This is a genomic window from Pseudomonas guariconensis (assembly GCF_900102675.1).
In the GTDB taxonomy this organism is placed as follows: Bacteria; Pseudomonadota; Gammaproteobacteria; order Pseudomonadales; family Pseudomonadaceae; genus Aquipseudomonas; species Aquipseudomonas guariconensis.
In genome coordinates this window covers 225,170-408,345 of the sequence record NZ_FMYX01000004.1, presented here as the reverse complement: position 1 = coordinate 408,345, position 183,176 = coordinate 225,170, and the positions used below count along the sequence as shown (strand labels likewise).

The following is a 183,176-nucleotide window of genomic DNA, read 5'->3' as shown; positions in this document are numbered from 1 at the left end:
AGATGATGGTGCCGCAGACCAGGGAATGGACTGCACCTGACTGACAGTCAGGCATGCCCCGGTCATCGCATTGCTGCTTGCACTTGGCTCAGGATCTTCAGGCACTGGTCTCGTCAGCCAATGCAGCCTCCACCCGCCCACCGGTAACGGTGTTCAGGAGGCCAGATCATGAGATGCCCTTGCTCCCGGTCGTAAGGAGCCGCCAGTCCCGCGTTGGGGGCCTTCCCCACAGGTCGCAGGGGCCTTGATCCCTGATAACACTCAACATTCTTGGCGGGATGACGTGGGGCGAGGATCGGAGAGCGAACGATGAGGTGATTCGACATGGCATTGGTCGGCAAACGCAATGGCCGCAATTTCGGCTACGGCAGGCAATTGAGCTACGCAGGACCGCAGGCGCTGAAAGACATGTTTGGCGGTGGCCACTACGGCACGGTCAAAGCGCACTGTGATCGATGGCAGGCATTCGTGAAGTGGTGCCGCTCCGAACAAGGGCCAAGTATCAATGATGCGCGGCAGATTGATCGGAAGGTATTGACGGACTATGCGGCGTATCTGCGCGATGCGGTTGAGTGCGGTAGCCTCGCCATCAGCACCGCACAAAACCGCCTATCCAGCGTTAACAGGACAATGGCGGCGCTGCGCGGTGATCAGTGTGTGAAATTACCCAGTCCGAGCAAGGCGTCGGGAATGCAACGCACCGGGATTCGCCACTCAGTACCGCAGGGCCAAGACCGCGATCAGGTTAAAGAGATCGTCAATGCGCTTTGCCGAAATCATCAGCAACGGACCGCCGCGATTGTCCTGTTGGCGCGAGCCACTGGCATGCGCTTGCGTGAAGCCATATTGGCTGACCTGCCACGACTTAGCCGTCAGGCTGAAGCCTGCGGCAAAATCAACATCCAGGAAGGCACCAAAGGTGGCCGCGCCGGCGCTTCGGCGCCACGTTGGATAGCAGTGGATGATCATATTCGTGATGCTCTTGGATTCGCATCGAAAGCGTCACCTTCAGGTAGCCGAAACCTGATTGCGCCAGATGAGAGCTACCTGAATCTTCTGCAAGAAAGCATCCGCTCTGCGCGGGATATCCTGCATGCGCACAACCTCAAGGGCTTCCATGAGCTACGAGCGGCGTACGCATGTGAGCGCTACGAGCAGATCACCCAACACCCCGCGCCAATTAACGGCGGCCAATGTTGCCAGGTAGATAGGAACCTTGATCGTGAGGCCCGGTGGCAAATCAGCTGCGAGCTGGGGCACGGGCGGATCGACGTGGTCGCTGCCTACATAGGAGGTCGCAGATGAATAAGGTATTCGATATGGAGCTGTTCTTGGCTGCGGTGCTGACGGGATCGCACTCCACACAACAACGCCATTTGCGACAGGCGAAAATCATCCAGGCTGAGATTGCAAACCGCTGGCAGCGAGAAACGCCTTGGACTTGGCGGCGAAAGCATCTAATTTGGTTTCTAGAGCATTGTGTCGCTGGACGAAGTGAGGCGACGCGGTACTACTATCTTCTCACTGTTCGGCTACTGGCTAGACGCCTGAAAGCATCATGGTCCTTCCATCTGTAGATGCATCTGATCCTCACCGTCAGGATTGCAAATGACTCGATGCGACGTCCTCAGGCGAGTCGTCAGTGGCGACCAACGGTCGTCAAGGTACAGCGCAAAGGTGTAGATCTTTCGCCACGGCAGACGAAGCGAAGCCTGACGAAGCTCTGTGCGGAGCGATCGAATATATTCCTTGAAGGGAATGTCGACTGTTGGTAAGGTCCACTCCGCGTATGGAGGTTGATATGTCTCAAAAAACTAAAGTGATCGCTGCCGTATACGGCAAAGAGCATGATGCCGGAAGGGTCGTAGGCCAGTCGTTGAGAAGCCTGAGAGAGGCTGTCGGATACACTCAGCTCCAAATGGCAGAGAAGTTAGGAATTGGTCAGGCGGCCATTTCAAAAATCGAAGCACGGGGCGACGTACAAATCTCCTCCTTAAAAAAGTACGTTGAAACTCTCGGCGCATCTTTACGAATTGAGGCGGCATTCAGTGCTGACAGCGACGTATCCGCTCGCCTACGCGGAGAGCTTGATATAGAAGAACACTCTAACAGGCAGTTGATATTACCGATATTCAGCAGCGACGAGCCAACGCCAACAGCGACCAAAGATCTAATTATAAGTATCCACCCACAATACTCGGAAAAAATTTTAAAAGGCAAAAAAACCGTAGAGCTTCGTAGACGTTTCCCTCTATCCACAGCGAAAGGGACGAAAATCTATATTTACTCAACATCCCCCGTGATGGCTATTGTTGGGTGCGCAGAAATTTCCGACATCATTAAACTTCCTATTCAAAACATATGGAAGAAATACTCAAAATCCGCATTAATTAAGAAGCATGATTTTGAAGTGTACTTTGAAGGTTTGACAGAGGGTTTTGCACTCGAGCTAACAAATGCACGAACATTTCAGACCCCAATGAATCTTAAAGAACTCAGAGAGCGGTTTAACTTCACCCCTCCTCAGTCCTTTATTTATGCCAAGCAGGAAATGCGCAGGGCCCTCATGGATGAACAGACAAATATATCTAATTGATACTAATATTGTAATCGGCCTAGAAGACAACAAAACTGTTCAACCTGTATTTTCGACATTTATACAGTTAGCAACAAAAAACAAGGTTGGCGTATTCATTCATGCAGCCGCAAAGGATGATATAGCGCGCGACAAAAACATCGAACGCCGCAATATCTCGGCAAGTAAGCTTGAAAAATTCAGCCACATCGAAAGAGTTCGTGGGTTTGATGCAAGCACACTTGGCGATGAGTTCGGAAAAATCAGAAAGCCAAATGATGTAGTAGATGTCACTCTATTACATTCATTGCATATTGGCGCGGCAGACTTCCTGGTAACTCAGGATAGAGGCCTGCATGAAAGAGCGAGACGTCACTCATCAGAATTAGGCAGGCGTGTCCTTCATATTGCCGACGCCGTAGACCTCCTGCAAACTACGTTTGAGCCAAAAGAAAGCCCTGTACGCTTTGTAGAGGAAGTTTCAGCAAATACAATACCTTTAAGCGATAAAATATTTGACAGCTTGAGAGAAGACTACGCCCCTTTCGATCAATGGTGGAAAGAAAAATGTGTTCGGGAACATAGGCAATGCTGGATTGTTTCAGACTACAGCACTAAAAGCATAGCAGGCCTAGTCGTTAGGAAAGATGAAACCTCAGGCAACACGGATGCAAAATTACCTGCCAATAAAATACTAAAAATTTGTACATTCAAGGTCCGCCCCGAAAGCAGGGGTGTCAAGCTTGGGGAACTATTACTAAAAAAAGTATTTTGGTTTGCTCAGAAAAACGCCTACGACCTAGTGTACGTTACCACATACAAAACTCAAAACTCGCTTATTGATCTACTCGAATATTACGGCTTTCAAAATACTGCAACAAAACAAGATGGCGAACTCATCTACGAAAAGCGTTTTTCCCAAAACAGGCTATCTCGCGAGCCTGGGCAGGACCTTTTCACTATGGCCAAGATTAACTACCCGCGCTTCGTATCAGACGCTGGCGTGAGAGCGTTTGGCATACCTATTAAAGAGAGCTACCACGACACGTTATACCCAGATTTAAAGTATGATCCTCAAGGTGACCTATTCGAGAGTTCTGGGCTGATAGGCGGGCCAAACCGCCCCGGCAATACTATAAGAAAAGTTTATCTCTGCCGGGCCAAATCAAAGCTCGGCGAACCTGGATCACTGCTGTTTTTTTACAAAAGCAAATCAAAACACGAACCGTCTCAGTCAATTACTGCCGTTGGGATTTTTGAAGAACTTGCAAATGCAAACTCAACAAAAGAACTGATGACTTTGTCCGGCGGACGGTCTGTCTACAGCGAACAAGAGCTTGAAAGCTGGCAAGCATCCAAAGAAAATCCGATAAAAGTTATCAATTACTTGTTAGCAGGGTATATTGACCCACCTGTCAGCTTATCTGAATTACAAGAAATTGGTATTTTCAGAGAGCATCCGCCACAATCCATATTTGAAATAAAGGAAAATCTTGGAAAGCTACTGCTAAGGGCAAAGCTCGGCTTTGAAACATAGAGAAGAGGAGATGCAATGCCAACCTTAATCAGTCACCGTGAGCTAGACGTCAAAAAACTGGTGACCACTGCTGAAAACTCCAGAAAATCAGGCTGCTGCAAAACTTGGAAGGGAATGCTAAGCTCTTGACAAACTTTCCGCGCTTGCGCTCTTTCATGCTCTAGGAATACGCCAATATCAACTGCACTTTTCGCAGAATCTCTAGCTGCTAGGCGTGACTGTATAGTATTAACATCAGCCTCCAAGACCACCACACCTGTAATTTCTATATCCTGAAAAACAGAAGATTCCAACTTAACAAAATCTGAAGCAGCATTGATTAAAACAAAATGCCCATCCAAAATTAAAGGCTGCCCTCCCTTAATAATTCGCTTGACAGCAGACTTTAATGCGAGCTGATTTTCATCAACATTTTTAACTTTTTTATCTACACTCCAATCCGCGAGAGTTCGTTCTTTACGTATTAGCCCACTCGCACTCTCATACGCAACTGAAAACTCATCCGCATATCGCTGACAGAGAAAGCTCTTACCCACCCCATGAACCCCTGCCACAAATACTGTCATATACGCTCCAAAATATTTACCATCACATAATAATTGATACCGATTTTTGAAAAAACTAGAAAAACACCTAACCTAAAATGTCGACATCAGTATAGTTGCATTCATCAAATTAACAAGATTTAAGGTGTGAGCGTTAGGCTTAGTGAGAGCGAAAGGCAAAGGGCAAAAATCTCCTGGATGGTCTGAGCGTGCGACTGGCCAGAACAGCACGAAGGTGAGCCTGATTTATCCCAGCTTTCAGTATATATTCGGGTTTGGGATTGGCAAGTGGTTTGGAATTGAGCCGCACGCCGAATTTACTGCGACATCACAATAACTTTAGAACACAAATCTTCTAACTAAACAATCTTGCATACTTGAAGTCAAATCAATTCACACGCACTATGGCCTGATCACAACAATCCACAAAGGCCAACGCTCGCTACGGACTTTGATAAATTTTATAGGTTTGATTTATACTAAGATCTGTCCGTTAGCTGAAACCTTTACGGTGTTGGCTCGTAAAATCTAATTAGGCGGACATCTAAATTCTTTAAGGAGGAAAATGTCAATCTCCCTCTCGTGCATTTTCTGTAAAAGCCATGAGGCTTCGTCCTTAGCACATATCGTCCCTGAGTCGTTAGGTGGAAAGAATGCACCGACGGGTAGACCAGGCGTCACCTGCGATAGCTGCAATCAATACTTTGGACAAAAAGTTGAGTCTAAAGCACTGCAAAGCTTCCCGTTCAGCGCCTATCGTATGATGAGGGGAATACCCTCAAAGAAGGGACGTTTCGTTCGTATGGATACTGAGCTGGGACGACTAGAAGCCTCCATAACTCCTGGAGTAATTAAACTCGAGCCGCAGAATGATCAACTAAAGGCTTTTGTGGGACAAGGCCGGATTTCCCAATTCCATCTGATAGCCGAAGTCTCAGAACCACTAGCAGTGGCTCGGATGCTTCTTAAAATTGGACTTGAGCAGCTCGGTAAGAATTTTTATAACGTCGCTATCTCCGATCGTATGAGTGAGGCTCGAGATTTCGCTCGGAGGCCTGGAAGAGGTGATCACTGGTGGTTTATTCTCCGCACTGAGCCTAGAGAGATCCTTGCGAATGTTCAGGACAACACTTCCATTGAGATCATAGAACAAGAGAATGTGCTTGTTTCGGTAATGCGCCTACCTGGAATTACTACTTTCGTCCCATTAGAAAAGCGAGCTTTGCCGCCAGCGGAAAAATTCCTATCGGCTCCAGAGTTTCGAATAATTCGAGCCACATGCTGATATTACTAAATAACATTGAGCCATCAAGCGAATAATAGTCCACTGTATACTATGAGCTGTCGACTCAAACGTCGGATGCAAAGGGCTAAAGCTCATCAGCAGGGGAAGAATTTTTTGAGACAGTGATCTCAGATCACCGTCTCATCGGTTTGTGACCGGCAACCCGATAACGAAAAGCACCGAGCGGACGCGAATTCACCAGATCATCAAAAGTCCGCGTTTACCGTAAACCTCAGCGTTCCCATAAATGCAGAAATCTGATCCGGAGTTGCGTTGGGAGGACACGCTTCGACAAACTCACTGAAGGTTTTCACAATTGCGTAATTGAAGTCCTCCCATTCGCCGAATGCATAGGAGAATCGCACTAAGTCACACATGATAAACGTCTCTTTGGCTTTATGATTATTTTTGGGCCGGTGGGTGATTTTTCCGGCGACAATTATTATTTCAAAATGCTCAGAATATTTATCGTGATGAGGGTGAACTATTGTGTACGCATCGGAGTTGATCGGTAGGGAAGCACGAGGACTAAGAGCGCGATGCAGCACACTTTTATCTAGCTTAGCGATATTACACTCCTTGCATACCATCGCGAGGTTTAGAGGCTCATAGAGGAAGCGGGGGTAAACTGCCTTGGGAATTATATGCTCTACATCCCAGGTAAGCCCATGATTCTCTTTTTTCTCCATGCGGCAGTAGGCGCACCGATATTTTTGCTCTGCTAGGTAATGGGTACGTATTGTCCTCCGCAGTTCGACAATAGGACCGTCGGTCTGATTCCACTCCGTATGCGATACACCATCATAGCGGTTAACGTAGTTAAGGTTATCTCCAACGAAAACGATTGGCCGCATTTCCTACCTCAGCATCTGAACTTGATCAATGAGGTGGCGCACCGGGTCTCGTGAAGAAAGCCTTTCCCGAACCTGCAACAGCATTATGACTTGCTGCTCATCTTCATTGGTTAAGGTGGCGCGGCGGGAGATTTTTGTGAGGAGCATCAAAGCTATTCTAATCAAATACTCGTTATTGAATCCTGGGGTGTTGAACACTTGGGCCAACTGAAAGTCAGCAGAGCGATTAGCATACTCATGCGACTTGTAGATAGTTTTGTCTTCTAAGCTTAGAACGTACCCATTATCGCTGGTGAGACCAGCAACAATTTGAGGCGAATGGGTAGCGATTACGAAGTGGCAGCCTTTAAATTGCTCAAACGCTTTTTGTAGGTGGCCGATAATATCGCTTTGCCATTGTGGGTGAAGGCTAATTTCGGGCTCATCAATGCAGATGAGCGCATCATCCTGTATAGAACCAGCGATGCCCAGAATCATCACCAGCATGCACTGCTGTCCGGAGCTCGCTTGAGAAAGCTTTAGCCGACTTTTTGTAGACTTGACGCTCAAGGTGAGATCGGTAACACGGACAGCACCCTGTTCCAATGCATAAGCCAACTCACGCAGATCAAAAGCATGGTGCGTCCGACTACCATGTGTCAGATGAATCTCATAATTAATGCTTTTACGATTATTTATATACTTTAGTATTGGATATAATCGATCTATTACAGATTGATTTTTGCTGATCTTTTTGCTTAACGAATAACTATCTTCATTCAAATTAATTACTGCTTGCTCTTCGGCCTCTTGCTTCCTCCAGTATTGTTTGAACTTTGGATCAAGAGTAACATTAAACTCTAAGAGAGGTTCGAAATCTAAATACTCAAAAATATTAGCCATGCTGGAAAATTTCCAGCTATGGGCTTCAAGCCCACTGATAATAGATGCCAGGCTACGCGTCAGGGAAGATAGGTTGCCATGCTCGGAAGGAGCAATGTAATGATAGCGCTCGAAAAGCGACATGGTCTCGCGCGGTTTGGGAAAACGATCATGGCGACCTGTAGATACAGCGATTACTATACTGGGTGCTTCTTCAGAATACGGCGAGAGGATTAGCTCCTCGGAGGGTGACGACGTACTGTAATTGCTCCATGACTTAGAATTATTTTTATCCTGATAACGTTCCCTATCTGACAACTGTTCATTGTCAAATATATAATGACTCGCAATTTTCCTCAGCAGACGACTTTTGCCCGTCGCATTTTGCCCCACGACAAGGCTGAACACATTATTTCCATATGGATCGGCGCTAAGTGTTAGAGGCACCCAAGTATGATCCGTCGCGACTGCTTCAATAATAAATGCCATTCCATGCTCACTGTTGTGTAAATCGGCCGTTGAAGAAGTCCTTCCGAACCGATAGATTACAATATCACCGTTTGAGCCGTTTCTAGTGACGGTAACTCGTCTTGGGCCAAAAAGCGCGGCGCTATCAGTAGTACACGCAGCAGCCTATCAATTTACTGACTTCGGTGAAAACCTGTGAATCCTACGCCATAAGCAGCTAGCCGCACAATCGGGTGCATAGTGCTAGGTGGAGTGGTGATGGCTTCTGAAACTTTGTCGCGGATGGCATCGATCACTGATCACTAGGCCGTCTTGAAGTAAAACCACACCGACTCAGTAGAGAGAATCTTTTATTCGAGTCGTTGACCTTCTTTGGTCAATTGCAGTCTATTCATCGTAAAGGCCACTTCGGTCGGTGACTTTCGCATACCCTCATCAAAGCTACCCCTAACAGGTAAGCACGATAGACTGCCATACGTAGGACAACATCATTCATTTAGTTCTCCCATCGCCTGTGACCAACTGGGTGAATTCATAAGGATAAATTTAGAGATAGGGGACCTCAGACCTATAAATAAAATCATTTAAATTCATATGGTTATAAATATTTTCGACTCCTGGTGCCGCACCATACGCAGTATCAAAAAAGGCTCACCTTCACGGTGGGCCTTTTTTGTTTGCGTCGTTGACGCCAATCAACCTCTCCCCACGCATACCGCTTAGCCTGAAATCCCCAGGCCAGAACGGAGCATGCGCCATGGCCAAGAAATTCCCACACAACCCCAGCCACCCCGAGCGCATCTGCTGGGGCTGCGACCTGTATTGCCCGGCAAAAGCGCTGGCCTGTGGCAATGGTTCTGAACGGACCCAGCACCCGGCGGAACTGTTCGGTGAAGACTGGGAGCGCCAGCCCCAGCAGAACCAGGCGCTACTGCCGCATGCCGATGACAAACCTTGAAATGCTTTCCCTCGATGCGTTATAGCTAAAAAGGCATCCATAAAGAAAAGAGGCACTACAAGCCCCCATGCACGAGATCACACGTATCTATCGGTCCCATGGCCCGCTTGCCGCTCTGCTTGGCAAGGCCACCGGGCCCTTCCCTGCCGTTGTCCGATCTACCCTCGGCTGCTCTCCTCTCTCGACGCTGTTCCACACGCTGTCGATTCCACCTCGAGACATGCTGCTGGCGCACAAGCGCAAGCGCCCCGTGCCTCCACCTGCCTGCTGACACCTGAAGTCTTCACCCATCCACAGCCCTAGGCCTGTTGCCGTTCGGGGTTGGGGAGGTTTTGCCTTTTTTCGTGTTTACAGGACATCCTCATGACTATTCGCGTTGCCATCATCGGCGCCGGCCCGTCAGGCCTGGCGCAACTGCGTGCTTTCCAATCCGCCCATGCCAAGGGCGCACCTATGCCCGAAGTGGTCTGTTTCGAAAAACAGGCTGACTGGGGCGGCATGTGGAACTACACCTGGCGCACTGGCCTGGACCAGCATGGCGAACCGGTCCACGGCAGCATGTATCGCTACCTTTGGTCGAACGGCCCGAAGGAGTGCCTGGAGTTCGCCGACTACAGCTTCGATGAGCATTTCGGTCGGCCGATTTCTTCGTATCCTCCTCGCGAGGTGCTGTGGGACTACATCCAGGGCCGAGTGAAGAAGGCCGGTGTGCGCCAGTACATTCGCTTCAACACCGTGGTCAAGGCCGTGCGCTTCGATGACCAGAGCCGCACATTCACTGTCACTGCCCATGACTACGCTCAGGGTCAGGGCATCGAGCAGGTATTCGACTACGTGGTGGTGGCCAGCGGGCACTTCTCCACGCCGAACGTGCCGTCGTTCCCGGGCTTCGAGCGTTTTTCAGGACGCATCCTGCATGCCCACGATTTTCGCGATGCATTGGAGTTCGCCGGCAAGGACGTGCTGATCGTCGGCAGCAGCTACTCGGCCGAGGACATCGGCTCGCAGTGCTACAAGTACGGTGCCCGCTCGATCACCAGCGCCTATCGCACCCAACCGATGGGCTACCAGTGGCCCAAAGGGTGGGAAGAGCGACCGCAGCTACAGCGGGTCGAAGGCGACGTGGCGCACTTCGCCGACGGCTCCAGCAAGCAGGTCGATGCGATCATCCTGTGTACCGGCTACCAGCATCACTTCCCATTCCTGCCTGACGAGCTGACCTTGCGCACCGACAATCGTCTGTGGCCGCTGGGCCTCTACCAAGGCGTGGTCTGGGAGGCCAACCCGCAGTTGCTGTATTTGGGCATGCAAGATCTCTGGTACAGCTTCAACCTGTTCGATGCCCAGGCCTGGTTCGCCCGTGATCTGATGCTTGGCCGCATCCAACTGCCGGACCAAGCCGCCATGCAGGCCGACAGTGCGCGCTGGCGTGCCGAGGAAGAAGCCTTGGAGAGCACCGCCTCGATGTACCAATTCCAGGGGCGCTACATTCAGCACCTGATCGGACAAACCGATTACCCAAGCTTCGACATCGATGCAGTCAACCGCATCTTCCTCAAATGGAAGCACGACAAGAAGCACGACATCATGGGCTATCGGGACCGCTCCTACCGTTCGGTGATGACCGGTACCGCTGCGGTGCCGCACCATACTCGCTGGCTGCAGGCGCTGGACGATTCGCTGGAGGAATACCTGCGCGAGACGGCAGAGCCCGGTGATGTGCAGGTCCTGAGGCAGGACAAGCGCTGACGCGCGCCCGCGACCGAACACAAGCCGCGCGCAGGTAATAGTCTTTTACCGAATCCCTTGGTTTTCCGCGCGCGGCCTTTGCCTATCCTAGTGCGGGTCATCCTGTCAGCGATGGACCCATGAAAGACGCGCTCCCCACCCGCTACGCCTGTCTGGCCGCCTGCCTGTTGTTCACCTTCGCCAGCATTCCATTTCTTGCCCAACACAGCTGGCTCTGGCCGCTCACCCTGCTCACTGCCCTGCTCAGCCTGGTCGGTCTCAATGACCTGCGCCAGAGCCATCATGCCGTGCGCCGCAACTACCCGATCCTGGGCAACATCCGTTACCTGATCGAGACCATTCGGCCGGAGATCCGCCAGTACCTGATCGAGGGCGACGACGACAAGCTGCCGTTCTCCCGCTCGCAGCGCTCACTGGTCTATGCCCGCGCCAAGAACGAGAGCGCCGAGAAGGCCTTCGGCACACTCAACGATGCCTACAAGCCTGGCTTCGAATTCATCAGCCATTCGATGGTACCGGTGCAGACGCCCGACCCGGCGTCGTTTCGCATCGACATCGGTGGCCCGCACTGCCGGCAGCCGTATTCGGCGTCGATCTTCAACATCTCGGCCATGAGCTTCGGCGCGCTCAGCGCCAATGCCATCGGCGCCTTGAACAAGGGCGCGCGCCTGGGCCGCTTCGCCCACGACACCGGCGAAGGCAGCATCAGCCCTTACCACCGCGAACACGGTGGTGACCTGATCTGGGAAATCGGCAGCGGCTACTTTGGCTGCCGTACCGAAGAGGGCCGCTTCGACCCGGTGCGTTTTGCCGAACAGGCGCGCGATCCCCAGGTGAAGATGATCGAACTCAAGCTAAGCCAAGGCGCCAAGCCCGGTCATGGCGGCATCCTGCCTGGGCACAAGGTCAGTGTCGAGATTGCCGCCACCCGTGGTGTGCGGGTCGGCGAGGACTGCATTTCGCCAGCCGCGCACAGTGCCTTCCACACGCCGCTGGAGCTGCTGCATTTCATCGCCCGCCTGCGTGAGCTGTCTGGCGGCAAGCCGGTGGGCTTCAAGTTCTGCCTGGGCCATCCCTGGGAGTTCATGGCCATCGCCAAGGCCATGCTGGCCACCGGGATCACGCCCGACTTCATCGTCGTCGACGGCAAGGAAGGTGGCACCGGTGCCGCACCGCGGGAGTTCAGCGACAACATGGGCGTACCCATGCGTGAAGGGCTGATGTTCGTGCACAACACACTGGTCGGCCTGAACCTGCGTGACCGCGTGCGTATCGGTGCAGCCGGCAAGATCGTCAGTGCCTTCGATATCGCCAGTACGCTGGCCATCGGTGCTGACTGGGTCAACTCGGCACGGGGTTTCATGTTCGCCATTGGCTGCATCCAGTCGCAGAGTTGCCACACCAACAAGTGCCCTACCGGCGTGGCCACCCAGGATCCGCTGCGCCAGCGCGCCCTGGTGGTGCCGGAAAAAGCCGAACGGGTGGCGAGCTTTCATCGCAATACCCTGCATGCCTTGGCCGAGATGCTTGCGGCGGCAGGCCTGGAGCATCCTTCGCAGCTCAAACCCAAACACCTGGCAAGGCGTATCAGCCCGAGCGAGATCAGCCTGTTTTCCCAGTTGCACCAGTTCCTCAAGCCCGGCGAATTGCTCAGCGGCTCGATCGAGAACGAGTTCTATGCGCGGATGTGGCGGATGGCCCGCAGCGACAGCTTCGCGCCGCAAACCGCAGACAGCGTTGCGCCAATGGCAGCGGTACGCCGAAAAGAAACAGCCCCGGCATGAGCCAGGGCTGTTCGGGACGCGAGTACGGGATCAGAAGACGTTGATCGGGTACTCGACGAAGACGCGGACTTCGTTACCGCTGATGTTGTACTCGCTGGATTTCTGCGAGACACGCAGGATGGAGCTGCGCAGTTTGACGCTCAGGTCCTTGGCTGCACCGCTCTGTACCACGTACTTGAGCTGGTTGAAGATCTCGCGCTCGGTACCGCCGGTGCTGGTCGAAGTGGTGATGTTATCGCCACGAACGTACGCAACGTTGTAGGTCAGGCCTGGAACACCGAAGGCGGTGAAATCAAGACCGTAGCCCAGCTGCCAGCTGCGCTCGTCTTCGGCGTTGAAGTCGGACCAGTAGGAGTTGGCCAGGAAGATGGTGCTGCCGCCATCGCCTACGCGGCGTTGGTCTTTCTGGTAACCGCCGTAGGCGTAACCCAGGTTGCTGTCGCCGGTCGAGCGCTGATGGGCCAAGGTGAACGAGTGCGGACCGGTGGCGAAGGTCGCTGCCAGGCTCCAGATCTTGTTGTCGTCGCCGGTGATACCGTTTTCGCGGACATAGGAGTTGTCCAGCTTGGTGCGGTAGCCGTTGAAGTCCAGGGTCAAGGACTGATCCTTGCTGATCGGGAATACGTAGTTGGCGCCCACGTATTGCTTCTTCAGCACGTCTTCGACATCGGAGGCATACAGCGCAGCAGTGAACTGGTCGGTGAACTTGTAGCTACCGCCCAACACGTTGATCGACTTCAGGCCACCGCTGTCACGACCTTCGGCGCTTTTGCGCGATTCAGCAGTGAAGCGACCGGCATTGAGCTCAAGACCTTTGATCTCCTTGGAGGTGATCAGGGTACCGGTGTAGCTTTCCGGGAGCAGACGCGCGTTGTCGTAGTTCAGAACAGGCAGCGTAGGCATCTGGTCACCGTACTTCAGTACAGTGTTGGAGACACGGAACTTGACCGCTGCGCCACCCTTGGAGAGGTCATCGGCAGCGTTGCCGCTGTCGCCTTTCTTGAAGAAGTCGATCCCTTGCGCGCCGGAGTGGCCCTTGCCGCCATCCAGGCGCACTGCGTACAGACCGAATGCATCAACACCAACGCCCACGGTGCCTTGGGTGAAACCGGACGAGAAAGTACCGATCGCCGCCTGGCCCCACTCGGATTTGTCCTTGTTGCCGTCCTTGTAGTCGCGGTTCATGTAGGCATTGCGCAGCAAGACGTTCAGCTGGCTGTCTTCAACGAAGCCCTTGCTTTCGGCCTGGTCGTTGGCCTGGGCCTGGGTCGCGGCGATCATCGCCAGAGCGACCAGGCTGATCCTGGTTTTCAACATCTTGTTTTCCTTATTTCTGAATTTTTAAACGCTCTGCAACCTGACGCCAGGAACCAACGCCCCTTCGTAGGTTCGACGCTATGCGGATCCAAAACTGAAAAAAGCCCGTCATGTGACATGCAGCGGGCTTTGTACAACAGCATGGCCAAGTCATGGCCAGCAGGCGTTGGGCGAATCCTAGCCCCGGCTGATTCGAGATGTCAAAAAATCGTGAAAGGCAGATGCTTATAACCAGATTCACGACAACAACCCGTGAATTTCTGGAGAAATCCGCACAGCATTAGGTTTTTTCCCTATGGCGCAGGCCCGCCCTGTGTTGCCATCTTGCGCTTCCAACGCTCGCGGTAGCCCCGAAAGTGGGTTGAGTATTTTTTACAAATAGAAACACCTGTAAAGACAACACCTTACAAATTACCCAAGCGACCACTAATAGCACTCGTTATCATTCGCACTCAATTTTCATTTATTGTTTTGCGGATTCTCAATGTCGGTACCCTCCCACCTTCCCTCTTTATCCTTTGGCCTGTCGCTACTGCTTGGAGCAAGCCTGGCCAGCGCCGCCACCACCACCCTGCCGGAGCTCTCGGTCACCGCCGACCGCGAGCGCGAAGACGACAATCCTCGGGTTCACGAAGTCAGCACGGCAACCCGCACATCTACCCCGGTTCGCTACGTGCCACAGGCCATCGACACGGTGAAGACCCACAACGTCCTCGACTACGGCAGCTTCAGCCTGGGCAAGGCACTGGAGGGCATTCCCAACGTCAGCAATGGTGCCGATACCCGCTTCGACAGCTTGCGCATCCGTGGCTTCGACGCCAGCAACGACTTCTATCTGGACGGCGTACGCGATGACAGCCAATACGTGCGCGACCTGCACAACATCGAACGGGTCGAAGTACTCAAGGGGCCAGCGGCGGTTCTCTATGGCCGTGGCAGCCAGGGCGGTATCGTCAACCGGGTCAGCAAGGCCCCGGAGCACGGCCGGCGCTCGAGCATCGAGGCCCAGGGCGGTAGCGAAGACCTGCGCAGCCTGTATGCCGATCTGAGCGCTGACCCGACCGATACCCTCAGCCTGCGCCTGAACCTCGGTAATGCCGACAACAACAGTTTCCGCGACGGCATCGACGGCAGCCGCCAACTGTTCGCACCGTCCATGAGCTGGCAGCTGACCCCGCAGCTGAACTGGCTGGTGCAATACGAATACAGCCGCTACAACCGCACCCCCGACCGCGGCATTCCTGGCGATCCGCAGACCGGGCGCCCCGCCGATGTCAGCCGTCATACCACCTACGGTGATACCCAGCGCGACTTCATCGATGACCGTGCCCAGTCGCTGCGCTCGCGCCTGAACTACGAGCTCAATGACCAGTGGCAGCTGCGCCATACGTTCAGCCTTTTCAATTTGGAGAGCGACTTCGACAACACCTACCTCACCGGCTACATCCCTTCCACCGGCCTGGTGAGTCGCCAGCGCTGGCAGCAGGACCTGAGCACTCGCAATCTATTCAATACCTTCGAGACCGAAGGTCATCTGCAAACCTTCGATCTCGAGCACACCCTACTGGTGGGCCTGGAGCTGGGCGAACAGCGCCGCAATTCGTTGTTGCATCAAGGGGTCGGCGTGCCTTCCGTACCGCTGGGAGGCTCCAGTGGGCAACACCAGCACACCGGTGCGCTGAAGGTATCGAGTAACAACCACACCCGCGTGGAAAGCGCTGGCCTCTATGTGCAGGACCAGATACGCCTGAACGATCAATGGCAACTGCTGGCAGGCGTGCGCTTCGATCGCTTCGAGGTGCAGACTACGAGCAAAGTGAAGAACCTCACGGAAACCCAAGAGAGCACCAGCACCAGCCCGCGCGTGGGCGTGGTCTATTCCCCATGGCGCGAGCACTCGTTCTATGCGTCCTGGAGCAAGACCTTCTCACCGGTCGGTGGAGGCCTGATCGGCATCACACCTGGCGCTCCGGGCAATGGCAACGATGCAGGCCCTGAGCTCACTCGGCAGAAGGAGATCGGGGTCAAGAGCGATTGGTTCGACGAACGCCTGAGCACCACTCTCGCCCTCTACGAGCTGGAGCTGTACAACCGCCGTACCCGCGACCCGAACAACCCCGAGCTCATCCAGCTCAGCGGCGAGCAGCGCTCAAGAGGCATCGAATTGACTGTCATGGGCAATGTCACCGGCAACTGGTACGTGCGCGGCGGCATGGGGCTGCAGGATGCGACCATCGTCAAGGACAACAATGGCCAGCAAGGCAACCGCATCAACGATGTGGCCAAACGCAACGGCAGCCTCTTCGTCACCTGGAAACCAGAGCTCGGCTGGTACGCCGAAACCGGCCTGACGCTGGTAGGCGATCGATTCGCCGACAACCAGAACACCGTCAAGCTGCCCGGCTATGGCCGCTGGGATGCGCTGGCGGGCTACCGCACCCACGATTGGGATGTGCGCGCGGCCTTGAGCAACCTCACCGACAAGACCTACTACAGCTCGGCCACCAGTGCCAGCCAAATCCAGTTCGGTGATCCACGCAGCCTGGTGGTGACCGGTACCTACAGCTTCTGATTCAGGTATCCGATCTCGTCAGGCCAGCCAAGGCCGAAAAAAAACGCCACCGCGATAAACACGGTGGCGTTTTCGTTTGGGCGAGCGTGCACCCAATCAGTGCCAGACGGCCATCAACGCTTCCAGCTCAGCCTCGCTGATCAGGCCCTGCGGATATCGCCCATCCAGTAGACGCCGTGGATCGTCCGCCTTGAAGCGATAGCCTCCATGGCTTTTCAACCATTGGGCCAGAATCTTGAGCGATTCGTGGTCCATCACCGAGGAAGGCATAGCCGACTCACTTGCTGCATTCATGTCCACACGTACTCCAGGTGCCGTGAGCGGCTAACTTACGTTGGTTTTATTACAGAACAGCAAAGCTGCTATCTGACTGAAACACCTGAAAAACAATACAAGACATATGCCATCGCCCCCCTCCGGTAATCGGCAGCCACAAAAAAGCCCGTCAATGGACGGGCTTTTTTGTGATCGGGGGTTTAGCGCTTGACCGGCGCCGGCTGTTGCTGGGTCAGGCAGTGGATGTTGCCGCCACCCAGAAGCAGCTCACGGCCTGGAATCATGACGACTTCGTGGTCCGGGAAGACCTTGGCCAGGATCGCTCTGGCCTGGGCATCAGCGGGGTCATCGAAGCTCGGGGCGATGATGCCGCCATTGACGATCAGGAAGTTGACATAGGAGCCGGCCAGACGCACGGACGGGTCACGCTCCTGGCTGCCAGCCACATGGTCGACGCCTGCGCACTCTTGCTCAGTGGCGTACAGCGGGCCCGGGATCGGCATTTTGTGCACGACGAATTCACGGCCTTTGGCATCGCGGCTGTTTTTCAATACCTCGTATGCGGCGTGGCAACGCGCATAGTTGGGGTCGTTGGAATCATCGGTCCAGGCCAGTAACACTTCGCCTGGGCTGACGTAACAGCAGAAGTTGTCGACGTGCCCGTCGGTCTCGTCGTTGTACAGCCCGTCCGGCAGCCAGATGATGGTTTCGACGGCCAGATGCTCACGCAGAATGTCTTCGATCTGCTCGCGATTGAGGTGCGGGTTGCGGTTGCGGTTGAGCAGGCACTCTTCGGTGGTGATGAGCGTACCTTCACCGTCCACATGGATCGAACCGCCTTCGAGTACGAAGCCCTCGGTGTGGTAACGCTGGCAGCGCTCCATTTCCAGGACCTTGGCCGCCAGTTCCTCGTCACGGTTCCAGGGCGCGTACAGGCCGCCGTCGAAGCCGCCCCAGGCATTGAAGCCCCAGTCCACACCCCGCACTTCGCCATGGTCGTTGATGACGAAGGTCGGGCCGGTGTCACGCACCCAGGCGTCGTCGTTGCTGATTTCCACCACGCGGATGTTGGGGACATCGAGCTGACGACGGGCGTTCTCGTACTGGCCGGCAGAGACGGCGACGGTAACCGGCTCGAAGCGGGCGATGGCCTTGGCAAGCGTCACATGCGCAGCTTGCGCCGGCTTGCCGCCCAGGCGCCAGTTGTCCGGGCGCTCTGGCCAGACCATCCAGACCTGGGTTTGCGGCGCCCATTCGGCGGGCATATGGAAACCGTCGGCACGCGGGGTCGAGTTGAGGGTTTTCATCGGTAACCTCTGCGAGGGCCCGGCGCCGACTGCGCCAGGTCATTGATAAAGAGGGCAGCTTACTCAGAAGCGGCCGTGCTTACACCATTATATACTCGATAAAAATCGAACTTAAAAGCTGAACGACAAATTATTTGGTCATAAAAAAGCCACCTGAGCCGATAACAATCGACTCAGGTGGCTCGATGACCTCGACTTAAAGCGCTTCGGACAGAATGCGGTCCACGCTGTCGACGAAGTAATCCACGCTCGCCCGGGTGGTGCACATGGGCGGCTTGATCTTGAGGATATTCAGGTAGTCCCCGGTGGGCTGCATGAAGATGCCCAGATCGCGCAGGCGATTGCACAAGGTCATGGTCTCTTCGGTGGCAGGCTCCAGCGTCTGGCGATCGCGCACCAGTTCAAGACCCAGGTAGAACCCGGAGCCGTGGGCAGCCCCCGCAAGTGGATGTTTATCGACCAATGCCTCCAGGCGCGCCTTGAAGTAACGGCCCACCTCGCGGGTGTTCTCCCAAAGGCCTTCCTCCTGCATGACATCCAGCACTGCCATGCCGATCCGGCAACTGACTGGGCTACCACCGGCCGATGAGAAGAAGTAACCCTCAGCCTCCAGGGCCTCGGCAATCTCCCGCCGGGTAATCACCGCGCCCAGTGGCTGACCGTTACCCATGCCCTTGGCCATGGTGATGATGTCCGGCACCACGCCCTGCTCCTCGAAGCCCCAGAAGTATTCGCCGAGGCGACCATAGCCGACCTGCACCTCGTCAGCGATGCACACCCCGCCCCGGGCACGGACCTTCGCGTAGGCCTCGCGCAGGTAGCCCGCCGGCAGCGAGATCCCCCCGGCATTGCCGTATACCGGCTCGCAGATGAATCCGGCCAGCTGCCGCCCCCGGGCATCGAGATCGGCCAGCTTGGCGTCGACATCCTGCAGGTAATCAGGTGCGCTGTCCGGCCCACGGAAACGTCCGCGGAAAGTGTTCGGTGCCTCCACCGGATGCACCCAGTCCGGCCGGGTTTCCAGCGCCTGCGGGTTGTCGGCGATGGAGGTGGAAATGGCGTCGGTAGCCACCGACCAGCCGTGATAGGCCTCCAGCACACTGAGCAAATCGCGCCCACCGCTGTAGGCCCAGGCCAGGCGGATGGCCAGGTCGTTGGCCTCGGTGCCGCTGTTGACCAGGAACACCCGGTCGAAGCCTTCCGGCGCCAACGCCAGCAGTCGCTCCGAGAACTCGGCTATCGCCGCATAGTGAAAGCGCGAGTTGGTGTTGACCAGCGACCACTGGCGCGCCGACTCGGCGGCCATGCGCGGATGCCCATGGCCCAGCACTGCGACGTTATTGAGCATGTCCAGGTAGGAGCGGCCCTGCATGTCGATCAAGTAGTTGCGCCAGCCCCGCTCGATATGGGGTGGCTGCGCGTAGTAGTGCTTCTGCGAGCGGGCAAAGCTGGCGTCACGGCGAGCCAGCAGGGCCTGGGCGTCGACCAAGGGCTCGGCGTCGCAATCGAAGCCCAGCAAGGCACGGGGGGACGGGCACACCGCCAACCATGCCTGGGCATGGGATGGTTTGGCGAAGAACGGCGGCTGATGTTGGTGATCCCGGCTCAACTGGACGCTCAGGAAGCCGCAGGTCAGCCCCAGGGTCTGCCCCTTGGCCAATGCCTGGCCGTCCTGCGGCGCTTCTTCCAGCCCTGCCAGCCATAGGCTCCAGTCGGGTGTGCGCAGCCGACCACGGCCCTCGCCGGTGCGCTCCCAGACACCTGCCTGCGGTGCCTGCAACGCGGTACCGGCGGGCACGTTCAGTTCCACACCCAAAGCGCAGGTGGCGGGCTCCTCGGGACGATCGATGTGCGTCTGTGACAACCGGTACTGCCCGTGCAGGGTGCACGCCGGCCCGGCCTGCCCGGTCAGCAGCCGCTGGTCGAAACCGGGCTGCTCCCAATTACCGGCTTCGCAATGAGGGCTGAGCACGCCCAGGTCGATGCGCGCCACCGCCTCGTCGGTCAAGGTCGGCATCAGCGGCGCACAGTCCGAAAGGGTCAGCGGTGCCAGGGCGTGCCCTGCGGCCTGGAGAATCGCAGCCTCCATCAGGGCAAAAGGCACGGCGCTGGCGGTGTCGAAGATTTCCCACTCATGGGCGATGTTGTCGAGGATGTACTGGTTGCCAGGCTCTACCTGCAACTGCTGTTCGCTGCTGAGCACCAGCACGGCCGCGCGCATCAGCACCAATGGCCACAAGGCTCGCAGCTCGGCCTCCTGCAGCGGATTGATCGCCTGGTACGCCTGGATCGCCGGCAGGATACGCAGCGGGTCGCCTTCGGCGTGGTGCAGCAGGGCAGCACAGGTCACGGACAAGTCGGCGATACGCCAGGTACGCACCAGATCGCCGAAGTCGATGACGCCCTGCAATTGCCACTGGCGCCCGGCATCACGCGCCCAGACCGCATTGTCATCGGTGATGTCCAGGTGCACGGCCTGGGCCGGCAGGTCATCGGCCAACGGCTGCAAGCGTTCGGCGGCCAGCCCGGTGAGTTGCTGCACACGGGCTCGACGGGACGGGTCTTGCAGTACCGGCAGCAAATGCTCGATCAGTGCCTTAGCGTGGCGCGGGTCCCACTGCAGGGTGCGCTCGAGGCCGGGATGATCGAAATCGGCCAATGCCCGGTCGACACGCGCGCACAGCTGGCCCAGTTCAGCGATCAGGCGCGGCTCCATGTGTTTGAGACGCGTCAGTGGCTGGCCCTCGATGTAGTCGAGCAGGCGCACCCGCAAAGACTGGCCATCGATGTCCACCGCTAAAAGATCCTGGCCATCGCCTGCCCGACGCACGGCCGGCACTGGCAAGCCTTGCTCCCGCAGGTAGGCGAGTGCCGCGTGCTGCGCTTCGAGCTCCACCTGCGCATAGCTGGCGTGGCAGGCCTTGAGCACGAAGCGGCCTTGTTCGCTGTCGAGCAGCAGGTTCAGGTCCTGCTGACTGCCCAACGGCTGCAAGGGTCCGTCCAGGTCGTAGTGCGCGCGCAGCAGGGCATGGGCCTGGGCTTCGCTCAGCGAAGGGTTGGGCTGGCGGGAACGCTGGATCAGGGTGCTCAAGGGCATGGAGTGGAACCTCGGTTTTTTTGTCGCTTATATCGCCACTGCTGCTGCCGATATACAAGAGGCTGGCGATAAAAGCCTTGGTTACAGCAAGGCAGTTCCAAACTGTCCGGCTTTGCCGGACAATGCCGCCGCACGAACAAAGGGCCAGACCGCAGCGACCCGGCCGACACGCTAAGCTCCACTGGAGCTTCCTTCAGACCCAGAGGTTCTTTCAGATGCGAATTCTCGTCACCGGTGGCGCCGGTTTCATTGGCTCTGCCCTGATCCGCCACCTGATCGACAATACCGAGCACGAGGTCCTGAACCTCGACAAACTCACCTACGCCGGCAACCTGGAGTCGCTGCAACGCATCGCCAGCAATACCCGCTACGAACTCGTCCAGGCCGATATCGCCGATGCGCCCACGGTCAGCGCCGTGCTGGAGCGTTTCCAGCCCCACTCGATCATGCACCTGGCCGCCGAATCCCACGTGGACCGCTCCATCGATGGCCCGGCGGAGTTCATCCAGACCAACATCGTCGGCACCTACACCCTGCTCGAAGCCACCCGTGCCTGGTGGAGCCGCCTGCCATCGCAGGCACGCGCGGCGTTTCGCTTCCACCACATCTCTACTGATGAGGTCTACGGCGACCTGCATGGTGCACACGACCTGTTCACCGAGACCACGCCCTACGCGCCAAGCTCGCCCTATTCGGCAAGCAAGGCAGCGTCCGATCATCTGGTACGCGCCTGGCACCGGACCTACGGGCTGCCTGTGCTGGTTACCAACTGCTCGAACAACTACGGCCCGTACCACTTCCCCGAGAAGCTCATCCCACTGATGATCCTCAGCGCCCTCGCCGGCAAACCGCTGCCGGTGTACGGCGATGGCCAGCAGGTGCGCGACTGGCTGTACGTCGACGACCACGCCCGTGCCCTGCTCAAGGTGGTGACCGAAGGCCAGGTCGGCGAGACCTATAACATCGGTGGCCACAATGAGCAGAAGAACATCGATGTCGTGCACGCCATCTGCGCGCTGCTCGAGGAACTGGCGCCTGAACATCCGGCGGGCGTGGCCCGCTACACTGACCTCATCACCTTCGTCCACGACCGCCCAGGCCACGACCTGCGTTATGCCATCGACGCCAGCAAGATCGAGCGGGAGCTGGGCTGGGTGCCGGAAGAGACGTTCGAGAGCGGACTGCGCAAGACCGTACAGTGGTATCTGGACAACCTCCAGTGGTGCCGCCATGTCCAGGATGGCAGCTACCAGGGTGAGCGCCTGGGACATTCCAATTTCAAGGACCTGATCGCATGAGCAAAGGCATCGTCCTGGCGGGGGGCTCCGGCACCCGCCTGCATCCCATCACGCTTGGCGTTTCCAAGCAGCTGCTGCCCATCTACGACAAACCGATGATCTACTACCCGGTCTCGGTGCTGATGCTGGCCGGCATCCGTGACATCTTGCTGATCTCCACCCCCCGGGACCTGCCACAGTATCGTCAGTTGTTCGGCGACGGCAGCCAGTTCGGCCTGCGTATCAGCTACGCCGAGCAACCCTCCCCCGACGGTTTGGCCCAGGCCTTCCTGATTGGCGAGCAGTTCATTGGCAACGATCCGGTGTGCCTGATCCTGGGCGACAACATCTTCCACGGTCAAAGCTTCACCGAGCAGCTGACCCGTGCGGCCAGCCATCCCACGGGCGCGACGGTGTTCGGTTACTGGGTCAAGGACCCGGAGCGCTTCGGTGTGGTCGATTTCGACGAGCAAGGTCGAGCACTCTCGATCGAGGAAAAGCCTGCCGAGCCCAAGTCCAGCTATGCCGTCACCGGCTTGTATTTCTACGACAACGACGTGATCGAGATCGCCAAGGGCCTGCGCCCCTCCCCTCGTGGCGAGTTGGAGATCACCGACGTCAACAATGCCTACCTCAAACGCGGCGACCTGCGCGTGGAGCGTTTCGGTCGTGGCTTCGCCTGGCTGGACACCGGAACCCACGAGACCCTGCTGGAAGCCTCGCAGTACGTGCAGACCATCGAGAACCGCCAAGGCCTTAAAGTTGCCTGCCTGGAAGAAATCGCCTACCAGAAAGGCTGGATCACCCGCGAGCAGCTGCTGGCCAAGGCAAACGAACTGAAGAAGACTGGTTACGGTCAGTACCTGAGCAAAATCGCCGAAGAGCCCGCATGAACATCATCCACACCGACATCCCCGACGTGCTGATCATCGAACCCAAGGTGTTCGGCGACAGCCGGGGTTTTTTCCTCGAGAGCTTCAACGCCAGGGATTTCGCCGCTCACACCGGCCTGGACATCACCTTCGTCCAGGACAGCCACTCCTATTCGCGCAAAGGCGTGCTGCGCGGCCTGCATTATCAGGTCGAGAATACCCAGGGCAAACTCGTGCGCGTGGTGCGCGGCGAGGTCCTGGACGTGGCCGTCGACGTACGTCGCAGTTCCCCGACCTGCGGCCGCTGGGTCGCCGCGCGCCTGTCGGCCGAGAACTTCCGCCAGATGTGGGTGCCGCCAGGGTTCGCCCATGGATTCGTGGTACTGAGTGAAGAAACCGAGTTCCTCTACAAGACCACCGACTACTACAACCCCGCAGCCGAGCGCTGCATCCGCTGGGACGACCCGACCCTGAACATCGACTGGCAACTGCAGGCGCCGCCGCAGCTGTCGGCCAAGGACCAGCTTGGCAAGCTGTTCAGCGAGCTCGACCTGCTGCCATGAAACCATTGAAGATCCTCGTTTGTGGCCATAACGGCCAACTCGCCCAAGCCTTGCGCCCGCAGTTGACCGACCTGGGCGAGGTACTGCTGCTCGGACGCGACCAGCTCGACCTGGCCAATCCCGAGCAACTGCGTGAACCGCTGCGCCGATTGGCCCCCGACCTGATCATCAACGCCGCCGCCCACACCGCAGTGGACCAGGCCGAGAGCGAGCCGGAGCTGGCGTTCGCCATCAACGCCGAAGGCCCGCGCGTGTTGGCCGAGCAAGCAGCGCGACTTGGCGTGCCGCTGATCCACTACTCCACCGATTATGTCTTCGACGGCGACAAGCCCACTCCCTACACCGAGGCGGACACACCCAACCCGCTGGGCGTCTATGGGCGCAGCAAGCTGGCTGGCGAACAGGCCATCAGCGCGGTGGGCGGCGAGCACCTGATCCTGCGCACCAGCTGGATCTACTCGCGGCATGGGCGCAACTTCCTGCTGACCATGCAACGCCTGCTGCAAGAGCGCCCGCAGCTGCGGGTGGTCGACGACCAAGTCGGCGCGCCGACCTGGGCCGGCACCCTTGCCGTCAGCACCCGCGCACTCATCGAGCGTTGGCAGGCAGGCCAGGCCGGCGCCTGGGGCCTCTACCACCTGACAGCGCAAGGCGAGACGTCCTGGTTCGGCTTTGCCCAGGCCATTGCCGAACACCTGCGTGCCCAAGGCCTGCCCTGCGCCGAGTTGCTGCCGATCCCGTCCAGCGAGTACCCGACACCTGCGCGCCGGCCGCTGAACTCGCGCCTGGACTGCTCGCGCCTGGCCCGTGAGTGGCAGGTCCAACAACCGCACTGGCACCAAGCGCTGATCGACTGCCTCAAGTAGCGCATAATTGCGCCAGATCCTTCTGGCGCATCCCTTGATGATTTCGACCTCCACGCCTCCACGCCGTCCCCGCTGGCGCAGCCTCGCCCTGCTGGCCCTGTGCCTGGCTCCGCTGCTCTGGCCGCTGCATCACCTGGCCGAGCGTTACTACCAGGAGGAACTGGCCTCACAAAACCGCCAGACCCTCGACCTCTATGTCGCCAACCTGCTGGGCACCCTGCACCGCTACGAGACCTTGCCGCAGATCCTAGGCGACCTGCCAGCCCTGCGCGGTGCGCTCCACGACCCGTTCAAGACCGAAGCGGTGACCAACGCCAACCGCCTGCTCAAGGAGATCGTCGAGCAAACCGGCGCCGAGGTCATGTATCTCATGGACGTCAGCGGCAATACCCTGGCCGCCTCCAACTGGGACAAACACGACAGCTTCGTGGGCCGCAACTTCGCCTTCCGGCCGTACTTCCTCGAAGCCATGCAGGGGCGCCTGGGAAGATTCTTCGGCCAAGGCACCACCTCGGCCAAGCGTGGCTATTTCTTCGCCGCTGCCGTGCACGAGCGGGACAAGATCGTCGGCGTGCTGGTCGTCAAGGTTGACCTGGACCACACCGAAACCCTGTGGGGTCGCACCCCAGAGCAACTGCTGCTCACCGACCAGAATGGCGTGGTGGTGCTGACCTCGCGACCTGACTGGCGCTTTCGCGCCACCCGGGCGCTGACCGCCGCCGAGCGCGAGGCGATCATCGCCATCCAGCCCTACCCGACCCAGGCCCCGCAGCCGCTCAACCTCGACACCGCTGCCTGGCTGATCCAGACCCGCAGCATCAAGGAAACCGGCTGGCAAGTCAGCATCCTCGCCCCGCGCACGCTGGTCGACCGCTCCGTGCAGACGGTCATGGCCATCGGTGCGGCCGCCTTGCTGGTGCTGATGCTGCTGGCAGGCCTGGTGATGCAGCGCCGACGCCACTACATCGACCGTATCGACTTCGAAGCCCGCGGCCGCCAGGAGCTGGAAAAGCGCGTAATGGAGCGCACCGCCGACCTCGAAGGCCTCAACACCCGCCTGAAGAAGGAAGTACTTGAGCGAGAACAGGCCCAACAGGAGCTGGTCCGCGCTCAGGACGAGCTGGTCCAGGCCGGCAAGCTGTCGGTGCTAGGCACCATGTCGGCCAGCATCAGCCATGAGCTCAACCAGCCATTGGCCGCTATCCGCAGCTATGCCGAAAACGCCGAGATCCTGCTCGATCATCAACGCATCGAAGATGCCCGTGGCAACCTCAAGCTGATCGGTGAGCTGACCGGGCGCATGGCCTCGATCATCACCCACTTGCGTGCATTCGCCCGTCGCGACCGCCACGCCCCGGAAAGCGTCGCCCTGCAACCGGCGCTCGATGATGCCCTGGCGTTGCTGGCCAAGCGCCGCCGGGCCATGGCCGTGGAGCTGGTCCGCGACCTACCCGACGCCACACTCTGGGTCCAGGCCGGCGAAACCCGCCTGCGCCAGGTGCTCGGCAACCTGCTGGCCAACGCCCTCGACGCCCTGACCGAGAAAGCCAACCCGCGCAAGCTGTGGCTCAGTGCCGAAACCCGCGACGGCTACGTCTACCTGTACATCCGCGACAACGGCCCAGGCTTCAGCAGCCAGGCCCTGGAGCACGCCAAGGAACCCTTCTTCACCACCAAGACCCGCACCCAAGGCCTGGGCTTGGGCCTGGCGATCTGTGAAAGCCTGATGCGAGCCCTGGGTGGCGAACTGCTGCTCGGCAACCACCCGGAAGGCGGCGCACTGCTCACCCTGCAGCTGCGCGTGGCCACGCCCGGCGCGAACCTGCAACCTTCGGAGGACCCCTCGGCATGACGACCGAGACACTCATCGACAGCCGCACCCAGGTCATCCTGGTGGACGATGACCCGCACCTGCGCCAAGCCCTGGGGCAGACCCTGGACCTGGCCGGCCTGAAAGTCGTGACGCTGGCCGACGCCCAGGGCTTGGCCGAGCGCATCGCTGCGGACTGGCCTGGCGTGGTGGTCAGTGACATCCGCATGCCCGGCATCGATGGCCTGCAACTGCTGGAGCAACTGCATGGGCGTGACAGCGACCTGCCGGTGCTGCTGATCACCGGCCACGGCGATGTGCCGCTGGCCGTGCAGGCCATGCGCGCCGGGGCCTATGATTTTCTCGAAAAGCCCTTTGCCAGCGATGCCCTGCTCGACAGCGTACGTCGCGCCCTGGCCTTGCGCCGTCTGGTGCTGGACAACCGTAGCCTGCGCCTGGCCCTGAGCGACCGCCAGGAGCTGTCCACGCGTCTGGTTGGCCAGTCGCCGGCCATACAGCGCCTGCGCGAGCAGATCGGCGCCCTGGCCGCCACCCGCGCGGACGTGCTGATCCTCGGCGAGACCGGCGCCGGCAAAGAGGTGGTGGCCCGTGCGCTGCACGACCTGTCGAGCCGCCGCGAGGGGCCTTTCGTGGCGATCAACGCCGGTGCCCTGGCCGAGTCGGTGGTCGAGAGCGAGCTGTTCGGCCATGAACCCGGCGCCTTTACCGGCGCGCAGAAGCGCCGCATCGGCAAGTTCGAGTTCGCCAATGGTGGGACGTTGTTCCTCGATGAAATCGAAAGCATGAGCCTGGATGTGCAGGTCAAGCTGTTGCGCCTGTTACAGGAGCGGGTGGTGGAGCGCTTGGGTGGCAACCAGCTCATCCCATTGGACATCCGCATCATCGCCGCCACCAAGGAAGACCTGCGCCAAGCCGCCGACCAAGGGCGCTTTCGCGCCGACCTGTATTACCGCCTGAATGTGGCACCGCTGCGCATCCCGCCGCTACGCGAGCGTGGTGACGATATCCTGGTGCTGTTCCAGCACTTCGCCGATGCCGCCAGCGCACGCCATGGCCTGCCGGCCCACAGCCTGCAACCGGCCCAGCGTGCCCTGCTGCTGCGTCACGACTGGCCAGGGAACGTGCGCGAGCTGCAGAACGCTGCGGAGCGCTTCGCACTGGGTCTGGAACTGGCCCTCGACGGCCAGGCGCCCAGCACTTACACAGGCCACGAAGCTGAGCGCAGCGGCACGCTCAGCGAACAGGTCGAACAGTTCGAGCGATCATTGATCGCCGCCGAGCTGGCCCAACCCCACAACTCCCTGCGCAGCCTCGCCGAAGCCCTCGGCATCCCGCGCAAGACTCTGCACGACAAGCTGCGCAAGCATGGCCTGAATTTCGAAGGCGGCGCCAGCGGACACGACGATCAGGAGGAAACCCGCCCATGACTACCGACAGCCAGTACCTGCAGTCCGTACTGCACAGCGACATTCCCCTGACCCGGGAGATGGGCATGGAAGTCATTGGCTGGGAGGACCACTGCCTGCGCCTGCAATTGCCGTTGGCGCCCAACGTCAATCACAAGAGCACCATGTTCGGTGGCAGCCTGTATTGCGGTGCGGTGCTGGTAGGATGGGGCTGGTTGCACCTGCGCTTGCGTGAGCTGGGAATCGATGACGGGCATATCGTCATCCAGGAAGGCCAGATCAGCTACCCGCTGCCGGTAACCGACACGGCCGTGGCACGCTGCGAAGCACCGGAAGACAAGACCTGGGAGCGTTTCGTGGCGATGTACCAGCGCCGCGGACGGGCTCGCCTGACCCTCGAGACGATCGTCTGCAACGCGGGCAGCGATGAGCCCGCCGTGAAGTTCAGCGGACAATACGTGTTGCATCGCTAGGCTTGCCGCTGCCGGGGGACGCCTTGAGTCCTAAAGAACTCAGCGACCGATGGCCGCTGCCAATTGCAACAAGGCCGGACGCCACGCAGCCGCGCCAGGCAAGGCCAGGAAGAATTCATTGAGCAGGGATTCACGCGCCGGGTAGCGGAACGGCTGGCCATCCAGCCCGATGACCTCGCCCCCGGCACCTTCCAACACACCCTGGGCAGCAGCGGTATCCCACTGGGAGGTCGGCGCCAGTCGCGGATAGCAATCCGCGGCCCCTTCGGCCAACAGGCAGAATTTCAGCGAACTGCCGACATTGGCCAGTTCAAGCTCGCCAACGGCGCTGCCCAGCCCGCCCAACAGCGCTTCCTGCTGAGGGCTGGAATGTCGCTTGCTGGCGACCACCGTGAAGCGCCCGCCCTCCGGCGGTTGCCGACGCACCCGGATCGATTCGGCAGAACCATTCACCTCGGCGCGCCACGCGCCCAGTCCCCGGCCGCCGAAGTAGCAGCGGCCATTGGTCGGCATCGCCACCACACCAAACACCACTTCGCCCTCTTCAATCAAGGCGATGTTGACAGTGAACTCCTCGCTTCCGGCGATGAACTCCTTGGTGCCATCGAGCGGGTCGACCAACCACCAGCGGCGCCAGGCCTGGCGCTCGGCCAGCGGAATCTCGCAGTCCTCCTCCGACAGCACCGGGATATGCGGGGCCAGCACCTGCAAGCCGTCCGCGATGACCTGATGAGCGGCGAGGTCGGCAGCGGTCACCGGCGAGTCATCAGCCTTGGCCGTCACCGCCACATCGGCGCGCCAGAATGGCAAGATCGCCTCACCCGCCAGACGGGCCAGTTTCACGACTTCGTCCATCAATTGCTGATCGTTCATACGCTGAGCAACCCCCGCTGGATCATCAGGTCGCGGGCCAGGTACAGCGCTGCGAGCGCCCGGCCTTCGGAGAATTGCGGATGCATGGCCAGCGCCGACAGTTCACGCAAATTGACCTTGTCCACGCGCATCGGCTCGGGCTCGTCTCCTTCCAGACGTTCTTCGTAGAGATCGGTGGCGAGTACCACCTGGATCTTCTGGCTCATGTAGCCAGGCGAGAGGGACAGCTCGGTGAGATGCTCCAGTTGGCGCGCGCCGAAGCCGGCTTCTTCCTTGAGCTCACGGTTGGCTGCGGCCAGCACGTCCTCGCCAGGCTCGATCAGGCCCTTGGGCAAGGACAATTCATACTCATCGGTGCCACCACAGTATTCTTCCACCAGCACCGCGTGCTCGGCATCGAGCATGGCCACCACCATCACCGCGCCGTAGCCATTGCCGCGACCGACCAGGCGTTCGTAGGTCCGCTCGGTACCGTTGGAAAAACGCAACTGCACGGCTTCGACGCGGAACAGACGGCTGCTGGCGACGATCTCGCGGGCGAGGACGGTGGGTTTCTGGCGCATGGGGCGGCTCCTTGGCGTGAACGGGTTACTATACCGTGGCTTGCCGACCTAACGAGAGTTTCCCATGCCCGTTCTTCCTTGGTCCGCCATCGATACCGTCCTGCTGGACATGGATGGCACCCTGCTCGACCTGCACTACGACAACCAGTTCTGGCTGGAGCACCTGCCCCAGCGCTACGCCGAGCTGCACGGTGTCAGCCGGGCCATGGCCGAACTTGAGCTGCAGCCGCTGTTCGAGCGCAATGCAGGCACTCTCAATTGGTACTGCCTGGATTTCTGGAGCCGCGAGCTGAACCTGCCGATCCGCGAGCTCAAACAGGAAATCGCCGACCTGATTGCGCTGCGCCCGGACGCCGATACCTTCCTCGCCGCAATCCGCCAAGCCGGCAAACGCGTGGTGCTGATCACCAATGCCCATCGCGACTCGCTGTCACTGAAGCTCGAGCGTGTGGAGCTGGCGCCCTATTTCGAGCGGCTGATCAGTTCCCACGACTACGGATTTCCCAAGGAAAGCCCGCAGTTCTGGGACGCCCTGCAGGCGGACATCGGCTTCGATCCTGCGCGCAGCCTGTTCATCGACGACACCCTGGCGATCTTGCGCAGTGCGCGACGCTTCGGCGTGGAGCATTTGCTGGCCGTGCGCCAGCCCGACAGCAAGGCGGGACCGCGTGATACTCAGGAGTTCGCCGCGGTGGAGGATTACCGGCAACTGCTGGAAGGTCTGTGAGCATGCAGTCGCGGATGAACCCGCTCCCACGACGATCACACGGGAGCGGGCTCATCCGCGCATCGGGACAACAGGCAATCAGTCAGGAATGCGCAGCACCTGTCCCGGATAGATCTTGTCCGGATGCTTGAGCATCGGCTTGTTGGCCTCGAAGATCTTGTTGTACTTGTTGGCATCGCCATATTCGGCCTTGGCGATGGCGCTCAGGGTATCGCCTTTCTTGACCGTGACGAAGCGTGCCGCCTGGGCCACGGGCCCTGTGACGGTGATCTGGTCGTCCACTGATGCCACGCCATCGATGTTGCCCGCCGCCAGGATGATCTTTTCCTTTTCTTCCTGGCTCGCCACCTCGCCCTTGAGCACGATCGTATCGCCCTGGACGGTGGCGGAGATGTTCGGGTTACCCAAGCCGACGGATTCGACGTGCTTCTTGAGCTGCGCCTCGGCGTTGGCGTTTCCGGGCGTCAGCAAGTCGATCAGTTTTTCACCGGCTTCCTTCACGAAACTGAACAGGCTCATGTCGCTCTCCTTGATGATCAAACATGGGAAGCAGGAGTCTAGGACAGACTTGGCCAATCCGCCTCGCCAAGCCAATCGACGTCCTCTATCAGGGGATAGAACCTAGCGACTAGACGTCGCCCGCCTGCAAGCCTAGGCTTGTGCAGGTAACAAGCCGCCGGTAATCCGCTCTGATGAACAGCAAACCCCCAGTCTGTGCGGCGTCCATGCCTCTTGCCTTGCCTGCCGCCAGTAATACCTACGACTACGTACAACTCACCGACGAGGTGCGCGACAGCACGCCGCTCGCCGAAGAGGTGGCTCTGGCCATCGTCTACAACGGTCTGAACCAGGCGGTGATGCTGGTCAGCCCTACCCATCTGGAAGACTTCGCCGTCGGGTTCAGCGTCGGCAGCGGTATCGTCGCCAGCACCGACGAAATCTATGACGTGAAGCTCTCCGGCAGTGGCTCGGCGCTCTACGCCGACCTGGAAATTTCCAGCCGCGCCTTCTGGAATCTGAAGAACCAGCGCCGTCAGCTAGCCGGCACCAGCGGCTGCGGTCTGTGCGGCGTCGAAGCCCTGGAGCAGGCGCTACCCGAGCTGGCCACGCTGCCCGGTGCGCCCCTGCCTCCTGCGCACTGGTTGGCCGGGCTGCGCCAGCGCATCGATGCCTTCCAGCCCCTGGGGCAGCACTGCGGCGCGGTGCATGCGGCGCTGTTCATGGACCGTGACGGCGAGCTGCTACTAGGCCGTGAGGACATCGGGCGCCACAACGCGCTGGACAAGCTGATCGGCGCGCTGCTGCGCCAACGCATCGATACTGAGGGTGGCCTGGCCATCGTCACCAGCCGTTGCAGCCTCGAACTGATCCAGAAAGTCCTGCGTGCCGGCATCCAGACCTTGGTCAGCCTCTCGGCACCGACCGGCCTGGCCCTGCAATGGGCGCGTAAGCACAATCTCAATCTCATCCACTTGCCCAAACACAGCGCACCACGGGTATACAGCCCTGTGGCGCAGCAGTCGCAGGGATGAACGCGCCCGAGACCGCGGCCTCCCCCCTCTGTTCGAAAGCTGGCGAACAGCCATAAAAAAAGGCCCTGTGCGCAACGGCCAGGGCTTTGTCTCAAGTAGCTTCAGACAAGCAAAATTTGAGAAAGTTTCACCTAAAAAACAAGAAGTTAGAGAATTGTGTACAAGTCGTGCTACTCGTCGGATTTCCATTGCCAGCCGCCTCGCCGAGCCTCAAATTCGCCTCGTCATCCCTATGAGGCTCTCTCGATGAAGAAGTACTCCTCGATTCTGTTGTTGTCTTTCAGCTTGCTCAGCGGCGTTGCCATGGCCGGTGGCAATACCGAGGCCGGCATTGGCGGCGCATTGGGTGGGGTACTCGGCTCCGTAGTAGGTAACTCCATCGGTGGTAGCACCGGCGGCGCCATCGGTGCCGGCCTGGGCGGTGCGGCCGGCGGTGCCCTGGGTGCCGACAAGCGTCAGCGCGGTGAGGCCGCCATCGGTGGCGCACTGGGCGCGGCCGGCGGTAACGTAATCGGTCGCTCGATGGGCGGCACTACCGGTAGCCATATCGGTGCAGCCGCAGGTGGTGGTGCCGGTGGTGCCCTGGGTAACTACTTGGGCAACAAGGCCGACGATGACGATCGTCACGACCGCCGCTACCGTCGTGACTACGACGGCCGCCGTCACTGGGACCGTGGCCATCACTACGGCCATCGCAAGCACAAACGCCACTGGCGTTACGACGACTGATCATTCAGTCAAGCAAAGGCCCTGCCCTGACCGGCAGGGCCTTTTCGTTGGTGTCGACTTTGCGGCTCAGCCGTTGAACTGCAAGCCCGCCAGGGACGCCTGCAGGGCGTCGGGGAAGGTCACCGGGTTGCCGGAGGCACGCTCCACGAAGACCTGCACCACCGTCCCCGCCGCACAGGCTTGCGGCTCGCCTGGACGGAACAGCGCCAGGTGGTACTCCACCGTGCTACCTGCCAGGCGCACCACGCCCAACCCCACTTCGAGCACATCGGGAAACCCTGGCAAGGCATAGAACTGCGCCGCCGAGCTGATCACCACGCCCACCAGTTCACCCTCGCGCAAGTCCAGCTCGGCCTGCTCGACGAGAAACGCCTGGATGGCCGTCTCGAAGTAGCCATGCACCGTCGCGCCGGCAATATGACCATTGATGTCGTTGTCGTGGGGGCGGGTGAGGATAGGATGGAAGTGGTTGAAATGGCTGCGCTGAGGGGATTCGGTCATAGGTTACCCAGGCTTGGTTACGCGAGTGGAGGTTGCGGCCGTCATTAGGAGCAGTTGGGCTGCCCAGCAGCCCAATCACCGGACAAGCCCTCGATTGCTCCAGTGACCATACCATCGGCTCAGGACCAGAAACAAAAAAGCCGCCCCGAGGGGCGGCTTTTTCGTCCGTGCTCGCGTGCTTACAGCTGCGGGCCAGCGGCCTTGATGGCCTCGGAGACGTCGAACTTCTTGAAGTTCTCGATGAACAGATTGGCCAGGCCTTTGGCGGCCTCGTCGTAGGCAGCCGAGTCAGCCCAGGTGTTGCGTGGGTTGAGCAGGACGGTTTCGACGCCCGGAACGGCCTTCGGCACATCCAGGTTGATGATGTCCAGGTGCTCGGTCTCGGCACCGATCAAGGCACCGCTCTGGATCGCAGCGATCACGGCACGGGTGGTCGGGATGCTGAAACGCTTGCCAACGCCATAGCCACCACCGGTCCAGCCGGTGTTGACCAGGTAGACCTTGGAGCCGAAGCCTTTGATGCGTTTGATCAGCAGTTCAGCGTACTCACCAGCCGGACGTGGGAAGAACGGAGCGCCGAAGCAGGTGGAGAAGGTGGACTTGATGCCGCCGCCCGAACCCATCTCGGTGGAACCAACCAGCGCGGTGTAGCCGGACAGGAAGTGGTAGGCCGCCTGCTCATTGTTCAGGATCGAAACCGGAGGCAGAACGCCAGTCAGGTCGCAGGTCAGGAAGATGACCGCGTTCGGCTCGCCGCCCAGGTTCTTCTCGGAACGCTTCTCGACGTGCTCCAACGGGTAGGCGGCGCGGCTGTTCTGGGTCAGGCTGCCATCGGCGTAGTCGGCGTGCTTGGCGTCGTCGAGAACGACGTTTTCCAGCACCGCGCCATGCTTGATGGCTTTCCAGATGACCGGCTCGTTCTTCTCGGACAGGTCGATGCACTTGGCGTAGCAGCCGCCTTCGATGTTGAAGACAACGCCTTCGCCCCAACCGTGCTCGTCGTCACCGATCAGGTAACGGCTCTCGTCGGCCGACAGGGTGGTCTTGCCGGTGCCGGACAGACCGAAGAACAGGGTCACATCACCTGCTTCGCCGATGTTGGCGGCGCAGTGCATCGGAAGAACGTCGGCAGCTGGCAGCAGGAAGTTCTGCACAGAGAACATGGCTTTTTTCATTTCGCCGGCGTAACGCATGCCAGCGATCAGCACTTTCTTCTGGGCGAAGTTGATGATCACGCAACCATCGGAGTTGGTGCCGTCACGCTCTGGAACGCATTCGAAATTGGCGACGTTGAGCACTTGCCACTCTTCACGACCGGCCGGGTTGTACTGGGCCGGATTGATGAACAGGCAACGGCCGAACAGGTTCTGCCAGGCAGTCTGGGTGGTCATCTTGACCGCCAGGTAGTGCTCGGCGGCAGCGCCTACGTGAACGTGGGAAACGAAGTGCTCTTGGGCGTTGTTGAACGCCTCGACGCGAGCCCACAGAGCATCGAACTTGTCAGCCGGGAACTTGCGGTTGATCGGCCCCCAGGCAATGGCACCGGAGGTGCTGGGCTCGTCGACGATGAAACGGTCAGCCGGCGAACGGCCGGTACGATGACCGGTTTTCACAACCAGTGCGCCAGTATCGGCCAGCTCGCCTTCACCGCGGGACAGCGCTTCTTTTACCAGCTCATCGACGGTCAGGTCGGTGTACACGGTGTTGTTGGCTTGCGTCATGAGATACCCCATCCGGCCCAAGGCCGAGTGCTCCAAACGTTTTGTAGTTGTCTATTTCAAACTACTACAGCGAAAAAAGTGGCCGGATTATGCCAGAAAAGCCCAAAAAAAGTAGGCCCCTCCTGTCAGAACTGCGCTTTTGCGCAATTCGACAGGAGTTTCTCCTGTAGTGAACCGTTTCAGTGCTGAGTATCTGACGGTGCCTCGGTGCCACCACCTGCAAATAATTGCGCCACATCGCTCGCGTCGAAGAAATAGCGCTCGTTGCAGAACTGGCAATCGATCTCGACCTTGCCACCACACTCTTCCACCAATGCCTTGGCATCCTCTTCTCCAAGGCTCACCAATGCATTGCCGGAACGCTCGCGCGAGCAGCTGCAATGGAAGCGCAGGGGCTCGATGTCGAACAGACGCACGGCGTCCTCATGGTAGAGGCGGTGCAGCAGGGTTTCGTTGTCCAGAGACCACTCCTCAGGCTTGAGGGTGCCTGCCAGGGCCACGACATGCTGCCAGCTGCCCTCGCGCTCTTCTTCGTCGCGCTGGCGATCGACCGGCAGCTGCTGCAGCAGCAGGCCACGGGCCTTGCCACCCTTGGCGTCGAGCCAGAAGCGCGTGTTGAGCTGCTGGGACTGGACGAAATAATTGGTGAAGCACTCCGACAGGTTGGCGCCATCGAGGTCCACGGTGCCCTGGTAACGCTGGCCCTTGACCGGATCGATGGTCAAGGTCAGGTGACCGTCAGGCATCAGCTGGGCCAGGGTCGCGTCGGCCGGGATCTGGTCCGCCTCGTAGCGCGCCATGCCGCGGATATCGCGATCGCTGGAGCACTCGACCATCAACAGCGGAATCGGCCCCTGGGAGCGCGCCTGAAGCACCAGCAGGCCATCGAACTTGAGTGCGCCCACGAGTAACGCGGTCGCCGCCATCAGTTCACCCAGCAGCACGGCGACCGGCTGAGGGTAAGGATGACGGGCCAGCACGTCGGCATAGCTCTGCTCGAGCGCCACCCACTCGCCGCGGATATCGCGGTCGTCGAAGATGAAACGCTGGGTGAAGTCGGTATCCGGCAAATCGCTCATAGGTTTTGGCTATCTAAAAATGATGACAAAATGGTTACAGGGAATTACGACTCCCGTGGCAGAGCGTCCACGAGACGCTCTTAACCCCGTTGGTAATAGAGGTATTTTATGGACAATCGACCACTGTTCCAAGCAAGGTGGTCCTGGGGACCCCTCGTAGCCTGTACCCTGCTGCCTGTTGCTCTACTGTGTTTCTGGTTATGGCCTTTTGGCCAGATCCTATGTCTGACTTTAGACGAGTGGCTGTTCCACAGCCTCAACGCGCCGTTGGCCGACAACACCCTCTGGCGATACGTCTGGACGATCGGCAGTCTGCGTCCTTTCGATATTGTCGTCGGCTTGATCTTGCTGGCCCTGCTGATCCGGGGCAATTGGGTGTTCAAGGCGACCCAGGTGCGCGAAGCCTTCTTCGGTTTTCTGGTAACGCTGCTCCTCTTAGTGGTGGTTCGCGTACTGTTTTCCAAGTGGGTAGCGATCATGGGCTGGCAACACAACAGCCCATCGATGGTCTTCGACAACGTAGTCCATCTGAGCGACTACTACCCGAATCTGGAAGCCAAGTGGGAACTGAAGGATCGCTCCAGCCAGAGTTTCCCTGGCGATCACGCTTCGGTGCTATTGATCTGGGCGCTGTTCATGACCCTGTTCAGCCGCACCCTGCTGCAGCGGCTGGTGATCTGGGGCCTGGCATTGCTGTTCATGCTGCCGCGCCTGGTGGCAGGCGCCCATTGGGGGCAGGACGACTATATCGGCGGATTGCTGATGGCCGTGCTGGCCTTGGGCTGGAGCTGCTACACACCGCTGGCGGCAAAAGCCAGTGCGGTATTACTGCGCTGGACCGCCCCGTTGTTCAGCTGGCTGGCACGATTGCCGCTGGTGGGCAGGATGAGCGTCATTCGCACGGCCTGAATGGCCTTCGGGGCCGCGCTGCGGCCCCTACTCATTCATAACTGCCATGCAGCTGATGAATCTGGCGCCGCTGCTTCTTGGTCGGCCGCCCATCGGTGGTCACACCGAGCGCGCCAGCCTTGCGCATCTGGGCAGCCTGTTCACGACGCCGAACGCTTTCTTCGGTCTCTTCGTACAAGGCCTGCGCCTGCGGCGCTCCGCGACGTACATCCGACAAGGCCTTGACCACTACGGTACGTTCATCGAATCCGGTACGCAGCACGAATTCGTCACCTACCCGAGGCTCCTTGCCCGGCTTGCAGCGTTCTCCCCGGCAATGCACCTTGCCACTCTCAATGGCCGCCTTGGCCAGGGCCCGGGTCTTGTAGAACCGCGCCGCCCATAGCCATTTATCCAGGCGTACCTTGTCGTCTTCTTCCGCTTTGTGGGCCATCCCATTACCTCGAATTCTGTCTTTCACGGAACTGTACTACCGTAACTTGCGGATGCAAAAAGTCCGTGCCGTGCTTACAGTTCACCACCTCATTCGCAGGGCGTGTTTCGTGAAGACATTTGACCATCTGACTGTAATCGGCCTGCGCGAGTGGGTCGCCCTGCCCGACCTCGGCCTGGCGGGCCTGCGCGCCAAGATCGATACCGGCGCCAGCACCTCCAGCCTGCACGCCACGGACGTAGAACCGTTCGAGCGCGACGGCCAGTCCTGGGTGCGCTTCACCGCTCATCTGGGGTCAGTGGTGCAACTTCGCCACCGTCGCTGCGAAGCCCCGTTGGTCACGATGAAAACCATCAAGAGCTCCAACGGCCAAGCCCAGGTCCGCTATGTGATCCGTACGCCGCTGGCGTTGGGCGACCGGGTCTGGGAGGTGGAGTTCACCCTTGCCTGTCGCAAAAACATGCGCTATCGCCTGCTGCTCGGTTCCAAGGCGCTGATTCACGGCCAGCTGGTAGTCAATCCTGGCCTTAAGTACGTTCAGGACAAACCGGCCTTTCCGGCCACCCTTTCCCCTGTCACAGGTGCTGCATGAAGATCGCTGTGCTGTCGCGCAATCCGCGTCTGTATTCCACCCGCCGCCTGGTCGAAGCCGGTACCCAGCGTGGTCACGAGATGGTGGTGATCGATACCCTGCGCGCATACATGAACATCGCCAGCCACAAACCGCAGATCCACTATCGCGGCAAACCGCTGGAAGGTTTCGACGCAGTCATACCGCGCATCGGCGCGTCCGTCACCTTCTATGGCTGCGCGGTGCTGCGCCAGTTCGAGATGATGGGTGTCTACCCGCTCAACGAGTCGGTGGCCATCGCCCGCTCACGCGATAAGCTGCGCTCCCTGCAACTGCTGTCGCGTCGCGGAATCGGCCTGCCGATCACAGGTTTCGCTCATTCGCCGGATGACATCCCCGACCTGATCCAGATGGTCAACGGTGCCCCCTTGGTGATCAAGGTGCTCGAGGGCACCCAGGGCATCGGCGTGGTGCTGTGCGAAACCACCAAGGCCGCCGAATCGGTGATCGAGGCATTCATGGGCCTGAAGCAGAACATCATGGTCCAGGAATACATCAAGGAAGCGGGCGGTGCCGACATCCGCTGCTTCGTCGTCGGCGACAAGGTCATCGCGTCGATGAAGCGCCAGGCCAAGCCTGGCGAGTTCCGCTCCAACCTACACCGCGGCGGCGTCGCCAGCCTGATCAAGATCACCCCCGAAGAGCGCATGACCGCCATTCGTGCGGCCAAGGTCATGGGTTTGAGCGTGGCGGGGGTGGACATCCTGCGCTCCAATCACGGGCCACTGGTGATGGAGGTGAACTCCTCGCCGGGGCTCGAGGGGATCGAAGTCACCACCGGCAAGGACGTGGCCGGGATGATCATCGAACATCTGGAGAAGAACGGCGGGCCGAACCAGACACGAACCAAAGGCAAGGGCTGAGCCAACACAGCCGCGGAGCCATGACAGGGCATCAAACGGCGTTACGGGGCAACAGCAACCCCAATGGCAACCTTACCCGCGCTTCGATTCCGCCACCGGAACGATTGCGCAACTCGACATTGCCCCCGTGCTGGGCCGCGATCCGCTTGACGATCGCGAGCCCCAACCCGGTGCCCTTGCCGCCTCGGGCACGATCTCCGCGGATGAAGGGGTTGAAGATGGTCTCCAACTCCGACTCGTCTATCCCCGTCCCTCGGTCCAGTACGCTGAGCACCACATAGGGCGCGCTCTGGTCACCCGACACGTACGCCGCCACTTCGACCCCTTTGCCCGCATGATGCAAGGCATTACCGATCAGGTTACCCAGCATGCGCTTGAGCGACACCCGACGCAGCGGGAACGGCGGAATCGGCTCCAGGCACAGGCGCACCCGCTCCTCCGGCTGGTTGTAAGGCGCCACGACTTCGCGAACCAGTGCGCCCAGATCGGCCACTTCCACCGGCTCGTCCCGACCATCGCGGATGAAGGCCAGGAACTGGTCGAGGATCGCATCCATATCCTCGATGTCGCGGACCATGTCATCGGTCAGCTCACTGTCGTTAGCCATCAATGACAACGACAGGCGCAGGCGGGTCAGGGGGGTGCGCAAGTCATGGGACACTCCCGCCAGCATCAGTTCACGCTCGCGTCCGGCCTGCTCGACGTCTTCGGCCATCTGGTTGAAGGCCCGGTACACCTCGGTCATCTCGCTTGGTGTGTCGCTGATCGGCAACCGCACGCTGCGCCCCTGGCCCAGCTGCCGGGCAGCGAACACCAATCGCTTGAGCGGCTGGTTGAGCTGGCGCACGAAGATCCACGCCGAAGCGGTGGACAACAAACCGATAGCCAGGAACCAGCCCAGCACGTTCCAGATCTTCTGCCCCCGCAGCGGGTGCGGATACAAAGGCACCTTCAACCAGCCGGGGCCCAGGCTCGGCGCGTTGACCCACAAGGCAGGCGGCGCGTGGATGCGCAACCGCACCTCGGTGTCATCGCCAAGTTCGGCCTGCATCTGGCGTTGGTAGATCTCGCTGTAGGGCCAATGCTGCTCACCCTCCGGCACACCGGAGCCGGTGACCCGGATCAACCCTGCCGCCTCGGCGATCTTGTCGCGGTTCTCCTCGTCGGCGGCCCAATAGGCGCGCAATGTCAGGGCCACGCCATGGCTGTACTGGCGATCGACCAGCACGTCCTCGTTCATCAGCAGGTACACCAGCGTCAAGGCCTTGGAGAACAGGACGACGATCAGCACCAGCCACAGGGTGCGGGCGAAGAAGCTTTGCGGGAACCAAAGAGGCGTTTTCATCTGGACAACTACTGCGCTGCGCTCACGGGCGGGGCTCGACAGGGTGCGGGCCTGATCCAGACGCAAACAGGGCGACCCCATCGGGTCGCCCTGGTGCGTGATGGCAAGCCTGCAGGCTCATGTTCATTTGCTGGCGTTTCCGTCCGGCACGAAGACGTAGCCTACACCCCACACGGTCTGGATATAGCGCGGTTTGGAAGGGTCCGGCTCGATCATGCGGCGCAGGCGCGAGATCTGCACATCGATGGACCGCTCCAACGCATCCCACTCGCGGCCGCGAGCCAGGTTCATGAGCTTGTCGCGGGTCAGCGGCTCGCGAGCGTGCATGACCAGCGCCTTGAGCACGGCGAACTCGCCGGTGGTCAGCATGTGCACTTCATCGCCACGCTTGAGCTCGCGAGTAGCCAGTGAAAGTTCGTAGTCGCCGAACGTGACGGTCTCGTCCTCGCTGCCAGGGGCACCCGGTACGCTCGGGGCCTGGCGACGCAACACGGCCTTGACTCGCGCCATCAGCTCGTCCGGGTTGAAAGGTTTGCCCAGGTAATCGTCGGCCCCCAGCTCCAGGCCCTTGATGCGACTGAGCTCGTCGCCCTTGGCGGTGAGCATGATGATCGGGATCTGGTTGTTGGCCTTGCGCAGGCGGTTGCAGGCAGAGAGGCCGTCCTCGCCGGGCAGCATCAGGTCGAGCACCACCAGGTTGAAGACCTCACGGGCCAGCAGGCGGTCCATCTGCTCGGTGTTGGGCACCGCGCGGGCACGATAGCCCTTGCTGGTGAAGAAACGTTCCAGCAGGCTGCTCAGCCCCGGATCGTCATCGACGATGAGAATCTTCTCGCCTTCAGCGGTATTTGCGGTGCTGGTCATGAATAACTCCTTTGGTATCGCCGCGCATTATGGCGTAGCCATGACAACGCGTGCCGTGTGCATTGTTAGCAGATTTTTCCCATGGCGCCACTTCCCGCCTGGCCGAGGCTGGCCCGGCGCTATCACCGCAAGCCCGGCACGATGGGTATAATGCGCCGCTTTCACCCTGCGCCGCCGGGCCTGAATGCCCCCTTGCGGCCTCCAGCATTCATTATTTGTCAGGTGGTTCTCATGGACAGCATCAACAGCCGTATCGCCGAGGAACTGGGCGTTCGCCCGCAGCAGGTCGAAGCGGCCGTGGCCCTGTTGGACGAAGGCTCGACGGTGCCTTTCATCGCCCGTTACCGAAAGGAAGTCACCGGCAGCCTGGATGACACCCAGCTGCGTCACCTGGAGGAGCGCCTGCGCTACCTGCGCGAACTCGACGAGCGCCGCGCCAGCATCCTGGCCAGCATCGAGGAGCAGGGCAAGCTGACCCCGGAGCTGGCCCGCGAGATCAAGCTGGCCGACACCAAGACCCGCCTTGAAGACCTCTACCTGCCCTATAAGCAAAAGCGCCGCACCAAGGGCCAGATCGCCCTGGAAGCCGGCCTGGGCGAACTGGCCGACGGTCTGCTCAACGACCCGCAACTGACCCCGGAAGCCGAAGCGGCGCGTTTCGTCGATGCCGACAAGGGCGTGGCCGACGTCAAGGCCGCCCTGGAAGGGGCCAAGTACATCCTCATGGAGCGCTTCGCCGAAGACGCCGCCCTGCTCGACAAGCTGCGCGTGTTCCTCAAGCAGGAAGCGGTGCTCAGCGCCCGCGTGGTCGCCGGCAAGGAAGAAGAAGGCGCCAAGTTCCGCGACTACTTCGCCCACGACGAACTGCTGCGCAGCGTGCCCTCGCACCGCGCCCTGGCGATCTTCCGCGGGCGCAACGAAGGCGTGCTGACCGCCTCGCTGAAGGTAGGCGAGGAACTGCCAGGCACACTGCACCCCTGCGAGCTGATGATCGGCAACCACTTTGGCCTGGAAAACCGCAACCGTCCGGCCGACAAGTGGCTGGCCGAAGTGGTGCGCTGGACCTGGAAGGTCAAGCTGTACACCCACCTGGAAACCGACTTGTTCGGCGAGTTGCGCGACAACGCCGAGAGCGAGGCGATCAACGTCTTCGCCCATAACCTGCACGATTTGCTGCTCGCTGCGCCCGCCGGTCCTCGCGCCACCCTGGGCTTCGACCCGGGCCTGCGTACCGGCTGCAAGGTCGCGGTGGTCGATGCCACCGGCAAGCTGCTCGACCACACCACGGTCTACCCTCACGCACCGAAGAATGACTGGGACCGCACCCTTTCCATTCTCGCCGCGCTGTGCGCCAAGCACTCGGTGGAGCTGATCGCCATGGGCAACGGTACCGCCAGCCGCGAGAGCGACAAGCTGATCATCGAGCTGGTGAAGAAATACCCCGCCCTGAAGATCACCAAGGTCATGGTCTCGGAGGCCGGCGCGTCGGTCTACTCCGCCTCTGAGCTGGCAGCCCGCGAGTTCCCGGACCTGGACGTCTCGATCCGTGGCGCGGTCTCCATCGCCCGACGCCTGCAGGACCCGCTGGCCGAACTGGTGAAGATCGACCCCAAATCCATCGGCGTCGGCCAGTACCAGCACGACGTCTCTCAGGTGAAGCTGGCGCGCGGCCTGGACGCGGTGGTCGAGGACTGCGTGAACGCCGTGGGCGTGGACGTCAACACCGCCTCCGTGGCCCTGCTGACCCGCATCTCCGGCCTGAATGCCACCCTGGCCCAGAACATCGTCGCCCATCGCGACGCCAACGGCCCATTCACCACCCGTGCGGCGCTGAAGAAGGTCAGCCGCCTGGGCGAGAAGACCTTCGAACAAGCCGCAGGCTTCCTGCGGGTAATGAACGGCGACAACCCGCTGGACGCCTCGGCGGTGCACCCGGAAGCCTACCCGCTGGTACAGCGCATCGCCGCCGATACCGACCGCGACATCCGCTCGCTGATCGGCGACAGCGCGTTCCTCAAGCGCCTGGACCCAAAGAAGTTCACTGACGAGACCTTCGGTCTGCCAACGGTCACCGACATTCTTCAGGAACTGGACAAGCCCGGTCGCGATCCACGCCCTGAGTTCAAGACCGCGACCTTCCAGGAAGGGGTCGAGGACCTCAAGGATCTGGAGCCCGGCATGATCCTCGAAGGTGTGGTGACCAACGTCACCAACTTCGGCGCCTTCGTCGACATCGGCGTGCACCAGGACGGCCTGGTGCACATCTCGGCGCTGTCGGAAAAGTTCGTCAAGGACCCGCGCGAGGCGGTCAAGGCCGGCGACGTGGTCAAGGTCAAGGTCATGGAAGTGGACATCCCGCGCAAGCGGGTCGGCCTGTCCATGCGCATGAGCGACACACCCGGCGAGAAGGTCGAAGGCAACCGTGGTGGCAATCGTGGCAATGGCGGCAACCGCCAGCAACAGGCACCGCGCCCGCGTGAAACCGCAGCCGCACCGGCCAACAACGCCATGGCCGCGCTGTTCGCCAACGCCAAGCAGTTGAAGAAGAAGTGATGCAGATCCCGGCCGAATACGTTGAAAGCGCCTTCAGCCAACTCCTGGGCTGCCGCCTGCAACGCCTGGAGACGGGCGTAGCCGAGGTGGCCCTGACGCTGGAGCCGCACTTACGCAACCGCGGCCAGAAGCTGCACGGCGGGGCGATCTTCAGCCTGGTGGACATCGCCATGGGCCTGGCCTGCTCGGCCAGCCATGGCTTCGATCAGCAGAGCGTGACGATCGAATGCAAGATCAACTACATGCGCGCAGTCAGTGACGGTGAAGTCGTGTGCACCGCCCAGGTGCTGCACGCCGGGCGCCGCACACTGGTGGTCGACGCCGACGTATTCCAGGGCGACAAGCGCGTGGCCAAGGCACAAGGAACCTTCGCGGTTCTCTAGCTCACCAAGGCTTATCTGCGGTATTTTCGGCGTTATCGAGTATCGGGGCCGCTGCGCGCCCCATTGCAGGCCTCGCCCGCGTCCTCAGGCTAAACATCAGGTCCTGGGGGTGATGGCGAGGCCTGCGATGGGCTGCGACGCGGCCGCAGTCGGCACTGGCACTGCTGAAAACCCAGACAAACCAGGCGACAACGCCAGTTCCTTTTCCAACTACCCTTGTAGACCGTCATCCCTACCCCCATATTGGGGCGACTGACGCGTGAAGGAATACATCTTGAGCGAACTCCTCAACCGCCGCCTGAGCCTGCTCGGCGCCAATCTCCCCCTGCTCAAGCAGTGCCTGCACGGTATTGAGCGCGAATGCCTGCGTGTGACCGACGAAGGTCGCCTGGCCCAAACGCCGCACCCGGAGGCCCTGGGTTCGGCGCTGACCAACGAGCAGATCACCACTGACTATTCCGAGTCGCTGCTGGAGTTCATCACCCCCGCCCTGGCGGACCCGGCCAAGGTGCTCGAGAGCCTCGACGAGATCCACCGCTTCGTCTATGCCAAGCTCGGCGACGAGTACCTGTGGAGCCCGTCCATGCCCTGCACGCTGCCGGCCGAGGAGGACATCCCGATCGCCGAGTACGGCACCTCCAACATCGGCAAGCTCAAGCATGTCTACCGCAAGGGCCTTGCCCTGCGCTACGGCCGCACCATGCAGTGCATCGCCGGCATCCATTACAACTTCTCCCTGCCCGAGGCGCTGTGGCCGCTGCTGCGCGCAGCCGAAGGCAGCGAGGAAAACGACCGCGACTATCAGTCGGCGGCGTACATCGCCCTGATCCGTAACTTCCGCCGCTACAGCTGGCTGTTGATGTACCTGTTCGGCGCATCGCCCGCCCTGGACAAAGGCTTCTTGCGTGGCCACCCGCATCAGCTCGAAGAGCTGGATGCCGAAACCCTGTACCTACCCTACGCCACCAGCCTGCGCATGAGCGATCTGGGCTACCAGAGCAATGCCCAGGCTGGCCTGACGCCTTGCTACAACAACCTGGCCAGCTACACCGACAGCCTGCGCAAGGCGGTCGGCACGCCCTACCCGCCCTATGTCGAGATCGGCACGCACAAGGATGGCGAGTGGGTCCAGCTGAACACCAACATCCTGCAGATCGAGAACGAGTACTACTCGAACATTCGCCCCAAGCGCGTCACCTATACCGGCGAACGTCCGATCCAGGCCCTGACCTCCCGCGGCGTGCAGTACGTCGAAGTGCGTTGCCTGGATATCAACCCGTTCCTGCCAGTGGGTATCGATCTTCCCCAGGCACGTTTCCTCGATGCCTTCCTGCTGTTCTGCGCCCTGGACGACAGCCCGCTGCTCGAAAGTGGCGAATGCGGCCAGTGCACCAACAACTTCCTCACCGTGGTCAAGGAAGGCCGCCGTCCGGGCCTCGAACTTCGTCGCAACGGCCAGCCCATCGGGCTGAAGGATTGGGCCAGCGAGCTGATCGCCCGTATCGCCCCACTGGCCGAACTGCTCGACCGTGCCCAGGGCGGCGAAGAACACGCCAAGGCGTTGGCCGCACAGCAGGCCAAGGTCGACGATGCCTCCCTGACGCCGTCGGCCCAGGTGCTGGCGCGCATGGCCGAACACAACGAAACCTTTGTCCAGTTCTCCCTGCGTCAAAGCCGCCTGCATGCCGGAACCTTCCGCGAGCAACCGCTGAGCGTCGAGCGCCAGCAGGCCTTCGAGACCCTGGCGCGCGAGTCGCTGGCCGAGCAGTCGCGCCTGGAGCAGCAGGAAGTCGGTGACTTCGACCTGTTCGTGGGTGCCTATCAGGCCAGTATCCTGGCCATCAGCAACTGATGAGCCGCGCCACCAGCCCGCGCAAGCCACGCGCCAGCAGCCAGGCCAGGATCGACGCGATCCTCGCCGCGGCGCGCGGACTGTTGGCCGATCAAGGCGTGGCGGGCCTGTCGATCTACAGTGTGGCCGAGCGGGCACAGATCCCGCCGTCTTCGGTGTACCACTTCTTCGCCAGCGTACCGGCGCTGCTCGAAGCCTTGACCGCTGACGTGCATCTGGCGTTTCGCGAAGCCCTGAGCGCCCCTATCGACAGCAGCGCGTTCAGCACTTGGCACGACCTGTCACGGCTGATCGAGCAGCGCATGCTGGACATCTACAACGAAGATGCGGCCGCACGCCAACTGATCCTCGCCCAACATGGCCTGAGCGAAGTGGTGCAGGCCGACCGCCAGCACGACCTGGAGCTGGGCGAACTGATGCACAAGCTGTTCGACCAGCACTTCCAGTTACCGGCGATGCCCAGGGATGTGCATGTATTCGCCCTGGCCATGGAGCTGAGCGACCGGGTCTATGCGCGCTCGATGCAACTGCACGAACAGATCACCCCACGCATGGCCGAGGAAGGCAAGCGAGTGTTCGAGGCGTACCTGGGGCTGTACCTGCCGCCGTTCCTGCCCAAGCGCTGAACCACAGGACCGCTGCGGATCCTCTCACGACACAAGGCCACTGCTGCCGGGCATCGTGCACCCTGCAGGAGCGGCCTTGCGTCGCGCGAGGGGCGCACAGCGCCCCATCACCCTTACAACTTGGCGATGGACACTTCGGTGGATTTGACGAAGGCGATCACTTCGCTGCCCACCTGCAGTTCCAGCTCACGCACGGAACGGGTGGTGATCACCGAGGTGACGATGCCAGAGGCGGTCTGTACGTCGATTTCCGAAAGCACCGGGCCTTCGAGGATTTCCTTCACGGTGCCTTTGAACTGGTTGCGAACGTTGATGGCTTTGATGGTCATGATGTGATTCCTTCTCTAGGGCTTCTTGGGTTCAGTGCGCCCAACGCAGCTGCGTGGGCAAAGGGGCTACAGGTTCCGGCTCGGGCGGCGTGCCCGGTACGGCGAGAACACGGTTGAGGACTTCGCTTTCCAGCGCCGCCAGGCGGTGCGATCCACGCGCTCGCGGACGCGACAGGTCGACACTCAGGTCCAGGCCGACGGCGCCGTCTTCAATGAGGATCACCCGATCTGCCACGGCGACGGCTTCGTTGACGTCGTGGGTAACCAGCAACACGGTAAAACCGTGCTGGTGCCACAGCCGTTCGATCAGTTGCTGCATCTCGATCCGGGTCAAGGCATCGAGCGCACCCAGTGGCTCGTCCAACAGCAACAGGCGTGGTTTGTGAATCAGTGCCCGGGCCAGGGCCACACGTTGCTTCTGGCCGCCCGACAACGCCGCTGGCCAGTCATGGGCGCGCTCGGCCAGGCCGACCGCTTCCAAGGCTTGCAACGCATCGGCGCGCCAGTTGCCGGACAGCCCCAGGCCTACGTTGTCGATCACCTTCTTCCAGGGCAGCAGGCGCGCGTCCTGGAACATCAGCCGGGTTTCCTCGCGGGCTTGATCCAAGGGCGCGGCACCGGCGAGCAACTGGCCGGCGCTGGGCTGGTCGAGGCCCGCCAGCAGGCGCAGCAAGGTGCTCTTGCCGCAGCCACTGCGCCCCACGATAGCGACGAACTGGCCGGCCGGAATGTGCAGGTCGATGCCTCGCAGCACCTCGCGCTGGCCAAACGCCTTGCGCACGCCCTGAACAGCCAGGGGGATACCGCGCAGCAAGCGCGGCGGTTGTTCCTTGAGCACGGTCATGCGCCCTCCTTCTTCGCCGGTTGATAGGCCGGGTGCCAGCGCAGCCAGACACGCTCCAGGCCACGGGCGGCCAGGTCGGCAAGCTTGCCGAGCACGGCGTACAGGACGATGGCCAGGACCACCACATCGGTTTGCAGGAACTCACGGGCATTCATCGCCAAGTAACCGATACCGGCATTGGCCGAGATGGTCTCGGCGACGATCAGCGTCAACCACATGAAACCCAGGGCGAAGCGCACGCCCACCAAGATCGATGGCAGCGCGCCCGGCAGGATCACCTGGCGGAACAGGCCGAAGCCCGACAAGCCATAGCTGCGCGCCATCTCTACCAACGCCGGGTCGACGTTGCGGATGCCGTGGTAGGTGTTGAGGTAGATGGGGAACAGCGTCCCCAGCGCCACCAGGAAGATCTTGGCCGACTCATCGATGCCGAACCACAGGATCACCAAGGGAATCAGCGCCAGATGCGGCACGTTGCGGATCATCTGCACCGAGCTGTCGAGCAGACGCTCGCCCCAGTTCGACAGACCCGTGATGAAGCCCAGCACCAGGCCGATGCTGCCGCCGATCACAAAGCCCAAGGCCGCGCGCCAGCCGCTGATGGCCAGGTGCGTCCAGATCTCGCCGCTGCGCACCAACTCGACGCCGGCGCTGACCACCGCGCTCGGCGCCGGCAGGATGCGGGTCGACAGCCAGCCGCTTGCGACCGCCAACTGCCACACCGCCAACAGCAGCAGTGGCAAGGCCCAGGGTGCCAGGCGCTTCGACCAGGAAGAAGTTGCTCGACTCATGGCCAGGCCCTCAGCTCTGCGCCACGGACTTGGGCAGGATGTCGTTGGCGACCATCTCGCCGAACGGGCTCACGTAACCACCGCTCTTGGGCTGTTCGGGGCGCTGCACATCCAGGTGCGGGAACAGCAGCTCGGCGACCCGATACGACTCTTCCAGGTGCGGATACCCGGAGAAGATGAAGGTATCGATGCCCAGCGCGGCATATTCCTTGACCCGTGCGGCCACGGTCGGGCCATCGCCCACCAGCGCGGTACCGGCACCGCCGCGCACCAGACCGACGCCGGCCCACAGGTTGGGGCTGACCTCCAGCTTGTCGCGCTTGCCGCCGTGCAGGGCGGCCATACGCTGCTGGCCCACAGAATCGAAACGTGCCAGGGATGCCTGGGCACGGGCGATGGTGTCATCGTCCAGGTGCGAAATGAGCTTGTCGGCGGCCGCCCAGGCCTCTTCGTTGGTCTCGCGGACGATCACGTGCAGGCGGATGCCAAAGCGTACCTCGCGACCCTGCGCGGCAGCTTTCTCACGTACCTGAGCGATCTTTTCCGCCACCGCAGCCGGCGGCTCGCCCCAGGTCAGGTACAGCTCGACCTGTTCGGCAGCCAGGTCCTGGGCAGCGTCGGAGGATCCGCCGAAGTACAGCGGCGGACGCGGTTGCTGGATCGGCGGATAGAGCAGCTTGGCGCCTTTGACCTGGATGTGCTTGCCGTCGTAATCGACCACCTCACCCTCGAGCACCTTGCGCCAGATGCGGGTGAATTCCACGGAGGCTTCGTAGCGCTCCTGATGGTTCAAGTGCAGACCATCACCGGCCAGTTCTTCCGGGTCGCCGCCGGTCACCAGGTTGAACAGCGCGCGACCGTTGGACAGGCGATCCAGCGTCGCGGCCTGGCGTGCGGCCACGGTCGGCGAAATGATGCCTGGGCGCAGGGCCACCAGGAACTTCAGGCGCTGGGTCACCGGGATCAGCGAGGCGGCCACCAGCCAGGAGTCCTCGCAGGAACGCCCGGTGGGGATCAGCACGCCACCAAAGCCCAGGCGGTCAGCGGCCTGGGCGATCTGCTGCAGGTAACCATGGTCGACCGCGCGGGCGCCGTCGTTGGTGCCCAGGTACTTGCCGTCACCGTGGGTCGGGAGGAACCAGAAAATGTTAAGGCTCATTGGAGTTGTCTCCTCAAGGGTGGCTCGGGCCGGGAGCAGCCCCGGCCGCAGCGAATCGATCAAGGCGCGGTGGCGACCTTGGCGGGGGGTGTCCAAATCACGTCCTTGATGCTCAAGGGCTTGGGAATCAGCTTCAGCGCCTGGAAGGTGTCGGCGATCTTCTGCTGGGCGGCGACCACTTCAGGCGTGAGCGGCTTGGCACCGAAGCCTTGGCGCTTGACGGACGTGAGGGTGATGTCGGCAGGCAGGCCGAGCAGCGGGGCGACCTGGTCGGTGACCTCCTGCGGGTTGGCCTGCGACCACTGGCCGATGGCACGCACCTCGTCGACCAAGGTCTGGATCACCGCCGGGTGTGAAGTGGCGTACTTGCGGGTGGCCAGATAGAACTGGTGGTTGTCGACCAGGCCCTTGCCGTCACGCAGGGTACGGGCTTGCAGCTGCTGTTCGGCAGCGGCCTGGTACGGGTCCCAGATGACCCAGGCATCGACACTGCCACGCTCGAAGGCGGCGCGGGCGTCGGCCGGCGGCAGGTAGACCGGTTGGATGTCGCTGTACTTGAGGCCTGCGTCTTCCAGGGCGCGGACCAACAGGTAGTGGACGTTGGAGCCTTTGTTGAAGGCGACCTTCTTGCCTTTGAGGTCTTTCACCGACTGCACGGGCGAGCCCTTGGGCACGAGGATCGCCTCGCTGTGCGGTGCTGGCGGCTCGTAGGCCACGTAGAGCAGGTCGGCACCGGCGGCCTGGGCGAACACCGGCGGGGTCTCGCCGGTAACGCCGAAGTCGATGGAGCCGACGTTCAGCCCTTCGAGCAACTGAGGGCCGCCGGGGAATTCGGTCCACTGCACCTGGATGCCTTGCTCGGCCAAGCGCTTCTCCAGCGACCCCTTGGCCTTGAGCAGCACCAGGGTGCCGTATTTCTGATAACCGATACGCAGGCTTTCTGCCTGGGCCTGGGTGATGGCGCCGAAGGACACAGCCGCCGCAAACAGGGCGACCAGACCACGACGCAAGAAGACTGTGCGCATGGCGCTCTCCTGTGCGAGTTGGGTTCGGGTTGCACCTGCTTGCCCGTTGGCGGGCGAGTAAGGTGGGAAAACGGTGAAGCGGTGATGCCGGCTCAGATGCTCCAGCGGGCAGTGAGCAGGCGTTCGTTGAGCACGCCCGGGGCCACGGGTTTGGGCCGTCGGGCCAAGGCGCTGTGGAACAGTTCCAGTGAATCCTCAAGCCGCGCCTCGAGTGCGGCGGCCAGTTGCGCGGGCTTGCCGTGCTCGCCGTAGGCGATCTGGCTGTCGTCGGCGAAGATCCCTTGCAGGGTCTCTTGCGCCTTGAGTGCCGACAGCACCGGCTTGAGGGCGTAATCCACCGCCAGCATGTGGGCGATGCTGCCGCCAGTGGCGATCGGCAAGACCACCTTGTGCTCCAGCGCGCGCTCAGGCAGCAGGTCGAGCAGGGTTTTCAGCGCACCGGCGAAAGACGCCTTGTACACCGGCGTGGCGACTACCAGGCCGTCGGCCTGGGCGACCAGTTGCTGAAAGTGCTGGACCTGTGGGCTGTCGAAGCGGGCGTGGAGCAAGTCCTCGGCCGGGAATTCGCGCACCTGGAAGGTCACCACCTCCACGCCACGATCCTGCAGCCACTGGCGCGAGCGCTCGAGCAGCACGCCGGAGCGTGAACGGGTACTGGGGCTACCACCGAGAGAAACAACCAGCATGAAAAACGCTTCCTTCGATTCGATTGCAGGGCCGCGAGGAGTTGGCCTCGCTGGAATGGAATCGACATTAACAGGCAGTCATATATATCTAGAAATCATATTTTTTCATTTGTTTATTCCATTTTGTCTATTCAGTGATTTCGCTGGGTACGCCTGTGGATGCGATGGGGAATGCACTGACGCATTCGCGGCTAAACCCGCTTCCACAGGGTGGGCGGTGATCCTTTTAGGCACGGGATTACCCGCGAAGAGGTGCCTCGGAGCAACTAATCACAGCCCCGATTCATCCCAACTTCCATATCGTCGATCAAGGCCTTGGCCATGGCACTGAGGATCCGGGCGGCGCTGCCTGACATCTGGTCGCCTTCCATCTCCGCCTCGCAGGTCAGATGGCGGATGCACCCCAGCAACACGGAGAGTTCGTCGAAGGCTTGTTGGAAGGGGATGTCGGGTTGGATGCGGTACAAGTCCAGGCAGGTCTGGACGCCTGCGGTTTTCCAGATAATGGGCTTTTCCATGGTCAGCTCTCTGCGCGGTTACAGGATCACCACCACCAGAGCCTTTCTCACGAGGTAGGGTGGCAGCCGTACACGCGGGGTGAGAAACCGAGGCGCAAGAGGAACTCGGCCAGACCGAAGTCTGCCCGGGCACGGCTGCCATAACAGGAAGGCCAGCTCTCTACGCAGTCGGGTTCTCACACCCGGTCGCCAAACAGGACGACCCGGCGGCGTTATCCCCGGGGTGTTGCCCCAACAATGCAGCGGCTTCCGGCAGGTGCGTAGGATAGGTCGTTACCTGCAAAGGCCTGAAGCGCTTGGCTTGAGGTTCGGAAATATCCGACACATTGGAGGTCGGCACGCTCCTACAGGGGACACCACTAATCTCCGCGCATAAAAAAGGGCCGTCGAAACGGCCCAAAGATCCCTGCTATGGCTAAGAGCAATGCAACGAGGATTCCTTAACGATTCGGTTGCGGGGTCAGGCGCAGATAGGGTTTGACCGCCCGGTACCCTTTGGGGAAGCGCTGTTTGATTTCATCTTCGTCTTTCAACGAAGGCACGATCACCACCTCGTCGCCATCCTGCCAGTTCGCTGGCGTGGCCACCTTGTGGTTGTCGGTCAGTTGCAGCGAGTCGATCACCCGCAGGATTTCATTGAAGTTGCGCCCGGTGCTGGCCGGGTAGGTGATGGTCAGGCGCACCTTCTTGTTGGGGTCGATGACGAACAGCGAGCGCACCGTCAGGGTGTCGCTGGCGTTGGGGTGGATCAGGTCGTACAGGTCGGACACCTTGCGATCGGCATCGGCGAGGATCGGGAAGTTGACCACGGTGTTCTGGGTCTCGTTGATGTCATCGATCCAGCGAGTGTGGGAATCGACAGGGTCCACCGACAAGGCGATGGCCTTGACACCGCGCTTGGCGAATTCGTCCTTGAGCTTGGCGGTCAGGCCCAGCTCGGTGGTGCACACCGGGGTGAAGTCGGCCGGGTGGGAGAACAGCACACCCCAGCTGTTGCCCAGCCATTCGTGAAAGCGGATCATGCCGGCGCTGGATTCCTGTTCGAAATCGGGGGCGATGTCACCGAGTTTGAGGCTCATGGGGGTGGGCTCCTGTGCTGTGTCTGGTCGATGGATTCAATGTGCCTGCATTCGATTAAAAACAAAAAGAATAAATATTGATTTATTTATAACCATTAGGCATTTCGAGTTACAGACATAAAAAAGCCTCGCGCTAGGCGAGGCTTTTTGTGCAGCTACGACTTACAGGAAGTTGTAAGTGTAGTTCACGATGAAGCGAGTCTGATCCTGGTCCTTCGCCGATCCCGAACCGGTGCCGCGGTAGACACCTTGGCGCAGGCTGAAGCCCAGACCTTTGAGGGTACCTTCCTGCAGCACGTAATCGATCCGTGCGTCACGCTCCCATTCACTGAAGGTGCCATGGCCATCGGAGCTGCGGCCATCCTCGCCACGCAAGTAGGCCACGGAAGCCTTCAGGCCCGGCACGCCCAGCCGCGCAAAGTCATAGGAATACTGACCGAAGGTAGTGTTCTCACCAGCCTTGGCGAACTGGTTGATCATGCTGTCGGTGAACAGATAGAAGCTCGACCCACCAGCACCTTCGTCGACCAGGCTGCCTTGGTTCAGCCATACGAAACCGCCATCGTCGCTGACCTGCTGATGACCGAGCATCAGAGAGTGGGCACCGAGGGTGTAGGTGAACATGGCGGACCAGGTCTTGTTATCAACCTCGCCAGGGTTCTTGGCGTAGCCGTTGTTGTTCTTGAACTCGTAACCCGCTTCGCCGTTGCGGCCATCCTTGCTGCTGTCGAAATAGCGCAGGTCGGTCTTAAACGACTGGTCATCAGCGATCTGGAACACGTGTGTCGCGCCCAGGAAGTGCTGTTTGTAGAAGTCTTCGAGGTTGGAGTAGTAATACTGCAGGGTCAGGTCTTTGGTGACCTTCCAGTCAGCACCGGCGTAACGGAACTTGTTGCTTTCCTGGGTAGCACCCTGGACAGAGAGACCTGTACGGTTGCTGGAAGCACGGCCCATCGCATGGGTCAGTTGACCTGCGTTGATGGTCAGGTTGTCGATTTCCTTCGAGGTGATGGTGCCACCCTCGAAGGTCTGCGGCAGCAGACGGCCATCGTTGGAGACAAGGATCGGCAGGTTCGGTGCCAGGGCGCTACCGAAGTGCGCTTCGGTCTTGGAGAACCGTGCTTTCGCGTTACCCCCAATGCGTGCCCATTGGCCCACTGCGGAGCCGTCGCTGTCGCTTGGGAAGAAGCTGCTGGTATCCGGGTGATGCCCCTTGCCACCATCCAGATGGATACCCCACAGGGCCTGAACATCAACACCGAAACCAACGGTGCCTTCGGTGAAACCGGACAAGTAGTCAAGCTTGAAGCCCTGACCCGATTCACGGTTGTCGCTCCCGCCAGGTTCACGGTTATCGTTATTGAAATACATGGTGCGCGAGCTCACAGACAGCTTGCTGTCTTCAACGAAACCGGCAGCGCCTGCTTGTTGGGCGAGAACCCCCAGTGCCACGGCCAGGGCCAGGCTGGACTTGTACATGTTTTGCTCCTCTACGTTCTAATTCTTGTGTATCTCAAGCGGCAGGATCTGTTGCCCCGCTCGCCATGGATTGGGCGATTTAGCACCAAACAGTGTCTGCGAAGTCAATCGTTACCAATCGTTTCGCGACTTTGGTCTAAGACGCCACTTGCGCCACAGGATAATGACAATCCTATAAATCCAAAATGACCGTTTTATGACTTTTTAAGATTTTTAAGGAATATATTTGGAACCTTTACTCCCCTTCGTTGTATAAACCATATTTCCTTATTCCTAATGGTTATTTGCAAACGTTTGCCCATAACTGACTTCACGTCCTCGCAAAACCGAAAAAGCGTAGCTGCCATTTCTGGCTTTGCCAGTGAAGCTGACCCTCCGATCAATAAAACCAGCCATTGGCTCCTAAGCTAATTCTAAAAAGTTATTTATTTTTGATTTCTTAGATCACTTAGTCTCTCGTCAACCCAGCCCTGATTTGCCTGACGAGGAGCTCATCCATGATCCCGCACACTCCGTTGCGCCTGTTCGCCGCCCTGACCCTCGCCAGCGCCAACTGGCTTGCCCAGGCCGCCGACTTGACCGTCGCCTACCAGACCACCGTCGACCCAGCCAAGGTCGCCCAGGTCGATGGCACCTATGAAAAAGCCAGCAAGGCCAGCATCGACTGGCGCAAATTCGACAATGGCGCCGACGTGATCACCGCCGTGGCCTCGGGCGACGTACAAATCGGTTACCTGGGCTCCAGCCCTCTGGCTGCCGCGGCCACCCGCAAGCTGCCGGTGGAGACCTTCCTGATCGCCACCCAGATTGGCGCAGGCGAAGCGCTGGTCGCCCGCGACAGCATCAAGACGCCGCAGGATCTGGTCGGCAAGAAAGTCGCCGTGCCGTTCGTTTCCACCGGCCACTACAGCCTGCTGGCCGCCCTCAAGAACTGGAACATCGACCCGAGCAAGGTGCAGATCCTCAACCTCGCCCCTCCTGCGATCATCGCCGCCTGGAAGCGTGGCGACATCGATGCCACCTACGTCTGGGACCCCGCCCTGGGCGTGGCCAAGGAGAACGGCAAAGTACTGATCACCTCCGGCGAGTTGGCCAGCAAAGGCGCCCCGACCTTCGATGCGTGGATCGTGCGTAAAGACTTCGCCGCCAAGCACCCGGACATCGTCAAATCGTTCGCCAAGGTCACCCTCGACGCCTACGCCGACTACCGCAAGGACCCGAAAGCCTGGCTGGCCAATCCCGACAACGTCAGCAAGCTGGCCAAGCTGTCTGGCGCCAAGCCCACCGACATCCCGGTACTGCTGCAGGGCAACATCTACCCGTTGGCCAGCGACCAGGCCAGCGCTTTGGGTGCTCCGACCACCCAGGCACTGACCGACACGGCCAACTTCCTCAAGCAACAGGGCAAGGTCGAGGCGGTGCTGCCGGACTACTCACCGTACGTCAGCGCCCAGTACCTGCCCAACTGATCCAAATGGGGGCCGCTCTCCCACGAGAGCAGCGCACTGCATAAGGGAGCGGGTTATCCGCGAATGTGCCAGTCAGTTCGAAACAGCATTCGCGGGTAACCCCGGTCCCACAAGACCGCGCAACGCCCCACCCTCGCACGACACGTCACGACGGAGCCTGCCATGGCCTTGCTCGAACTGGAGCGTATCAGCGCACAGTACCCCGGCACCGATGCCCCGGTGCTGACCGACATCAACCTGAGCCTGGGGCCACGCCAGTTGCTGGTGGCTCTGGGCCCCTCCGGCAGCGGCAAGACTTCGCTGCTCAACCTCATCGCCGGCTTCGTCGCCCCCAGCGCCGGTCGCATCACCCTCGACGGCAAGCCGGTCGAAGGCCCGGGTGCCGAGCGCGGCGTGGTGTTCCAGGATGACGCACTGCTGCCTTGGCAGAACGTCCTGGGCAACGTCGCCTTCGGCCTTGAGCTGGCAGGCGTCGCCCGCGCAGAACGCGAAGCCAAAGCCCGCGAAATGCTCGCGCTGGTCGACCTCGCGGGATTCGGCGACCGACGTATCTGGCAACTTTCCGGCGGGCAAAAGCAGCGCGTGGGCCTGGCCCGTGCGTTGGCCGCCGACCCGCGCGTGCTGCTGATGGACGAACCCTTCGGCGCCCTCGACGCCTTCACCCGCGAGCAGATGCAGGAGCTACTGCTGCAGGTCTGGCAGCGCACCGCCAAGCCGGTGTTCCTGATCACCCATGACATCGAGGAAGCCGTGTTCCTGGCCAGCGAGCTGGTGTTGCTGGCGCCCAATCCTGGACGGGTGGTCGAACGCCTGCACCTGGATTTCGGCCAACGCTACGCCGCGGGTGAATCGGCCCGGGCGATCAAGTCCGATCCACGTTTCATCGAGACCCGCGAGCACGTCCTGGCGCGGGTGTTCTCTCAACGCGAAGCCGCCCGTCGGCAGGAGTCCGCATGAGCAGCCTGGACCTGACGGCCGCCGACAAACCTGTCGCCCGGCCAACCCCAACCGCCAAGGTACGCCGCCCGTTGCCCACCCGCTGGATCAGCGCCCTGACCCTGGCCAGCCTGCTGCTGGCCTGGTGGCTGGTGACCGCCGCCGGCTGGATCGAGCCGCTGTTTTTGCCCTCGCCCGCCGATATCCTGGCCAAGGCCTGGACCTTGCTCACGCAGGGCTACATGGACGCCAGCCTCTGGCAGCACCTGGGCGCAAGCCTCGGACGAATCGGCCTGGCCCTGGTCGCCGCCGCCCTGACGGCCATCCCGGTGGGCCTGGCCATCGGCCACAACCGCGTCGCCCGCGGCATTCTCGACCCGCTGATCGAGTTCTATCGGCCGATCCCGCCGCTGGCCTACCTGCCGCTGATCGTGATCTGGTGTGGCATCGGCGAGCTGTCGAAGGTGCTGTTGATCTACCTCGCCATCTTCGCCCCGATCGCCATCGCCACCGCCACCGGCGTGCGCACGGTCGACCCGGCCAAGCTGCGCGCCGCCCAATCCCTGGGCGCGACCAGGGCGCAGTTGATCCGTCATGTGATCCTGCCCAGTGCACTGCCCGACATCCTCACCGGCATTCGTATCGGCCTTGGGGTCGGCTGGTCGACCCTGGTGGCCGCCGAGCTGATCGCCGCCACCAGCGGCCTGGGCTTCATGGTGCAGTCGGCAGCGCAGTTTCTGGTCACCGACGTGGTGGTACTGGGGATCCTGCTGATCGCCCTGATCGCCTTCGCCCTTGAAATGGGCCTGCGCGCCCTGCAACGCAAGCTGGTGCCCTGGCACGGGCAAAGCCACTGATGAACACCTGCTCCGCACAAAACATTCAAGCGAGACCGACATGAGCCTGACCATCACCCCCCTGAGCCCAGCGCTCGGCGCCCAGATCAGTGGCGTGGACCTCTCCTGCGATATCAGCGTCGAGCAACGCGATGCCATCGAGCAGGCCTTGCTCAAACACCAGGTGCTGTTCTTCCGAGACCAGCCCATCACCCCTGAGCAACAGGCCCGCTTCGCCGCCCGCTTCGGCGACCTGCACATCCACCCGATTTACCCAAACGTGCCGGATACCCCGCAGGTGCTGGTGCTCGACACTGCGGTCACCGACGTGCGCGACAATGCGGTCTGGCACACCGACGTGACGTTCCTGCCCACACCCGCCCTGGGCGCGGTGCTCAGCGCCAAGCAGTTACCCACCTTCGGCGGCGATACCCTGTGGGCCAGCGGCATCGCGGCCTTCGAGGCGCTATCGGCGCCGCTGCGGCAGTTGCTCGACGGCCTGACCGCCACCCACGACTTCACCAAGTCCTTCCCGCTAGAGCGCTTCGGCACCACGCCCGAAGACCTGGCGCGCTGGGAGACCACCCGGCGCAACAACCCGCCGCTGTCGCATCCGGTGGTGCGTACCCACCCGGTCAGCGGGCGCAAGGCGCTGTTCGTCAACGAAGGATTCACCACGCGGATCAACGAACTGAGCGAGCAGGAGAGCGAGGCGCTGCTCAAGCTGCTGTTCGCCCATGCGACCCGGCCCGAGTTCACGATCCGCTGGCGGTGGCAAGAGAACGACGTAGCGTTTTGGGACAACCGGGTGACCCAGCACTATGCAGTGGACGACTACCGGCCGAGCCGGCGGGTGATGCATCGGGCGACCATCCTGGGGGATGCGCCGTTCTGAAAGTCGCGAGTAAACCCGCTTCCACAGGGTTTGTAACGATCCTTGTGGGAGCGGGTTTACCTGCAATGAGGCGGCTAGCGGACCAGATGCAGGAACTGCATGTGCCGCTGATACTGGTCGAGGATGTCGTTGATGATCTGCTCCTTGTTGTAGCCCACCAGGTCGTAGTTCTGGCTACCTTCGGACAGATGCACCTCGGCGCGGTAGTAACGGCGGTTCTTCAGCTCCTGGGTGCCCAACCCGGCCAAGGCGAACGACGGGGTGAAGTACCCGCGCATCTGCACTTGGTAGATGAACGGCTGCTCCTCGCCCAACCCGATCTTCAAGCTCACGTTGTCGTGGCTCGGGTCGTCCTGGGTGATCACGTTCAAGCCTTTCTGCACGAAGACTTCAGTCACCTCGCCAATGGCCGGGCGCACCACGTCGTCCATGAAGCGGTACACCTCATCGCGTGACGGGAAGTGCACCGCCTGGCTCAGGCGCTGGCGCCAGCCACCCCGGCCACGGCGCGAAACGGCGAACGGTGCGAGCGAGTGCATCTGCGCGATCTGCCGCTGGGACTCCAGGTAGAACGCTTTGTGCAGCCCCCACATCATGCACAGCAGGATCAGCGAGAACGGCAGCGACGTCAGCACCACCGCCGACTTGAGCGAGTCGATGCTACCGGCGAACAGCAGGCTGCTGGTGATCAGCGCGGTCATGGCGCCCCAGAAGATGCGCAGCCAGTTCGGGCCATCCTCGTCAGCATCGCCGCCCTTGGCCGACAGCGTGGAGAGCACGACGGTGCCGGAATCCGCCGACGTGACGAAGAACACGAAGCTGATGAACACCGTCACCGCGATGACGGTCTTGCTCCACGGGTAGGTCTCCAGCAGCAGGTACAGGCTCATGGACGGGTTTTCCAGGGCCGATTGGCCCAGGGCGGTCATGCCGTGGTCGAGCACCTGGGTCATGGCGCTGTTGCCGAAGATAGACATCCACGCCAGGGTGAAGCCCAGCGGGATCAACAGCACGCCGAAGACGAACTCGCGGATGGTCCGGCCACGGGAAATACGCGCGATGAACAACCCCACGAACGGCGCCCAGGCGATCCACCAGGCCCAGTAGAACACGGTCCAGCCGCCCAGCCAGTCGCGGTTCTCGCCGTAGGCATAGACATCGAAGCTCTTGCGCGGCAAGGCGCCGAGGTAGTCGCCCAGGTTTTGGATCAACGTGTTGAACAGGTGCTGGGTGGGGCCTGCGAACAGCACGAACAGCAGCAGCGCACAGGCCAGGAACAGGTTGATGTCGCTCATCACCCGCACGCCCTTTTCCACCCCGGCGACCGCCACAGCCACCGCGGCGCCCATCATCAGGACGATGAGCGCGACTTGTATCCACTGGCTGTGGCTGATGTCGAACAGGTAATCCAGGCCCGCGTTCAGGTGCAGCACACCAAAGCCCATGTCGGCGCCCAAGCCGAACACCGTGGCGATGATGCCGAAGCCGTCGACGGCGTAGCCGATCGGCCCGTTGATGCGTTTACCGATCAATGGATACAGCGCCGAACGCAGCGCCAATGGCAGATTGTGGCGATAGGCGAAATACGCCAGGGCCATGCCGACGAAGGCGAACACGCCCCAGCCATGCAGGCCCCAGTGCAGGAACAGCAGCTCCATTGCCTGGCGCCCGGCCTCCACCGTGCCACCCTCGCCCTGGGGCGGTTGCAGCATGTGGGTGAGCGGTTCGGAGACGCAGAAGAAGAACAAGGTGATGCTGATGCCAGCGGCGAACAGCATGCCGGCCCAGGACAGGTAGCTGAACTCGGGCTCGTCATGGTCGGCACCGAGCTTGATCTTGCCGTAGCCCGACAAGGCGGTGACCACCACGAAGACCAGGTACAGAGTCATGGCCAGCATGTAGTACCAGCCGACCGTGTTGGCCGCCCAATTCTGCGCCGCGAGCAACCAGTCGCCCGCCGCTTTGGGGTTGGCGATGACCACCAGGCCGAAGATGAGGATGAAACTTGCCGCGAAGTAGAACACCGGAGGGTTCATGCGGATCTTGCCATTGGCAAGTGAGGGGGTCGGTGCACTCATTGGGCGCGCACCTCATGAAGCGTTGAAAGACTCGGATTGAACGGGTTCAGCAAAGGGGATCCTCCTGTTGAACACCGGCAATGGACCAGCGTTTTTACTTTGAACAAGCGTTCAAGTTAAACACGGATCGGCTTTCAACGCGACCTTGCCCGACCGCTGAACCGGTCATTTGCAGTGAATTCCGACACGTTCGCGGTTGAACCCGCGCCTACAAGTCCAGCTCGGTCCTGGCGTCAGCGCCGGACCTGTAGGCGCGGTTACAACTGCGAATGGAGCGCCATAGAAGGCATCGGTTACGGGCTATTTCTGCCCTTCACACTCCAACTGCAGATTCGCCTGGGTGATGTTGCTCTCGGCCGGGACACTGCGGGTCAACCAGACATTGCCACCGATGGTCGAGCCCTTGCCGATGGTGATCCGCCCAAGGATGGTGGCTCCTGCGTAGATGACCACATCGTCCTCGACGATCGGGTGGCGCGGCTCGCCCTTGTGCAACATGCCGGTCTCGTCCGCCGGGAAGCGCTTGGCGCCCAGGGTCACGGCCTGGTAGATGCGCACCCGCTCGCCGATGATCGCGGTCTCGCCGATCACCACGCCGGTGCCATGATCGATGAAGAAACTCGGACCGATCTGGGCGCCAGGGTGAATATCGATGCCGGTGGCCGAATGCGCCAGCTCCGAACTGATCCGCGCCAGCAACGGCAGCCCGGCCCGGTACAGGTGATGAGCCAGGCGGTGATGGATGATCGCCAGGATCCCCGGATAGCACAGCAGCACCTCATCGACGCTGCGCGCCGCCGGGTCGCCCTGATAAGCGGCCAGCACGTCGGTATCGAGCAGTACACGCAGGTTTGGCAGTGCGGCGGCAAAGCCTTGGATCAGCTGCAGGGCATGGGCGTCGACGTCCTCCACCTCGGCCTTGCCATGGCGCGAGGCATAGCGCAGTTCCAGGCGCGCCTGGGCCAGCAACGCAGTGAGTGCGGCATCCAAGGTATGCCCGACATAGAAGTCTTCGCTCTCTTCACGCAGGTCCACCGGGCCCAAACGCATGGGGAACAACGCCCCGCACAGTTGCTCGAGAATCTGGCGCATCGCCTCGCGCGAAGGCAGCTCGCGCCCGCCCTGTTCGCCGCTGCTGCGGCCATTGCGGGTTCGCCATTGCTCGCGGGCGCTGCGCAGGTCGCTGACGATGGTCTGCAGTTGCCAGTGTCCGGTGGATGGATGTTCGCTCACGGTGGTCTCCTGGATCGAGGCTGTGCGGGCCTTCATGGAAGCGGGCCGCGCTATGGATTCAACTGTACGGCAAATCCAGTGCTTGGAAAAAACAACGCTTTATTCCATCCTGCGCTAAGTCGGGTATAAGCAGCGCTGACAGAGTGTGTAATCCTCGCCTACCCTCAATGCTGTCCAATTCGACAAAGCTTATAAAAAGAAATAACAAAATAAATTTTTATTATTTCCAGGCCTATAAAGGCCACCTCTATAGTCGCCACCCACTACTTCCACAACAAGCGCGGGGCCCTACATGACCAAATTCGCCAAACCCCTTCTCAATGCCAGCCTGGCCCTTGTGCTTGGTACCGGCCTGTTCAGCCATGCATTCGCAGGCGAGCAGCTCAAGACCATCCAGGAAAAAGGCAGCATCAGCGTCGGCCTGGAAGGCACCTACCCACCCTTCAGCTTCGTTGACGAAAACGGCAAGCTCGCCGGCTTCGAGGTCGAACTGTCCGAACTGCTGGCCAAAGAGCTGGGCGTGAAAGCCAAGCTGCAGCCAACCAAGTGGGACGGCATCCTCGCCGCGCTGGAGTCCAAGCGCCTGGACGTGGTGATCAACCAAGTGACCATTTCCGACGAGCGCAAGAAGAAGTATGACTTCTCCGAGCCCTACACCATCTCCGGCATCCAGGCCCTGATCCTGAAGAAGAAAGCCGACCAGCTGAACATTCACAAGGCCGCGGACCTCGCCGGCAAGAAGGTCGGCGTAGGCCTGGGCACCAACTACGAGCAGTGGGTGAAGAAGGACGTTCCTCAAGCCGACGTGCGCACCTATGAAGACGACCCGAGCAAATTCGCCGACCTGCGCAACGGCCGCATCGACGCCATCCTGATCGACCGCCTGGCCGCCCTGGAATACGCCCAGAAAGCCAAGGACACCGAACTCGCCGGTGAAGCCTTCTCGCGCCTGGAGTCGGGCGTGGCCCTGCGCAAGGGCGAGCCTGAACTGCTCGAGGCGATCAACAAGGCGCTGGACAAGCTCAAGGCCGACGGGACCCTGGCCAAGCTGTCCGAGAAATATTTCGGTGCCGACGTCACTAAATGATTTCCGAAAGCCTGCAACTTGTCATCGACTCCACGCCCTTCCTGTTGAAGGGCGCGGGTTATACGGTGCTGCTGAGTGTCGGCGGCATGTTCTTCGGCCTGGTCCTGGGCTTTGCCCTGGCCCTGATGCGCCGCTCGAAGATCCTGCCGCTGGACTGGCTGGCCCGAGTGTATGTGTCGTTCTTCCGTGGCACGCCGCTGCTGGTGCAGCTGTTCGTGATCTATTTCGGCATGCCGCAGATCGGTATCGAACTCGACCCGATCCCGGCCTCGCTGATCGGCCTTTCGCTGAACATGGCCGCGTACATCTGCGAAATCCTGCGCGCGGCGATCTCCTCGATCGACCGTGGCCAATGGGAGGCTGCCGCCAGCATCGGCATGACCCGCACCCAGGCCATGCGCCGAGCGATCCTGCCCCAGGCCATGCGCACCGCCTTGCCGCCGCTGGGCAACAGCTTCATTTCCCTGGTCAAGGACACCGCCCTGGCGGCGACCATCCAGGTGCCTGAGCTGTTCCGCCAGGCGCAGCTGATCACCGCCCGGACCTTCGAAGTCTTCACCATGTACCTGGCTGTGGCAGTGATCTACTGGATCCTGTGCACCATCCTTGCGCACTTCCAGAACCGCATGGAAGCGCGGGTCAACCAGCACGACCAGGAGCACTGAAGATGATCGTAGTAGAAGGCCTGACCAAGCAGTTCAAGGGCCAGACCGTGCTCAACGGCATCGACCTGACCGTCCAGCCCGGCGAAGTGGTGGCCATCATCGGCCCCAGTGGTTCGGGCAAGACCACCTTCCTGCGTTGCCTCAACCTGCTGGAAACGCCCGACGCCGGACGCATCCAGATCGGCGACATCAGCATCGACGCCAACCGCTCGCTGGGCAGCCAGCAAGGTGCGATCCGGCGCTTGCGCCAGCAGGCCGGCTTCGTGTTCCAGAACTTCAACCTGTTCCCCCACCGCACCGCCCTGGAGAACGTCATCGAAGGGCCGGTGATCGTCAAGAAGACGCCCCGGGACAAAGCCGTCGAACTGGGCCGGCGCCTGCTGGCCAAGGTCGGTCTGGCGGGCAAGGAAGACGCCTACCCTCGGCGGCTGTCCGGTGGCCAGCAGCAACGGGTGGCCATCGCCCGGGCCCTGGCCATGGAGCCGGAAGTGATCCTCTTCGACGAACCGACCTCTGCGCTCGATCCTGAGCTGGTCGGCGAGGTGCTGGCGACCATCCGCGGCCTGGCCGAGGAAAAGCGCACCATGATCATTGTCACCCACGAGATGAGCTTTGCCCGGGACGTGGCCAACCGGGTGATCTTCTTCGACAAGGGCGTGATCGTGGAGCAGGGTGAAGCCAAGGCGCTGTTCGCCAATCCCAAGGAAGAGCGGACGCGGCAGTTCCTGCGCAAGTTCCTGGGCACCGCAGCCGGCTGATTTTTCTCGCTGTCCCCCTTACCTATTCGCGGGTAAACCCACTCCCACAGTTCTGTAGGAGCGGGTTTGCCCGCGAATGCGTTCGCGTGCGCGACACAAAAGCATGGCTTCTATACATAGTCCAAAAAGTTAGTTCATAAAGTTTTTATAAGCGAATAGGGTATATAAACCGGACCACCGGACCAGCAAACGTCAGTCGCCGCCAGCGACGCTTTCAACTTTTGTGAGGTAAGGAATGGTCTGGTCCACAAGCGATCTCGACAGCTCACCCCCGCTACTGCCAGCCAAGGTATTGCGCAACGACGCCGAGGCCCTCCAGGCTGCTCGGGAACTGGCCGACGCGGCCCGCCAACAGGCCTCGCGCCGCGACCAGCAGCGCAAGCTGCCCTGGGCCGAGATCGAACAATTCACCCGCAGCGGCTTGGGCAGCATCAGCATTCCCAAAGCCTTTGGCGGACCCGAGGTCTCGTTCCAGACCATCGCCGAAGTCTTCCGCGTGATCAGCGCCGCCGACCCGGCCCTGGGACAGATCCCACAGAACCAATTCGGCATGATTCAACTGCTGCGCCTGACCGCCACCGAGGCCCAGCAAGCCGTGCTGTTCCGCTCCGTGCTCGACGGCTGGCGCATCGGCAATGCCGGGCCTGAACGTGGCACCAAGGACACCATCACCCTCAAGGCACGGATCGTCCGTGACGGTGAGCAATATCGCATCAGCGGCGAGAAGTTCTATTCCACCGGCGCCCTGTTCGCCCATTGGGTCGCGGTCAAAGCCCTGGATGAAGAGGGCCGCCAGCGCCTGGCCTTCGTCCGCCGGGGCAGCCCGGGCCTGCGCATCGTCGACGACTGGTCCGGCTTCGGCCAGCGCACCACCGCCAGCGGCACCGTGATGCTGGATCAAGTCCCGGTGGACGCCGAGCTGGTGGTGGACAACTGGCGCCAGCGCGAGGTGCCCAACACCCAGGGCGCGGCCTCGCAGTTGATCCAGGCCGCCATCGATGCCGGTATCGCCGAGGCGGCCATCGACGATGCCATTGCCTTCGTGCGGGAAAAATCCCGCCCCTGGATCGAAGCCAAGGTGGATCGAGCCAGCGATGACCCCTATGTGATCGCCGACATCGGCCGTCTGAAGCTGGAGCTGCATGCCGCCGAGGCCTTGCTGCGCAAGGCCGCCCAGGTACTCGACGAGGTCAATGCAGGTCCGGTGGACGAAGCGTCGGCAGCTCGCGCCTCGATCGCCGTGGCCGAGGCCAAGGTGCTGACCACCGAAGTGGCCCTGCAGGCCAGCGAGAAGCTGTTCGAGCTGGCCGGCAGCCGCGCCACCCTCGCCGAATTCAACCTCGACCGCCACTGGCGCAATGCCCGCGTGCATACGCTGCACGACCCGGTGCGCTGGAAATACCACGCTGTCGGCGCCTGGCAACTCAACGGTACCCGCCCTGCCCGTCATTCCTGGATTTGAGTGAGCCTGCGCCAGCACCTGCACTGAACCTGCGGGGCTGGCGACAGCCTGCGATGGGGCACGGAGCAGCCCCTTACGATCCGCACTGGAGAAACACATGAACGCACTGACCCACCCCACCCCCAAGGCGGCGGTCATCACCAGCGATGCCCAGGCTCTGGCCGTCGCCGAGGACCTCGCCCAGCAGCTGCAGCGCGACAGCGCCCAACGCGACCGCGAACGCCTGCTGCCCTACGCCGAACTCGAGCTGTTCACCCGCTCCGGCCTGTGGGGCATCAGCGTGCCCAAGGCCTTTGGCGGCGCTGGCGTATCCAACGTGACCCTGGCCAAGGTCGTCGCGCGTATTGCCCAGGCCGACGCCGCCCTGGGCCAAATTCCGCAGAACCATTTCTATGCCTTGGAAGTGCTGCGGGTAAACGGCACGCCCGAGCAACAACAGCGTCTCTACGCTGAAGTCCTGGCGGGCCGACGCTTCGGCAACGCATTGGCCGAGCTGGGCACCAAGACCGCCCACGACCGCACCACCCGCCTGAGCCGCGACGGCGATGGCCTGCGCATCAACGGTCGCAAGTTCTACGCCACCGGCGCCCTATATGCCCAGCGCATTCCCACCTCGGTGGTCGATGATGCCGGCGTTCAGCAGCTGGTGTTCGTACCCGCCGACAGTCCAGGCCTGCAAGTGATCGACGACTGGAGCGGCTTCGGCCAACGCACCACCGGCAGCGGTTCGGTAGTGTTCGACAACGTGCCGGTGCGCGATGAAGACGTGGTGCCGTTCCAGAGCGCCTTCGACCGCCCGACCCCCGTCGGCCCCCTGGCGCAGATCCTCCATGCCGCCATCGACACCGGCATCGCCCGCGCTGCCCTCGAGGACGCTCTGCACTTCGTGCGCACCCGCAGTCGGCCGTGGGTCGACGCGGGGATCGACAAGGCCAGTGACGACCCGCTCACACTCAAAAGCTTCGGTCATCTGGCCATCCGCCTGCACGCTGCCGAGGCCTTGCTGGAGCGGGCCGGGGAATTCCTCGACCGGGCCCGCGACGACAGCAGCGCCGACAATGTCGCCGCCGCCTCCATTGCCGTGGCAGAAGCCCGGGCGATCAGCACCGAGGTCTCCCTCGCCGCCGGCACCACCCTGTTCGAACTGGCCGGCAGCCAGGCCACCCTGGCCGAGCACAACCTCGACCGGCACTGGCGCAACGCCCGAGTGCACACCCTGCACGACCCGGTGCGCTGGAAGTACCACGCCATCGGTAACTACTACCTCAATGGGGAAAACCCGCCGCGTCGGGGGACCATCTGATGGCCAAAGAGATCCTGCTCAACGCCTTCAACATGAACTGCGTCGGGCATATCAACCATGGCCTGTGGACCCATCCACGGGACACCTCGACCCAGTACAAGACCCTGGCCTATTGGACCGATCTTGCCCGCCTGCTGGAGCGCGGCTTGTTCGATGGCCTGTTCATCGCCGATATCGTCGGCACCTACGACGTGTATGGGCAGTCGCTGGACGTGACGCTCAAGGAGTCGATCCAGCTGCCGGTCAATGACCCGTTACTGCTGGTCTCGGCCATGGCCTCGGTCACCCGCCACCTGGGCTTCGGCCTGACCGCCAACCTCACCTACGAGGCGCCCTATTTGTTCGCCCGGCGCCTTTCCACACTCGACCACCTGAGCAATGGCCGGGTCGGCTGGAACATCGTCACCGGTTACCTGGACAGCGCCGCCCGGGCCATGGGCCTGGCCCAGCAACCCGAGCACGACCGGCGTTACGACCAAGCCGATGAATACCTGCAAGTGCTGTACAAACTGCTCGAAGGCAGCTGGGATGACGACGCCGTGGTCGCTGACCGTGAGCGGCGGGTCTATGCCGAACCGGGCAAAGTGCGCAAAATCCAGCATCAGGGCGAGTTCTACAAGGTCGAGGGCTACCACCTGTGCGAGCCTTCGCCGCAACGCACACCGGTCTTGTTCCAGGCCGGCAGTTCGCCCCGGGGCCTGGCGTTCGCCGGCCAGCACGCCGAGTGCGTTTTCATCAGCGGCCAGGACCAAGCCGCCACCCGCGCACAGGTCGACAAGGTCCGTGCCGCCGCCCGCGCCGCTGGCCGCGACCCACGAGCGATCAAGGTGTTCATGGGCATCACCGTGATCGTCGCGCCCACCGAAGCCCAGGCTCGTGCCAAGCACGCCGAATACCTGCGCCATGCCAGCCCCGAAGCCGGCGTGGCGCACTTTGCCAGCTCCACGGGTATCGACTTCGCCGCCTATGGGTTGGACGAACCGATCGGCTTTGCCAAGGGCAACGCGATTCAGTCCGCCACCCGCCAGCTGCAGGACAACGTCTGGACGCGCCGCCGCCTGCTGCAACAGCACGCCCTGGGCGGGCGCTACGTGACGCTGGTCGGCGCGCCCGAGCAGGTCGCCGAGCAATTGATTGACTGGATCGACCAAACCGGCCTGGATGGTTTCAACCTGACCCGCACTGTCACCCCGGAAAGCTTCGAAGACTTCATCGACCTGGTGGTGCCGGAGCTGCAACGGCGTGGCCGCTACAAGACCGCCTACAGCGAAGGCACGCTGCGCGAAAAACTGTTCGGCGCTCGTCACGCCTACCTTCCCGCCGGCCACCCCGGCGCCACCTACCGCAACCCGATCCCTGCCCCGACTGGAGCCCTGCACCATGCTTGAGAAACTGTTCCGGCCCGTCGCGGCCGCTGTCTTGTCCCTGGGCCTGAGCGGCGTCGCCCTGGCCGCCGAGCCGCTGAAGATCGGCACCACCGCAGCTTTCGCCATCCCGCTGGAAGCGGCGGTGGAAGAAGCCCACAAGCAAGGCCTGGAGGTGAAGCTGATCGAGTTCAGCGACTGGATCGCCCCCAATGTCAGCCTCAACAGCGGCGACATCGACGTGAACTACTTCCAGCACATCCCGTTCCTGGAAAATGCCAAGGCCGCCGCCGGCTTCAACCTGGTGCCCTACGCCCCCGGCATCATCAACAACGTCGGGCTCTACTCCAAGCGTTACAAAAGCTTCGCCGAGCTGCCCGAAGGCGCCAGCGTGGCCATCGCCAACGACCCGATCAACAGTGGGCGCGGCCTGCAACTGCTGGCCAAGGCGGGGTTGATCACCCTCAAGCCAGGCGTGGGCTACAAAGCCACCGAGGACGACATCGTCGCCAACCCCAAGAAACTGAAGATCTTGCAGGTCGAGGCCGTGCAATTGGTGCGGGCCTATGACGACGCCGACCTGGTCCAGGGCTACCCGGCCTACATCCGCCTGGCCAACAGCTTCGATCCCACCTCGGCCCTGCTGTTCGACGGCCTGGAGAACAAGGAGTACGTGATCCAGTTCGTGATCCGCCCACAGAGCAAGGACGACCCGCGTCTGGCGAAGTTCGTCGACATCTACCAGCACTCGCCGACCGTGCGCGCCGCGCTGAACAAAGCCCACGGCAGCCTGTACCAGGCCGGCTGGGAGGGCTGAGATGAGCAACGCCAGCGCCCTCAAGGCGCCTGTCCCGCATACGTCGCCGCCTGCCCGCGAGCAGGCCCTGCGCCCGGAGGTCAATCAGGCCCATGTGCGCTTCATCGGCCTGGGCAAGACCTACCCCGGCCAGGCGCAACCTGCCTTGCAGGGCATAGACCTGAACATCCGTCGCGGCGAGATCTTCGGCATCATTGGCCGCAGCGGCGCCGGCAAGTCATCCCTGCTGCGCACCATCAATCGCCTAGAGCAACCCAGCCAGGGCCGGGTGCTGATCGACCAGACCGACATCGCCCCCTTTGACGAAGAGCGCTTGGTCGCCCTGCGCCGACGCATCGGCATGATCTTCCAGCACTTCAACCTGATGTCGGCCAAGACCGTGTGGCAGAACGTCGAGTTGCCCTTGAAGGTCGCCGGCGTGCCCAAGGCCGAGCGCCAGCGCAAGGTCAGCGAGCTGCTGGAGCTGGTGGGCCTGGCGCACAAGCATCACGTGTACCCGGCGCAGCTGTCGGGTGGGCAGAAACAACGCGTCGGCATCGCCCGGGCGCTGGTGCATGACCCCGAAATCCTGCTGTGCGACGAGGCCACCTCGGCACTGGACCCTGAAACCACCGCCTCGATCCTCGATCTGCTGCGTGACATCAACCAGCGCCTGGGGCTCACCGTGGTGCTGATCACCCATGAGATGGCGGTGATCCGTGATATCTGCCACCGCGTCGTAGTGCTCGAGCGCGGCGAGATCGTCGAGCAGGGCGAGGTCTGGCGGGTATTCGGCTCTCCGCGCCACGAGGTGACCCGCACCTTGCTCGCGCCCTTGCAGGCCAGGCTACCCGCTGCCCTGCAGGCCAATCTGCGCGCCAGCCCGACTGGCCCTGGGGATGCCGTGGTCCTGCGCTTGAACCTGCTGGGCGAACCGCAACTGTCGGAGGTGTTCAACGACTTGGGCGGGCGGATACGCCTGCTTCAAGGCGGCATCGAGACCATCGGTGCCCACGCCCTGGGGCAACTGGTGCTTTCCGTGCAGGGCTCGCCCCATAGCTCGCACCAATTGCTCGAGCGCGCCAGACGCTGGGCCGAGAACGCGGAGGTACTGGGTTATGTGGCTTGATCGTCTGCTCGATGGGTTGCTCGATACGCTGTTGATGGTGGGCGTGTCGTCGTTCATCGCGCTGTTGGTCGGTGTACCGATGGCGGTGCTGCTGGTCACCAGTGACAAAGGTGGGATCTTCGAAGCGCCTGTGCTGAACCGAACGCTGGGCGCGATCGTCAACCTGTTCCGCTCGATCCCGTTCCTGATCTTGATGGTCGCGCTGATTCCCTTCACCCGCCTGGTGGTCGGCACCACCTATGGCGTGTGGGCCGCCGTGGTCCCGCTGACCATCGCCGCCACGCCATTCTTCGCACGGATCGCCGAGGTGAGCCTGCGCGAAGTCGACCATGGTTTGGTCGAGGCGGCGCAGGCCATGGGGTGCCGGCGCTGGCACATCGTCTGGCATGTGCTGCTGCCCGAGGCGCTGCCAGGCATCGTAGGCGGCTTCACCATCACCTTGGTGACCTTGATCAACTCCTCAGCCATGGCGGGCGCCATCGGGGCGGGAGGATTGGGCGATATCGCCTATCGCTATGGGTACCAGCGCTTCGACAGCCAGATCATGCTGACCGTGATCGCCATGCTGGTGGCGCTGGTGGCGGTGATTCAGCTGGGCGGGGACCGCCTGGCCAAAGGGTTGAACAAACGTTAGCTTGGGGACCGCCGCGCCCCAACGCAGGCTCCGCCAGCGCCTACAGGTCTGTGGGAAGTGCGAAGCCTGCAATGGGCTGCAACGCAGCCCCAAGCATTTCAGCTCCAGCGCAAGTCCACCGCCGGCACCGGCCGCCCGTACCAGTAGCCCTGCCCCAGGTCGCACTGTTGCTCGAGCAGAAAGCGCGCCTGTTCGGCCTGTTCGATCCCTTCGGCATGCACCTGCATGCCCATGCTCCTGGCCAGGGCGATGATCACCCGGACGATGGCAATGTCGTCTTCGTCGCACGGCAGGCCCGCCACGAAGCCCTGGTCGATCTTGAGCTTCTGCACCGGCAGACGCTTGAGCCGCAGCAGCGAGGAATAACCCGTGCCGAAATCATCGATGGCCAGGCTAAGCCCCAGCTCGCGCAGCCGATGCAACTGTTCAAGTGCCACTTCCGGGTCTTCCATCACCGCGCTCTCGGTGACTTCCAGCTCCAACAGGGCGGGGTCCAGACCGGTATCGTGCAGCACCTCGGCCACCTGCAGGTACAGCTCGCGCTGACCGAACAGGCGGCTGGAGATGTTCACGGCGACGAACTGCAGACCACGCCCTTCGACCTGCCATTGCACCATCTGCCGGCACGATTGGCGCAGTACCCAGGCGTCGATTTCGGCGATCAACCCGGTGCTCTCGGCAATAGGAATGAACTCGCCCGGTGAGACCATCCCACGGGTGGGGTGCTCCCAACGCACCAGTGCCTCGACGCCCACCAACCGGTTGGTCAGCAAGTCGTGCACCGGCTGGTAGAACACCCGCAACTCCTGCTGCTCCAGCGCTCGACGCAGATCGCCAGCGGTCTGCACACGTTGCTGGGCGTGGGCGGTCAATTCTTCGGTGTACAAGGCATAGCAGGCGCGACCGTTGTTCTTGGCCTTGAACAGCGCCGCATCGGCGTTGCGCAGCAGTTGCGCGGCGCTCTGCGCATCGCTTGGGAACAGGCTGATACCAACGCTCACGCTGATGAACAGGCGATGCCCCTCGAAGACGAACGGCTCGCGCAGGCGTTCAATGATGCCTTGGGCCAAGGTTGCGGCCTGGCCTACCTGTCGGCAGTTCTCGGCCAACACGCCGAATTCGTCCCCACCCAGGCGCGCCAGAGTCACGCCACTGCCCAGCAACTCGCGCAGGCGCTCGCCCACCAGTTTGAGCAACTGGTCGCCCAACGTATGGCCCAGGCCATCGTTGATGCTTTGAAAATGGTCGAGGTCCAGCAGCAGCAACGCACACCCGCGCTTGTTGGCCTGGGCGGACGCTAAGGCCTGCTCGGCGCGGTCGTTGAACAGCAGGCGGTTGGGCAGCCCGGTCAGCGGGTCGTGGTGCGCCAGGTAGGCGAGTTCCTGCTCGGTGTGCTTGATCGCGCTGATGTCGCTGAACACCGCCACGTAATGAGTGAGCGCACCGGCATCGTCGCGAATGGCACAGATCGTCTGCCACTGCGGGTAGATTTCGCCGCTCTTGCGGCGGTTCCAGATCTCTCCGCTCCACTCGCCCTTCTCGGCCAGGGAAGCGTAGATCTGCTGGTAGAACGGCAAGCCATGGCGTCCGGACTTGAACTTGCTCGGACGCTGGCCGAGGACTTCGTCCTGGGCGTAGCCGGTGATACGCATGAAGGCGCGGTTGACGTGCACGATCAGACCATTGCTGTCGGTCACCAGCACCCCTTCGAGGGTGCTGTCGAACACCGCCGCGGCCATGCGCAGACGCTCGCGATCCTCGCTGCGCAGCTGAGCACCGATGCCGATGAAATTGAGCAGGCGGGCACGGGTGACGAAGATCAGCCCGGTGGTGAGCAGTATCCAGACGAACGCATTGACCTGCCGCGCGACCGCCAGCATCTCGGAATCATCGAAAAGCCCCTGCAACACCTGCTCGGACACCACCATCCAGAGCAACGAGAACACCAAGTACAGCGCGGCCATGCGCAAGGCGTCGCGAACGGAAACAGACATGTCGGGTGGATAAGCCCCTGAAAAAGAATGGGGCATTATAAAGGCTGAAACATGCCGTGACTTCCTATCGGAAAGGGTGACTGGTTTTATTTCCTCACCCGGCGATAATGCCCGCGCGGTTCCCCTGTTTTTTCGAGGGTCTCAACACCTATGTGGTACTCCGGTTTTCTCGATCTGTCGGCCTGGCAACTGGTCGGCGTCACCCTGCTGATGACCCACGTGACCATCATCAGCGTCACCCTCTACCTGCATCGCTATTCCGCCCATCGCGCCCTGGAGCTCAACGCCGGGCTCAAACATTTCTTCCGCTTCTGGCTGTGGCTGACCACGGCGCAGAACACCCGTGAATGGACCGCCATCCATCGCAAGCACCACGCCAAGTGCGAAACGCCGGACGACCCCCACAGCCCGGTCTACAAGGGCCTGGGCACCGTGTTGCGCAAGGGCGCCGAGCTCTATCGCGAAGAGGCACGCAACCCCGAGACACTGCGCATCTATGGCAAGAACTGCCCGGACGACTGGATCGAGCGCAACCTCTATTCGCGCTACAAGCTCGGCGGCGTGGCCATGATGGCGGTGATCGACCTGCTGCTGTTCGGCACCATCGGCATCACCATCTGGGCAGTACAGATGATGTGGATTCCCTTCTGGGCCGCGGGGGTGGTCAATGGCCTGGGCCATGCGCTGGGCTATCGCAACTTCGAGTGCCGGGACGCAGCTACCAACCTGGTGCCCTGGGGCATCGTGATCGGTGGCGAGGAGCTGCACAACAACCACCACACCTACCCCAACTCGGCCAAGCTCTCGGTCAAGCGCTGGGAGTTCGACATGGGCTGGATGTGGATTCGTCTGCTGTGCCTGCTGCGCCTGGCCAAGGTCCAGCGCGTGGCGCCGATCGCCCATCGGGTCGAGGGCAAGGCGCATCTGGACATGGACACCGCCATGGCGATCCTCAACAACCGCTTCCAGATCATGGCCCAGTACCGCAAGCTGGTCATCGCGCCACTGGTCAAGCAAGAGCTGGATCGTGTCGACACCTCGGTGCGCCACCACTTCCGCCGTGCCAAGCGCCTGCTGTCGCGTGAAACGAGCCTGCTGCAGGACCGCCATCACGTGCGCATCGAGTCCATGCTCGCCCACAGCCAGTCGCTCAAGACCATCTATGAAAAACGCCTGGCCCTGCAACAGATCTGGGCGCGCACCAGCGCCAACGGCCACGACATGCTGGCCGCCATGAAGGACTGGGTCCACGAGGCCGAGGCCAGTGGCATCCAGGCGCTGCGCGACTTCGCCGACCAGCTGAAAACCTACTCCCTGCGCCCTTCCGGCGCCTGAGCACCGTTGATCGGCACGCCTCGCCCTGGGGCGTGCCGACCGGAACTTCACTCCCCTTCCCGACTCAAATCCGGCATATCGCCCGCGTGGCGGGCCGGATCGTGGCCGCACGCTTTCACGCCGAGAATCGCTTCGTGCTCATGGCCAAAGACCTCACCTCGACCCTCTTCGGCAATCCACCGCCGGAAGCTGCACAGACCCTGCTCGCCCTCCTCCATGCCCAGGGCGAAGTCGCCCGCCTGAGCGAACGCGAGCAGCTCTACAGTTCGCTGCTCGACAGCGTCAACGCTGTGCTGTGGGCGTTCGACTGGGAAACCCGCCGGGTGCTTTATGTCAGCCCCGCCTATGAGCGGATCTTCGGTCGTCCGGCCAGTCTGGTACTGGCCGATTACAACGCCTGGCGCGACAGCATCTACCCGGACGACCTGGAATACGCCGAGCGCAGCCTGGCGCAAGTGCTGGACACAGGTTCGGTGGAAGATCGCGAATACCGCATCATCAACGCCGCCGGCCAAGTGCGCTGGCTGAGCGACAAGTGCTACGTCAACCAGCAGCGCGACAGCGACCAACGCGTGATCATCGTCGGCATCGCCGAGGACATCACCGAGAAGAAGCAGCTCGAAGGCGAGCTGCAACGTCTGGCCACCACCGATGTGCTGACCCAAAGCAGCAATCGCCGCCACTTCTTCGAGTGCGCCCGCCAGGCCCTGGAAACCGCCCGGGAGGAAGGCAAGCCCCTGGCCTTCCTGCTGCTGGACATCGATGACTTCAAACAGATCAACGACACCTATGGCCACCAGGAAGGTGACCAGGTGCTTCAGCGCATCGCCGACAGCGGCCGCGCCGTGCTACGCCGAGGCGATCTGTTCGGGCGGATCGGCGGCGAGGAGTTTGCTGCCGTGTTCCCAGGCTGCACCGCCCAGATCGCCGAACAGATCGCCGGACGGCTGCAACGGGAGATCCAGCACTTGAGCTTCAGCCATGGGCAGCAAGTGTATGGCGTCACGGTCAGCCAAGGCGTGACCGAGCTCACCGATGCGGACGACCTGATCGACACCCTCTTCGCCCGCGCCGACGCCGCCATGTACCAGGCCAAGCGCCAGGGCAAGAACCAGATCGTGCGTGGCTGAGGCTCGGCGCGACCTCACTCCTGCCTGCGCAGCCGGCTCAGTTGCGCCATTCCTAGCTTGAGCAGGCGAGCCGTCTTGCCGCTGGCGACTTTCTCGAGGCCCTGTTCCTCGGACAGGCGCGACAATTGCCCGGCCAGGTTCATGGCCAGGATTTCCCGCGAATAGACCCCGCCGCCAAGTTGATAGATCGCGGCGATCAGCTCACGCAGGCTCAGCGGCAGGCGCCATCGCGTGCGCAGCGCCGAGCCAAAAGCAGCGCCAAATTCATTGAGCGACAGTTGCACCTGGTCCTCGTCCAGCTCACCGCCCGCCAGGCACCACTCCTGCAGGCAACGCAGCACGGCCAGATCGCCCAGGCAATGCAGCAAGCCCGCGCAGTAGCAGCGTTCTTCATCGATTTCGAGCAGGCGCGCCAGGCTGCGGGCGTACTCTGCGGTGTGCAGCGAAAGGTCCCAGAAATGCGCCGCGTGCCGCGCCAGCAACGGGTCACTCAGGCGCGCACTGCGCTTGAGGGCCAGGCCCAGGATAAGGTTCATGCTTTGGGTGCTGCCGAGTTTGTTCAACGCCTGCAACAGGGTCTGCACCGGTACTTCGCTATGCAGGGCGGCACTGTTGGCAGCGGCAATCAGCACCGCCGTGATCTGCGGATCGTTGCGCACTTCTTCTTCCAGCGTCTTGAGGTTCAGCCCTTGAGGGTTGAGCGCACGCTTGATTGCCACCTGCACATCGGCCAGCAGCGGCCCGCCATCGGCGCTGGCGCGGCGTTGTTCTAAGTAGGTCGGCAGCTTGATCCCCGGCTGCAAGGCCGGAGCCGGGCAGGCGACCTGCTCCCCCACCTCCAGCAGGAGTTTCTCCAAGCGTTTGCGCAGATTGTCCAGATCCAGAGGTTTGCTCAGGTAAGCGGTGGGATGCAGCGGCAGCACCTCATGCACGCTGGCACTGTCGCTGCGCTCGCTCATGAGGATGAATGGCAAGGTAGCGGTTTGTTGCTGGGCACGCACGTTGCGCAGCAAGTCTAGGCCGTCGCCGCCGGCCAGCTCGCGGGCAGCGATGATCAGGTCGGGTTTGCTCGCCAGCGCGGCCAAAGCCTCCGGTCCGTTGGCACAGACCTGCAAACGGGCATCACAGCGGACGCTGAGCAGCATGTCGCGGAGCATGTCGCGCACCCAAGGATCGCCTTCGGCAATCAGTACGCAAGGCGGGATGGGGTTGGCAGCGCTCATCGGCGGGCTCCTGGTAATCCTTGACACGCAATCCGTTGCAGCATCCTGGGCAAATCCTCGGACAACGATAGCGTCCCGTGCCTGGCTTGGGCATAAAAAAACCCGCCGAAGCGGGTTTTTTTATGCATCGCGTCAGATTCAAGCCAGCTCAGCGAAGCACTCTTCGATGATTGCCAGGCCTTTGTCCAGCAGCGCGTCTTCGGCGGTCAGCGGAACCAGGATACGCAGGACGTTTCCGTAAGTACCGCAGGACAGCAGGATCAGACCCTTGTCACGTGCCTTGGCCACGACCTGGGCAACGGCAGCGGCGTTCGGGGTGTGGGTACCTTTCTCGAAGACTTCAACAGCGATCATCGAGCCCAGGCCACGCACGTCACCGATGATCGGGTGCTTTTCCTGGATCTTGCGCAGGCCAGTGGTCAGACGCTCACCGACAGCCTTGCTGCGGTCCAGCAGTTTCTCTTCCTCGAACACCTTGATGACGGCCAGGGCCGCAGCGCAGGCGATCGGCGAACCGGCGTAGGTGCCGCCCAGGCCGCCTGGAGCGATGGCGTCCATGTACTCGGCCTTGCCGCACACACCGGCCAGCGGGAAGCCGCCAGCGATGGACTTGGCGAAGGTGGTCAGGTCAGGCGCGACGCCCATCTGTTCCATGGCGAAGAAGGTACCGGTACGGCCAGCGCCGGTCTGGACTTCGTCGGCGATCAGCAGGATGCCGTGCTGGTCGCACAGGGCGCGCAGGCGCTTCATCAGCTCTTTCGGTGCTGGCAGGAAGCCGCCTTCGCCTTGTACCGGCTCGAGGATGATGGCAGCGATGTCGCGTGGCTCGGCGTCGTTCTTGAAGATGCGCTCGACCGAGGCGATGGCGTCGTCAACGCTGATGCCGTGCAGTTCGCTCGGGAACAGGGCGCGGAAGATGCCGCCTGGCATCAGGCCCATGCCAGCGGAGTAAGGCACGACCTTGCCGGTCAGGCCCAGGGTCATCATGGTACGACCGTGGTAGCCGCCGGTGAAGGCGATCACGCCGGCACGGCCAGTGGCGGCACGGGCGATCTTCACGGCGTTCTCGACGGCCTCGGAACCGGTGGAGACCAGCAGGGTCTTCTTGGCGAAGTCGCCAGGGACCATGGCGTTGATCTTCTCGCACAGCTCTACGTAGGGCTCGTATGCCAGAACCTGGAAGCAGGTGTGGCTGACTTTGGTCAGCTGCTCTTGAACGGCGGCAACCACTTTCGGGTGCAGGTGGCCGGTGTTCAGTACTGCGATGCCGCCGGCGAAGTCGATCAGTTCGCGGCCTTCAACGTCGATCACGGTCGAGTTCTTCGCGGTGTCGACGAAGATCGGGTGGATCTGGCCAACGCCACGTGGGACGGCGTTGACACGGCGTTGCATCAAAGATTCGTTGGTCTTGCTCATAATGCCCTCATTCGCGCCGACGATAATGGCGCTGTTATTCGGGGGTGGCTGGGGTCGTTCACGATCAGCATGCGTTGATCGACTGTCGCGAACACCCTGGTCACCAGGTACTACGGTGTCAAAAAGGCCAGCGAGACGTCGCTCTCGCGCCCCGCTGGCAGAGGGAAATTCAGTACGTGATCAGATGCTGATGCACAGGTACTTGATCTCGAGGTAGTCCTCGATGCCGTACTTGGAACCTTCGCGGCCCAGGCCCGAGGCCTTGATGCCACCGAACGGTGCCACTTCGTTGGAGATCAGGCCGGTGTTGATACCCACCATGCCGTACTCCAGGGCCTCGGCGACACGGAACACTCGGCTCATGTCACGGGCATAGAAGTACGAAGCCAGGCCGAACTCGGTGTCGTTGGACATAGCGATGACTTCGGCTTCGTCTTTGAAGCGGAACAGCGGCGCCAGCGGGCCGAAGGTTTCTTCCTTGGCCACGGCAGCGCTCTTCGGTACGTCGACCAGGATGGTCGGCTCGAAGAAGTTGCCTTCGATCAGCTTGCCGCCGGACAGCACCTTGGCGCCCTTGGAGACTGCGTCTTCGATGTGCTCTTGGACCTTGGCGACAGCCTTGCCGTCGATCAGCGGGCCAGTAGTGGTGCCTTCTTCCAGGCCGTTACCGATCTTCAGCTTGGCGACAGCGGCCTTGAGCTTCTCGGCGAACGCGTCGTAAACGCCGTCCTGAACGTAGATACGGTTGGCGCAGACGCAGGTCTGGCCGTTGTTGCGGTACTTGGAGATGATCGCGCCCTCGACCGCCTTGTCCAGGTCGGCGTCGTCGAACACGATGAACGGCGCGTTGCCGCCCAGCTCCAGGGAGACCTTCTTGATGTCCTTGGCGCATTCTTCCATCAGCTGGCGACCGATTTCGGTCGAGCCGGTGAAGGACAGCTTGCGAACCAGGGCGTTGCCGGTCAGCTCGCCGCCGACTTCGCCAGCGCTGCCGGTGACCACGCTCAGCACGCCAGCCGGGATGCCGGCACGGTTGGCCAGCTCGATCAGGGCCAGGGCGGAGTATGGGGTCTGAGAAGCAGGCTTGAGGACCATGGTGCAGCCAGCGGCCAGGGCCGGGCCGGCTTTACGGGTGATCATCGCGGCCGGGAAGTTCCACGGAGTGATGGCGGCGGTGACACCGATCGGCTGCTTGATGACGATCAGGCGTTTGTCTGGCTGATGGCCAGGAATCACGTCACCGTAGACACGCTTGCCTTCTTCGGCGAACCACTCGATGAACGAGGCAGCGTAGGCGATCTCGCCCTTGGCTTCGGCCAGTGGCTTGCCCTGCTCGGTGGTCATCAGGCGGGCCAGGTCGTCCTGGTTCTCGATCATCAGCTCGAACCAGCGACGCAGCTTGCCAGCACGCTCTTTGGCGGTCAGTGCGCGCCAGGCCGGCAGGGCCTTGTCGGCAGCTTCGATGGCGCGGCGGGTTTCGGCGGCGCCCATCTTCGGCACGGTACCGATGACTTCACCGGTAGCCGGGTTGGTCACCTTGATGGTCTGACCGTTGTCCGCGTCCAGCCACTCACCGTTGATGAAGGCTTGCTGGCGGAACAACTGAGCGTCTTTGAGCTGCATGTCGGATTCCCTTGAGAGCACCGTGCACGGACGGCGCTAATTATTGATTGTTGAAAGGCGCCCAAGGGCGCCATCAGGAATTCTTGCACCAGGGGTGTTCAACGCCTGGGCATCGAGCGTTTGAAATCTCAAACGGAATGCTAAGCGGGTGCTGGGGTGTTGGACAATAGGCTGTTCGAAAAAAAGAACGAACGGTTGAACACCGAGCCGGATTTCCGGATCGGTGCAGGGAAGAAGTTCAGGTTAGTCCAAAGGCCTGAAGGAGGGTCGATGGGAGGACCGACGGCCCTCCCGGCAGGATCAGAACGCGTTGTCGAGGTCGATCACCAGTGCGCGGTAGCCGACGCTACCCGGCTGGCGACTGTGCACTTTCAGTTCCACCAGAACCTCCTGGGTACCGCTGCGCACCTCGTTGAGCACCGAGGTGGTGAGTTTTTCCGGCGTGAGGAAACCCACCGACGCCGAGTAGATGAACTGGGTATCGGTTTCCGGACGGTAGGCCACCACCGAGGTGATCGGGCTGTACCACTCATCGCCTCGCTCCTTGCCGTAGGCCCAGACCTGCTCGACGGTGCCCTTGGCTTCGTCGATGCGGTACTCCACCGCACGGCTGTAGTTGCCCGACAGTTTGGTCGGCGCGAAGTCACGTCCCCAGCCGTTGTCGAACACGGTCAGCGTGCCGCGACCGGTCAGCCAGGCCGTGTGCTGGGTCCAGGACCAGTCGAAGTCCTCGCTCGCCACAGGTTTGAGCACTTTGTCTTGCAGGCGTGCCGGCCATCCTTGCGGCGAGGCGAGGATCCACTTCACCGTTTTGTCGCGACCGATCTTCACCACGCCCTGATGGCGGGCAGAGATGATGATGCTGTCATCGGCCGGGTCGTAGTCGATGGCGTTGACATGGGCCCAGTTGCGTCCAGTGCCGACGCCCGGAGCATCGCCGAATGGCAGGTCGCCTTCGGCCAGCTCGTTGGCCAGGGTGCTGTCCTGGCGCGCCACGTCTGCGGGCAGCTGGATCGCCGCCTTGCCCAGAGTTTCGAGCAAGTCGCCGCGGTACGGGTCGAGGATCTGGTTGAGGTCCCAGAAGTCCAGCACATCGCCCGCCTCGTTCACTTCGATGATGTGGTCACGGATCGAACGCACGCGCTTGCCGTCCGGACGTCGATAATCGCTGGTGCCCACGCGCAACAGGTAGGTGCCGTTCACGGTTTCGCGGATCTCGTGGGAGAAGTCGGCGAACTTGTCCGGCAGGCTACGCTGCCAGATGCGCCGGCCCAGCAGGTCGTACTTGGAATAGGTCTGGCCTTGGCCCCAGATCAGCTTGCCGTCGCGGGTCTGCTGGAAGCCCATGGTCCCGCCCAGGCCGTCGCGGCGGTTGGAGTCGTGGATCTGTTCGATGTCCAGGTACCAGCGCACATCGCCATTGCTGTCGGCGATCCAGTTGTTGCCCACCTGGTCCCACTCGGCGGCGCCACCCAGGCCGTTCCACTTGAAGGCGCGCGCACCGGGGATATCCCCTTGCAGATGGTTGAACAGGTACAGGCGCTTCTCGAAGCCTGGCGACACCTTGACCGGCTCCACCTCAGGCAGGGCCGCAGTCTGCTTGGCCACTACCGGCAGACGCACGGCCGGGGCGTAGATCTCGAAACGCTCGCGGATGCGCTCGCCGTCGAGCTTGTAGGTCACTTCCACTTGGTTGACGTAGTCCGGGTACAGGCCGAACACCGGGATCCCGCCGTAGGTCCACAGAGAGCGGTCAGACACCTCATAGGCGATGTCCACGCCGCGCTCGCCACGGCCCAGCACCCGAACGTGGACAGCACTGAGCGTGCGGCCACCGTCGCGGATGATCGCGGTCAGCGGCGCCAGGCGGTACGGGTTGACCACGACATCGCCAAGCAGGGCCTCGTCGTGATCCGGGACCTTGGCGGTAATGCAGGCGCCTTCGGGCAATGCGGGCGTTTCGGTCTTGGCATTCATGGCAAAGCTCCTTTTCTCAGAAGTCGTAACGGGCGGTTGCACCCACGGTGCGCGGGGTGCCGAGCACACCGGAATAGCCACCGTTGGCGGCGTTCCACAGGCTGGTGAAGTAGGTCTTGTCGCCGGCGTTCTTCACCCACAGCGACAGGTCGAGCACGCCGTCGCCCTGGTCCAGGCGCACGCCGGTAGAGAGGTTGACGATGGCGTAGCTGGGGATCTGGCCGTAGTCGGAATCGTCGATGGTGCCCACCGCGCGGGAGCGGAAGGCGTAGCTGGCGGTGACGTAGGGCTCGATGCGCTCGGCCAACTGCCACTTGTACTGGCCGTTGAGGTTGGCGATGTACTTGGAGGCGCCGACCACCTGATGGCCACTGAGGTCGCAGGTCGCGCCGGGGTTGGCCAGACCCACCTCCGGCGGGCACGGGGCGTCGTCGTACTCGGTGTAGCGCACATCGTTCCACGAGCCGTTGAAGTTGAGCGTAAGGCCGCGCACCGGCAGCGCCGTGGCCTCGAACTCCAGGCCACGGGAGCGGACATTGCCGGCGTTGGCCAGGTACTGCACGCGGTTGGCTTCGTCGTAGACGTTGGCCTGGTAGCCATGCACCTCGGCCCAGAACAGGTTGGCGTTGAGCTGCAGGCGGTTGTCCAGCAGCGTGCTCTTGACCCCCAGCTCGGCGTTGTTGACCCGCTCGGTGCCCACCAGCAACGAGTCGGTGCCCAGGCGCGGCGCCGCTCCCACGGTGAGGTTGATGCCGCCGGACTTTTCGCCATGGCTGAGGCTCGCATAGCCGAGCACCTGCTCGTTGAAGCGGTAGCTCAGGCTCAGCAGGCCGGAGGGGCTGAAGCTGTACTGGTTCAGATCGCCCGAGTCGTAGGCACCGGCCCGACCATTGCGCGCCGCAGCCGCACCGCCGGTGACCGCTGCGCCGCCGACAGGCGCATCCCGGGTGACCCAGGCGCTTTTTTCTTCATAGGTGCCGCGCACCCCGGCGGTGAAGTCCAGGCGGTCGGTCAGGTGCCAGGTACCCTGAGCGAACAACGCATAGCTGTCAGTGTCGATGTGCCCGTCACCCAGGCTGGTGACGTTGGCCAGCGCGCCTGGGGGCGTGCCGCTCCAGCTATCGGCCTGGGGGCCGTAGTAGAAGAATGATTGGTTATCCAGGTCCTGTTTGAAGTAATAGGCGCCGAGCACATAGTCGAAGAAGCCGCCGGTGGGCGATGCCAGGCGGATCTCCTGGGAATACTGCTTGTCGCGCACCGACACCCCGACGTTGCGGTAGACCGGCACGTTCAGGCCGTCGTCGTTGCGCGGGGTGAAGTCCCACCAGCGGTAAGCGGTGATGGAGGTCAGGGTGAAGTCGTTGGGCAAGGTCCAGTTGGCCTCCACCGAAGTGCCGCCCTGGAACACCGTCACCTGCTGGTCGGCGTCGAAGTTGACCTTGCGATCCTTGCCCGACACCAGGGTAGCGCCGGCTTGGGCCGCCAGGCTTTCGTAGCGATTGACACCGTTGATGGTCGGGCCGGTGCTGTAGAGCGCCAATACGCCGTTGTCGGAGTCCTCTTCGTTGTACTCACCGATCCAGCGCAAGTTGAAGGTCTCGCTCGGCTCGAACAGCAACTGGGTCCGAAAACCCTGGCGCTTGCCGCCGTTGAGGTCGTGGCCGTTGTAGACGTTCTTCACGTAGCCATCGTCCTCGGTGTGGTAAGCGCTGATGCGCCCGGCCAGGGTTTCGCTGATCGGCCCGGAAAAACTGCCCTGGGTCTGCCAGTAACCATCCTCGCCCAGTGACGACTGGACGCTGCCTTCGCGGTGGAACGTCGGTTTGCGGGTGGTGATGTTGAGCACCCCGGCGGTTGTGTTCTTGCCGAACAGCGTGCCTTGCGGGCCGCGCAGCACTTCGAGCTGCTCGACATCCAGCAGGTCGAACACGGCCATGCCAGGGCGCCCCAGATAGACGTTGTCCAGGTAGATACCCACGCTGCCTTCGAGGCCATCGCTGGCCGGGTTGTTGCCCAGGCCGCGGATCGAGATGCTCGACTGGCGAGCATGGACATAGGCGACGTTGGTGCTGGGTACCAGCTGTTGCAGATCCTGCACACGGTAAATGCGCTGGGTCTCCAGGGTCTCGCTGTCGAGCACACTGATCGGCGTGGGGACGCTCTGGGCGCTTTCCTCGCGGCGTCGAGCATTGACCGTGACAGTGCCGAGGGTGGCTTGCTGCTCGGGCACTGGCGTGGCAACGACGGTCTCTTCGGCAAGGCTAGGCAGGCTGGTGCCGGCGACAGCCAGTAGCACGCCTGCGGCCAAGGGTTGCAAGGTGAACAGCGACGCGCACGCCGGCCATCGGGGAAGTCGGGACATGCAAATGCTCCTTGAGGCATGGGCCCTGGGGCGAGCATTTCCGTTGGCGGAACCGAATCGCGGACAGTCGGGCTATATTCTTTTAAGAGATATAAATATTTTTAATTCATATTTTGTGGAATAAGTGACTCCCTTTATAAGGTTCGTAACCCTTGTCAGCAATTGCATTTCACCGAAAGTTTTCATGTAGAAAATGCATATAGATCTCCGTCAGCTTCGTCACTTCATCGCCTTGGTCGATCACCGCAGCTTCGTCGCTGCGGCGGCTGCGGTGAACCTGTCGCAATCGGCCTTCAGCCGGAGCATCCAGACGCTCGAGCACAACGTCGGCTGCCGCCTGGTCGATCGCGCCAGCAAGGATTTGTCCCCTACCCGGCAAGGCCTGCTGGTGCTGGAGCACTCGCGCCGCCTGGTGCATGGGGCCCATCACCTGGCCAATGAAATCAACCAGTTCAATGGCGCCACCACGGGTGTCGTGCGGTTCGGCTCCGGGCCGGCACCGGCAGGCGGGCTGGTTCCAAGAGCGGTGGCGCGTTTCGTGGCCGAGTACCCCGCTGCGCGCACCTGCTTTCAGGTGGATAACTGGCAGGCACTGAACCGCCGGCTGGTAGCCGAGGAGATCGAGTTTTTCGTTGCAGACACCCGTCAGTTCGAAGCCGATCCGGACTACCAAGTGCACAAGCTCAAGCCTCAGCGCTGGCACTTCTGCTGCCGCGCCGGGCACCCGTTGAGCGAGCGCGCCGAGGTCCGTGCGCGTGATCTGTTCGACTACCCGCTGGCCACGACCTTCCGCCCGCCGAACATCCGCAAGGTGCTGAGCGACCTGAGCGGCCGCCAGGATTTCTTGCCCAGCGTGGAGTGTGAACACGGCTATGCGCTGCTCAACGTGGTGCAGCAATCGGACACCATCGGCATTGCCTGCAATGCCAATCTGCGGCCCTATCAACGAGAAGGCGGGTTGGTAGCGCTCACGCTCGCCGACCTTGCGCCGGAGCATGAAGAGGCGTTCTACACCCGCTATGGCGTGGTGAGCCGCGTGGGGTATGGACTGTCGGCGTTGGCCCAGGGATTGGTGAGGCAGTTGATTGCCTGTGACAGCGAGTCATGACCGGGCAGTATGGTGCCATTGCACCGCGCCGCCTGCTTCGCGGGTGAACCCGCTCCCACAAGAAACACCGCCCCTTGTAGGAGCGGGTTTATCCGCGAATAGCGCCAGCGCAAGCAGCCCACCTAGTTGTCTCTTCGATTCCGCGATGGCGGCACAGGCCTGCAATAGATCAGCCCTTGCGAAGGGTCCGGCTCTGCTGTCCGTCCACACCCACCGGCACCTCCCCGCCCAATGTCACCCGACGCACGATGCGCGGCTGGGTGCCGTAATCGTCCACCGCGTAATGCTGGGTCGCGCGATTGTCCCAAATGGCCACGTCACCGGCCTGCCAGCGCCAGCGAACGGTATTTTCCAGGCGCGTCACATGCCCTTGCAGCAGATTGAACAGGTGCGCCGAGTCCGACTGTGAATAACCTTTGATGCGCTTGACGAAATGCCCCAGCTGCAAGGCCCTTTCGCCACTGATCGGATGCACCCGCACCACTGGATGTTCGGTCTCGTACACCGTGGAAGTGAACACCTGGCGATAGCGCTCAAGCTTGGCCGGGTCCACATCGGGCTTGGTACCGGCATAGTCGTATTCGTTGCTGTGCACCGCCCAGAGCTTGTCGGCAAGCTCGCGCAGCGGCTCGGGCAGGCTTTGGTAAGCCGCTGCGGTGTTGGCCCAGACAGTGTCGCCACCAAAGGCCGGCGCCACCACACTGCGCAAGATAGAAGCCTTGGGGTAGGCTTCGACGAAGGTCACATCGGTGTGCCAGGAATTGGCCCGTTGACCTTCGGCACCATCGAGCTGCAGCAGGTAGTTCGTGCCGTCGACCACCGGCACGGTGGGATGGGCGATCGGCTCGCCAAGACGTTTGGCGAAGGCCTCCTGGCTCTGGTCGTCCAACTGCGTCTGGTTGCGGAAGAAAATCACCTTGTATTGGACCAGGGCCGCCTGAATGGCGTCGATGGTGGCGGCGTCCAAGTCGGCGGACAATGTCACGCCGCGAATCTCGGCGCCGATGCGCCCGGCGATCGGATGGATGTCGAGTGCAGCGGTGTGTGGCGCGCGGGCCAGTGCGGCATTGCTCATGGTCATGTCCTTGCGATGGGGATGGATAGGGGTTTCAGCGGGCGGCCTGGACGGCTTGGTCCTGCTGTAGGGCGGCATCGAGAAAACGCGGTTCGATCCAGTCGCTCACCTGGAAGCCACGGCGGATCAAACGCTCCTTGGCAGCCAGGTCCACACCCTGCTGCAGCAGGCCGACAAATTCGGCGTCCAGGCGTGGGTCGAAGTAATGGGCGAGGTTCTCCTGGGCCAGGTCGCCTTCGAGGATCACCCGGGGGTAGTTGGCGGTGCTGGCGACCAGGTCCACATAAGCCTTGCGGTTGTTCTCATCGCGCAGCCACTTCACCGCCTTCTGTTGGGCCGTGACCAGGCGCGCCACCAGGTCCGGGTGCTGGTCGATGAAGGCCCCGGTGCCCAGCAGTACCGCCTGGGTGCTACCCGCCCCCTTGAGGTCGCGGGAGTTCACCGGTAGCTCCACCAACCCCCGTTCGCGCAGGGACAACAGGGTCGACAGGCCCCAAGTGGCGTCGATCTGCTTGGCCGCGATGGCAGCATTGGCGGCGTTGAAATCCAGGTTGATGATCTTCAGGTCACGCTCGGACAGCCCTTGGCTGGCCAGGGCGCTGGCGAACGACAGCTGGTTGGCGGTACCGCGGAACACAGCCACGCGCTTGCCTTTGAGATCCTGCAGGCTGTGGATACCAGAGCCTGGAACCACGGCCAGATAGCTCTTCACCCCGCGCACGCCGGCAGACAGTACCCGGGTGTCGAGGCCGTTGGCCTTGCCGATGATCGCGGCCAGGTCGCCCAGGTAGGCAAAATCGGCCTGGCCGTTGGCCAGGGCTTCGTTGATCACCGGCCCCGCGCCTTTGAAGAAGCGCCAGTCGATGTGGATGCCGTCCTTGGCAAACTCCTGCTCCAGCAATTGCTGGCTACGCAGCACATCCACCACCCCGCCCGCGCTGGGCTGGCTGCCGGCACTTAGGTCCGGCACGGCAATGCGGATGCTATGGGGTGCGTCCGCCTGGGCCGCTTGAGCGCTCAGCACGCTGGCCGCCAGCAGGCCCGCCAACAGCGGCGAGGCGAACGTACTGAACAAACGTCGGAATGGGATTTTCATGACCAGGCTCCTTGGCAGGCTGCCACCGGCGATGGCCGGCGCTTTGGCCAGAAGCTAGGCCGGGCGAGTTAAAACCCACAAAGACCAAAACTTCATTTTTTAGTAACCAAAAGTCATAACCCAAGCGTCACGGGCGCTGCCGGACGGCTTGCGGAAAACGCATGGAAAATATGAGGAAAACGCAACGGCGCAGGGCTTTCGTGGCGTCTTGAAGACATGTTCTTATCCCTTGATGAACGTACTTATGAATTTTTAATTCCATAAGCGCATAACCAAGGAATGATTCAAGAGGTGCCTGGATGAGCGAGGTTTTGAGCAAGCGTGGACAAGGCCTTCTGGGGCCGCTGCGCCCCCCTTTCGCGACACAGGGCCGCTTACAGGAACCTCTGCTGCCATGGTTGGTGCCATTGGGGGTGGCGGCGCTATGGGTCATCGCCAGCCATTGCCACTGGATGAGTGAGCAGATCCTGCCAGCCCCGTCGGTGGTCTGGCAGAGCGCGCTGGAATTCGGCTCCGGTGAGCTCTGGAGCCACCTGTGGATAAGCCTGCAACGCCTGCTGCTCGGCCTGCTCGCCGGCATCGCCAGTGGGCTGCTGCTGGGCACCTGGCTGGGCGCCTCACGCAGGGCTCAGGCCTGGGTATTGCCGACCTTCGTGGCCTTGGCACAGATCCCCACGCTGGCATGGATCCCACTGTTCATGCTGTTCTTCGGTATCGGTGAAATGCTCAAGCTGGTGGTGCTGATCAAGGCGGTGATCGTGCCGGTGGCCCTGCATACCTTGGTCGGCGTACGCGATGCCCAGCCCAAACTGCGCGAAGCCGCCGCTGCTCTACGTTTGCCGACACACCTGCTATTCCTGCGCCTGCTGCTGCCCGCCGCCCTGCCGGCCTTCCTGACCGGTATACGCCTGGCTCTGGCCACGGGCTGGACCTCGCTGCTGGCCGTGGAACTGCTGGCCTCCAGCGAAGGGATCGGCTACCTGATGGTCTGGGGTCGGCAGCTGTTCATGCTTGATCTGGTGTTCCTGTGCATCCTGGTGATCGGCTTGGTCGGCGCCTTCATGGACCGCGGTTTCTCGGCACTGGAGCGGCGCCTGCTGTATTGGCCGCAACCGGCAACCGGTGAGCAACAACGCAGCGCCCACGCATCCGCCTGGCAAGGTCTGTTGCTGCCGGTTGCGCTGCTGGCGTTATGGCAGGCCGCCAACAGCTTCGGCTGGGTCGACGGCAACATTCTCACTTCACCTTGGGAAGTCCTGCGCAGCCTGCTGGCGGGGCTGGCGGACGGCTCACTGCCCGAGGCCCTCTACCTGAGCCTGCAGCGCACCCTTGTCGGGCTGTTGTTCGGCGGCGGCGCGGGTTTTGCGCTGGGTGTCCTGCTCGGCCTGTCGCAACCGGCCGAGCGCCTGCTCGGACCAAGCCTGTCGGCGCTGCGCCAGGTGGCGCTGTTCGCCTGGGTGCCGCTGCTCACGGCTTGGTTCGGCCTGGGTGAAGAGGCCAAGGCCGTGTTCGTGGGCCTGGCGGCGTTCTTTCCGCTGTTCATCGCCACCCAGCGCGGCATCGCCAGCCTCTCGCCGCAATTGGGCGAGGCGGCTCGCGTCTTGCGCCTGAGCCTGCCACGACGCCTGCGTCTGCTGGTGCTGCCCGGGGCGGCGCCGGCGATTTTCGCCGGCCTGCGCCTGTCGCTGATCTACGCGTGGCTGGGCACCATCGGCGCCGAATACTTCATGCCCTCCGATGGCGGTATCGCCAGCCTGATGCTCGGCGCGCAGCAACTGTTTCGCATGGACCAGGTCATGGCGGCCATGGTCTTGATCGGCCTGGTCGGCGCCCTGCTGGGCACCCTTGGACAACGCCTCGAATCGCGCGCCACGCGCTGGAGAACCGCATGAACGCTTTCAACACCTCGGCCCTGCACGCGGCCAATCAACCCGACACCACGCCGCCGCTGGTCAGCTTCGACGGCGTCGGCAAAGTCTTCAGTGTCGATGGTCAGCCGTTCGAGGCCATCCGTAATTTCAACCTGGCGATCAACGAGGGCGAGTTCATCGCCATCGTCGGCGCCTCCGGCTGCGGCAAGTCCACCCTGCTGCGCCTGCTGGTGGGGGTGGACACCGACTACAGCGGCAGCATCCGCGTCGATGGCCAGCCGGTCAGCGGCATCGGTGGCGAACGCGGCATCGTATTCCAGGAGCACCGGCTGTTTCCGTGGCTGACGGTGCAGCAGAACATTGCCTTGGGCCTGGTCAACGAGCCGCTCACCCAAGGTGAGCGGGCACGTCGGGTCCATGAGTTCGTGCAACTGGTGGGGCTGGCAGGGTTCGAGTCGGCCTACCCGCACCAGCTCTCCGGCGGCATGGCCCAACGCGTGGCAATCGCCCGCGGACTGGTCGCCAGCCCACGCATCCTGCTGCTGGACGAACCCTTCGGCGCCCTCGATGCCCTGACCCGCCAGCAATTACAGGACGAGCTGCTGGCGATTCGCGAGCGCTCAGGCATCACCACTTTGCTGGTCACCCATGATGCCGAGGAGGCGACGTACCTGGCTGACCGGGTAGTGGTGCTGGAGCCGCGACCGGGGCGGATCAAGTCAGTGGTGGATATCGACCTGCCGCATCCGCGCCAACGCACCGGCGTGGCGCTGCACCATCTGCGCGAGAAGGTGTTGCATCAGATCACAGGCGATGGCGGTTATCTGAAACCAGCGGCAGCGCGCGTGGAAGGGCTGCGGCCGGAATTGATCGCGCTGTGAGTCACGGCGTGTTCGCGGGTGACCCGCTACAGCGCCCGCACGGACCAAATACGAGCGAGTTACCCGCGAACGCGCCGGCAACCTCACCCTAGGTCCCGCAGGTATGCCCAAGGGAAGATCCCGCGCTCATGCCCATCGCTGAACACCAGCTGCACGCCATACCCCTGCACCTCGATCCGCTCAACACGCACATCCTCACGTACCACGGCGATGCCACCGCGCAACTTCGCCGCGCGGCATTGCGAGCAGGGGCAGGCGCCGCGCAGGCGGGCATGGCTGACGATCTGCAACGCATCGGGCCAGTGCACGGCCAATTCGCCTCGCCCACGCAGGTTGCGCAGCGACTGGGGCGCGTTCATCACGCCGCCCCTTGCAGTTGCGCCAGGGCAATGCGCACGGCCTTGCGCACCTCGGGGTCGCCATCGGCCTCGGCGGCCTGCAGCGCTGGCAACGCCCGGGCCTGGCCCAACTCGCCCAGGGCCAGCGCTGCCTCTTTGCGCAGATTGGCGATGGCATGCCCGAGCAGCTGGGCCAGGGCATCCAACGCCTCGCCATGCCGCAGGCGGCCCAACGCCCGTGCCGCACGCAGGCGCACCTGCCAGTAGCTGTCGTCCAAGGCCGCGATCAATGCAGGCCCGGCAGCGCCCAATCCGACCTTGCCCAGCGTGGTGGCAGCTTCTTCGCGTACTTGCCAGGCCTCGTCCCTTAGCGCTGCGACCAATGCCGGCAGCACGCTGGTATCGCGGGCCAGGCCCAGAGCGCCGATGGCAGCACGGCGAACTTCGGTGTCAGTCTCTTCCCCGGCCAGCCGCGCCAGCGCCGGCAAGGCGGGGGCATGCTTGAGCCAGCCGAGGATGCCCACGGCCTCTCGACGCACCGAAGCGTCGGCGTCATCGAGGGCCAGCAGCGCAGGGCCTGCAGCGTCCTCCAGGCGCAGCTCACGCAATGCCCGCAAGGCACTGGCGCGAACGAACGCGTCGGCATGACTGGCCCACGGCAGGATGAGCGTGCCCGCCTCCAGGGACTTGAGTTCGCTCAGACTCTGGGCCGCCGCCAGGCGCACCGGCTCGGCGACATCGGCCAAGGCGGCACACAACGCCTGCACCACTTCGGGCTCTTCCCAGGCTTCCAGCAGGCGCGCGGCTTCGGCGCGGACCTCGACATGCGGATCGACCAGCAGGGCATCGGTCAGCCAGGGCAGGCCGTCCGGGTCTTCCAGGTCGGCCAGTTCGATCAGGGCGATACGCCGCACGCCAGCATCGGCATCGGCCAGGCGTGGCAGCAGCGGGAGGATGTCAGGGTTATCAGTGATTCGTTCGGTCATAGGGCTATCCGCAGCGGTGGATGATCGGTGCCGGGCAGGCCCAGCGGGGTCAGGCGCGGCAGTTCGCGGCCTTCTTCGTGGCGCAGCAGCGCCAGGCAATGGCGCTTGAGATGGGTGAATTCGGGGCTGGTCAAAAGGCTTGCGCGACGTGGCCGCGGGAAGCTCAGTGGCAGGTCCTCGATGAAGCGTCCGGGTCGCGGGCTCATCACCAGGATGCGATCGGCGAGGAACAGCGCCTCGTCGATGTCATGGGTGACGAACACCACGGTGGTGCGAATGCCACTCCAGACTTCCAGCAACAGCTCTTGCATGCGCGAGCGGGTCTGGGCATCGAGCGCGCCGAAGGGTTCGTCCATCAACAGCAGATGTGGGCGGTTGATCAGCACGCGGGCGATTTCGGCGCGTTGCTGCATGCCGCCGGAAAGCTGGCTCGGCCAGCGCTCGGCGAAGTCGGCGAGCCCCACCCGTTGCAACATGTCCTGGGCGCGGCGCTGGCGCTCGGCCTTGCCCACGCCCTGCATCTTCAGGCCGAAGGCGACGTTGTCGAGCACGCTGCGCCAGGGCAGCAAGGTGTGGTGCTGGAACACCATGCCGCGCTGGGGCGAAGGGCCTTCGACTGCCTGGCCATCGACCTCGAGCCGCCCGGCGCTGGGCGCCAGGTGGCCGGCCAAGGCGCCGAGCAGGGTTGATTTGCCACAGCCCGAAGGCCCGAGGATGCACACGAACTCGCCTGGAGCGACGGCAAAGTCCAAGGTTTGCACCGCCTCGAAGGCATCGCGCCCCTGGCCCAGGCGGATCGACACGCCATGCGCCTCGATGCGTCCGGCCTGCGGCGCCTGTCGATAGCTGTTCATCAGGCTGCCCTCCGCGCGCAGTACCAGGGAGTGGCCAGCGCGCCCAGGCGCTTGACCAGGGTGCTGCTGCCCATGCCCAGCACGCCGATCAACAGCATGCCGACGATGATGTCCGGGTAGTTCTGCAAGGTGTAGGACTCCCAGGTGTAATAGCCGATGCCGAACTGTCCGGAGATCATCTCGGCGGTGACCAGGCAAAACCACGACGTGCCCATGCCGATGGCCAGCCCGGTGACGATGCTCGGCAGCGCGCCCGGCAATACCACCTCACGCAGGATCGCGCCGCGTCCTGCGCCTAGGCTGCGCGCCGAGGCCACCAGGCGCGGGTCGACCGCCTCTGCGCCGTGCACGGTATTGAGCAGGATGGGAAACAGCGCGCCGGTGAAGGTGATGAACACCATCGACAGCTCAGACGACGGAAACATCAGGATCGCCAGCGGAATCCAGGCCACCGCCGGGATCGGCCGCAGCACTTCCAGCGGTGGTAACAGGGTGTCCTCGGCCCACGTCGAGCGACCGATCAACAGCCCTAGCGCCACGCCCAACACTGCGGCGGCCAGATAACCGGCGAATACCCGCGCCAGGCTGCTGGACACATGCGCCAGCAAGGCGCTCGATGCCAACAGCTGCCAGGCGGCCTCGAGCACGGCACTCGGCGTGGGCACATAGGTGAACGTGAACAGGCCAAGGTCCAACTTCTGGCTGGCCGCCACCTGCCAGAAAAGCAGGCAGGCCAGCAAGGACGCCAGGCGCAGCGGCCAGCGCGTGAGGTCGCGGGTCATGACATTGCCTCCGGATCAGCGCTGGGCGAGCAGCTTGCGGTTGGCACTGACGAAGTCCAGCGCCTCACCGCCGTGGGCTTTGGCGTACTGTTCGGCCTGGTCCTTGAGCAGGAAGGCCGCCAGCTCGCCCTTGGCGTTGCGCACGAACCAGGCCTGGTTGGCCAGCAGCTTGATGCCGCTGTCGGCGGCCTGGGCGTAGATCGCGCGGATGTCCTTGCCCTCCTGTTCCAGTTGCGCCAGGGCGCCGAGGGCGGCCTCTGGCGAGGCGTAGTGGCGGACCTTGTCTTCGCCGCGCACCCAGATCTGCGCCAGGCGGCTGAAATCTTTGATCGGCTGGCCAGTCAGCGCATCGGTGGCACTGAGCGGCAGTGGAGCGTAGTTCTTCAGCGCCTTGTCGTAGTCCAGGCCAGCCTGCTTGAAGGCGGCGCGGATGTACTGATCGTCGATGAACTGGGCAGTGTCCAGGCCTCGGTCGGTCTTCTTCAGTAGCTTGAGGGTATCGATGGATGTGGCCACGGCCTGGCGGTACTCAGGTTTCCAGGTCAGGTCGCGGGTCTGCAGGCCCAGCGGGCCGTGGAACAGGTAGTTCACCTCGGCTTCGATGCCGGTGACCTTCTCGATCAGCTCGCTGTACTTCTCGGGCTCGGCGGCGATCAGACGGTCGGCTTCGAGGCTGGCGCGCAGGTAGGCGGTGACCACTTCTGGGTACTGCTTGGCATAGTCGGCATCGACCAGGGCGCCATGGAAGGTCGGTGCGTTGGCCTGGGCGCCGTCGTAGATCTTGCGGGCGAAACCACGGTTGGGGAACAGCTCGGCGAAGGGCACGAAGTCGGCGTGAGCCTCGATGCGGTTGCTGCGCAACGCCGAGCCTGCGATCTCTGGGGCCTGGGCGATGATGCGCACGTCTTTTTGCGGGTCCCAGCCCTGGGCGGCGACGGCGCGCAGCAGCATGCCATGGGCGGTGGAGGCGAACGGCACCGAGATGGTCTTGCCCTTGAGTTCGGAGAGCGCCTGCACGGTCGACGCCGCCGGCACCACGATGCCGTTGCCGCTGCCCTGTACGCTGCCGGACAGCACACTGATGAACAGGCTGCGCTTGCCAGCATCCAGATGCGCGACGCCATTGAACGAGCCGGGGAAGTCTGCCATGGCGCCGAAGTCCAGCTTGCCCGCGACCATTTCGTTGGTCAGCGGTGCGCCACTGGTGAAGTTCTTCCACTCGACCTGGTAGGTCGCGTCCTTGTACTTGCCGTCATGGGGCAGGTACTTCTCCAGCAGGCCCAGCTCACGGATTAGCAGGCCACCAGTGGCGCAGTTGATGGTGGTGTCCTGGGTGCCGATGGCGATGCGGATGGTTTCGGCGTTGGCATTCAGGCCAATGGTTGCCAGCGCGAGGCCGGCCACGGTTGCTGCAAGGCGCATGGTGTTTCCCCTCGAATCGTTTTTAGGTGTTGGCGTCGTCTCCGCCACCTGGCGCGGTGGTGGGAAACGAGGGGGCATTTCGAATGGGCGTCCGGTGGTGGGCCGGATGGCGTGTGGCGTGGTTCAGCGCAGCAGGTAGGGAATGTCCACCTTCACCGCGCCGGTCGGGCAGTCTTTCTCGCACGGCATGCAGTACCAGCATTCGTCGAAGGCCATGTAGGCCTTCTGGGTCGCCGGGTTGATGGCCAGCAGGTCCATGGGGCAGACCTCGACGCAGACGGTGCAGCCTTTCTCGGCGATGCATTTGTCTTCGTCGATGGTGACCGGGGCGTTGCTGCGAAAGAAAATCTCTTGGGGTTGGTAGGCCATTTCACGGAGTCCTCGGGGTTCGTTGAGCCTCTGCACCGTCCTGCGGGGGCAACGGTCTTGCCCGGCGGTGCCTTGTTCGCGGGCAAAGCCGCTCCCACTGGGTTCGTCGATGCCTAGGCAGCGTCGGCTTTGACCCGCAGCCGGTCATAGGCAGTCTGCTCCTGGGCATCCAGGGCAATCAGGTAGGGCTCGATGGGTTTCTTGAAGCTGGTCATCTGGCCGTCCTCGCCTTTCTTCAGGTGGCAATGGCAGAACCACTCGCCATCGTTGCGCTCCGGGAAATCCACCCGATGGTGATACAGCCCCCAGCGGCTCTCCTCGCGGAACAGCGAAGCCCTTGCGGCCATCTCGGCGCAGTCGCGGATCACGCTCACTTCCATGGCACGCATCAGCTCATGGGGGTTGCTGGCCTTCATCTGCGACAGGTCACGCTCGATCTCGGCAAAGCGGGCCAGGCCGATCTCCATCTTCTTGGTCACCTTCGGCGGCTGCAGATAGTCGTTGACCATGCGCCGCAGCTTGTACTCGACCTGGGCCGGTGGCAGGCCGTGTTCGCGGTGCAAAGGCGCGAACACCCGTTCGCGCTCGCGCTCGACCTGAGCCGTGTCCACCTCGGCGAAGGGGCGCCCAGCGACGTAGCGGGCAGCGTTGACCCCAGCGAACCAGCCATAGGTGAAAGCGCCGAGCATGTAGTTGTGCGGCACTGCAGCCATGTCACCGGCGGCATACAGGCCGCGAACACTGGTTTCGGCCTTTTCGTTGACCCACACACCAGAGGCTGAATGCCCGGAGCAGAAGCCGATCTCGGAGATGTGCATCTCGACCATGTGCTGGCGGTAATCGGTGCCACGGTTGGCGTGGAACTGCCCACGGCTGGGGCGCTCGTTGCTGTGCAGGATCTCTTCGATGTTCTGGATGGTCTCCTCGGCCAGGTGATCGAGCTTGAGGAACACCGGACCGTTGCCGCCTTCGAGCTCCTGGTGGAACTCCCACATCATCTGCCCGCTCCAGTAGTCGCACTCGATGAAGCGCTCGCCCTTGCTGTTGGCGGTGTAACCACCCAGGGGGCCGGTGACGTAGGCGCAGGCCGGGCCGTTGTAGTCCTTGATCAGCGGGTTGATCTGGAAGCACTCCAGATTCGCAAGCTCCGCCCCCGCGTGATAGGCCATGGCGTAGCCATCGCCGGCATTGGTCGGGTTCTCATAGGTGCCCATCAGGTAGCCCGACGAGGGCAGGCCCAGCCGCCCGGCCGCACCACAGGCGAGGATCACCGCCTTGGCGCGGATCACCTGGAACTCTGCGCTGCGGCAATCGAAGCCCATGACCCCGGCAGCGGCACCTTCGCCATCGAGCAGCACGCGGGTGCAGACCATGCGATTGGTGATCTCGACCCGCGCGCGTTTGAGTTGGCGATAGAGGACCTTCTTGATGTCGTGGCCCTCGGGCATGGGCAGCACGTAAGCCCCCATGTGGTGGACCTTCTTCACCGCGTAGTCGCCGGTCTCGTCCTTCTCGAACTTCACGCCCCAGCGGTCCAGTTGCTCGAGGGTTTCGAAGCTGTGGGTGGCGTAGGCATACACAGCGGCCTGATTGACGATACCGTCGTTGGCTACGGTGATTTCCTTGGTGTACTGCTCGGGCGTGGCGTGGCCTGGAATGATCGCGTTGTTCAGGCCGTCCATGCCCATGCTGATGGCACCGCTGCGCTTGACGTTGGCTTTGTCCAGCAGCAGCACGCGCAAGGACTTGTCCTGTTCCTTGGCCTTGATCGCGGCCATAGGCCCTGCGGTGCCGCCGCCGATGACGATGATGTCGTAGTCGCGGGTCTCGATGCTCATGCCTTGGCTCCCTTCTGGCGGTCGATGCGCAGGCGGTACTGGAAGGCATCGCCGCGGTAGTAGAGGTGTTCGAAGTCCAGCGGCGTGCCGTCGGCGGCGTGGGTCAGACGCTCGATGCGCATGATTGGCGAGCCCTCCTCCACTTCCAGCGCCTGGGTCAGGTCGGCATCGGCCAGCACTGCATCTATGGCCAGGTCGGCGTGGCCCAGGGCGATGCCACAGTCGTTTTCCAGCAGCAGAAAGATGTCGCGGGTGACCAGGTCAGCCTTTTCGAGCTTTTCGCCAACGGCCTTGGGCAGCCAGGTCAGTTCCAGCGACACCGGCTCACGGTTGATCAGCCGCACCCGGCGGATCTCAGTGACCAAGCTGCCCTCCTCCACCTGCAGACGCTCGGCCACCAGTGCACTGGCCGGTACATGACGGAAGCTGCGCAGGCGGTTGATCACCTCGTAACCCATCTGGCTCATGGATTCGCCCAGGCCTTGCAGGGTGGTGACGTTCTGGAACGCCTTGGGCTTGGCAACGAAGGTGCCTTTACCATGGATCTTGAAGATCAGACCCTCCTTCTGCAGATCGCCCAAGGCCTGGCGCACAGTGATGCGGCTGACGTCGAAGGCCTTGCCCAGCTCGGCTTCGGAGGGCATGCGGCTGTGGGGCGGATAGGTACCGTCGAGGATGCGCTCACGCAGCAGCTCCTTGAGCTGGCTGTACAGCGGTACCGGGGACAGGGGGAGCAATTCGGCCATGATTCTCTTCACTCTGACGTGACTTGTTATAACAAGTTGTGACCAGAGGATAGCGCATAAGCGTTATGTGAGAAATATCGTTTTCGAATATGGATATTTTCGGCGACCATGCCGTTGTGGCAAAAACAGCTACAGATCAAGGCGATGGACGCAACCCCACGAGATGGGTATCATTGCGCCCCGTTGCACTCGTAGCTCAGCTGGATAGAGTACTGCCCTCCGAAGGCAGGGGTCGTGGGTTCGAATCCCGCCGAGTGCGCCATACCTGAAGCCCTGGGAGATCTCCCGGGGCTTTTTCATTTGGACTGGAATTTCGGCGAGTTTGCTTCCCCGTTCCAGTTGCACACTAGTGCCACTGTGCCTCTCCCTACAACCTCTCCATTGGTGTTAGCGTGGGGTTATCCCGTTCCTACAGAGCGGGGACCTCTATCAACGATCCGCGAAGGACTGCGCTGACTCATGACTCTGAAAAAACTCACGATCGCCACCCTGCTGCTGGCCAGCCTCGGGCTGTTCGCCAACCAGGCCCAGGCCAACCTCACGCCACAGCAATCGGCGGCGATCCTCAAGACCTACGACGGCAGCGATCCGACTGATTTCCGTCACTTTCTCAGCAAGCTGGCCAGCAGCAACCTGGCCAAGGCCGACGCGCTGAACGAAACGCTGACCACCTACCTGGCCGGCAAGCCGCTCAACGCTGATCAGCAAAACGAGATCAACCGACTGCTCGGCCTGTACACCCGGATCAAATACGGCAAGGCAGCCACCGAAACCCTGCGCGAGCTGGTGGCCATTCCGACCTTCCAGGTCGAGGGCGTGCCACAGCACGAGAACCCGCAGTTCCTCAAGATCGCCGAAAAAATCAAGACCCTGGCCGAGGGCTTCGGTCTGAAATTCCGCAACATCGACAACCGGGTCTATGAAATCTCCCTGGGCGACAACGACAAGGAAGTCGTCGGTATCCACGCCCACGCCGATGTGGTGCCGGTGAACCCGGATAACTGGAAACTCGAAGACGGCACGCGCCTGGACCCGTTCAAGGTGACCCTGGTAGGGGACCGCATGTACGGGCGTGGCACCGAGGACGACAAGAACGGCATCGTCGTGGCGCTGTACGCGCTCAAGGTGGCCAAGGACGAAAAACTGCCGCTGGCCCGGCAGTTCAAGCTGCTGGTGGACACCACTGAAGAAACCAGCGGTGATGCCATCCCCTACTATTTCGCCCGCAACCCGGTGCCCAACTACAACCTGGCGCTCGATGGCGGCTATCCAGTGGTGATCGCCGAAAAAGGCTATGGCACCGTTATGGCGAGCTTCCATCGGCGTCCGGCCACCGGCACGGGCGCGGAAGTCACCACACTCACCGGCGGCCTGGCCACCAACCAGATCCCCACCACTTCGGTGGCGACCCTGCTCGGCGACAATCCCGCCGCCCTGGCCGATGCCCTGAACAAGGCAGGCGCCGAGTACGTCAGGCGCAACGGTGGCGACTTCACCATCGACGCCAAGGTGGCCGGCAAGGAAGTCATCCTCACGGTGACCGGTGTCTCGGCCCATTCTTCGGAGCCTGAATCGGGCGTCAACCCGGTTTCGCGGATGCTCGTCTTCCTCAATGGCCTGGGCAACCAAGTGCCCCTCAAGCAAAACCACATCACCGATGCGGCGCGCTATGCGGCAGACAACTGGGGGCTGGACTACCTGGGCAAACAGCTGGGCGTGAACTTCGAAGACAAGTTCATGGGCCCGCTGACCGCCTCGCTGACCTACGTCGGGCTCGACCAGAAAGCCCTCAAGCTTGCGGTGAACCTGCGCATCCCCAAAGGCAAGCCGCTGCCCACCCTCAAGGACGAGCTGGCCGACAAGCTGGGCAACTGGGCGCGCGGCAGCCACACCTCGGTGGCCTTCGAGTACAGCCTCGACGAGCCGATGTACCGCAACCCCGAGGGTGAATGGGTCAAGGCCCTGCTGGATGTGGCCAGCCAGAACCTGGGCCTGCCTCACGAGTTCGGCACCTCTGCTGGCGCCACCTCGGTGCATGACCTGCCTAACGGCGTGCAGTTCGGCCTGGCGATGCCCAACGTGAAGTACACCGGGCACAACGACAACGAGTTCAAGACCGTGGAGCAGTTCATGCTGGATCTGCAGATCGTCAGTGAGATGATCGCGCGGATTGGACAGATGCCCAAACTCTGATCGGCATTCTGCAAGCCGTGCCGGTTGCCCACTCCCACATTGTCCATCCAAGGCCTTGTGGGAGCGGCTGTCTTGAATGCCTTGATCCTATTGAGCCTGGGGCCGCTGTGCGGTCCATCGCTGTGCTGGCCTGTTACAGATGCGCGCGAGCAGGCCTTTTAAAGATCACATGACGTTTTTCAATCGAGTCCATGCCGTTTCCTGCATTGCCGTGCAGGCTGGCGTGCCGGATGCTTTAGTTATTCCGACACATCGGTTTTCACCCCGCAGAGGCCCGTATGAAGAACGTCGAACAAATCCTCAAGACCAAGTCCCAACATCAGACCGTCTACACCATCGGCCCTGACGACTCGGTGCTCGACGCCCTGAAGCTGCTGGCGGAGAAGAACGTCGGTGCCTTGCCGGTGGTGGAAAACAACCAAGTGGTGGGGATCGTCAGTGAGCGCGACTACGCCCGCAAGCTGGTGCTCAAGGGGCGCTCATCGGCGGCGACGCCAGTGCGCGAGATCATGAGTGCGCCGGTGGTCACGGTCGAGCCCAGGCAGAGCCTGGAGTACTGCATGAACCTGATGACCGACCGGCACCTGCGCCACCTGCCAGTGGTGAGCAACGGCGAGTTGCTCGGCCTGCTGTCGATCGGCGACTTGGTCAAGGAAACCATCGCCGAACAGGCCAATCTCATCATGCAGTTGGAGCAGTACATCCGCGGTGATTGATACCCGCTGAGTGGCCGCACTCGTCCGTCCGGTTCTCAGGGCTGCTGTGCTCCCGTCGCAGCGGCTCCATGGCGCTTGGCTCCCAGACGCTAGTGGTATGCGCGCTCCAGCTCGTCCAACTGATGGTCGAAGCTGCGCAGGCGCGCTGACCAGGTGTACACCAACACCTCAAGGTCCCGATTGAGCACCGCGGTATTGCCGCCATCGCGGCCCTGGGGGTCGCACAGGTCCAGCTGATAGCGCTCGCGCGCCATGGCCGTGGCTACGCTGGAAAGGTCGCGGGCGTTGGCCAACCAGCGGTGTTGATGGTCACGGATCTCGCGGTCCAGTTCCCGGCACTGACGCTTGAGCGCGTCCAGACTCTGCTCCAGGGGTGTGCCCTTGAGCTCACCCATGACCTCTTCGAAGGTCCGCCCTGAATGCCAGTAGCTACCCCAGAAATAGCGATCGAAAACCGTCTCGACCCGACGCAGGGCGACCTTAGTGTTCCAGATGGTCACCAACGTATGCCCCTGGATCACCTCGCGCTTGTTCAAGCGCAACTGTTGCCAGGCGCTCCAGGCCAGAGCGCAAAGCGCCACCGCCGCCGTGATGGCGGCGGCGGCATACATGAACTGCAGCGCGTGGTCCATGGAGTGGACGTGGCGGATGCCGTAGAAGTAACCGGCCGTCAGCGTGCCCAGGATCGTCACGGAGCACCAGAAGCCTGATGCGTAGGGATCTTTCATCGCGCTATCCCCTGTTGTTTTACCTGAGCATAGCAACGGCCAATTCACCCATCAGGTGCCGCTCGGCGCTTTATTTGCGGGGGCGACGCAAGGCCTCGTTGAGTTGATCGAACGGCACGGCCCAATCGGCATCCTCTATCACGCTCTCCTTGAGAAAGGCCCGCTGGGCCTCGGTCCAGAACGGCGCATCCACCAGTTTGATCTCGTTCTTGAGTGGTGAATGCGTGGTGATGAACTTGTCGATGCTCTCGGCATCGTCCGCCAGCCCCAGTTGCTTGAACAGTTCGGCGAATGGATGGTTCGGTGCTTCCATGGTGCCTCCTCGGGCCGGGCGGCCGTCCACGACGCCGGCCCGGCAGTGGGTTGATGATCATCAGCACAGTTCGCGCACTTCGGCGCGGGGAACCAGCTTCAGGTATTGCTCCATGCTCATGTGGATCAGGTGATCGTGATCCCCCGCCTCCAGATAGACATCACCCTGGCGGGTAAGGCTCGGGTCGAGCAGCATTTTTATGTCATAGGCATCGCCCAGGGCTGGCACAGCGCCGCGCTCGCAGTCGCCGAACAGACTCGGCAGGCCGCTTTCACGGGTCAGTTGCCAGGCGCCGGACATACGCACCTTGCTCATGTCCAGATGGCGGTTGGCCGGTAGCACGGCCATGATGTAGTTGCCATGCCGGTCATCGAGCATCACCGACTTGGCGACCCGCTCGGCAGGTACGCCGGCCGTGCGCGCCGATTCCAGGCTCGTGGCCGAGTGAGGATGGGGAATGATGTCGTAGTCGCAGTTGGCCTTGTCCAGGCGCTGCTGCAGGGTTTTGGCCATACGCATGATGCACCTCCGGTTTACCCCCATCTAGGAAGTTTAGGCCGAGGTCCGGCGGGTACGACTAAACTTCGGTGACAGGCCCGGACAAGGTGACGACAGGTGATCGCTCGCGGCTGGCGCTGGCTGCTGCTGATGCTCGTGCTCGGCATGGTTCCGAGTGGCTTTGCAGCGCCCGGTGCCAGCGTCTGGTTGCTGGATGTCGACGATGCCATCGGCCCAGCCACTGCCGACTACCTGGTACGCGGCCTGGAACAGGCACAGGCACAAAACGCGCAACTGGTGGTGATCCGCCTGGACACCCCGGGCGGGCTGGACAGCGCCATGCGCCAGATCATCAAGGCGATTCTCGCAAGTCCCGTGCCCGTGGCCAGCTTCGTCGCCCCCAGCGGGGCCCGGGCAGCCAGCGCCGGCACCTATATCCTCTATGCCAGCCACGTGGCCGCCATGGCGCCAAGCACCAATCTGGGCGCCGCCACGCCTGTGCAGATCGGGGCGGCACCGCCGGGCAAACCTGAGCCCAACGCGCTGCGCGAAGACGACACCCTGGCGCGCAAGCAGGTCAATGATGCCGCCGCGTACATTCGCGGTCTGGCCCTGCTGCGCGGGCGCAACGCCGAGTGGGCAGAGAAGGCCGTGCGCGAGGCGGTCAGCCTGTCGGCCAGCGAGGCGGTGCGCATCAAAGTCATCGACCAACTGGCCGATGACCTCCCGGACCTGTTGAAGCAACTGGACGGCAAGACCTTCATCGCTGCCGGCCAGCCGCGCCAGTTACACACCGCCGGCGCCGCCATCGTCGAACACCTGCCGGACTGGCGCACCCGACTGCTAGCAGTGATCACCAATCCCAGCGTGGCGCTCATCCTGATCATGATCGGGATCTATGGCTTGCTGTTCGAGTTCATGAACCCGGGCTCCGGCGTCGGCGGTGTGATCGGTGGCATCTGCCTGCTGCTGGCCCTGTACGCCATGCAGTTGCTGCCGGTGAGCTATGCGGGGGTAGCGCTGATCCTACTGGGCGTGACCTTCATGGTCGCCGAGGCGTTCTTGCCGAGCTTCGGTGTGGTCGGCTTCGGCGGCATCGTCGCGTTCGTGGTCGGCGCGGTGATTCTCATGGACACCGACGCGCCGGGCTTCGGCATTCCCCTGGGGCTGATCGTCGCCTTGGCGGCGGTCTCGGCACTGTTGCTCGGCGGCGTCTTGGGCATGGCCATCAAGGCCAGGCGACGCGCCTTGGTCAGTGGCGATGCCGGGCTGGTGGGCAGCTTGGTCACGGTGACCCAGGTGGTGGCAGACAATCCGTTCTACGGCTCTGTGCAGGCCCAGGGCGAACAATGGCAAGTCCAGTGCGCGACCCCGCTGCAGCCTGGCCAACATGTGCGCGTGACGGCCCGCCATGGCGTGATGCTGGAGGTCAGTGCCACCGCGCCCTGCGCGCAAGGAGAGTGAAGATGTTCGTTCAATTCGGTTTTGGCGCCTTGCTGGCGGTCATCGGCCTGCTGTTGCTGTCGGCCCTGCGCATCCTGCGCGAGTACGAGCGGGGCGTGGTGTTCCAACTGGGGCGCTTCTGGCAGGTCAAAGGGCCGGGCTTGATCATCCTGATCCCGGGGATCCAGCAGATGGTGCGGGTCGATCTGCGCACCGTGGTACTCGACGTGCCGCCCCAGGACGTGATCACCCGCGACAACGTCTCGGTCAAGGTCAATGCCGTGTTGTACTTTCGCGTGCTCGACCCGCAGAAGGCGATCATCCAGGTGGAAGACTTTCTCAGCGCCACCAGCCAGCTGGCCCAGACCACCCTGCGCGCGGTACTCGGCAAGCATGAGCTGGACGAACTGCTGGCCGAGCGTGAGCAGCTCAACTTGGACATACGCCAAGTGCTCGACGCGCAGACCGATGCGTGGGGCATCAAGGTGGCCAACGTCGAGATCAAGCACGTTGACCTCAACGAATCGATGGTCCGCGCCATCGCCCGTCAGGCCGAAGCCGAGCGTGAACGGCGGGCCAAAGTGATCCACGCCGAAGGTGAACTGCAGGCCTCGGAGAAGCTGATGCAGGCGGCGCAGATGTTGAGCAAGGAGCCGGGGGCGATGCAGTTGCGCTACATGCAGACGCTGGGGGCGATTGCCGGGGACAAGAGCTCGACCATCGTGTTTCCGCTGCCGGTGGACTTGCTCAAGGGGTTGGTCGATAAGCCGCGTTGATCCTCACTGCAGCCCCCACCGGCTCGAAGCCAAGCCTGTGGGGGCTGCGAACGGTTCAGACCGGCGCGCGGCGCAAGGTCGCCAGAAACGCCGCCGCACCGATGAACAGGCCGGCAAACGTGCGGTTCATGCGCTTTTGCTGCTTGGGCGTGCGCAGCAACCGCAGTACGCGGGCCGCCAGGCCGGTGTAGCCGGCCATGACCAGCATGTCCACGGTGATCATAGTGGCGGTGATGGCCAGGTACTGGGGTACCAGCGGCGCATGCGGATTGATGAACTGCGGCAACACCGCGAGCATGAACACCAGTGCCTTGGGGTTGCTGACGTTGACCAGGAAACCGCGGAACACCAGGCTCATCGGCTTGCCGATAGGCCGCACGCCCGAGGTGTCATTCATGTCCATGGGCAAGGCGCGCCACTGTTTGTAGGCCAGGTACACAAGGTAAGCGACGCCGAACCATTTGATGAGCTGGAAGGCGGTGGCCGAGGCGGCAAGGATGGCGCCCACACCGGCGGCGATCACGGCGATCTGCACGATCAGGCCCAGTTGCAGGCCCAGGGCATTCCAGTAGCCACGCCAGAACCCGTACTGCAGCCCGCTGGACATCGAGGCGATGGCCCCGGCACCCGGCGACAGGCTGATTACCCAGCACGCGGCAAAGAAGGCCAACCAGGTTTCCATCGACATCGCACACCTCGCTCTGACATATGTTGCAAAACGTAAAGCTAAGGGGTTGGTGAAAAAATCACCAGCGATTTTTCGTGGCTTCTGTCATCCCCACGAAGACACCAACACGGTCCAACGCGTCAATCCGCTTCGACCGGCTCGCCCTTCGACACCGTAGCCACTTCGGTCCCACGCCACCGGCGCACGGCTTTCTGGAAGAACTGACTGTTCGGCACCTGCACCAGCGCCCCGCCCGCCTCGGGCGTTTCCATCAGCGTGGTGTACAACAGGTTGATGGCAATCACCCGGCCCTTGACCCCCGGCTTGTCGAGGGTGTCCACCAGCTCTACCACATCACCGATACGGAACGGTCCGACGGTGAAGATCAGCACCGCGCACAGCAGGTTGGAGAGCACGCTCCAGATGGCGAAGAACGCCACCGCCGCCACCGCGACGAAGCCTGACAGCGCCGTCCACAGCACCGTGGCCGAAACGCCCAGACGCTCGAGCACGAACAACAGCGCACTGCCCATGATCAGCCAGCGCAGACCGCCACGCACCGGCACCAGCAGCTCGGGTGGCAGCGGATAGCGGTTACCCAGCCGACTCAGCCCACGAGCGATCACACGCTGCAAGATGAACGCGGCGATCAGGATCAGCAGGATCTGCAGCCCAAGCCAGAACGCGTCCATCCATTGCCCTGGCAGCAGCGAGCGCAGTTCCTCCATCAGGACAACGCCTCCAGCTCGGCTTGCATGGCCTCGAGGGTTTCCAGCGCTTGCATCCAGGCTTCTTCCAGCTCGCCCTCGCGCTGCTTGAGCTTGGTCTGACGCGCCAACAAGTCACGCAGTTCGTCCTTGCGGGACGCCTCGTACAGACCACCATCGACCAACGCCGTCTCGATCTCGGCCAATTGCCCATGCACTTGGTTCAGCTCGGCCTCGAGCTTCTCGGCGGCGCGCTTGTGCGGTGCCAGTTGCTGACGCAACGCGGCGGCGGCCTGACGCTGGGCCTTCTTGTCGGTCTTATCCGGGTTGGCCGGGGCATTGCTGACCGGCGCACTGCGTTGGCGATAGTCGATCAACCACCGGCTATAGTCGTCCAGGTCACCGTCGAAGGCTTCGACCTTGCCATCGGCCACCAGCAGGAAGTCGTTGGTGGTGCTCTTGAGCAGGTGTCGGTCGTGGGAAACCACCACCACCGCGCCGCTGAACTCCTGCAGGGCCATGGTCAGGGCCAGGCGCATCTCCAAGTCCAGGTGGTTGGTCGGCTCATCGAGCAACAGCAGGTTCGGACGCTCCCAGGCGATCAACGCCAGGGCCAGGCGCGCCTTTTCGCCGCCGGAGAAGTTCACCACCGGCTCGTCGACGCGGTTGCCGTGGAAATCGAACCCACCGAGGAAGTCACGCAGGGTCTGCTCACGTTCGGCCGGCGCAATGCGCTGCAAGTGCAGTAGGGGGCTGGCCTTGTCGTCCAGGGAGTCGAGCTGGTGCTGGGCGAAGTAGCCCACCGCCAGGTTCTCACCCCGCACCAGGCGCCCGGCGATGGGTTCGAGCTCACCAGCGAGGTTCTTGATCAGGGTCGACTTGCCGGCGCCGTTAGGGCCCAGCAGGCCGATGCGTGCACCGGGCGCCAGCTGCAGCTTGACCTTCTCCAGGATGGCCTTGTCGCCATAGCCCAGACGGCCTTCGGAAAGGTCCAGCAGCGGGTTGGAGATTTTGTCCGACTCGCGGAAAACGAAGTCGAACGGCGAGTCCACATGGGCGGCAGACAGCTCCTCCATGCGCTCCAGGGCCTTGATCCGGCTCTGCGCCTGACGGGCCTTGGTGGCCTGGGCGCGGAAGCGCGCGATGTACTTTTCCATGTGCGCGCGGCGGGCCTGCTGCTTCTCATAGGCCTGTTGCTGCTGTGCCAGACGCTCGGCACGGGTGCGTTCGAAGGCGCTGTAGCCACCTTTGTAGAGGTTGAGCTTGCGCTGCTCGACATGCAGCACATGGTCGACCACCGCATCCAGGAAGTCGCGGTCGTGGGAAATCAGCAGCAGCGTGCCGGGATAGCCCTTGAGCCAGTCCTCCAGCCAGAGGATTGCGTCCAGGTCCAAGTGGTTGGTGGGCTCGTCGAGCAGCAGCAGATCGGATGGACACATCAGGGCCTGTGCCAGGTTCAGGCGCATCCGCCAACCGCCGGAGAAGTCGCCGACGCGTCGGTCCATCTGCTCGGTGGTGAAGCCCAGACCTGCCAGCAGCTTACGCGCGCGGGCATCGGCGGTGTAACCGTCGGCGCTGTCGAGCTCAATGTGCAGACGCGCTACGGCGGTGCCATCGTGGGCTGCCTCGGCGACAGCCAGGTCAGCCTGGATCTTGCGCAGGCGTACGTCGCCGTCGAGCACATAGTCCACCGCCAGGCGATCGAGGGTGTCGACCTCCTGGCGCATGTGGGCGATGCGCCAATCGCCAGGCAGTTGGCAGTCGCCTGCATCGGGCGATAGCTCACCGCGCAGCAAGGCGAACAGGCTGGATTTTCCGGCACCGTTGGCGCCGATCAGGCCGGCCTTGTGACCGGCGTGCAGGGTCATCTCGGCGCCTTCTAGCAAGCGCTGCGGACCACGCTGTAAAGTGAGATTCGATAGTCTGATCATGATGGTCGCGGAGTCTATCAGCTTCCCTTCTGGGCACACAGGCCACCTTGACCACTGGCGAGTCCGAACATGCAGAACGAATTGTGGAATCACGCCTTGGCGCTGTATCGCCAGCCCGGGGTCGAAGCGGCCTGCCTTGCACTGCAAGGGGCAGGCGCGGATGTCTGTCTGCTGCTTTGCGGGACTTGGCTACAGGCCCGCCGTGTCGCACCCGATGCGATGCGCGCGGCTGCGCTACAAGCCATTGCCGGCCCATGGCAGCAACAGGTCATAGCTCCCCTGCGCGTGCTGCGCCAACAATGGCGCAAAGCGGCGCAAGGCGATGCGCAGTTGGCGTCGCTGCGCGAGCAGGTGAAGGGATTGGAGCTGGAAGCGGAGCGCACGTTGCTGGCGCGTTTGCAGGCGTGTGCGGGGCAATGGCCTGCGGACCCGAAGGGCCCGCCAGGCGATTGGCTGCAATGGCTGGTGCCCGAGCAAGCCCGTGGCCACGACGCGCTGAATCAGCTGCGCGCCGTGGCCAATGGGCGTCAGGAGGCCGACGGCGCCGACTGAGCCGGGGTGCTGGCCGGTGCTGGCGACGCGGCGGCAGGCGCTGCCGAGTTGGTCGCTGGCGCAGGGCTGCTGGTCACCGGTGCGGCAGGCTTGGCTTCTGCTGGCTTGCTGGCGGCAGGCCTGGCCGCAGCTGGTTTGGCCGGGGCCTTACGCGCAGCAGGCTTGGCAGCCGTGGTCTTGGTTGCGGCTGGTTTGGCGGTAGTCGCCTTGGCTGCGGCGGGCTTGGCTGCAGGCTTGGCGACGGCAGGTTTGGCGGCAGTCGGCTTGGCGGCGGCTTTGGCAGCGGGCTTGGCGGCGGCGGTCTTGGTCGTAGCCGGCTTGGCGGTGGCCTTGGCAGCGGCAGGTTTTGCGGCAGGTTTTGCAGCCGCGGTACGGGCGGCAGCCGGCTTGGCGGCGGCTTTGGCTGGGGCCTTGGCCGCAGGCTTGGCAGCGGCTTTCGCCGGGGCCTTGGCCGCAGTCTTGGCAGCGGCTTTCACCGGGGCCTTGGCCGCAGGCTTGGCAGCGGCTTTCACCGGCGCCTTGGCAGCGGGCTTGGCGGCTGCGGTCTTGGCAGCGGCGGTTTTGGCGGTGGGTTTTGCGGCTGGTTTTGCAGTCGCCTTGGCAGCCGGACGGGCAACGGCTTTAGTCACTGCCGGCTTGGCAGGTGCCTTAGCGGCCGACGCGCGCTGGTCGAGCGCCTTGCTGGCAGCCTCGCGCACTTTGCCAACACCCTGGGCAAGTTTCAGGCTTTCCTGAGCGTCACGTTTAAGTTGTTGAATATAAGTGCGAGTCTGCGCCTGACGCTCCTTGAGCGAGTCGAGCAACTCCTCAAGTTCAGCGGACACTTTATGTGCCTTGTTCTGAGCCTTGGCTTTACCGGCCTTGGCGGCGTCCTGCAACTTCAGGCGTGCGTTGTGCAGTTTTTCCTGGGCTTTGCCGCGCTGTTTTTCCAACTTGGCCAGCAGTTTCTCGGCATCCGCCAGCGCTTGCGAGCAGGCATCTTCCAAATGTTCGAGCAGACTACCCGAAAGTTGCTGGAGCAGGTGCAACGGCGTACTGACTGGCTTCTTCTTGGCCGACATGGTTTACCTCCTGGCTGACGAGATTGCGGCTCATACTATGCTTCTGCTGCTACCGCCGCTAGGGCATGTGGACAGTATTATGAACGCCGCGTTGCATGCCTGGGCAAAGTTGTCATCTTGCAGCTCGGTGCAAGTGTAGTTGCCCAATAAAGTGTTGCTGATATTTACACATCTTTGGCCAACAAGGCTGGCATACTTTGCGCTCATCGCAGCAGGAGTTGACCGTGCCTCGTTATCTTATTCTCGGCCTGTGCCTGACAGCGCCTTTGGCCTGGGCCAACCCTGAAGCATCCCCCTCCAACCACGACCTGGCGTACAGCCTTGGCGCCAGCCTGGGTGAACGCCTGCGTGACGAAGTGCCCGGCCTTGAGCTCGACGCTTTGGTCGAGGGCCTGCGCCAGGCCTACCAGGGCAAGCCACTGAAGCTCGACAAGCCGCGCATGCAAGCCATTCTCCAGCAACACGAAGAACAAGCCAGCGCGGCCGCCGAACAGGCCCAGATTGATAAAAGCCTGGCAGCGGAGAAACGCTTCCTGGCCAACGAGCGGGCGCGGGCCGGTGTCCACGAGCTGCCAGAAGGCATTCTTTACAGCGAGCTGGCAAGCGGTACGGGCAACTCACCCAAAGCCGGTGGCAAGGTCCAGGTACGCTACGTAGGAAAGCTGCCGGACGGCTCGGTGTTCGACCAGAACCAGCAGCCCCAATGGTTCAACCTGGACTCGGTGATCGAAGGCTGGCAAGTGGCATTGCCGCACATGAAAGCAGGGGCGAAGTGGCGCCTGGTGATCCCGTCGGCACAAGCCTATGGAGCCGAAGGTGCGGGCGACCTGATCGCGCCCTACACCCCCTTGGTCTTTGAAATCGAACTGCTGGCGGTGGCCGACTGACGCCTGCCCTCAGGCCTGCACCGCGCCCTCTTCCTTGTGCGCGTTGTGCAGTACCTCGATCAGGCAGTCCTCGAGTTCGAAGCGCTCGTGCAACAGGCTGCCGAGTTCGCCCAATTTCTTGGAGAAGCGCTCGGGGTCCTTGCACTCGCCCTTTTCGCAATGGTCGTTAAAGGCCAGTGCAATCTGGGTGATGTCGTTGATTCGCGGGTTGATCTGCTCGGCGAGCTGCAGCGCACCCTCGTCACCGAACGCCTTGGCCTCGGTGACCAGTTGTTCACTCACTTCGAAATGCCACGCCGAAACGTAGTCGACGAGCACCGCGCAAAAATCACGGTTTTTGTCTTTGTCGGCGAAGGCCGGTTTGGCCTCGCGCAAGGCGCGAAAGGCCTGGACGAGCTCCGCTCGTTCCTGGAGCCAACGGTCGATCAGCTTGTGAACCCCACCCCAGCGTTCCTGAGCGTTCTGACAACTATCGAGCATGGCGATCTCTTCCCTTCTGGGTAGATGCCGCTGCACCTCGTGCGCTAATACCGCGGCACAAAGGTGACATCAGCAGGACGGCATCGAGCAGTTGTGTTTTCGGTAAGCGTGCTGCGAGATTATTCCCGCACGTGCTGGGCTTCAAGGTACGCAGTGGACAAAGTTCATACAAGCGTTTAATACCCTGGCAGGACACCGCTGGTCGTGCGATCCCATGACATTTGTCGTGGATCAACCTTTGCCGAGTTGGCGCATGCGGTAGCCCAGCAACCAGCTCAGCGGAAGGGCCGACAAAGACAGGAACGCCAGCAGACTCCACTCGGGCAAGGTCAGGTCAACGAAGCTCCAGGTCAGCGAGGTGCAGTCGGGGCCACCCAGTACCAGCATCTTCAACGCCTGCTCCCACGACTGCTCCAGCATCCACGCGAACGGCACCTGGCAGGCATCGACCGTCAGCCCCGCCCCTTGCAACCAGACATGCCTGGATGCCAGCAGCGCCCCACTCAACGAACAACCCAGCGCCAGCACCGCATAGTTGCGCTTGCCGACCATGCCCGGCGAATGCAACACCGCACACATACACACCCATGCGTACAACCCAAGCAGCAATCGCTGACTGAAACACAGGGAGCACGGCACCAGGCCAAGGGTGTTTTCGAGACAGAACGAGGCAAGCAGGACCGCCGCCGAGGCGAAACCGCCAATCAGAAAAAAGGTGCGCAAGCGGGCCGGCAGCATGAGCGAGAAGGTCCCGGATCAAAATGAAGTAGCCCGGAACGGTAGTGGAAAGAGGCGCTTTGTTTCAAGGCGCTACAGGAGAGACAACTCCCTGATTGAAAAAGGAAAGTCTGCAACTTCGAGTAGGAGATTTCCGAAGAGAGTTAGCGTAAATGCCGCCAACCTAACAGGAGAAGTTACAGCGCCAGGTACCCACGGCTCGGCGTGGGTACCTGGTTCGGTCAGGCTCGCACGCCCTCGGGCAGTGGCAAAGCCAAGAGTCGCTCGTCCAGCAGGCCCAGCCCCTCCTGGAATAACTGATTACTGCGTTCGGTCTCACCCAGCCCGGCCAACAGCCGGGCCAGCTCAGCACAGGCTTCCGAATTGCGCTCCATACGCAGGCTGCTTTCGAGGTAGTCCCGGGCCTTGCCCCACAGTCGGTTCTGCAGGCTCAGACGGCCCAGGGTGAGCAGCAGGCTTGGGTCCTGCGGGTGGTCCTTGAGCCAGCCTTCGGCCGTTTGCAGCTGTCGGGCCGGATCGTCGCCGCGCACCAGCCCATACAGACGGGCCAGGTGGCTTTCGTATTGACGCTTGAGCGCCGTGCGCAGCACCTGTTCGGCTTCGCCCTGGGCACCGAGCTGGCGCAGCTGCTCAGCGTAAGCCGATACCAATTGCGCCTCCTGGCGCTGGGCCGCCGTAAGCTGTTGCCAGGCCCGCTCCAAGGCTTGGCGGGCAGCTTGGGCATCTTCGCCGCGGGTCGCCGCCAGGCCGAGGTTCTGACCCCAGGCGCGTTGCTCCAGCTCGGCGAGTTCCTTGGCCGGCAGCACTTTGCCTTTGCGCAGCTCCGGCAGCAGACGGATCAACGCCGACCAGTCACCTTGCTCCAGATGCAGGCGGTACAACAGGCGCAGCACCTGGTTGTTGTGAGGGTGACGCTCCTGCATGGCCAGCAGGGTTTCATGGGCACCGCCAATGTCGCCGCGATCCATCTGCAATTGCGCATGGGTCAGGGCGATGGCCAACTCGGCCTGGGGCTGACGCTCCAGGGCGCGCTCGAGCAGACTGTCGCTGTCTTCGACACGCCCCAGCTCATTGGCGGCTCGGGCCGCGCCAAGGTAGTAAAGCAATGGCTGGCGCTCGGCCTCGGCAGCGCGGTGCAGGTGGCGCTGGGCACTCGCCCAACGGCCTTCGGCAAGGTCCAGTTGCCCCTGCTCGATAGCGATGCGTGTACGACGGCTGCGGTTGCGCCGCGACCAGGGGTTGACCACACCGCTCGAAGTCAGCACCAGACCGATCAAGTAACGCACCAGCCAGAGCACCACGACAATGGCGACCAGCGCTGCCAAGGCCGCCCACAGTCCGGACTGGTAGCGGAACCCACCGTAGGCGACCAATACATAGCCACTGTGCTTGGCGACCGCGATGCCCAATGCCGCGGCTACCACGATCGCCAGCACCGCCAGCAGGTAGACGCGCTTCATGGCTTGCCCCCTTCGGCTTCCGCTGGCAGGTGGCGACGCTGGATGTACGCCTGCACCGCGGCCAGGCTCTCGGACAGGTCAGGAGTGACCACCGAGACCGGCTGTTCGGCCAGTTCGTTGAGGCTGGCGAGCATGGCCTTGCTCTGCGGGTTGTCGGCGTTGAAATTGGCCAGCAATACGCTGCGGGCATCGTCCAAGGCCTGTGTATAGACCTTCGCTTGGCCGTTGAGCGCCGCCCATTGTGCCTGCTCGATGGTCAGACTCAGCGCCAGACGCAGCTGGTTGAGCGATTGTCCGGACAACAGCGGCCGCACGTTCTCGTCGGCGTTGAACTCGATCTGGAAGTACTTGGAAATCTCCGCCCACCATTGGGAGAGGCGGCTGGCGCCATCGCCATCGGCCGTCAGGGCGCCCAGGGCATCGGCCTTGGTTTCGAACTCAGGCGATTGTGCACTGAGCTGCTGGACCAGCTCGCGCTGGGCTGCCAGCTTGAGGAACAGACCGGTGCGGTCCGGCTGCTCGGTGCTGTTCAGGGTGGCCAGGCTGCGCGCCAGTTGTTCTCGGGCAGCGAATGCCCCAGGGTCGCTTTGCTCGCGAAGAATCTCGTCCGCCCCTTCGACCAGGGCCTTGGCGCTGGCGATGTCCTGCAGCGCAGAAAGACGCAGTGTCGCCAGGCGCAGCAGGTGCTCGGCCTCGGCCAGGCGCCATTCCTTGCGGCTCTCGCCCAGAATGGTTTCCAGACGCTGGTTGAGGCGTTGCTGGTCGCCCTGCAACTGTGCCACCAGACGACGGCGGTCCTCCAGCTCGCTGGCCGCCGGCAGGGTGGCCAGTTGCGCGCTGATCTGCTGCTCGCGTTGTTGCAACGCCTCGGTGCGCTCGTTCAGGGCCTGCAGATGCTGGCCCTGGCCCTGCTCGCTGCCTTGCAGCTGACGGACCTGCCAGACACCCCAGCCACCGACGGCGACCCCTGCCGCGCCGAGCAGCAGGGCCAACAGTGCCAGGCCGTTGCCAGAGCGCTTGGCAGGCGTGGCGGAGGTGGATTCCGGCGTATCGGACGCCGTGGGTTGTTCGTTGTTGGACAAGACAGTTTCGCTCACGTATCCATCCTTTGCATGGGGGCGCGTCGCATTGAGCTTAGCGCCTTAGTCGGCAGGTGCAGTAGTTCGCTGCACGGCTGCCATCAAGGCCGCGGCATTGGCGCCACGGCAATCCACTATCTGTTGGGCGCCCAACGCCCTGGCTTGTTCGGCTACCCGCGGGCTCGGCACGAACAATGGCAGGCGCGCCAGGCGTGGCCAGTCGGCCCCCGCCAGCTGCAGCAGGTGCTCCAGCCCCTGCCCACTGCTGACCACCAGGCCATTCAGGCGTTCCGCCTCGATGCGGCGCAGCAGGGTGCCAGCCGGATACACCGGCAGGTTGCGTCGATACAGTTCCAGATAATCGACACTAGCACCTTGCTCTGCGAGACGCCCGGCCAGCAGTTCGCGACCTCCGACGCCCCTCACGATCAAAACGCGAGGGGTGGCAGTCCGGTTCATAGCCTCGCGCAGGTGCGGTAGCGCGAGCAAGGCCTCGCTGTCGTCACCTTGCGCCGAAAAGTCAACTTTCAAGCCCTGCGCCTGCAGCACCTGCGCCGTAGCCGCCCCCACGGTGAACCAACCTTCTCGCGGCGGCTGCAGGCCGGCCTGGCCCAACTGCTCGAGTAACAGGCGCGCGGCTGGCTTGCTGACCACGATGATCACCTGGTAACCGTGCAAGTCCGCCAGGTATTGGTGCTGCCCGGCCTGCAGCGCCACCGGTTCGATGGCCAGCAAAGGCAGGCTGCTGCTGGCGATCCCTACCTGCGCGAGGCTTTGCGCCAGCGCCTGGCACTCCTCTTCGGGGCGGGTCAGCAGCAGGCGCCAAGGGCTCACGGGTGCCCAGCCTCGCCGTAGACCTCCTTGAGGATGGCCTCGGCCCCCTGGCCAAGCAGATCTTCAGCGACCTGCACACCCAAAGCCTCGGCCTGGCCACGCGGGCCGCGGGCTTCGGCCACCAGCAACGTGCCGCCGCTGGGCTGGCCGACCAGGCCTCGCAGCCACAGTTGCTCGCCTTCAAGTACCGCGTAGCAGGCGATCGGCACCTGGCAACCGCCGTTCAGGCGTTTGTTCAGCGCCCGCTCGGCCACCACGCGATCGGCGGTGTCGGTGTGATGAAGCGGCGCCAGCAAGGCGTGGATCGCCTGGTCCGCACTGCGGCATTCGATGCCCACCGCGCCCTGGCCACCGGCGGGCAGGCTCTCGTCGACGCTGATGGTGGAACTGATGCGGTCTTCGAAACCAAGGCGGATCAAGCCAGCCGCGGCGAGGATGATGGCGTCGTACTCGCCAGCATCGAGCTTGGCCAGGCGGGTATTGACGTTGCCGCGCAGGAAGCGGATCTGCAGGTCCGGGCGTCGCGCGAGCAACTGAGCCTGGCGGCGCAGGCTGGAGGTACCGACGATACTGCCGGCCGGCAGCGCATCGAGGCTGGCGAAGGTATTGGATACGAACGCATCGCGTGGATCTTCGCGCTCGCAGATGCAGTACAGGCCCAAGCCTTCAGGGAAGTCCATGGGCACGTCCTTCATCGAATGCACGGCGATATCGGCCTCGTGCTTGAGCAGGGCGGTTTCCAGTTCCTTGACGAACAGGCCCTTGCCGCCGATCTTCGACAATGGCGAGTCGAGCAGCTTGTCACCGCGGCTGACCATGGGCACCAGGGTCACGACCAGGCCAGGATGGGCCTCTTCCAGGCGGGCTTTGACATATTCGGCCTGCCACAGGGCCAGGGCACTTTTACGGGTGGCAATGCGGATTTCACGAGTGGACATGGAACGCCCCGATCCAGGAGAAATGCCGCCGATGATAACAGCTCCGCCAGCGCACCTAGCAGATTCAGGTCATCACCCGGCCTTCCCTGGCCGACATCCGCCGGTTCAGAGCGTCTGCATCATCTTGCGCACACCCGCCACGTGGCGGCGACTGACTGTCAGCGCATCGCCGTCGAGCCCTTTGAGGAACAGCTGGAAGTGCCCAAGCGGCGTGCGTTGCAGGCGTTCGATACGCTCCCGGGCGACCAGGGCGTTGCGGTGGATGCGCACGAAGCGCTCGCCGAACTCGTCCTCCAGGGCTTTGAGCGGCTCGTCCAGCAAGACCTCCCCGGCCTCGTGGCGCAAGGTCACGTACTTGTGGTCGGCAATGAAATAGATCACCTGGGGCAAGGGAATCAGCTCGATACCCTTGCGGGTCCGCGCACTGATATGACTGCGCGGGCCGCCGCCTTCATTGGCCGGGCGGGTGAGCGCGGCGAGCTGGGCGCGGTTGGGTTTGTCGGCCTTGCGCAAGGCTTCGCGCAGGGCCTGAGGCTGGATGGGTTTGGTCACATGGCTGAGGGTGCTTTCCCGGAAAGCCTGGCTCCCGTACTCGTCGTCACCGGTACAGAACACCACCGCCGGTGGCGCTTCGCGCTCGCACAGCCGGGCGGCCACCTGAAGGCCATCCAGACCAGGCATGCCGATGTCCAACAGCACCACATCAGGCTTGAGGCTGTCGATCAAGGCCAGGGCCTCCTCGCCGTTGGTGGCACTGGGCTCCAGCACGGTGTAGCCCTCCAGCTCGCCAAGCATCCGGGTCAGGCGTTCACGGGCCAGGGGTTCGTCATCAACGATCAGGACATTCATAATTACGCTGGATTCCTGAGTGAGTCTCGCATGGGTATAGCGTAGACAAGGTGTAGGGCGACCGACACGCGGTCACGCTCTAGACCGATGCGACGGCCAAAGATTCACTGGCCCGGCAGATTCGCCGCCAGTCCTCTGTCCAACTGTAGACGGTCCGTGGAACACTGCCGTTCAATCGTTGAATATCCCCACACACCGATTCACCCTGGGCTTTGCGAGATTTCTCTCGACCAGCGCCCTGCGGCGCGCGCTCCAACCCTGTTATGATCGGCGCCACTTTTTCGTTCACGCCTTCAACGAGTGAATCCATGAGCACCGACAAGACCAATCAGTCCTGGGGCGGCCGCTTCAGTGAGCCCGTCGACGCCTTCGTCGCCCGTTTCACCGCCTCGGTCGATTTCGACAAGCGCCTCTACCGCCACGACATCATGGGTTCGATCGCCCACGCCACCATGCTGGCGCAGGTCGGCGTACTCACCGACGCCGAGCGCGATGCCATCATCGACGGCCTGAAGACCATCCAGGGCGAGATCGAAGCGGGCAGCTTCGACTGGCGCGTCGACCTGGAAGACGTGCACATGAACATCGAGGCCCGCCTGACCGACCGCATCGGCATCACCGGCAAGAAGCTGCACACCGGCCGCAGCCGCAACGACCAGGTGGCTACCGACATCCGCCTGTGGCTGCGCGACGAGATTGACCTGATCCTGGCCGAGATCACCCGCCTGCAGCAGGGCCTGCTGGAGCAGGCCGAGCGCGAAGCCGAGACCATCATGCCCGGCTTCACCCACCTGCAGACCGCACAGCCGGTGACTTTCGGTCATCACCTGCTGGCCTGGTTCGAGATGCTCAGCCGCGACTACGAGCGCCTGGTCGACTGCCGCAAGCGCACCAACCGTATGCCGCTGGGCAGCGCCGCGCTGGCCGGCACCACCTACCCGATCGACCGTGAGCTGACCTGCAAGCTGCTGGGCTTCGAGGCCGTCGCCGGCAATTCGCTGGATGGCGTCTCGGACCGCGACTTCGCCATCGAATTCTGCGCCGCGGCGAGCCTGGCGATGATGCACCTGTCGCGCTTCTCCGAAGAGCTGGTGCTGTGGACCAGCGCGCAGTTCCAGTTCATCGACCTGCCCGACCGCTTCTGCACCGGCAGCTCGATCATGCCGCAAAAGAAGAACCCGGACGTCCCGGAGCTGGTGCGTGGCAAGAGCGGCCGCGTGTTCGGCGCCCTGACCGGCCTGCTGACCCTGATGAAAGGCCAGCCGCTGGCCTACAACAAGGACAACCAGGAAGACAAGGAGCCCCTGTTCGACGCCGCCGATACCCTGCGCGACTCCCTGCGCGCCTTCGCCGACATGATTCCTGCGATCAAGCCCAAGCACGCCATCATGCGTGAAGCGGCCCTGCGCGGCTTCTCCACTGCCACGGACCTCGCCGATTACCTGGTCCGTCGTGGCCTGCCGTTCCGTGACTGCCACGAGATCGTCGGTCACGCGGTGAAGTATGGCGTCGACACCGGCAAGGATCTGGCCGAGATGAGCCTGGACGAACTGCGCCAGTTCAGCGATCAAATCGAGCAGGATGTCTTCGCCGTGCTGACCCTGGAAGGCTCGGTCAATGCGCGCAACCACATTGGCGGCACCGCACCGGCCCAAGTGCGTGCAGCCGTGGCCCGCGGCAAGGCGCTGCTGGCTTCGCGTTAAGCCGCTTCGCGAGGGTTTGCCCTCAGTCGCGGCAGTTCGGCGCCTCGATGAACTCACGCCCCCAGCGTTTTAGTGATTTCAGTGGGAGCGGGTTCATCGAGGTGCCGAACCGCCGCGAACACCGGCAAAGCCGGTGCCTTGCAGCACGATGGGTGATGAACCCGCTCCTCTTGGCCGCATACGGCCGCTACTTCTCTCAGCGCTTGCTGCGAACCATCTCCAGGAAAGCCGGCATCGCCGCCTCCTTGTCCGCCACGATCTTCGCCATGTGCGGGTTCGCCCCCAGCACCTCCAGCAATGCCTTGGCCTCGGGGAACTCGGCCAGGAAATCGACGTTCAGCACCTTCTTGCCCACTGCGCAGGCCAGGTCCACCGAGAAGCAGAACATCAGATCGGCCAGCGTCAACGTTTCGCCTGCCACGTAAGGGGCAAACTTGCCGTTGCGCTTGAGCGTGGCAAAACCGGCCAGCAGCTCGGTGCGGGCGCGCTCCTTGATCAGCGGCTCGACGGCCATACCGAAGAAAGCCTCGGAATAACAGGTCCGCGCCGGAAGCTCGATATACAGTTCGATTTCCTTGACCAGCTCCCGCACCTTGGCCTGTGCGAAGGCATCTGCCGGCAGCAGCGGCTTACCGCCCTGGGTCTGCTCGATGTAATCGAGGATCACTGTGGTTTCGCTGAGAAAACCGTGCTCGGTCTCGAGCACCGGTACCTTGCCGCGGGGACTGATCGCCAGGGCTTGCGGGGTCTGATTGGGAACGAACAGCACCTCTTCGAATGGCAGGCCTTTCTCCAGCAAGGCCAGTTTGACCATGTTGTAGTAGTTGCTGACCGCGAATCCGTGAAGCTTGAGCATTGTTACAGCCTCCAGGCCGTGTGGGGATGGCCCGGCTTTTATAGACTCATCCCCAGGCTCTGACCAGCATCATCGACCCTATCGATGGCCAGGCATGGCCCGCGCAAGCATGGCAAACTGTGCATCCCACCCCAGGAGCACTGCCATGAGCGAGCCCAACGACATCGACAACAACGAAGAGGAAGCCTTCGTAGAGGCAACCCTGACCCAGGCCATCGAGAACCAGATCGAAAGCGGCGAGCCGCCGGCAGCCAAGGCCACATTCAACAAACTGACCCTGGTCGGCTACGAACGCGAGGACATCCTCAACCTCATGGCCCATGTCCTGGCCATCGAGATCGATGCCATGCTCGACGAGGACCGCCCCTTCAATGGCGAGTGGTACGAGAACGCCTTGCGCGCCTTGCCCGAGCTGCCACCTGAAGCAGATCAAGGCGACGACGACGAAGCCTGACTACACTCCAGGATCAGGCACCGATCACGGTGCCTCCGTCCTTGTCTGGAAGTCAGGAGTCCCCATGTCCTTTACCCCCGAACTGATCGCTGAACTGGAAGTCCTCGCCCTGTTCAACCTGGATTCCCACCAGGAAGGCATCAAGGTCCACAGCAACGCTGCCCCTGCCCTGGTGGCCGCAGCCCGCCGCCTGTACGACAAGCAACTCACCGACCAGCCCGATGGTGGCTACCTGACCAGCCTGGGGCTGGATGCCGCCCAGAGCGTTCAGCAAGTGCTGACCATCCTCAAGGCCGCGCAGCCAGCCTGAGTCTTTCGCCGCCGTTACGTACAGCCCAATCCGCCCGACATGTCTGTCGGGACGGGTTTGGTTGTGAATGCGGCCTGCAATGACGGGGAAATGACGCCAAAAAACCCGTTTTTTTGCTTATCCGACCCCATCACTCAGGCTAAACTCGCCGGTGCTTCCCCTGGCCGTGTCCTTGAGTGTGCAATGAACAGCCCCCACGAAATCCGCCCCGACCTCGAGCAAGGCATCGACCGCAAGGAACTGGCGAAACTGCGTGCGCGCTTTCTGCACCTGAACCAAGGCCGCCTGGAGCGTGCGCGGGAAGGGCTCTCCACCCGCCAGCAACAGGTGCTGACCGCACTGCCCCTGCTGTTTCACGTCAACCACCCCGTGCTCCCAGGTTATGTCTCGGGCACGACGCCAGCGGGTGTCTCGGGCTTCGAGCCTGGCCCCGATCTGCTGGCCGAAGCCCAGCGCCTGGCCCGCTCCTTCACCTACAAACCCCGCCACGGCACGGCGCCGCAGCCGATCCACGGGCTTTTTCTGATGGGCAGCCTGGGCACGCTGGCCCAGGCCGAGCAGAGCGACATGGACCTGTGGGTATGTCACGCCCCAGGGTTACAGGAAGACGAACTGGCCGAACTGCGGCGTAAATGCCAGCTTCTGGAAACCTGGGCCGCCAGCCAGGGCGCCGAGGCGCATTTCTTCCTCATCGAGCCCCAGGGGTTCGTCCAGGGCGAGCGCAATGGAGAGCTCAGCTCCGACGACTGCGGGACTACCCAGCATTACCTGCTGCTCGATGAGTTCTACCGCACCGCGATCTGGCTGGCCGGGCGCACACCACTGTGGTGGCTGGTGCCCGTGTACGAGGAACACAACTACCGGGCCTACACCCAGACCCTGCTGTCCAAACGGTTCATCCGCGCCGAGGACGACCTGGATCTCGGTCACCTGGCGCATATCCCGCCCGGAGAATTCGTCGGCGCCGGCTTGTGGCAGTTGTTCAAGGGGATCGACTCGCCCTACAAGTCATTGCTCAAACTGTTGCTCACCGAGGTCTATGCCAGCGAACACCCCGATGTGCGCTGCCTGAGCCTGGAATACAAGCAGGCGGTGTTCGCCAACCAGCTGGACCTCGACGCGCTGGACCCCTACGTGATGGTCTACCGGCGCATCGAGCAGTACCTGCAACAACGGGGTGAGTCCACCCGCCTGGAGCTGGTACGTCGTAGCCTGTACCTGAAAGTGAACAAGAAACTCAGCGAGCTCGGCCGCTCCCGCGCCAGCGGCTGGCAACGCCAGTTGCTCGCGCGTCTGACCAATGAGTGGGGCTGGGACGAACGCCAACTGGCCATGCTCGATACCCGTAGCCAATGGAAGGTACGCCAGGTAGCCGCGGAACGCCGTGAGCTGGTAGCCGAGCTCAACCACAGCTATCGCTTCCTCACCCAGTTCGCCCGCGACCAGAGCGCCAGCAGCCGTGCCGACCAACGCGACCTCAATGTGCTGGGTCGACGGCTGTATGCGGCCTTCGAGCGCCGGGCCGGCAAGATCGAGGTGATCAACCCGGGTATCGCGCCGGACCTGGCCGAAGACACCCTGACCCTGGTCCAGTCGCCCAACCGCAAGGAGCCGGGCACCACCCATTGGGGCCTGTACAACGGCAACCTGGGCGTACACGAATGGGAGCACTTCAGCCCACTGAAGCGTTGCCGCGAGCTGCTCGAGCTGCTCACCTGGGCCCATCGCAATGGCGTGATCGACAACACCACGCGCCTGGCCTTGCACCCCGGCGACAGCGACCTGACCGACTTTGAGCTGTTCAATCTGCTGGGCAGCTTGCAACAGAGCATCCCGCTGCCACTGGGGACGGTCAGCGAAGTCCGCCTGCTGCAACCGAGCGTGGCCGATGAGGTCCTGCTGCTGGTCAACGTCGGCGTCGATCCGCTGCGTCATCATCGCGATCTGAACATCCTGATGACCACCGAACGCACCGACTCGCTGAGCTACGCCGGGGTGCGCGAAAACCTCGTCCTGACGCTCGATCAGGTCACCCTCAACAGTTGGAACGAGGTGCTGGTCCAGCGCTACGACGGCGAACACGCGCTGGTGCGCTGCCTGCGCGACTTCCTCAACAGCCTCGGCCAGCGCAATCAACGCCCCCGGCTACGGGTGCGCTGCTTCTGTCGCAATCGCGCCCAGGCCATCGCCCTGCGGGTCGAGGAAATCTTCGACACCGCTCAATTGCTGCTCGAGCAGAGGCTCAACCATCGCTACCTGCTGCAGGTGGCGCAGCACACCCATGTACTGGAACTGCAACCTGGACAAGTCACCCTGACCACCCTGCCCGATCATGACGCGGTACTGGGTTGTCTGGGCGAGGAGCGCGGCCAGTACAGCCCTCTGCACCTGGATGCCAACGCCTTGCAGGACCATGACCTGCCGCTGGTGCTGGAACAGGGCCGCCGCGATTGCCTGCAGGTGTTCTATCGCCTGCTGGAGGGGTGGGCCGACCTGTACGTGCTGGATGAATACAACGCCCTGTGGCATCAACGCCTACCGTTGCAGGACGAGGCACACTTGTTGCTGCCGCTGCAACGCTTCCTGCGCTCGGTTGTGGTGCGACACGATGCGCAGCTGCCGCTGGACAGCCTGCAGCAGGCGTCGCTGGAAATCCTTTACTACCAGTTGCTGCCATCAGGCCCTGGCAAGGCGCGCAGCCTCGAGCCACGGCCGTCACCGCGCGAAGGCATCGGCCAGCCCTACTACGAGGTTCAGGCGATCCTGCAGGCCGGGGCGGCGGACGAGATGCACATCACGCTCTACTGCAACCAACAGGAGTTCTCCGAGCTGGAGCATGGCGACCAGCTGTACGCCGTGGTCGCTCGGCAGATCCTGGGGCAACGCCGTGGCGCGGGCAGCTATCGGTGCTACATCACCGACCTGGACTTGTCCGAACTGCTAGGTGACGACCAAGGCTCCACCGCGCTTTATCTGCGCTACAAAACCGAGTTGGAGCGGGCGCTCAACGATGGCCTGGAGCAGTTGCAGGCGACCTTGGAGCCTTGATGCCTCCAGGGCGCGGACCGGGCCGAGAGCCTGGCGGTGGCACTTGCGTAGTATCGCGGGTGGACCCCGCTCCCACAGGGCCGACGTAGATCCTTGCGAGAGCGGGTCTACCTGCGAAAGTACCCGATCAGACAATGCAAGACGGTGAGCCCATCTGTGTGTCTCAGAGGTCGTAGTCCCCCGCAGCTTCCGGCTGGTACTCAACGGCCAGCAGCTTGAGCTTGAGCGTCTTGCCGCCCGGGGCTGGCCAGTCGATCTGGTCCCCGACCGACAGCCCCAGCAACGCACAACCGATCGGCGCCAGGATCGAGACGTTGCCTTCGGGGCCGGCATCCTTCGGGTAGACCAGGGTCAGGTGATAATCCTTGCCACTGGCTTCCTCGCGGCAGTGCACACGCGAGTTCATGGTCACCACACCGGCCGGGACGTCCTCGTGACCGACCACCTGATCGGCGCGGTCCAGCTCGTCCTGAAGGGCGAGCACACCCGGCGTACTTTCGTCGAGGCTGTCGATCAGGCGCTCGAGACGCTGTACGTCCAATCGGGTGAGGATGAGGGAAGGCTTGGTGCTCATGATCCAGTCAGACTCCTTTTTAACAGGCAGATAAAGCAAAACCCCGCCCAAGGGCGGGGTTTGTGAATGCTTTTGACGTCATCGACGCAAGCCCGACACTACCACAGCCGGACAAATACTCAAGCCCGGACCGTCAATGGCCGATGTGCTGCCCTCGCAGGGCCTGGGCTTCACGGCAGATCTGCCGGCGCCGTTCGTCGTCGGCCGAACGCCATTCGCGGATGTGCTCGACATGACGGAAACACCCGGTACAGACCCGGCGCTCGTCGAGCCGACACACGCTGATGCAAGGCGACGGCACCGCCGGGCTGACGTTACTGTAAAGCGGCTTGGGTGGCCGAGGCTGGTCGCTCATTCAGATCTCGTCGAAGTCCAGCTTCTCGCCGGCTCGCTCCCAGACGATACGCTCGAGCATCTCGCCCAGCAGCTCTTCGCTCTTCTCGCAGACCCACTTGCCGCTCTCTTCGTCGTAGTCGAAGTGGAATCCCCCGGAACGGTCGGCCAGCCAAAGCTGGCGCAGCGGCTCCTGGCGGCTGAAGATCAGCTGGCTGCCGCTGTCGAACTTGATGGTGAGCACCCCGGCGGAGTTCTCCATGTCCACGTCCAAGCCGCTCTCATCGAACAGGTCTTCCAGGGCCTGTTGGGTCGCGTCGACCAGATCGTGGAAACGCGCTTCGCTCAAACTCATTGCAGGTACCTCGAAATTGGCTGCTTACGGCAAGCCGGGCAAGATACGGGCGACTTGCCGGGAATGCAAAGCATCAAGCTATAAGCTTCGCGCTATAAGCTTCAAGCTTCGAGCGGGAAGCTGCAAGCGGCGGAAAAAAAGCTGAGCCTGCGTCGAACCGTACGTCCTTGTCAGTGAAGCTTGATCGGGCCGCCAGGCGGACCGGTCCTTGCATAGGCAATCCGGCAGGCGCTCGGTATACTCGGGCGCAATACTGCATATTTCAAAGGATTCGCCAATGAAGCGCCTGATTTCCTCCCTCGCGGCGCTGGTCGCGGTTGCCTGCCTCGTTTCGGCCTGCGGTCAGAAAGGCCCTCTGTACCTGCCGGAAGACGGCAAGGACGGCAAGGACGCCCGTAAATCGCACCAGCATCAAGCGGTCCAGCCGGCCCAACCGGCCGAGACGCTCGAGCCTGCCGAACCCGCCCAGCCAGAGTCGCAGCCCGCGCAGTACTAAGGAAATCCAATGGACGCTTTCAACTACCGCGACGGCGAGCTGTTCGCGGAAGGCGTGGCCCTGTCGGCCATCGCCGAACGTTTCGGCACCCCGACCTACGTGTACTCGCGCGCCCACATCGAGGCCCAGTACCGCAGCTACACCGATGCCCTGCAAGGCACCGAGCACTTGGTCTGCTTCGCGGTCAAGGCCAACTCCAACCTGGGCGTGCTGAACGTCCTGGCGCGCCTGGGTGCAGGCTTCGACATCGTTTCCGGCGGTGAATTGGAGCGTGTGCTAGCCGCTGGCGGACGCGCCGATCGGGTGGTGTTCTCCGGTGTCGGCAAAACCCGTGACGACATGCGTCGCGCGCTGGAAGTCGGCGTGCACTGCTTCAACGTCGAATCCACCGAAGAGCTCGAGCGCCTGCAAGTGGTGGCGGCCGAGATGGGCAAGGTCGCCCCGGTCTCGCTACGCGTGAACCCGGATGTCGATGCCGGCACCCACCCGTACATCTCCACAGGTCTCAAGGAAAACAAGTTCGGCATCGCCATCGCCGACGCCGAAGCCATTTACGTGCGCGCCGCGCAACTGCCCAACCTGGAAGTGGTGGGCGTGGACTGCCACATCGGCTCGCAGCTGACCACCGTCGAGCCCTTCCTCGATGCCCTGGACCGCCTGCTGGTGTTGGTCGACCGCCTGGCCGAGTGCGGTATCCACCTGCGTCACCTGGACCTGGGCGGTGGTGTCGGCGTTCGCTACCGCGACGAAGAGCCACCGCTGGTATCGGACTACATCCAGGCCATCCGCGAGCGCGTCGGCGAACGTGACCTGGCCCTGGTGTTCGAGCCGGGCCGTTACATCGTCGCCAATGCCGGTGTCCTGCTGACCCGCGTCGAGTACCTCAAGCACACCGAACACAAGGACTTCGCCATCATCGATGGAGCGATGAACGACCTGATCCGCCCGGCCCTGTACCAGGCCTGGATGGGCGTCAGCGCGGTCAAGCCGCGTGCCGGCGAAGGCCGCACCTATGACCTGGTCGGTCCGATCTGCGAAACCGGCGACTTCCTGGCCAAGGACCGCGTACTGAACCTGGCCGAAGGCGATCTGCTGGCCGTTCAGTCCGCCGGCGCCTATGGTTTTGTCATGAGCTCGAACTACAACACCCGTGGCCGCTGCGCCGAAGTGCTGGTCGATGGCAACGAGGCTTTCGAAGTCCGTCGCCGGGAAACCATTGCCGAACTGTTCGCCGGCGAAAGCCTGCTGCCGGAGTGAAACCATGCTGCTGCGTTTCACCAAGATGCACGGGCTGGGCAACGACTTCATGGTCCTGGACCTGGTCAGCCAGCACGCGCACATCCAGCCCAAGCATGCCAAGCAGTGGGGTGACCGCAACACCGGCGTCGGCTTCGACCAGCTGCTGATCGTCGAGGCGCCGAACAACCCGGACGTGGACTTCCGCTATCGGATCTTCAATGCCGACGGTTCCGAGGTCGAGCAGTGCGGCAACGGTGCGCGCTGTTTCGCCCGCTTCGTGCTGGACAAGCGCTTGACCGCCAAGAAGCGCATCCGCGTGGAAACCAAAGGCGGCATCATCGAGCTGGACGTGCGCAACGACGGCCAGGTGTGTGTCGACATGGGCCCGCCGCGCTTCGCCCCGGCCGAGATACCCTTCATCGCCGATGAACAGGCCCTGAGCTATCCACTGGAAGTCGACGGCCAGGTCCATTCGATCGCCGCCGTGTCCATGGGCAATCCCCACTCAGTGCTGCGTGTCGACGACGTGAGAACGGCCCCGGTGCATGAGCTGGGCCCGAAAATCGAACACCATCCGCGCTTCCCGCAGCGGGTCAATGCCGGCTTCATCCAGGTCGTCGACCGCCACCACGCCAACCTGCGGGTCTGGGAGCGTGGCGCCGGCGAAACCCAGGCGTGCGGTACCGGGGCCTGTGCGGCCGCGGTAGCCGCCATCAGCCAAGGCTGGATGGATTCGCCGGTGAGCATCGACCTGCCGGGCGGCCGCCTGAACATCGAGTGGGCCGGCCCCGGCAAGTCCGTACTGATGACTGGCCCAGCCGTACGCGTGTATGAAGGACAGGTTCGTCTCTAATCGAGTAACCGCCATGACCGATCAGCCCCAGGTTGTACCCGAGCAGGCCCCCAGCCTCGATGCCGAGGCCGTGGTCGCCTACCTGCGCGCCCACCCGACCTTCTTCGCCGAACACGATGAGCTGCTGGTAGAGCAGCGCATCCCCCACCAGCGTGGCGACAGCGTGTCGCTGGTGGAGCGTCAGCTGAAGTTGCTGCGCGATCGCAACATCGAGATGCGTCATCGCCTCTCGCAATTGATGGATGTGGCCCGGGACAACGACCGGCTGTTCGACAAGACCCGTCGCCTGATCCTCGACCTGCTCGACGCGGGCAGCCTCGAGGAAGTGGTCATGGCCGTGGAGGACAGCCTGCGCCAGGAATTCCAGGTGCCTTTCGTCAGCCTGATCCTGTTCGGCGAAAGTGCAGCCCCTGTCGGCCGCTGGGCCAGCAACGGCGAAGCCCAACAGGCCATCGGCGCGCTGCTGGGCAGCGGCAAGACTGTCAGCGGCAACCTGCGCGAGCATGAGCTGGCGTTCCTGTTCGGCGAGGAGCAGCGCAAGGAAGTCGGCTCCAGCGCGGTCGCCGCGCTCGACTACCAAGGGCTGCACGGCGTACTGGCGATCGGCAGCCGCGACCCGCAGCACTACAAGAGCAGCGTCGGCACCCTGTTCCTGAGTTATATCGCCGAAGTGCTCGGCCGCGTCGTCCCGCGCTTCACCCAGACCCTGCGACCGGTGCGCTGATGGAACGCCAGTTGGAGGCTTATTGCGATCATCTGCGCAATGAGCGCCAGATGTCCGAACATACCCAACTGGCTTACCGTCGCGACCTGCAGAAGGTCATCGAATTCTGCGCCGCCCAAGGCATCACCGACTGGAATGCCCTGCAGGTCCAGCAGTTGCGCCAGATGGTGGCGCGCCTGCACCAGCATGGCCAGTCCGCTCGAAGCCTGGCACGCCTGCTTTCGGCAGTGCGCGGGCTGTACCGATACCTGAACCGCGAAGATCTGTGTCAGCACAACCCGGCCAATGGCCTGGCCGCGCCCAAGGGCGAGCGCCGACTGCCCAAGGTCCTGGACACCGATCGAGCCTTGCAGCTGCTCGACGGCGGCGTGGACGATGACTTCATTGCCCGTCGCGACCAGGCGATTCTCGAGCTTTTCTACTCCTCCGGGCTACGCCTGTCTGAGCTGACCAACCTTGACCTGGACCAGCTGGATCTGACCGCCGGGCTGGTTCAGGTACAAGGCAAGGGCAACAAGGCCCGTGTGTTGCCGGTCGGACGCAAGGCCCGCGAGGCCCTGCAGCAGTGGCTGAAGCTGCGCGGCATCAGCGCACCTCGGGACAACGCAGTGTTCCTGACCCGCCAAGGCACCCGCCTCGGCCAACGGGCGATCCAGATGCGGGTCAAGGCCGCGGGCGAGCGCGAGCTGGGCCAGCACCTGCATCCCCACATGCTTCGCCACTCTTTCGCCAGCCACCTGCTGGAGTCTTCCCAGGACCTGCGCGCAGTGCAGGAAATGCTTGGCCACGCCGACATCGGCACCACGCAGATCTACACCCACCTGGACTTCCAGCACCTGGCCGCGGTGTACGACAGCGCCCATCCTCGGGCCAAACGCAGCAAAGGCACAGACTCATGAGCATCAAGCTGATTACCTTCGACCTGGATGACACCCTGTGGGACACCGCACCGGTAATCGCCAGCGCCGAAATCGTCCTGCGCGACTGGCTCGCGGCCAATGCCCCGATCCTGGGCGGCGTGCCGGTCGAGCACCTGTTCGCCATCCGCGAGCGCCTGGTGCAGGCCGAACCCGGTCTCAAGCACCGCATCAGCGCCCTGCGCCGCCGTGTGCTGTTCCATGCGCTGGAAGAGGTCGGCTATAGCGAGAAACAAGCCTTGGAGCTGGCCAACGAAGGCTTCGAGGTGTTCCTGCACGCACGCCATCAGGTGGAGGTGTTCCCCGAAGTGCAACCTGTGCTGGAAATCCTGCGCCACCAGTACATGCTCGGCGTGGTCACCAACGGCAACGCCGACGTGCGTCGTCTGGGGCTGGCGGACTACTTCAGGTTTGCCTTGTGCGCCGAGGACCTGGGCATCGGCAAGCCGGACCCGGCACCGTTCATGGAAGCCCTGCGTCGGGGCGAGGTCCAGGCCGGTGCTGCAGTGCACATTGGCGACCATCCCGCTGACGATGTCGCGGGCGCCCAGCGCGCCGGGCTGCGGGCGGTGTGGTTCAATCCCCAAGGCAAGGCGTGGGTGGGCGAACGGGCACCGGATGCAGAAATCCAGCGGCTGTCGCAGTTGCCGGACGTTCTGTCGCGCTGGCGCTGAAAGGGGCGGTTTACCGCACAGCCCGACAAAACCCGCGCCCACAAAAAAGCCCGCAGCGACGGCGGGCTTTTTTGCGTTCAGCCACTCAGATAGGGCGGCTGCCGTACTTGTTGTCCGGCTTTTTGGGTGGATCGGCGACCACGTTGGCTTCGACCTCCTGAACCTTGCCACCACGCGCAAGGAACTCTTCCATGGCCTTGGCCAGCGCATCGCGCTCCTTCTGCTTGGCTTCCATGCTTGGCATCTCGTCCACCGAGACCGCCGCCTTGGATTTACCCTTGGCTACCGGTGCGGGGCTGTCGTCTTCGCCAGCGTCTTCCGCGCCGTCGTCGGCCGCAGCTTCAAGGCCCTCATCGGCCTCGTCTTCATCGCCTACTTCGAGGTCGTCATTTTCCAGATCGTCGTCGCTCATGTTCTACCTCATGACTTGCGAAAAGCAGGTTAGTTATAGACCAGTGGAGCCGTAGACCGGCAGCCACCAGTGAAAATTCAACTGGCCGTGGGTTGGCCACTGCCCGGACGTCTCTCTCCTGATGTGGAGACTGTCGCCCAACAGGCTCTGCTCCTGGCAGAACCTGAAAAATCATCGAGCCATCGGCCGGAAAAAAGCGCCGGCAGCACCTGCTGGCCATGCGCTACTGGCAAGCCTAGCAAAGGGTGGAGAAGTGTGTGGACAGCTCATCGAACACCCTTCGGCGCGCATTCTAGCGCGCTCGTTGAAAAAGCAAAGCTCCCTGAACGCCCAGCGCGTTGTAAGTTTTAGGCCTGTGTCACGAACGTGCCGGGTAAACCGTTTGCTCTTCGCTAAACAGCGAATTCCAGGCAAAAAAATGCCCGGCGAACCGGGCAAGTTTTCCAGCGCGTCGCGGTTACAGGTTATAGCCGCGCTCGTTGTGTTGAGCCAGATCGAGGCCGACCGACTCTTCTTCTTCGTTGACCCGCAGCCCCATCAACACGTCCAGCACCTTGAGGATCACGTAGGTGACGATGGCGGTGTAGACCACGGTGAACAGCACGCCCTTGGTCTGCACCCAGACCTGCGCGGCGATGTCGGTGACCGCGCCGAAGCCGCCCAGGGCAGGCGCCGCGAACACACCGGTGAGAATGGCGCCGACGATACCGCCGATGCCGTGCACACCGAAGGCGTCCAGGGAGTCGTCATAGCCCAGCTTGCGCTTGAGGCTGGTGGCGCAGAAGTAGCAGATCACGCCTGAAGCCAGGCCGATGATCAGCGCGCCCATCGGCCCCACGGTGCCTGCCGCCGGGGTGATGGCCACAAGGCCTGCGACCACACCGGAGGCGATGCCCAAGGCGCTGGGTTTGCCGTGGCCGATCCACTCGGCAAACATCCAGCCCAGCGCTGCGGCGGCGGTGGCGATCTGGGTGACCAGCATCGCCATGCCGGCGGTGCCGTTGGCCGCGGCGGCGGAACCTGCGTTGAAACCGAACCAGCCGATCCACAGCATGGCCGCGCCCATCAGCGTATAGCCCAGGTTGTGCGGGGCCATCGGGGTGGTCGGGTAGCCTTTGCGCTTGCCCAACACCAGGCAGCAGACCAGGCCGGCGATACCGGCATTGATGTGCACCACGGTGCCACCGGCGAAGTCGAGTACGCCCCAATCCCACATCAGCGCGCCATCACCGCTCCAGACCATGTGCGCGATCGGCGCATAGACCAGGGTGAACCAGACGCCCATGAACACCAGCATGGCCGAGAACTTCATGCGTTCGGCGAAGGCGCCGACGATCAGCGCCGGGGTGATGATGGCGAAAGTCATCTGGAACGTGATGAAGACTGCCTCGGGGAACAGCGCGGTGGCCGAGGTCAGGTTCTGAGGCGTGACGCCGCTCAGAAACGCCTTCGAGAAGCCGCCGACGAAGGAATAGAGATTGACCACGCCCTTTTCCATACCGGTGGTATCGAATGCCAGGCTGTAGCCGTAGACCACCCACAGAATGCTCATCAGGCCGGTAATGGCGAAGCATTGCATCATCACCGACAGCACGTTCTTGGAGCGGACCATGCCGCCATAGAACAAGGCCAGACCCGGAATGGTCATGAACAGCACCAGCGCCGTGGCAGTGAGCATCCAGGCGGTATCGCCGGAATTCAACGCCGGGGCAGCTTCCTCTGCCAAGGCCAGGCCGGGCATTACGAGGGACAATAGGGCTCCTAGCCCTGCGATCTTACGCAGAGTCATGTTGTTTTCTCCTGGGGCGTTGGGTTTGTGAGGCGGTGTTACTTAGATCGCGTCGGTATCGGTTTCGCCCGTACGGATGCGGATGGCCTGCTCCAGATTGACCACGAAAATCTTGCCGTCACCGATCTTGCCGGTGTTGGCGGCCTTGGTGATGGCTTCGATGACACGGTCAAGGTCCTTGTCGTCGATCGCGACGTCAATCTTCACCTTGGGCAGGAAATCGACCACGTACTCGGCACCGCGGTACAACTCGGTATGGCCTTTCTGCCGACCGAAGCCTTTTACTTCGGTCACGGTGATGCCCTGCACGCCGATTTCCGACAGCGACTCGCGCACGTCGTCCAGCTTGAACGGCTTGATGATGGCAGTGACTAGCTTCATGAAACTTCTCCCGATTTGGTGGACTTGCCCCAGGAAAACAAACCCGTCTCAAGTCTAAGCGCAGCGGTTGGCTTTGTAACCCGTCGTCGGAGCCCTCTCGCCAAAGTCGAGGGGCCGTTGGTTCCAGCCTCGCACTGCCTGGTCACAAGAACTGCATCAGTGCATGGCTCGAAATGGTCTTTGCAGAAACCTTGCCACTTCGGATAACCCGAGCAAAAACAGTCGATTACACTCAGAGGCAGGCTTTGGCCAATCGCCAGCAGAGAAAACACGCACAACTTCGGTGCGTCGAACCGCTGCAGACTGCGCAAAAAATGTGCAGGGCAAACGCCATCCAGGTGCGTGCTACACTGCGCACCTCTCAACGATTCAAGCGGACAGCCCAACATGCTCGCGCCCAAAGCCTTTCTCGACGCCCTGAGCGACCAGGCCTCTCGCCTGTTCAGCGGCGACACCGCACAGCCACGCGCCGAACTGGAGAGCCAGTTCAAGGTCCTCATGCAGGGCGCCTTCAGTAAGCTGGACCTGGTCAGCCGGGATGAATTCGACAGCCAGATGGTAGTCCTGGCGCGCACTCGCGCACGCCTGGAAGCCCTGGAAAAGCAGGTGGCCGAGCTGGAAGCGCGGATCGCTCCGTCCGCTGAGCAATAACAGCCGCCCGCTTTCGCCGATGCCTGTTCTGCGGTGTTCTCATGAACACCGCTGTCCCTACAGGCCGTCGGTCACTCCCTGCAAAACCCCGACGCACTCTTTCGCAATCGCCCTTCCCCAGGCGCTCTATGCTTGCCCAACCGCAGGAAGCGGTTTTCCCCAAGCGACCACGGAGTGTCCATGTCCCTCGCCCTCGTCCACAGCCGCGCCCAGGTCGGCGTGCTGCGCCTGCTGTCAGTGTCGAAACCCATCTGGCCAACGGCCTGCCCACCCTGACCCTGGTCGGTCTGCCCGAAGCCACGGTCAAGGAGAGCAAGGACCGCGTGCGCAGCGCCATCGTCAACTCCGGCCTGGACTACCCCGCCCGACGCATCACCCAGAACCTCGCCCCGGCCGATCTGCCCAAGGACGGCGGGCGTTACGATCTGGCCATCGCCTTGGGCATCCTGGCCGCCAATGGCCAGGTTCCGGTGGCGCCCCTGAGCGAAATCGAGTGCATCGGCGAGCTGGCGCTGTCGGGTGGATTGCGCCCAGTGCAAGGCGTGCTGCCTGCGGCACTGGCCGCGCGAGAGGCTGGGCGAGCCCTGGTGGTACCCAGGGAGAACGCCGAGGAAGCGAGCCTGGCGAATGGCTTGGTGGTCTACGCGGTGGGCCATCTGCTCGAGCTGGTGGCCCACCTCAACGGCCAGTCGCCCCTATCACCCTTTGCAGCCAACGGCCTGCTGCTGCGGGAGCGGCCCTACCCGGACCTCAGCGAGGTCCAGGGCCAGACTGCCGCCAAGCGTGCGCTGCTGGTGGCTGCGGCCGGTGCACACAATCTGCTTTTCACCGGACCGCCCGGCACGGGCAAGACCCTACTCGCCAGCCGCCTGCCCGGGTTGCTCCCGCCGCTGGATGAGCACGAGGCTCTGGAAGTGGCGGCAATCCAATCGGTCAGCGGTCATAAGCCGCTGGACTGCTGGCCCCAGCGCCCCTTCCGTCATCCTCATCACTCGGCGTCAGGCCCGGCCCTGGTGGGCGGTGGCAGTCGACCTCAACCGGGCGAGATCACCCTGGCGCATCATGGCGTGTTGTTTCTGGACGAACTGCCGGAGTTCGAGCGACGCGTGCTCGAAGTGCTCCGCGAGCCGCTGGAGTCAGGGGAAATCGTGGTGGCCCGTGCCAAGGATCGCATACGCTTTCCTGCACGCTTTCAGCTGGTAGCGGCCATGAACCCCTGCCCTTGCGGTTACCTGGGTGATCCCACCGGGCGTTGCCGGTGCAGCACCGAGCAAATCCAGCGTTATCGCAACAAGCTGTCCGGCCCGCTGCTCGACCGGATCGATCTGCACCAGACCGTGGCCAGGGAAAGCACCGTACTGACCCACCAGCCCTGCGGCGAGTCCAGCGCCAGCGTCGCCCGCTTGGTGGCCGAGGCACGTGAGCTACAGCAGCGGCGCCAGGGCTGCGCCAATGCCTTTCTCGACCTCAACGGCCTGCGTCGCCACTGTGCGCTGGAAGCGGTCGACCAGGCCTGGTTGGAAAATGCCTGCGAGCGCCTGACTTTGTCCCTGCGGGCGGCCCATCGCCTGCTCAAGGTAGCCCGTACTTTGGCAGACCTTGAACAGAGAGAATGCATTGGGCGTGCGCACTTGGCCGAAGCGCTCCAGTATCGACCAAGCACCTGATCATCAGACAGCACCCGGTTCGCGGATAATCCGCTGCCCAAAGGTATCGATTCCGGAACGATGCTTCCCGAAGCGACGGGATTGTCCTGTTTGCTGCTCAAGACGAAAATGCCCGCCTCTGCTATCCATTGCCTAACCCTCTCGTCGCTCAAGGAGTCCGAGCCATGCCCCACGAAGCCAGCCTGCTGCAAACGGCGGTGATTTTCCTGCTTGCCGCCGTCGTTGCCGTACCCCTGGCCAAGCGCCTGCAACTGGGGGCGGTGATCGGCTATCTGCTCGCTGGTGTGGCCATCGGGCCCCAGGCACTGGGACTGATTCGCGACACCGAGAGCGTCGCGCACATCTCCGAGCTGGGCGTGGTCCTGCTGCTGTTCATCATTGGCCTGGAGCTCTCGCCACGGCGGCTGTGGCTGATGCGCAAGGCGGTGTTCGGCGTGGGTCTGGCCCAGGTGCTGATGACCGGTGCGGTCATTGGCGCCATCGCCCTGTTCGGCTTCGGCCAGCCGCTGCCCAGCGCCATGGTGCTGGGCTTGGGCCTGGCCTTGTCGTCCACCGCATTCGGCTTGCAGAGCCTGGCCGAAAGCAAACAGCTCAATGCCCCTCACGGTCGCCTGGCCTTCGCCATCCTGCTATTCCAGGACATCGCCGCCATCCCCTTGATCGCCCTGGTGCCACTGCTGGCCGCCAGCGGCCCGGACACCAGCCATGGCGACAGCCTGCAGCATGGTCTGCAGGTATTCGCCAGCATCGCCATCGTCATCGTCGGCGGCCGCTACCTGCTGCGCCCGGTATTCCGCACCGTGGCCCGTACCGGCCTGCCGGAGGTGTCCACCGCGACTGCGTTGCTGGTGGTGATCGGCACCGCCTGGCTCATGGAGCAGGCCGGCATTTCCATGGCCTTGGGCGCCTTCCTCGCCGGTCTGCTGCTGGCGGACTCGGAGTACCGTCACGAGCTGGAGTCACAGATCGAGCCGTTCAAAGGTCTGTTGCTGGGGTTGTTCTTCATCAGTGTGGGCATGGGCGCCAACCTCGGGTTGCTGCTGGAGATGCCGCTGGTACTGCTCGGCCTGACCCTGCTGCTGGTGGCAGTGAAACTGCCGTTGCTGATGCTGGTCGGGCGCCTGGCCGGCGGCTTGAACACCGCCAGCGCCCTGCGCCTTGGCGTGGTGCTGGCGGCAGGTGGCGAATTCGCCTTCGTGGTGTTCAAGCTGGGCAAGGACCAGGGCCTGTTCGATGCCCGTACCCACGACATGCTGCTGATGACCATCACTCTGTCGATGGCCATCACCCCGCTGTTACTGCTGGCCTGCGCACGCCTGCTCAAGCGCCCGCAACCGGCTCGCGAGGTGCCGGAGCACTACAAGAGCATCCAGGCCGACACGCCACGGGTGGTGATCGTCGGCATGGGCCGCATGGGCCAGATCGTCTCGCGCATCCTGCGGGCGCAGAAAATCCCCTTCATTGCCCTGGACACCTCGGTGGACACCATCGAGATGACTCGCACCTTCGAACAGGCTCCGGTGTTCTACGGCGACCCGCAGCGCCCGGAGGTCTTGCATGCGGCCAAGGTTGGCGAAGCCGAGTACGTCATCATCACCACGGATGATCCGGAAGTGACCACCCGCACCGCCGAGCGGGTCAAGCGCCTGTATCCGCACCTGAAGGTGATCGCCCGGGCGCGCAACCGCCAGCATGTGCACAAGCTGATGGACGTGGGCGCCGAGCCGATCCGTGAGACGTTCTATTCCAGCCTTGAGATGAGCCGCCGCACCCTGCTCGGACTGGGCTTGTCGGGCGAGCAGGCCGCAGACCGAATCCAACGCTTCACCGAACACGACGAGCAAGTGCTCGAAGCGCAAGGCCGCGTGCGCGACGACCGGGCCAAGGTGATGCAGACCGCCCAGGAAGCGCGCAAGGAGCTGGAGCGGCTGTTCGAGTCGGATGCACCGTAGGCCATAGCCTCAGCGCACCGCTATGCCTGCGAAGATGGACTGATCCTGCATGGGCCGCACAGCGGCCCCTACTCATTCATGGGCCTTCGCCGCTCAAAACAGACTCGCTACGGTAGACTGCGAAATCCCTCGCCTGCGTTTCGAGAATGCCCATGGAAGACCTCAACTCCCTCTACTACTTCACCCAGGTAGTCGAGCACGGCGGTTTCGCGCCGGCCGGCCGGGCCCTGGACATGCCCAAATCCAAGCTCAGCCGGCGCATCGCCGAACTGGAAGAGCGCCTGGGCGTGCGTCTGCTGCATCGCACCAGCCGGCACTGCTCGCTGACGGAAGTCGGCCAAGCCTATTACCAGCGCTGCCTGGCCATGCGGGTGGAGGCCGAGGGGGCCGCCGAAATCATCGAGCGCAACCGCAGCGAGCCCCGCGGCCTGGTACGCATCAGTTGCCCCACGACCTTGCTCAATGCCTGGGTGGGGCCGATGCTGACGCGCTACATGGCCAAGTACCCGCAGGTGGAGTTGTTCATCGAGAGCACCAACCGCCGGGTCGACCTGCTTCACGAAGGCTTCGACATCGCACTGCGGGTGCGCTTCCCGCCGCTGGAGAATACCGACATGGTGATGAAGGTGCTGAGCAATAGTACTCAGTGCCTGGTGGGGCAGCCGTCGTTTCTCGAACAACTGCCGGAAAACTTCGAGCCGCAGATGCTGGGCCAACTGCCCAGCCTGCATTGGGGCAGTTCGCAGCGTGAGTACCAGTGGGAATTGTTCCAGGACGAAAGCATGGCGCAGAAGCTGGTGATCGCACATAAGCCCAAGGTAGTCACTGACGACCTGTTCGCCTTGCGTCACTTTGTGGTGGCAGGTGTGGGAATCGCGCATTTGCCACGAGTAGCGGTGCGCGAAGACCTGGCGGCAGGCAGGTTGGTGGAAATGCTGCCGGGTTGGCACCCGCGCTGCGGGATCGTCCATGCGATCTTCCCGTCCCGGCGGGGGTTGCTACCGTCAGTGCGGGCGTTGATCGATCATCTGGCCGAGGAGTTCGCGGTCAGCGATATGGCGTGAGTTGGCGGGTGACGCTTTGCAGCCCTGGCACGCGGTCGCCAGCCCCCACAAGAGCCTGTTGAATGCTGTGGGGGCCGGCGCCAGCCTGGTGGCTTTCAGAAGGCGAAGCAGGAACAGCCCAACGCTCCCCAGAAGCCCTGGAAGTCATTCACCGGCACGGTCGAATGACGCGCTTTCTCATGGCTGTGCGCATGTACGCCGCACGGCCCGACACATTGATGTGCCACCGCCGCCAAGGACGGTGTACCCACCCGCCAATGCCCCGGAACCTTGGTCACCGGCGACCACTCCGGCAGCACCGGCACCTGGGGCGGTCCGAGCTTGTCGAATTCCGCTGCGCCATAGACCACCTTGCCATCGACAATGGTCAGCACCGACTCGATGCCCTTGATCGCCTCTTCATCGACACTGAAGAAGTCAAGTGACAGTGCCGCCAGGTCCGCCAACTGCCCCACCTTGATCTGACCTTTCTTTCCCTGCTCGCTGGAGAACCAGGCGCTGCCCTGGGTGAACAGTTGCAGCGCAGTCTCGCGGCTCAGTCCCTGCGGATACAACGCCATGCCACCCACGGTCTTGCCGCTGACCAACCAGTACAGCGAGGTCCACGGGTTGTAGCTGGACACCCGTGTCGCGTCGGTACCGGCGCCCACCGGCACGCCCATGTCGAGCATGCGCTTGATCGGTGGCGTCTGCTCGGCAGCCTTGGCGCCGTAGCGGTCGACGAAGTATTCCCCCTGGAAGGCCATGCGGTCCTGGATGGCGATGCCACCGCCCAGCGCACGCACTCGCTCGATGTTCTGCGGGGTGATGGTCTCAGCATGGTCGAAGAACCATGGCAAGCCATTGAACGGGATATCGCGATTGACCTTCTCGAACACGTCGAGCATGCGCGAGATCGATTCGTTGTAGGTGGCGTGCAGGCGGAACGGCCAGCGCTGCTCAACCAGATGGCGCACCACCGGCTCCAGCTCCTGCTCCATGGTCTGCGGTAGATCCGGGCGCGGCTCGAGGAAGTCCTCGAAGTCGGCGGCGGAGAACACCAGCATCTCGCCGGCGCCGTTGTGGCGGAAGAAGTCGTTGCCGCCATGCAGCTTGACGCTGGAGGTCCAGTTCTTGAAATCGGCCAGCTCCTCCTTAGGCTTCTGGGTGAACAGGTTGTAGGCAATCCGCACGGTCAACTGGTTGTTGTCGGCCAGTTCCTGGATCACCTGGTAGTCGTCCGGGTAGTTCTGGTAGCCACCACCGGCATCGATAGCGCTGGTCAGGCCCAGGCGGTTGAGCTCACGCATGAACTGGCGCGTGGAGTTGACCTGATACTCCAGCGGCAGCTTCGGCCCCTTGGCCAAGGTGGCGTAGAGGATCATCGCGTTGGGACGCGCAATGAGCATGCCGGTCGGGTTGCCGAACTTGTCACGCTGGATCTCGCCGCCTGGTGGGTTGGGCGTCTCCTTGGTGTAGCCCACGGCGTTGAGGGCGGCACGGTTGAGCAGCGCGCGGTCGTAAAGGTGCAGCAGGAACACCGGCGTGTCCGGCGCGGCCTGGTTGATTTCTTCCAGCGTCGGCATGCGCTTTTCGGCGAACTGGAATTCGTTCCAGCCACCGACCACTCGCACCCATTGGGGCGTGGGGGTGCGTGCGGCCTGGTCCTTGAGCATGCGCAGGGCATCGGCAACTGATGGCACGCCTTCCCAGCGCAGTTCCAGGTTGTAGTTCAGGCCACCGCGGATCAGGTGCAGGTGCGAGTCGTTCAGACCGGGGATCACCGTGCGTTGCTTGAGGTCGATGATCTGCGTGGTGTTGCCTTTGTGGGCCATGGCCTCGGCGTCGCTGCCCACGGCAATGAAGCGGCCGTCCTTGATGGCGACGGCGGTCGCGGTGGGCTTCTCGCGGTCAACAGTATGCAGTTTGCCGTTGAACAGAATCAGGTCGGCGGACATGGAACCTCCTTGGCTTGTTGCGTAAGCGGAACCGGCTTGGCCGGCGAAAGGCAATGCGGACCAGAGCGCGCCGGCGGCACCGAGGACGGTACTGGTGGCGAGGAACTGGCGACGGGTCTTGTCGTTGCGATCCTTGGACATGGTCTTCTCCGTCTAGGCGGCAGCGGCCGGAGCCGCTGCGGGGCATGCCGATAAATGCAGTGCGGTGGGTTGTGAAAGGGTAGCCCTGTTCACCATTTGTGCTGCCTGGCGAGTTCGATTCGCGGGCTCACCCGTGAAAGCCTGCCACGATCACTTCTGAAGAAACGCCAGCAGATCTTCGTTCAGCTGCTGGGCATGGGTCACTGCAAACCCATGCGGTGCCCCGGCATACACCTTCAGCTCAGCCCCGCGGATCAACGCCGCCGCCTGCTTGCCGGTGGTCTCGAACGGCACGATCTGGTCGTCGTCGCCATGGATGACCAAAGTCGGTACATCGATCTTCGCCATGTCCGGACGGAAGTCGGTCTCGGAGAAGGCTGTCACGCAGTCCAGGGTGCCCTTGATCGAGGCCATCAGGGCGATGTTCAAGGTCTGGGTCTGCACCCCTTGGGAGACCTGCTGCCCATGGTTCAGGCCATAGAACGGTGTGGCGAAATCGGCGATGAACTGCGCACGGTCGGCACGCAGACCGGCACGGATGCTTTCGAACACCGACAGGTCGACCCCCTCGGGGTTGTCGTCACGCTTGCCGAACACCGGGGTCACCGCCCCCAGCAACACCAGCCCGGCCACCCGCTCGCTGCCGTGACGGGCGATGTAACGGCTGACATCACCGCCCCCCATCGAGAAGCCGACCAGGGTCACGTCATGCAGATCGAGGTGTTCGATCAACTGGGCGATGTCATCGGCGAAGGTGTCGTAGTCGTAGCCATCCCAGGGCTGGCTCGAACGCCCGAAACCACGGCGGTCGAAGGCGATGGCGCGGTAGCCGCGGCTGGCCAGGAACTCCATCTGCGAATCCCACATGTCGGCGTCCAGTGGCCAGCCGTGGCTGAACAGCACAGGCTTGCCGCTGCCCCAGTCCTTGTAATAGATCGAAGTGCCATCGCGGGTAACGAGGGTGGTCATATCGGTATCTCCTTGAAAGTGTCGAGCTAAAGGCGTGGTTCAGCCGCGCAGCCAGTCGGCGCAGCGACGGGTTACCCACGGCATGATGTAGAACACCACGGGCAGGATGACGAACAGGTTGACGATCAAGTTGCCGGTGATCGCGCCGCCCAACTGCGGAAAGCGCGCGAAAAGCGGCGACAGCAGTTGCGGGATGACCAAGGTCATGGGGCAAATCACCAGGTAAGTCAGCAGCGCCTGCTTCCAGCGCGGCGGTTGGGATGCACCGGTGGTGGGCGGGGTGAACCAGAACTCCGGATCGTCATGGACCTGGGTCTGGTCGCCCTCCTCCAGCAGCGGCAGCACCTCGTTGATCAGCGCCTGGCGCTCGGGAGAGTCGACCCAGGCCTGCAGCTGGTCGGCCTCGGCGAAGCGCACCACGGTGGTGAACTGACGGCCATCGTCGTCAGGACGGATCACATTCACATCCAGATGACCCGGCTGCTGGCGGGCCACGCTGACGGTGTGCCGCAACCAGGCTTCATAACGCGCCAGCGCATCGGTGCGCACTTTGTGCTGGATGACCAGCGTCACCACGGTACGGTTGTTCATCGGCCTTCCCCTGGACAAGATGAGGCCAGACGCCGGGATCCGGCGCCTGGCGAAGTGGGTTACTTGCCAGCAGTCAGCGTGCTGTAGCTGGTCATCAGGTTGCGGTAGTCCGGGATGTGGTTGGAGAACAGGGTACCCAGGCCCTCGATGTCGTTGCGCCAGTCGCGGTGCAGCTCACAGGCCACGCCGAACCAGGTCATCAGTTGCGCACCGGCCGCTTCCATCCGGCGCCAGGCGGTGTCGCGGGTCATCTCGTTGAAGGTCCCGGAGGCATCGGTGACCACGAACACTTCGAACTCTTCTTCCAAGGCCGACAGCGCCGGGAAGGCCACGCACACTTCGGTCACCACACCCGCGATGATCAGTTGCTTCTTGCCGGTGGCCTTCACCGCCTTGACGAAGTCTTCGTTGTCCCAAGCGTTGATCTGGCCTGGACGCGCGATGTAGGGGGCGTCCGGGAACTGCGCCTTGAGCTCCGGTACCAGCGGGCCGTTGGGGCCTTGCTCGAAGCTGGTGGTGAGGATGGTCGGCAGGTTGAAGTACTTGGCCAGGTCCGCCAGGGCCAGCACGTTGTTCTTGAAGCGGTCAGGCTCGATGTCCCGTACCAGCGAGAGCAGGCCTGCCTGGTGGTCGACCAGCAGTACGGCAGCGTTGTTCTTGTCCAGGCGGTTGTAGGTGAATTTGCTCATGGTCTGTGTTCCTTCAGTGAGTGAGTTGGGGTGTTGCCTTGACTGCATGGGCACAGATTAAAAACATCACCTTTGAAGCACTAGATAGCGAAAACTGGCTCTAGCGTTCTATTTTCGGAACGATGATCGAAGCGACACCCTTTGCGAGCCTTTTGCCGCTGTGCGGCCCCGGCTCCATTGCCTGCCCGCCCAACCTGCTCTTTACTACCCACAGCCTTTCTCTGTCGCGAGACTTCCATGCTGGCGTTCATTCAGTCCTCCCCGCTGTTGCTCGGCGCCGCCCTGCTGCTGCTCGACCTGGTGTTATGGCAATTGATCCCGGTCGAGCGCCGGGCCTGCCGTATCGGCGCTCGGCTGGTTATTTTCCTGTTGTTCAGCTGGGTCCTGTTGGCGGCGGGCATGAGCCCGTTGCAACCGGCGCCCTGGGTGGACGACGTGCCCCGCAACCTGATGGCCACCGCGCTGGAGATCGCCTGGTGGCTGTTCTTTGCCCGTACCGTGACAGTGGTGTTCGGCCTGGTGCTGATCGCCCGGGGCGGTCATGGCGGGCGGTTATTGCAAGACGTGCTCGGGGCACTGATCTTCGTGGCAGCGGTGATCGCGGCAGCGGCCTACGTGATGCAACTGCCGGTCAAGGGTCTGCTGGCAACCTCAGGCGTCATGGCCATCGTCATCGGCCTTGCATTGCAGAGCACCTTGGCGGACGTGTTCTCAGGCATCGTGCTCAACACTACGCGGCCTTATCAGATTGGTGATGCGATCTCCATCGACGGTACCGAGGGCAAGGTGCTGGACATCGACTGGCGGGCCACGCGCCTGCTCACCGGCAATGGCAGCCTGGCGGTGGTGCCCAACTCGGTGGTGGCCAAGGCCAAGCTGCTCAATTTCAGCCGTCCGGCGGACGTGCATGGGGTGTCGATCAGCGTGGTGGTGCCGGCCAAGGTGCGCCCCAAGCGGGTATTCGATGCGCTGGAAAAAGCCCTGCAGGGCACCAGCGCGCTACTCACGACACCGCCGCCCAAGGTGACCGTGAAAGCCTCAACGCTAGAGTCGGTGGAGTACGAGGCCAGCGGGTTCGTGGCGACCATGGAGCGCAAGGTCGAGGTGCGCAACCAACTGTTCGACCTGGCCCATCGTCATCTGGAGGCCAACGGGGTGATGTGGAACGTGGACCTCGCCCTGCCCCCACGCAGTCGCCAGCGCGAGCTGCTGGATGACGTGCGGGTGTTCCGCTCCTTGACCAGCGATGAACGCGACGCCTTGAGCCAGCGCATGACCGCGGTGGAATACCTGGCGGACCAGGTGATCCTGGGCGTGGGGGAACACTCCGACTATGTGCTGGTGATCGGCAGCGGCGTGGTGTCGGCGTCGATTCGCGATGGCGAACGCCTGATCGAAGCCGGGCGCATGGGGCCTGGCGAGGTGCTGGGAATCGAAGGCCTGATCGACGAGGAGGAGTCGCTGGCCGAATTTCGGACCCTGACAGGCTGCCTGCTCTATCGCATCGACAAGGAGCAGGTGCGCAACTGCCTGGCCCAGCGGGGCGAGGTACAGACCGCTCTGACCAAACTGCAGCGTTTCCGTCGTCAGAACCGGGAGTCCTTGCTGATGCAGAAACCGCCCGTGGTGAAGAAAGGCGGCTTCCTCAGCTGGCTGCACAAGTGATGCGTCCAGGCGCCTTTCGCGGGTAGACCTAGTCCTACAAGGCCAGCGCTGCCCTGTGGAAGCGGGTTTGCCCGCGCACAAGCCGACGCGGTCAGAGCACCACCCGCAGGCATTGCCCCGCGTGATACAGCGAGAAGCCCGACTCATAGAAGGCCGTGCGCAGCGAAGGCGCGCTGACCGGCTTCATTGGCGAGAACGGGATCGGCAGGCTGTTCGGGTCATCCTTGAGCAGGAACTCGGCGAACGCACGGCCAATCACCGTCCCGGTCGTGTTGCCCCGGCCGTTGTAGCCAGTCACCGCCACCAGCCCAGGGGCCGGCTCGAACAGGCGCATCAAGTGATCCGGCGTGAAGTCGATGCAACCGGTCCAGTGCATCTCCCACTCGACCTTGCCCAGCTCCGGGTAGTAATGGCTCTGGATGCGGTCTGCCCAGCTGCGCACGAACCAAGCCGGCTTGTTGTCCACTCGGCCGAGGCTGCCGAGCAGCAGACGGCCTTGGTCGTCGCGGCGAATGCTGCTGAGCACGGTGCGGGTGTCCCAGGAGCCCTGGCCATGAGGCAGGACCTTGTCGGCCGCGGCGCCCTGCAGCGGCTTGGAAGCCACCTGGTAGTAGTAGCCACGGAAGAAGTGCTTCTGCAGGTTGCTCCACTCGCCTTCGGTGTAGGCACCGGTGGAGATCACCACCTTGTCGGCGCGCACCGAGCCGCGAGCGGTGTTCACTCGCCAGCCATCGCCGTCGCGCTCAAGGCCTTCGACCGAAGATTGCTGGAATACCCGTCCGCCCAGGCGTGCCACGGCGGCAGCCAAGCCCTGGGTGTAGGCCATTGGGTTGATGGTGCCGGCGCGGCGGTCGAGCAGCGCGGCGGAAATCTTGTCGGTGCCGCAGTATTCCTGGCAGCGGGCCCCGGTCAGCAGCTCGACATCCGCGCCGCGACGACTCCACTGGGCGTGACGCGCCTCGAGGTCGGCAATGCCAGTGGCGTTGTGTGCCATGTGCAGGGTGCCTTTGTGCTGGGCCTGGCAGTCGATGCCGAGGCGCTCGATCATCGCGAACACTTCGGCAGGCGCTGCGCCGAGCACTTTGTTCAGGCGGCTGCCCTGCTCCAGGCCGAGGGTCGCCTCGACATCGTCGGGACGGATCCAAGTGCCGGCATTGACCAGACCGACGTTGCGTCCAGAGCCACCATGGCCGATCTTCCAGGCCTCCAGCAGGATCACCGACTTACCCTGTTCGAGCAGGTGGATCGCTGCGGACAGCCCGGTGATGCCGCCGCCGATCACACAGACATCGGCCTTGTGCTCACCCGCCAGCGCCTGGGCGGCGACGGTCGGCTTGGTGACGAACTCCCACAGACATTCTTGACGCAATTCGGACATGGCCCGGCTCCAGCAGTGTTGTTCTTGTTGGGGCCGCTGCGCGGCCCTTTCGCGGCTGGACCCGCTCCCACAGCTACATCACAGGTCAAAAACCCTGTTGTACCTGTGGGAGCGGGTCCACCCGCGAACCGGGGGCAAGGCCCCCGGCCTGCGATCATCAGTCGAACACGATCCCCTGCGCCAGCGGCAGCTCGCGCGAGTAGTTCACGGTGTTGGTCTGACGACGCATGTAGCCTTTCCAGGCATCGGAACCGGACTCACGACCACCGCCGGTTTCCTTCTCGCCACCGAACGCGCCGCCGATTTCCGCGCCGCTGGTGCCGATGTTGACGTTGGCGATACCGCAGTCGCTGCCCGAGGCGCTCTGGAAGCGCTCGGCCTCACGCAGGTCGGTGGTGAAGATGCACGACGACAAGCCTTGCGGTACTTCGTTATTCAGGCGCAGGGCCTCTTCGAAGTCGTCATAGGCCAGCACATAGAGGATCGGGGCGAAGGTCTCGTGGCGCACCACCTCGCTCTGGCCCGGCATCTCGACGATGGCCGGCGAAACGTAGTAGGCGTTGGGGTATTCGCTGGCCAGCTGGCGCTCGCCGCCGAACACCTGGCCACCTTCGTCGCGGGCCTTGGCCAGCGCGCCTTGCATGGCGTCGAAGGATGGCTTGTCGATCAGCGGGCCGACCAGGTTGTCCTTGCGTGGGTCACCGATGCGCACCTTGCCGTAGGCGGCTTTGACGCGGGCAACCACTTCGTCCTTGATGGAGCGGTGCACGATCAGGCGACGCAGGGTGGTGCAGCGCTGGCCCGCAGTACCGACCGCGGCGAACAGGATGCCGCGCACGGCCAGGTCGAGATCGGCGCTCGGGGCCAGGATCATGGCGTTGTTGCCACCCAGCTCGAGGATGCTGCGGCCAAATCGGGCGGCTACACGCGGGCCCACTTCGCGGCCCATGCGGGTGCTGCCGGTGGCGCTGACCAGCGGTACGCGTGGATCATCCACCAAGGCTTCGCCGGCTTCGCGACCACCGATCACCAGCTGGCTCAGGCCTTCCGGTGCATCGCCAAAGGCTTTCAGGGCCTTCTCGAACAGTGCCTGGCAGGCCAGGGCGGTCAGCGGGGTCTTCTCGGACGGTTTCCACACCACGGCGTTGCCGCAGACCAGCGCCAGCGCGGTGTTCCAGGCCCAGACCGCTACGGGGAAGTTGAAGGCGCTGATGACGCCGACCACGCCCAGCGGGTGCCAGGTCTCGCGCATGTGGTGGCCTGGACGCTCGGAAGCGATAGTCAGGCCGTACAGCTGACGCGACAGGCCAACGGCGAAGTCGCAGATATCGATCATTTCCTGCACTTCACCCAGGCCTTCCTGGGTGATCTTGCCGGCCTCGATGGACACCAGTTCGCCCAGCTCGGCCTTGTGTGCACGCAGCACTTCACCGAACAGACGCACCAGCTCGCCACGGCGCGGGGCCGGCACGCTGCGCCAGGCTTCGAAAGCTTTGTGGGCCTGGTCGATGCGGGCAGTGGTCTCGGCTTTGCCGAGCAGTTTCACCGAGGCGATCTGGCTACCGTCGATCGGGGTGTGAACAGGGTAGTCACCCTGGGTGTAAGCCTCGGCGGCAACGCCAAGGCGCTCGAGCAATCCAGCGACCATGTGCTTCTCCTACAGGGGGTGAAGGGTTGAAAACCTGATGTGGATCAGTATTAATCCGATGACACTAGCGTAACAAACGACCTTTATTCCGCATATCATTCCGTCAGGTAATGATCCTCCTGCCGTAGAGACCGCTATGTCCAAACGCCTGGTACCCTCGATGACCGCCTTGCAGTGCTTCGAGGCTGCTGCTCGCCACTTGAGCTTCACCCGCGCGGCCGAAGAGCTGCACCTGACCCAGAGTGCGGTCAGCAAGCAGGTCGCGCAGCTCGAAGAGATGCTCCGGCATCATCTGTTCCTGCGTATCCGCCGACGTTTGCAACTCACACCAGCCGGCTCGCTGTACCTGGCCGAAGTCAACAAGATTCTCACCCAGGTGGACATGTCCAGCCGCTACGTCCTGACCTATGGCGAGCAGACCGAAGTATTGAAGGTAGCCACCCAACCAAGCTTTGGCGTGCGCTGGTTGATTCCGCACCTCAAGGGCTTCGGCAAGCGCTACCCGAACATTCATTTGGACATCCGCAACGAAATGGAGCCTTTCGCCCTGCTTCAGGGCTCGGCGGATGCAGTGTTCTTCTATGGCCAGGGCACCTGGCCAGGCGCCACCTGCGTGGAGCTGTTCGGCGAAGAGGTGGTGCCGGTGTGCGCGCCGGAGCTGTTGCAAGGCCGTGAGCTCAAGGACGCCAGTGCGGTGGCGCAGCTTGTGTTGTTGCAAAGCACCTCGCGCCCGGAGGCCTGGCACGAGTGGTTCCTGGAGCAAGGGCTGCATACCGACAACAGCTACCACGGGCCACGCTTCGACACCTTCTATATGGCGCTGAGCGCGGCACAAGCCGGTTGCGGCGTGGCGCTGGTGCCCCGCTACCTGGTGGCCAAGGAACTGGCCGAGGGCAGCCTGGTGATGGCCTGGAACCATGCGATGAAGAGCAACGGCGCGCATTACCTGGCGTTCGCCGAACATGCCGCGGAGGTGCCGAAGGTGCGGGCGTTGGTGGAGTGGATCAAAGACCAGCTGCAAGGCTGATAGGTGGGACCAGAAGGTCGATCCAAAAAGGAATGACACCTGCACTTTTTTTCGCTTGTGGGGAAAGTGCATTCCCAGCTTTCATGTAAGGGTACTCACTCACCCCCAGGAAGCTAGCGATGCCCGCCCACGATTTCGTCAGCCCCGACAGCATCCGCGCGCAGTTCTCTGCCGCAATGTCCCTCATGTACAAACAGGAAGTGCCTCTGTACGGCACGCTGCTGGAGCTGGTGAGCGAAATCAACCAGCAGGTCATGACCCAGCAGCCCAAGATCGCCGAAGCCCTGCGCTGGACCGGTGAAATCGAGCGCCTCGATCAAGAGCGCCACGGCGCCATCCGCGTCGGTACCGCCGAGGAGCTCGCGACCATCGCCCGCCTGTTCGCGGTCATGGGCATGGAGCCGGTCGGCTACTACGACCTGAGCAGCGCCGGCGTGCCTGTGCATTCCACCGCGTTTCGCGCGGTACACGAGCAGTCCCTGCACATCAGCCCGTTCCGCGTGTTCACCTCGCTGCTGCGCCTGGAACTGATCGACAACCCGCAGCTGCGCGAACTGGCCCAGGGCATCCTGGCCAAGCGCAAGATCTTCACCCCGCGGGTGCTGGAGCTGATCGCCCAGTGCGAGCGCGACGGCGGCCTGAGCGCCAGCGATGCCGATACGTTCGTGCAGGAAGCGCTGCACACCTTCCGCTGGCACCAGGACGCCACTGTCACGGCCGAGCAGTACCAGCAATTGCACGACCAGCATCGCCTGATCGCCGATGTCGTGGCCTTCAAGGGCCCGCACATCAACCACCTGACCCCACGTACCCTGGACATCGACGCCATCCAGCTGGGCATGCCAGCCAAAGGCATTCCGCCCAAGGCTGTGGTCGAAGGCCCGCCCACCCGCCGACACCCGATCTTGCTGCGTCAGACCAGCTTCAAGGCGCTGCAGGAAAAGGTCGCGTTCAGCGATGCACAAGGCAGCCACACCGCGCGTTTCGGCGAGATCGAACAACGCGGTGCGGCGCTGACCCCCAAGGGTCGCCAGCTCTATGACCGCTTGCTCAACGCCACCCGCGAGGCCCTGGGCGGCGCACCGGCCGAAGCCAACGCCGAACGCTACATGGCGCTGCTCAAGGCGCAGTTCGCCGAATTCCCGGACGACCTGGTGCAGATGCGCGAACAGGGGCTGGCGTACTTCCGCTACTTTGCCACCGAAAAAGGCTTGGCCGCCCGCGACCAGCAAGGTCGTCCGACCACCCTGCAAGGCCTGATCGATGCCGGCCACGTGCATTTCGAGGCGCTGGTGTACGAAGACTTCCTGCCGGTCAGCGCCGCCGGGATCTTCCAGTCCAACCTGGGCGACGATGCCCAGGCCGAGTACGGCAGCAACGCCAACCGCGAGGCATTCGAAGCGGCACTGCAGATGAAGGTACAGGATGAACTGGCGCTGTATGCCCAGAGCGAGCAGCGCTCACTCGAGGCTTGTGCCCAGGCGCTGAACCTCAAGTCGCTGTAAGCCATTAGCCGGTAAACCCGCTCCCAGGCCCCTCCAGGAGCGGGTTTACCCGCGAACAGCCAGATCAATCGGAATTCGAGCGATCCCGCGATTGGGTCTCAAGGATGCTCACATCCGGTAGGTTCATCGCCGCCGCCTCTTCCTGCAAGAAGGCGCTCAACCTGCGCAAACGCTCTCCCCCAGGCCTCGTTCGTGGCCACACCAGGTAGTAATCCATGCCACTGGGCACCGCTGTCGGCCACGGCAGACTCAGGCGTCCCTGGGCCACGTCCTCGGCCACCATCAGCAGATCGCCCATGGAGATGCCATAGCCACGGGCAGCTGCGATCATGCCCAGCTCCAGGGTATCGAACACCTGCCCGCCCTTGAGCGAGACCTTGTCGGTGAGCCCCATGCGCTCCAGCCAGGCGCGCCAATCGCGTTTGTCCGGCGTCGGGTGCAACAGCTCGATGCCGGCCAGGCGTCGCTCGTCCCATGGGCCATCATCGAGCAGGCCCGGCGCGCCCACCGGGATCAGCAGCTCGGAGAACAGCCGACGCACCTCCCAGTCCGCGGGAAATAACCCATCGCTGAGCAACACCGCACAGTCGAACGGCTCCTGATTGAAGTCCACATGGTCCACGTCCATCCAGGCGCTGGTCAGTTGCACCTCGTTGCCTGGCTGCAGGTGACGGAACTGGCTCAGGCGCGACAACAGCCAGCGCATGGTCAAGGTCGACGGGGCCTTCATGCGCAAGATGTCGTCTTCGCCGCGCAAGGTGTCGCAGGCCCGCTCCAGCGCACTGAAGCCCTCACGCACGCCGGGCAACAGCACCCGCGCCGCCTCGGTCAGTTGCAGGCTGCGACCGTTGCGCACGAACAAGCGGCAGGCGAAGTGATCCTCCAGGGTGCGGATATGCCGGCTGACCGCGCTCTGGGTGATGGACAGTTCCTCACCGGCGCGGGTGAACGAGCTCAGCCGAGCGGCGGCTTCGAATGCGCGTAGCGCATAGAGCGGGGGAAGCTGACGAGACATCTGGCACCTGCCCAGCGGGGCGAGAATGGAATGCACAGGATCATATATGCATGAGTCCGACTCATGCCAACGATCGCATTTATCCTTTTGTGCAAAGTTGACCGAAGCCTCAGAATCAACGGCTCGCTCAACAGATTCAGGAAAAAGGACATCCCAATGCACGTCGCGCCCACCACCGAACTCAAGGCTCTGCTGCGCCTGGCCGGCCCGCTGATCGCCTCGCAGTTGGCGCACATGCTGATGGTACTGACCGACACCCTGATGATGGCCCGCATCAGCCCACAGGCCCTGGCCGGGGGTGGACTGGGGGCCGCCAGTTATTCGTTCGTGTCGATCTTCTGCTTGGGCGTGATTGCTGCGGTCGGCACCTTGGTCGCCATCCGCCAGGGCGCCGGGGACGTTCCCGGCGCGACCCGTCTGGCGCAGAACGGCCTGTGGCTGGCCTGGGGCCTGGCCCTGGTGGCCGCGCTGGTGCTGTGGAACCTGGAGCCGGCCCTGCTGCTGTTTGGCCAACAGCCGGAGAACGTCGCCTCGGCGATGGAGTTCCTCACGCTGCTGCCGCTGGCCCTGCCCGGCTACCTGACCTTCATGGCCCTGCGTGGCTTCACCAGCGCCCTGGGCCGTTCGACGCCGGTGATGGTCATCAGCCTGGTGGGCACGGTGCTCAACTATGTGTTCAACCATGCGCTGATCGAAGGCATGTTCGGCCTGCCCAAGCTGGGCCTGATGGGCATCGGCCTGGTCACGGCGGTGGTGTCGATGGGCATGGCCATTGCGCTTGCCCTGTACATTCGCTGGCACAAGGCCTACGCCGCCTACCCGCTGCGCAAGGGCCTGTCGCGCCCATCCCTGCCCGCCTTGCGTGAGCTGTGGCGCCTGGGCCTGCCGATCGGTGGCACCTACATGGTAGAGGTCGGCCTGTTCGCCTTCGCCGCCCTGTGCATGGGGGTGCTGGGCAGCACGGAGCTGGCGGCGCACCAGATCGCCCTGCAGATCGTCTCCACCGCGTTCATGGTGCCGACGGGCCTGTCGTATGCGGTGACCATGCGCGTGGGGTTGTACTACGGTGGTGGGAATCTGCTGGCCGCACGCAGCGCCGGGCGGGTGGGGATCGGTTTCGGGGCGATGATCATGTTCGCTTTCGCGGCATTGTTCTGGTTACTGCCCGATACGCTGGTCGGTTTGTTCATCGACCGTGACGACCCAGCTTTCGCGGCGATCTTCCAATTGGCCGTGAGCCTGGTGATGGTCGCGGCCTGGTTCGAATTGTTCGATGGCATGCAGACCATCGCCATGGGCTCTATCCGCGGGCTGAAGGACGCCAAGACCACCTTCCTCATCGGCCTGTGCTGCTATTGGCTGGTGGGGGCACCCAGCGCCTGGCTGTTCACCTTCACCCTCGGCGGTGGCGCGGTGGGTGTGTGGTGGGGCCTGGCCTTGGGGCTGGCCTGCGCAGCGGTGGCGCTGACCCTTGGCTTCGAGTGGCGGACCAAGCGGATGCTGGGCAAGGCGCACAAGGCTGAAGCTGCACCGATGTCGGTGTGATCCCACAGGGCTGGCGAAGCCCTGTGGGAGCGGGTTCCCCCCGCGAAAATACCGCCGCAGCTATAGACTCACTACCTGCGCCTGCGCCGCCTGCTGCAGGTAATCCATCAACGCCTCCACCGGAAGGGGTTTGCTCACCAGGTATCCCTGCACTTGGTCGCAGCCGAACCCACGCAGCAGCGCTAACTGCTCTTCGGTCTCCACCCCTTCGGCCACCACCTCCAGGTTGAGGTTGTGCGCCAGGTTGATCATGGCGTGCACCAGCTTGCGGTTCTCCTCGCGTAGCTCCATGCCGCCAACGAAGCTGCGATCCACCTTGAGCAGAGTGATCGGCAGGCTGTTCAGGTGCACGAACGACGAAAAACCTGTGCCGAAGTCATCCAGGGAAAAGCGCACGCCCAGGCGCCCCAAGGCGTCCATCGTCTGGCGGACCAGCTCGTTGCGGCGCATGACGGCAGTCTCGGTGAGCTCGAATTCCAGCCAGCGGGCATCGACACCATGCTCGATGATCAAGCGGCTGAGCGTGGCCAGCAACTGGCTGTCCTGGAATTGGCGGAAGCTCAGGTTAACCGCCATGTGCAAGGGTTCGAGCCCGCGCTCTCGCAAGGCCTGCATGTCGCGCAGGGCCCGGGAGATCACCCAGTAGCCCAAGGGCACGATCAAGCCGCTCTGCTCGGCCAGGGGCACGAATTCGCTCGGTGGCAGCAGGCCTCGCTCGGCATGACGCCACCGCACCAGGGCCTCGAGGCCGACGATGCGTCCATCGCCCAGGCTCAGCCGGGGCTGGTAGTGCAGCTCCAGCTCGTCGCGACGCAGGGCCCGGCGCAGCTCGCTTTCCAGATCGGCCAGGCTGCGGGCGTTGCGGTTGATCCGCTCGTTGAACACATGGAAGGTGCAGCCCTGGCTGCCCTTGGCCTGGCGCATGGCGATATGGGCGTGCCACATCAGCGGATCGGCGCCGGCCTGGGCCCGGGCGTGGGCCACGCCCAGGCTGGCACCGAGCAACAGGCTCTCGCCATCGACCCAATAGGGTTCGGCGAGGGCCTCGACGATGCGCTCGGCCATCCACTCGGCGCGGTTGGCATCACGCCGGGTGTCGATCAGCAGGGCGAATTCGTCGCTTCCCAGGCGGGCCAGCTGGTCCCCGGCCTCCAGTTGCTGCTTCAACCGCGCCACCACTTGCAGGATGAGGCGGTCGCCGCCCTGATGGCCCAAGGCATCGTTGACGTGGCGGAAGTTGTCCAGGTCCAGGTGACCCAGCGCGACGCCACGGCCTTCGTTTTCCGCCAGACGCGCCGTCAGCAGCGCCTGGAAGCCCTGGCGATTGGCGATGCCGGTCAAGGGGTCCTGCTCGGCCAGGCGCTGCAAGGTGGCCACCAGCACGCCCCGCTCGCGCACGTGGCGCAGGGAACGACGCAGCGCATCGCCACTCAACTGCTCGCGCACCAGCCAGTCGCTGACCGCGCTGGGTGGCGTGTCAGGCTCTTCATCGAGCAACAGGATGGTGGGCAGGTCACAACGACCGGGGGCCGGCTGCAATGCCGGCCTCGCCAAAACGACGGCTTGGCGGTCATTGGCGAACAGACTGTCCACCGATTCCCAATTCGGTGCGGTCAACAAGACCGCGCTCCCGGCCAGCGGCTGCAGGCACTCGCGCAGCAGGGTGGCCCATTCCGGCTCATCAGCCAACAGCAGCAAACGCAACGGTTCGACAGGCGTGGACAAGCGAGCTCCTTAGGCTTGAACAGTAGGACGACGGGCGCGGAGCATCCAGCCCTCACGAATGAAAATAATTTTCACTTAAAGTGCCACTCCATAGCCAGTATCCCGACGCATTTTGTCGTGCATCCTGCGCGAAAGTAACAAAAGCGGCAAATCCGATTCGCGCCTTGCATCACACTGTCAGACGGTAACGCCACAACCGCCCCATGCCTGCTAGAATGCGCGGCTATTTTCTGGTGACCCCCGGTTTCTAGCATGTCCCGACTCAATCCCCGGCAACAAGAAGCCTGTGACTACGTCGGCGGCCCTCTATTGGTGCTCGCCGGTGCAGGCTCCGGCAAGACCAGCGTGATCACACGCAAGATCGCCCACCTCATCCAGAACTGCGGCATCCGTGCCCAGTACATCGTGGCCATGACCTTCACCAACAAGGCCGCGCGCGAGATGAAGGAGCGGGTCGGCACCCTCCTGCGTCCAGGTGAAGGCCGCGGCTTGACCGTGTGCACCTTCCACAACCTGGGGCTGAACATCATCCGCAAGGAGCATGAGCGCCTGGGCTACAAGCCGGGCTTCTCGATCTTCGACGAGACCGACATCAAGGCCTTGCTGTCGGACATCATGCAAAAGGAATACTCAGGCGACGACGGCATCGACGAGATCAAGAACATGATCGGTGCCTGGAAGAACGACCTGATCCTGCCCGCCGAGGCCCTGGAAAAAGCCCGCAATCCCCGCGAGCAGACCGCCGCCATCGTCTACACCCACTACCAGCGTACGCTCAAGGCGTTCAATGCAGTGGACTTCGACGACCTGATCCTGCTGCCGGTGAAGCTGTTCGAAGAACACAAGGATGTACTCGAACGTTGGCAGAACCGTGTGCGCTACCTGCTGGTGGACGAATACCAAGACACCAACGCCAGCCAGTACCTGCTGGTGAAAATGCTGATCGGGATGCGCAACCAGTTCACCGTGGTGGGCGACGACGACCAGTCGATCTACGCCTGGCGGGGCGCACGTCCTGAAAACCTCATGTTGCTCAAGGAGGACTACCCCTCCCTGAAAGTGGTGATGCTGGAGCAGAACTACCGCTCCACCAGCCGCATCCTGCGCTGCGCCAACGTGCTGATCGCCAACAACCCACATGCTTTCGAGAAGCAGCTGTGGAGCGAGATGGGCGTGGGTGACGAGATCCGTGTGATCCGCTGCAAGAACGAGGAAGCCGAGGCCGAGCGCGTGGCCATGGAAATCCTCACCTTGCACCTGCGCACCAACCGGCCCTACAGCGACTTCGCCATCCTCTACCGGGGTAACTACCAGGCCAAGCTGATCGAGCTCAAGCTCCAGCACCACCAGGTGCCGTACCGCCTTTCCGGCGGCAACAGCTTCTTCGGACGCCAGGAGGTCAAGGACCTCATGGCCTACCTGCGCCTGCTGGTAAACCCGGACGACGACAACGCCTACCTACGCGTGATCAATGTGCCGCGCCGGGAAATCGGCTCCACCACCCTGGAAAAACTCGGCAACTACGCCACAGAGCGTGGCGTGTCGATGTACGCTGCCAGCGAGGAGCTGGGCCTGGGCGAGCACCTGGATGCCCGTTACACCGAGCGCCTGCAGCGCTTCAAGCACTGGCTCGACGGGGTGCGCCAGCGCGTGGCCCTGGAAGACCCGATCGCGGCCCTGCACGACATGATCCGCGACATCGACTACGAGAACTGGATCCGCCAGAACACCGCCAGCGACAAGGCGGCGGAGTTCCGTATCAGCAACGTCTGGTTCCTGATCGATGCCTTGAAGAACACCCTCGAGAAGGACGAAGAGGGTGACATGACCATCGAGGACGCCATCGGCAAGCTGGTGCTGCGCGACATGCTCGAGCGCCAGCAGGAAGAGGAAGAAAACGCCGAAGGTGTGCAGATGATGACCTTGCACGCCTCCAAGGGCCTGGAATTCCCTTACGTGTTCATCATGGGCATGGAGGAGGAAATCCTTCCGCACCGCTCCAGCATCGAGGCCGACACCATCGAGGAAGAGCGGCGTCTGGCCTACGTGGGCATTACCCGCGCCCGCCAGACCCTGGCCTTCACCTTTGCCGCCAAGCGCAAGCAGTACGGCGAAATCATCGACTGCACCCCCAGCCGGTTCCTGGACGAACTGCCGCCGGACGACCTGGCCTGGGAGGGCCTGGACGACGCGCCTGTCGAAGTGAAGGCCGCGCGCGGCAACAATGCGCTGGCCGACATCCGGGCCATGCTCAGACGCTGATCAACCCTTATTATTCAACCTTTGCCGCGGCCTGGTCCGTGGCCACCTTTGCTACATCGAGGAATACCACAGTGGAAGCACTGAAGCAGAAGATTCGCGAAGAAGGCATCGTGCTTTCCGATCAGGTTCTCAAAGTCGACGCGTTTCTCAACCACCAGATCGATCCGGCGCTGATGCAGCTGATCGGTGACGAGTTCGCCCGTTTGTTCGCCGACTCCGGTGTGACCAAGATCGTCACCATCGAAGCCTCAGGGATAGCCCCGGCGGTGATGACCGGCCTGAAGCTGGGCGTGCCGGTGATCTTCGCCCGCAAGCACCAGTCGCTGACCCTGACCGAGAACCTGCTGACCGCCTCGGTGTACTCCTTCACCAAGCAGACCGAGAACACCGTGGCCATCTCGCCGCGTCACCTCAACAGCAGCGACCGCGTGCTGGTGATCGATGACTTCCTGGCCAACGGCAAGGCATCCCAGGCGCTGATCTCGATCATCAAGCAGGCCGGTGCCACCGTTGCAGGCCTGGGCATCGTGATCGAAAAATCGTTCCAGGGCGGCCGCGCCGAACTGGACAGCCAGGGCTACCGCGTCGAGTCGCTGGCTCGGGTCAAGTCGCTCGAAGGCGGAGTGGTCACGTTCATCGACTGATGCCTCCTGGGGCCGCCTTGCGGCCCCTGCTACCTCCGGGTGGCGGCCAACCCTGCCAGCAGCAATCGCTGGTACAGCTCTTCCTTAAGCCCCTGCGGCTGCGCCAACCCCATCCGCGCCAACTGCGCCGGATAGGCCTCGGGCGCGGGCGCATCCAGCGCTGCCTTGCCCAACGCCAGCACTTCACTCAATTTGAATTTGCTCTTGAGCCAGTTGAGTGCCCGAAGCAAATCCCGCTCCTCGGCCGTGAAATCACACCCCAATGGATACTCCGGGAACAGCCGCGCATGCCGCTCGCGTATCGCCTCCAGACGCTCGGGCGTGTTGTCGGTAAAGCGCGTGGCCAGCGTGAAGCCTTTGGGCAGCTTGCCCGCCGCCTTCGCCTGCTCCATCAACGGCTGCTGGAAACGTGAATCGCTGATCGCCAGCAACCTGGCGATGACTTCGCTATCGGTCTGTCCACGCAGATCGGCGATACCGTATTCGGTCACCACGATGTCACGCAGATGCCGGGGAATGGTGCAGTGACCGTAGTTCCAGAACAGGTTGGAAGTCACCTCGCCCCCGGACTCGCGCCAGCTGCGCAGGAGCAGCAGGGAGCGCCCGCCCTCCAGGGCATGCGCTTGCGCGACAAAGTTGTATTGCCCGCCTACCCCGCTGAGCACCCGGCCATCCTCAAGCTGGTCGGCCACGCCGGCACCGAGCAAGGTCATGCCGAATGCTGTGTTGATGAAACGAGCGTCGCGGCGCTGGCGACGCTTGAGCGACTCCTGCCCGTACAGCTCGTTGATGTAGCTGATCGCGGTCATGACGAAACGGTCGCGTTGCTCAAGAGGCATCTCCCGCAGACGCCGGTAGAACGCCTCGGGGCCCAGGAAGAATCCGCCGTGCACCAAAGCCCCGTGCTCGTCGGCCGGGCGCCGTACCACCCCCGCCTCGGCCAGCACCAGCAAACCGTTGACGAACATCTCGCTGCAGCCATACAGCCCCTGGGCAAAGGCATCGCGCCCACCCTCGCGCTCGATCAATCCCTGCCAGGGCGTGAGGTCCAGAGCATCGAGCAGTGCCCGGTAGCCGGCGTTGTCACCCTGGCGCGCCAACAAGGCCGCGGTCACCGCATCGCCCATGGCGCCGATGCCGATCTGCAGGGTACCGCCATCGCGCACCAGGGCACTGGCGTGAAGCCCAATGCAGTGGTCCTGGGTGGTGACCGGCATGTTCGGGGTACAAAACAACCGGCGCCGCTCAGGCTCGTCGATCAACAGGTCGAAGGCTTCCCGGCCAAGTTCGGCCCCTGCAGGCATGTAGGGCAGCTCGGTGTGCACCTGGCCGAGCAGCAGGATGGTCTCACCGGCGGCGCGACGACGGGCGATCATCGGCAACAGGTCGAGGGTGATGTCCGGGTTACAGGCAAGGCTCAGGTGATCGGGGCGCTCGGGCGTGGCGGCTACCAACTGGGCGATCAGGTTCAGGCCCTTGGCGTTGATGTCCCGCGCCGCATGGGTGTAGTTGCTGCTGACATAGTTCTGCTGGGCGCTCTCGCTGTGCAGCAGGCTGCCAGGCTGCAGGAAGAACTGCTCGACGCGGATGTTGCCGGGCAGGCTGTCGTTGCGCAGGTCGGCGAGGTAGTCGAGCTCTTCATAATCGGCAAAAACCCGCTCGACGAAGGGCTCCAGAAAACGACGTTGCAAGCCATCGCCAAGCGGCGGCCGCCCGAGGCTCAAAGCGGTGTAGATCGTCAGTTGGCGCTCGGGTAGCTGGCGCACCCTGGCATACAACGCATTGACGAAGGCATTAGGTTTGCCCAGGCCCAAGGGCAGGCCCATGTGGATGTGGGCGGGTAGACGGGCCAGGACCCGTTCTACCGCCTGGTCGAGGGAACAGCATTGGGTCATGGGGCCTCCTGTGAACATCCATGCGCAGGGGTTGGACCGTTATTACCCGTGAAAAAGCCACCCCATTTCGTAGCCCAGAAACACAAAGCCCGCCATGGGAGGCGGGCTTGGGGGAATCAGGCAGGGATTACAGCCCCGACATCTTCTTGATGGCGCCCTTGAGCTCGTCATCCGAGCAGTCGGCACAGGTGCCTTTGGGCGGCATGGCGTTGATACCGGTAATGGCCTTGGCCAGGATGCCGTCCAGACCACCCTGGTGGTCAGCACGCTCCTTCCAGGCGGCGGTATCGCCGATCTTCGGCGCGCCGAGCAAGCCGCTGCCATGGCAAGCGTTGCAATGCTTGGCGATGATTTCATCTGGGGTCTTGGCACCACCGCCACCTGCGGTAGCAGCCACTGCCATGCCTTTGCACTCCTGGCCCTGGACACACACCTGGCCGACCGGCTCGAGGCGCTTGGCGATTTCGTCGTTGGTCGCAGCGGTTGCGCTCATTGCCCAAAGGGCGAATACGGCTGCTGGTACGGCCAGCATCTTCTTGATTTGGTTCACGCGAACACCCTCATGGTGGCTAATCACGCCCGCGGCCACGGATCTGCGAGCGTTTGAAAGTATAGCGGGAACCCCGAAACCGTGGAACGACCCCACAAGGGAAAGGGGTATTGCCGAAACAATGCACTGCGCTGGATCAAAAGTTCGAGGGTGTCGCCGCGCTGATCAGCCGGGCAGGCTCTTCGAAGGGGTTGCGAAAACGGTGTGGACGGGTGCTTTCGAAGTAGTAGCTGTCGCCGGCCTCGAGGATGAACGTCTCGGTACCGACCACCAGCTCGAGCCGGCCTTCGAGCAAGATGCCGGTCTCTTCGCCGTCGTGGGTGAGCATTTCTTCGCCGGTATCGGCCCCGGGCGGATACACCTCGTTGAGGAAGGCGATCGCCCGGTTGGGGTGCGATTTGCCCACCAGCTTCATGGTCACTGCACCGTCGGAGATGTCGATCAGTTCGTGAGCCTTGTAGACGACCTGGGTAGGGCTTTCAGGCGCCAGCTCCACGGAGAAGAACTCGACCATGGACATGGGGATGCCGCTGAGCACCTTGCGCAGGGAGCTGATCGAGGGGCTCACGCTGTTCTTCTCGATCATCGAGATGGTGCTGTTAGTGACGCCCGCGCGTTTGGCGAGTTCACGCTGGGACAGGCCCTTGAGCTTGCGGATGGCTTGCAGTCGTTCACCGACGTCCAAAGCTGGAGCCTCCTGAAACGGTCGAGGTGGGAGCGAAGTGTGAACGATATGATGGCAACGCCGTTCAGTATTTACAACACTTCGCCCCGCAGCCTGTCCGCTTCAGCGCCTCATTCGCCGATATAGTCCAGCGGTACACGCTTGAGGTTGCAGAAGATCTGGTACGGGATCATCCCGGCCTGGGCAGCCACGTCGCTGGCCAGCACCTGCTTGCCCCACAATTCCACCGGACTGCCGACCGTGGCTTCGGGTACGTCGGTCAGATCGACGCAGAGCATGTCCATCGACACCCGGCCGATCAGTTGGGTGCGTTTGCCGGCGACCATCACGGGCGTGCCGGTCGGTGCCTGACGCGGATAGCCGTCGGCATAGCCCATGGCGACCACGCCGACGCGGGTCGGGCGTGGGGTGATGAACTTGGCGCCGTAGCCTACCGGCTCACCGGCCGGCAGTTCGCGCACGCTGATGATCCGCGATTGCAAGGTCATCACCGGCTGCAGGCGCTCGGCCTGGGGCTGGGACACTTCGAACGGGGTGGCGCCGTACAGCATGATGCCGGGGCGCACCCAGTCGCTCGGCACCTGGGGCCAGCCCAGCACCGCAGGCGAATTGCGCAGGCTGCACTCGGCCGCCAGGCCCTGGCGGGCGGCTTCGAACACTGCGACCTGTTGGGCTGTGGCGTCGACATCCAGTTCGTCGGCGCGAGCGAAGTGGCTCATCAGCACGATACGCGCCACTTTCCCGCTGGCCAGCAAGCGCTGGTAGCTTTCTTGGTAATCCTTCGGGTGCAGGCCGACCCGGTGCATGCCGGTGTCCATCTTCAACCAGACCGTCAATGGCTTGTGTACTGGCGTCTTCTCGATCGCTTCGAGCTGCCACAGCGATTGCACCACGCACCACAGGTCATGTTCGGCGATCAGCGCCAGCTCGCTCGCCTCGAAGAAACCTTCGAGCAACAGCACCGGGGCTTTGATCCCGGCGGCGCGCAGCTCCAGCGCTTCCTCGATGCAGGCCACGGCAAAACCATCGGCCTCGGTTTCCAGGGCCAAAGCGCAACGCACCGCGCCATGGCCGTAGGCATCGGCCTTGATCACGGCAAGGGCTTTGGCGCCGGACAGCTCACGGGCCAGGTGGTAATTGTGGCGAAGGGCTTGAAGGTCGATCAGGGCACGGGCGGGACGCATGGCGGCAGCCTTCTGGCAGTCTGGTTATGAATTAAGTCCCTGGCGCGACAGGCGTGGGGTAGTGCCCGCCGAGCCAGGGTGAGGGAACGGTTTACGGCAGCGCGGCGACTACCGACATCTCGACGAGGATTTCCGGCTCGCACAGCTTGGCCTCGACCGTCGCGCGGGCCGGAGCGACGCCTTGGGGCAGCCACTGATCCCACACCGCGTTCATGCCCAGGAAATGCGCGTCGATGTCCTTGAGGTAGATGGTCACCGAGAGCAAACGGGTCTTGTCGGTGCCGGCCAGCTCCAGCAGGCGCTCGATGTTGGCCAGCACCTCGCGGGTCTGCTGTTCGATCCCGGCGTCCAGATCGTCCCCCACCTGGCCCGCCAAGTAGACAGTGCCGTTATGGGTGACGATCTGGCTCATGCGCTCATTGGTGAGCTGGCGCTGGATTGCCATGCTTGGAAATCTCCTGGTTGTTGCCGTAACGCGAAATATCGAGGCCTTCGGCGCTGATCTGTGGCTTCTTGCGCGCGATCAGGTCGGCCAGCAAGCGACCGGAACCACAGGCCATGGTCCAGCCCAAGGTACCGTGACCGGTGTTCAGGAACAGGTTGCGGTACGGGGTGGCGCCCACGATCGGGGTCCCGTCCGGGGTGGCCGGGCGCAGGCCGGTCCAGAAGCTGGCCTGGCTCAGGTCGCCGCCGCGAGGATAAAGATCGTTGACGATCATCTCCAGGGTTTCGCGCCGACGCGGGTTCAGCGAAAGGTCGAAGCCTGCGATTTCGGCCATGCCGCCCACACGAATGCGGTTGTCGAAACGGGTGATGGCGACCTTGTAGGTTTCGTCGAGAATGGTCGAGGTCGGGGCCATGTCCGCGTTGGTGATCGGTACGGTCAGCGAGTAGCCCTTGAGCGGGTAGACCGGCGCCTTGATGCCCAGCGGCTTGAGCATCTGCGGAGAATAGCTACCCAGGGCGAGGACGTAGCGGTCGGCCGTTTCCAGCTTGCCGTCGATCCATACACCATTGATGCGGTCACCCGCGAAGTCCAGGCGCTGGATGTTCTGGTCGAAGCGGAACTCGACGCCCAGCTTGACCGCCATCTCGGCGAGCTTGGTAGTGAACAGTTGGCAGTCGCCGGTCTGGTCGTTCGGCAGGCGCAGGGCGCCGGCCAGGATGTCCTTCACGCCGGCCAGGGCAGGTTCTACGCGGGCGATGCCGTCGCGGTCGAGCAGCTCGTAAGGCACGCCGGATTGTTCGAGGACAGCGATGTCCTTGGCGGCAGCGTCCACCTGGGCCTGGGTGCGGAACAGCTGGGTGGTGCCCAGGGAGCGGTTTTCGTAGGCAATGCCGGTTTCGGCGCGCAGTTCATCGAGGCAGTCGCGGCTGTACTCGGACAGACGCACCATGCGCTCCTTGTTCACCGCATAGCGGTTGGCGGTGCAGTTGCGCAGCATCTGCGCCATCCACAGGTACTGGTCGACATCACCGGTGAGCTTGATAGCCAAAGGGGCGTGGCGCTCGAGCAGCCACTTGATGGCCTTGAGCGGCACACCTGGGGCAGCCCATGGAGAGGCATAGCCGGGCGAGATCTGGCCTGCGTTGGCAAAGCTGGTTTCCATGGCCACCGCTGGCTGGCGGTCGACCACCGTCACTTCGAAACCTTGCCGGGCCAGATAGTAGGCACTGGCGGTTCCGATCACACCGCTACCAAGTACCAGAACTCGCATTGTTTATTCCTCGCACGCGGCGCACCGCAGACTTTTGTTGAAATGGCTGGATTGGGCGCAGTATAGGGAGGAATAGCCAGTGCATTTCACTATATAAAAGCCTATATTTGGCGAGAATTCTCGGCAAAATCGCCTTTCACGGAGGGGCATCCCCTATGAGAACCCAGCACCAGACCAAGCGTGAACTGGACAAGATCGACCGCAATATTCTGCGTATCCTGCAGAACGATGGCCGTATCTCGTTCACTGAACTGGGCGAAAAGGTCGGCCTTTCCACTACCCCTTGCACCGAGCGGGTTCGCCGCCTGGAACGCGAGGGGATCATCATGGGCTACAACGCCCGGCTCAATCCGCAGCACCTGAAGGGCAGCCTGCTGGTGTTCGTGGAGATCAGCCTGGACTACAAGTCCGGCGACACCTTCGAGGAGTTCCGCCGCGCCGTGCTCAAGCTGCCTCACGTGCTGGAGTGCCACCTGGTTTCCGGCGATTTTGACTACCTGGTGAAGGCGCGCATTTCGGAGATGGCCTCCTACCGCAAGCTGCTCGGCGACATTCTGCTCAAGCTGCCCCACGTGCGCGAGTCCAAGAGCTACATCGTGATGGAAGAAGTCAAAGAGAGCCTCTGCCTGCCGATTCCGGAGTGAGGCTCAGACCAATACCTGGCGGGTGGTGGCAATGAACTGATGCACCAGTTCCTCGGCCTGCGGCTCGATCATCTGCTCAGGCCCCCGCCCTCGCGGGCAGGCCAGCCGTGGCGTGGTGCCGAACAGTCGGCAGATCATCGGGCGCTCTTGATAGACCGTGCAGCCATTGGGACCCAGGTGCACACAGTCGAGGCGCTCGAGCGCGGCGTCCTGCTCGGCGCGGGATTTGCGCGGCAGGCGTGCCATCTCCTCGGCTGAGGTCGTGACCGGGCCGCAGCAGTCGTGACAACCCGGCTCGCACTCGAAGGATGGGATCAGTTCGCGCAAAAAGTGGATCTTGTGGCTGTTGCAGGACATAACGAGATAAGCAGCAGGAAAAAGTGAGGAAATTATAGGCCTGTTCGCAGGCAAATCTGCTCCCGCGCATCGAACCGGTAAGCGCGGTTTATCCACGAACGACGGCGCAGGCCTCGCAGTTGCCCACCTTGCACCTGCGACTTATCCTCGCCCTTTGGCCTTAGCACCGGGAAACGACAGATGATCCACAGCGCGCAGCACGCCGCCTCTTATTACGCCGCCAGCAGCGTGCCGCACCCCGACTACCCGGCGCTCGAAGGTGAGCACAGCGCTGATGTGTGCATCGTCGGCGGCGGCTATTCGGGCCTCAATACTGCCATTGAGCTGGCCGAGCGTGGTTTGTCCGTCATTCTGCTGGAAGCGCGCAAGATCGGCTGGGGTGCCAGCGGACGCAACGGCGGGCAATTGATCCGCGGCGTTGGCCATGGTCTGGAGCAATTCCTGCCCATCCTCGGCGAGCAAGGCGTACGCAACTTGAAACTCATGGGCCTGGAAGCAGTGGATATCGTCCGCGAGCGTGTCGAGCGCCATGCCATCGCCTGCGACCTGACCTGGGGCTACTGCGACCTGGCCAACAAGCCGGGTGAGCTGGAAGGCTTCGCCGAAGACGCCGAGGAACTGCGCAGCCTCGGTTATCGTCATGAACTGCGCCTGGTACCGGCCTCGGACATGCACAGTGTGGTGGGCTCGGATCGCTACGTGGGCGGTCTGATCGACATGGGTTCGGGCCATCTGCATCCGCTCAACCTGGCCTTGGGCGAAGCACGGGTCGCCGCCAGCCTGGGCGTGAAGCTGCACGAACAGTCTGAGGTGACGCGCATCGACTATGGCTCGCAGGTGCAGGTCCATACCGCCAAAGGGCGTGTGCGTGCCGGCACCCTGGTGCTGTGCTGCAATGCCTACCACAACGACCTGAATCGCGAGCTGGGCGGCAAGGTGCTGCCTGCCGGTAGCTATATCATTGCCACCGAGCCACTGGGCGAGGAACGTGCCCGCCAACTGTTGCCACAGAACATGGCGGTCTGCGATCAGCGAGTGGCGCTGGACTACTATCGCCTGTCGGCCGACCACCGCCTGCTGTTCGGCGGAGCCTGTCATTACTCCGGGCGCGACCCGAAGGACATCGCCGCCTACATGCGCCCCAAGATGCTCAAGGTATTTGCGCAACTGGCCGATGTGCGCATCGACTATCAATGGGGCGGCATGATCGGCATCGGCGCCAACCGCCTGCCGCAGATCGGGCGCCTGGCCAGCCAGCCGAACGTCTATTACGCCCAGGCGTACTCCGGCCACGGCGTGAACGCCACCCACCTGGCCGGGCGCCTGCTGGGTGAGGCCATCAGCGGCCAGCAGAGCGGTCGCTTCGACCTGTTCGCCCAGGTCCCACATATCACCTTCCCCGGCGGAAGGCTGCTGCGTTCGCCGCTGCTGGCCTTGGGCATGCTCTGGCATCGGCTCAAGGAGTTGGTCTGACTCCAGGCACTACCCCCGCTCCTACAACAATTGCGGTTAGTCCTTCCAGAAGGGTTTATGCCCTTCTTCGCGAGCCTGCTCCCAGCTCAGTCCCACATCCTTCAGTTGGCTATCATCCAACTGCAACAAGACCCGGCGAGTGCGCCAGCGGTGCAGCATCAACCCCCAGCGTCCCAGCCCGGCCGGGGCGTTGTAGACCTTCGGCCGCAGGCCTTCTTCCAGTTCTTTAGCCAATAATTGCAAACGTACGTCGCTCACGCCGTCCATCGCCACGCTCTCCTGCTCTGATCGAACCCTGGAAAAAGCATGCCGTTTCGCGCCCTCGACAATACAGATCCAATACCGGCTTATTATTCCCATACAGAATTGGCCGAAACAGGACTGAATGGCGTATTTTCCACCCATCTGTACCCGTCCTAGTCGCAGACGGTTCCAAGGAGTATGCCGTGACCCTTTACCTCAACCTTGCCGAACTGCTTGGCGCACGCATCGAACAAGGCCTGTACCGCCCCGGCCAGCGCCTGCCATCGGTGCGTGCCCTGAGCCTTGAGCATGGGGTCAGCCTGAGCACGGTGCAGCAGGCCTATCGTCTGCTCGAAGACAACGGCCTGGTCTCGCCGCGGCCCAAGTCCGGCTATTTCGTCGCCGAGGACCGCAGTCTTCCTGCGCTGCCCGCCATGAGCCGCACCGCCCAACGTCCGGTGGATATCTCGCAGTGGGACCAAGTGCTGGAACTGGTGCGCAGCACGCCGCAAAAAGGCGTGATCCAGCTCGGTCGCGGCATGCCCGACATCGACAGCCCGACCCTCAAGCCCCTGCTGCGAAGCCTGGCCCAGCTCAGCCGACGCCAGGACATGCCAGGTCTGTACTACGACAACATCCATGGCAACCTGGCCCTGCGCGAGCAGATCGCCCGGCTGATGCTCGACTCCGGCTGCCGCCTGGGCCCGGCCGACCTGGTGGTGACCACTGGCTGCCATGAGGCGTTGTCCACCAGCATCCGCGCCGTGTGTGAACCAGGGGATATCGTGGCCGTCGAAGCGCCCAGCTTCCACGGCGCCATGCAGACCCTCAAAGGCCTGGGCATGAAGGCCCTGGAGATTCCCACCGATCCACTCACCGGCATCAGCCTGGAGGCCTTGGAACTGGCGCTGGAGCAGTGGCCCATCAAGCTCATCCAGCTCACCCCCAGCTGTAACAACCCACTGGGCTACATCATGCCCGAGGCGCGCAAGAAGGCCCTGCTGAACCTCGCCCAGCGCTACGACGTGGCAATTCTCGAAGACGATGTGTACGGCGACCTGGCCTACACCTACCCGCGGCCGCGGACCATCAAGTCGTTCGATGAAGACGGCCGCGTGTTGCTGTGCAGCTCTTTCTCCAAGACCCTGGCTCCGGGCCTGCGGGTCGGCTGGGTGGCGCCCGGACGCTACCTGGAGCGCGTGCTGCACATGAAGTACATCAGCACCGGCAGTACCGCCAGCCAGCCGCAACTGGCCATCGCCGATTTCATCGAAGCCGGCCACTATCAGCCCCACGTGCGCCGCATGCGCAGCCAGTACCAACGCGGCCGCGACCAGATGAGCGACTGGGTGACACGGTACTTTCCGCCCGGCACGCGCGCCAGTCGGCCCCAAGGCGGGTTCATGCTGTGGGTTGAATTGCCGGAAAGTTTCGATACGCTGCGCCTGAATCGCGCTTTACTGGAGCAGGGGGTGCAGATCGCCGTCGGCAGTATCTTCTCGGCGTCGGGCAAGTACCGGCATTGCCTGCGCATGAACTTCGCCGCGCGGCCCACGCCCCAGATCGAAGCTGCGGTACGCAAAGTGGGTGAAACCGCCCTTCGTCTACTGGAAGCGTACGAAGACCCGGCGTAACTTTGCGCCGCCCTCCACGGTCCAAACCATAAAGCCTTTGCTGTACAGGACGTTCTTCACTTGAGACTCCAGCGAGCTCTGCCACTGTTGCTGGCGCTGCTGCTTGGCCTGTCGGGCTGCGCCAGTGTCAGTACGCCCCGCCAGGTCAGCCAGACGCTGCCGGCCAGCGAATCGGCGTTCGGCCGCTCCGTCCAGCGCCAGGCCGCGCCCTATGACGGGCGCTCGGGCTTTCGCCTGCTGCCCAACAGCAACGAGGCCTTTCGCGCCCGCGCCGAGCTCATCCGCAACGCCCAGGCGAGCATCGACCTGCAGTACTACATCGTCCACGATGGCTTGAGCACCCGAGCCCTGGTCCACGAGCTGCTGCGCGCCGCCGACCGCGGCGTGCGCGTGCGCGTGCTGCTCGACGACACCACCAGCGACGGCCTCGACACCATGATGGGCACCCTCGCTGCCCATCCCAACATCCAGATCCGCGTATTCAACCCCTTGCACCTGGGGCGCAGCACCGGCGCCACCCGCGCTGTAGGCCGGCTGTTCAACCTGTCGCGCCAGCATCGGCGCATGCACAACAAGCTGTTTTTGGTGGACAACAGCATGGCCATCGTCGGCGGTCGCAACCTGGGCGATGAATACTTCGACGCCGAGCCGAACCTCAACTTCACCGACATCGATCTGCTCGGCGTAGGCCCGGTGGCCGACCAGCTCGGCCACAGCTTCGACCAGTACTGGAACAGCGCCCTGAGCTTGCCGATCGGCGACTTTCTCTGGCGCCAGCCGGATGCCAACGACCTGCGGGCCAGCCGCAAGCGCCTGGAGATTTCACTGGCGCAAGCGCGGGTCAAGCACAAAGCCTTGTACGACCGCTTGATGGCCTACCAGTCCAATCCACGGCTGGACGCGTGGCGCAACGAGCTGATCTGGGCCCACAGCAAGGCCCTCTGGGATTCACCTAGCAAGGTACTGGCCCAAGGCGAGCCGGATCCACACCTGCTGATGACCCAGCAGTTGGCACCGGAGCTTGCCAATGTGCACCGCGAGCTGATCCTGGTATCGGCCTACTTCGTACCGGGCGAATCGGGCTTGCTGTACCTGACCGGCCGCGCCGATGCCGGTACGTCAGTCAAGCTGCTGACCAACTCCCTGGAAGCCACCGACGTCCCAGCGGTACATGGCGGCTATGCCCCCTATCGCCGCGCCCTGCTCGAGCACGGCGTGCAGCTGTACGAACTGCGCCGCCAACCCGGTGACCCGAGCGCTTACCGCAGCCTGCGCCTGTATGGCAGCTCGGATTCCAGTCTGCACAGCAAAGCCATCGTCTTCGACCGACGCAAGACCTTCATCGGATCGTTCAACTTCGACCCACGCTCGGTGTTGTGGAACACCGAGGTCGGCGTGCTGGTCGACAGCCCCGAGCTGGCCGAATACACCCGTGATCTTGCGGTGCAGGGCATGGCGCCAGCGCTGAGCTATCAGGCCAAGCTGGTGGGGGACAAACTGGTGTGGGTGACCGAGGACAACGGCAAACGCCGCCTGCTCACCTCCGAGCCAGGCGGGCTGTGGCGGCGATTCAATGCCTGGATCAGCAAGGCGGTGGGGCTGGAGAAGATGCTGTGAGCCGCCGCCCCGTTCGCAGGTGAACCCTGCCCACAATTCAAGCAGTGCTATAGCGCCGCACCTGTGGCCCGCGAATCGGCTACAAACTCGCTATCAGGCCGAAGCAGGCTCGAAGGCATCGCGCCTGCGAGTCAACACGACCAACCCCGCCGCCCCTGCCGCCATCAGCCACGGCAATGCATGGCCACTGATCCATTGACTGCCGGCGCCAGCGATCAGCGGCCCTAGCAGGCAACCGATGCCCCACAGCTGCGCCACATGCGCGTTGGCGCGCACCAGTTCATCGTCCCGGTAGCGCTCACCGATCAGCACCAGCGACAGGGTGAAAAGCCCGCCGGCACTGGCCCCGAACAACACCCAGACCGGCCAGATCGCAGGTGTGTGCAAGGTCAGCGGAATGGCCAGACTCGAAACGAGCAGGGTCAAGGCGCAACCACTGAACAGCGTCCGCCGCGACATGTAGTCGGCCAGGGCCCCGATCGGCAGCTGCAGCACGGCATCGCCCACCACCACGGTGCTGACCATGAACAATGCGATCTCGGCGGTGAACCCTTGCTGCAGGCAGTACACCGGCAGCAAGGTCAGGATCATCGCCTCGAAGGCAGCGAACAGCGCAATGGCCCAGGCGATCACCGGCAAACGCCGGCAAAACCCGAACAGGTCGCCGAAGGTGACGCTGCATGCCTCGGTGCTGGGTGCACCGCCGCGGCCCAGCAGCAGCAAGGGTGCGAACAGCAGCAGCGCTGTGGCGGCCCAGAATCCAAAGTCATCGTCCGAGCCCAAGAACCCCAGCACCAAGGGGCCGGCAAGCTGGCTCAGGGCATAGCTGCTGCCATACAGCGCCACCAACCGACCGCGCCACTGCTCGACCACCAGTTGGTTGATCCAGCTTTCACCCAGGATGAACACCACCGTCAGGGCCATGCCGATCACCAGGCGCAATGCCAGCCACAGCGCATAACTGGGCAGCACGGCTACAAGGCCGATCGATAACGCACCGCCCCACAGGCACAGGCGCATCGCCGCTGGCACACCGACCCAACCCGCCAGGCGGCTGGCCAGGCTGGCCCCGAGTAGCACACCGAGCGCAGGCATCGCGGCCATCACGCCGATGGCGAACCCACCGTAGCCCCAGCCCTCCAGGCGCAAGGACACCAGCGGCATGCTCACGCCGAGCGCGAGCCCGACACTGAGCACCGACGCCAGCACGGCAAAATAGGTTCCCCAACGCATGACAGCCTCCCAGGCAGATCTTGAACAGCAAAGACGACAAAGCCGGGACGGCATGGGCCGGCCCGGCTAGTTGCTTTCAGGGCTGCTGCGCAGCCCATCGTGGGTAACCGCTCCTACGAATCCTGTGGGAGCGGTCACCCACGAAAAGGGCCGCCCAGCGGCCCGCTGGATTACAGCTTGATCCAGGTCGCTTTCAGCTCGGTGTACTTCTCCAGTGCGTGCAGCGACTTGTCACGACCGTTGCCCGATTGCTTGAAGCCACCGAACGGCGCGGTCATGTCACCGCCATCGTACTGGTTGACCCACACGCTGCCGGCGCGCACGGCACGAGCGGTGTTATGGGCCTTGGAGATGTCGGCAGTCCAGATGCCAGCCGCCAGGCCGTACGGGGTGTCGTTGGCAATCGCCACGGCTTCCTCGGCGGTGTCGAAGGTGATGACCGACAGCACAGGGCCGAAGATCTCTTCCTTGGCGATCTTCATGGCGTTGGTCACGCCGTCGAAGATGGTCGGCTCGACGTAAGTACCGCCGGTTTCTTCCAGAATACGCTTGCCGCCCGCGAGCAGCTTGGCACCATCCTGGTGACCGGCGTCGATGTACGACAGCACGGTGTTCATTTGCTGGGTGTCCACCAGAGCACCGACGGTGGTCGACGGATCCAGCGGGTTGCCCGGCTTCCAGGCCTTCAGGGCCTCGACCACCATCGGCAAGAACTTGTCCTTGATCGAGCGCTCGACCAGCAGGCGCGAACCTGCGGTGCAGACTTCGCCCTGGTTGAAGGCGATGGCGCTGGCAGCGGCTTCGGCGGCGGCCTTGAGGTCAGGGGCGTCGGCGAAGACGATGTTCGGGCTCTTGCCGCCGGCTTCCAGCCAGACGCGCTTCATGTTCGACTCGCCCGCGTAGACCATCAGCTGCTTGGCAATCTTGGTCGAGCCGGTGAACACCAGGGTGTCGACGTCCATGTGCAGGGCCAGGGCCTTGCCCACGGTGTGGCCGTAGCCTGGCAGCACGTTCAGCACGCCTGCCGGGATGCCCGCTTCGATCGCCAGCTGGGCGATACGAATGGCGGTCAGCGGCGACTTTTCCGATGGCTTGAGGACGATGGAGTTACCAGTGGCCAGGGCCGGGCCGAGTTTCCAGCAGGCCATCAGCAGTGGGAAGTTCCACGGCACGATCGCGCCGACCACGCCCACAGGCTCGCGGGTCACCAGACCCAGCTGATCGTGCGGAGTCGGGGCGACTTCGTCGTAGACCTTGTCGATGGCTTCGGCAGTCCAATGGATGGCGTTGGCGGCACCTGGGACGTCGATGGTGGAGGAGTCACCGATCGGCTTGCCCATGTCCAGGGTTTCCAGCAGGGCCAGTTCTTCGACGTTCTTGCGCAGCAGGTCGGCGAAGCGGATCAGGGTAGCCTTACGCTTGGCCGGAGCCTGGCGCGACCAGACGCCGGATTCGAACACGGCGCGGGCATTTTCGACGGCGCGGTTGGCGTCGGCCAGATCGCAGCTGGCAACCTTGGCCAGGAAGCGTCCGTCCACCGGGCTCAGGCAGTCGAAGGTTTCACCGGATGCGGCATCGGTGTATTCGCCGTTGATGAAGGCGCGACCTTCGATCTTCAGTTGCTGGGCACGCTGTTCCCAATCCGCACGAGTCAGGGTGGTCATACGAAACTCCTCCTCTTGTTAAGGTGCAACGCCGTACTGAGGACATCACGGCGTGTCAATAATTCTGGCCGGGTGACAAGCGCACACTGGCACCCGACACCCTAAACCAGCCGGTGGAAACTATCAATATATTTGACACGAAAGGCCTAAACGCCTACTGATGTGCATTTTATTAAACAACAAAAGGGAATCACCATGAGCATCGGCACCATCATCGACTTCGCTCAGGCACTCACCGAGGCCGAACGCTACCGTCCAGCGGCGGAAAAAATCCTCAAGGGCGAGCCCGACCAGGCGGTCTACAACCACTATTCCAGCCCCTGCGGCCAGTTCGCCGCCGGCGTGTGGGAAGGTGAGGTGGGCCAGTGGACGGTGAACTACACCGAGCACGAATACTGCGAGATCACCCAGGGTGTCTCGGTACTGCGCGACCAACAGGGCAATGCCAAGACCCTGCGCGCCGGCGATCGGTTCGTCATCCCGGCCGGCTTCAAGGGCACCTGGGAAGTGCTGGAGCCCTGCCGCAAGATCTACGTCATGTTCGAACAGAAGTAAGAGTCGCAGGTGAAGGGCATCATCGAAAGTTTCCTCTTCCGCCCTGAACGCCGGACATAAAAAAACCCGCTTCCGTGGAAGCGGGTTTTTTTCAGGTTGCCGATCAATTACTTGATCTTGGCTTCCTTGTAGACCACGTGCTTGCGGACGACCGGATCGTATTTCTTGATCTCGATCTTGTCCGGAGTGGTGCGCTTGTTCTTGTCGGTGGTGTAGAAGTGGCCGGTACCGGCACTCGAAACCAGACGGATCAATTCACGCATGATGTTCTCCCTTAAACCTTGGCGCCAGCACGACGGATGTCGGCCAGAACGGCATCGATACCGCGCTTGTCGATGATACGCATGCCCTTGGCGGAAACGCGCAGACGCACGAAACGCTTCTCGGACTCAACCCAGAAACGGTGGTGCTGCAGGTTTGGCAGGAAACGACGACGGGTTTTGTTGTTTGCGTGGGAAATGTTGTTCCCGGTTACCGGACCCTTACCGGTAACTTGACAGACTCTCGACATGCCTCAGCCCTCTAAAACCACATGCCCAACCCGGCATGGGTTGGCCGCTTAATCTCTCAGTCTATGGCGCCAGGCGCCGTGTTTCCGGGGGTCCTATCGACCGAATCGGCTTGCGCGACAGACCGTGCCCCTAGAAAAGAGCGCTGCTTTATACCAGAAAGACTCGACCACAACAACAGAAGATACGCATCCTGATAGGGCCGAGCGCGCCCGGCCAGCATAGCGACAAGGCTGGCGTGCTGTCGACCGCTCGTCGCCGGGCAGGCGAAAAAGAAGGTGGCCATTTATCAATGCGCACACTAGGGTAGGACCTTTCCTCAGCTGCACAGTCAGATGGGCCCCGGATCAGTCAAGGAGTCACCATGCGTGTCGCCGCCCTATCGTTGTTGTTCACCTCCCTGTTCGCCGCAGGCCTCGCCCAGGCGGCGCCCCTCTCCGTTTGCACCGAGGCCAGCCCCGAAGGCTTCGACGTCGTCCAGTACAACTCGCTGACGACCACCAACGCCTCGGCCGATGTGCTGATGAATCGTCTGGTGGAATTCGATGCCAGCCAGGGCAAGGTGGTGCCCAGCCTGGCTGAAAGCTGGACAGTGTCCGATGACGGCCTGATCTATGACTTCAAGCTGCGCAATGGCGTGAAATTCCATACCACATCCTGGTTCAAACCCAGCCGTGACTTGGACGCCGACGATGTGCTGTTCAGCTTCCAGCGCATGCTCTACCCCGCCCACGCCTGGCACAAGACAGCGCCTGGAGGGTACCCGCATGCCCAATCGCTGCAGCTGGCCAGCCTGATCAAGCTGATCGAAGCGCCGGAACCGCACACGGTACGCTTCACCCTGACCCACCCGGACGCGACCTTCCTGGCGACCCTGAGCATGGGTTTCGCCTCGATCTATTCCGCCGAGTATGCCGACAAGCTGCTCAAGGCCGGCACCCCGGAAAAGCTCAACAGCCAGCCGGTCGGCACCGGACCGTTCGTGTTCCAGCGTTTCCAGAAGGACGCGGTGGTGCGCTATCGCGCCAACCCCGACTATTTCGCGGGCAAGCCCGCCGTCGACCCGCTGATCTACGCCATCACCCCAGACGCCAACGTACGCCTGCAGAAGCTCAAACGCGGCGAATGCCAGGTGGCCCTCTCGCCCAAACCGTTGGATATCACCGAAGCTGGCAAGGACGGTAATCTCAAGACCGCAAGTGTCCCGGCGTTCATGACGGCGTTCGTCGCCATCAACAGCCAGCACCCACCGCTGGACAAATCCGAGGTGCGCCAGGCCATCAACCTGGCCTTCGACAAGCCCGCCTATCTCAAGGCCGTGTTCGAAGGCACCGCCATCGCGGCCAATGGCCCCTACCCGCCCAACACCTGGAGCTACGCCAAGGACTTGCCTGGCTACGCCATGGACCTTAAAAAAGCCAAGGCGCTGTTGGCCAAGGCAGGGCTTGCGGACGGTTTTGCCACGACGATCTGGACCCGCCCCTCAGGCAGCCTGCTCAATCCAAACCCGAGCCTGGGCGCACAGATGCTCCAGGCGGATCTTGCGAAGATCGGTATCAAGGCCGAGATCCGCGTGATCGAATGGGGCGAGCTGATCCGCCGGGCCAAGGCTGGCGAGCATGATCTGCTGTTCATGGGCTGGGCCGGCGACAACGGCGATCCGGACAACTTCCTCACCCCGCAGTTTTCCTGCGCGGCGGTCAAGTCCGGTACCAACTTCGCGCGTTTTTGCGATAACCGCCTGGATCAGCTGATCAGCGCCGGCCGCACCACTAACGACCAGAGCGTGCGCAGCCGTTTGTATCAACAGGCGCAGACGCTGATCCAGCAGCAGGCACTGTGGTTGCCACTGGCCCATCCGACTGCAGCCACGCTGCTGCGCCAGGGTGTGGAGGGTTACCAAGTGAGCCCGTTCGGGCGATTGGATTTCAGCAAGGTTTCCGTCACGCGCTAAGTCATTGGCCGGGGCGCTTTGCGCCCCATCGCTGGCCATAAAGCAGCCTTAGGCCTCGAACCACCCCTGCTCGATCATCGACAGCGGCTCACCGTCCCCGACGATGACATGATCGAGCACCCGCACATCGATCAACGCCAATGCCCGTTTGAGCACCAGCGTCATGTGCACGTCATCCTCGCTGGGCTCGCTATGGCCTGACGGATGGTTGTGGCAAAGGATCAGGGCGGCGGCGTTGTGCAACAGCGAGCGCCGCACCACCTCACGCGGGTAGACGCTCGCCCGGTTGATCGTCCCCCTGAACAGGACCTCGAACGCCAGCGGCCTGTGCTTGGTGTCCAGAAACAGACAGCCGAACACTTCGCTAGCTTCGTGACGCAGCCTGGACTTCAGATAACGCCGCACAGACGCCGGATTCTCCAGAACGGCTTCACGCGAGATGGATTCATCCAGATAACGTCTGCCGATCTCCAGCAACGCTTGCAACTGCGCATATTTCACCAACCCCAGGCCCGGTTCGCGCAGCACGGCATCGCGGTCTGCCTCGAGAAACTGCCTGAGTCCGCCGAAGCGCATCAAAAGCCCCCGCGACAGGTCCAGCACATTTCGCCCGGCAACTCCCGAGCCCAGCAGCACAGCGAGCAATTCAGCGTCCGACAGCACGGCCGCACCGCGCTGCAACAGCTTCTCCCGTGGCCGCTCGTCCGCTGGCCATTCCCTGATGTTCATACCCCTCCTTGCGTGTTACTGCGGTGCGTTTAGGCCCTGTGTTAATCTATCCCGCTCCGTAGATGCGACGATCTGCCGCAGGCAGCAGTCGTCGTCGCCCGCTTTCACTGGAAAAAGGCAAGCCTATGCAGCGGCTGTATCGCAAGCGCATCGTTCTCGGCGTGGGTGGCGGCATCGCCGCCTACAAGAGCGCCGAGCTGATTCGCCGACTCCTGGAACACGGCGCGCAGGTGCGCGTCGTCATGACCCGAGGTGGTGCCGAGTTCATCACCCCGCTGACCCTGCAGGCACTGTCCGGCCACCCGGTGCACATGGATCTGCTCGACCCCGCGGCCGAAGCGGCCATGGGGCACATCGAACTGGCCAAGTGGGCCGACCTGGTATTGATCGCCCCGGCCACCGCCGACCTCATGGCACGCCTGGCACAAGGCATGGCCGATGACCTGCTGACCACCCTGGTACTGGCTACCGATGCCACTGTTGCCGTGGCGCCAGCCATGAACCAGGCCATGTGGCGCGACGCGGCCACCCAGGCCAACCTCGAACTGCTCAAGAGCCGCGGCATCCAGGTATTCGGCCCGGCCTCCGGCAGCCAGGCCTGTGGCGACGTTGGCCTTGGTCGCATGCTCGAAGCCACGGATCTGGCCTGGTGCGCAGCCGAAAGCTTCAAGCGCCAGTCGCTGACCGGCAAGCATGTGCTGATCACCGCCGGCCCCACCCAGGAAAACATCGACCCGGTGCGCTACATCACCAATCATAGCTCCGGGAAGATGGGCTTCGCCCTGGCCGAGGCGGCTGCCGAAGCCGGGGCTCGGGTGACCCTCGTCACAGGCCCCGTGCACCTAGCGACGCCCGATCGCGTCAACCGGATCGACGTGGTGAGCGCGCGGGACATGCTCGCGGCCTGCGAGGCCGCCATGCCCTGCGACTTGTTCATCGCCTCGGCAGCGGTCGCGGACTACCGCCCGGAAGTCGTTGCCCCGCAAAAGCTCAAGAAAGACCCTACGACCGGCGACGGCATGCTGCTGCAGATGGTGCGCAATCCAGATATCCTTGCGACCATCGCTGGCCGCACCGATCGTCCGTTCAGCGTCGGCTTCGCCGCCGAGACCGAACACTTGCTCGATTACGCCACGCGCAAGCTCAAGGACAAGAACCTCGACCTGATCGTCGCCAATGATGTGGCCAACCCCAGCATCGGCTTCAACAGCGAGGAAAACGCCCTGACCGTCATCGACCGCCAGCAGCACCAGACCCTCTTCGCGCAGACCAGCAAGGGCAAGATCGCCCGACAACTGGTCGCCTTCATCGCCGAACGGCTCAACCAGGTTCAATAAGTTACATGCACGCTCTTCAAGCCAAGATCCTCGACCCTCGCCTGGGCAATGATTTCCCTCTGCCGCAATACGCCACCCCCGGCTCCGCCGGCCTGGACCTGCGCGCCATGCTCAAGGAAGACACTGTCCTGGAGCCGGGCCAGACCCTGCTGATTCCCACTGGCCTGTCGGTATATATCGGCGACCCGGGCCTGGCCGCAATGATCCTTCCGCGCTCAGGCCTGGGCCACAAGCACGGCATCGTGCTGGGCAACCTGGTCGGCCTGATCGACTCGGACTACCAGGGCGAGCTGATGGTCTCCTGCTGGAACCGCGGCCAGACGCCCTTCACCATCGCCATCGGCGAGCGTATCGCGCAGCTGGTGCTGGTGCCTGTGGTGCAGGCGCATTTCGAGATCGTCGAGTCCTTCGACGAGAGCCAGCGCGGGGCTGGCGGCTTCGGTCACTCCGGCAACCACTGAGACCGCTTGACGACCGTTGGGCCATGGATGGCGAACTCTCTGGCCAAAGCATCGTCCAAGCGTTCAGTTTGCGCCTGCCCAGAAGCCTTTGATTATTGGAGCACCCAGAGATGAACGACATGGCCCACCTGGTACCCGCACTGCCCGAGAGCATCTTCCGTGCCTACGACATCCGTGGCGTTGTCGGCAAAACACTGACCGGCGAGACTGCCTATTGGATCGGCCGTGCCATCGGCGCCCAAACCCTCGCCCAGGGCGAGCCGCAGATCTCGGTTGGTCGCGATGGCCGCCTGTCCGGACCGATGCTGGTCGAGCAGCTGATCAAGGGCCTGGTCGACGCCGGTTGCCAGGTCAGCGACGTCGGCCTGGTCCCGACTCCAGCGCTGTACTACGCCGCCAATGTGCTGGCCGGCAAGTCCGGTGTGATGCTTACCGGCAGCCACAATCCGCCTGACTACAACGGCTTCAAGATCGTCATCGCTGGCGACACCTTGGCCAACGAACAGATCCAAGCCCTGCTGACCCGCCTGAAAACCAACGACCTGAGCCGTGGCGAGGGCCGCGTCGAACGTGTCGAGATCCTGGAGCGTTACTTCCAGCAGATCGTCGGCGACGTGAAGCTGGCCAAGAAACTCAAGGTGGTGGTGGACTGCGGCAATGGCGCCGCTGGCGTCATCGCGCCGCAACTGATCGAGGCCTTGGGCTGCGACGTCATCCCGCTGTTCTGCGACGTCGACGGTAACTTCCCCAACCATCACCCGGACCCGGGCAAGCCAGAAAACCTCGAGGATCTGATCGCCAAGGTCAAGGAAACCGGCGCCGACATCGGCCTGGCCTTCGACGGTGACGGCGACCGCGTGGGCGTAGTGACCAATACCGGCACCATCGTCTATCCAGACCGCCTGCTGATGCTCTTCGCCCAGGACGTGCTGTCGCGCAACCCCGGTGCCGAAATCATCTTCGACGTCAAATGCACCCGTCGCCTGACACCGCTGATCGAACAGCACGGCGGTCGCGCCCTGATGTGGAAGACCGGGCACTCGCTGATCAAGAAGAAGATGAAACAGACCGGTTCTCTGCTGGCCGGCGAGATGAGCGGACACATCTTCATCAAGGAACGCTGGTACGGTTTCGACGACGGCATCTACAGCGCCGCACGCCTGCTGGAAATCCTCAGCAAGGCCGACCAGGACGCCGAAAGCCTGTTCGCGGCGTTCCCGAACGATATTTCGACGCCGGAAATCAACATTGATGTGACCGACGAGAGTAAATTCAGCATCATTGATGCACTGCAACGCGACGCCGACTGGGGCGATGCCAACCTCACCACCATCGACGGTGTGCGGGTCGACTACGCCCAAGGCTGGGGCCTGGTTCGCGCTTCCAACACCACCCCGGTGCTGGTGCTGCGCTTCGAGGCCGAAAGCGATGCCGAGCTCAAACGTATCCAGGCTGTCTTGCGCACGCAGTTGCTGCGTGTCGATCCAGCCCTGCAACTGCCGTTCTGACCGACTATCCGTTCCTTACCTGGAGCCCTGCATGACCCTCGATCGCGATGCCGCTTCCCATGTAGCCGAGGTTTTGTCCGAAGCACTGCCTTACATTCGCCGCTTTGTCGGCAAGACCCTGGTGATCAAGTACGGCGGCAACGCGATGGAGAGCGAAGAGCTCAAGACCGGCTTTGCCCGGGACATCGTGTTGATGAAGGCCGTGGGCATCAACCCGGTGGTCGTGCATGGCGGCGGCCCGCAGATCGGTGATTTGCTCAAGCGTCTCTCGATCGAGAGCCACTTCATCGACGGCATGCGAGTCACCGATTCGGCCACCATGGATGTGGTGGAGATGGTTCTGGGCGGTCAGGTAAACAAAGACATCGTCAACCTGATCAACCGACACGGCGGCAGCGCCATCGGCCTGACCGGCAAAGATGCTGAATTGATCCGCGCCAAGAAGCTCACCGTCACCCGCCAGACACCGGAGATGACCCAACCGGAAATCATCGACATCGGCCATGTGGGTGAAGTGGTGAGCGTCAATACCGACCTGCTGAACATGCTGGTCAAAGGCGACTTCATTCCAGTGATCGCACCGATCGGCGTGGGTGAGAACGGCGAATCGTACAACATCAACGCCGACTTGGTGGCCGGCAAGGTAGCCGAGGCGCTCAAGGCCGAGAAGCTGATGCTGCTGACCAATATCGCAGGCCTGATGGACAAGCAGGGCACCGTCCTGACCGGACTGACCACCGAGCAGGTCAACGAGCTGATCGCCGATGGCACCATCTACGGCGGCATGCTGCCGAAGATCAAATGTGCTTTGGAGGCAGTGCAAGGTGGGGTGAACAGCTCGCACATCATCGATGGTCGCGTACCGAATGCCGTGCTGCTGGAGATCTTCACCGACAGCGGCGTGGGCACATTGATCACCAACACCAAGCGTCACTGACCACTTGGTCTGTCAGATGGCTCTTACCATCTGGCGTCGATTCACGGAAAAAGGCGACCTCTAGGGTCGCCTTTTTTTATTCATCCTCACCGCACCCGCGCTTTAAGCTCCCGCCGCACATAAAGTTATTCTGCTTGGCGCCGAAAAGGTAATAGCATAGCGCCATCGTTTTACTTTCTAATGGAGATATCGCGTGAAATACGCATCACAAGGACTCGTGCTGGTAGCCGCTCTGGCTATCGGGTCCCTTTCCGGCTGCGCAACCGAAACCTCCACGGCAGTTGCCGTGCAGCAGGTAGAAAGCGTCAATCGTCCTTACAGCGGCCTTCGGGCGCCGATCGCCGTGGGTAAATTCGACAATCGCTCCAGCTACATGCGCGGCATCTTCTCCGACGGCGTTGACCGCTTGGGCGGCCAAGCCAAAACCATCCTGATCACCCATTTGCAGCAGACCAATCGCTTCAATGTGCTCGACCGCGACAATATGGGCGAGATCCAGCAAGAAGCGGCGATCAAGGGCCAAGCCCAGCGTCTCAAAGGCGCCGACTACGTGGTGACAGGCGATGTAACCGAGTTCGGCCGCAAAGAGGTCGGCGATCACCAGCTGTTCGGCATCCTGGGGCGCGGCAAGACCCAGATTGCCTATGCCAAGGTTGCACTGAACATCGTCAACATCAGTACCTCCGAGGTGGTCTATTCGAGCCAGGGTGCAGGCGAATATGCACTCTCCAACCGCGAGATCATCGGCTTCGGCGGCACCGCCAGCTATGACTCCACCCTCAATGGCAAAGTCCTCGACCTGGCCATGCGCGAAGCCGTGAACAAACTGGTCAATGCCGTGGAAAGCGGCCAATGGAAGCCACAAGCGCAGTAAGTGGATAGAACAAGGAAGAAGTTACATGACGACCTCACTCTCGGCCTGGCGCGCAGTCGCCGCGCTCTTGCTTGGCTGCACCCTGCTGGCAGGTTGCAGCGGCCCAAAGTCCTTGTACCAATGGGAGAGCTACCAACCCCAGGTATATGAGTACTTCAAAGGTGAGTCCTCGAAAGAGGAACAGGCCATCGCCCTTGAGCGTGACCTCGAAAAGATCAAAGCCAAGAACGGCGCGGTCCCGCCCGGCTATCACGCCCAACTTGGGCTGCTCTATTCCAGCCTGGGCAAGGACGATCAGATGATCCAGCAGTTGCGCACCGAAAAGGCACTGTTCCCTGAATCGGCGCCGTACATGGACTTTCTGATGAACAATGCCAGCAAGGGAACCAAGCAATGATCAGTCGCCTCACCCAACTGCTCGTGAGCGTCTGCGTGCTGGCGCTGCTCACCGGCTGCGCCGAGCGCAAGACCATCGATTACACGGCCTATAAACAAAGTCGCCCCAAATCGATCCTGATCCTGCCGCCACTGAACGAGTCCCCGGATGTCAAAGCCACCTACAGCATGCTGTCCCAGGTGACCTATCCGCTGGCTGAGGCAGGCTACTACGTAATGCCCGTGGCACTGGTTGACGAAACCTTCCGCCAGAACGGCCTGAGCACACCCGCCGATATCCATCAGCTGCCGCCCAACAAGCTGCATGAGATTTTTGGTGCGGATGCAGGCCTGTATGTCACCGTCAGCGATTACGGTACGCGCTATATGGTGCTCAGCAGCGCAACTGTCGTCACCGCCAGCGCCAAACTGGTGGACCTCAAGAGCGGAACCACCTTGTGGACGGGTAGCGCCAGCGCCTCGAGCGAAGAAGGTCGGCAGAATCAAGGCGGCCTGATTGGCATGCTGGTCACCGCAGCGATCAACCAGATCATCAGCAACGTACAAGATGATGCGGGCTACCCGATCGCGGGCATCACCAGCAGTCGTTTGCTCACGCCCCAGCCCAACGGCGGAATCCTCTATGGCCCCCGCTCGCCGAAGTACGGCACGGACTGAGCGCAGCCGCTATTGCGGCGGTTCGCCGCGAACGAGGCCTGAATAGCCTGCACAAAAAAGGCGACCTTCTCACGAAGGTCGCCTTTTTCGTTGCAACGCGGGGCGTCAGATCCCGTATTGCGCCCGATAGGCTTCGACAGCAGGCAGGTGCTGCTTGAGCTGTGGGTCATCGGCCAGGAACTCCAGCACCTGGGTCAGCGAAACGATGCTGACCACCGGGATGCCGAAGTCGCGCTCGACTTCCTGGATCGCCGACAGCTCGCCATTGCCACGCTCTTCGCGGTTCAGCGCGATCAGAACGCCAGCGGCCTTGGCCTTCTGCGCATTGATGATCTGCATCACTTCGCGGATAGCGGTGCCAGCGGTGATCACGTCGTCGATGATCAGTACGTCACCGGCCAGCGGGGCGCCGACCAAGCTCCCGCCTTCGCCGTGATCCTTGGCTTCCTTGCGGTTGAAGCACCATGGCACATCGAGCTGGTGTTGCTCGGCCAGCGCCACAGCAGTGGCTGCGGCCAGGGGAATACCCTTGTAGGCGGGGCCGAACAGCACATCGAACGGGATCTTGCTGTCGACGATGGCCGCCGCGTAGCAACGCCCCAGTTGCGCCAGTGCAGAACCGGTATTGAACAGGCCGGCATTGAAGAAGTACGGGCTGGTACGCCCCGATTTCAGGGTGAACTCACCGAAGCGCAGAACCCCGCGATCGATGGCAAAACGAATGAAGTCGCGCTGATACGGCTGCATGAAGAGTCCCGGACACCACGGATTTAGCTAAATGAGTTGAGCTCGGGTATCATACACGCACGAGATTTTTGGGGCCATTTATGCGGATCATCAGTGTGAACGTGAATGGCATTCAGGCTGCGGCCGAGCGTGGATTGCTCAGCTGGCTGCAAGCCCAGAATGCCGACGTCATCTGCCTTCAGGATACCCGCGCCTCGGCCTTTGAACTCGACGACCCAGCTTTCCAGCTCGATGGCTATTTCCTTTACGCCTGCGACGCGGAGGTGCCAGCCCAAGGTGGCGTGGCACTGTACTCGCGGATGCAGCCCAAGGCAGTCATCACCGGCCTGGGCTTCGAGACAGCCGACCGTTACGGGCGTTACCTGCAAGCGGATTTCGACAAGGTAAGTATTGCCACCCTGCTGCTGCCTTCGGGCATGAACGGCGACGAGGACTTGAACCAGAAGTTCAAGTTGATGGACGACTTCGCCCGCTACCTGGACAAGCAGCGTCGCAAGCGTCGCGAGTACATCTACTGCGGCTCGCTGTACGTGGCGCAACAGAAGCTGGACATCAAGAACTGGCGCGACAGCCAGCAGTCGCCAGGCTTCCTGCCACCGGAGCGTGCGTGGATGGACGCAATCGTTGGCGACATGGGCTACGTCGACGCCCTGCGCGAAGTCAGTCGCGAAGGTGACCAGTACAGCTGGTGGCCGGACAACGAGCAGGCCGAGATGCTTAACCTGGGTTATCGGTTCGATTACCAGATCCTTACCCCAGGCCTGCGCCGTTTCGTGCGCAACGCACGCCTGCCACGCCAACCGCGCTTCTCCCAGCATGCGCCACTGATCGTGGACTACGACTGGACACTGACGATCTAAGTCAGTCTGCCGCCCATTCGCGGGTTTACCCGCGAATGGGCCTCAAAAAACCTACTTGATCGGCCGCCAGATCAGCGGATAGCGATAAGGCTTGCCCTCGTTGGCCCTGACCCCCGCAAGGATGGCCAGGACCAGCACCGCTACCGTCAGGATGGCGAAGAGCACGATCCCCACCAAAACGAACATCAGCAGGAAGCAGATGAACCCTGCGATGGTCACGCTGATCTGGAAGTTCAGTGCCTCCTTGCCCTGCGCGTCGATGAACGGATCCAGCTCACGCTTCCAGATCCACATCACCAGCGGGCCCAGCAGGTGCCCAAGGGGCACCACCAGGCCCAGCAGCGCCGAGAGATGACAGAACATCGCCCATTGCCGGATCTCGGCGTTGGGTGGGGCGACCGGCAGGTCGTCAGGCTCGTTCATGTTCCACACCTCCTTGGCAGCCAGGTCAGTCGGCCAGCGACGCGTTCTGCAGTTCGAAGATCTCGGTCATGCCCTTTTGGGCCAGGGCCAGCATGGCGTTGAAGTCTTCAGGCTGGAACGGAGCGCCTTCGGCGGTGCCCTGGACCTCGATGAAGCCACCGGCGCTGGTCATGACCACGTTCAGGTCGGTCTCGGCGGCGGAGTCTTCCAAATAGTCCAGGTCGAGCACGGCCTCGCCCTGATACATGCCCACCGACACAGCGGCGATCATGTGCTTGAGCGGGTTGCCACCCTTGAGACCGCCACGCTTCTTGATCACGGCCAGGGCGTCGCACAGGGCGACCATGGCACCGGTGATCGACGCAGTGCGGGTTCCGCCATCGGCCTGGATCACGTCGCAGTCGACGTACAGGGTGACGTCGCCCAGCTTGCTCATGTCCAGCGCGGCGCGCAGGGAGCGACCGATCAGACGCTGGATCTCCAGGGTACGACCACCCTGCTTGCCACGGCTCGCCTCGCGCTGATTACGCTCGCCGGTGGAACGCGGCAGCATGCCGTACTCGGCGGTCAGCCAACCCTGGCCCTGGCCCTTGAGGAAGCGGGGAACACCATTTTCGACGCTGACCGTGCAGACGACCTTGGTGTCGCCGA

At 62.6% G+C, this 183,176-nt stretch carries 170 protein-coding genes, 1 tRNA gene and 2 pseudogenes (1 of these 173 cut by a window edge); 85 read left to right on the top strand and 88 right to left on the bottom strand.

Features of this window, described 5'->3' with window-relative positions; genetic code table 11:
* Positions 1-324: 324 nt before the first annotated feature.
* From BLS27_RS09775 to BLS27_RS09760, 4 genes are all read left to right on the top strand, one after another.
* A complete protein-coding gene (locus BLS27_RS09775) occupies positions 325-1,305 on the top strand; it encodes an integrase domain-containing protein (protein ID WP_090344385.1) in 981 nt (326 codons plus the stop codon).
* Positions 1,302-1,577 (top strand): hypothetical protein, encoded by a 276-nt coding sequence (locus tag BLS27_RS23975; protein WP_090344383.1) that lies wholly within the window; start codon positions 1,302-1,304, stop codon positions 1,575-1,577. Before BLS27_RS09775 ends, BLS27_RS23975 begins: the two co-directional genes overlap by 4 nt.
* A gap of 224 nt (positions 1,578-1,801) precedes the next feature.
* The gene (locus tag BLS27_RS09765; protein WP_090344380.1) at positions 1,802-2,596 is read left to right on the top strand and encodes a helix-turn-helix domain-containing protein; all 795 of its coding nucleotides are present in this window, start codon (positions 1,802-1,804) and stop codon (positions 2,594-2,596) included.
* Positions 2,571-4,112, top strand: a complete 1,542-nt coding sequence (locus BLS27_RS09760) for a GNAT family N-acetyltransferase (RefSeq protein ID WP_090344377.1) — start codon at positions 2,571-2,573, stop codon at positions 4,110-4,112. Before BLS27_RS09765 ends, BLS27_RS09760 begins: the two co-directional genes overlap by 26 nt.
* Positions 4,113-4,144: 32 nt before the next feature.
* Here BLS27_RS09760 and BLS27_RS09755 read toward each other — a convergent pair whose 3' ends face one another.
* Complete coding sequence (locus BLS27_RS09755; protein WP_090344373.1) at positions 4,145-4,678, bottom strand: ATP-binding protein; 534 nt, start codon at positions 4,676-4,678, stop codon at positions 4,145-4,147.
* Between the two features lie 544 nt (positions 4,679-5,222).
* Between BLS27_RS09755 and BLS27_RS09750 the strand changes: the two genes are divergently transcribed.
* Positions 5,223-5,942: an HNH endonuclease gene (locus BLS27_RS09750; RefSeq protein ID WP_090344371.1), complete on the top strand. Its 720-nt coding sequence runs from the start codon at positions 5,223-5,225 to the stop codon at positions 5,940-5,942.
* 206 nt (positions 5,943-6,148) lie between these two features.
* Here BLS27_RS09750 and BLS27_RS23630 read toward each other — a convergent pair whose 3' ends face one another.
* Both BLS27_RS23630 and BLS27_RS09745 read right to left on the bottom strand, forming a co-directional pair.
* Positions 6,149-6,796 (bottom strand): HNH endonuclease, encoded by a 648-nt coding sequence (locus BLS27_RS23630; RefSeq protein WP_139205747.1) that lies wholly within the window; start codon positions 6,794-6,796, stop codon positions 6,149-6,151.
* A 3-nt stretch (positions 6,797-6,799) separates the two neighbouring features.
* Positions 6,800-8,146: an AAA family ATPase gene (locus BLS27_RS09745; RefSeq protein ID WP_090344368.1), complete on the bottom strand. Its 1,347-nt coding sequence runs from the start codon at positions 8,144-8,146 to the stop codon at positions 6,800-6,802.
* Between the two features lie 736 nt (positions 8,147-8,882).
* On the opposite strand from BLS27_RS09745, the gene BLS27_RS09740 reads away from it, so the two are divergent.
* From BLS27_RS09740 to BLS27_RS09730, 3 genes are all read left to right on the top strand, one after another.
* A complete protein-coding gene (locus tag BLS27_RS09740; RefSeq protein ID WP_043210996.1) occupies positions 8,883-9,083 on the top strand; it encodes a DUF3079 domain-containing protein in 201 nt (66 codons plus the stop codon).
* A 363-nt stretch (positions 9,084-9,446) separates the two neighbouring features.
* The gene (locus BLS27_RS09735; protein ID WP_090344365.1) at positions 9,447-10,832 is read left to right on the top strand and encodes a flavin-containing monooxygenase; all 1,386 of its coding nucleotides are present in this window, start codon (positions 9,447-9,449) and stop codon (positions 10,830-10,832) included.
* Positions 10,833-10,951: 119 nt separating this feature from the next.
* Positions 10,952-12,616, top strand: coding sequence for an FMN-binding glutamate synthase family protein (locus BLS27_RS09730; RefSeq protein WP_090344362.1), 1,665 nt, complete (start codon positions 10,952-10,954; stop codon positions 12,614-12,616).
* Between the two features lie 30 nt (positions 12,617-12,646).
* Here BLS27_RS09730 and BLS27_RS09725 read toward each other — a convergent pair whose 3' ends face one another.
* Positions 12,647-13,933, bottom strand: coding sequence for an OprD family porin (locus BLS27_RS09725; protein ID WP_043208349.1), 1,287 nt, complete (start codon positions 13,931-13,933; stop codon positions 12,647-12,649).
* 484 nt (positions 13,934-14,417) lie between these two features.
* Here BLS27_RS09725 and BLS27_RS09720 point away from each other — a divergent pair, with 484 nt between their 5' ends.
* Positions 14,418-16,505: a TonB-dependent receptor gene (locus tag BLS27_RS09720; protein WP_090344359.1), complete on the top strand. Its 2,088-nt coding sequence runs from the start codon at positions 14,418-14,420 to the stop codon at positions 16,503-16,505.
* Positions 16,506-16,601: 96 nt separating this feature from the next.
* On the opposite strand, the gene BLS27_RS09715 is transcribed toward BLS27_RS09720, so the two are convergent.
* From BLS27_RS09715 to BLS27_RS09705, 3 genes are all read right to left on the bottom strand, one after another.
* Positions 16,602-16,799: a hypothetical protein gene (locus BLS27_RS09715; protein WP_090344356.1), complete on the bottom strand. Its 198-nt coding sequence runs from the start codon at positions 16,797-16,799 to the stop codon at positions 16,602-16,604.
* A gap of 182 nt (positions 16,800-16,981) precedes the next feature.
* Positions 16,982-18,088 (bottom strand): agmatine deiminase, encoded by a 1,107-nt coding sequence (aguA, locus tag BLS27_RS09710; RefSeq protein WP_043208342.1) that lies wholly within the window; start codon positions 18,086-18,088, stop codon positions 16,982-16,984.
* Positions 18,089-18,284: 196 nt separating this feature from the next.
* A complete protein-coding gene (locus BLS27_RS09705) occupies positions 18,285-21,185 on the bottom strand; it encodes an aminotransferase (protein WP_090344353.1) in 2,901 nt (966 codons plus the stop codon).
* A gap of 215 nt (positions 21,186-21,400) precedes the next feature.
* Here BLS27_RS09705 and rfbB point away from each other — a divergent pair, with 215 nt between their 5' ends.
* Genes rfbB through BLS27_RS09670 form a run of 7 tightly spaced genes read left to right on the top strand, consistent with a single transcriptional unit; the run spans position 21,401 to position 28,473 of the window.
* On the top strand, positions 21,401-22,483 hold the full coding sequence (rfbB, locus tag BLS27_RS09700; protein WP_090344350.1) for a dTDP-glucose 4,6-dehydratase: 1,083 nt from the start codon (positions 21,401-21,403) through the stop codon (positions 22,481-22,483).
* Positions 22,480-23,355: a glucose-1-phosphate thymidylyltransferase RfbA gene (rfbA, locus tag BLS27_RS09695; protein WP_090344348.1), complete on the top strand. Its 876-nt coding sequence runs from the start codon at positions 22,480-22,482 to the stop codon at positions 23,353-23,355. Before rfbB ends, rfbA begins: the two co-directional genes overlap by 4 nt.
* Entirely contained in the window at positions 23,352-23,897 is a 546-nt protein-coding gene (gene rfbC, locus BLS27_RS09690) for a dTDP-4-dehydrorhamnose 3,5-epimerase (RefSeq protein ID WP_043208335.1), read from the top strand. Before rfbA ends, rfbC begins: the two co-directional genes overlap by 4 nt.
* Before the next feature lie 5 nt (positions 23,898-23,902).
* A complete protein-coding gene (rfbD, locus tag BLS27_RS09685) occupies positions 23,903-24,763 on the top strand; it encodes a dTDP-4-dehydrorhamnose reductase (RefSeq protein ID WP_043208367.1) in 861 nt (286 codons plus the stop codon).
* Between the two features lie 37 nt (positions 24,764-24,800).
* Positions 24,801-26,615, top strand: coding sequence for a sensor histidine kinase (locus BLS27_RS09680; protein WP_090344345.1), 1,815 nt, complete (start codon positions 24,801-24,803; stop codon positions 26,613-26,615).
* A complete protein-coding gene (locus BLS27_RS09675; RefSeq protein WP_090344342.1) occupies positions 26,612-28,021 on the top strand; it encodes a sigma-54-dependent transcriptional regulator in 1,410 nt (469 codons plus the stop codon). The genes BLS27_RS09680 and BLS27_RS09675 overlap by 4 nt, the downstream gene beginning before the upstream one ends.
* Positions 28,018-28,473 carry a thioesterase domain-containing protein gene (locus tag BLS27_RS09670; protein WP_043208329.1) on the top strand — a complete coding sequence of 152 codons (456 nt, stop codon included), beginning with the start codon at positions 28,018-28,020 and terminating at the stop codon, positions 28,471-28,473. The genes BLS27_RS09675 and BLS27_RS09670 overlap by 4 nt, the downstream gene beginning before the upstream one ends.
* Before the next feature lie 39 nt (positions 28,474-28,512).
* Here the strand turns inward: BLS27_RS09670 and cysQ are convergent, their stop codons facing one another.
* Together cysQ and nudE are read right to left on the bottom strand one after the other, a co-directional pair.
* On the bottom strand, positions 28,513-29,346 hold the full coding sequence (gene cysQ / locus BLS27_RS09665; RefSeq protein ID WP_043208327.1) for a 3'(2'),5'-bisphosphate nucleotidase CysQ: 834 nt from the start codon (positions 29,344-29,346) through the stop codon (positions 28,513-28,515).
* Entirely contained in the window at positions 29,343-29,909 is a 567-nt protein-coding gene (gene nudE / locus BLS27_RS09660; RefSeq protein ID WP_043208324.1) for an ADP compounds hydrolase NudE, read from the bottom strand. Before nudE ends, cysQ begins: the two co-directional genes overlap by 4 nt.
* Before the next feature lie 64 nt (positions 29,910-29,973).
* Between nudE and yrfG the strand changes: the two genes are divergently transcribed.
* Positions 29,974-30,636: a GMP/IMP nucleotidase gene (gene yrfG / locus BLS27_RS09655; protein WP_043208322.1), complete on the top strand. Its 663-nt coding sequence runs from the start codon at positions 29,974-29,976 to the stop codon at positions 30,634-30,636.
* 78 nt (positions 30,637-30,714) lie between these two features.
* Here yrfG and lysM read toward each other — a convergent pair whose 3' ends face one another.
* A complete protein-coding gene (gene lysM / locus BLS27_RS09650; RefSeq protein WP_043208319.1) occupies positions 30,715-31,155 on the bottom strand; it encodes a peptidoglycan-binding protein LysM in 441 nt (146 codons plus the stop codon).
* A gap of 173 nt (positions 31,156-31,328) precedes the next feature.
* Here lysM and fdhD point away from each other — a divergent pair, with 173 nt between their 5' ends.
* Together fdhD and BLS27_RS09640 are read left to right on the top strand one after the other, a co-directional pair.
* Positions 31,329-32,168 (top strand): formate dehydrogenase accessory sulfurtransferase FdhD, encoded by an 840-nt coding sequence (fdhD, locus tag BLS27_RS09645; protein ID WP_043208317.1) that lies wholly within the window; start codon positions 31,329-31,331, stop codon positions 32,166-32,168.
* Positions 32,169-32,414: 246 nt separating this feature from the next.
* Complete coding sequence (locus BLS27_RS09640) at positions 32,415-32,897, top strand: glycine zipper domain-containing protein (protein WP_043208314.1); 483 nt, start codon at positions 32,415-32,417, stop codon at positions 32,895-32,897.
* 66 nt (positions 32,898-32,963) lie between these two features.
* Here BLS27_RS09640 and BLS27_RS09635 read toward each other — a convergent pair whose 3' ends face one another.
* The 3 genes from BLS27_RS09635 to hslO form a co-directional block, all read right to left on the bottom strand.
* Complete coding sequence (locus tag BLS27_RS09635) at positions 32,964-33,398, bottom strand: acyl-CoA thioesterase (RefSeq protein WP_043208311.1); 435 nt, start codon at positions 33,396-33,398, stop codon at positions 32,964-32,966.
* A 179-nt stretch (positions 33,399-33,577) separates the two neighbouring features.
* Positions 33,578-35,119: a phosphoenolpyruvate carboxykinase gene (locus tag BLS27_RS09630; protein WP_043208309.1), complete on the bottom strand. Its 1,542-nt coding sequence runs from the start codon at positions 35,117-35,119 to the stop codon at positions 33,578-33,580.
* A 179-nt stretch (positions 35,120-35,298) separates the two neighbouring features.
* Positions 35,299-36,198 (bottom strand): Hsp33 family molecular chaperone HslO, encoded by a 900-nt coding sequence (gene hslO / locus BLS27_RS09625; RefSeq protein WP_043208307.1) that lies wholly within the window; start codon positions 36,196-36,198, stop codon positions 35,299-35,301.
* A 108-nt stretch (positions 36,199-36,306) separates the two neighbouring features.
* Here hslO and BLS27_RS09620 point away from each other — a divergent pair, with 108 nt between their 5' ends.
* The gene (locus tag BLS27_RS09620; RefSeq protein ID WP_090344339.1) at positions 36,307-37,107 is read left to right on the top strand and encodes a phosphatase PAP2 family protein; all 801 of its coding nucleotides are present in this window, start codon (positions 36,307-36,309) and stop codon (positions 37,105-37,107) included.
* A gap of 31 nt (positions 37,108-37,138) precedes the next feature.
* Here BLS27_RS09620 and BLS27_RS09615 read toward each other — a convergent pair whose 3' ends face one another.
* Positions 37,139-37,540: an RNA-binding S4 domain-containing protein gene (locus BLS27_RS09615; RefSeq protein ID WP_043208302.1), complete on the bottom strand. Its 402-nt coding sequence runs from the start codon at positions 37,538-37,540 to the stop codon at positions 37,139-37,141.
* A 109-nt stretch (positions 37,541-37,649) separates the two neighbouring features.
* Here BLS27_RS09615 and rimB point away from each other — a divergent pair, with 109 nt between their 5' ends.
* Positions 37,650-38,132 (top strand): retropepsin-like aspartic endopeptidase RimB, encoded by a 483-nt coding sequence (gene rimB / locus BLS27_RS09610; RefSeq protein WP_043208301.1) that lies wholly within the window; start codon positions 37,650-37,652, stop codon positions 38,130-38,132.
* Positions 38,129-39,034: a 30S ribosomal protein S6--L-glutamate ligase gene (gene rimK / locus BLS27_RS09605; protein WP_043208300.1), complete on the top strand. Its 906-nt coding sequence runs from the start codon at positions 38,129-38,131 to the stop codon at positions 39,032-39,034. Before rimB ends, rimK begins: the two co-directional genes overlap by 4 nt.
* Positions 39,035-39,065: 31 nt before the next feature.
* Here the strand turns inward: rimK and BLS27_RS09600 are convergent, their stop codons facing one another.
* Complete coding sequence (locus BLS27_RS09600) at positions 39,066-40,379, bottom strand: ATP-binding protein (protein WP_070572020.1); 1,314 nt, start codon at positions 40,377-40,379, stop codon at positions 39,066-39,068.
* A gap of 123 nt (positions 40,380-40,502) precedes the next feature.
* On the bottom strand, positions 40,503-41,243 hold the full coding sequence (gene ompR, locus BLS27_RS09595) for an osmolarity response regulator transcription factor OmpR (RefSeq protein ID WP_043208299.1): 741 nt from the start codon (positions 41,241-41,243) through the stop codon (positions 40,503-40,505).
* Positions 41,244-41,474: 231 nt separating this feature from the next.
* Here ompR and BLS27_RS09590 point away from each other — a divergent pair, with 231 nt between their 5' ends.
* From BLS27_RS09590 to BLS27_RS09575, 4 genes are all read left to right on the top strand, one after another.
* The gene (locus BLS27_RS09590; protein ID WP_090344336.1) at positions 41,475-43,796 is read left to right on the top strand and encodes a Tex family protein; all 2,322 of its coding nucleotides are present in this window, start codon (positions 41,475-41,477) and stop codon (positions 43,794-43,796) included.
* The gene (locus BLS27_RS09585) at positions 43,796-44,179 is read left to right on the top strand and encodes a PaaI family thioesterase (protein ID WP_052352403.1); all 384 of its coding nucleotides are present in this window, start codon (positions 43,796-43,798) and stop codon (positions 44,177-44,179) included. The genes BLS27_RS09590 and BLS27_RS09585 overlap by 1 nt, the downstream gene beginning before the upstream one ends.
* A 274-nt stretch (positions 44,180-44,453) precedes the next feature.
* Positions 44,454-46,031: a glutamate--cysteine ligase gene (gene gshA, locus BLS27_RS09580; protein WP_167358080.1), complete on the top strand. Its 1,578-nt coding sequence runs from the start codon at positions 44,454-44,456 to the stop codon at positions 46,029-46,031.
* Positions 46,031-46,657, top strand: coding sequence for a TetR/AcrR family transcriptional regulator (locus BLS27_RS09575; RefSeq protein WP_090344333.1), 627 nt, complete (start codon positions 46,031-46,033; stop codon positions 46,655-46,657). Before gshA ends, BLS27_RS09575 begins: the two co-directional genes overlap by 1 nt.
* Positions 46,658-46,770: 113 nt before the next feature.
* Here the strand turns inward: BLS27_RS09575 and BLS27_RS09570 are convergent, their stop codons facing one another.
* The 9 genes from BLS27_RS09570 to BLS27_RS09530 form a co-directional block, all read right to left on the bottom strand.
* Positions 46,771-46,986, bottom strand: a complete 216-nt coding sequence (locus tag BLS27_RS09570) for a TOBE domain-containing protein (protein ID WP_003255829.1) — start codon at positions 46,984-46,986, stop codon at positions 46,771-46,773.
* A gap of 31 nt (positions 46,987-47,017) precedes the next feature.
* Complete coding sequence (gene ssuB, locus BLS27_RS09565; RefSeq protein ID WP_090344330.1) at positions 47,018-47,830, bottom strand: aliphatic sulfonates ABC transporter ATP-binding protein; 813 nt, start codon at positions 47,828-47,830, stop codon at positions 47,018-47,020.
* Complete coding sequence (ssuC, locus tag BLS27_RS09560) at positions 47,827-48,621, bottom strand: aliphatic sulfonate ABC transporter permease SsuC (RefSeq protein ID WP_043208290.1); 795 nt, start codon at positions 48,619-48,621, stop codon at positions 47,827-47,829. Before ssuC ends, ssuB begins: the two co-directional genes overlap by 4 nt.
* A gap of 10 nt (positions 48,622-48,631) precedes the next feature.
* Complete coding sequence (ssuD, locus tag BLS27_RS09555; protein ID WP_043208289.1) at positions 48,632-49,780, bottom strand: FMNH2-dependent alkanesulfonate monooxygenase; 1,149 nt, start codon at positions 49,778-49,780, stop codon at positions 48,632-48,634.
* Positions 49,781-49,839: 59 nt separating this feature from the next.
* Positions 49,840-50,805 (bottom strand): sulfonate ABC transporter substrate-binding protein, encoded by a 966-nt coding sequence (locus BLS27_RS09550; protein ID WP_070572025.1) that lies wholly within the window; start codon positions 50,803-50,805, stop codon positions 49,840-49,842.
* Between the two features lie 92 nt (positions 50,806-50,897).
* A complete protein-coding gene (gene ssuE, locus BLS27_RS09545) occupies positions 50,898-51,491 on the bottom strand; it encodes an NADPH-dependent FMN reductase (RefSeq protein ID WP_070090814.1) in 594 nt (197 codons plus the stop codon).
* A 266-nt stretch (positions 51,492-51,757) separates the two neighbouring features.
* Entirely contained in the window at positions 51,758-52,009 is a 252-nt protein-coding gene (locus BLS27_RS09540) for a DUF3077 domain-containing protein (protein WP_043208284.1), read from the bottom strand.
* 440 nt (positions 52,010-52,449) lie between these two features.
* Positions 52,450-53,088, bottom strand: coding sequence for a peroxiredoxin (locus tag BLS27_RS09535; RefSeq protein WP_090344327.1), 639 nt, complete (start codon positions 53,086-53,088; stop codon positions 52,450-52,452).
* A gap of 162 nt (positions 53,089-53,250) precedes the next feature.
* Positions 53,251-54,567, bottom strand: coding sequence for an OprD family porin (locus BLS27_RS09530; RefSeq protein WP_090344324.1), 1,317 nt, complete (start codon positions 54,565-54,567; stop codon positions 53,251-53,253).
* Between the two features lie 497 nt (positions 54,568-55,064).
* Between BLS27_RS09530 and tauA the strand changes: the two genes are divergently transcribed.
* The 4 genes from tauA to tauD all read left to right on the top strand — a co-directional run bounded on the left by tauA (position 55,065) and on the right by tauD (position 58,703).
* A complete protein-coding gene (gene tauA, locus BLS27_RS09525; protein ID WP_090344321.1) occupies positions 55,065-56,036 on the top strand; it encodes a taurine ABC transporter substrate-binding protein in 972 nt (323 codons plus the stop codon).
* 162 nt (positions 56,037-56,198) lie between these two features.
* Positions 56,199-56,993 carry a taurine ABC transporter ATP-binding subunit gene (gene tauB, locus BLS27_RS09520; RefSeq protein ID WP_043208280.1) on the top strand — a complete coding sequence of 265 codons (795 nt, stop codon included), beginning with the start codon at positions 56,199-56,201 and terminating at the stop codon, positions 56,991-56,993.
* Positions 56,990-57,829, top strand: a complete 840-nt coding sequence (gene tauC, locus BLS27_RS09515) for a taurine ABC transporter permease TauC (RefSeq protein ID WP_090344319.1) — start codon at positions 56,990-56,992, stop codon at positions 57,827-57,829. The genes tauB and tauC overlap by 4 nt, the downstream gene beginning before the upstream one ends.
* 40 nt (positions 57,830-57,869) lie before the next feature.
* Complete coding sequence (gene tauD / locus BLS27_RS09510; RefSeq protein ID WP_090344316.1) at positions 57,870-58,703, top strand: taurine dioxygenase; 834 nt, start codon at positions 57,870-57,872, stop codon at positions 58,701-58,703.
* Between the two features lie 74 nt (positions 58,704-58,777).
* Here the strand turns inward: tauD and betT are convergent, their stop codons facing one another.
* Both betT and epsC read right to left on the bottom strand, forming a co-directional pair.
* Entirely contained in the window at positions 58,778-60,739 is a 1,962-nt protein-coding gene (gene betT, locus BLS27_RS09505; RefSeq protein ID WP_167358082.1) for a choline transporter BetT, read from the bottom strand.
* Between the two features lie 342 nt (positions 60,740-61,081).
* Positions 61,082-62,014 carry a serine O-acetyltransferase EpsC gene (epsC, locus tag BLS27_RS09500; protein ID WP_043208361.1) on the bottom strand — a complete coding sequence of 311 codons (933 nt, stop codon included), beginning with the start codon at positions 62,012-62,014 and terminating at the stop codon, positions 61,082-61,084.
* 292 nt (positions 62,015-62,306) lie between these two features.
* Between epsC and tcyJ the strand changes: the two genes are divergently transcribed.
* The 9 genes from tcyJ to BLS27_RS09455 all read left to right on the top strand — a co-directional run bounded on the left by tcyJ (position 62,307) and on the right by BLS27_RS09455 (position 71,212).
* Entirely contained in the window at positions 62,307-63,101 is a 795-nt protein-coding gene (tcyJ, locus tag BLS27_RS09495; protein ID WP_043208272.1) for a cystine ABC transporter substrate-binding protein, read from the top strand.
* On the top strand, positions 63,098-63,766 hold the full coding sequence (gene tcyL, locus BLS27_RS09490) for a cystine ABC transporter permease (protein WP_043208270.1): 669 nt from the start codon (positions 63,098-63,100) through the stop codon (positions 63,764-63,766). The genes tcyJ and tcyL overlap by 4 nt, the downstream gene beginning before the upstream one ends.
* Before the next feature lie 2 nt (positions 63,767-63,768).
* Complete coding sequence (tcyN, locus tag BLS27_RS09485) at positions 63,769-64,524, top strand: L-cystine ABC transporter ATP-binding protein TcyN (RefSeq protein WP_043208268.1); 756 nt, start codon at positions 63,769-63,771, stop codon at positions 64,522-64,524.
* A 235-nt stretch (positions 64,525-64,759) separates the two neighbouring features.
* Positions 64,760-65,986, top strand: a complete 1,227-nt coding sequence (locus BLS27_RS09480; RefSeq protein WP_090344313.1) for an SfnB family sulfur acquisition oxidoreductase — start codon at positions 64,760-64,762, stop codon at positions 65,984-65,986.
* Between the two features lie 97 nt (positions 65,987-66,083).
* Positions 66,084-67,289: an SfnB family sulfur acquisition oxidoreductase gene (locus BLS27_RS09475; RefSeq protein ID WP_090344310.1), complete on the top strand. Its 1,206-nt coding sequence runs from the start codon at positions 66,084-66,086 to the stop codon at positions 67,287-67,289.
* On the top strand, positions 67,289-68,677 hold the full coding sequence (locus BLS27_RS09470; protein ID WP_090344308.1) for an LLM class flavin-dependent oxidoreductase: 1,389 nt from the start codon (positions 67,289-67,291) through the stop codon (positions 68,675-68,677). The genes BLS27_RS09475 and BLS27_RS09470 overlap by 1 nt, the downstream gene beginning before the upstream one ends.
* Complete coding sequence (locus BLS27_RS09465; protein WP_043208259.1) at positions 68,670-69,470, top strand: MetQ/NlpA family ABC transporter substrate-binding protein; 801 nt, start codon at positions 68,670-68,672, stop codon at positions 69,468-69,470. The genes BLS27_RS09470 and BLS27_RS09465 overlap by 8 nt, the downstream gene beginning before the upstream one ends.
* Before the next feature lies 1 nt (position 69,471).
* On the top strand, positions 69,472-70,578 hold the full coding sequence (locus BLS27_RS09460; protein ID WP_090344305.1) for a methionine ABC transporter ATP-binding protein: 1,107 nt from the start codon (positions 69,472-69,474) through the stop codon (positions 70,576-70,578).
* Positions 70,568-71,212, top strand: coding sequence for a methionine ABC transporter permease (locus tag BLS27_RS09455; RefSeq protein ID WP_090344302.1), 645 nt, complete (start codon positions 70,568-70,570; stop codon positions 71,210-71,212). Before BLS27_RS09460 ends, BLS27_RS09455 begins: the two co-directional genes overlap by 11 nt.
* Positions 71,213-71,310: 98 nt before the next feature.
* Here BLS27_RS09455 and dibA read toward each other — a convergent pair whose 3' ends face one another.
* Positions 71,311-73,206 (bottom strand): phosphodiesterase DibA, encoded by a 1,896-nt coding sequence (gene dibA / locus BLS27_RS09450; RefSeq protein ID WP_043208252.1) that lies wholly within the window; start codon positions 73,204-73,206, stop codon positions 71,311-71,313.
* A 150-nt stretch (positions 73,207-73,356) separates the two neighbouring features.
* On the opposite strand from dibA, the gene desA reads away from it, so the two are divergent.
* Complete coding sequence (desA, locus tag BLS27_RS09445; RefSeq protein WP_043208250.1) at positions 73,357-74,541, top strand: delta-9 fatty acid desaturase DesA; 1,185 nt, start codon at positions 73,357-73,359, stop codon at positions 74,539-74,541.
* A 98-nt stretch (positions 74,542-74,639) separates the two neighbouring features.
* Positions 74,640-75,671, top strand: coding sequence for a GGDEF domain-containing protein (locus BLS27_RS09440; protein WP_043208359.1), 1,032 nt, complete (start codon positions 74,640-74,642; stop codon positions 75,669-75,671).
* A 14-nt stretch (positions 75,672-75,685) separates the two neighbouring features.
* On the opposite strand, the gene BLS27_RS09435 is transcribed toward BLS27_RS09440, so the two are convergent.
* The 5 genes from BLS27_RS09435 to BLS27_RS09415 all read right to left on the bottom strand — a co-directional run bounded on the left by BLS27_RS09435 (position 75,686) and on the right by BLS27_RS09415 (position 84,272).
* Positions 75,686-76,894, bottom strand: coding sequence for a response regulator (locus BLS27_RS09435; protein ID WP_043208248.1), 1,209 nt, complete (start codon positions 76,892-76,894; stop codon positions 75,686-75,688).
* Positions 76,895-77,032: 138 nt separating this feature from the next.
* Entirely contained in the window at positions 77,033-78,310 is a 1,278-nt protein-coding gene (gene gabT, locus BLS27_RS09430) for a 4-aminobutyrate--2-oxoglutarate transaminase (protein ID WP_043208247.1), read from the bottom strand.
* Positions 78,311-78,490: 180 nt separating this feature from the next.
* Positions 78,491-79,933, bottom strand: a complete 1,443-nt coding sequence (gene gabD / locus BLS27_RS09425) for an NADP-dependent succinate-semialdehyde dehydrogenase (protein ID WP_043208245.1) — start codon at positions 79,931-79,933, stop codon at positions 78,491-78,493.
* A 300-nt stretch (positions 79,934-80,233) separates the two neighbouring features.
* On the bottom strand, positions 80,234-81,910 hold the full coding sequence (locus BLS27_RS09420; protein WP_043208242.1) for an aryl-sulfate sulfotransferase: 1,677 nt from the start codon (positions 81,908-81,910) through the stop codon (positions 80,234-80,236).
* 16 nt (positions 81,911-81,926) lie between these two features.
* Positions 81,927-84,272, bottom strand: a complete 2,346-nt coding sequence (locus BLS27_RS09415; RefSeq protein WP_090344300.1) for a TonB-dependent receptor — start codon at positions 84,270-84,272, stop codon at positions 81,927-81,929.
* A gap of 193 nt (positions 84,273-84,465) precedes the next feature.
* On the opposite strand from BLS27_RS09415, the gene BLS27_RS09410 reads away from it, so the two are divergent.
* Positions 84,466-85,380, top strand: a complete 915-nt coding sequence (locus BLS27_RS09410) for a LysR family transcriptional regulator (RefSeq protein ID WP_043208237.1) — start codon at positions 84,466-84,468, stop codon at positions 85,378-85,380.
* A gap of 169 nt (positions 85,381-85,549) precedes the next feature.
* Here the strand turns inward: BLS27_RS09410 and BLS27_RS09405 are convergent, their stop codons facing one another.
* Entirely contained in the window at positions 85,550-86,455 is a 906-nt protein-coding gene (locus BLS27_RS09405; RefSeq protein WP_090344297.1) for a TauD/TfdA dioxygenase family protein, read from the bottom strand.
* Positions 86,456-86,489: 34 nt separating this feature from the next.
* Entirely contained in the window at positions 86,490-87,551 is a 1,062-nt protein-coding gene (locus tag BLS27_RS09400; RefSeq protein WP_090344294.1) for an ABC transporter substrate-binding protein, read from the bottom strand.
* 299 nt (positions 87,552-87,850) lie between these two features.
* Between BLS27_RS09400 and BLS27_RS09395 the strand changes: the two genes are divergently transcribed.
* A complete protein-coding gene (locus BLS27_RS09395; protein ID WP_090344291.1) occupies positions 87,851-89,443 on the top strand; it encodes an ABC transporter permease in 1,593 nt (530 codons plus the stop codon).
* Positions 89,440-90,303: an ABC transporter ATP-binding protein gene (locus BLS27_RS09390; protein WP_090344288.1), complete on the top strand. Its 864-nt coding sequence runs from the start codon at positions 89,440-89,442 to the stop codon at positions 90,301-90,303. The genes BLS27_RS09395 and BLS27_RS09390 overlap by 4 nt, the downstream gene beginning before the upstream one ends.
* Positions 90,304-90,386: 83 nt before the next feature.
* Here BLS27_RS09390 and BLS27_RS09385 read toward each other — a convergent pair whose 3' ends face one another.
* The 8 genes from BLS27_RS09385 to BLS27_RS09350 form a co-directional block, all read right to left on the bottom strand.
* Positions 90,387-90,662, bottom strand: coding sequence for a DUF971 domain-containing protein (locus BLS27_RS09385; RefSeq protein ID WP_070572047.1), 276 nt, complete (start codon positions 90,660-90,662; stop codon positions 90,387-90,389).
* The gene (locus BLS27_RS09380) at positions 90,662-91,627 is read right to left on the bottom strand and encodes a HEAT repeat domain-containing protein (RefSeq protein ID WP_043208225.1); all 966 of its coding nucleotides are present in this window, start codon (positions 91,625-91,627) and stop codon (positions 90,662-90,664) included. The genes BLS27_RS09385 and BLS27_RS09380 overlap by 1 nt, the downstream gene beginning before the upstream one ends.
* The gene (locus tag BLS27_RS09375) at positions 91,624-92,481 is read right to left on the bottom strand and encodes an ABC transporter ATP-binding protein (RefSeq protein ID WP_043208223.1); all 858 of its coding nucleotides are present in this window, start codon (positions 92,479-92,481) and stop codon (positions 91,624-91,626) included. Before BLS27_RS09375 ends, BLS27_RS09380 begins: the two co-directional genes overlap by 4 nt.
* Positions 92,481-93,263 (bottom strand): ABC transporter permease, encoded by a 783-nt coding sequence (locus BLS27_RS09370; protein ID WP_090344285.1) that lies wholly within the window; start codon positions 93,261-93,263, stop codon positions 92,481-92,483. Before BLS27_RS09370 ends, BLS27_RS09375 begins: the two co-directional genes overlap by 1 nt.
* A 15-nt stretch (positions 93,264-93,278) precedes the next feature.
* The gene (locus BLS27_RS09365; protein WP_043208221.1) at positions 93,279-94,685 is read right to left on the bottom strand and encodes an ABC transporter substrate-binding protein; all 1,407 of its coding nucleotides are present in this window, start codon (positions 94,683-94,685) and stop codon (positions 93,279-93,281) included.
* A 123-nt stretch (positions 94,686-94,808) separates the two neighbouring features.
* Positions 94,809-95,054, bottom strand: coding sequence for a 4Fe-4S dicluster domain-containing protein (locus BLS27_RS09360; RefSeq protein ID WP_043208219.1), 246 nt, complete (start codon positions 95,052-95,054; stop codon positions 94,809-94,811).
* A 113-nt stretch (positions 95,055-95,167) separates the two neighbouring features.
* The gene (locus BLS27_RS09355) at positions 95,168-96,892 is read right to left on the bottom strand and encodes a fumarate reductase/succinate dehydrogenase flavoprotein subunit (protein WP_043208217.1); all 1,725 of its coding nucleotides are present in this window, start codon (positions 96,890-96,892) and stop codon (positions 95,168-95,170) included.
* Complete coding sequence (locus BLS27_RS09350; RefSeq protein ID WP_043208214.1) at positions 96,889-97,638, bottom strand: GntR family transcriptional regulator; 750 nt, start codon at positions 97,636-97,638, stop codon at positions 96,889-96,891. Before BLS27_RS09350 ends, BLS27_RS09355 begins: the two co-directional genes overlap by 4 nt.
* Positions 97,639-97,823: 185 nt before the next feature.
* On the opposite strand from BLS27_RS09350, the gene BLS27_RS09345 reads away from it, so the two are divergent.
* The 3 genes from BLS27_RS09345 to BLS27_RS09335 all read left to right on the top strand — a co-directional run bounded on the left by BLS27_RS09345 (position 97,824) and on the right by BLS27_RS09335 (position 100,547).
* Positions 97,824-97,900, top strand: a tRNA-Arg gene (locus BLS27_RS09345).
* Between the two features lie 197 nt (positions 97,901-98,097).
* Positions 98,098-99,831 (top strand): dipeptidase, encoded by a 1,734-nt coding sequence (locus BLS27_RS09340; RefSeq protein ID WP_090344281.1) that lies wholly within the window; start codon positions 98,098-98,100, stop codon positions 99,829-99,831.
* Between the two features lie 278 nt (positions 99,832-100,109).
* Positions 100,110-100,547, top strand: a complete 438-nt coding sequence (locus tag BLS27_RS09335) for a CBS domain-containing protein (protein WP_043208206.1) — start codon at positions 100,110-100,112, stop codon at positions 100,545-100,547.
* An 89-nt stretch (positions 100,548-100,636) separates the two neighbouring features.
* On the opposite strand, the gene BLS27_RS09330 is transcribed toward BLS27_RS09335, so the two are convergent.
* The 3 genes from BLS27_RS09330 to BLS27_RS09320 form a co-directional block, all read right to left on the bottom strand.
* The gene (locus BLS27_RS09330) at positions 100,637-101,275 is read right to left on the bottom strand and encodes a hypothetical protein (RefSeq protein WP_043208204.1); all 639 of its coding nucleotides are present in this window, start codon (positions 101,273-101,275) and stop codon (positions 100,637-100,639) included.
* A 70-nt stretch (positions 101,276-101,345) separates the two neighbouring features.
* Entirely contained in the window at positions 101,346-101,588 is a 243-nt protein-coding gene (locus BLS27_RS09325; protein ID WP_043208202.1) for a DUF2789 domain-containing protein, read from the bottom strand.
* Between the two features lie 60 nt (positions 101,589-101,648).
* Positions 101,649-102,107: an aminoacyl-tRNA deacylase gene (locus BLS27_RS09320; protein WP_043208200.1), complete on the bottom strand. Its 459-nt coding sequence runs from the start codon at positions 102,105-102,107 to the stop codon at positions 101,649-101,651.
* A 96-nt stretch (positions 102,108-102,203) separates the two neighbouring features.
* On the opposite strand from BLS27_RS09320, the gene BLS27_RS09315 reads away from it, so the two are divergent.
* Both BLS27_RS09315 and BLS27_RS09310 read left to right on the top strand, forming a co-directional pair.
* Positions 102,204-103,550 carry an NfeD family protein gene (locus tag BLS27_RS09315; protein WP_090344278.1) on the top strand — a complete coding sequence of 449 codons (1,347 nt, stop codon included), beginning with the start codon at positions 102,204-102,206 and terminating at the stop codon, positions 103,548-103,550.
* Between the two features lie 2 nt (positions 103,551-103,552).
* Positions 103,553-104,305, top strand: a complete 753-nt coding sequence (locus BLS27_RS09310; RefSeq protein ID WP_043208196.1) for a slipin family protein — start codon at positions 103,553-103,555, stop codon at positions 104,303-104,305.
* Positions 104,306-104,360: 55 nt separating this feature from the next.
* On the opposite strand, the gene BLS27_RS09305 is transcribed toward BLS27_RS09310, so the two are convergent.
* The 3 genes from BLS27_RS09305 to BLS27_RS09295 all read right to left on the bottom strand — a co-directional run bounded on the left by BLS27_RS09305 (position 104,361) and on the right by BLS27_RS09295 (position 107,610).
* A complete protein-coding gene (locus BLS27_RS09305; RefSeq protein WP_090344276.1) occupies positions 104,361-104,993 on the bottom strand; it encodes a LysE family transporter in 633 nt (210 codons plus the stop codon).
* Positions 104,994-105,112: 119 nt separating this feature from the next.
* On the bottom strand, positions 105,113-105,700 hold the full coding sequence (locus BLS27_RS09300; RefSeq protein WP_070572070.1) for a mechanosensitive ion channel family protein: 588 nt from the start codon (positions 105,698-105,700) through the stop codon (positions 105,113-105,115).
* Complete coding sequence (locus BLS27_RS09295; RefSeq protein ID WP_090344273.1) at positions 105,700-107,610, bottom strand: ATP-binding cassette domain-containing protein; 1,911 nt, start codon at positions 107,608-107,610, stop codon at positions 105,700-105,702. The genes BLS27_RS09300 and BLS27_RS09295 overlap by 1 nt, the downstream gene beginning before the upstream one ends.
* Before the next feature lie 69 nt (positions 107,611-107,679).
* On the opposite strand from BLS27_RS09295, the gene BLS27_RS09290 reads away from it, so the two are divergent.
* On the top strand, positions 107,680-108,162 hold the full coding sequence (locus BLS27_RS09290; RefSeq protein WP_090344270.1) for a TIGR02444 family protein: 483 nt from the start codon (positions 107,680-107,682) through the stop codon (positions 108,160-108,162).
* On the opposite strand, the gene BLS27_RS09285 is transcribed toward BLS27_RS09290, so the two are convergent.
* Positions 108,138-109,223 carry an AlgP family protein gene (locus tag BLS27_RS09285; RefSeq protein ID WP_090344267.1) on the bottom strand — a complete coding sequence of 362 codons (1,086 nt, stop codon included), beginning with the start codon at positions 109,221-109,223 and terminating at the stop codon, positions 108,138-108,140. The genes BLS27_RS09290 and BLS27_RS09285 overlap by 25 nt on opposite strands.
* Positions 109,224-109,447: 224 nt before the next feature.
* Here BLS27_RS09285 and BLS27_RS09280 point away from each other — a divergent pair, with 224 nt between their 5' ends.
* Entirely contained in the window at positions 109,448-110,110 is a 663-nt protein-coding gene (locus BLS27_RS09280; protein ID WP_090344264.1) for an FKBP-type peptidyl-prolyl cis-trans isomerase, read from the top strand.
* Between the two features lie 9 nt (positions 110,111-110,119).
* On the opposite strand, the gene rsd is transcribed toward BLS27_RS09280, so the two are convergent.
* The 7 genes from rsd to BLS27_RS09245 form a co-directional block, all read right to left on the bottom strand.
* On the bottom strand, positions 110,120-110,590 hold the full coding sequence (gene rsd / locus BLS27_RS09275; protein WP_090344262.1) for a sigma D regulator: 471 nt from the start codon (positions 110,588-110,590) through the stop codon (positions 110,120-110,122).
* A 231-nt stretch (positions 110,591-110,821) separates the two neighbouring features.
* The gene (locus BLS27_RS09270) at positions 110,822-111,328 is read right to left on the bottom strand and encodes a disulfide bond formation protein B (RefSeq protein ID WP_090344260.1); all 507 of its coding nucleotides are present in this window, start codon (positions 111,326-111,328) and stop codon (positions 110,822-110,824) included.
* 221 nt (positions 111,329-111,549) lie between these two features.
* Complete coding sequence (locus tag BLS27_RS09265; protein WP_090344258.1) at positions 111,550-112,788, bottom strand: heme biosynthesis HemY N-terminal domain-containing protein; 1,239 nt, start codon at positions 112,786-112,788, stop codon at positions 111,550-111,552.
* Complete coding sequence (locus BLS27_RS09260) at positions 112,785-113,885, bottom strand: uroporphyrinogen-III C-methyltransferase (protein ID WP_043213388.1); 1,101 nt, start codon at positions 113,883-113,885, stop codon at positions 112,785-112,787. Before BLS27_RS09260 ends, BLS27_RS09265 begins: the two co-directional genes overlap by 4 nt.
* Before the next feature lie 45 nt (positions 113,886-113,930).
* A complete protein-coding gene (locus tag BLS27_RS09255; RefSeq protein ID WP_090344256.1) occupies positions 113,931-114,701 on the bottom strand; it encodes a uroporphyrinogen-III synthase in 771 nt (256 codons plus the stop codon).
* A complete protein-coding gene (gene hemC, locus BLS27_RS09250; protein WP_090344253.1) occupies positions 114,698-115,639 on the bottom strand; it encodes a hydroxymethylbilane synthase in 942 nt (313 codons plus the stop codon). The genes BLS27_RS09255 and hemC overlap by 4 nt, the downstream gene beginning before the upstream one ends.
* Positions 115,640-115,744: 105 nt before the next feature.
* Positions 115,745-116,488 carry a LytR/AlgR family response regulator transcription factor gene (locus tag BLS27_RS09245; protein ID WP_043213393.1) on the bottom strand — a complete coding sequence of 248 codons (744 nt, stop codon included), beginning with the start codon at positions 116,486-116,488 and terminating at the stop codon, positions 115,745-115,747.
* 308 nt (positions 116,489-116,796) lie between these two features.
* Here BLS27_RS09245 and argH point away from each other — a divergent pair, with 308 nt between their 5' ends.
* Positions 116,797-118,191 carry an argininosuccinate lyase gene (argH, locus tag BLS27_RS09240; protein WP_070572082.1) on the top strand — a complete coding sequence of 465 codons (1,395 nt, stop codon included), beginning with the start codon at positions 116,797-116,799 and terminating at the stop codon, positions 118,189-118,191.
* Between the two features lie 196 nt (positions 118,192-118,387).
* On the opposite strand, the gene BLS27_RS09235 is transcribed toward argH, so the two are convergent.
* A complete protein-coding gene (locus tag BLS27_RS09235; RefSeq protein WP_043213397.1) occupies positions 118,388-119,047 on the bottom strand; it encodes a glutathione S-transferase in 660 nt (219 codons plus the stop codon).
* Positions 119,048-119,192: 145 nt separating this feature from the next.
* Here BLS27_RS09235 and BLS27_RS09230 point away from each other — a divergent pair, with 145 nt between their 5' ends.
* From BLS27_RS09230 to BLS27_RS09220, 3 genes are all read left to right on the top strand, one after another.
* Entirely contained in the window at positions 119,193-119,501 is a 309-nt protein-coding gene (locus BLS27_RS09230) for a hypothetical protein (RefSeq protein WP_090344250.1), read from the top strand.
* Between the two features lie 64 nt (positions 119,502-119,565).
* Complete coding sequence (locus BLS27_RS09225) at positions 119,566-119,811, top strand: TIGR02647 family protein (RefSeq protein WP_043213401.1); 246 nt, start codon at positions 119,566-119,568, stop codon at positions 119,809-119,811.
* Between the two features lie 183 nt (positions 119,812-119,994).
* Positions 119,995-122,859: a class I adenylate cyclase gene (locus tag BLS27_RS09220; RefSeq protein ID WP_090344248.1), complete on the top strand. Its 2,865-nt coding sequence runs from the start codon at positions 119,995-119,997 to the stop codon at positions 122,857-122,859.
* A gap of 163 nt (positions 122,860-123,022) precedes the next feature.
* Here the strand turns inward: BLS27_RS09220 and rnk are convergent, their stop codons facing one another.
* The 3 genes from rnk to cyaY all read right to left on the bottom strand — a co-directional run bounded on the left by rnk (position 123,023) and on the right by cyaY (position 124,121).
* Positions 123,023-123,433, bottom strand: a complete 411-nt coding sequence (gene rnk / locus BLS27_RS09215; protein ID WP_043213405.1) for a nucleoside diphosphate kinase regulator — start codon at positions 123,431-123,433, stop codon at positions 123,023-123,025.
* Positions 123,434-123,566: 133 nt separating this feature from the next.
* Complete coding sequence (locus tag BLS27_RS09210) at positions 123,567-123,788, bottom strand: DUF1289 domain-containing protein (protein WP_043213407.1); 222 nt, start codon at positions 123,786-123,788, stop codon at positions 123,567-123,569.
* Entirely contained in the window at positions 123,789-124,121 is a 333-nt protein-coding gene (gene cyaY, locus BLS27_RS09205; RefSeq protein ID WP_043213409.1) for an iron donor protein CyaY, read from the bottom strand.
* Between the two features lie 277 nt (positions 124,122-124,398).
* Between cyaY and lptM the strand changes: the two genes are divergently transcribed.
* Genes lptM through BLS27_RS09175 form a run of 6 tightly spaced genes read left to right on the top strand, consistent with a single transcriptional unit; the run spans position 124,399 to position 129,024 of the window.
* Positions 124,399-124,617 (top strand): LPS translocon maturation chaperone LptM, encoded by a 219-nt coding sequence (gene lptM, locus BLS27_RS09200; protein WP_052352483.1) that lies wholly within the window; start codon positions 124,399-124,401, stop codon positions 124,615-124,617.
* A gap of 9 nt (positions 124,618-124,626) precedes the next feature.
* Complete coding sequence (gene lysA, locus BLS27_RS09195) at positions 124,627-125,874, top strand: diaminopimelate decarboxylase (protein WP_070572091.1); 1,248 nt, start codon at positions 124,627-124,629, stop codon at positions 125,872-125,874.
* A 4-nt stretch (positions 125,875-125,878) separates the two neighbouring features.
* Positions 125,879-126,709: a diaminopimelate epimerase gene (dapF, locus tag BLS27_RS09190; RefSeq protein WP_043213413.1), complete on the top strand. Its 831-nt coding sequence runs from the start codon at positions 125,879-125,881 to the stop codon at positions 126,707-126,709.
* A gap of 13 nt (positions 126,710-126,722) precedes the next feature.
* Positions 126,723-127,433: a DUF484 family protein gene (locus BLS27_RS09185; RefSeq protein ID WP_043213416.1), complete on the top strand. Its 711-nt coding sequence runs from the start codon at positions 126,723-126,725 to the stop codon at positions 127,431-127,433.
* On the top strand, positions 127,433-128,332 hold the full coding sequence (gene xerC, locus BLS27_RS09180) for a tyrosine recombinase XerC (protein ID WP_043213418.1): 900 nt from the start codon (positions 127,433-127,435) through the stop codon (positions 128,330-128,332). The genes BLS27_RS09185 and xerC overlap by 1 nt, the downstream gene beginning before the upstream one ends.
* Positions 128,329-129,024: an HAD family hydrolase gene (locus BLS27_RS09175; protein ID WP_043213427.1), complete on the top strand. Its 696-nt coding sequence runs from the start codon at positions 128,329-128,331 to the stop codon at positions 129,022-129,024. The genes xerC and BLS27_RS09175 overlap by 4 nt, the downstream gene beginning before the upstream one ends.
* An 85-nt stretch (positions 129,025-129,109) precedes the next feature.
* On the opposite strand, the gene sutA is transcribed toward BLS27_RS09175, so the two are convergent.
* The 3 genes from sutA to glnK all read right to left on the bottom strand — a co-directional run bounded on the left by sutA (position 129,110) and on the right by glnK (position 131,606).
* On the bottom strand, positions 129,110-129,436 hold the full coding sequence (gene sutA / locus BLS27_RS09170; RefSeq protein WP_043213429.1) for a transcriptional regulator SutA: 327 nt from the start codon (positions 129,434-129,436) through the stop codon (positions 129,110-129,112).
* A gap of 457 nt (positions 129,437-129,893) precedes the next feature.
* Positions 129,894-131,225 carry an ammonium transporter gene (locus BLS27_RS09165; RefSeq protein WP_043213430.1) on the bottom strand — a complete coding sequence of 444 codons (1,332 nt, stop codon included), beginning with the start codon at positions 131,223-131,225 and terminating at the stop codon, positions 129,894-129,896.
* Positions 131,226-131,267: 42 nt separating this feature from the next.
* A complete protein-coding gene (gene glnK, locus BLS27_RS09160) occupies positions 131,268-131,606 on the bottom strand; it encodes a P-II family nitrogen regulator (RefSeq protein ID WP_002555808.1) in 339 nt (112 codons plus the stop codon).
* 387 nt (positions 131,607-131,993) lie between these two features.
* Here glnK and BLS27_RS09155 point away from each other — a divergent pair, with 387 nt between their 5' ends.
* From BLS27_RS09155 to BLS27_RS09140, 4 genes and pseudogenes are all read left to right on the top strand, one after another.
* The gene (locus BLS27_RS09155; RefSeq protein ID WP_043213432.1) at positions 131,994-132,257 is read left to right on the top strand and encodes an accessory factor UbiK family protein; all 264 of its coding nucleotides are present in this window, start codon (positions 131,994-131,996) and stop codon (positions 132,255-132,257) included.
* Positions 132,258-132,437: 180 nt separating this feature from the next.
* Positions 132,438-133,924, top strand: a pseudogene (locus tag BLS27_RS09150) (YifB family Mg chelatase-like AAA ATPase).
* A gap of 164 nt (positions 133,925-134,088) precedes the next feature.
* Positions 134,089-135,876, top strand: coding sequence for a monovalent cation:proton antiporter-2 (CPA2) family protein (locus BLS27_RS09145; RefSeq protein WP_090344245.1), 1,788 nt, complete (start codon positions 134,089-134,091; stop codon positions 135,874-135,876).
* 152 nt (positions 135,877-136,028) lie between these two features.
* Positions 136,029-136,940 (top strand): LysR substrate-binding domain-containing protein, encoded by a 912-nt coding sequence (locus tag BLS27_RS09140; RefSeq protein ID WP_043213439.1) that lies wholly within the window; start codon positions 136,029-136,031, stop codon positions 136,938-136,940.
* Between the two features lie 95 nt (positions 136,941-137,035).
* Here the strand turns inward: BLS27_RS09140 and BLS27_RS09135 are convergent, their stop codons facing one another.
* From BLS27_RS09135 to ycaC, 4 genes are all read right to left on the bottom strand, one after another.
* Positions 137,036-138,877, bottom strand: a complete 1,842-nt coding sequence (locus BLS27_RS09135) for an amidohydrolase (RefSeq protein WP_167358081.1) — start codon at positions 138,875-138,877, stop codon at positions 137,036-137,038.
* A gap of 291 nt (positions 138,878-139,168) precedes the next feature.
* On the bottom strand, positions 139,169-139,987 hold the full coding sequence (locus tag BLS27_RS09130) for an alpha/beta fold hydrolase (RefSeq protein ID WP_090344242.1): 819 nt from the start codon (positions 139,985-139,987) through the stop codon (positions 139,169-139,171).
* A 39-nt stretch (positions 139,988-140,026) separates the two neighbouring features.
* The gene (locus BLS27_RS09125; RefSeq protein ID WP_090344239.1) at positions 140,027-140,578 is read right to left on the bottom strand and encodes an antibiotic biosynthesis monooxygenase; all 552 of its coding nucleotides are present in this window, start codon (positions 140,576-140,578) and stop codon (positions 140,027-140,029) included.
* A gap of 59 nt (positions 140,579-140,637) precedes the next feature.
* Complete coding sequence (ycaC, locus tag BLS27_RS09120) at positions 140,638-141,267, bottom strand: isochorismate family cysteine hydrolase YcaC (RefSeq protein ID WP_090344236.1); 630 nt, start codon at positions 141,265-141,267, stop codon at positions 140,638-140,640.
* Positions 141,268-141,504: 237 nt separating this feature from the next.
* Here ycaC and BLS27_RS09115 point away from each other — a divergent pair, with 237 nt between their 5' ends.
* Positions 141,505-142,932: a mechanosensitive ion channel family protein gene (locus BLS27_RS09115; RefSeq protein ID WP_090344233.1), complete on the top strand. Its 1,428-nt coding sequence runs from the start codon at positions 141,505-141,507 to the stop codon at positions 142,930-142,932.
* Between the two features lie 91 nt (positions 142,933-143,023).
* Here BLS27_RS09115 and amaA read toward each other — a convergent pair whose 3' ends face one another.
* Positions 143,024-144,310 (bottom strand): L-pipecolate oxidase, encoded by a 1,287-nt coding sequence (gene amaA, locus BLS27_RS09110; RefSeq protein WP_043213452.1) that lies wholly within the window; start codon positions 144,308-144,310, stop codon positions 143,024-143,026.
* Between the two features lie 157 nt (positions 144,311-144,467).
* On the bottom strand, positions 144,468-145,958 hold the full coding sequence (gene amaB, locus BLS27_RS09105; protein WP_043213031.1) for an L-piperidine-6-carboxylate dehydrogenase: 1,491 nt from the start codon (positions 145,956-145,958) through the stop codon (positions 144,468-144,470).
* 136 nt (positions 145,959-146,094) lie between these two features.
* Here amaB and BLS27_RS09100 point away from each other — a divergent pair, with 136 nt between their 5' ends.
* Together BLS27_RS09100 and hglS are read left to right on the top strand one after the other, a co-directional pair.
* The gene (locus tag BLS27_RS09100) at positions 146,095-146,985 is read left to right on the top strand and encodes a LysR family transcriptional regulator (RefSeq protein WP_043213029.1); all 891 of its coding nucleotides are present in this window, start codon (positions 146,095-146,097) and stop codon (positions 146,983-146,985) included.
* A gap of 119 nt (positions 146,986-147,104) precedes the next feature.
* Positions 147,105-148,490, top strand: a complete 1,386-nt coding sequence (hglS, locus tag BLS27_RS09095) for a 2-oxoadipate dioxygenase/decarboxylase HglS (RefSeq protein WP_090344229.1) — start codon at positions 147,105-147,107, stop codon at positions 148,488-148,490.
* Between the two features lie 64 nt (positions 148,491-148,554).
* Here the strand turns inward: hglS and BLS27_RS09090 are convergent, their stop codons facing one another.
* Positions 148,555-149,505, bottom strand: coding sequence for a LysR substrate-binding domain-containing protein (locus tag BLS27_RS09090; protein WP_052352480.1), 951 nt, complete (start codon positions 149,503-149,505; stop codon positions 148,555-148,557).
* A gap of 156 nt (positions 149,506-149,661) precedes the next feature.
* Between BLS27_RS09090 and BLS27_RS09085 the strand changes: the two genes are divergently transcribed.
* Positions 149,662-151,050 carry a NorM family multidrug efflux MATE transporter gene (locus tag BLS27_RS09085; protein ID WP_090344226.1) on the top strand — a complete coding sequence of 463 codons (1,389 nt, stop codon included), beginning with the start codon at positions 149,662-149,664 and terminating at the stop codon, positions 151,048-151,050.
* A gap of 60 nt (positions 151,051-151,110) precedes the next feature.
* Here BLS27_RS09085 and BLS27_RS09080 read toward each other — a convergent pair whose 3' ends face one another.
* On the bottom strand, positions 151,111-152,775 hold the full coding sequence (locus tag BLS27_RS09080; RefSeq protein WP_043213023.1) for a putative bifunctional diguanylate cyclase/phosphodiesterase: 1,665 nt from the start codon (positions 152,773-152,775) through the stop codon (positions 151,111-151,113).
* 252 nt (positions 152,776-153,027) lie between these two features.
* Here BLS27_RS09080 and rep point away from each other — a divergent pair, with 252 nt between their 5' ends.
* Together rep and xpt are read left to right on the top strand one after the other, a co-directional pair.
* Entirely contained in the window at positions 153,028-155,037 is a 2,010-nt protein-coding gene (gene rep, locus BLS27_RS09075) for a DNA helicase Rep (protein ID WP_043213020.1), read from the top strand.
* A gap of 71 nt (positions 155,038-155,108) precedes the next feature.
* A complete protein-coding gene (xpt, locus tag BLS27_RS09070) occupies positions 155,109-155,681 on the top strand; it encodes a xanthine phosphoribosyltransferase (protein WP_043213018.1) in 573 nt (190 codons plus the stop codon).
* A gap of 29 nt (positions 155,682-155,710) precedes the next feature.
* On the opposite strand, the gene BLS27_RS09065 is transcribed toward xpt, so the two are convergent.
* The 6 genes from BLS27_RS09065 to dadA all read right to left on the bottom strand — a co-directional run bounded on the left by BLS27_RS09065 (position 155,711) and on the right by dadA (position 161,713).
* Complete coding sequence (locus BLS27_RS09065; RefSeq protein WP_090344223.1) at positions 155,711-157,576, bottom strand: acetyl-CoA hydrolase/transferase C-terminal domain-containing protein; 1,866 nt, start codon at positions 157,574-157,576, stop codon at positions 155,711-155,713.
* 127 nt (positions 157,577-157,703) lie between these two features.
* Complete coding sequence (locus tag BLS27_RS09060; protein WP_043213033.1) at positions 157,704-158,108, bottom strand: c-type cytochrome; 405 nt, start codon at positions 158,106-158,108, stop codon at positions 157,704-157,706.
* 154 nt (positions 158,109-158,262) lie between these two features.
* The gene (locus tag BLS27_RS09055) at positions 158,263-158,811 is read right to left on the bottom strand and encodes a cupin domain-containing protein (RefSeq protein ID WP_043213014.1); all 549 of its coding nucleotides are present in this window, start codon (positions 158,809-158,811) and stop codon (positions 158,263-158,265) included.
* Positions 158,812-158,921: 110 nt separating this feature from the next.
* Positions 158,922-159,995 (bottom strand): alanine racemase, encoded by a 1,074-nt coding sequence (gene alr, locus BLS27_RS09050; RefSeq protein WP_090344220.1) that lies wholly within the window; start codon positions 159,993-159,995, stop codon positions 158,922-158,924.
* 91 nt (positions 159,996-160,086) lie between these two features.
* A complete protein-coding gene (locus BLS27_RS09045) occupies positions 160,087-160,440 on the bottom strand; it encodes a RidA family protein (RefSeq protein WP_043213010.1) in 354 nt (117 codons plus the stop codon).
* Entirely contained in the window at positions 160,412-161,713 is a 1,302-nt protein-coding gene (dadA, locus tag BLS27_RS09040) for a D-amino acid dehydrogenase (protein WP_043213007.1), read from the bottom strand. The genes BLS27_RS09045 and dadA overlap by 29 nt, the downstream gene beginning before the upstream one ends.
* Before the next feature lie 155 nt (positions 161,714-161,868).
* Between dadA and BLS27_RS09035 the strand changes: the two genes are divergently transcribed.
* A complete protein-coding gene (locus BLS27_RS09035; protein WP_043213006.1) occupies positions 161,869-162,357 on the top strand; it encodes an Lrp/AsnC ligand binding domain-containing protein in 489 nt (162 codons plus the stop codon).
* 3 nt (positions 162,358-162,360) lie between these two features.
* Here BLS27_RS09035 and BLS27_RS09030 read toward each other — a convergent pair whose 3' ends face one another.
* Complete coding sequence (locus tag BLS27_RS09030) at positions 162,361-162,714, bottom strand: YkgJ family cysteine cluster protein (RefSeq protein ID WP_070572132.1); 354 nt, start codon at positions 162,712-162,714, stop codon at positions 162,361-162,363.
* Positions 162,715-162,894: 180 nt separating this feature from the next.
* Here BLS27_RS09030 and BLS27_RS09025 point away from each other — a divergent pair, with 180 nt between their 5' ends.
* On the top strand, positions 162,895-164,187 hold the full coding sequence (locus BLS27_RS09025) for an NAD(P)/FAD-dependent oxidoreductase (RefSeq protein WP_043213003.1): 1,293 nt from the start codon (positions 162,895-162,897) through the stop codon (positions 164,185-164,187).
* A 36-nt stretch (positions 164,188-164,223) separates the two neighbouring features.
* Here BLS27_RS09025 and BLS27_RS09020 read toward each other — a convergent pair whose 3' ends face one another.
* A complete protein-coding gene (locus tag BLS27_RS09020; RefSeq protein WP_090344216.1) occupies positions 164,224-164,454 on the bottom strand; it encodes a DUF1127 domain-containing protein in 231 nt (76 codons plus the stop codon).
* A gap of 179 nt (positions 164,455-164,633) precedes the next feature.
* Here BLS27_RS09020 and BLS27_RS09015 point away from each other — a divergent pair, with 179 nt between their 5' ends.
* Positions 164,634-166,064 carry an aminotransferase-like domain-containing protein gene (locus BLS27_RS09015; protein WP_090344213.1) on the top strand — a complete coding sequence of 477 codons (1,431 nt, stop codon included), beginning with the start codon at positions 164,634-164,636 and terminating at the stop codon, positions 166,062-166,064.
* 60 nt (positions 166,065-166,124) lie between these two features.
* A complete protein-coding gene (locus BLS27_RS09010) occupies positions 166,125-167,681 on the top strand; it encodes a phospholipase D family protein (RefSeq protein ID WP_070572138.1) in 1,557 nt (518 codons plus the stop codon).
* A 93-nt stretch (positions 167,682-167,774) separates the two neighbouring features.
* On the opposite strand, the gene BLS27_RS09005 is transcribed toward BLS27_RS09010, so the two are convergent.
* Positions 167,775-168,914, bottom strand: a complete 1,140-nt coding sequence (locus tag BLS27_RS09005) for an MFS transporter (RefSeq protein WP_043212996.1) — start codon at positions 168,912-168,914, stop codon at positions 167,775-167,777.
* 170 nt (positions 168,915-169,084) lie between these two features.
* Positions 169,085-170,578 carry an aldehyde dehydrogenase gene (locus BLS27_RS09000; RefSeq protein WP_043212993.1) on the bottom strand — a complete coding sequence of 498 codons (1,494 nt, stop codon included), beginning with the start codon at positions 170,576-170,578 and terminating at the stop codon, positions 169,085-169,087.
* Between the two features lie 195 nt (positions 170,579-170,773).
* Here BLS27_RS09000 and BLS27_RS08995 point away from each other — a divergent pair, with 195 nt between their 5' ends.
* The gene (locus BLS27_RS08995) at positions 170,774-171,133 is read left to right on the top strand and encodes a cupin domain-containing protein (protein ID WP_043212991.1); all 360 of its coding nucleotides are present in this window, start codon (positions 170,774-170,776) and stop codon (positions 171,131-171,133) included.
* A 107-nt stretch (positions 171,134-171,240) separates the two neighbouring features.
* Here the strand turns inward: BLS27_RS08995 and rpmG are convergent, their stop codons facing one another.
* Positions 171,241-171,396 carry a 50S ribosomal protein L33 gene (gene rpmG / locus BLS27_RS08990; RefSeq protein WP_003253507.1) on the bottom strand — a complete coding sequence of 52 codons (156 nt, stop codon included), beginning with the start codon at positions 171,394-171,396 and terminating at the stop codon, positions 171,241-171,243.
* A gap of 11 nt (positions 171,397-171,407) precedes the next feature.
* On the bottom strand, positions 171,408-171,644 hold the full coding sequence (gene rpmB, locus BLS27_RS08985) for a 50S ribosomal protein L28 (protein ID WP_043212989.1): 237 nt from the start codon (positions 171,642-171,644) through the stop codon (positions 171,408-171,410).
* A 362-nt stretch (positions 171,645-172,006) separates the two neighbouring features.
* Here rpmB and BLS27_RS08980 point away from each other — a divergent pair, with 362 nt between their 5' ends.
* Positions 172,007-173,596: an ABC transporter substrate-binding protein gene (locus BLS27_RS08980; RefSeq protein WP_043212986.1), complete on the top strand. Its 1,590-nt coding sequence runs from the start codon at positions 172,007-172,009 to the stop codon at positions 173,594-173,596.
* A gap of 48 nt (positions 173,597-173,644) precedes the next feature.
* Here BLS27_RS08980 and radC read toward each other — a convergent pair whose 3' ends face one another.
* Complete coding sequence (gene radC, locus BLS27_RS08975) at positions 173,645-174,325, bottom strand: RadC family protein (protein WP_043212984.1); 681 nt, start codon at positions 174,323-174,325, stop codon at positions 173,645-173,647.
* A gap of 125 nt (positions 174,326-174,450) precedes the next feature.
* Here radC and coaBC point away from each other — a divergent pair, with 125 nt between their 5' ends.
* From coaBC to BLS27_RS08940, 7 genes and pseudogenes are all read left to right on the top strand, one after another.
* Positions 174,451-175,662: a bifunctional phosphopantothenoylcysteine decarboxylase/phosphopantothenate--cysteine ligase CoaBC gene (coaBC, locus tag BLS27_RS08970; RefSeq protein WP_043212982.1), complete on the top strand. Its 1,212-nt coding sequence runs from the start codon at positions 174,451-174,453 to the stop codon at positions 175,660-175,662.
* Positions 175,663-175,667: 5 nt separating this feature from the next.
* Positions 175,668-176,123 carry a dUTP diphosphatase gene (gene dut / locus BLS27_RS08965; RefSeq protein WP_090344210.1) on the top strand — a complete coding sequence of 152 codons (456 nt, stop codon included), beginning with the start codon at positions 175,668-175,670 and terminating at the stop codon, positions 176,121-176,123.
* A 134-nt stretch (positions 176,124-176,257) separates the two neighbouring features.
* Positions 176,258-177,631, top strand: a pseudogene (locus tag BLS27_RS08960) (phosphomannomutase/phosphoglucomutase); the annotation flags it as partial.
* A 31-nt stretch (positions 177,632-177,662) separates the two neighbouring features.
* Complete coding sequence (argB, locus tag BLS27_RS08955) at positions 177,663-178,568, top strand: acetylglutamate kinase (protein ID WP_043212973.1); 906 nt, start codon at positions 177,663-177,665, stop codon at positions 178,566-178,568.
* A 193-nt stretch (positions 178,569-178,761) separates the two neighbouring features.
* A complete protein-coding gene (locus BLS27_RS08950) occupies positions 178,762-179,442 on the top strand; it encodes a CsgG/HfaB family protein (protein ID WP_043212971.1) in 681 nt (226 codons plus the stop codon).
* Positions 179,443-179,467: 25 nt separating this feature from the next.
* Positions 179,468-179,839, top strand: a complete 372-nt coding sequence (locus tag BLS27_RS08945; RefSeq protein ID WP_090344208.1) for a DUF4810 domain-containing protein — start codon at positions 179,468-179,470, stop codon at positions 179,837-179,839.
* Positions 179,836-180,495, top strand: a complete 660-nt coding sequence (locus BLS27_RS08940; protein ID WP_043212967.1) for a DUF799 domain-containing protein — start codon at positions 179,836-179,838, stop codon at positions 180,493-180,495. Before BLS27_RS08945 ends, BLS27_RS08940 begins: the two co-directional genes overlap by 4 nt.
* Before the next feature lie 105 nt (positions 180,496-180,600).
* Here the strand turns inward: BLS27_RS08940 and pyrE are convergent, their stop codons facing one another.
* Entirely contained in the window at positions 180,601-181,242 is a 642-nt protein-coding gene (gene pyrE / locus BLS27_RS08935; protein ID WP_043212965.1) for an orotate phosphoribosyltransferase, read from the bottom strand.
* Positions 181,243-181,322: 80 nt separating this feature from the next.
* Between pyrE and BLS27_RS08930 the strand changes: the two genes are divergently transcribed.
* Positions 181,323-182,102: an exodeoxyribonuclease III gene (locus tag BLS27_RS08930; RefSeq protein WP_043212963.1), complete on the top strand. Its 780-nt coding sequence runs from the start codon at positions 181,323-181,325 to the stop codon at positions 182,100-182,102.
* 51 nt (positions 182,103-182,153) lie between these two features.
* Here BLS27_RS08930 and BLS27_RS08925 read toward each other — a convergent pair whose 3' ends face one another.
* Together BLS27_RS08925 and rph are read right to left on the bottom strand one after the other, a co-directional pair.
* Positions 182,154-182,525, bottom strand: coding sequence for a DUF4870 domain-containing protein (locus BLS27_RS08925; RefSeq protein ID WP_043212961.1), 372 nt, complete (start codon positions 182,523-182,525; stop codon positions 182,154-182,156).
* A gap of 25 nt (positions 182,526-182,550) precedes the next feature.
* On the bottom strand, positions 182,551-183,176 hold the 3' portion of the coding sequence (rph, locus tag BLS27_RS08920; RefSeq protein ID WP_043212958.1) for a ribonuclease PH. The gene runs 97 nt beyond the window's last position; only the last 626 of its 723 coding nucleotides appear in the window; its start codon lies beyond the right edge, outside the window — the gene reads right to left on this strand; it ends in the stop codon at positions 182,551-182,553.

Excerpts from the sequence above, each read along its gene's own strand:
- ssuC (WP_043208290.1), bottom strand. The coding sequence starts at position 48,621 with ATGAGTCGAGCAACTTCTTCCTGGTCGAAGCGCCTGGCACCCTGGGCC.
- alr (WP_090344220.1), bottom strand. The coding sequence starts at position 159,995 with ATGCGTCCCGCCCGTGCCCTGATCGACCTTCAAGCCCTTCGCCACAAT.
- BLS27_RS09715 (WP_090344356.1), bottom strand. The coding sequence starts at position 16,799 with ATGAATGCAGCAAGTGAGTCGGCTATGCCTTCCTCGGTGATGGACCAC.
- BLS27_RS09370 (WP_090344285.1), bottom strand. The coding sequence starts at position 93,263 with ATGACCCGCGACCTCACGCGCTGGCCGCTGCGCCTGGCGTCCTTGCTG.
- rimK (WP_043208300.1), top strand. The coding sequence starts at position 38,129 with ATGAAGATCGCTGTGCTGTCGCGCAATCCGCGTCTGTATTCCACCCGC.
- radC (WP_043212984.1), bottom strand. The coding sequence starts at position 174,325 with ATGAACATCAGGGAATGGCCAGCGGACGAGCGGCCACGGGAGAAGCTG.
- hemC (WP_090344253.1), bottom strand. The coding sequence starts at position 115,639 with ATGTCCACTCGTGAAATCCGCATTGCCACCCGTAAAAGTGCCCTGGCC.
- argB (WP_043212973.1), top strand. The coding sequence starts at position 177,663 with ATGACCCTCGATCGCGATGCCGCTTCCCATGTAGCCGAGGTTTTGTCC.
- ycaC (WP_090344236.1), bottom strand. The coding sequence starts at position 141,267 with ATGAGCAAATTCACCTACAACCGCCTGGACAAGAACAACGCTGCCGTA.
- BLS27_RS09480 (WP_090344313.1), top strand. The coding sequence starts at position 64,760 with ATGGTCTGGTCCACAAGCGATCTCGACAGCTCACCCCCGCTACTGCCA.
- BLS27_RS08930 (WP_043212963.1), top strand. The coding sequence starts at position 181,323 with ATGCGGATCATCAGTGTGAACGTGAATGGCATTCAGGCTGCGGCCGAG.
- BLS27_RS09115 (WP_090344233.1), top strand. The coding sequence starts at position 141,505 with ATGCTGGCGTTCATTCAGTCCTCCCCGCTGTTGCTCGGCGCCGCCCTG.
- BLS27_RS09640 (WP_043208314.1), top strand. The coding sequence starts at position 32,415 with ATGAAGAAGTACTCCTCGATTCTGTTGTTGTCTTTCAGCTTGCTCAGC.
- BLS27_RS09155 (WP_043213432.1), top strand. The coding sequence starts at position 131,994 with ATGCTCGCGCCCAAAGCCTTTCTCGACGCCCTGAGCGACCAGGCCTCT.
- BLS27_RS09025 (WP_043213003.1), top strand. The coding sequence starts at position 162,895 with ATGATCCACAGCGCGCAGCACGCCGCCTCTTATTACGCCGCCAGCAGC.
- BLS27_RS23630 (WP_139205747.1), bottom strand. The coding sequence starts at position 6,796 with ATGCGGCCAATCGTTTTCGTTGGAGATAACCTTAACTACGTTAACCGC.
- BLS27_RS09385 (WP_070572047.1), bottom strand. The coding sequence starts at position 90,662 with ATGAACGCGCCCCAGTCGCTGCGCAACCTGCGTGGGCGAGGCGAATTG.
- BLS27_RS09415 (WP_090344300.1), bottom strand. The coding sequence starts at position 84,272 with ATGTCCCGACTTCCCCGATGGCCGGCGTGCGCGTCGCTGTTCACCTTG.
- BLS27_RS08995 (WP_043212991.1), top strand. The coding sequence starts at position 170,774 with ATGAGCATCGGCACCATCATCGACTTCGCTCAGGCACTCACCGAGGCC.
- BLS27_RS09675 (WP_090344342.1), top strand. The coding sequence starts at position 26,612 with ATGACGACCGAGACACTCATCGACAGCCGCACCCAGGTCATCCTGGTG.
- BLS27_RS09630 (WP_043208309.1), bottom strand. The coding sequence starts at position 35,119 with ATGACGCAAGCCAACAACACCGTGTACACCGACCTGACCGTCGATGAG.
- BLS27_RS09585 (WP_052352403.1), top strand. The coding sequence starts at position 43,796 with ATGCAGATCCCGGCCGAATACGTTGAAAGCGCCTTCAGCCAACTCCTG.
- BLS27_RS09680 (WP_090344345.1), top strand. The coding sequence starts at position 24,801 with ATGATTTCGACCTCCACGCCTCCACGCCGTCCCCGCTGGCGCAGCCTC.
- BLS27_RS09100 (WP_043213029.1), top strand. The coding sequence starts at position 146,095 with ATGTCCAAACGCCTGGTACCCTCGATGACCGCCTTGCAGTGCTTCGAG.
- ssuB (WP_090344330.1), bottom strand. The coding sequence starts at position 47,830 with ATGACCGTGCTCAAGGAACAACCGCCGCGCTTGCTGCGCGGTATCCCC.
- BLS27_RS09740 (WP_043210996.1), top strand. The coding sequence starts at position 8,883 with ATGGCCAAGAAATTCCCACACAACCCCAGCCACCCCGAGCGCATCTGC.
- BLS27_RS09390 (WP_090344288.1), top strand. The coding sequence starts at position 89,440 with ATGAACGCTTTCAACACCTCGGCCCTGCACGCGGCCAATCAACCCGAC.
- lysM (WP_043208319.1), bottom strand. The coding sequence starts at position 31,155 with ATGAGCCTGTTCAGTTTCGTGAAGGAAGCCGGTGAAAAACTGATCGAC.
- lptM (WP_052352483.1), top strand. The coding sequence starts at position 124,399 with ATGAAGCGCCTGATTTCCTCCCTCGCGGCGCTGGTCGCGGTTGCCTGC.
- BLS27_RS09295 (WP_090344273.1), bottom strand. The coding sequence starts at position 107,610 with ATGATCAGACTATCGAATCTCACTTTACAGCGTGGTCCGCAGCGCTTG.
- BLS27_RS09570 (WP_003255829.1), bottom strand. The coding sequence starts at position 46,986 with ATGACCATCAAAGCCATCAACGTTCGCAACCAGTTCAAAGGCACCGTG.
- BLS27_RS09005 (WP_043212996.1), bottom strand. The coding sequence starts at position 168,914 with ATGCGTTGGGGAACCTATTTTGCCGTGCTGGCGTCGGTGCTCAGTGTC.
- BLS27_RS09380 (WP_043208225.1), bottom strand. The coding sequence starts at position 91,627 with ATGACCGAACGAATCACTGATAACCCTGACATCCTCCCGCTGCTGCCA.
- BLS27_RS08980 (WP_043212986.1), top strand. The coding sequence starts at position 172,007 with ATGCGTGTCGCCGCCCTATCGTTGTTGTTCACCTCCCTGTTCGCCGCA.
- ompR (WP_043208299.1), bottom strand. The coding sequence starts at position 41,243 with ATGACCAGCACCGCAAATACCGCTGAAGGCGAGAAGATTCTCATCGTC.
- BLS27_RS09060 (WP_043213033.1), bottom strand. The coding sequence starts at position 158,108 with ATGCTGGCCGTACCAGCAGCCGTATTCGCCCTTTGGGCAATGAGCGCA.
- tauA (WP_090344321.1), top strand. The coding sequence starts at position 55,065 with ATGATCCCGCACACTCCGTTGCGCCTGTTCGCCGCCCTGACCCTCGCC.
- BLS27_RS09330 (WP_043208204.1), bottom strand. The coding sequence starts at position 101,275 with ATGAAAGATCCCTACGCATCAGGCTTCTGGTGCTCCGTGACGATCCTG.
- ssuD (WP_043208289.1), bottom strand. The coding sequence starts at position 49,780 with ATGAGCCTTAACATTTTCTGGTTCCTCCCGACCCACGGTGACGGCAAG.
- BLS27_RS09360 (WP_043208219.1), bottom strand. The coding sequence starts at position 95,054 with ATGGCCTACCAACCCCAAGAGATTTTCTTTCGCAGCAACGCCCCGGTC.
- BLS27_RS08925 (WP_043212961.1), bottom strand. The coding sequence starts at position 182,525 with ATGAACGAGCCTGACGACCTGCCGGTCGCCCCACCCAACGCCGAGATC.
- BLS27_RS09760 (WP_090344377.1), top strand. The coding sequence starts at position 2,571 with ATGAACAGACAAATATATCTAATTGATACTAATATTGTAATCGGCCTA.
- BLS27_RS08945 (WP_090344208.1), top strand. The coding sequence starts at position 179,468 with ATGACGACCTCACTCTCGGCCTGGCGCGCAGTCGCCGCGCTCTTGCTT.
- betT (WP_167358082.1), bottom strand. The coding sequence starts at position 60,739 with ATGAACCCTCCGGTGTTCTACTTCGCGGCAAGTTTCATCCTCATCTTC.
- BLS27_RS09130 (WP_090344242.1), bottom strand. The coding sequence starts at position 139,987 with ATGACCACCCTCGTTACCCGCGATGGCACTTCGATCTATTACAAGGAC.
- BLS27_RS09320 (WP_043208200.1), bottom strand. The coding sequence starts at position 102,107 with ATGCGTATGGCCAAAACCCTGCAGCAGCGCCTGGACAAGGCCAACTGC.
- BLS27_RS09775 (WP_090344385.1), top strand. The coding sequence starts at position 325 with ATGGCATTGGTCGGCAAACGCAATGGCCGCAATTTCGGCTACGGCAGG.
- gabT (WP_043208247.1), bottom strand. The coding sequence starts at position 78,310 with ATGAGCAAGACCAACGAATCTTTGATGCAACGCCGTGTCAACGCCGTC.
- BLS27_RS09435 (WP_043208248.1), bottom strand. The coding sequence starts at position 76,894 with ATGAGCGCTGCCAACCCCATCCCGCCTTGCGTACTGATTGCCGAAGGC.
- BLS27_RS09065 (WP_090344223.1), bottom strand. The coding sequence starts at position 157,576 with ATGACCCAATGCTGTTCCCTCGACCAGGCGGTAGAACGGGTCCTGGCC.
- ssuE (WP_070090814.1), bottom strand. The coding sequence starts at position 51,491 with ATGCTGGTTGTTTCTCTCGGTGGTAGCCCCAGTACCCGTTCACGCTCC.
- sutA (WP_043213429.1), bottom strand. The coding sequence starts at position 129,436 with ATGAGCGACGACGATCTGGAAAATGACGACCTCGAAGTAGGCGATGAA.
- BLS27_RS09270 (WP_090344260.1), bottom strand. The coding sequence starts at position 111,328 with ATGCTGCCGGCCCGCTTGCGCACCTTTTTTCTGATTGGCGGTTTCGCC.
- BLS27_RS09375 (WP_043208223.1), bottom strand. The coding sequence starts at position 92,481 with ATGAACAGCTATCGACAGGCGCCGCAGGCCGGACGCATCGAGGCGCAT.
- BLS27_RS09765 (WP_090344380.1), top strand. The coding sequence starts at position 1,802 with ATGTCTCAAAAAACTAAAGTGATCGCTGCCGTATACGGCAAAGAGCAT.
- lysA (WP_070572091.1), top strand. The coding sequence starts at position 124,627 with ATGGACGCTTTCAACTACCGCGACGGCGAGCTGTTCGCGGAAGGCGTG.
- BLS27_RS09745 (WP_090344368.1), bottom strand. The coding sequence starts at position 8,146 with ATGGCATTTATTATTGAAGCAGTCGCGACGGATCATACTTGGGTGCCT.
- amaA (WP_043213452.1), bottom strand. The coding sequence starts at position 144,310 with ATGTCCGAATTGCGTCAAGAATGTCTGTGGGAGTTCGTCACCAAGCCG.
- BLS27_RS09350 (WP_043208214.1), bottom strand. The coding sequence starts at position 97,638 with ATGGCCGAATTGCTCCCCCTGTCCCCGGTACCGCTGTACAGCCAGCTC.
- BLS27_RS09540 (WP_043208284.1), bottom strand. The coding sequence starts at position 52,009 with ATGGAAAAGCCCATTATCTGGAAAACCGCAGGCGTCCAGACCTGCCTG.
- rnk (WP_043213405.1), bottom strand. The coding sequence starts at position 123,433 with ATGAGCACCAAGCCTTCCCTCATCCTCACCCGATTGGACGTACAGCGT.
- BLS27_RS09090 (WP_052352480.1), bottom strand. The coding sequence starts at position 149,505 with ATGTCTCGTCAGCTTCCCCCGCTCTATGCGCTACGCGCATTCGAAGCC.
- desA (WP_043208250.1), top strand. The coding sequence starts at position 73,357 with ATGTGGTACTCCGGTTTTCTCGATCTGTCGGCCTGGCAACTGGTCGGC.
- BLS27_RS09355 (WP_043208217.1), bottom strand. The coding sequence starts at position 96,892 with ATGAGCATCGAGACCCGCGACTACGACATCATCGTCATCGGCGGCGGC.
- BLS27_RS09305 (WP_090344276.1), bottom strand. The coding sequence starts at position 104,993 with ATGTCGATGGAAACCTGGTTGGCCTTCTTTGCCGCGTGCTGGGTAATC.
- BLS27_RS09175 (WP_043213427.1), top strand. The coding sequence starts at position 128,329 with ATGAGCATCAAGCTGATTACCTTCGACCTGGATGACACCCTGTGGGAC.
- argH (WP_070572082.1), top strand. The coding sequence starts at position 116,797 with ATGAGCACCGACAAGACCAATCAGTCCTGGGGCGGCCGCTTCAGTGAG.
- tcyN (WP_043208268.1), top strand. The coding sequence starts at position 63,769 with ATGATCGTAGTAGAAGGCCTGACCAAGCAGTTCAAGGGCCAGACCGTG.
- BLS27_RS09475 (WP_090344310.1), top strand. The coding sequence starts at position 66,084 with ATGAACGCACTGACCCACCCCACCCCCAAGGCGGCGGTCATCACCAGC.
- BLS27_RS09405 (WP_090344297.1), bottom strand. The coding sequence starts at position 86,455 with ATGAGCAATGCCGCACTGGCCCGCGCGCCACACACCGCTGCACTCGAC.
- BLS27_RS09365 (WP_043208221.1), bottom strand. The coding sequence starts at position 94,685 with ATGCGCCTTGCAGCAACCGTGGCCGGCCTCGCGCTGGCAACCATTGGC.
- BLS27_RS09220 (WP_090344248.1), top strand. The coding sequence starts at position 119,995 with ATGAACAGCCCCCACGAAATCCGCCCCGACCTCGAGCAAGGCATCGAC.
- pyrE (WP_043212965.1), bottom strand. The coding sequence starts at position 181,242 with ATGCAGCCGTATCAGCGCGACTTCATTCGTTTTGCCATCGATCGCGGG.
- BLS27_RS09185 (WP_043213416.1), top strand. The coding sequence starts at position 126,723 with ATGACCGATCAGCCCCAGGTTGTACCCGAGCAGGCCCCCAGCCTCGAT.
- coaBC (WP_043212982.1), top strand. The coding sequence starts at position 174,451 with ATGCAGCGGCTGTATCGCAAGCGCATCGTTCTCGGCGTGGGTGGCGGC.
- nudE (WP_043208324.1), bottom strand. The coding sequence starts at position 29,909 with ATGCGCCAGAAACCCACCGTCCTCGCCCGCGAGATCGTCGCCAGCAGC.
- cysQ (WP_043208327.1), bottom strand. The coding sequence starts at position 29,346 with ATGAACGATCAGCAATTGATGGACGAAGTCGTGAAACTGGCCCGTCTG.
- dadA (WP_043213007.1), bottom strand. The coding sequence starts at position 161,713 with ATGCGAGTTCTGGTACTTGGTAGCGGTGTGATCGGAACCGCCAGTGCC.
- BLS27_RS09395 (WP_090344291.1), top strand. The coding sequence starts at position 87,851 with ATGAGCGAGGTTTTGAGCAAGCGTGGACAAGGCCTTCTGGGGCCGCTG.
- tcyL (WP_043208270.1), top strand. The coding sequence starts at position 63,098 with ATGATTTCCGAAAGCCTGCAACTTGTCATCGACTCCACGCCCTTCCTG.
- BLS27_RS09245 (WP_043213393.1), bottom strand. The coding sequence starts at position 116,488 with ATGAATGTCCTGATCGTTGATGACGAACCCCTGGCCCGTGAACGCCTG.
- BLS27_RS09600 (WP_070572020.1), bottom strand. The coding sequence starts at position 40,379 with ATGAAAACGCCTCTTTGGTTCCCGCAAAGCTTCTTCGCCCGCACCCTG.
- BLS27_RS09325 (WP_043208202.1), bottom strand. The coding sequence starts at position 101,588 with ATGGAAGCACCGAACCATCCATTCGCCGAACTGTTCAAGCAACTGGGG.
- rfbB (WP_090344350.1), top strand. The coding sequence starts at position 21,401 with ATGCGAATTCTCGTCACCGGTGGCGCCGGTTTCATTGGCTCTGCCCTG.
- fdhD (WP_043208317.1), top strand. The coding sequence starts at position 31,329 with ATGAACAGCAAACCCCCAGTCTGTGCGGCGTCCATGCCTCTTGCCTTG.
- dut (WP_090344210.1), top strand. The coding sequence starts at position 175,668 with ATGCACGCTCTTCAAGCCAAGATCCTCGACCCTCGCCTGGGCAATGAT.
- BLS27_RS09165 (WP_043213430.1), bottom strand. The coding sequence starts at position 131,225 with ATGACTCTGCGTAAGATCGCAGGGCTAGGAGCCCTATTGTCCCTCGTA.
- BLS27_RS09300 (WP_070572070.1), bottom strand. The coding sequence starts at position 105,700 with ATGGAGGAACTGCGCTCGCTGCTGCCAGGGCAATGGATGGACGCGTTC.
- hslO (WP_043208307.1), bottom strand. The coding sequence starts at position 36,198 with ATGAGCGATTTGCCGGATACCGACTTCACCCAGCGTTTCATCTTCGAC.
- BLS27_RS09140 (WP_043213439.1), top strand. The coding sequence starts at position 136,029 with ATGGAAGACCTCAACTCCCTCTACTACTTCACCCAGGTAGTCGAGCAC.
- BLS27_RS09470 (WP_090344308.1), top strand. The coding sequence starts at position 67,289 with ATGGCCAAAGAGATCCTGCTCAACGCCTTCAACATGAACTGCGTCGGG.
- BLS27_RS09135 (WP_167358081.1), bottom strand. The coding sequence starts at position 138,877 with ATGTCCGCCGACCTGATTCTGTTCAACGGCAAACTGCATACTGTTGAC.
- BLS27_RS09615 (WP_043208302.1), bottom strand. The coding sequence starts at position 37,540 with ATGGCCCACAAAGCGGAAGAAGACGACAAGGTACGCCTGGATAAATGG.
- glnK (WP_002555808.1), bottom strand. The coding sequence starts at position 131,606 with ATGAAGCTAGTCACTGCCATCATCAAGCCGTTCAAGCTGGACGACGTG.
- cyaY (WP_043213409.1), bottom strand. The coding sequence starts at position 124,121 with ATGAGTTTGAGCGAAGCGCGTTTCCACGATCTGGTCGACGCGACCCAA.
- BLS27_RS09230 (WP_090344250.1), top strand. The coding sequence starts at position 119,193 with ATGAGCGAGCCCAACGACATCGACAACAACGAAGAGGAAGCCTTCGTA.
- gabD (WP_043208245.1), bottom strand. The coding sequence starts at position 79,933 with ATGCAGCTCAAAGACGCTCAGTTGTTCCGCCAGCAAGCCTTCATCAAC.
- BLS27_RS08940 (WP_043212967.1), top strand. The coding sequence starts at position 179,836 with ATGATCAGTCGCCTCACCCAACTGCTCGTGAGCGTCTGCGTGCTGGCG.
- tauC (WP_090344319.1), top strand. The coding sequence starts at position 56,990 with ATGAGCAGCCTGGACCTGACGGCCGCCGACAAACCTGTCGCCCGGCCA.
- BLS27_RS09225 (WP_043213401.1), top strand. The coding sequence starts at position 119,566 with ATGTCCTTTACCCCCGAACTGATCGCTGAACTGGAAGTCCTCGCCCTG.
- BLS27_RS09535 (WP_090344327.1), bottom strand. The coding sequence starts at position 53,088 with ATGAGCCTCAAACTCGGTGACATCGCCCCCGATTTCGAACAGGAATCC.
- rfbA (WP_090344348.1), top strand. The coding sequence starts at position 22,480 with ATGAGCAAAGGCATCGTCCTGGCGGGGGGCTCCGGCACCCGCCTGCAT.
- BLS27_RS09720 (WP_090344359.1), top strand. The coding sequence starts at position 14,418 with ATGTCGGTACCCTCCCACCTTCCCTCTTTATCCTTTGGCCTGTCGCTA.
- BLS27_RS09460 (WP_090344305.1), top strand. The coding sequence starts at position 69,472 with ATGAGCAACGCCAGCGCCCTCAAGGCGCCTGTCCCGCATACGTCGCCG.
- BLS27_RS09310 (WP_043208196.1), top strand. The coding sequence starts at position 103,553 with ATGTTCGTTCAATTCGGTTTTGGCGCCTTGCTGGCGGTCATCGGCCTG.
- BLS27_RS09000 (WP_043212993.1), bottom strand. The coding sequence starts at position 170,578 with ATGACCACCCTGACTCGTGCGGATTGGGAACAGCGTGCCCAGCAACTG.
- BLS27_RS09550 (WP_070572025.1), bottom strand. The coding sequence starts at position 50,805 with ATGCGCACAGTCTTCTTGCGTCGTGGTCTGGTCGCCCTGTTTGCGGCG.
- BLS27_RS09085 (WP_090344226.1), top strand. The coding sequence starts at position 149,662 with ATGCACGTCGCGCCCACCACCGAACTCAAGGCTCTGCTGCGCCTGGCC.
- BLS27_RS09035 (WP_043213006.1), top strand. The coding sequence starts at position 161,869 with ATGAGAACCCAGCACCAGACCAAGCGTGAACTGGACAAGATCGACCGC.
- BLS27_RS09420 (WP_043208242.1), bottom strand. The coding sequence starts at position 81,910 with ATGAATGCCAAGACCGAAACGCCCGCATTGCCCGAAGGCGCCTGCATT.
- BLS27_RS09235 (WP_043213397.1), bottom strand. The coding sequence starts at position 119,047 with ATGCTCAAGCTTCACGGATTCGCGGTCAGCAACTACTACAACATGGTC.
- BLS27_RS09145 (WP_090344245.1), top strand. The coding sequence starts at position 134,089 with ATGCCCCACGAAGCCAGCCTGCTGCAAACGGCGGTGATTTTCCTGCTT.
- BLS27_RS09285 (WP_090344267.1), bottom strand. The coding sequence starts at position 109,223 with ATGTCGGCCAAGAAGAAGCCAGTCAGTACGCCGTTGCACCTGCTCCAG.
- tauB (WP_043208280.1), top strand. The coding sequence starts at position 56,199 with ATGGCCTTGCTCGAACTGGAGCGTATCAGCGCACAGTACCCCGGCACC.
- aguA (WP_043208342.1), bottom strand. The coding sequence starts at position 18,088 with ATGAAAACCCTCAACTCGACCCCGCGTGCCGACGGTTTCCATATGCCC.
- BLS27_RS09730 (WP_090344362.1), top strand. The coding sequence starts at position 10,952 with ATGAAAGACGCGCTCCCCACCCGCTACGCCTGTCTGGCCGCCTGCCTG.
- BLS27_RS23975 (WP_090344383.1), top strand. The coding sequence starts at position 1,302 with ATGAATAAGGTATTCGATATGGAGCTGTTCTTGGCTGCGGTGCTGACG.
- rpmG (WP_003253507.1), bottom strand. The coding sequence starts at position 171,396 with ATGCGTGAATTGATCCGTCTGGTTTCGAGTGCCGGTACCGGCCACTTC.
- rep (WP_043213020.1), top strand. The coding sequence starts at position 153,028 with ATGTCCCGACTCAATCCCCGGCAACAAGAAGCCTGTGACTACGTCGGC.
- BLS27_RS09340 (WP_090344281.1), top strand. The coding sequence starts at position 98,098 with ATGACTCTGAAAAAACTCACGATCGCCACCCTGCTGCTGGCCAGCCTC.
- BLS27_RS09030 (WP_070572132.1), bottom strand. The coding sequence starts at position 162,714 with ATGTCCTGCAACAGCCACAAGATCCACTTTTTGCGCGAACTGATCCCA.
- BLS27_RS09575 (WP_090344333.1), top strand. The coding sequence starts at position 46,031 with ATGAGCCGCGCCACCAGCCCGCGCAAGCCACGCGCCAGCAGCCAGGCC.
- BLS27_RS09705 (WP_090344353.1), bottom strand. The coding sequence starts at position 21,185 with ATGCCCTTGAGCACCCTGATCCAGCGTTCCCGCCAGCCCAACCCTTCG.
- BLS27_RS09265 (WP_090344258.1), bottom strand. The coding sequence starts at position 112,788 with ATGAAGCGCGTCTACCTGCTGGCGGTGCTGGCGATCGTGGTAGCCGCG.
- dibA (WP_043208252.1), bottom strand. The coding sequence starts at position 73,206 with ATGTCTGTTTCCGTTCGCGACGCCTTGCGCATGGCCGCGCTGTACTTG.
- tauD (WP_090344316.1), top strand. The coding sequence starts at position 57,870 with ATGAGCCTGACCATCACCCCCCTGAGCCCAGCGCTCGGCGCCCAGATC.
- BLS27_RS09635 (WP_043208311.1), bottom strand. The coding sequence starts at position 33,398 with ATGACCGAATCCCCTCAGCGCAGCCATTTCAACCACTTCCATCCTATC.
- BLS27_RS09400 (WP_090344294.1), bottom strand. The coding sequence starts at position 87,551 with ATGAAAATCCCATTCCGACGTTTGTTCAGTACGTTCGCCTCGCCGCTG.
- BLS27_RS09020 (WP_090344216.1), bottom strand. The coding sequence starts at position 164,454 with ATGGACGGCGTGAGCGACGTACGTTTGCAATTATTGGCTAAAGAACTG.
- yrfG (WP_043208322.1), top strand. The coding sequence starts at position 29,974 with ATGCCCGTTCTTCCTTGGTCCGCCATCGATACCGTCCTGCTGGACATG.
- BLS27_RS09455 (WP_090344302.1), top strand. The coding sequence starts at position 70,568 with ATGTGGCTTGATCGTCTGCTCGATGGGTTGCTCGATACGCTGTTGATG.
- dapF (WP_043213413.1), top strand. The coding sequence starts at position 125,879 with ATGCTGCTGCGTTTCACCAAGATGCACGGGCTGGGCAACGACTTCATG.
- BLS27_RS09465 (WP_043208259.1), top strand. The coding sequence starts at position 68,670 with ATGCTTGAGAAACTGTTCCGGCCCGTCGCGGCCGCTGTCTTGTCCCTG.
- BLS27_RS09725 (WP_043208349.1), bottom strand. The coding sequence starts at position 13,933 with ATGTTGAAAACCAGGATCAGCCTGGTCGCTCTGGCGATGATCGCCGCG.
- BLS27_RS09210 (WP_043213407.1), bottom strand. The coding sequence starts at position 123,788 with ATGAGCGACCAGCCTCGGCCACCCAAGCCGCTTTACAGTAACGTCAGC.
- rsd (WP_090344262.1), bottom strand. The coding sequence starts at position 110,590 with ATGCTCGATAGTTGTCAGAACGCTCAGGAACGCTGGGGTGGGGTTCAC.
- BLS27_RS09045 (WP_043213010.1), bottom strand. The coding sequence starts at position 160,440 with ATGGCAATCCAGCGCCAGCTCACCAATGAGCGCATGAGCCAGATCGTC.
- BLS27_RS09620 (WP_090344339.1), top strand. The coding sequence starts at position 36,307 with ATGGACAATCGACCACTGTTCCAAGCAAGGTGGTCCTGGGGACCCCTC.
- BLS27_RS09750 (WP_090344371.1), top strand. The coding sequence starts at position 5,223 with ATGTCAATCTCCCTCTCGTGCATTTTCTGTAAAAGCCATGAGGCTTCG.
- BLS27_RS09670 (WP_043208329.1), top strand. The coding sequence starts at position 28,018 with ATGACTACCGACAGCCAGTACCTGCAGTCCGTACTGCACAGCGACATT.
- BLS27_RS09755 (WP_090344373.1), bottom strand. The coding sequence starts at position 4,678 with ATGACAGTATTTGTGGCAGGGGTTCATGGGGTGGGTAAGAGCTTTCTC.
- BLS27_RS09530 (WP_090344324.1), bottom strand. The coding sequence starts at position 54,567 with ATGTACAAGTCCAGCCTGGCCCTGGCCGTGGCACTGGGGGTTCTCGCC.
- hglS (WP_090344229.1), top strand. The coding sequence starts at position 147,105 with ATGCCCGCCCACGATTTCGTCAGCCCCGACAGCATCCGCGCGCAGTTC.
- BLS27_RS09290 (WP_090344270.1), top strand. The coding sequence starts at position 107,680 with ATGCAGAACGAATTGTGGAATCACGCCTTGGCGCTGTATCGCCAGCCC.
- xerC (WP_043213418.1), top strand. The coding sequence starts at position 127,433 with ATGGAACGCCAGTTGGAGGCTTATTGCGATCATCTGCGCAATGAGCGC.
- rpmB (WP_043212989.1), bottom strand. The coding sequence starts at position 171,644 with ATGTCGAGAGTCTGTCAAGTTACCGGTAAGGGTCCGGTAACCGGGAAC.
- amaB (WP_043213031.1), bottom strand. The coding sequence starts at position 145,958 with ATGGTCGCTGGATTGCTCGAGCGCCTTGGCGTTGCCGCCGAGGCTTAC.
- BLS27_RS09590 (WP_090344336.1), top strand. The coding sequence starts at position 41,475 with ATGGACAGCATCAACAGCCGTATCGCCGAGGAACTGGGCGTTCGCCCG.
- tcyJ (WP_043208272.1), top strand. The coding sequence starts at position 62,307 with ATGACCAAATTCGCCAAACCCCTTCTCAATGCCAGCCTGGCCCTTGTG.
- BLS27_RS09335 (WP_043208206.1), top strand. The coding sequence starts at position 100,110 with ATGAAGAACGTCGAACAAATCCTCAAGACCAAGTCCCAACATCAGACC.
- BLS27_RS09735 (WP_090344365.1), top strand. The coding sequence starts at position 9,447 with ATGACTATTCGCGTTGCCATCATCGGCGCCGGCCCGTCAGGCCTGGCG.
- rfbC (WP_043208335.1), top strand. The coding sequence starts at position 23,352 with ATGAACATCATCCACACCGACATCCCCGACGTGCTGATCATCGAACCC.
- BLS27_RS09410 (WP_043208237.1), top strand. The coding sequence starts at position 84,466 with ATGCATATAGATCTCCGTCAGCTTCGTCACTTCATCGCCTTGGTCGAT.
- BLS27_RS09125 (WP_090344239.1), bottom strand. The coding sequence starts at position 140,578 with ATGAACAACCGTACCGTGGTGACGCTGGTCATCCAGCACAAAGTGCGC.